192 protein-coding genes and 12 pseudogenes are annotated in these 230,686 nt (G+C 71.2%); 87 read left to right on the forward strand and 117 right to left on the reverse strand.

Features of this window, described 5'->3' with window-relative positions; genetic code table 11:
• Positions 1–12: 12 nt before the first annotated feature.
• Both WQO_RS36615 and WQO_RS00220 read left to right on the forward strand, forming a co-directional pair.
• Positions 13–350 (forward strand): annotated as a pseudogene (locus WQO_RS36615) (hypothetical protein); the annotation flags it as partial.
• A gap of 1,026 nt (positions 351–1,376) precedes the next feature.
• Entirely contained in the window at positions 1,377–1,826 is a 450-nt protein-coding gene (locus tag WQO_RS00220; RefSeq protein WP_010063858.1) for an SRPBCC family protein, read from the forward strand.
• Positions 1,827–1,863: 37 nt separating this feature from the next.
• Here the strand turns inward: WQO_RS00220 and WQO_RS00225 are convergent, their stop codons facing one another.
• Both WQO_RS00225 and WQO_RS00230 read right to left on the reverse strand, forming a co-directional pair.
• Complete coding sequence (locus tag WQO_RS00225) at positions 1,864–2,784, reverse strand: DNA-3-methyladenine glycosylase family protein (protein WP_058953812.1); 921 nt, start codon at positions 2,782–2,784, stop codon at positions 1,864–1,866.
• A 336-nt stretch (positions 2,785–3,120) separates the two neighbouring features.
• Positions 3,121–3,480, reverse strand: coding sequence for an STAS domain-containing protein (locus WQO_RS00230; RefSeq protein WP_029182657.1), 360 nt, complete (start codon positions 3,478–3,480; stop codon positions 3,121–3,123).
• Between the two features lie 162 nt (positions 3,481–3,642).
• Here WQO_RS00230 and WQO_RS00235 point away from each other — a divergent pair, with 162 nt between their 5' ends.
• Positions 3,643–4,137, forward strand: a complete 495-nt coding sequence (locus WQO_RS00235) for a hypothetical protein (protein ID WP_010063854.1) — start codon at positions 3,643–3,645, stop codon at positions 4,135–4,137.
• A gap of 206 nt (positions 4,138–4,343) precedes the next feature.
• Here WQO_RS00235 and WQO_RS00240 read toward each other — a convergent pair whose 3' ends face one another.
• The 7 genes from WQO_RS00240 to WQO_RS00270 all read right to left on the reverse strand — a co-directional run bounded on the left by WQO_RS00240 (position 4,344) and on the right by WQO_RS00270 (position 10,973).
• Positions 4,344–5,114 (reverse strand): DUF2382 domain-containing protein, encoded by a 771-nt coding sequence (locus tag WQO_RS00240; protein WP_010063853.1) that lies wholly within the window; start codon positions 5,112–5,114, stop codon positions 4,344–4,346.
• 373 nt (positions 5,115–5,487) lie between these two features.
• The gene (locus WQO_RS37240; protein WP_058953813.1) at positions 5,488–5,781 is read right to left on the reverse strand and encodes a sortase family protein; all 294 of its coding nucleotides are present in this window, start codon (positions 5,779–5,781) and stop codon (positions 5,488–5,490) included.
• A gap of 135 nt (positions 5,782–5,916) precedes the next feature.
• Positions 5,917–6,420 carry a MarR family winged helix-turn-helix transcriptional regulator gene (locus WQO_RS00250; RefSeq protein WP_010063851.1) on the reverse strand — a complete coding sequence of 168 codons (504 nt, stop codon included), beginning with the start codon at positions 6,418–6,420 and terminating at the stop codon, positions 5,917–5,919.
• A gap of 48 nt (positions 6,421–6,468) precedes the next feature.
• Positions 6,469–6,768: an STAS domain-containing protein gene (locus tag WQO_RS36515; RefSeq protein WP_010063850.1), complete on the reverse strand. Its 300-nt coding sequence runs from the start codon at positions 6,766–6,768 to the stop codon at positions 6,469–6,471.
• 103 nt (positions 6,769–6,871) lie between these two features.
• The gene (locus WQO_RS00260; RefSeq protein ID WP_010063849.1) at positions 6,872–7,951 is read right to left on the reverse strand and encodes a cobalamin B12-binding domain-containing protein; all 1,080 of its coding nucleotides are present in this window, start codon (positions 7,949–7,951) and stop codon (positions 6,872–6,874) included.
• Positions 7,948–9,501, reverse strand: a complete 1,554-nt coding sequence (locus WQO_RS00265; RefSeq protein ID WP_029182654.1) for a PP2C family protein-serine/threonine phosphatase — start codon at positions 9,499–9,501, stop codon at positions 7,948–7,950. Before WQO_RS00265 ends, WQO_RS00260 begins: the two co-directional genes overlap by 4 nt.
• Before the next feature lie 230 nt (positions 9,502–9,731).
• A complete protein-coding gene (locus WQO_RS00270; RefSeq protein WP_382790260.1) occupies positions 9,732–10,973 on the reverse strand; it encodes a PP2C family protein-serine/threonine phosphatase in 1,242 nt (413 codons plus the stop codon).
• A 445-nt stretch (positions 10,974–11,418) separates the two neighbouring features.
• On the opposite strand from WQO_RS00270, the gene ku reads away from it, so the two are divergent.
• From ku to WQO_RS00290, 4 genes are all read left to right on the forward strand, one after another.
• Positions 11,419–12,342, forward strand: coding sequence for a non-homologous end joining protein Ku (ku, locus tag WQO_RS00275; protein WP_010063845.1), 924 nt, complete (start codon positions 11,419–11,421; stop codon positions 12,340–12,342).
• 43 nt (positions 12,343–12,385) lie between these two features.
• Positions 12,386–13,321, forward strand: a complete 936-nt coding sequence (ligD, locus tag WQO_RS00280) for a non-homologous end-joining DNA ligase (RefSeq protein ID WP_010063844.1) — start codon at positions 12,386–12,388, stop codon at positions 13,319–13,321.
• A 101-nt stretch (positions 13,322–13,422) separates the two neighbouring features.
• On the forward strand, positions 13,423–16,869 hold the full coding sequence (locus tag WQO_RS00285; protein WP_010063843.1) for a DNA polymerase III subunit alpha: 3,447 nt from the start codon (positions 13,423–13,425) through the stop codon (positions 16,867–16,869).
• Positions 16,866–17,879, forward strand: coding sequence for a DNA polymerase Y family protein (locus tag WQO_RS00290; protein ID WP_010063842.1), 1,014 nt, complete (start codon positions 16,866–16,868; stop codon positions 17,877–17,879). Before WQO_RS00285 ends, WQO_RS00290 begins: the two co-directional genes overlap by 4 nt.
• A gap of 75 nt (positions 17,880–17,954) precedes the next feature.
• Here WQO_RS00290 and WQO_RS00295 read toward each other — a convergent pair whose 3' ends face one another.
• Positions 17,955–18,203 carry a hypothetical protein gene (locus WQO_RS00295; RefSeq protein WP_010063841.1) on the reverse strand — a complete coding sequence of 83 codons (249 nt, stop codon included), beginning with the start codon at positions 18,201–18,203 and terminating at the stop codon, positions 17,955–17,957.
• Positions 18,204–18,293: 90 nt separating this feature from the next.
• On the reverse strand, positions 18,294–18,734 hold the full coding sequence (locus WQO_RS00300; RefSeq protein ID WP_107115785.1) for a hypothetical protein: 441 nt from the start codon (positions 18,732–18,734) through the stop codon (positions 18,294–18,296).
• A gap of 446 nt (positions 18,735–19,180) precedes the next feature.
• Here WQO_RS00300 and WQO_RS00305 point away from each other — a divergent pair, with 446 nt between their 5' ends.
• The 4 genes from WQO_RS00305 (at position 19,181) to WQO_RS00320 (ending at position 22,971) form a co-directional block, all read left to right on the forward strand.
• On the forward strand, positions 19,181–19,963 hold the full coding sequence (locus WQO_RS00305; protein WP_237274077.1) for a transposase: 783 nt from the start codon (positions 19,181–19,183) through the stop codon (positions 19,961–19,963).
• 956 nt (positions 19,964–20,919) lie between these two features.
• Positions 20,920–21,408, forward strand: coding sequence for a hypothetical protein (locus WQO_RS00310; RefSeq protein WP_010063837.1), 489 nt, complete (start codon positions 20,920–20,922; stop codon positions 21,406–21,408).
• Positions 21,409–21,451: 43 nt separating this feature from the next.
• Positions 21,452–21,829: a hypothetical protein gene (locus tag WQO_RS00315; protein WP_010063836.1), complete on the forward strand. Its 378-nt coding sequence runs from the start codon at positions 21,452–21,454 to the stop codon at positions 21,827–21,829.
• Positions 21,826–22,971 carry a serine hydrolase gene (locus tag WQO_RS00320; protein ID WP_029182652.1) on the forward strand — a complete coding sequence of 382 codons (1,146 nt, stop codon included), beginning with the start codon at positions 21,826–21,828 and terminating at the stop codon, positions 22,969–22,971. The genes WQO_RS00315 and WQO_RS00320 overlap by 4 nt, the downstream gene beginning before the upstream one ends.
• A gap of 27 nt (positions 22,972–22,998) precedes the next feature.
• Here WQO_RS00320 and WQO_RS00325 read toward each other — a convergent pair whose 3' ends face one another.
• On the reverse strand, positions 22,999–24,534 hold the full coding sequence (locus WQO_RS00325; protein WP_058953815.1) for a protein kinase domain-containing protein: 1,536 nt from the start codon (positions 24,532–24,534) through the stop codon (positions 22,999–23,001).
• Positions 24,531–25,313, reverse strand: coding sequence for a hypothetical protein (locus WQO_RS00330; protein WP_010063831.1), 783 nt, complete (start codon positions 25,311–25,313; stop codon positions 24,531–24,533). Before WQO_RS00330 ends, WQO_RS00325 begins: the two co-directional genes overlap by 4 nt.
• A 317-nt stretch (positions 25,314–25,630) precedes the next feature.
• On the opposite strand from WQO_RS00330, the gene WQO_RS37100 reads away from it, so the two are divergent.
• Complete coding sequence (locus tag WQO_RS37100; protein ID WP_257134105.1) at positions 25,631–25,753, forward strand: hypothetical protein; 123 nt, start codon at positions 25,631–25,633, stop codon at positions 25,751–25,753.
• Between the two features lie 176 nt (positions 25,754–25,929).
• On the opposite strand, the gene WQO_RS00335 is transcribed toward WQO_RS37100, so the two are convergent.
• From WQO_RS00335 to WQO_RS00365, 7 genes are all read right to left on the reverse strand, one after another.
• Positions 25,930–26,295, reverse strand: a complete 366-nt coding sequence (locus WQO_RS00335) for a hypothetical protein (protein WP_010063830.1) — start codon at positions 26,293–26,295, stop codon at positions 25,930–25,932.
• The gene (locus WQO_RS00340) at positions 26,292–26,555 is read right to left on the reverse strand and encodes a hypothetical protein (protein WP_237274079.1); all 264 of its coding nucleotides are present in this window, start codon (positions 26,553–26,555) and stop codon (positions 26,292–26,294) included. The genes WQO_RS00335 and WQO_RS00340 overlap by 4 nt, the downstream gene beginning before the upstream one ends.
• A gap of 71 nt (positions 26,556–26,626) precedes the next feature.
• Positions 26,627–27,217 (reverse strand): HAAS signaling domain-containing protein, encoded by a 591-nt coding sequence (locus tag WQO_RS00345; protein ID WP_010063828.1) that lies wholly within the window; start codon positions 27,215–27,217, stop codon positions 26,627–26,629.
• Positions 27,218–27,228: 11 nt separating this feature from the next.
• Positions 27,229–27,603, reverse strand: coding sequence for a PadR family transcriptional regulator (locus WQO_RS00350; RefSeq protein ID WP_010063826.1), 375 nt, complete (start codon positions 27,601–27,603; stop codon positions 27,229–27,231).
• Between the two features lie 987 nt (positions 27,604–28,590).
• On the reverse strand, positions 28,591–29,244 hold the full coding sequence (locus WQO_RS00355; RefSeq protein WP_010063825.1) for an HNH endonuclease family protein: 654 nt from the start codon (positions 29,242–29,244) through the stop codon (positions 28,591–28,593).
• 480 nt (positions 29,245–29,724) lie between these two features.
• Positions 29,725–29,940, reverse strand: a complete 216-nt coding sequence (locus WQO_RS00360) for a hypothetical protein (protein ID WP_010063824.1) — start codon at positions 29,938–29,940, stop codon at positions 29,725–29,727.
• A gap of 11 nt (positions 29,941–29,951) precedes the next feature.
• Positions 29,952–30,176, reverse strand: coding sequence for a hypothetical protein (locus WQO_RS00365; protein WP_010063823.1), 225 nt, complete (start codon positions 30,174–30,176; stop codon positions 29,952–29,954).
• 772 nt (positions 30,177–30,948) lie between these two features.
• On the opposite strand from WQO_RS00365, the gene WQO_RS00370 reads away from it, so the two are divergent.
• Positions 30,949–32,694 carry an endo-1,4-beta-xylanase gene (locus WQO_RS00370; RefSeq protein ID WP_010063822.1) on the forward strand — a complete coding sequence of 582 codons (1,746 nt, stop codon included), beginning with the start codon at positions 30,949–30,951 and terminating at the stop codon, positions 32,692–32,694.
• 409 nt (positions 32,695–33,103) lie between these two features.
• Here the strand turns inward: WQO_RS00370 and WQO_RS00375 are convergent, their stop codons facing one another.
• From WQO_RS00375 to WQO_RS00390, 4 genes are all read right to left on the reverse strand, one after another.
• Positions 33,104–33,544: an aromatic acid exporter family protein gene (locus tag WQO_RS00375; RefSeq protein ID WP_148660108.1), complete on the reverse strand. Its 441-nt coding sequence runs from the start codon at positions 33,542–33,544 to the stop codon at positions 33,104–33,106.
• Between the two features lie 432 nt (positions 33,545–33,976).
• Entirely contained in the window at positions 33,977–35,455 is a 1,479-nt protein-coding gene (locus WQO_RS00380; protein ID WP_010063819.1) for an MFS transporter, read from the reverse strand.
• 449 nt (positions 35,456–35,904) lie between these two features.
• Positions 35,905–36,621, reverse strand: coding sequence for a hypothetical protein (locus WQO_RS36520; RefSeq protein WP_193407152.1), 717 nt, complete (start codon positions 36,619–36,621; stop codon positions 35,905–35,907).
• Between the two features lie 461 nt (positions 36,622–37,082).
• Positions 37,083–37,493 (reverse strand): DoxX family protein, encoded by a 411-nt coding sequence (locus tag WQO_RS00390; protein WP_010063816.1) that lies wholly within the window; start codon positions 37,491–37,493, stop codon positions 37,083–37,085.
• A gap of 96 nt (positions 37,494–37,589) precedes the next feature.
• Between WQO_RS00390 and WQO_RS00395 the strand changes: the two genes are divergently transcribed.
• Positions 37,590–37,850, forward strand: coding sequence for a putative transcriptional regulator (locus WQO_RS00395; protein ID WP_010063815.1), 261 nt, complete (start codon positions 37,590–37,592; stop codon positions 37,848–37,850).
• Positions 37,851–38,123: 273 nt separating this feature from the next.
• Here the strand turns inward: WQO_RS00395 and WQO_RS00400 are convergent, their stop codons facing one another.
• A complete protein-coding gene (locus WQO_RS00400) occupies positions 38,124–38,771 on the reverse strand; it encodes a nucleoside deaminase (RefSeq protein ID WP_237274081.1) in 648 nt (215 codons plus the stop codon).
• A 400-nt stretch (positions 38,772–39,171) separates the two neighbouring features.
• Positions 39,172–39,672 (reverse strand): cupin domain-containing protein, encoded by a 501-nt coding sequence (locus WQO_RS00405; protein WP_010063813.1) that lies wholly within the window; start codon positions 39,670–39,672, stop codon positions 39,172–39,174.
• A gap of 491 nt (positions 39,673–40,163) precedes the next feature.
• Between WQO_RS00405 and WQO_RS00410 the strand changes: the two genes are divergently transcribed.
• Both WQO_RS00410 and WQO_RS00415 read left to right on the forward strand, forming a co-directional pair.
• Positions 40,164–40,592 carry an ATP-binding protein gene (locus WQO_RS00410; RefSeq protein WP_079055626.1) on the forward strand — a complete coding sequence of 143 codons (429 nt, stop codon included), beginning with the start codon at positions 40,164–40,166 and terminating at the stop codon, positions 40,590–40,592.
• Positions 40,593–40,908: 316 nt separating this feature from the next.
• On the forward strand, positions 40,909–41,226 hold the full coding sequence (locus tag WQO_RS00415) for an STAS domain-containing protein (RefSeq protein WP_079055498.1): 318 nt from the start codon (positions 40,909–40,911) through the stop codon (positions 41,224–41,226).
• A 450-nt stretch (positions 41,227–41,676) separates the two neighbouring features.
• Here WQO_RS00415 and WQO_RS00425 read toward each other — a convergent pair whose 3' ends face one another.
• From WQO_RS00425 to WQO_RS00435, 3 genes and pseudogenes are all read right to left on the reverse strand, one after another.
• Complete coding sequence (locus WQO_RS00425) at positions 41,677–42,336, reverse strand: hypothetical protein (protein ID WP_237274082.1); 660 nt, start codon at positions 42,334–42,336, stop codon at positions 41,677–41,679.
• 430 nt (positions 42,337–42,766) lie between these two features.
• Positions 42,767–42,888: pseudogene (locus tag WQO_RS37345) on the reverse strand (HNH endonuclease); the annotation flags it as partial.
• 176 nt (positions 42,889–43,064) lie between these two features.
• Positions 43,065–44,672, reverse strand: coding sequence for a sensor histidine kinase (locus tag WQO_RS00435; protein ID WP_029182647.1), 1,608 nt, complete (start codon positions 44,670–44,672; stop codon positions 43,065–43,067).
• 112 nt (positions 44,673–44,784) lie between these two features.
• Here WQO_RS00435 and WQO_RS00440 point away from each other — a divergent pair, with 112 nt between their 5' ends.
• Positions 44,785–45,555 carry a response regulator gene (locus WQO_RS00440; RefSeq protein ID WP_029182646.1) on the forward strand — a complete coding sequence of 257 codons (771 nt, stop codon included), beginning with the start codon at positions 44,785–44,787 and terminating at the stop codon, positions 45,553–45,555.
• A gap of 468 nt (positions 45,556–46,023) precedes the next feature.
• Here WQO_RS00440 and WQO_RS00450 read toward each other — a convergent pair whose 3' ends face one another.
• Complete coding sequence (locus tag WQO_RS00450) at positions 46,024–46,374, reverse strand: PRC-barrel domain-containing protein (protein WP_010063805.1); 351 nt, start codon at positions 46,372–46,374, stop codon at positions 46,024–46,026.
• A gap of 573 nt (positions 46,375–46,947) precedes the next feature.
• Here WQO_RS00450 and WQO_RS00455 point away from each other — a divergent pair.
• Positions 46,948–47,178 carry a hypothetical protein gene (locus WQO_RS00455; protein ID WP_010063804.1) on the forward strand — a complete coding sequence of 77 codons (231 nt, stop codon included), beginning with the start codon at positions 46,948–46,950 and terminating at the stop codon, positions 47,176–47,178.
• Between the two features lie 312 nt (positions 47,179–47,490).
• Here the strand turns inward: WQO_RS00455 and WQO_RS00460 are convergent, their stop codons facing one another.
• Positions 47,491–48,759 carry an RICIN domain-containing protein gene (locus WQO_RS00460; RefSeq protein WP_010063803.1) on the reverse strand — a complete coding sequence of 423 codons (1,269 nt, stop codon included), beginning with the start codon at positions 48,757–48,759 and terminating at the stop codon, positions 47,491–47,493.
• Positions 48,760–49,311: 552 nt separating this feature from the next.
• Here WQO_RS00460 and WQO_RS00465 point away from each other — a divergent pair.
• Positions 49,312–52,149, forward strand: coding sequence for a PQQ-dependent sugar dehydrogenase (locus WQO_RS00465; protein ID WP_010063801.1), 2,838 nt, complete (start codon positions 49,312–49,314; stop codon positions 52,147–52,149).
• Positions 52,146–53,903 (forward strand): annotated as a pseudogene (locus tag WQO_RS00470) (ThuA domain-containing protein). Before WQO_RS00465 ends, WQO_RS00470 begins: the two are co-directional and overlap by 4 nt.
• A gap of 425 nt (positions 53,904–54,328) precedes the next feature.
• On the opposite strand, the gene snpA reads toward WQO_RS00470, so the two are convergent.
• Positions 54,329–54,985, reverse strand: a complete 657-nt coding sequence (gene snpA / locus WQO_RS00475; protein WP_058953816.1) for a snapalysin — start codon at positions 54,983–54,985, stop codon at positions 54,329–54,331.
• A 471-nt stretch (positions 54,986–55,456) separates the two neighbouring features.
• Here snpA and WQO_RS36525 point away from each other — a divergent pair, with 471 nt between their 5' ends.
• Positions 55,457–55,615 carry a hypothetical protein gene (locus tag WQO_RS36525; RefSeq protein WP_010063798.1) on the forward strand — a complete coding sequence of 53 codons (159 nt, stop codon included), beginning with the start codon at positions 55,457–55,459 and terminating at the stop codon, positions 55,613–55,615.
• 240 nt (positions 55,616–55,855) lie between these two features.
• On the opposite strand, the pseudogene WQO_RS35555 reads toward WQO_RS36525, so the two are convergent.
• The 3 genes and pseudogenes from WQO_RS35555 to WQO_RS00485 form a co-directional block, all read right to left on the reverse strand.
• Positions 55,856–56,554 (reverse strand): annotated as a pseudogene (locus WQO_RS35555) (SAM-dependent methyltransferase); the annotation flags it as partial.
• Positions 56,555–56,557: 3 nt separating this feature from the next.
• Positions 56,558–57,486, reverse strand: a pseudogene (locus WQO_RS35560) (terpene synthase family protein); the annotation flags it as partial.
• Between the two features lie 186 nt (positions 57,487–57,672).
• On the reverse strand, positions 57,673–59,085 hold the full coding sequence (locus tag WQO_RS00485) for a family 2B encapsulin nanocompartment shell protein (protein WP_010063796.1): 1,413 nt from the start codon (positions 59,083–59,085) through the stop codon (positions 57,673–57,675).
• Between the two features lie 933 nt (positions 59,086–60,018).
• Here WQO_RS00485 and WQO_RS00495 point away from each other — a divergent pair.
• Entirely contained in the window at positions 60,019–60,525 is a 507-nt protein-coding gene (locus WQO_RS00495; protein ID WP_010063794.1) for a hypothetical protein, read from the forward strand.
• Here the strand turns inward: WQO_RS00495 and WQO_RS34565 are convergent.
• The 3 genes and pseudogenes from WQO_RS34565 to WQO_RS00510 form a co-directional block, all read right to left on the reverse strand.
• Positions 60,520–61,393, reverse strand: a protein-coding gene (locus tag WQO_RS34565) for an IS5 family transposase (protein WP_107115787.1) whose coding sequence is annotated in 2 segments (ribosomal slippage) — positions 60,520–60,760 and positions 60,759–61,393 — 876 coding nt in all. Because the reading frame shifts where the segments join, the coding sequence is not laid out codon by codon here. The two genes, WQO_RS00495 and WQO_RS34565, sit on opposite strands and share 6 nt — an antisense overlap.
• 45 nt (positions 61,394–61,438) lie before the next feature.
• Positions 61,439–62,289 (reverse strand): annotated as a pseudogene (locus tag WQO_RS34570) (IS5 family transposase).
• A 108-nt stretch (positions 62,290–62,397) separates the two neighbouring features.
• Positions 62,398–63,091: pseudogene (locus tag WQO_RS00510) on the reverse strand (transposase).
• Positions 63,092–63,203: 112 nt separating this feature from the next.
• On the opposite strand from WQO_RS00510, the gene WQO_RS00515 reads away from it, so the two are divergent.
• The 4 genes from WQO_RS00515 (at position 63,204) to WQO_RS00530 (ending at position 77,429) form a co-directional block, all read left to right on the forward strand.
• Positions 63,204–63,812 (forward strand): DUF642 domain-containing protein, encoded by a 609-nt coding sequence (locus WQO_RS00515; RefSeq protein ID WP_010056843.1) that lies wholly within the window; start codon positions 63,204–63,206, stop codon positions 63,810–63,812.
• Between the two features lie 414 nt (positions 63,813–64,226).
• Complete coding sequence (locus WQO_RS35925; protein WP_010056841.1) at positions 64,227–64,622, forward strand: hypothetical protein; 396 nt, start codon at positions 64,227–64,229, stop codon at positions 64,620–64,622.
• Positions 64,623–76,430: a hypothetical protein gene (locus WQO_RS00525; RefSeq protein ID WP_058953818.1), complete on the forward strand. Its 11,808-nt coding sequence runs from the start codon at positions 64,623–64,625 to the stop codon at positions 76,428–76,430.
• Between the two features lie 123 nt (positions 76,431–76,553).
• Positions 76,554–77,429 (forward strand): IS5 family transposase, encoded by an 876-nt coding sequence (locus tag WQO_RS00530; RefSeq protein ID WP_029182282.1) that lies wholly within the window; start codon positions 76,554–76,556, stop codon positions 77,427–77,429.
• Between the two features lie 9 nt (positions 77,430–77,438).
• Here WQO_RS00530 and WQO_RS00535 read toward each other — a convergent pair whose 3' ends face one another.
• The 4 genes and pseudogenes from WQO_RS00535 to WQO_RS34585 form a co-directional block, all read right to left on the reverse strand.
• Positions 77,439–78,047, reverse strand: coding sequence for a hypothetical protein (locus tag WQO_RS00535; RefSeq protein WP_029182283.1), 609 nt, complete (start codon positions 78,045–78,047; stop codon positions 77,439–77,441).
• 91 nt (positions 78,048–78,138) lie between these two features.
• On the reverse strand, positions 78,139–78,993 hold the full coding sequence (locus tag WQO_RS00540; protein WP_143203368.1) for a hypothetical protein: 855 nt from the start codon (positions 78,991–78,993) through the stop codon (positions 78,139–78,141).
• 338 nt (positions 78,994–79,331) lie between these two features.
• Positions 79,332–79,672, reverse strand: a pseudogene (locus WQO_RS36620) (gfo/Idh/MocA family oxidoreductase); the annotation flags it as partial.
• 67 nt (positions 79,673–79,739) lie between these two features.
• Positions 79,740–80,357, reverse strand: coding sequence for a TIGR04222 domain-containing membrane protein (locus tag WQO_RS34585; protein ID WP_335339641.1), 618 nt, complete (start codon positions 80,355–80,357; stop codon positions 79,740–79,742).
• A gap of 295 nt (positions 80,358–80,652) precedes the next feature.
• On the opposite strand from WQO_RS34585, the gene WQO_RS00550 reads away from it, so the two are divergent.
• Positions 80,653–83,655, forward strand: a complete 3,003-nt coding sequence (locus tag WQO_RS00550) for a 3-keto-alpha-glucoside-1,2-lyase-like domain-containing protein (RefSeq protein ID WP_010060580.1) — start codon at positions 80,653–80,655, stop codon at positions 83,653–83,655.
• A gap of 81 nt (positions 83,656–83,736) precedes the next feature.
• On the forward strand, positions 83,737–84,285 hold the full coding sequence (locus WQO_RS00555; protein ID WP_010060582.1) for an HAD domain-containing protein: 549 nt from the start codon (positions 83,737–83,739) through the stop codon (positions 84,283–84,285).
• Positions 84,286–84,309: 24 nt separating this feature from the next.
• On the opposite strand, the gene WQO_RS00560 is transcribed toward WQO_RS00555, so the two are convergent.
• On the reverse strand, positions 84,310–84,909 hold the full coding sequence (locus WQO_RS00560; protein WP_029182286.1) for a DUF998 domain-containing protein: 600 nt from the start codon (positions 84,907–84,909) through the stop codon (positions 84,310–84,312).
• A 142-nt stretch (positions 84,910–85,051) separates the two neighbouring features.
• Here WQO_RS00560 and WQO_RS00565 point away from each other — a divergent pair, with 142 nt between their 5' ends.
• The gene (locus tag WQO_RS00565; protein WP_010060584.1) at positions 85,052–86,137 is read left to right on the forward strand and encodes a DNA glycosylase AlkZ-like family protein; all 1,086 of its coding nucleotides are present in this window, start codon (positions 85,052–85,054) and stop codon (positions 86,135–86,137) included.
• Between the two features lie 28 nt (positions 86,138–86,165).
• Here WQO_RS00565 and WQO_RS00570 read toward each other — a convergent pair whose 3' ends face one another.
• Together WQO_RS00570 and WQO_RS00575 are read right to left on the reverse strand one after the other, a co-directional pair.
• Positions 86,166–86,963 carry an alpha/beta fold hydrolase gene (locus WQO_RS00570; protein ID WP_010060585.1) on the reverse strand — a complete coding sequence of 266 codons (798 nt, stop codon included), beginning with the start codon at positions 86,961–86,963 and terminating at the stop codon, positions 86,166–86,168.
• Positions 86,964–87,060: 97 nt separating this feature from the next.
• Complete coding sequence (locus tag WQO_RS00575) at positions 87,061–87,789, reverse strand: TetR/AcrR family transcriptional regulator (protein ID WP_010060586.1); 729 nt, start codon at positions 87,787–87,789, stop codon at positions 87,061–87,063.
• Positions 87,790–87,932: 143 nt separating this feature from the next.
• Between WQO_RS00575 and WQO_RS00580 the strand changes: the two genes are divergently transcribed.
• The 3 genes from WQO_RS00580 to WQO_RS00590 all read left to right on the forward strand — a co-directional run bounded on the left by WQO_RS00580 (position 87,933) and on the right by WQO_RS00590 (position 90,853).
• Complete coding sequence (locus WQO_RS00580) at positions 87,933–89,141, forward strand: saccharopine dehydrogenase family protein (RefSeq protein WP_010060587.1); 1,209 nt, start codon at positions 87,933–87,935, stop codon at positions 89,139–89,141.
• Between the two features lie 154 nt (positions 89,142–89,295).
• A complete protein-coding gene (locus tag WQO_RS00585) occupies positions 89,296–89,703 on the forward strand; it encodes a YciI family protein (protein WP_058953819.1) in 408 nt (135 codons plus the stop codon).
• 7 nt (positions 89,704–89,710) lie between these two features.
• Positions 89,711–90,853 carry an RNA polymerase sigma factor gene (locus WQO_RS00590; RefSeq protein ID WP_010060589.1) on the forward strand — a complete coding sequence of 381 codons (1,143 nt, stop codon included), beginning with the start codon at positions 89,711–89,713 and terminating at the stop codon, positions 90,851–90,853.
• Between the two features lie 7 nt (positions 90,854–90,860).
• On the opposite strand, the gene WQO_RS00595 is transcribed toward WQO_RS00590, so the two are convergent.
• On the reverse strand, positions 90,861–91,301 hold the full coding sequence (locus WQO_RS00595; RefSeq protein ID WP_010060591.1) for an ATP-binding protein: 441 nt from the start codon (positions 91,299–91,301) through the stop codon (positions 90,861–90,863).
• 279 nt (positions 91,302–91,580) lie between these two features.
• Between WQO_RS00595 and WQO_RS00600 the strand changes: the two genes are divergently transcribed.
• A complete protein-coding gene (locus WQO_RS00600) occupies positions 91,581–93,509 on the forward strand; it encodes an HtaA domain-containing protein (RefSeq protein ID WP_010060594.1) in 1,929 nt (642 codons plus the stop codon).
• An 84-nt stretch (positions 93,510–93,593) separates the two neighbouring features.
• Here WQO_RS00600 and WQO_RS00605 read toward each other — a convergent pair.
• Positions 93,594–94,982: pseudogene (locus tag WQO_RS00605) on the reverse strand (glycoside hydrolase family 6 protein); the annotation flags it as partial.
• Positions 94,983–95,384: 402 nt separating this feature from the next.
• Here WQO_RS00605 and WQO_RS00610 point away from each other — a divergent pair.
• The gene (locus tag WQO_RS00610) at positions 95,385–96,524 is read left to right on the forward strand and encodes a PQQ-dependent sugar dehydrogenase (RefSeq protein ID WP_010060596.1); all 1,140 of its coding nucleotides are present in this window, start codon (positions 95,385–95,387) and stop codon (positions 96,522–96,524) included.
• A gap of 58 nt (positions 96,525–96,582) precedes the next feature.
• On the opposite strand, the gene WQO_RS00615 is transcribed toward WQO_RS00610, so the two are convergent.
• Complete coding sequence (locus tag WQO_RS00615; protein WP_010060597.1) at positions 96,583–97,200, reverse strand: helix-turn-helix domain-containing protein; 618 nt, start codon at positions 97,198–97,200, stop codon at positions 96,583–96,585.
• A 90-nt stretch (positions 97,201–97,290) separates the two neighbouring features.
• On the opposite strand from WQO_RS00615, the pseudogene WQO_RS00620 reads away from it, so the two are divergent.
• Positions 97,291–98,927, forward strand: a pseudogene (locus WQO_RS00620) (MFS transporter).
• Positions 98,928–99,008: 81 nt separating this feature from the next.
• Positions 99,009–99,656 (forward strand): RNA 2',3'-cyclic phosphodiesterase, encoded by a 648-nt coding sequence (gene thpR, locus WQO_RS00625; RefSeq protein ID WP_010060601.1) that lies wholly within the window; start codon positions 99,009–99,011, stop codon positions 99,654–99,656.
• A gap of 26 nt (positions 99,657–99,682) precedes the next feature.
• On the opposite strand, the gene WQO_RS00630 is transcribed toward thpR, so the two are convergent.
• Entirely contained in the window at positions 99,683–100,309 is a 627-nt protein-coding gene (locus tag WQO_RS00630) for a hypothetical protein (protein ID WP_010060603.1), read from the reverse strand.
• 70 nt (positions 100,310–100,379) lie between these two features.
• Here WQO_RS00630 and WQO_RS00635 point away from each other — a divergent pair, with 70 nt between their 5' ends.
• On the forward strand, positions 100,380–101,969 hold the full coding sequence (locus WQO_RS00635; RefSeq protein ID WP_335339642.1) for an MFS transporter: 1,590 nt from the start codon (positions 100,380–100,382) through the stop codon (positions 101,967–101,969).
• A gap of 22 nt (positions 101,970–101,991) precedes the next feature.
• Positions 101,992–102,546: a TetR/AcrR family transcriptional regulator gene (locus WQO_RS00640; RefSeq protein WP_010060606.1), complete on the forward strand. Its 555-nt coding sequence runs from the start codon at positions 101,992–101,994 to the stop codon at positions 102,544–102,546.
• Between the two features lie 24 nt (positions 102,547–102,570).
• On the opposite strand, the gene WQO_RS00645 is transcribed toward WQO_RS00640, so the two are convergent.
• Complete coding sequence (locus WQO_RS00645) at positions 102,571–103,059, reverse strand: MarR family winged helix-turn-helix transcriptional regulator (protein ID WP_010060608.1); 489 nt, start codon at positions 103,057–103,059, stop codon at positions 102,571–102,573.
• A gap of 113 nt (positions 103,060–103,172) precedes the next feature.
• Between WQO_RS00645 and WQO_RS00650 the strand changes: the two genes are divergently transcribed.
• A complete protein-coding gene (locus WQO_RS00650) occupies positions 103,173–103,583 on the forward strand; it encodes an Ohr family peroxiredoxin (RefSeq protein ID WP_010060609.1) in 411 nt (136 codons plus the stop codon).
• A 75-nt stretch (positions 103,584–103,658) separates the two neighbouring features.
• Here WQO_RS00650 and WQO_RS00655 read toward each other — a convergent pair whose 3' ends face one another.
• Positions 103,659–105,197, reverse strand: a complete 1,539-nt coding sequence (locus tag WQO_RS00655; RefSeq protein ID WP_058953820.1) for an alpha/beta fold hydrolase — start codon at positions 105,195–105,197, stop codon at positions 103,659–103,661.
• A gap of 95 nt (positions 105,198–105,292) precedes the next feature.
• On the opposite strand from WQO_RS00655, the gene WQO_RS00660 reads away from it, so the two are divergent.
• Positions 105,293–106,330 carry a MerR family transcriptional regulator gene (locus tag WQO_RS00660; RefSeq protein WP_010060611.1) on the forward strand — a complete coding sequence of 346 codons (1,038 nt, stop codon included), beginning with the start codon at positions 105,293–105,295 and terminating at the stop codon, positions 106,328–106,330.
• Between the two features lie 43 nt (positions 106,331–106,373).
• Here WQO_RS00660 and WQO_RS00665 read toward each other — a convergent pair whose 3' ends face one another.
• A complete protein-coding gene (locus WQO_RS00665) occupies positions 106,374–107,036 on the reverse strand; it encodes a TetR/AcrR family transcriptional regulator (protein WP_257721838.1) in 663 nt (220 codons plus the stop codon).
• Positions 107,037–107,253: 217 nt separating this feature from the next.
• Between WQO_RS00665 and WQO_RS00670 the strand changes: the two genes are divergently transcribed.
• Together WQO_RS00670 and WQO_RS00675 are read left to right on the forward strand one after the other, a co-directional pair.
• Positions 107,254–109,152 (forward strand): RICIN domain-containing protein, encoded by a 1,899-nt coding sequence (locus tag WQO_RS00670; RefSeq protein WP_029182288.1) that lies wholly within the window; start codon positions 107,254–107,256, stop codon positions 109,150–109,152.
• A 201-nt stretch (positions 109,153–109,353) separates the two neighbouring features.
• Positions 109,354–109,566: a hypothetical protein gene (locus WQO_RS00675; protein ID WP_010060614.1), complete on the forward strand. Its 213-nt coding sequence runs from the start codon at positions 109,354–109,356 to the stop codon at positions 109,564–109,566.
• 7 nt (positions 109,567–109,573) lie between these two features.
• Here the strand turns inward: WQO_RS00675 and WQO_RS00680 are convergent, their stop codons facing one another.
• A complete protein-coding gene (locus tag WQO_RS00680) occupies positions 109,574–110,020 on the reverse strand; it encodes an SRPBCC family protein (RefSeq protein WP_010060616.1) in 447 nt (148 codons plus the stop codon).
• 273 nt (positions 110,021–110,293) lie between these two features.
• Here WQO_RS00680 and WQO_RS00685 point away from each other — a divergent pair, with 273 nt between their 5' ends.
• Positions 110,294–112,507, forward strand: coding sequence for a HelD family protein (locus WQO_RS00685; protein ID WP_029182289.1), 2,214 nt, complete (start codon positions 110,294–110,296; stop codon positions 112,505–112,507).
• An 89-nt stretch (positions 112,508–112,596) separates the two neighbouring features.
• Positions 112,597–113,712: an AI-2E family transporter gene (locus WQO_RS00690; RefSeq protein WP_029182290.1), complete on the forward strand. Its 1,116-nt coding sequence runs from the start codon at positions 112,597–112,599 to the stop codon at positions 113,710–113,712.
• Between the two features lie 19 nt (positions 113,713–113,731).
• Here WQO_RS00690 and WQO_RS00695 read toward each other — a convergent pair whose 3' ends face one another.
• Together WQO_RS00695 and WQO_RS00700 are read right to left on the reverse strand one after the other, a co-directional pair.
• Complete coding sequence (locus WQO_RS00695) at positions 113,732–114,748, reverse strand: alpha/beta hydrolase (protein ID WP_032748426.1); 1,017 nt, start codon at positions 114,746–114,748, stop codon at positions 113,732–113,734.
• Positions 114,749–114,874: 126 nt separating this feature from the next.
• Positions 114,875–115,564 carry a TetR/AcrR family transcriptional regulator gene (locus tag WQO_RS00700; RefSeq protein ID WP_079055499.1) on the reverse strand — a complete coding sequence of 230 codons (690 nt, stop codon included), beginning with the start codon at positions 115,562–115,564 and terminating at the stop codon, positions 114,875–114,877.
• Positions 115,565–115,623: 59 nt separating this feature from the next.
• Here WQO_RS00700 and WQO_RS00705 point away from each other — a divergent pair, with 59 nt between their 5' ends.
• Positions 115,624–117,246, forward strand: coding sequence for an FAD-binding oxidoreductase (locus tag WQO_RS00705; RefSeq protein ID WP_010060626.1), 1,623 nt, complete (start codon positions 115,624–115,626; stop codon positions 117,244–117,246).
• Between the two features lie 30 nt (positions 117,247–117,276).
• Here the strand turns inward: WQO_RS00705 and WQO_RS00710 are convergent, their stop codons facing one another.
• Together WQO_RS00710 and WQO_RS00715 are read right to left on the reverse strand one after the other, a co-directional pair.
• Complete coding sequence (locus WQO_RS00710) at positions 117,277–119,373, reverse strand: FUSC family protein (RefSeq protein WP_058953821.1); 2,097 nt, start codon at positions 119,371–119,373, stop codon at positions 117,277–117,279.
• A gap of 388 nt (positions 119,374–119,761) precedes the next feature.
• Positions 119,762–120,802, reverse strand: coding sequence for an NAD(P)-dependent alcohol dehydrogenase (locus tag WQO_RS00715; protein WP_010060630.1), 1,041 nt, complete (start codon positions 120,800–120,802; stop codon positions 119,762–119,764).
• Positions 120,803–120,964: 162 nt separating this feature from the next.
• On the opposite strand from WQO_RS00715, the gene WQO_RS00720 reads away from it, so the two are divergent.
• Positions 120,965–121,894 carry a helix-turn-helix domain-containing protein gene (locus WQO_RS00720; protein ID WP_058953822.1) on the forward strand — a complete coding sequence of 310 codons (930 nt, stop codon included), beginning with the start codon at positions 120,965–120,967 and terminating at the stop codon, positions 121,892–121,894.
• Here WQO_RS00720 and WQO_RS00725 read toward each other — a convergent pair.
• The 4 genes from WQO_RS00725 to afsA all read right to left on the reverse strand — a co-directional run bounded on the left by WQO_RS00725 (position 121,857) and on the right by afsA (position 125,433).
• The gene (locus WQO_RS00725; protein ID WP_029182291.1) at positions 121,857–122,600 is read right to left on the reverse strand and encodes a class I SAM-dependent methyltransferase; all 744 of its coding nucleotides are present in this window, start codon (positions 122,598–122,600) and stop codon (positions 121,857–121,859) included. The two genes, WQO_RS00720 and WQO_RS00725, sit on opposite strands and share 38 nt — an antisense overlap.
• A 178-nt stretch (positions 122,601–122,778) precedes the next feature.
• Complete coding sequence (locus WQO_RS00730; protein ID WP_079055501.1) at positions 122,779–123,489, reverse strand: ScbR family autoregulator-binding transcription factor; 711 nt, start codon at positions 123,487–123,489, stop codon at positions 122,779–122,781.
• Positions 123,490–123,682: 193 nt separating this feature from the next.
• Positions 123,683–124,531 carry an NmrA family NAD(P)-binding protein gene (locus WQO_RS00735; protein ID WP_010060637.1) on the reverse strand — a complete coding sequence of 283 codons (849 nt, stop codon included), beginning with the start codon at positions 124,529–124,531 and terminating at the stop codon, positions 123,683–123,685.
• A 14-nt stretch (positions 124,532–124,545) separates the two neighbouring features.
• The gene (afsA, locus tag WQO_RS00740) at positions 124,546–125,433 is read right to left on the reverse strand and encodes a 2-oxo-3-(phosphooxy)propyl 3-oxoalkanoate synthase (protein WP_010060639.1); all 888 of its coding nucleotides are present in this window, start codon (positions 125,431–125,433) and stop codon (positions 124,546–124,548) included.
• Between the two features lie 217 nt (positions 125,434–125,650).
• On the opposite strand from afsA, the gene WQO_RS00745 reads away from it, so the two are divergent.
• Positions 125,651–126,289 carry a ScbR family autoregulator-binding transcription factor gene (locus tag WQO_RS00745; RefSeq protein ID WP_010060641.1) on the forward strand — a complete coding sequence of 213 codons (639 nt, stop codon included), beginning with the start codon at positions 125,651–125,653 and terminating at the stop codon, positions 126,287–126,289.
• Between the two features lie 23 nt (positions 126,290–126,312).
• On the opposite strand, the gene WQO_RS00750 is transcribed toward WQO_RS00745, so the two are convergent.
• A complete protein-coding gene (locus WQO_RS00750) occupies positions 126,313–127,278 on the reverse strand; it encodes a GlxA family transcriptional regulator (protein ID WP_010060643.1) in 966 nt (321 codons plus the stop codon).
• An 87-nt stretch (positions 127,279–127,365) separates the two neighbouring features.
• Between WQO_RS00750 and WQO_RS00755 the strand changes: the two genes are divergently transcribed.
• A complete protein-coding gene (locus WQO_RS00755) occupies positions 127,366–128,298 on the forward strand; it encodes an NADP-dependent oxidoreductase (protein WP_058954192.1) in 933 nt (310 codons plus the stop codon).
• A gap of 45 nt (positions 128,299–128,343) precedes the next feature.
• On the opposite strand, the gene WQO_RS00760 is transcribed toward WQO_RS00755, so the two are convergent.
• On the reverse strand, positions 128,344–128,955 hold the full coding sequence (locus WQO_RS00760; protein ID WP_010060647.1) for a LysE/ArgO family amino acid transporter: 612 nt from the start codon (positions 128,953–128,955) through the stop codon (positions 128,344–128,346).
• 67 nt (positions 128,956–129,022) lie between these two features.
• Here WQO_RS00760 and WQO_RS00765 point away from each other — a divergent pair, with 67 nt between their 5' ends.
• The 5 genes from WQO_RS00765 (at position 129,023) to WQO_RS00785 (ending at position 134,099) form a co-directional block, all read left to right on the forward strand.
• Positions 129,023–129,964, forward strand: coding sequence for a LysR family transcriptional regulator ArgP (locus WQO_RS00765; protein ID WP_010060648.1), 942 nt, complete (start codon positions 129,023–129,025; stop codon positions 129,962–129,964).
• A 31-nt stretch (positions 129,965–129,995) separates the two neighbouring features.
• Complete coding sequence (locus tag WQO_RS00770; RefSeq protein WP_029182295.1) at positions 129,996–131,066, forward strand: methyltransferase; 1,071 nt, start codon at positions 129,996–129,998, stop codon at positions 131,064–131,066.
• A 108-nt stretch (positions 131,067–131,174) separates the two neighbouring features.
• Entirely contained in the window at positions 131,175–131,849 is a 675-nt protein-coding gene (locus tag WQO_RS00775) for a response regulator transcription factor (protein WP_010060650.1), read from the forward strand.
• Positions 131,849–133,186, forward strand: a complete 1,338-nt coding sequence (locus WQO_RS00780) for a sensor histidine kinase (RefSeq protein ID WP_010060651.1) — start codon at positions 131,849–131,851, stop codon at positions 133,184–133,186. Before WQO_RS00775 ends, WQO_RS00780 begins: the two co-directional genes overlap by 1 nt.
• Positions 133,187–133,238: 52 nt before the next feature.
• Positions 133,239–134,099: an endo alpha-1,4 polygalactosaminidase gene (locus WQO_RS00785; RefSeq protein ID WP_010060652.1), complete on the forward strand. Its 861-nt coding sequence runs from the start codon at positions 133,239–133,241 to the stop codon at positions 134,097–134,099.
• Between the two features lie 16 nt (positions 134,100–134,115).
• On the opposite strand, the gene WQO_RS00790 is transcribed toward WQO_RS00785, so the two are convergent.
• Positions 134,116–134,904, reverse strand: coding sequence for a VOC family protein (locus WQO_RS00790; RefSeq protein ID WP_010060653.1), 789 nt, complete (start codon positions 134,902–134,904; stop codon positions 134,116–134,118).
• Between the two features lie 259 nt (positions 134,905–135,163).
• Between WQO_RS00790 and WQO_RS00795 the strand changes: the two genes are divergently transcribed.
• On the forward strand, positions 135,164–135,748 hold the full coding sequence (locus tag WQO_RS00795) for a DinB family protein (protein WP_010060654.1): 585 nt from the start codon (positions 135,164–135,166) through the stop codon (positions 135,746–135,748).
• 67 nt (positions 135,749–135,815) lie between these two features.
• Here the strand turns inward: WQO_RS00795 and WQO_RS00800 are convergent, their stop codons facing one another.
• From WQO_RS00800 to WQO_RS00835, 9 genes are all read right to left on the reverse strand, one after another.
• On the reverse strand, positions 135,816–136,481 hold the full coding sequence (locus WQO_RS00800; RefSeq protein WP_010060655.1) for a lysophospholipid acyltransferase family protein: 666 nt from the start codon (positions 136,479–136,481) through the stop codon (positions 135,816–135,818).
• Between the two features lie 185 nt (positions 136,482–136,666).
• Complete coding sequence (locus WQO_RS00805) at positions 136,667–138,268, reverse strand: glycoside hydrolase family 13 protein (RefSeq protein ID WP_010060656.1); 1,602 nt, start codon at positions 138,266–138,268, stop codon at positions 136,667–136,669.
• Positions 138,269–138,436: 168 nt separating this feature from the next.
• A complete protein-coding gene (locus WQO_RS00810; protein WP_010060658.1) occupies positions 138,437–139,390 on the reverse strand; it encodes a carbohydrate ABC transporter permease in 954 nt (317 codons plus the stop codon).
• Positions 139,391–139,407: 17 nt separating this feature from the next.
• A complete protein-coding gene (locus WQO_RS00815) occupies positions 139,408–140,376 on the reverse strand; it encodes a carbohydrate ABC transporter permease (protein WP_010060661.1) in 969 nt (322 codons plus the stop codon).
• 5 nt (positions 140,377–140,381) lie between these two features.
• Entirely contained in the window at positions 140,382–141,734 is a 1,353-nt protein-coding gene (locus tag WQO_RS00820; protein WP_010060663.1) for an ABC transporter substrate-binding protein, read from the reverse strand.
• Positions 141,735–142,392: 658 nt separating this feature from the next.
• Positions 142,393–142,554: a hypothetical protein gene (locus tag WQO_RS36295; RefSeq protein ID WP_010060665.1), complete on the reverse strand. Its 162-nt coding sequence runs from the start codon at positions 142,552–142,554 to the stop codon at positions 142,393–142,395.
• 173 nt (positions 142,555–142,727) lie between these two features.
• On the reverse strand, positions 142,728–143,270 hold the full coding sequence (locus WQO_RS00825; RefSeq protein WP_010060666.1) for a DUF6630 family protein: 543 nt from the start codon (positions 143,268–143,270) through the stop codon (positions 142,728–142,730).
• A gap of 106 nt (positions 143,271–143,376) precedes the next feature.
• Positions 143,377–143,565 carry a hypothetical protein gene (locus WQO_RS00830; protein ID WP_010060667.1) on the reverse strand — a complete coding sequence of 63 codons (189 nt, stop codon included), beginning with the start codon at positions 143,563–143,565 and terminating at the stop codon, positions 143,377–143,379.
• The gene (locus WQO_RS00835) at positions 143,562–144,266 is read right to left on the reverse strand and encodes an alpha/beta fold hydrolase (protein WP_029182297.1); all 705 of its coding nucleotides are present in this window, start codon (positions 144,264–144,266) and stop codon (positions 143,562–143,564) included. Before WQO_RS00835 ends, WQO_RS00830 begins: the two co-directional genes overlap by 4 nt.
• Positions 144,267–144,429: 163 nt before the next feature.
• Between WQO_RS00835 and WQO_RS00840 the strand changes: the two genes are divergently transcribed.
• The 4 genes from WQO_RS00840 to WQO_RS00855 all read left to right on the forward strand — a co-directional run bounded on the left by WQO_RS00840 (position 144,430) and on the right by WQO_RS00855 (position 149,694).
• Complete coding sequence (locus WQO_RS00840) at positions 144,430–145,404, forward strand: LLM class flavin-dependent oxidoreductase (RefSeq protein ID WP_010060669.1); 975 nt, start codon at positions 144,430–144,432, stop codon at positions 145,402–145,404.
• Between the two features lie 143 nt (positions 145,405–145,547).
• Positions 145,548–147,581 carry an ATP-binding protein gene (locus WQO_RS00845; protein WP_010060670.1) on the forward strand — a complete coding sequence of 678 codons (2,034 nt, stop codon included), beginning with the start codon at positions 145,548–145,550 and terminating at the stop codon, positions 147,579–147,581.
• Positions 147,582–147,746: 165 nt separating this feature from the next.
• Positions 147,747–148,250, forward strand: coding sequence for a GNAT family N-acetyltransferase (locus WQO_RS00850; RefSeq protein WP_010060671.1), 504 nt, complete (start codon positions 147,747–147,749; stop codon positions 148,248–148,250).
• 133 nt (positions 148,251–148,383) lie between these two features.
• Positions 148,384–149,694, forward strand: coding sequence for a serine hydrolase domain-containing protein (locus WQO_RS00855; protein WP_010060673.1), 1,311 nt, complete (start codon positions 148,384–148,386; stop codon positions 149,692–149,694).
• Between the two features lie 33 nt (positions 149,695–149,727).
• On the opposite strand, the gene WQO_RS00860 is transcribed toward WQO_RS00855, so the two are convergent.
• Positions 149,728–150,717: an alpha/beta fold hydrolase gene (locus WQO_RS00860; RefSeq protein WP_010060674.1), complete on the reverse strand. Its 990-nt coding sequence runs from the start codon at positions 150,715–150,717 to the stop codon at positions 149,728–149,730.
• A gap of 179 nt (positions 150,718–150,896) precedes the next feature.
• Positions 150,897–151,685 carry a PepSY domain-containing protein gene (locus WQO_RS00865; protein ID WP_010060676.1) on the reverse strand — a complete coding sequence of 263 codons (789 nt, stop codon included), beginning with the start codon at positions 151,683–151,685 and terminating at the stop codon, positions 150,897–150,899.
• A 199-nt stretch (positions 151,686–151,884) separates the two neighbouring features.
• On the opposite strand from WQO_RS00865, the gene WQO_RS00870 reads away from it, so the two are divergent.
• The 6 genes from WQO_RS00870 (at position 151,885) to WQO_RS00895 (ending at position 156,943) form a co-directional block, all read left to right on the forward strand.
• Positions 151,885–152,133, forward strand: a complete 249-nt coding sequence (locus tag WQO_RS00870) for a DUF6296 family protein (RefSeq protein ID WP_029182298.1) — start codon at positions 151,885–151,887, stop codon at positions 152,131–152,133.
• Between the two features lie 187 nt (positions 152,134–152,320).
• Complete coding sequence (locus WQO_RS00875) at positions 152,321–153,082, forward strand: DeoR/GlpR family DNA-binding transcription regulator (RefSeq protein WP_010060680.1); 762 nt, start codon at positions 152,321–152,323, stop codon at positions 153,080–153,082.
• Positions 153,079–154,026, forward strand: coding sequence for a 1-phosphofructokinase (gene pfkB, locus WQO_RS00880; RefSeq protein WP_010060681.1), 948 nt, complete (start codon positions 153,079–153,081; stop codon positions 154,024–154,026). Before WQO_RS00875 ends, pfkB begins: the two co-directional genes overlap by 4 nt.
• 121 nt (positions 154,027–154,147) lie before the next feature.
• On the forward strand, positions 154,148–156,154 hold the full coding sequence (locus WQO_RS00885; RefSeq protein WP_058953823.1) for a PTS fructose transporter subunit IIABC: 2,007 nt from the start codon (positions 154,148–154,150) through the stop codon (positions 156,152–156,154).
• 53 nt (positions 156,155–156,207) lie between these two features.
• Positions 156,208–156,480, forward strand: coding sequence for an HPr family phosphocarrier protein (locus WQO_RS00890; protein WP_010060684.1), 273 nt, complete (start codon positions 156,208–156,210; stop codon positions 156,478–156,480).
• Between the two features lie 28 nt (positions 156,481–156,508).
• Complete coding sequence (locus WQO_RS00895; protein ID WP_010060685.1) at positions 156,509–156,943, forward strand: protein-tyrosine phosphatase family protein; 435 nt, start codon at positions 156,509–156,511, stop codon at positions 156,941–156,943.
• Positions 156,944–156,946: 3 nt separating this feature from the next.
• Here the strand turns inward: WQO_RS00895 and lepB are convergent, their stop codons facing one another.
• The 3 genes from lepB to WQO_RS00910 form a co-directional block, all read right to left on the reverse strand.
• Complete coding sequence (gene lepB / locus WQO_RS00900) at positions 156,947–157,651, reverse strand: signal peptidase I (RefSeq protein WP_029182299.1); 705 nt, start codon at positions 157,649–157,651, stop codon at positions 156,947–156,949.
• 95 nt (positions 157,652–157,746) lie between these two features.
• Complete coding sequence (locus WQO_RS00905; RefSeq protein ID WP_010060688.1) at positions 157,747–158,037, reverse strand: hypothetical protein; 291 nt, start codon at positions 158,035–158,037, stop codon at positions 157,747–157,749.
• A 112-nt stretch (positions 158,038–158,149) separates the two neighbouring features.
• Positions 158,150–158,659 carry a mycothiol transferase gene (locus WQO_RS00910; protein ID WP_010060690.1) on the reverse strand — a complete coding sequence of 170 codons (510 nt, stop codon included), beginning with the start codon at positions 158,657–158,659 and terminating at the stop codon, positions 158,150–158,152.
• Positions 158,660–158,724: 65 nt separating this feature from the next.
• On the opposite strand from WQO_RS00910, the gene WQO_RS00915 reads away from it, so the two are divergent.
• Positions 158,725–159,090: an iron chaperone gene (locus WQO_RS00915; RefSeq protein ID WP_010060692.1), complete on the forward strand. Its 366-nt coding sequence runs from the start codon at positions 158,725–158,727 to the stop codon at positions 159,088–159,090.
• A 16-nt stretch (positions 159,091–159,106) separates the two neighbouring features.
• Here WQO_RS00915 and WQO_RS00920 read toward each other — a convergent pair whose 3' ends face one another.
• The 6 genes from WQO_RS00920 to WQO_RS00945 all read right to left on the reverse strand — a co-directional run bounded on the left by WQO_RS00920 (position 159,107) and on the right by WQO_RS00945 (position 163,510).
• Positions 159,107–159,340, reverse strand: coding sequence for a hypothetical protein (locus tag WQO_RS00920; protein WP_010060693.1), 234 nt, complete (start codon positions 159,338–159,340; stop codon positions 159,107–159,109).
• A 6-nt stretch (positions 159,341–159,346) separates the two neighbouring features.
• The gene (locus WQO_RS00925) at positions 159,347–160,021 is read right to left on the reverse strand and encodes a TNT domain-containing protein (protein ID WP_010060694.1); all 675 of its coding nucleotides are present in this window, start codon (positions 160,019–160,021) and stop codon (positions 159,347–159,349) included.
• Positions 160,022–160,207: 186 nt separating this feature from the next.
• The gene (locus WQO_RS00930) at positions 160,208–160,723 is read right to left on the reverse strand and encodes a lytic polysaccharide monooxygenase auxiliary activity family 9 protein (protein ID WP_010060695.1); all 516 of its coding nucleotides are present in this window, start codon (positions 160,721–160,723) and stop codon (positions 160,208–160,210) included.
• Between the two features lie 273 nt (positions 160,724–160,996).
• Positions 160,997–161,701: a DUF4230 domain-containing protein gene (locus WQO_RS00935; protein WP_010060696.1), complete on the reverse strand. Its 705-nt coding sequence runs from the start codon at positions 161,699–161,701 to the stop codon at positions 160,997–160,999.
• Between the two features lie 139 nt (positions 161,702–161,840).
• On the reverse strand, positions 161,841–162,944 hold the full coding sequence (locus WQO_RS00940) for a winged helix DNA-binding domain-containing protein (RefSeq protein WP_010060697.1): 1,104 nt from the start codon (positions 162,942–162,944) through the stop codon (positions 161,841–161,843).
• Positions 162,941–163,510, reverse strand: coding sequence for a DinB family protein (locus WQO_RS00945; RefSeq protein WP_010060698.1), 570 nt, complete (start codon positions 163,508–163,510; stop codon positions 162,941–162,943). Before WQO_RS00945 ends, WQO_RS00940 begins: the two co-directional genes overlap by 4 nt.
• Before the next feature lie 98 nt (positions 163,511–163,608).
• On the opposite strand from WQO_RS00945, the gene WQO_RS00950 reads away from it, so the two are divergent.
• Positions 163,609–164,625 carry a helix-turn-helix transcriptional regulator gene (locus tag WQO_RS00950; RefSeq protein WP_058953824.1) on the forward strand — a complete coding sequence of 339 codons (1,017 nt, stop codon included), beginning with the start codon at positions 163,609–163,611 and terminating at the stop codon, positions 164,623–164,625.
• A 4-nt stretch (positions 164,626–164,629) separates the two neighbouring features.
• Here the strand turns inward: WQO_RS00950 and WQO_RS00955 are convergent, their stop codons facing one another.
• Together WQO_RS00955 and WQO_RS00960 are read right to left on the reverse strand one after the other, a co-directional pair.
• Positions 164,630–165,418, reverse strand: coding sequence for a DUF4389 domain-containing protein (locus WQO_RS00955; RefSeq protein ID WP_010060700.1), 789 nt, complete (start codon positions 165,416–165,418; stop codon positions 164,630–164,632).
• A 112-nt stretch (positions 165,419–165,530) separates the two neighbouring features.
• Positions 165,531–166,271, reverse strand: a complete 741-nt coding sequence (locus WQO_RS00960; protein WP_010060701.1) for a VanZ family protein — start codon at positions 166,269–166,271, stop codon at positions 165,531–165,533.
• A gap of 146 nt (positions 166,272–166,417) precedes the next feature.
• On the opposite strand from WQO_RS00960, the gene WQO_RS00965 reads away from it, so the two are divergent.
• Both WQO_RS00965 and WQO_RS00970 read left to right on the forward strand, forming a co-directional pair.
• Positions 166,418–166,918, forward strand: a complete 501-nt coding sequence (locus WQO_RS00965) for a tetratricopeptide repeat protein (protein WP_010060702.1) — start codon at positions 166,418–166,420, stop codon at positions 166,916–166,918.
• A gap of 176 nt (positions 166,919–167,094) precedes the next feature.
• Complete coding sequence (locus tag WQO_RS00970; RefSeq protein ID WP_029182300.1) at positions 167,095–167,754, forward strand: YoaK family protein; 660 nt, start codon at positions 167,095–167,097, stop codon at positions 167,752–167,754.
• A 227-nt stretch (positions 167,755–167,981) separates the two neighbouring features.
• Here WQO_RS00970 and WQO_RS00975 read toward each other — a convergent pair whose 3' ends face one another.
• Together WQO_RS00975 and rpmG are read right to left on the reverse strand one after the other, a co-directional pair.
• The gene (locus tag WQO_RS00975; RefSeq protein ID WP_010060706.1) at positions 167,982–168,242 is read right to left on the reverse strand and encodes a type B 50S ribosomal protein L31; all 261 of its coding nucleotides are present in this window, start codon (positions 168,240–168,242) and stop codon (positions 167,982–167,984) included.
• A gap of 64 nt (positions 168,243–168,306) precedes the next feature.
• Positions 168,307–168,471 carry a 50S ribosomal protein L33 gene (gene rpmG / locus WQO_RS00980; protein WP_030809444.1) on the reverse strand — a complete coding sequence of 55 codons (165 nt, stop codon included), beginning with the start codon at positions 168,469–168,471 and terminating at the stop codon, positions 168,307–168,309.
• 310 nt (positions 168,472–168,781) lie between these two features.
• On the opposite strand from rpmG, the gene WQO_RS00985 reads away from it, so the two are divergent.
• Positions 168,782–170,212 (forward strand): PP2C family protein-serine/threonine phosphatase, encoded by a 1,431-nt coding sequence (locus tag WQO_RS00985; RefSeq protein WP_010060709.1) that lies wholly within the window; start codon positions 168,782–168,784, stop codon positions 170,210–170,212.
• A 141-nt stretch (positions 170,213–170,353) separates the two neighbouring features.
• Here the strand turns inward: WQO_RS00985 and WQO_RS00990 are convergent, their stop codons facing one another.
• Positions 170,354–171,841 (reverse strand): DNA-binding protein NsdB, encoded by a 1,488-nt coding sequence (locus WQO_RS00990; protein WP_010060710.1) that lies wholly within the window; start codon positions 171,839–171,841, stop codon positions 170,354–170,356.
• Between the two features lie 231 nt (positions 171,842–172,072).
• On the opposite strand from WQO_RS00990, the gene WQO_RS00995 reads away from it, so the two are divergent.
• The 3 genes from WQO_RS00995 to WQO_RS01005 all read left to right on the forward strand — a co-directional run bounded on the left by WQO_RS00995 (position 172,073) and on the right by WQO_RS01005 (position 176,730).
• The gene (locus WQO_RS00995) at positions 172,073–173,209 is read left to right on the forward strand and encodes an aminoglycoside phosphotransferase family protein (protein ID WP_010060711.1); all 1,137 of its coding nucleotides are present in this window, start codon (positions 172,073–172,075) and stop codon (positions 173,207–173,209) included.
• 490 nt (positions 173,210–173,699) lie between these two features.
• Positions 173,700–174,380 carry a transglycosylase SLT domain-containing protein gene (locus WQO_RS01000; protein ID WP_010060712.1) on the forward strand — a complete coding sequence of 227 codons (681 nt, stop codon included), beginning with the start codon at positions 173,700–173,702 and terminating at the stop codon, positions 174,378–174,380.
• Between the two features lie 136 nt (positions 174,381–174,516).
• Positions 174,517–176,730 (forward strand): terpene synthase family protein, encoded by a 2,214-nt coding sequence (locus tag WQO_RS01005; protein WP_058953825.1) that lies wholly within the window; start codon positions 174,517–174,519, stop codon positions 176,728–176,730.
• A gap of 96 nt (positions 176,731–176,826) precedes the next feature.
• On the opposite strand, the gene WQO_RS01010 is transcribed toward WQO_RS01005, so the two are convergent.
• The 7 genes from WQO_RS01010 to WQO_RS01040 all read right to left on the reverse strand — a co-directional run bounded on the left by WQO_RS01010 (position 176,827) and on the right by WQO_RS01040 (position 182,452).
• Complete coding sequence (locus WQO_RS01010) at positions 176,827–177,378, reverse strand: TetR/AcrR family transcriptional regulator (protein WP_010060717.1); 552 nt, start codon at positions 177,376–177,378, stop codon at positions 176,827–176,829.
• 65 nt (positions 177,379–177,443) lie between these two features.
• Complete coding sequence (locus WQO_RS01015) at positions 177,444–177,722, reverse strand: hypothetical protein (RefSeq protein ID WP_237274084.1); 279 nt, start codon at positions 177,720–177,722, stop codon at positions 177,444–177,446.
• Between the two features lie 177 nt (positions 177,723–177,899).
• Positions 177,900–178,400: a hypothetical protein gene (locus WQO_RS01020; protein ID WP_003971159.1), complete on the reverse strand. Its 501-nt coding sequence runs from the start codon at positions 178,398–178,400 to the stop codon at positions 177,900–177,902.
• A 76-nt stretch (positions 178,401–178,476) separates the two neighbouring features.
• Positions 178,477–179,643, reverse strand: a complete 1,167-nt coding sequence (locus WQO_RS01025) for a thiolase domain-containing protein (RefSeq protein ID WP_010060722.1) — start codon at positions 179,641–179,643, stop codon at positions 178,477–178,479.
• Positions 179,636–180,688, reverse strand: coding sequence for a thiolase domain-containing protein (locus tag WQO_RS01030; protein WP_010060725.1), 1,053 nt, complete (start codon positions 180,686–180,688; stop codon positions 179,636–179,638). The genes WQO_RS01025 and WQO_RS01030 overlap by 8 nt, the downstream gene beginning before the upstream one ends.
• On the reverse strand, positions 180,689–181,636 hold the full coding sequence (locus WQO_RS01035; RefSeq protein ID WP_010060727.1) for a Zn-ribbon domain-containing OB-fold protein: 948 nt from the start codon (positions 181,634–181,636) through the stop codon (positions 180,689–180,691). It abuts the gene before it with no gap.
• Positions 181,637–181,651: 15 nt separating this feature from the next.
• A complete protein-coding gene (locus WQO_RS01040; RefSeq protein WP_010060729.1) occupies positions 181,652–182,452 on the reverse strand; it encodes a crotonase/enoyl-CoA hydratase family protein in 801 nt (266 codons plus the stop codon).
• A gap of 167 nt (positions 182,453–182,619) precedes the next feature.
• Between WQO_RS01040 and WQO_RS01045 the strand changes: the two genes are divergently transcribed.
• On the forward strand, positions 182,620–184,242 hold the full coding sequence (locus WQO_RS01045; RefSeq protein ID WP_010060730.1) for an acyl-CoA synthetase: 1,623 nt from the start codon (positions 182,620–182,622) through the stop codon (positions 184,240–184,242).
• A gap of 91 nt (positions 184,243–184,333) precedes the next feature.
• Here the strand turns inward: WQO_RS01045 and WQO_RS34590 are convergent.
• The 4 genes and pseudogenes from WQO_RS34590 to WQO_RS01070 form a co-directional block, all read right to left on the reverse strand.
• Positions 184,334–185,169 (reverse strand): annotated as a pseudogene (locus WQO_RS34590) (pyridoxal-phosphate dependent enzyme); the annotation flags it as partial.
• A gap of 70 nt (positions 185,170–185,239) precedes the next feature.
• Entirely contained in the window at positions 185,240–186,367 is a 1,128-nt protein-coding gene (gene sbnB / locus WQO_RS01055) for a 2,3-diaminopropionate biosynthesis protein SbnB (RefSeq protein ID WP_010060731.1), read from the reverse strand.
• Positions 186,364–187,378: pseudogene (locus WQO_RS34410) on the reverse strand (TauD/TfdA family dioxygenase). The gene sbnB and the pseudogene WQO_RS34410 overlap by 4 nt, the downstream one beginning before the upstream one ends.
• Before the next feature lie 6 nt (positions 187,379–187,384).
• Positions 187,385–188,908: an alpha/beta fold hydrolase gene (locus WQO_RS01070; RefSeq protein WP_058953826.1), complete on the reverse strand. Its 1,524-nt coding sequence runs from the start codon at positions 188,906–188,908 to the stop codon at positions 187,385–187,387.
• A 169-nt stretch (positions 188,909–189,077) separates the two neighbouring features.
• On the opposite strand from WQO_RS01070, the gene paaK reads away from it, so the two are divergent.
• From paaK to WQO_RS01105, 7 genes are all read left to right on the forward strand, one after another.
• Positions 189,078–190,379, forward strand: coding sequence for a phenylacetate--CoA ligase PaaK (paaK, locus tag WQO_RS01075; RefSeq protein ID WP_010060733.1), 1,302 nt, complete (start codon positions 189,078–189,080; stop codon positions 190,377–190,379).
• 110 nt (positions 190,380–190,489) lie between these two features.
• On the forward strand, positions 190,490–191,371 hold the full coding sequence (locus WQO_RS01080; RefSeq protein WP_010060734.1) for an ABC transporter substrate-binding protein: 882 nt from the start codon (positions 190,490–190,492) through the stop codon (positions 191,369–191,371).
• Positions 191,368–192,246 carry an amino acid ABC transporter permease gene (locus WQO_RS01085; RefSeq protein WP_010060736.1) on the forward strand — a complete coding sequence of 293 codons (879 nt, stop codon included), beginning with the start codon at positions 191,368–191,370 and terminating at the stop codon, positions 192,244–192,246. Before WQO_RS01080 ends, WQO_RS01085 begins: the two co-directional genes overlap by 4 nt.
• A complete protein-coding gene (locus WQO_RS01090) occupies positions 192,243–193,022 on the forward strand; it encodes an amino acid ABC transporter ATP-binding protein (protein WP_010060738.1) in 780 nt (259 codons plus the stop codon). Before WQO_RS01085 ends, WQO_RS01090 begins: the two co-directional genes overlap by 4 nt.
• A 723-nt stretch (positions 193,023–193,745) precedes the next feature.
• Entirely contained in the window at positions 193,746–198,623 is a 4,878-nt protein-coding gene (locus tag WQO_RS01095; protein ID WP_010060742.1) for an RICIN domain-containing protein, read from the forward strand.
• 7 nt (positions 198,624–198,630) lie between these two features.
• Positions 198,631–199,281: a hypothetical protein gene (locus WQO_RS01100; RefSeq protein ID WP_029182305.1), complete on the forward strand. Its 651-nt coding sequence runs from the start codon at positions 198,631–198,633 to the stop codon at positions 199,279–199,281.
• Positions 199,282–199,512: 231 nt separating this feature from the next.
• Positions 199,513–201,927, forward strand: a complete 2,415-nt coding sequence (locus WQO_RS01105) for an acylase (RefSeq protein WP_029182306.1) — start codon at positions 199,513–199,515, stop codon at positions 201,925–201,927.
• Between the two features lie 54 nt (positions 201,928–201,981).
• Here WQO_RS01105 and WQO_RS01110 read toward each other — a convergent pair whose 3' ends face one another.
• The gene (locus tag WQO_RS01110) at positions 201,982–203,532 is read right to left on the reverse strand and encodes an acyl-CoA synthetase (protein WP_010060745.1); all 1,551 of its coding nucleotides are present in this window, start codon (positions 203,530–203,532) and stop codon (positions 201,982–201,984) included.
• Positions 203,529–204,638 (reverse strand): NAD(P)H-dependent flavin oxidoreductase, encoded by a 1,110-nt coding sequence (locus tag WQO_RS01115; RefSeq protein WP_058953827.1) that lies wholly within the window; start codon positions 204,636–204,638, stop codon positions 203,529–203,531. The genes WQO_RS01110 and WQO_RS01115 overlap by 4 nt, the downstream gene beginning before the upstream one ends.
• A gap of 224 nt (positions 204,639–204,862) precedes the next feature.
• Here WQO_RS01115 and WQO_RS01120 point away from each other — a divergent pair, with 224 nt between their 5' ends.
• Positions 204,863–206,728 carry a serine hydrolase domain-containing protein gene (locus WQO_RS01120; RefSeq protein ID WP_058953828.1) on the forward strand — a complete coding sequence of 622 codons (1,866 nt, stop codon included), beginning with the start codon at positions 204,863–204,865 and terminating at the stop codon, positions 206,726–206,728.
• A gap of 228 nt (positions 206,729–206,956) precedes the next feature.
• Positions 206,957–208,123, forward strand: coding sequence for an SGNH/GDSL hydrolase family protein (locus WQO_RS01125; protein ID WP_010060749.1), 1,167 nt, complete (start codon positions 206,957–206,959; stop codon positions 208,121–208,123).
• Positions 208,124–208,136: 13 nt separating this feature from the next.
• Here WQO_RS01125 and WQO_RS01130 read toward each other — a convergent pair whose 3' ends face one another.
• The gene (locus WQO_RS01130) at positions 208,137–209,756 is read right to left on the reverse strand and encodes a phytoene desaturase family protein (RefSeq protein ID WP_237274085.1); all 1,620 of its coding nucleotides are present in this window, start codon (positions 209,754–209,756) and stop codon (positions 208,137–208,139) included.
• A gap of 65 nt (positions 209,757–209,821) precedes the next feature.
• Positions 209,822–211,999 (reverse strand): serine/threonine-protein kinase, encoded by a 2,178-nt coding sequence (locus WQO_RS01135; protein WP_010060752.1) that lies wholly within the window; start codon positions 211,997–211,999, stop codon positions 209,822–209,824.
• Positions 212,000–212,298: 299 nt separating this feature from the next.
• Between WQO_RS01135 and WQO_RS01140 the strand changes: the two genes are divergently transcribed.
• The gene (locus WQO_RS01140) at positions 212,299–213,294 is read left to right on the forward strand and encodes an Acg family FMN-binding oxidoreductase (protein WP_010060754.1); all 996 of its coding nucleotides are present in this window, start codon (positions 212,299–212,301) and stop codon (positions 213,292–213,294) included.
• Between the two features lie 46 nt (positions 213,295–213,340).
• On the opposite strand, the gene WQO_RS01145 is transcribed toward WQO_RS01140, so the two are convergent.
• Entirely contained in the window at positions 213,341–214,018 is a 678-nt protein-coding gene (locus tag WQO_RS01145; protein ID WP_010060756.1) for a helix-turn-helix domain-containing protein, read from the reverse strand.
• Between the two features lie 122 nt (positions 214,019–214,140).
• On the opposite strand from WQO_RS01145, the gene WQO_RS01150 reads away from it, so the two are divergent.
• On the forward strand, positions 214,141–215,259 hold the full coding sequence (locus tag WQO_RS01150; RefSeq protein ID WP_010060758.1) for a hypothetical protein: 1,119 nt from the start codon (positions 214,141–214,143) through the stop codon (positions 215,257–215,259).
• Between the two features lie 60 nt (positions 215,260–215,319).
• On the opposite strand, the gene WQO_RS01155 is transcribed toward WQO_RS01150, so the two are convergent.
• From WQO_RS01155 to WQO_RS01165, 3 genes are all read right to left on the reverse strand, one after another.
• Positions 215,320–216,498, reverse strand: a complete 1,179-nt coding sequence (locus WQO_RS01155) for an acyl-CoA dehydrogenase family protein (RefSeq protein ID WP_010060760.1) — start codon at positions 216,496–216,498, stop codon at positions 215,320–215,322.
• Between the two features lie 100 nt (positions 216,499–216,598).
• Entirely contained in the window at positions 216,599–217,753 is a 1,155-nt protein-coding gene (locus WQO_RS01160) for a methyltransferase (RefSeq protein ID WP_010060761.1), read from the reverse strand.
• Between the two features lie 142 nt (positions 217,754–217,895).
• Complete coding sequence (locus WQO_RS01165; RefSeq protein ID WP_010060762.1) at positions 217,896–218,108, reverse strand: hypothetical protein; 213 nt, start codon at positions 218,106–218,108, stop codon at positions 217,896–217,898.
• A 160-nt stretch (positions 218,109–218,268) separates the two neighbouring features.
• Here WQO_RS01165 and WQO_RS01170 point away from each other — a divergent pair, with 160 nt between their 5' ends.
• Both WQO_RS01170 and WQO_RS01175 read left to right on the forward strand, forming a co-directional pair.
• Positions 218,269–218,820, forward strand: coding sequence for a GH25 family lysozyme (locus WQO_RS01170; protein ID WP_010060763.1), 552 nt, complete (start codon positions 218,269–218,271; stop codon positions 218,818–218,820).
• Between the two features lie 209 nt (positions 218,821–219,029).
• Entirely contained in the window at positions 219,030–219,848 is an 819-nt protein-coding gene (locus tag WQO_RS01175) for an endonuclease I family protein (RefSeq protein WP_010060764.1), read from the forward strand.
• An 8-nt stretch (positions 219,849–219,856) separates the two neighbouring features.
• On the opposite strand, the gene glsA is transcribed toward WQO_RS01175, so the two are convergent.
• Genes glsA through WQO_RS01190 form a run of 3 tightly spaced genes read right to left on the reverse strand, consistent with a single transcriptional unit; the run spans position 219,857 to position 222,290 of the window.
• Positions 219,857–221,206, reverse strand: a complete 1,350-nt coding sequence (gene glsA / locus WQO_RS01180) for a glutaminase A (protein WP_010060765.1) — start codon at positions 221,204–221,206, stop codon at positions 219,857–219,859.
• A gap of 12 nt (positions 221,207–221,218) precedes the next feature.
• The gene (locus WQO_RS01185; RefSeq protein ID WP_010060767.1) at positions 221,219–221,755 is read right to left on the reverse strand and encodes a hypothetical protein; all 537 of its coding nucleotides are present in this window, start codon (positions 221,753–221,755) and stop codon (positions 221,219–221,221) included.
• Between the two features lie 40 nt (positions 221,756–221,795).
• Entirely contained in the window at positions 221,796–222,290 is a 495-nt protein-coding gene (locus WQO_RS01190; protein WP_010060769.1) for a DUF1269 domain-containing protein, read from the reverse strand.
• A 117-nt stretch (positions 222,291–222,407) separates the two neighbouring features.
• On the opposite strand from WQO_RS01190, the gene WQO_RS01195 reads away from it, so the two are divergent.
• Entirely contained in the window at positions 222,408–223,523 is a 1,116-nt protein-coding gene (locus WQO_RS01195) for a baeRF3 domain-containing protein (protein WP_010060771.1), read from the forward strand.
• 28 nt (positions 223,524–223,551) lie between these two features.
• Here WQO_RS01195 and WQO_RS01200 read toward each other — a convergent pair whose 3' ends face one another.
• The 6 genes from WQO_RS01200 to WQO_RS01225 all read right to left on the reverse strand — a co-directional run bounded on the left by WQO_RS01200 (position 223,552) and on the right by WQO_RS01225 (position 230,629).
• Positions 223,552–224,511 (reverse strand): D-2-hydroxyacid dehydrogenase family protein, encoded by a 960-nt coding sequence (locus WQO_RS01200; protein WP_010060773.1) that lies wholly within the window; start codon positions 224,509–224,511, stop codon positions 223,552–223,554.
• Between the two features lie 87 nt (positions 224,512–224,598).
• Positions 224,599–226,011 (reverse strand): NADP-dependent succinic semialdehyde dehydrogenase, encoded by a 1,413-nt coding sequence (locus WQO_RS01205; protein ID WP_010060775.1) that lies wholly within the window; start codon positions 226,009–226,011, stop codon positions 224,599–224,601.
• Between the two features lie 162 nt (positions 226,012–226,173).
• Entirely contained in the window at positions 226,174–226,632 is a 459-nt protein-coding gene (locus WQO_RS01210; protein ID WP_010060777.1) for an ATP-binding protein, read from the reverse strand.
• A gap of 182 nt (positions 226,633–226,814) precedes the next feature.
• On the reverse strand, positions 226,815–228,914 hold the full coding sequence (locus WQO_RS01215; RefSeq protein ID WP_010060778.1) for a xanthine dehydrogenase family protein molybdopterin-binding subunit: 2,100 nt from the start codon (positions 228,912–228,914) through the stop codon (positions 226,815–226,817).
• 156 nt (positions 228,915–229,070) lie between these two features.
• Complete coding sequence (locus WQO_RS01220) at positions 229,071–230,072, reverse strand: FAD binding domain-containing protein (protein ID WP_010060779.1); 1,002 nt, start codon at positions 230,070–230,072, stop codon at positions 229,071–229,073.
• Positions 230,069–230,629 carry a 2Fe-2S iron-sulfur cluster-binding protein gene (locus tag WQO_RS01225; RefSeq protein WP_010060780.1) on the reverse strand — a complete coding sequence of 187 codons (561 nt, stop codon included), beginning with the start codon at positions 230,627–230,629 and terminating at the stop codon, positions 230,069–230,071. The genes WQO_RS01220 and WQO_RS01225 overlap by 4 nt, the downstream gene beginning before the upstream one ends.
• Between the last annotated feature and the right edge of the window lie 57 nt (positions 230,630–230,686).

Here is a 230,686-nt window from a genome sequence, read left to right on the forward strand (position 1 = left end):
TCCGGGAGAGTTGTGCAGTGCGGCCCCCGCCGAAGCACGCTGGCCCGGGTGCTTCCTGATCGGCTCGCCAGCAAGTCAGGCCAGGGCGACGGTTCGACGTCGAGGTGGTCAGCGAGCCCTTCACCGCAGGAACCGAGGACCCACGGACCTTGATGGGCCGGGTCATCGCCCGCGGAAGCGCCGAGGACTGGGACATCGTCGTGGCCCTCACCGACCTTCCGTTGCACCCCCACAGGCGCAAGCTCGTCGTGGATCTGAATCACGAACACGGCGTTGCGCTGCTGTCCCTTCCGTCCTTGGGGGGCTGGCGGAAGGCCACCACCAAAAGGCCCACGATGAATGGCACGGTTCCAGCCGCCCATTCCGGGGCGGCGATAAGTGATTCCTGACCAGTCCCGCGCACCATCGCATCCATGAAGATCCGATCTTCCGTCTATGTTATTTGATGATCTTTCCGTGCACGATGAGGTACACGGTCACGCTGCTCTGAGGTTATTGCGCCTGGTCAGCCCTGACGCCAGGGCACGCGAAATTATTTTCCAGCCATCTCAAACGAATTCGCTTCGCCGAAGGGGCTGAGAACTTGGCGAGGGGAACGCTTGGGGCCCACCGGCCAGCCAGTAGGTGCAGATAGCCTCGGCCGTCAGCTCGGGCTGTGGAGGTGGCCCTCACTGATCTCTCGCTGTCCTACACGTTGCCCGTGTATCAGACCGCCCTCGGCCTGAGGGAATACCTGACTGCAGGGTTGACACAGCTTCACCGCACCGGCGGGTGTACCGCACGCCTTGCAGAATCCCTGCTCAGCCGCCACTCCAGATGCGTCCATCATGTTTTCCTCCCAGCGTGGATGGATGCTCCGTGTACCCCTAGGAAGCTGCATGATTCACACCCCAAAAGGAGCACCCAAGTCATCTCCTTGCGCGGCACCGAGCAAATCGGATCAGTTGCAGCACACGATTTACCAGCCCATGCGAGGACTCCCCCGGTGGACTACTTCACACCGGAGGAGTCCTTCGACGGCCGACCCCAGTCGGCGGGGGAAAGAAAGGGCCGAGCCGACCACATTCGGATCCCCCTCAACGATGAAGGCAAACCTCCGAGTCCCCTAAAAAAACCGCAGAGCATTCCTCTCAACGCCTTGTCGCCTCCGTGGGGCAGCGCCATTGGCCCACCCGAGTCGCAGCGACTCCCCGATCTGTGCGCCGACCCGGCCCTCGAAGTACAAGCCGCCACCTCGAAGGTCGGCGACCCCGCACCCCTCACCTTCACCCGTAGGACTGGTTGTCCGGGCGAGGGAGTGAGCAGCGGGCGATGCGGTGCGTGCCGGACGCGATCGGGGGCACCCCAACGGGACATCCCCCACGAAGGAGAGCGTCGTGTCGCAGGTTGAAGAGTCCATCGAGGTCAGCGTCCCGGTCAGTGCCGCGTACAACCAGTGGACGCAGTTCGAGAGTTTCCCGCAGTTCATGGAGGGGGTCGAGCGGATCGAGCAGCGTACGCAGACCCTGACGCACTGGAAGACGAAGATCGCTGGTGTCGAGCGGGAGTTCGACGCGGAGATCACCGAGCAGATCCCCGACGAGCGGGTCGCCTGGACCAGCGTCGGAGGCGAGGCCAAGCAGGCCGGTGTCGTGACGTTCCACTACATCGACGACAACACCACCAAGATCATGCTGCAGCTCGACTACGACCCCGAGGGCCTGGCCGAGACCGTCGGTGACAAGCTCGGCTTCGTCAAGCGCCAGGCCACCGGAGACCTCAAGCGCTTCAAGCAGTTCATCGAGTCCCGCAGCACCGAGACCGGCGGCTGGCGCGGCACCGTCTGACCCGCACTCCTGCCGGATCCTGCGCCGCGCGGCCGTGTCACAGATGGGCGATACGGCTGTGCGGTGCCCGGTGGGCCCGCCGGTTGGGCAGTCGCCCGCCGAGCAGGATCAGCCGGGCGGCCCGGTGGCGCTGTCCGGCGTACGGCTCCAGCAGCTGGAGCATCTGCTCGTCGGTGCCGCCGCGAGCGCCGGTGAGGGCGTAGCCGACCTGTACAGGCAGGTGCAGATCGCTGAGGGTGAGGGCGTCGGGGGCACCGAGGGTGCGTTGCAGGGTTTCGGCGGCGGTCCAGGGTCCCACGCCGGGTATGAGCTGGAGCCGGTTCATCGCCTCCGGCAGGGCCATGGTCGCGGCTTCTTCGAGGCGCGGGGCGTAGGAGCAGGCGCGCAGGATCGCCGCCGCCCTGGACCGGTCGACTCCGGCCCGGTGCCATTCCCAGCTCGGCACCATCCGCCAGGTGGCCACCGATGGCGGGACCCGCATCCCCTCCGGTGCAGGGCCCGGAGGCTTTTCCCCGAATTGGTTCAGCAGGCGCCGCCAGGCGTAGTGGGCGCTGCCGGTGGTGATCCGCTGCTCCAGCACGCTCGGGACGAGGGACTCCATCACGAGTCCGGTCCGGGCTAGGCGCAGCCCGCCGTGCTTGCGGTGCGCGGCGGCCACCACCCGGTGCCGGGGCCGGAACGCGCCCGGCTCGTCGTCGGCACCGAGCAGGGACGGAAGCTGTTCCAGCGCCCAGTCGGCACCCGGGCCCCACGCCGTGCCGGTGATCAGCCGTCCGGCGACCGCGTCCGGGCCGTCGCTGATCCGGAGGGCGGCCGGGCCATCGGGCGTGCGCGAGCACCGCCACCAGGTCCCGTCGGGCTTCTGCCGGCAGGCCGGGTCCCCGCGCCCGCGCCGCAGCACCCGCAGCGTGCGGGCGAGGTCGTAGGGCGCGGGCGGCGCCCAGGTACGGCTGGGCATAGCTCCCAGCCTACGAGGGGGCGTGACGGGCTTCGCATCCGATCGTGTGGCTTCGTCTGCTCGCCTTCCGCAGGGCAGCCGCTTGCTGCTGGTTTCACCCGATCGTGTAGGCACACGCACGGTCATCGGGGGCAGGAGGGGGTTGCTGAAGGCGGCGACGACCAGGTGGTCCGGCTGCTGTCGTCGTCAGTCGGCGGTCGCACCCGGGCAGGGATGGGGAGTCCCTGTGGGGAGGGCGGCTCGTCGGCATCACCCCGAGGGGGCGTGTGCCGGGTCGTTTCGTGGTTCCCCCACCGGCCCCGCACACGCCCCGTCTCCATGGGTCTGCGAGACCGGCTAGGCGGTTCCGCGGTTGACGGCTTCCGCGAGGTTCTCGGTGACGTCGAACGCCTCCATCGTCCCCGAAACGGCCAGGAGCAGCAGAATCTTCGGCTGGAGCGGGCCCGCCAGCACCAGTCGGCGCCGCGAGGCCAGGTGCCGGGAGCGGGCGATCAGGAGAGCCCCGAGGAACGAGCTGTCCCCGAACATGCAGCCGGTGAGGTCCACGACCGTGGTCGGCAGCGCGAGCTCGTCCGCCTCCTCCCACGCCGCAAGGAGCAGGTCCACTTCGTCCGCGTCGAACTCCCCGCACGCCTGGACGACGAACACACCAGGCACCTCGCGCACGCGGACATGCGCCGCGGACCTCCACATCATGCGGCCATCGAAGCATCCGTCGAGCAGTTTCCTGCCGGCCCCGGAACCAGCGCCCCAGCGGTCTTTGCCGGGGACGAACACAGGTGGCTCCCATGAGCGGGTTGGGACTGCACCGGCGGTCTACGGGCACGTTGAGATATCGGCGAGCAGGAGGAGACCACGATGAAGGTGGACCGAGGCGCGGTCGCCGCCCAGGAGAATCCGGTGGGGCAGGAGCAGTTCGCTCCGGCCGAGGCAACCCGCGCGGCCGCCCCAGAGCGGAGCAGTCAGACGAAAGCGCGCCCCGCCGAGGGCCGCGGTCGTGCTGTGCAAAAGGCCCGGGCCGGTGAGCAACCCGCGGCGCGGCAGGAGGCGGAGATATTGGCCGCCGCGCTGCTGGCCGACCCGGAGGTGCACGCGATCGGAGATCTCCTGGATCGGGAGGAGTTCCGTTCGGGCGCAGAGCTCCGCGACGAACTGCAGGTTTTCCAGGACCGGTATGACCAGGCCGTGCGAGCGGACGACGTGACGGTGCTGTCCCGTCTGTGCCGGGAAACGAACAGCCGATGGGGACACGTCTGCGTGCTCGCGATCGGGCACGAGGAACGGGTGCCGCACTGGGGCACCACGCCGGAGGGCCCAGCAGCCTGGCTGCACGAAACTCACGGCAGCGATTGAGTTCAGCGAACCCTCAGATCAGCCGTGAACGGCAATGGCCGACCGGGCGTTCTCAGCTGATTTCCTGCCGACGGCCTCACGCGGCCCCCGGGACGGGACCGCGAGGGCCGGCGCAGGCCCGCCTCATATACAGCCAGGCGCACCGTCCCTCTCCCGGTACGGGGCTCCGGAGACCGGGAGGGCGCCTGATGGCGTGCCCTCGGGGATCAGGGAAGGTCGCGGCGGCTTTCCGCGTCCGCGCCCTCGTAGGCGATCTGTTCCTTGCGGACCGTGTCGTTCACCTGCGCTTCCTCGGTGACCTCGGTCGTCTCCAGCCGCACCCGTTCGACCGCCACCTTCTCCTTGCCCACGACCGGGCGTTCCTCGTGGAGGGTGACGGTGGCCTCGGCCTCTCCGATGCCCGGTGCAGCGACTTCACCCGCGCGTACAGGCTCACGTACGACGCGCACCTCCTCATGGGTGACGGGGATAGTCGTCGTCACGTTCTCGGTGACCACGGCCTTCTTCAGCCGCGCGGTCCCCGCCACCCGCTCCTCCGTACCCACGCGCAGGCGCTCCTCCGAACGCACCAGTTCGTGCTCGCCACCGGCGCCGGCAGCGCGGCTCCGTGCGGTGCCGTCGTCCGGGACAGCGGACCTCCCGGTCACGCTCTCGGCGGACGCCGGGTCGGTGAGGCCGTAGTGAGCGTAGAGGTGCCGCTCCTGTTCGGTAGCCAGATGCTCGTCGGCGTCGACACGCGGCGCATCCTTGATGACGTCCTTGGTGAAGGGGACGTGCAGTTCCAGACCACGAACCTGAGCCCCGGCCAGCGGGACGAACGTTTCCTTCGTGCCGAACAGGCCTGTCGGTACCGTGACCCAGTCCGGGCGCTGCGACGTGTCGTCGACGAAGACCTGGCAGATGGACCCGACCTTCTCACCCTCCTGGTCATGGACGGTGAGGTCCCTCAGCTGGTCGGTGGTGAGGTAGTTGCTCATGTGCGCACCTTCTTGACGTTGAGCCGGCTCGACGAAGTCGAACGCGAATACGGGGCGGGAGAGGACGGTCCGTCGGCACCAGAACCGAGAAGGCCTCCGGGACCTACCGAACGGTCCTCAACCCGGCTATCCGGCTGAACACAACGCAATCGTCGCCAAGCGGGCGCACAAGCGCTCGATCCTTCACCTGTGCCCGGTTCAGCGGGTTTCCGGCGACGGCGTCGGCCGCCTCCATCACTTCCGAGGCGGCCGGGAGCAGCGGAGCTTCGGGCTTGAGCGGACCGGCCGGAGTCTGCGGCGGGCCGCGCCACGCGACTCGGCGTGGAGCGAGTCCGCCAGCAGTGTGGAACCTGCGTGGTGGGAACCAGCCGGATCAGCCGCCCCGCGTCAGGGCCGCCGGTCGTGTCGCCGGGGGCTGCATGTCCTCGAGGTGGGGTCCGGCATCGAACCCGGCTTTTGGTCCGTCGTCTTCAGGGTGGAGAGGGTGGGCGATGACCACCACGTTCGCCGAGTGGCCTGCCTTCTCGTCGAAGCGGCCGCCGCAGGCCAGCTGGAGTTCGGGCCGCTCGGCCTCTCCGTGCGCCTTGTCGTCGGAGAACTGGTCCTTCGTGTACGTCTTCACCGCTTCCACCGTGAGCACTGCGGTCTTGCGGTTTGCGCGCACCACTTTGGCCTTTTCGCCCCGGCACAGTGCGTCGGCTGAGGAAGACAGGTGGCGCGGGGTGTGGTGTTCCGGGTCTGCGGAGACCTTCTTCGCGGGAGCGGTCTCAGGGGGCGGATTCGGCGGTTGGCTGTCGGTGAATCAGGCAACGGAGCGGCTGCGGGGTACGGGGTGGTCCTTTCCGTGGGCGGTGTCGAGCTGCTGGTGGAGTCCTGCGAGGCCGGTGGCCAGGGCGTGCCGCTGGCTGGGGGGCATGGCGTTGATGGCTTCGTGGAGCATGGTGTCGCGTTCTTCGCGGATGCGGTTCAGGTGTTCTTTGCCGGTGGGGGTGAGCTGGAGGGTGATCTCGCGGCCGTCGTCGGTGCTGGGCAGGCGCTGGAGGAAGCCGAGGGCCTGGAGGCGGTCGCACATGCGGGTGACGGTGGGGGCGGCGGAGCCGAGGCGTTGGCACGCGGTACGCATGCGTATGCCGGCTTCTCGGTCGACGACGTACATCAGCCGCAGCTGGGATGTGGAGCTGAGGGTGGTGGCGCGCGGGCTGGAGTGGCGGGCGTGCTCCCACATCACGTCGAGGAGTTCGGTGATGGCGCTGGCGGAGCGGGCTGCCTGGTGGCTTGCGCTGGGGGCGGCGTCAGGTGCGGTCACGGGTTTCCCGGTGTGTGCGTGTGCCCGGGGTACGGCCGGGCAGTGGTTTCAGGTGGTGCCGTCCAGGCTGGTGGGCCGGGCCGTGTGGGCGTCGTTGTCCATGATCTGCCCGGTGCGGTGGGGCTGTGCGGAGGAGAGGTACTCAAGTGTGCCCGTCAGACTGAGGAGTCGGTCCAGTTTCGCCGGTCTGTCGTCCAGGTGTAGCCGCACGCCTGCCGCGGTGATGCGCCGGTGGATCAACAGCAGGGCGGACAGTCCCATGGAGTCGACCGCATGCAGGTCGGCGCAGCCCAGGTGCAGGTCAGTCAGGGTGGACCGGTCTGCGAGCTGTGCGGACGCCTCCTCCATGAGGACGTCGGCGCTGAGGTAGTCGGGTCTCCGCGGATCTCTATCCGGACGCCGTCCTGGAGATCGACGGTGGTCAGCTGCAGGTGCTGTTCGGGGTGGGTGTTCATGCGGGGGTCCCGGCGGTGGTGAGGGTGTGATTGGCGGCGGTGAGTATGCGGGCGGCCCGGGGGAAGTCCTTGAGTTCACGGGCCAGGAGGTCCAGTGCCGGCGGAAGGCTGCGCGCGGGCACTTTTCGTGCCTCAAGGATCTGTGCCGTCCAGGTAATGAACCTGGTGAAGAGGTCTTCGTCGTCGATGTAGAGGGCGGTGGCGAGGAACTCGACGATGTGGGCGAGGTCTTCGGCGGTCCGGTCGCGTTGGGCATCGTCGTAGGCCCGCATCGGCGGGAAGGCGTCTTCGAGTCCGGTGTAGACCGCTTGCACGAGCGTGGTGCTGGTGCGGGCGACCAGGGTGTACTCCTGGTCGTCCAGGTGGGGCAGGTCGTCGAGCTGCTGGTGGTCGGGGTTGGGCCGCGGCATCCGCCCCTGGGCGAGATGGTCGGCTGCGCTGCGGGCGTCGGGGGCCCAGGCGTCTGCGCCCAGCAGTGTGGCGTAGCGGCCCTTAGGGCCGAAGGCGGCTCCGCCGGCGATGACGGGGAAGCCGATGGCCTGGCAGGCGGTGATGGCCGCGTGTGCGGTGGGCAGCCGGGAGGCGATCGAGCTGGAGAGCGCGACCGCGTCGGTCTGGGTGCTGTGGAGGTGGGCGATGAGGTGGGAGGTGGGGACCTGGGCGCCGAGGTAGTCGACCTGCCAGCCACGCAGTTTGAGGACCTCGGCGAGCAGCCTGGCGGGCAGGGCGTGCCATTCGCCGTCCACGCAGGCCACGGTGATGCGGTTGCGGGTGACCGGAGTGCGGGCCGCGGGGTGCACGCTCACGGCGGCCACGGCCCGGTCGTTGATGGCGGTCGCCGCGTGCTCCTGGGCGACGGTCATCCGATCGGCCGCCCACTCCTCGCCGACGCGTCCCTGAACCCGGGCGATCACGTCGAGCAGCACGCTTTCCGGGGCGGTGCCCTCGTCGAGCATCCGCAGCACCATATCGATGGCCGTGTACTCGTCCACGGCCGAGACGGCGTTCCACAGCTCGTCCACCAGGCGGTCCAGGTGTTGGGCCCGGGGAAGGCGGGGCGGGGTGCTGGTGCTCATGCGGTATACCTGCCTCGGGTGTGCCCGTCCACTGCGCTGAGGTGGTGGGTGCGGGGGGCGGAGATCACGACGACCGCGATGTCGTCGTGGGAGCGGCCGTTCAGCCACTGGTCGGCCAGCATTTCCACGTGCTCGGCGATTCCATCGGCGGGCATGCCCGCACATCTGGCGAGGGCTCGCTTGAGCCGCGCCTCTCCGAACTGGGCGTCGCCCAGCGGCCCGCCCTTGGCTTCGGTGATGCCGTCTGTGTAGAGGACGCAGAATTCGCCGGGGGCGAGGGTGACGGAGGCGGTGGTGGTCGAGATGTGCGGGAGGGCGCCGATCAGGGTTCCGCGGGTATCGACCTCCTCCACGGTTCCGTCCGAGCGGACGATCAGCGGGCTGGGGTGGCCGCCGCTGGTGAGTCTGAGATCCACCGCGTTCCCGCGCCGTACGGCGGAGGCCAGGACCATGGTGGCGAACCGGGCGTGATGGGAGCTGAGCAGCGCGGTGTTCAGCAGGCTCAACATCCGCTGGTGGTCGTGAGCTATCGGCAGCAGGGCGTGCAGGGTGTTGCGGATCTTGCCGGTCAGGACGGCAGCCTCCAGGCCCTTGCCGCAGACATCTCCCAGGGACACCAGGGATGCCTCGCCCTCGATCGCGGCGGGGTGGACGTCGTAGAAGTCGCCGCCGATCCGCTCGTGATCCGCGGAGGGCCGGTAGCGGCCCGCGTAGTCGATCCCGGAGATGCGGTGCAGCACCGGGGGCAGGAGTTCCTGCATGAGTACGTCGGAGATCGCGGTCTGCTCCGCGTACAGGCGGGCCGCGGACATCGCCGCCCCGGCGCGGGCGGCGAACAGCCGCGCGAAGACTTCTTCCTCGGCGCTGAACGCGCCGGTGTCCGACTTCCGCAGCAGCACGAGCGCACCGGCCGGAACTCCATGCCCGGGAAGCGGCGTGATCACGATGGAGCCGACTGGACCGAACCCTTCGGGCATCATCCAGCCGGGAGCCGCTTCCGGGTCGATCCAGCGGGAGGGCACCGGCGGGAACCCCCGCAGCGCCTCGCCGAGCCCGGGTATGCCGTCAGGGTCGGCCGTCACCGTCGACGGGGTGGGTGCGCCGCCGCGCAGGCATGTCACCACCGGGAACCGGGTTCCGCGGGCCGGTGCGATGGCCAGGGCGGCGTCCGCGAGGTTCTCGGCGGCCATCTGCGCGGTGACGTCCATACAGCGACCCAGATTCAGGGACGACAGCAGAGCGCTGGATGCTCTGGCAAGGAACTCGGTGCGCTCCCGCTCCATCCTCAGGGCTTCCTGGGCGAGTTGGCGGTCGGTGTCGTCCACCAGCCACCACGCCACCGAACCGTCGTCTCCCACGGTGGGGTGGGCTTCGAAGTGGCGCCCCTCGATCGTTCCGCGCAGAGGCTCCGGCGTGGCAGGAGCGGCATGCGGGCCGGGAAGGCTGAGAGCGGCGTGTGCTGCCAGGAGCCATGGAGGTGCGGTGTCCGCCAGGGAAGCGCCCGGCCCTGCGGCAGGCAGAAGAAGTCCCGCGGCGGCGTTGCGCCGCAGGACTGTGCCGTGGGCGTCAGCGACCAGGACCGGATACGGGGGCCGCCCCCATGGACTGTCCGGCGTCTCGGCCTGATCGGCGTGCGCTTGCGTGGAAACCAAATACGTGAGGTCCGCCGGGCGGACCCCTCACCTCATCGACTAGATAGTTGCCTGAAGGCAACTATCTCGTGTGCTGCCCCAGCGGGCAACCGACGTCTGGCCTGACCGAGAGGAAATGTGCAGGATCCTCACACCTGCTCCTGCCCGGCACTCGTATCGGCAGTCCTGGCTGGGGCGCCGTGCCAGTCGAGGCACATCACCAGCGAGTCGTCCGCCGCCGGTCCCGATCCCCGGTGCCCCAGCAATTCCTGGAGCATCACCCTGGGCACCTGCGGCGCGGGCAGCAGGCGGGTGCTGTTGATCGAGGCGGCCAGCGCGCGGTTGCTGTACTTCTCCCCGGCCGGGGAGAGCGCGTCGTAGACGCCGTCGCTGATGAACAGCAGCCGGTCGCCGGGCTCGACCCGGAAACGCTGCGCGATGTAATCGGTGTCCTCGAACATGCCCAGAGGCATCTGCGCCTCCAGCTCGACCGGCTCGACGACCCCTTTGCGTACCCGCCACATACGCGGCGATCCGGCATCGATGGCCTCTACCTCACCGGTCGGGAGGTGGAATCGGAGAAGCAGGGTGGACAGGTACTGGTCCCCACGGTGCTGCCCGTACACCGCCTGGTCGGCCAGGTACGCCTGATCGCTCAGGCTCAGGCCGGCCCGTCGGGCATTGCGCAGCGCGTTGACACAGAGATTGGTCAGCAGCGCGGCGTCGATGCCTTCGCCCATGCCGTTGCTGACGGTCACATACAGGTCGTCGGCCGAGGCGGACCAGTCGAAGCTGTCGCCGAAGATGGCGTAGGCGGGCTCGAGTTGACCGCCCAGGCTGTACTCCGGCCGCGAGCAGGAACGGCCGGGCAGCAACTGCCACTGCATCTCGGCGGCCAGCGTCAGCCGCTCCACCCGCCGCGCCTGCAGGAAGAGGTCGGTGTCCCGCTCCGCCACGACCACCTCGTGCGCCAGGGCGTCAGCGCAGTGCTGGAGATCCGCCAGCACCTGTCGGTCCGGCCCCTCGCCCTCGGCGGCCGGCAGCTCGACGCTGAGAATGCCCAGCCGGTCCCCCCGCACGCTGACCGGCAGGTAGGCGCTCACCGTGGACGCGGAACGGTCGTGCACGTAGTGCGGCTCCTGAGCTCCGAAGGCGCGGCCCGGAGCGCTGTCGCTCACCGGGACAGGAGCCCGCGTGTGGGGCAGCACTCCGATCGGCTGCAACTCCGTCATGGCGTAATCGGCCAGCAGCAGATCCACCGCCAGGGCGCCGTGACGCCGCTCGATCACCGAACGGATCACGTCGAAAATCTCATGCGGAGCAGCCTCACGCAGAGCGCGCTCGACCAGACTGGACCTCTCCAACGGTGACAAACCTGCCTTCTCGACCATAAACGATAAAAATGGGCGTCACTGCCACGAACGTGAGGCCCGCATGCCCCGCCCTACGTTAGACACAGGCGCTGCATATCGTTGCTCTTAGTCAATCAATTTGACGCCCGTAGAGTAGTCCAGAGGCAGCGGGTAGCGCACAAGGACGGTCGGATCACCGCGGGCGGCGGGGTCGGTACCGAACAGAGCCGGCAGCTACCCCAGCACCCGTTCCCGTGCCGTACCAGTGAGCGGCCGCCTCGCGATCGTGTTAAGGCGGTGGTTGATCCGGAGGGTGAGAGGGCCGTCGGGCGCGAGGGCACCGCCACCAGGTCCCGCGGTGGAGGTGCGGGCAGCCTGGCCCGGCACGAGGATCGAAGGTGCAGGCAGCGGACCACGCCTCCTGCCCGCGGATACGTCCACGGTTCGTTCGCTCTGACACTTTCGTGGGGGCCGGGAGGTAGACATGCCGAGGCCGCTATGGGCAGGGGCGATCAGTTTCGGGCTGGTCACCATCCCCGTGAAGATCGTGTCCGCGACCGAGGACCATGACGTCCACTTCCATCGGGTGCACCTCACCGACATGGGGCGGGTGCGGACGCGGAAGGTGTGCGAGCTCGACGGTGAGGTCGTGTCTCAGGACGAGATCGGCAAGGGTTACGAGATCGCGAAGGGCGAAACCGTCCCGGTCACGGACGAGGAGCTTGACCAGATGCCGCTGCCGACGGCGAAGGCGATCGAGATCGCCGCGTTCGTCGACGCCGACTCGATCGACCCGGTCCGCATCAGCGACTCCTACTACCTGGCTGCCGACGGACAGGTCGCCGCCAAGCCCTACACCCTGCTGCGCAAAGCCCTGGAGCGGTCCTCGAAGGTCGCGGTGGCGAAGTTCGCGTGGCACGGCCGCGAGCGCTTGGGTCTGCTCCGGATCCGGGAAGGGGCGATCGTGCTGCACTCCATGAAGTGGCCCGACGAGGTCCGCAGCCCCGACGAGCTCGCCCCGCGCGAGGTCGAGGTCGGCGAGGACGAGATCAAGCAGGCCCTTCAGCTGGCCGAGCAGATGACGATCGCGGACCTGTCCGGTTTCCACGACGAGTACCGCGAGGCGCTCGAAGGCATCATCGCCTCGAAGGCGGAAGGCAAGCCCCTCCCGAGCCCCGCCGAAGACGGGAAACCGGAGAAGGGTGAGGTCGTGGACCTGATGGCCGCCCTGAACGCCTCCGTCAAAGCGGCCGAGGAATCCCGCGGCGAGCGTGGCGAGAACGCCACCGTGCACGAGATGCGGCCGTCGAAGAAGACCGCCCGGAAGGCACCGGCGAAGAAGACAGCCGCCTCGAAGAAGTCCACAGCGTCGAAGAAGACGGCCGCGAAGAAGCGCAGTGCCTCCTGACCCTCCTCCTGCTGCGGGTGCCGTGCTGCCGAGGATCGAGCCGATGCTCGCGACACCCGGCCCGTTGCCGTCGGCGGGCGTGGAGGACCGGTGGGCGTTCGAGGTGAAGCAGGACGGCCAGCGGGCCATGGTCTACCTGCCGGGCGACGGCACGATCCTCCTGCGCGCTCGTTCGGGTACGGACATCACCGCCGCCTACCCCGAACTCCTCCCCCTCGCCCACGCCCTCGGCGCACGGAGCGCGGTGCTGGACGGGGAGATCGTCGCGCTCGACGATCAGGGCCGCAGCGACTTCGAACGCCTCCAGCAGCGGATGGGCCTCGTCGGCGCTCCCGCGAAGGCCGCGCGGCTGGCGGGCCGGGTGCCCGCGCACATGATGCTCTTCGACCTCGTGCACCTCGACGGCCGGCTCCTGACCGGACTCCCGTACGCGGAGCGGCGGGAACTGCTGGAAGGTCTCGGGCTGGCCGGGCCCTCCTGGTCGACCCCTGCGGCGATCACCGGGCACGGGGCCGAGGCGTGGGAGATGGCCCAGGAGGCCGGGCTGGAGGGGCTGATCGCCAAACGGCTCACCTCCCCGTACGAGCCCGGAGCACGCTCGAAGACCTGGGTCAAGATCAAGGTCCACCGTCTCGCCGACGTCGTGATCGGCGGGTGGGTCCCCGGACGCGGACGGCTGACCGGCCTGCCCGGGGCCGTCCTGGTCGGCGAGCGGTACGACGGGCTGCTGCACTACGCGGGCAGCGTCGGCACCGGCTGGACCGAAGCCGAACGCACCCGCCTCGCCGCCCTCCTCCAGGCCGCGGCCACCGACGCCTGCCCCTTCGCCCAGGTACCGCCGGTGGCCGAGGCCCGGTGGGTACTCCCCCAGCTCGTCGGCGAAGTGCGATACACCTCCCGCACCCGCGCCGGACGCCTCCGCCACCCCTCCTGGCACCGGCTCCGCCCCGACGTCACCCCCGATGACCTGGCTGGCTGAAAAATCGCGCCTCGAACTCGCGTGTTCGAATTAATGTTCGATACAGTCGATGGAGAAGAGTTCGATTAGTAACGCTTTGGGGGTTATGGGCGGAGGGTTTCATGCAAGAAGGCGTCCCTCACCTGCATGTCAGTAGTGGATTTTCGGCCCGCTACGGTGCCTCGCGCCCGCATGACCTCGTCGCGCGGGCGTCCGAGCGCGGGATCGGGGCGCTGGCGCTGACCGACCGCGACATGGTCACCGGAACAGTGCGCTTCGCGAAGGCCGCCGCGGCCGCCGGAGTGAAGCCCTTGTTCGGCGTCGACCTCGGCATCGCCCCCCACGTCCCCGCGGCCGAAGCCCGCCGACGTAGCCCCGTGCGCGGCGGCGCGCACGTAGCCGAGGCACCTTTCCGGACGACCTTCCTCGCCCGGAACGCGGCCGGGTGGGCGCGGCTGTGCCGACTCGTATCCGCCGTGCACGCCGAGGCCTTCGCCGCCGATGCGCCACCGGCGGCTTCGTGGGAGATGCTCGGCCGGTACGCCGGTCAGGGGTTGATGGTGTTGCTCGGCCCGGTCTCGGAGCCGCTGCGGGCGCTCGCCGGTGGCCGCCCGGACATCGCCGAGCGGCTTCTGGCCCCGTGGCAGGAGGCCGTCGGCGGCGGGCTGCGGCTGGAGATCGTGTGCTGGGGGCTGTCCGGCACCGGCCCGGGGTCGGTACGCCTGGCCTCGCACACCCTGGCGCTCGCCGACCGCCTCGGCATCCCGGCCGTGCTGACCAACGCCGTACGGTACGCCGACCAGTCCCAGCACCGGGTCGCGGACGTCCTGGACGCGGCCCGGCTGCTGCGGCCCATCGACCGGCGGCGGCTCGACTGCGGGGAACGCTGGCTCAAGGACGGGCCGACGATGACAAACATTGCCGAGCGGGTGGCGGCCGCGCACGGGGGCGGCGGGGCGCGCGCCGTGCGGCTGCTCGCCGACACCGCGGCCGTCGCGGAGGCGTGCGAGGTCGACCCGGTGAGGGATCTGGGGCTCGGTGTCCCGCACTTCCCCGAGCCTTCCGTCGTCGGCGCCGAGGCGGGGCCGGGTGGGGCGATGCGGCTGTTGCGGCAGCGGTGCGAGAGCGGCATGGCCGCCCGCGGTCTCGACCGGGACCGGCGTTCGATGGACCAGCTCGACTACGAGCTCGGCGTGATCGGCCGGCTCCAATACGAGCCGTACTTCCTCGCCGTGGCCCAGGTCGTCGCCGACGTGCGGGACATGGGCATTCGGGTCGCCGCCCGCGGCTCCGGCGCCGGCTCCATGGTCAACCACTCGCTTTTCGTCGCCACGGCGAACCCGTTGGAGCACCACCTGCTGTTCGAGCGGTTCCTGTCCGAGCGGCGCTCGTCGCTGCCGGACATCGACATCGACGTGGAGTCAGCGCGCCGACTGGAGGTGTACGACCGGGTCATCGAGCGCTTCGGGCGGGAGCGGGTCGCGGTCACCGGGATGCCCGAGACCTACCGGGCCCGGCACGCCCTGCGGGACACGGGCCTCGCGCTCGGGATCGCCCCGGCAACCGTGGACCGGATCGCGAAGTCGTTCCCGCACATCCGGGCGTGCGACATCCGCTCCGCGCTCGCGGAACTGCCGGAGCTGCGGGAGCTCGCGGGCGAGGCCGGGCGGTACGGGCCGCTGTGGGAGCTCGCCGAGAGCCTGGACGCGCTGCCGCGCGGGATCGCGATGCACCCCTGCGGCGTGATCCTCTCCAACACCAGCCTCCTGGACCGGCTACCGGTTCAGCCCACCCCCGGTGGGGAGTACCCGATGCTCCAGGCCGACAAGGAGGACGTCGAGGACCTCGGGCTGCTCAAGCTCGACGTGCTGGGGGTGCGGATGCAGTCGGCGATGGCGCACGCCGTCACCGAGATCCGCCGCACCACCGGCAGGGCGATCGACCTCGACAACCCCGACCACGTGCCCCTGGACGACCGGTTCGCGTTCGCTCTCATCCAGGCCTCGGACACGGTGGGGATGTTCCAGCTGGAGTCCCCCGGCCAGCAGGACCTGGTCGGCCGGCTCCAGCCCCGTGACCCGCAGGACGTCATCGCCGACATCAGCCTGTTCCGCCCCGGCCCGGTGCAGGGCGGGATGCCCGCCCTCTATATCGCCGCCCGCCACGGCGCCGCACCGGCATACCCGCACCCGGACCTGGAGCCGGTCCTGCGGGACACGTACGGGGTGACGATCTGGCACGAGCAGATCATCGACATCCTCGCGGTCATGACCGGCTGCGACCGCGCCCTCGGCGAAGTCGCCCGTCGCGCCCTCAGCGACAAGGAACGCCTGCCGAAGGTCGAGGCGTGGTTCCGGCAGCAGGCCGGCGCCCGCGGCTACAGCCCGGAGGTCCTGGACGAGGTCTGGGACGTGGTCGCCTCGTTCGGCGCGTACGGGTTCTGCCGGGCCCACGCCGTCGCGTTCGCCGTGCCCGCGCTCCAGTCCGCGTGGCTCAAGGCCCACCACCCCGCCGCCCTCTACGCGGGGCTGCTGGAGCACGACCCGGGCATGTGGCCGGCCCGCGTCATCGTCGCCGACGCCCGCCGCCACGACGTCCCCGTCCTGCCCGTCGACATCAACACCTCCCAGGCCCAGTACGCGGTCGAACGGACCGGATCGGGGTGGGGAGTGCGGATCTCCCTGTCCACCGTCCACGGCATCTCCGACGACGAGGTCGCCCGGATCACCGACGGCCAGCCCTACACCTCCCTGCAGGACTTCTACGCCCGCGCCCACCCCAAGCTCCCCACCGCCGAGCGCCTCATCAGCATCGGCGCCCTCGACCAGCTCAAGGGCGAGGCGTCCCGGCGGGACCTACTACTCCAGGCGACCGAGCTCCACCGCCAAACCCGCACCCGCCCGGGGGCCGGGCAGCTGCCGCTCGCCACCACCCCGCACGCCGCCGGATCGTCCGGGCTGCGGGAGATGACCGCCCGGGAACGACTGGACGCCGAGCTCGGCGTCCTCAAGATCGACGTCTCACGGCACCTCATGGAAGACCACCACCGGCTGCTCCGCGAGGTCGGCGCGACCGACGCGAAACACCTGCGGGCGATGCACCCCGGGCAGCGCGTCCTGGTCGCCGGTGTCCGCGCCTCCACCCAGACCCCGCCCATCGCCTCCGGCAAGCGCATCATCTTCGTCACGCTCGAAGACGGCAGCGGTTTGGTCGATCTGGCGTTCTTCGAGGACTCCCACGAGCGGTGCGCGCACACGGTCTTCCACCACGGGCTGCTCCTCGTACGCGGCACCGTCGAAGCCCGCGGCCCCCGGCGCACCGTCGTCGGCCAGATGGCCTGGGACCTCGACGAACTCGCCACCGCCCGCGCCACCCACGGGCCCCAGGCCGTCCTCGACCTCCTGGGCCAGGCTCCCTCCCCCACACCGGCCCAGCCTGAGCCCGGGCGGACGATTCCCGACGGCACCGCAGGCGCCCGCCTGCACCCCTGGAGCGACCTCCAGCCCGCGGGAACCCGCTCGGCCGACCTCACCCGCTTCGGCCACCGGAGCCCCGGGAGCCCGGGATGAACACCACCAGCCGGCCGCGGCCGCGCGCGATCTTGCGGATCCATTTCCACGCTGCCGAACGGAGCGAGGAACTGTACGGGCAGCTGCTCACGGTCGTCGACAGCATCAGCTCACGCGTCGAACCCCTGCCCGCAGACTGGTCAGCGTACGTCGACCTCACCGGCGCCCTGACGTACTGGGGCCGCGATGTCGAGGGCCTGGTCGCCGTGCTCCGGCTGCGCCTGCTCGCGCTGCACGGCGTGCAGTGCTCGGCTGGGGCCGGGCCTACCCGCTCGATCGCGGCAATGGCCGCCGACGCCACACCGCCAGGCGCGGCCACGGTGGTACGGGACGCCCCGTACGAGATCGCCGCGTTCCTGCGCACCAAACCGGCCTCCGCCCTGCCCGGCATCGGCCCCAAGACCGCCAAGACGCTCGCCCGCTACGGCATCACGTCGGTCGGCGACATCGCCGACACCAGGCTCCCCACCCTCCAGCGCATCCTCGGAACCACCGCGGCACGCCTGGCCCACGACCGCGCCCGCGGCATCGACGAACGACCCGTCGTCCCCGGTGCCGCGCCCAGGACGATGAGCGCGAGCCGCCGTTTCGACCGCGACGAGCTCGACCCCGACCAGCACCACCGCGCAGTTCTCGGCCTGGTTCAGGACCTCGGCGCGCGGCTGCGTACGAGCGGGGAGATCGCCCAGGCGCTCACGCTCACCGTTACCTACGCCGACCGCTCCCAGACCACCCGCACCCGGACCCTCGCCGAACCCACCGCGCACACCCCCGCGTTGGCCGACACCGCCCGCACCCTCCTCTCCGGCTTCGGCCTCCAGCGAGCCCGCGTCCGCACCATCGCCCTGCGCGCGGGACGCCTCCGTACCGCCGAGGACACCGTCCACCAGCTCACCCTCGACGCCCGCGACGACAAGCTCCGCCGCCTCGAAACCGCCATCGACAAGGCCGCGACCCGCTACGGACCCGGTGTCGCCGGAGCCGCATCGACCTTTCCCCGAACCGGGTAAACCGTCCCGCTCCCCCACCGCACCGGCGAGGAACAGCCCAACGCCCGGGCTGGCCGCTTTGATGCCGGTCCCAGATCAGTCGTCCAGCGTGCCTGTCGTGTAGAAGCCGGTGATCCGGCGCCGGCCGGCCTTGGTGGTCGCCGTCTCATGGAAGTAGGGCGCGGGGATAGTGAGAACGCCGTAGCCGTATCCGCCGTGAAGGCTGACGGTTTCCACGGTGCGCCCGCCGGGCTCGTACGCCTGCACCACCACGGTCTCGGGGTAGTGGGAGGTGGACCTGCCCGAGCAAGCCGTGCAGATTTGACTGGCCTCGATACGGTGCATGAACCCCTCCCGGGCGAACGGCTGTTGAACAGGTCCCGCCGAGGGTGGCGCCCGCCCGCCTCAGCTCGCTGGCCCCCGGCGGCCAGCGGGTCACTTCAGGGTCACGCAGGCCTTCGTCGACAACCCCCTGTACTCCACGCAGATGCGGGTATTGCGCGGGTACGTGGGGCCGGTGTGACCGTCCCGGCCCCAGGACGTCTCCACGTGGCTACCCACCCGGTTCGCGCGCTTCCAGCCTCCGCCCGTCTTCCACGTGCCGCCGGGCTTCTTCACCAGCCAGCGGGCCCTACCGGAGCGGACACCCTCGCGGGAGGCGTACACCCAGCCCACCCCACGGGCCTGCGCACCACGGCGGTGCCAGTGGTGAACCACGGCCCCGGGGCGGCAGCCGGAGCCGCTGCCCGCGCAGTCACGGACGCGGGTGTCGACGTACGCCCGCACAGCGGTCGGATCAGCCGACACGGAGGGCGCGAGCGCCACCGGGACCAAGGCGGCGGCCAGGACGGCGGAGGTGATCATCTGTCGGTTCATGATCAGCTCAACCGAGCCTTACGAGGCCACCGTCACGGTTGCGGAGGGTAGTTCACTCGCCGTGATGGCCCCCAGCCCCGACGCGACTCGGAAGTTCGGCAAAGATCGATGGCTCGGAGTCCCTGCGACCGCCCGGCATATCCGGGGTCACTGCCCCTACTGCGGCGAAGCAGGACTCCTGTCCCCCCGCTACGGGGGGCCGCTCCTCGCCCCTCAGCTCAGCGAAGTAGCCCTAACGAGCTCGTGCACGGTAAGCGGTGGGACGTCGAGCGCGGATCGGCGATCATGGCTGCGTGGTGGGGAACGTGACGCGCAGAGCGATCATCAGCGACCAGAGGATTACGGGCTTATCGGCCGCTGTGATCGCTGCACTCGTGGCTGAAGTTGGCCCGTTGTGGCATGAACGGCACCAGGACAGGCTTGCGTCCAGGCAGCGGAAGCGTGCCGTGGGCGCTGGTGCGAAGCACCAGATGGTGTTCGTCGACCGGCTCCTGGCCACGCTGGTGCACCTTCGCCATGGGGTTACTCATGATGTGCTGGCCTGCTGGTTCGGCGTGGACCGCTCGACCGTCACCCGGGCTGTCGGTGAGGTGCGGCCCCTGCTCGCCGAGCGAGGGTGCACCGTCAGCCCCGGCGTACGGCTGCGTTCCCTGGCCGAGGTCGTGGAGCATCTCGGCCAGGCCGGGAAGACCGGCATCATCGACGGCACCGAGATCCGTGTCCGCCGCCCGGCCGCCGGCCGCAAGGACCGGGACAAGTTCATCTCCGGCAAGAACAAGCAGAACGCCGTGGAGGCCATGGTCTTCACCGACGGGGACGGGCGACTGCTGTTCTGCAGCCCGACCAGACCCGGAAGCTGCGCGGACATCACTCACGCCCGCAAGTTAGGGCTGGTCAAGCTCCTGGCCGACGGGCCGGCGGTCGAGATCCTCGCCGATGCCGGCTATCAGGGACTCGGAGCACAGACCGGCGGCCGCGTCGTGACGCCCCCGCACCGCAAGTTCAAGAAGAACGCCCCGGACTGGTACGAGGAGATGCACGAGCGCCAGCGCAAAGCTCACTCCTCACGCCGTATCCGGGTCGAACACGGCATCGCCCACCTGAAGAACTGGCGGGCACTGGCCCGCCACCTCGGCCGCCGCGAGCACATGGACGACACCGTCCAAGCCATCGCCGGCCTACTGTCCCACCAACAGACCGCAGACCGGATCCCGGCTCGGCAGACGTGAGTACCGAGGGTCCCCGGCCCATCGACTTCCCACCGCTTACCGTGCACGAGCTCGTTGGCGCCCGACACGACACCGGTGCGCGACCGCGGTTCGCTCGGTGCACCAGACGTCGCCTTCGCCGATCACCTCCCGCTCGGCATCGTCGCAGCCCTCGACAACCGTGTACCCGGCCTCAGCGGGCTCGCGCTGGTGGAGGACGGCTGGCGGCACGACTCGAGCCTGGACATCTACACGCTCCCCGCGGCCACCGATCGCGTCGAAGCGCTGGGAAAGGTGGCCGACGCCACGGTGGCCCGGACCCATCTGGGCGCGTGCCGGTTCCCTGCTCGACCAGGAGACCGAGCGTGTGGGGGTGGCCGTCGTCAGCAACGCCCTGCCGAGCGTCCTCGCCGGGCTCGGCCCGAAGATCTGTTTCGCCGGGGAGACTGTACGTGCCGGATCCGCACCCCGAGACGTTTGAGCGAGGCCCCCGCCGCGTGGTTCTGGTGGGGATCGTGTCGGGCTACAGTGCCTCCGTCTTCAGTTTCGACCGTTTCGACGTCGTGTGGTTCGGCTATCCCGTCCCCGGTCTGAACACGCTGATGGCCACCCGGGAGACCACTGTCGAAAGGGACCGGCTCAAGCTCGTAGTCGGCGCGCTCAGGGCCAAGATCCTTCGAGAGCCCGCGCACCATGGGCTTCCTGGCCGCCGCATCCGACTTCACGCCGGCGACCGTGACCTACCACTGCGGCCATCTCAAGGCGGCCGGGCTCATCACTCGGGAGCGACGGGGGCAGCACGTGGTGGCGCGGCGCACGGCCTCGGGCCGGGCACTGGTCACGTTGCTGTCGGGGTGAGCTTCCGGCCGCCACCCTGACATCTGTCAGGACCGTCGGCCGGATCTCCTTCCTATCGTCGTCCTCCAGGCCCGGCGGTGCTGCGGGCCACCCTCCGCCGACAGGAAGAGACGGCTCTCATGCGCCCGTTCCGCACGACTCTCGCCACGGCTGCCGCCTTGACCGCAGCCACCGCAGGCGTCCTCGTCGCGCACCCGGTACAGCCCGCCCACGCCTCGGCCTCCGACTGCGAAAGCGGCGCACGTGGTTTCCGCGACCACCCCGACAACGCCGAGGGCGACACCGACAAGCCCGCCGACTTCAGCATCGGCAGTGTCCGCATCACGCTGGAGAAAGGCTCCTACGTCGGCCAGCAGATCGCCTTCGGGAAGATCAGCGGCCAGACCCGGCCCGGCGACAACGTCTGGATGGACTGGCGTGCCGACGGCTGGGACCGCGATCAGAACGCCATGTCCCCCTGGCTGCAGTGCGGGCCCTTCACCGTCCGCTCGGCCGGGCAGAGCCTGACCACACCGTTCCGCCGCACCAGCACCGACCCGCAGTACCAGTTCCGTGTCTGCGGGTCACTGAAGTCCGACGGCGTGATCCGCTGCTCCGGCTGGTGGTAGAGCGAGCCCGCAGTCCCCGCCCCCCGGTATTCACTCGAAAGGTATGACCGTGCGCAGAATCCTGCGCGGCGCCGCCGCGCTCGCCTTCACCGCCACCGCCGTTCTGACCGGAGCCGCCCAGGCCCAGGCAGAGGGCGGCACCTGGGACGGCTGCCCCTACGGCGCCGTCTGCGTCTACCCGGAGAACGTGACTCCGGTCAACAACCCGCATCCTAGCCACATCTTCTACTCCTACGGCTTCCACCGCGTCTACAACCAGTTCGGCAACCACTGGGTCTTCAACAACCAGTACGACGGCGCCGTCGCAGAGCTGTGCAAGTCCGTCAACACGGACTGCACCGAATCCATCCCATCGCAGCAGGGCTGGTACGTCGACATGACACCGATCAACTCGCTCCACCTCAGGGAGCACTACCAATGAGGCACCATCGCCTTGCCGCCGTGTCCGCCGCGCTGCTGCTGACAGGCGGCGCGGCGGGCTCCGCGACTGCCGCCGCCCCGGCGGGACCGGCCCGTCCCGCCGCCGCGTCCGCCGAGGTGCCCGCCGGTGTCAGCGCCGGCGTCGCCGTCTTCGACCGGCAGACCGGCGCCTTCACCGAGCAGCTCAACACGAGCACCCGCTTCCGCTCCGCGTCGGTCGTCAAGGTGCTGATCGCGCTGGACCACCTCTGGGGCCTGGACCACGCCGTGCCGGACTCCGACCGGGCCTGGCTGGAGCCGATGCTGCGCGCCAGCGACGACGGCGCGGCCAGCGCCTACTGGTCAGACCGCGGTGGTGCGGCGATCATCACGCGCATGGTCGACCGCCTCGGCCTCAGAGACACGGCGCCGCCGCCCGGCGGGTACGAGGGCTACTGGGGCTACACGGCACTCTCCGCGCGCGACACGGTGACGATCTACCGATACCTCCTGGACTCGGCGCCCTCTCCTGTGCGCGACTTCGTGCTGGGCAACCTGCGCCAGTCCACGCGCTGTGCCACGGACGGCTTCGACCAGCACTTCGGCATCGCCGGGTCCTTCGAGAAACCCTGGGCGGTGAAACAGGGCTGGTCGGGATCCTCGTACGAGAAGGGAACCTGCGGCCGGCCGCGCACCGCTGCAACGGCACGTACCAGGAGCGCGGGACCGGCCGCCGCCACGGACGTGGACCTGACCCGGCCGGCGTTGCACAGCACCGGCACCGTCGGCGTCGGGGACCGGTCCATCGTGGCCGTGTTCACGCTCCATCCCGTCGGCACGCCGTACGGAAGGGCTTACACGGACATCGGCCGGCTGGTCCGTTCCCTGAACGTTCCCGGAGCCTCGCGGCCTGCGGGGTGGCGGTACGGCACGTGGAGCGATCATGTGAACGTCCGCCCCGGCCTCGGTACGGGGAACGCACCGATCACCCAACTTCCTGCCGGAGTCGAGGTGCTGGTGGGATGCCAGGCCAGGGGCGAGGTGGTGAACGTACCGCCCTATACCAACGAGTGGTGGGCGTACCTGCCCCAGTACGACGGCTGGATCTCCAACATCTACGTCAACTCACCGGACAACAAGTTGCCGGATGTCAAGGACTGCTGAACAGCCCTGCGCGACGGCTCCGCCGCCTCACCGCTGATAGTCGGCGAGGTGTCGGAGCACAGTGTCGACGTGGGGCCGCACCTGTCCGGGGACGCCTCCCTCCGTGATGACGGTGCGGTCGCTCGTGCGGTAACCGGCCGCCATCAGAGCGGGCAGGTCCTCCACGGGCATGCCTGCCTTCTTGAACTGCTGGTCGAGCCAGCACACGTACAGCGACATCGTGGCGATCGCGTCCGGCGGCGATCGGTAGTCCTTGTCGCCGTCACCGTCGCCGTCGACCGCCCAGGCCCGGAACACCGAGGGCGTCCACATCGCGATGCCGTACTCCTCGCTCGCCGGGCGCTCCGCGTCCACGTCGAACCCGCTCTCCGCCTTGAGCATGGCGGCGAGAAAGACTGGCGTGACCTCAGCGTCGGAACAGCGCTGAGCGGCCTTCACGATGATCGGCCGCAGAGCCTCGGGCACGTCGGAGTGCACCGGGATGCCCCCGGCGACCGGGCTGCCCGCTTCGGTAACGGCAGCTGGTGCGCCCCGCCCCCGGCCCTCGTGCTCCTCTTCGCCGCCCCCGAGCAGCGCGGCCCCGGCGATGACGGCAGCCGGCACCGTCGCCAGCAGCACGGCGACCGGCAGCAGGCGACGCCGACGACGCGGGCTCGCCAGCCGCTCGATGCGGGCGGACAGGCTCGCGGCATTATGCCTCAGGCGGCCGGCGTGATCGGGCACCAGACAGTCCCCGATGAGCCGGCGCCAGCGCTCATCGATCCCGGCGTCCAGACGCAGGGGCTCGGTACTGCGGGCGTAGGCCTGCGAGGCGAGCGCGCGGGCACGGGCGGTGGCGCCCGGAAACGGGTGGAGCCCACCGGTGAGCACCTGATGGGCCAGGACGCCGAAGGCCCAGATGTCGGCGGTCGGCCGCACCATCGTCCCGTTCGTCCCGGCGCGCTGGGACCACCACTCGGGCGGCACGTGGTCGAGCGTGCCGAGCGGTGGAACGTAGGCGTGGGTGCCGTCCAGTTCGGTGGCGAGGCCGAAGTCGGCGAGCCAGACCGCTCCGTCCCCGCCCAGCAGCACGTTGGCGGGTTTGAGGTCGCCATGCACCCAGCCGGCGCCGTGCATTTGGGCGAGCCCAGCGGCGACGCCGCGCAGGATCCGCACGGCGTCCGGGACCGGACGGCCCGTCGTGGCGGCGTCCAGCACCTGCCGCAGACTTGCCTCGGCCCGGTCCATGACGAGCGCCATGGCGCCGTCCAGCTCCGGCAGGTCCGGCGCGTCCACGGTGCACACCGCGTGCGTCCGTACGAGATGGGGGTGGTCCGCCTCGGTGCTGAACCGCACCTCGCGCGCGATCAGTTCACCGAGCGCGGCACGTTGACCGGGTGCCAGCGCGCCCGTAGGCAGCACCTTCACCGCCACGACGGCACCGTCGGCGACCGCGTGGGCCGCATACACGGTCCCCCAGCCGCCCGACCCGATGACGGCGTCCACCTGCCAGTCTCCGACACGGAAACCGGGGGGCAGACGCGGCGTCCGGACGGCGCCGCCCTCGGCACCCGAGGACGTCATGCGCCGCTCTCCTGCGGTACGGGCCGCCTGCGGGGCGGCAACAGGGCGAGGTGCTCCTCGCGCACCAGGCCGAAGCGCAAGGCGAGGGCGACCAGTCGAGCGCGCTTGACACCGGTGCGGCTGTTGCCGTCGTCGCCGAGGTCCAGGCGCAGCTTGGCGAAGGCGAGATAGTCGATGTGGTGGTTCACCGTGGAACGGTTCAGTCCACGACAGCTCTCCAGCGGACGAAGCCGCTCCGCAATGTCCCCCGCGCCCGGCAGCACACTGTCCGAGGGGTCGCGCAGCCGCGGCTCGCACAGGGCCACCAGCACCAGGAAGTACTTGGCCGTCGCATCGAGCGCATAGGGGTGCACGGTGGGTTCACCGGCGCCGGGCGAGGACTGCTCGTCCAGATAGGCGTGCTGCGGGGCGAAGACCTTGAAGTCGGCGCTCCCGCCCAGCGCGGGCAGGACGACTCTGGAGAACTCGAAGGGCACCGGCGCTCCGATCCGTCCTGGCGCAACGGTGAGGTACTCCCCGGCCCCCTCCAGATTCTCGACCACGTACGCGATGTCACGGCTGTAGTTCGACAGCCGCCAGTAGTCCTCGGCCGCCTCCAGCCGTCCCGCCCGCCGGGAGATTCCGGGGTCGGGCAGGACGATGGGTACCGTCCGGCTACCGGGCGTGCCCCGCCCGAAATCGGCCACGTCCCCCGGCCCCATGTGCAGCAACTCAGGTTCGCCGACGCCGTCTTCGCCCGGCCTGGACGGACCGGGCAGCTGCACGATGATCGTTTCCATACCGTCTTCCCTCCGGCGCTGTCGCCAGAACTCGAGAGGCTTCTTGAGGGTTCCCGTCCCTGTGCCTCCGCACAAGGCGGGGCACGTCCCCTCGATGGCCGTCGCCGATTCCCGGTTCCTCCCGACCTGCCCTGCGCAGTCGACGCCGGGACGGCGGCAACGCAACCTCCGCCATGGCGCGCCGACTTCCGCCGGAAAGCCGCACACCTGGCATTGCCATCGACGCAAGGGGCCGTGCACGGGCCGACTCCAGGCGTGAGCGCACGAAGCGCGACCATAAGGACGATCGGCCGGCCGTCTCGGTTCCCTGCGATGCGATGAGCCACGACCACGCGTCCTGGCCCGTCGCCGTACCGAGTTCGGCGGTGGTCCGGGCGGCGAGATGCGGCTGGACTACCGCGCGTACGGGCGGCGAAGGCTTCGCCGCCTCGCTGCGGTGAAACGGCCCCGTGCGGACGCCTACGGCCGGTGCGCGCAGTTGGTCACGGCTGCCGCATGACGAAAGCCTGAGCGGACTCCGCGCCCCGACACCCGGCGCCCCCGCCGTGGACCGGCAGGGTCGCGACGGCCTCCGGGCTGACTTGTGCGTCCGGAGAGGTGCCATCCGGCGGAAAGGTCAGCTCGTCCAGGTCTTGATCTGAGCAGCGACCTCCCGCACCGGGAGACCGTCCCGGGCGGCGCGGGCCAGCGGGAGAACGGTGTCCAGGCCAGGGCCGACCGGCATCCCGCACGCCGACAGGTAGGCCGCGGTCACCGTAGCCGCGAACAGCAGACTCCGCTTCTCCAGGCTCGGGTTTCGCGCCAGCTCGCACAACAGAGCCGCTGCCTTGTGGTGCGGCTGGGGATATACCTCATGGTCCAGGACTTCCGCTCGATGACGCGCTTCGGCTGCCACCGGCACGCCGTAATCGACGACCTGGGGATCCCCCGGGATCTGCTGCGCCACCGCCAGGATCCAGGCGAGATCAATGCGAAGGTTCACGCGGCATCCCGCGCCGCGCTCTCAGTCAGACCTTCCGGAAGGCCCGGGTAGTGGTCTTCACCGACTTCCGCCTCGAATTCATCCGCGTACTGGGCCAGGAACGTCGCAGCGCCGGCCATGAAGGCGGCGCGTGCCTGATTCACATCGGCCTCGATCAAGTCAGCCACGTACCCCTGCAAGGTCAGACCACGGCGTTTAGCCCGGTCCTCGGCCGCCGCCTTGACTGCGTCGTCCAATCGGATATTCGTCTGCTTTGCCATACCCACCATTGTAGCTAGTCCCTGGTACCACCGACTAGCAGACGGGAGGGGGCAGGCGAGGCCTGGTCCCGTTAGCGAGCCCTGGTGCGCCACAGCCATCCCGCGCCCGCCAGCGTGAGGAGAAGGCCCGTGACGGCTCCCGGCCAGCGCCATGTGTCGATCACGGCGTAGTTCCGGGGTGCGACGACGGCCAGGTACCAGATCACGTTGATCGTGACGGGCAGGAGCGTGGCCAGGGCGAGACCTGCCCACTTGCGGGCTGTCGTCCAGTAGCGGGAGCGGCACACCATCACTACGGCCGTGATCTTCATGGCGAAGCTGATCCAGCTCAGGAGCACGTGGTCTCCCGCATAAGGCAGTGCACCGCTGAGCACCAGCAGAAGCAGCGGTAGCCAGGCGGGTGAGCGGCGGCGCTCCGGTGTGCGCGTGGGGGGTGTGGTGGTGTGGCCGAGTTCGTGGAGGGCGGTGCTGGCGATCGTGCGGGGGTCGCCCACTTCGTGGAGGATCGCGCGGACGTCGCCGGGCCGTTCTGCGCGTGCGACTTCTATGTGCTCGCTGAGGTCGGCGAGGAGTTCCTGGCGGGCTGCCGGGGGCAGCGCCGTGCTTTCGCGTTCCACGGTCGCGAGGTACTCCCGGACCAGGGTGTTGTCATCGGTTTTCAAGGTTGCGCCCCTCAGGGGTTGTGACGGCGCCCGTTGGGGGGCGAAAGGAGGTGGTCGACGGTGTCGCGGAATGCCGGCCAGAGGCCGGTGAAGGAGTCGAGCGCGGTGCGTCCCGCATCGGTCAGCTGGTAATAGCGCCGCGGCGGGCCGGTGGAGGACTCCTGCCAGGTGGTGATGACGAGTTCGTCGCGCCGGAGCCGTGAAAGCAGGGGGTAGACGGTGCCCTGGCTCGTGGCGAGCACGGTCTCCTGAAGGTCCTTCAGCAGCTCGACTCCGTACTTGGGCCCGTCTCGCAGAAGGGCGAGGACGCAGTACTCCAGGACACCTTTGCGTAGCTGGATCTCGATCTTGTCCGGAATCTGGTTACGTGCTTCACCGGCTACCATGCATCACAAGATACCAGGTGTCGCAAGAGCGATGGATCAGCAGCAGAAGACCTCCCGCGGTGGGGGCTGTGCGACCTCAACGCGAGAGGGATAGGCATCCGGCAGCCCCGGGGCGGTCCAGCTCTGGGGAGTTCAGGGCTGAAGACCACCTTGGCCCAGCCGCCCCTGGTTCCTGGCGCCCATCGTGGAGCACCCAGAAGCGACTGCCCGTCCACGCGTAGGCGCGGACACCGCCTCCCTGATTCTGGCCGCCCTAAGGTCCGAGGGCGTCCGCAGCCGAGCAAGCAGGCCCCGCACCCCCGTCTCCGTGCTCTCCTGCGCGCTGTCGGCGACGCCCCGTACAAGTCGGACGACGCTCAGGATGCGCGGTTCGGCCTACCGGACCAGAACGGCCAGGAGCAGTGATTGCGACTGGCCGAGATCCCGCTGCCACCGAGCACCCCGACCGCCTGGCCGCGCTGAGAACCAAGCAAATGAGAAGACCCGGGTCTCATGACGTCGGGGGCTTCGCCGGGACCATCCCCGCGGGCGTGGAGAGCACTCCCCGATCGTGAACTGCTTGCGCGGGGCCTGCGGCTCACCTCCGCTCGCGCGGAGAGCACCAGGACTCCCCTACACCCAGCGACGGCAGCTGCTTGTCGACCTCATCGGCAAACTCGGACCACCCATCCAAGCCGTGCCCACCCCCGACGGCCGAGACGCCGCCGTCGCCTGGTACGACCGGCTCCAGGAGCAAGGCGTCGAAGGGATGATCGCCTGCAAGAAGGGGACGGCCAGCTACCCCATGAACAGCCGGGTGGACCCATCCGGCTGTTCGCACGGCTCGACCCCGTTCTCTCTGGGCGCACCGGCGACGCGCTCACCGCGGTCGAGGTACTCGCCGGCTCCGGCAGGCACGGCACACTCACCGTCACCCGCACGCGGTAGCAGAGCCCCGAACGCAACCGCCCTCCCCCAGCCAGACCGAAGGAGGGCGTGGACAGCAGGTCAGGCGACGGGCTCGTACTCCACGGTTTCCTGGCCGCATCCTTCGGCCAGCTCGGCCAGGGCGTCGGCCTCCGGCTGGTCCACGTTCAGCCCCCAGCGGAGCTTCGTCGACACCCAGTCCGCGGCGTAGGTGCAGCGGCCGTCAGCCAGCGGCGGCAGCCACGTGGCCGGGTCCTGGTCGGACTTGCTGCGGATCGACCTTGCGGTCACCGCCACCAGCGACCGGTCGGCGTCCAGGTCGTTCGCATAGGCCTCGCGTCGGTCCGCCGACCAGGCAGAGGCGCCCGAATCCCAGGCCTCGGCCAACGGCACCATGTAGTCGATGTCCAGGCCGCCCGGCTCCGTCAGCGTGAACCCGTCGTAGTACGAGTACCACTCGCCGCCGATCACCTTGCAGGCGCCTTCGACCGTCGGCTCCACACGGGACTCGGCGATCAAAACCTCCATGCGGGTATTACAAGTGTCCTTGTCGGCGTCGACCCAGTGCTTGAACGAGGTGCGCTGGTAGCCCTCGCGGGACTCGTCGGCCAGCGGCAGCTGCTGGACGGCGTCAGCGAGGGAGAGAGGCTCGGCGGCCTGGGCCGACGCAGCGGAGAACAGAGGCAAGAGGGTGAGAGCGGCAGCAGCGAGGCCCCGCACGGTCTTCTTGATCACGCAGCCTTGGTACCGGCCGGCCAGCGCCAACCAGCACCGAACCGCAGCCTCTTCACCCTGCCGGGTGGGAAGTCGTACAGGACGTCAACGCCGTTGTCAGACCCGACAGCGAAGATGACCCCCATCCCGATCACCATGCAGGACTTTGCCCTCACCTGGACCGACAGCACCGGCAAAGCCCGCGCATCCCCCGTCGCCTACGACAAGGGCAGCGCCAACAGTCGGAAGACCGGACTCGGAGCTGGCGGCCACACCGACGTGAAAGTCGTGCCGATCATGCCCGGAAAACTCCCCAACCCTGAACGCGGGCAGCCGCTTGGCCTCCCGTGGGGAGCCGGGAGGAGCGGCAGGCCCAGCCCGGCTGGGGGTCCGACGGGCAGAGCCTGAGAGTGGAAACCTCGCCCTGGCAGGAGGCGTCTCACAAGGGCAACGATGCACCTGATCCGGCCACAGGGGTAGAGCTGTGACCGAAACACGCGCCTACTGGGCGGGCTCCGGCAGCACGTGCGGACAGAAGGACTCCTCCAGGAAGCCGTACATCTCGCTGACCTGCTCCCACGTGGCGCCTGTGCTCATGTCTTCCTGCATCAGTTCCTCGTAGGTGCGGTCCCCTGCGTTCACGTCTTGGCAGTTCATCATCTGCCCGATCGCGAGACCCTGCTTCTCGAACTCCGTCATCGGCTGCTCGATGCTCACCCCGTAGTTGTTTACCTGGCCGACCTCGGCGGGTGCTGGACGAGGTCGTCGGTGATGTCCACGCTTCGGAGGCGTTCAGTGGTCTCGGGGACGGCTTCGCCCTCCTCGAACTCCGACTCGGATTCCTCGATGACGGTGTCATCTTCGGAGGTGTCGATCTCCTCGACGGCTGCAGAGTCGTCGAGTGGTGCGTCGTCTGCCTCGCCACATGCACTGAGACAGGCCGCGAGAATCACGGCAGCGGCGATGATACGGATCTTCGTGAGTCCCCCGAGTTGATACGGAATCGACCGGCAATGTCGCCAAAGAGTGCCTCAGCCGCGTCGACGTGCGCAGCGTTTCGCTCCCCCTTGGCCCCCACCTGGCCGCAGCCCGCCCTGACCTCGCCGCCCAGCTCGACGCCCTCACACACCCCTGACGTCAGCCGGTTCACCAGCGCAGCAGCAGTCCGTCGAACTCTCGCCGACGGCACCAGCACGACGAAAGGTCCTGACCGCTCAGGGCAGGCCAGGGAGCCACACGCGCCTCGCGAAGCTGACACGGCCCCGGCAACGGGCGGGTATCGAGGCCGCGGACCGCGAAGGCGTGAAGGCTCATGGCCAGCGCATGCGTCGCCAGCCCACCACCTTCAGCACCAAGGACAGAGCCCCTTGGACCCGCAGGCCAGGAAGCGTGCTCTCGCCGACGCGGCGGTGTTCCGGCCTTCTCGGCAGCGGCCATGGCCACCCGTCCTCCCCGCCGACGCGGAGGTGCGCCGAACCGTCCGCATGCGCGTCTGACCGACTGCGAGCCCTCCGCGCGAACGAAGCCCCCGAGGCGGAGAGGCGCCTCACCAACGATCACCAAGGACCACCCCGCGGCGCCGAACACCGAGCACGGCGTCGAGCTGCTCCTCGCCCTCGGCGCGAGCTGGGACGTGCACCACAAGGCAGCCACACCTGATCCGTGATGAACTATGGCCCGGCTTCGAGACGCTGACCTCGTCTCGAACAGGAGAGTGGGGGAACCGTGGGCCTGGGTGGGGAGGCGTGGCGCCGACTGAGCGCCGTGCTGCTCGTCATGGCGGTGGCGGCCGGGTGTACGGGGCAGGGCGAAAGCGCGGGCAGCGCAAACGACGAAGAGCTGCTGCGGAATCACGACTGGACGCAGATGCCGGGCACCACCGCGCGGAACGGCGTGCTGCGGGTCAGCGCATCGGATCGGCGCATCGTGGAGCAGGACTCCTCCGGCGGCCAGCCCAACCCCCCACTGAACCTGGCCGGCCCGCATCTCAGGTCCGATGGCGACTTCACCGTCACCGCGCGCATGTCCGGCGTGGGTGACGATGCCGGCGACTCATGGCTGCGGCTGTACGGACGCGTACCGGTCATCTACGACGAATGGCGGCAGGAGCGCCCCTCACTCCGCGTCGGCGTGACCGCCGACGGACAGGTGAGGGCGCAGATATGGGACGGCGACGGCGATGAGCCGACCACCTCGAAGGACTTCGACTGCGGCTGCTCCGGAACGGTGACGCTCGCCGTTTCGAGCATCGGAGACACATTCCGCATAAAAGCCGACGGACGGCAGCTGGGAACCGTACATGACCCGGGGGTGTTCGCCGAGGGCACTGTCTGGTTCGGTCTCGAGGCGGACACGGGCGAAGACGAACGCCGCGAGGGATGGCACCTGACCCAACTGATCGCGCGGCCAGAGAGCGGTGACTCGCTCCGCGTGATCAAAGCCCCCCAGCTACGCCAGAAGCAGTCCGACGACACACTGCGTGCCCGGGCCGCAAGTGTGGAACGACCCTTCGACGTCGGCACCGCCCTGGCCGAGAACCCGCTGCTCACCGACTCACGTTACCGGGCACTCGCGGGAAGCCAGTTCTCCATGCTCACCCCGGAGAACGCATTCAAGCCACAGTTCCTCCACCCACGCCGCGGCGTCTACGACTTCCGCGACGCGGACCTACTCGTACGCTTCGCCCGCGCAAACAACATGAAGCTTCACGCGCACACCCTCGTCTGGCACGAGGCTCTGCCCAACTGGATGCGGGAGAACGACGACCCCGAAGAGGTACGCCGGACCATGCTCCGGCACATCGCCACCGTCGCCGGGCACTTCAAAGGACAAGTCGCAGAATGGGATGTGGTCAACGAGCCCATGTCCGACGACGAGAAGAGCTACACCAACGGAAACCTCGGCCTGCGATCCGAGCAGAGCCCGTGGTACGAGGCCATGGGCGAGGAGTACATCGACGAGGCCTTCAGGGCCGCCCACCGGGCCGACCCGAAGGCACAGCTCTTTCTCAACGAATACGGGGTCGAGGAGGAAGGCGAGCGATGGGACGCCCTCTACGATCTGATCAAACGGCTCAAAGAACGCGGCGTACCGATCGACGGCGTCGGTTTCCAGAACCATGAGTACACACCCGGCGACCGCACCGCCCCGGAGACCTTCCGCAGCCATGTCCAGGATCTGGCGGAACTCGGGCTTCAGGCAAGGGTGTCGGAGATGGACGTCCCCATAGCTGAGGACGAGAAGGACGGCCGAGAGACCCAGGCTGACGAGATGGCAGGCAAGCTGCGAGTCTGCCTGGAGGAGCCGAACTGCACATCATTCTCCACCTGGGGATTCACCGACCGGTACGGCTCCACCGCCGACACCAAGATCTACCCCCCACGCCCCGCCGATTCCCTGCCATGGGACACGGACCTGCGGCCGAAGCGGGCGTACGAGCGCCTGCTCGAAGCCCTTCGGAGTGCCCCGTAACCCCTGGCGGGCGCACCACGACAGCTCAGGCACCTCACCGCGTTCTCCGCGCCCGGGATCATCCAGTACGCGAACGCCCCTACGGCCTTACGATGCATCGCATCTGACGCGCACGCTGATCCACCAGGACTACAGAACAGCCCTCAGGTGTGATCTCGGGCGAGGCCGTCCCCGCAGGCGTGGAGAGGACTACGTCAACGACGTGACCCTCTGCCCGCAGATCAGCTCACCTCCGCTCGAGCGGAGGTGAGCCGCGTCGGCCGATGGGCGGCAACCGTCCCATCGGGTGCTCTCCGCGCGAGCGGAGGTGGGCTCGCCGAGTGTGGTCCCGGAAGGCAAACAGGTAGCAGGTCACCAGCTTGCCGGCCAACTTGATGGTGACGTCTCCGACCTCGGCGAACGCCGGAGGTTACGGGCCCGTGCGGCGCAGCCGGCCCCCAGGGTTCCACCGCGACCCCTCCATAGCCCAGCGCCGGGCCTCGCTCACGTTCTGCAGCGAAGCCGTGAGGTTCCCGGCCGCGTGATCCCAGCCCTCCGACTGCTTCAACCCGCCCTCGGTGTCCAGTCCTTCCGCCATCGCGCCGAGCACATCGGCCGTCTCCTGCACGAGGCGGACGAGGCGGTCACGCACACTGCACAGGTGCACGGTCGGAAGAAAGAACGCGTTGACCACAAGACCGATGACCGCGCCGATCAGCGTCTCCAGGAGCCGGGCTCCCACCGTGCACGTGCTGGATACCGGACCGGTGATGACGAAGAGCGCTGCGGTGGCTCCGTATGCCCTGGCTTCCGAAGCGCCGGTAGTTCCGAGCAGCATCATGAACGGCGAGGTGAGCAGCATCGCGGCCATGGTCCTGTCATGGCCAACCATGACGAATGCGACAGGGCCTCCTACGAAGGCGGGACGTGCACCTGCGACCTCATCGAGGAGTACGGCCGTCCCTCAACCGCGGCGACTACTGACCACCACCGCACAGACCGGGCGGCTGACGACGACCTGGGGCCCGACCCGTCGTCAGCCGCCGAAGGAGCGGAGGCGCCCAACCTTGTCCAGCAGCTCTCCGCCAACCGCGTCCTCGGTGGATCCGCACCGCGCTGGCGGGATGTTCACTCCATGCTGCCAGGCTCCGGGACCGCCTGGTCAACGGCTTCAGCAGGTCATGCCGAAGCCGACACCGAGTTCCAGCGGCAGGTTCTCCCCGGCGATCCCGGAGCGGAGCGCGAACGGGATGCCCCGAATCACCGTTCGGTCCGGAGTGGCCCAGCGGCCCCGATCGCTTCGTCAGGGTTTCTCAGGAGTCTTGGCCATCGCTGCAGCCAGCGCTGCAAGGAGCAGGACGCCCGCCGACCACCACGCCGCGACGGTAAAACCGTGCACCATCCCCTCCTCCAGGTCCCGGCTCCGGGACGGGTGGGCCTCGATGTAGCGGGTGGCGGCGGACGACGCGATCGTGTTCAGCAGCACGATGCCCAGGGAGCCGCCGATCTGCTGGAAGGTGGAAACGGTCGCGGATGCCACGCCGGCGTCCTTCGGGGCGACCCCGGCGGTCGCCGTCGCATAGACGGGCATGAAGGTCAGCCCCATGCCCAGCCCGAGCAGCACCAGCGCCGGCAGCACCCCGGTGGTGTAGGTGGAGTTCATACTCAGGCGGGTCAGGAGCAGCATGCCGACGGCCGCGAGGAACATGCCGGGGGCCATCAAGTTGCGGGGGGCGGTGTGGGGCAGGAGCCGGGCGGCGATCTGCGTCGCGCCGATGACGATCGTGACGGACATCGGCAGGAACGCCAGTCCCGTCCTTACGGGTGAGTAGTCGAGGATGGTCTGGAGGTAGTAGGTCAGGAACAGGAACGCGCCGAACATGGCGACGGTGGCCAGGCCCATCGTCGCGAGCGCCGCCGCACGGGTTCTGTCCATGAGGATGTGCAGCGGCAGCATCGGATGCTCGGCGCGGGACTGGCACCACACGAAGACGGCGAGCAGGGCCACGCCGACTGCGAACAGGGTCAGAACCAACGGGTCGGCCCAGCCTGCTGATTCGGCTTCGCTGGAGCCGTACACGATCGCGACAAGACCGCCGGAGGCGAGCAGCGCGCCGGAGACGTCGAGGCGCACCCCCCGCCGGCCGGGGCTGTCCTGGAGGAGGGCCAGCGCACCGCCGAGGGCGGCCAGCGCGACGGGGACGTTGACGTAAAGGCACCAGCGCCAGGTCGCGTACTCGGTGAGCAGGCCGCCCACCAGCAGCCCGATGGCGCTGCCGCCACCGGCGAGCGCACCGTAGATCCCGAACGCCTTGCCCCTCTCGGCGGGGTCGGTGAACGTCGTTGTCAGCAGTGACAGCGCGGAGGGGGCCAGGAGCGCCGCACAGGCTCCCTGCAGGGCCCGCGCCGCGAACAGCGTGCTGGGGCCGTCGGCCGCGCCGCCGAGCGCAGAGGCGGCGGCAAACCCGACCAGGCCGATCATGAAGGTGCGTTTGCGGCCGACCAGATCGACGACCCGCCCGCCGAGCAGGAGCAGACCGCCGAAAGCCAGGGAGTATGCGGTGATCACCCACTGCCGGCTCGCGTCCGACATGCCCAGTCCATCCTGGACGGACGGCAGGGCAATGTTCACGATCGTGCCGTCGAGAATCACCATGAGCTGGGCGGCCGCGATGACGGCGAGAGCCCACCACCGCTTCGGATCGGGCAACTCGGCCGCGTTGACGGCGGTGTGGGAGACCGGCGTGGGCACGGTGCCCCCGGGGGAGGACTTCTTGGTCACAGCGATCACATTCCGTGTCGGAGGTGTAGGAGCAGACGCACGGTCCTACACCCCGGGATGCGACACAGAGGATCGCGAGAAACGCGGCCACCAACATCAGGCGCCGCCAAGGGGAGAGTTCTACCGCGCGCCAAACGGGGGCACACGGCCGGGGGCAACTATGGCCGCAACACTTGTTGTGCAGTTCCAGTCCATGTTTCCCACCTCCTCCCCGTCGGGCACGCAGTACGCATCGACGCCGAACGCGCCGATTGGTGCGGCGGGGCCCTCGCCGCACATGACCTGCGACACAGTACGTCAGCCAGTCAGGGACACAAACAGATTTACTTAGCACGGTGGGGGCTTCCCACGCTTCGACAAGCAAAGACGCGCGGAGCCCAGCCTCTTCATCGGTCCGACCCCGACGCGGGGTGCACGGCGAAAGCGGTGCGTTTCTCCTCGGCCTGAGCTCAGACCGAGGAGAAACGCCCGGGTGGAAGGCTGGGGGACGGCGGCATCCGCTCCAGCCGGAGTGGATTCCACCCAGTGGAGTGGATGTCGGGCACGGTGGAGCCCACCGGGCGGAGGCCATCGGGTCCACCCTTCCGGCCCCGGTGCGGTCCGGGCTGCTGTGGTGGGTGCTGGTCGTGCTGGCGCATCGGGTGCGCCGCGTCGGCATCGTTCGGTGTGGGGCGCCGGGCCGCGCGAACTGCGCGGGTGCGGGCGGCCTCGCCCGCTTCGGTGTACACGTCCTGGAGGTGGCGCAGGCGTTCGGCGGTGAGATCGAGGGCTTCGACGTCCGTGCGGGAGTCCCGCAGGGCCCGCAGCGCCGTCAGGTCCAGCGCCCCGCGGCGGCCGGGCTTCTGCTCGTGGTCGTCGTGCTCCGGGTCGGCCGGTTCGGACGCGAGCAGCTGCTCAGGCATCGCCGCCTGCTGGTGGGCGACGACGTCGTACGCCCGGCCCCGCACGACCGTGGCGGTCGTGGTGGTGCGCAGCTGCTCGCGGACCGCCGCACCGGCGAGGACGGCACGGTCGTACTGGAGCGGGATGCGGGGGATCTCCCACTCCCCCGCATCCTGACCCGGGGGCCGGGTCCGGCCGGCTCGCTGGGATCGGCCGGAGGTCGCCGGTCCGGATCGGGCACAGCGGGCGTGCGGCGGCGGGCGGGGAGGTCGGACAGGGCCCACCCGGCGGTGCAGAAGCGGTAGCCGGCCTCCCGGCCGCGTACGGTCTTCGGCTTGCTGATGTCCAGGCTGTGGGTGGAGATGGCAGCGGACACGTCCTGGTCGTCCAGGCCAGGGTCTCGGCGGCGACCGCGCAGGACCAGGGCGGGGTGGCGGCGGACTTCGGCGAGCAGGTGCCGTCGATGGAAGCGCCCGCCGTCGTTCATCACGAAGACGGTCGCGGTGACGTCGACGCCCGCCAGCGATGTCGACCACAGCGGCGACCCGGACCCGGATCGCCACGGCTGCGGGGCGGGCGTGCTCGAGGAAGGAGCTGGTGATATCGGCGGCGGAGGTAAGGATCGCGCTCGCCTTCCACCACGTGCGCCGCAGCTACGCGAGCGGCAGGGCCGACTGCTGGGGCGGGCGGGTCTTGCGGGACGGTCACGGCGCGTTCTCCTGCTCTTCGTGCTCTTCGGGTACGGTCAGCGGCGGCGCGGGACGGTCAGGGTGTGGCGTCGGCCGTACGCGACGGCACCGAGGAGGGCGGCGGCGATCAGCGGGGTGGCCCAGTTGACGCCGTCCAGGAAGGCCCAGGTGAACACCTCGGCGCCGAGCATCACGCCGACCAGGCCAAGGGCTGCGAGCGCCGACAAGCGCGGGACCAGCAGGCCGACGGCACCGGCCAGTTCCAGTATGCCGGTGAAGTACATAAGCCAGCCTCCCCAGCCGATCGCGTCGAAGGTGACGGTGGCCGAGGAGTGTGCCACGAGCTTCGGGGCGGCGCTGGCGACGCCGTAGAACAGGGCGAGCAGGATCTGCAGTCCCCACAGGGCGCGGTCCGCGCGGCGGGAGACGACGGGTGCGGTGGCGGCGGAGAGCGCGGTGGAGGTCATGGGTGGATCCTTCTGAGTGGCGTCGGGCCGCGGTGCGCGGTCACAGATATAGACGACCGCCGTCCCCCCGAACTCATCGGTCTCCGGGAGACATTCATGAACCCACCTCCGCGGCGGCTCCCGACGCCCGACGACCATCGCAGCGCGTTCGCCGCCGCGCTAGCGGTCCTGACTGCCGAATTCAGCGCGTACCTCGACCGCGACTCGGCCGACCCGGTAGCCGACCTCGTCGGCTACCGGCAGCATGCCGTCCGGCTCAACCCTGGAGAACTGCACGGCATGATCGACGGCATGCGCGAGGCGATCGCCCCCCCCACCTGGCCAACGAACCATCACCCGACCGCACGCAGTACCTGATCAGCCCGATCCTCTTTCCCGTCGAAGCGCCGCCGACCGAGACCTGCACCGATCACACCACCAATGAACAGCCAGAGCCCGGAGCCATGTAGCTGAGCCACGTCCACCACTGTCCTCATGCCCGGATCGCCCCAAGGCCCAAGCCACCGAATTCCGCCGAGAAATGGTTCTGGCTCAGCTTCTGTGGTGGTGCGTCACTCCCACTCGTACCCACATCACGAGGGTCTCGCTGACCCGCTGGTTGTGTCGGCAGACCCGCGGTGGACGGGCACCTCAGCCTTCCATCCTCAGTCGGCGGGTGGCCGCGGCGTCACCGATGGCGTGCCACAGGCCCTCCAGCCACGCTTCGGCATTCCGCGCCGCAGGCAGACCCGGCGGCAAGGCGTCCTGCAGGCCGACCGTTTCCGGCTCCAGCTCTCGACAGCGAGTGATAGTCGCCGGTTCCTCCGCCCCTTGTACGGCTGCCGAAACACTCCGCAGGAACATGAGGTTGGCCGCCACCAGCCAAGGCTGATGGTCCATCCCCGCCACCCCCGAGGAACCATCGTTCCCGCTGGCCAGTGCCCAGGGGTCCGGGGCCAGGTTCCGCACCGTTCCTACGCCGGTGAAGGCCGCCGCAGCCGGGCACATGGAGCAGGGTTCCTGCGTGCTCCACAGGGTGAGGGCGCTGAGATCCCACTCGGTTCGTGCCGCGCCCAGAGCGTTCATCTCGGCATGCGCAAGCGGCGTACCCCGCAGCGGGCCTTCTCCGGGGCCGTCGTCATAGGCATGGTTACGCCCTTCGGCCCGCACCGTGCCGGTGGGATCAGTGAGTACGGATCCCACCGCCAGCACGCCGGCTACCAGTGCCTCGTACGCCAACGCCAAGCAGCGTCGCACCGCCTCGGGCGTCGCTGCCCACTCCGCATCGAAGTTCCCCACATCAGCAAACATCTCACATCGCCGGATGCCGCATTCCGCACAGGAGCGGGCCCTCCACAAAAGTCGAGCCAGAGCCGTTTCCCGTGATCAGTCCCCGGCCCCTCAGCCACTGTCTGCTGTTCACATCCACGGACAAACACTGCTGCCAGAAGGGAACGAAGCCAACAGCGGGTGCCGCGGCCGCCGCCCATTCCACCGACGCACTGGGACGGAGAAGCGGTGGGCGGTGAGACGGCGGCAGAGAGCACTGGAGGGCGGAACAGGAGCATAAGTGCTCCGGCGACGCCCCCCCCGGGGGGCGAGACGGGCGAGGTGTGCGGTGAGGGGCCCGTCCTGCTGAGCCATGCATCGTGGTCCGGCCCTCTCCCCATGCCCTCAGGCAATGCCGCCGCCGGGACAGTCACAGCGCGGCAGGTCGGCAGTAGCGGCGGATCAGTTCTGCCTGTTCGGGAAAGCTCTCCAAGAGGTCGGCTTCCTGGCCGAGCGTCATGTCGGCGTAGTCGAATCCGGGTGCCACAGCTTCGCTGATCAGTCCGTGGTCGCCCTGAGTGAGGTGGGACGCCTTCCAGACTCCACCGGGGACGGCGAGCGTGAGGCGCTGGCCCCGGTGAGGGTCCTGGCCCAGCACGGCGGTGTGGTGGCGGCCGTCGGGATACAGGAGGTGATACGTGATCGCTTCGCCGTGGTGGTGAAAGTGCAGGATGTCCGACTGGTTGAGATGCCAGTGGCCTACGGGCGACCCGCGCGTCAGCAGGTAGTGGATCGACGTCAGGGTGTACCGGTCACCCGCCGGGGTGGAGATGCGCGGGCGGTGATCGGCCTGGAACGTCCGGCGGAAGTACCCGCCCTCCACGTGCTCCTCCAGGCCGAGCGCCTCGATCCAATACTCAGCGGTGATCATGCGGTCCTCCTCCGGACGGCCGTCCGGAGGAGGACTCGACTGCGCGGTCGTCCTCAGGTGGCGGCGGGCGTGCGGGCGAAGGCGGGGGTGCGGGGAATGTCCGGGTTTTCACACCACCGAGGCTACGGGCAACGCAGAGGTCTGTCCCGGAGAACTGGAAGAGACCGAGCAGCGGCGCGGTACACCGCGGAGTGGCCCCTCGGCGCCTCGTTCAGCCGTGGTCCTCCCCTTGTTCCTGGCAGACCGGGCCTCACTCGCCAGGGAGTCTCCGGCCCGGCTGGCTCGTACGAGCATGTTGAGACTGTCGACCCCGAAAGCTCGCTGCTCGACGTGTTGGGTAAGGGCAATGCAGGTGGCTTGAAATGTGCAGGAGCGGGTATCAGGGGTTATCGGCCACGGTTGTGGTCGACGAGAACGGGGGACACATGCACCAACTGACAGCTCACGCGGGTGTAGACCGGAGATGGGCGGAGGAGGTCACCACGGCCGTCATGCGAAGCAGCGCTGCGTACGAGATGACCTCACGTGATATCGCTCGTGCGCGCGGCTTCGTACGGGACTTCCTCTCCACCGGTCAGTCAGTGCACGCATGGACGGTTTCCGGGCGGGCGACGGATATCGCGCAGCTGGTGGTCAGCGAGCTCGCCACGAACGTCTGCAAGTACGCTCCGGGTCCGTGTCTGCTCGATGTCGAATCCGACGGCACCATGCTGGGCATCACGATGTGGGACTCCGGCGCCGTTCTTTCCTCCCCTTCGCCTGCTGATCCGACCCGGGTCGGTCAGCACGGGCTGGAGCTCGTTCTCGCGGTCTGTCAGAGCTTCGAGCTCCGCCGTGAACCTGTCGGCAAGCGCGTGTCCGTGCAGATCGCCCTGCACGACGACGCCGACAGAAGCCCTTCGGGCCAGACCGCCTGGTAGGAACTCCGGGGGCCCGCCCCGGCGGCGAAAGCCGACGCAGGTCGCTCTGTTGCGTTCGGGCAGGGCACCGCACGCCAAGGCCTGCTGATCCTCTCGTCCTGGAAGCCGTCCTCCAGGGTCCGGACTTCTACGTGTCCTCCAGCACCGCCTGAAAACACCGGTGCCCGCCACCGGCCCCGTGCCCATCTTTCCACCCTGACCGATGCCCAACCGATGCCCAGCCGAGCTGTCGGGCACGACATCCCTCCAGCCTCACGCGACGACGGGTATGCCCCTGGCACCTGACACCACCCCACGACAGGGAATACTCACCTCCATGTCGACCCCCGAACACAGACAGAGCAGCCGGCCACTTGCCGTCGTGGCACCCCGCGGCGAATTCGATCTGGACTCGCTCCCACCGCTCGAAGCGCAGATCGAAACAGCGCTGGCCAACAGCACCGGCGTGATCCTCGACGCCAGCGGTATCACCTTCGCCGACTCCATGTTCCTCAGGCTCCTCATCGCCACTCACCACCGCACCAACCTGCGCATCGCCGCACCCTCCGAGACAATGGAGCGCCTCCTCGCCGTCGTCGGCGCGGATGCCTTCCTCCGCGTCTACCCGACCGTCGACGAGGCCCAGAACGCATGATCCACTCCTGATAGCCCTCGCCGGGGCGCGTCCTTGCGCGCCTCGGCGGGGCTAGGAGAACTGCACCGCGAGAACGTTGTGCGCGGAGGGGGCGCGCAGGAACGTGGTTCTCCCAGAGCCGCCTGTTTCCCGGCACACCGCGAAGCTCGTCGGGGCGAGCCCAAGCGTGAATCTGAAGGACCGGAGGCGGTGACCGAGCTGCGGCATGGCCACCACCCTCGTCACGTGAGCGCGGTAAAGGAGGCGCCCGGCTCGGCGCAGGCGGGACATCTCGGGCAGACTATTCGGTCGCTCGGGCCGAGCGGGGTTGCGCGCGCAAGGCGGGCAGGCGGGCGGCCTCTTCCGCTCCGGCCAAGCTCTCCCCCAGGGTCAGCAGGGAGAGGAGCCGCACCCGCCTGCCGGCCGTGGCTGCGGCCTCCAGTTTGTGGTGGCCGTCGAGGAGGAAGTGGGTCAGGCCCCAGTGCGCGGCTGGGTCTTCTGCCAGGCCGAGGGCGGACTGGCATACGTCCAGCGTGGAGATCGCCACCGCCGTGGGGGCCGTTCCCCGCTCCATGAGCGCGACGTACTCCTCGACCCGTTCTCTCTCGTTCCACGTGGGGGAACCATGGGCACGACGAACTCGTAGAGGTGGGCGTCCGCATCGACCGCGGTCTCGAAGGTCCGGTAGTACGGCGTGTGCGGGTACTCCGGGAGCCCCCAGAACTGATCGATTCCCCACGCCGTGACCTGCTCGACGCTGAAGTAGTCGCCCTCCTTGCCCGGGATGACCAGGCGGGGTTCCACGTCCAGGAGCAGGGGAAGGTACTCGCCCTCCGACAGCAGTCCGCCGAACGCCTCGACCACGCCACCGTCATCCGGATCGTCCAGTGGCCCGCGGAGCCGTGCCTGCATACTCTCCAGCGACAGCTTCTCCCGTGAGGTTTCCAGCCGGCGGAACAGGAGCGGGCACGTTCCGCAGTAGAAGCTGAGCTCGAAAGCAGGCTCGTCGTCGACGATGAGCAAGCGGCGCCGCGGCCCGACGCCGAGCTCCTGCGGTTCCGTGTCGAAGTGCAACCGTGCCTCGGAGGAAGGGACGCCGAGTCTCCGGGGATCGCCTGTTCTGATCATCACAGGCCGACCGTACGGGACGCCGTAGACCGGCTCCGCCAGGTACTGAGTCCGTATCCGACCGGCCGAGCAGAGCGCTGAGTCACAGACGGGGTGACTGAGCGTTGCAGCGGGCCCGTATCGCCGACGAGAACACTCAGTCTGTCGACGGCGCAGCGCCGCGCGCCCCAGTGCCCAGCGTCAGCCGTTCGTCGATGGTTGGTGTGCGGTGGCCTCCGCCTTGCACAGCCAGTCGACGTATCAGCGCGTGAAGGTGACCGCCTTTCCAGCCTGGTCGAGAAGCAGGGCGAGCTCGGCGTCGTCCGCTCGGCAGTCGGACCAGATGGTGTCGGCGATGCTCAGCCACTCTCTCCCGGCACAGCCGGGGAGTCTGTTAACTCTGCGAAACAGTGTGGTAGTTCGACGGTACGAGCCGGCACTGACAGTCCGGGCCCGACACCCTGGAGTCCCCCTCATCGGCGAGCGCCACCATGTGGTCGATGTCCAGGGAGCCGGCGCTGGTGAACTCCTGGCCGTCGAGAACGACGTCCAGGTGCCGCCGGTCAGCTTGCAACCGACCTGGTCACCCAGCGTCTGAAGCCGCGCAGGGTCACATCGCCCGGCGGCACGACGCAACTTCGGCCGAAACGGGATCATCCGCTGACCGCGGCAACCGGGTGCACAGTTCGCCTAGGGCCAGCGGCATCTTGGGTTGCAGCGGGAGCCTCCGGTAGCTCGAAGTGCAGTAGCGATCACCGGGCCGGCACAGCCTCTGCCCGCGTGTCGTCGGGCATCGCCGAGGAGCCGGGAATCTGGGGCGGTTCGGGGGCCAGGGTGAAGGTGATGCGAGCACCGTCGCGGTAGTCCGGGTCGACGGCGATGGTGCCGGCGTGGAACTCGACGATCTTCTTGCACATCGCCAGGCCGATGCCGCTGCCGGAGTAGGTGTCCTTGGTGTGGAGTCGCTGGAAGATGACGAAGATCTTCTCGGCGTACTCGGGCGGGATACCGATGCCGTTGTCAGTGACGGTGAACCGCCACAGCCCGCCTTCCTGGGCCGCCGTGATGTGGATCCGCGGGGTCTCGCCCTGGCGACGGAACTTGACGGCGTTGCCGATCAGGTTCTGCCAGAGCATGGTCATCTGGCTGGGGTCGGCGACCAGCGTCGGCAAGGAATCGCAAGTGATCACCGCCCCCGTCTCCTCGACGGCCACGCTCAACGCCGACAGGGTCTCCTCAACCGTCTTGTCCAGGTCGACACTCTGGTGGGCGTGGTGGACCCGGCCCACGCGGGAGAAGTTGAGCAGATCGCTGATGAGGGTCTGCATACGGTTCGCGCCGTCGACAGCGAAGTCGATGTACTGGTCCGCCCGCTCGTCGAGCTGACCGCCGTAGCGGCGCTGCAGGAGCTGGGTGAAGCTCGACACCTTGCGCAACGGTTCCTGGAGGTCGTGGGAGGCCACGTACGCGAACTGTTCCAGCTCGGCGTTGGAGCGATGGAGATCCGCGGCCTGCGCGTCCAGCCGCAGCCGCGCCTCCTCGGTGAAGGCCAGTTCCCGTACCAGGCGCCGGCGCATGGATTCGACCTCACCGCTCAGGCGCCGCAGGTCGGCCGGGCCGGTCGGAGTGATGGGGTGGTCGAAGTCGCCCGCGGCGATGACGCGGACGTCGGCGCCCAGATCTTCCAGGGGCCTGTTGATGCCGCGGCGCAGCCCCTCGAAGACGAGAGCGGCCAGGGCGACGATGAGCAGCGCGATGGCGCCGAACACCCAGTTCCGCAGGGTCACCGTGGACTGCAGATCCGCTCTGGCCCGAAGGCGGTCCGCGCGCAGTCTCTCCTGTTGACTCTCCAGGGCGACGCGAATTCTGTCGAAGGTCGCTTTACCACCGGCGACCCGCTCGGCGGCCGGCCCGGAGGGGGAGCCAGCCGGTACGGCAGCGACGGGCTTGGCGACTGCCTCCTGCCACCTGTCCACGGCTACCTGCACCGCTTCGAGATCGTTCAGCCGGGCGGGGTCGCCGTTGAGCAGTGCTCGCAGCGACCGGGTGTGCGTCTTCTGGTCTGCGAGCCCCTGCCGGTAGGGGGCCAGGAACTCCGCTGCACCGGTCAGGCCATAGCCGCGAATGCCGGTCTCCTGGTTGACCAGGGCTGTTTCCAGGCGGAAGGCGGTGGACAGGGAGGGCGAGCGGACGTCCGTGAGGTTGTTGCTGATCGACTGGCTCCGCCCCATGATCCAGGCGCCCGTCAGGCCGAGCGTGGTCAGCACGACCAAGGACGAGGCGACTCCTACGCGAAGCCAGCGCCGGGTCGTCCATGAGGTCAGTCTTCGGGTGGGCGGTTGCTGTGCATCGCCGGTCATCCTGAGCGCTCCTCGCTGGGGAAGCCGCCCTCGTGGAATGCGGCCAGCACACTCTAGACCCCGCGACAACAAATGTTGTCGCCGGGCTGTTCTGGGGCCTACAGTGCCGGGTATGCCGGGCAAGAACTTCGCTTTGCGGACCACCCCTCAGGAGACAGCCGCACTTGCGGACGCGAGAGTCAGCGATCTGGCGCATCACCTTGCCCGTCAGCTTCAGGAAACCCCGGAGCCCCCCGCAGTCGATGACTCGGCCTACGCATTGACCCTGCTCCATGTGCTGGACCAGTTGCAGCAGGCCACGGAACGACTTCAGCGGGAGGCGGCCACGAACGCCGCCCGTGCGGGTGCCGGCTACCCGCAGATCGGCGCTGCCTGCGACATGACCCGCCAAGGCGCTCGCCGCCGCTGGCCCGGGCTCTTCCACCACTCGAACGAAAAACCCACGGAGCATCCGACGATGACCACTTCCTCCCGCCCCTGCGACGTCCTGCTCGTCGAGGACGACATCGCCGACGCCATGCTCATCGAAGAGGCCCTCTCCGAGCGCGGGACCCGCAACCTGGTCCAGGTCACCGACGGAGTCGCCGCCCTGGAGCACCTTCGGTCCCCCGACACAGCTCGTCCCGACCTCATCGTCCTCGACCTCAACATGCCCCGCATGAACGGGCACGAGCTCCTGAAGGTCCTCAAGACCGACGAGGGGCTGCAGGCCATCCCGGTGGTCATCCTCACCACATCCACCGCCCCGGACGACGTCAACGGCGCGTACACCAGCCACGCCAACGCCTATGTGACCAAGCCCGTCAACCTCGACGAGTTCGAGCAGGCCGTGCAGAGCATCGACGCCTTCTACCTCGACACCGCCACCCGGCCCCGCCCGTAAGCCGACTTCGTGGCACGAGGGCCCGGAAGGACGGGGACGTTGTTCCGGGCGACCTCGACGAGGTCGCCCGGAACCCCGAGTTCCTCCGCGAGCACTGCGCCATGGACGACCGGCGCTGCCCCGAGCGCCTCGTCCGCGGCCTCCAGCGCTTTCACTTCTTGGCCGCGGATCCAGCGGGTCCCCCACGTCGCCTCGACGACACGGCCGCTTGTCCAGCACGTGCTCACGGAGCATGCGGGGAAGCGCCTGATCTCTCCGATGGTGCAGGGGATCGCGAACGACGTGAACTCGCCGTAAGCGAAAGCCCTATGGACGGGCCGCTCGTTCCGGATACTCCGGAGGGGGACCAGGTCGTCCCCTGTGCCCTTGCTGAACGCTGGTCCCACCGGGCTGTGGGTATGCCCAGCAACATTCGGACAGCCGGAGCGGCGGCGGACCACCCTTCTGCCTTCGGCGGCAGCGTGCCGCTCAGCGCCGGGCGAGCCGTCGACCGGGCCCGGAGCCGTACTCCAGCTTGTAATGGGCGAAGACAGCCTGCTCCTCCTCAGCCAGGAGTTCCCCATCGGTGTCGATGGAAGGGGCGTCCTTCACCAATTGCTTCGGCCAGGCCACCTTCAGGTACGAGGGAGCCACCACGGCCTTGTTCAACGGGACGAACGTGATCCGCTTGCGCGTCGGAAGCCCGATGATCACGCCTGCGAAAGCAGGCTGGTCGGTCGCGGTGTCGACATAGACGGACTCCAGAGAGCCGATCTTGCTTCCCTCGGCGTCCACAACGTCGTGGTCCCGCCAATCACGAATATTCTCCGCCTCGAACATGGCGCTCCTTCATCTCAGGGGCAGGTGTTACGCCACCTCGTGCCCGCACCAGCATGGATCATGGCCCCTGGATTCCCCGGTAGCGAATTGCGGAACCGATGCGGCGCCACGGAGCGGATGACTGAGTTCAGAGCGACCTGCCGACCGCCTCCAGATCCCCTGAGCGGACGTCTCGCACCCCAACCTTCACCGCCGGGGCACCTTTGGGGTCGCTCTCCTGCGGCACCGCGGTGGCGTACCGACTCCGTCGGCTCATGTCGTTCCACCGGAGGTGGTCGCCCTACGGCTGCGTGCCGCGCGGACAGCCCGTTGGGGCAGGAGTTCCCGAAGAATCCCTTGTGGCGGAAGGCCCTTGAGCCGCTTGGAGGGATGGCTGAGACCCGTGGCCCTCAGATGCCTACGACGACCATGCGGGAGCAGGGGCCAGGCGCACGGCAACGAGCAGGGCGATCCCGCATTCAGCCGATCAGGTTCTCTGTGCGGCGCTCCGTGCGTGCCGCGTGCGCCGTCCGACGGGCCCTGTGGTCAAAATGACGTCGTAGGCATATGCCCATGACACGAAGGAGAGCGTTCATGATCCGTCGCATCGCGATCACCCTGGCAGCTGTCGCCGCAGCCGGCTTCGTCGCCGCAGCCCCGGCCTCGGCGAACGGGGAGAACGGCCACACCGGTGCCGGCCACGCGGGCATCGAGGCCGGCTGGGCCATCGGGGAGTACCAGAACCTGGGCGGCCCCTACGGGATCACCACCGTCAAGGGACAGGCAGCCTACTTCGACGCCGAGCGCGGCTGGATCGTCCGCTGACCACGGCAACCGAACGCACGCACACAACCGCATAGTTCGAGATGACAGTGAAGGGCCTGCGCCGCCGGCACGGGCCCTTCACTCATGCCCCCGGCGGACAGCTCATCGTCGGCCTGGACCAGGTCTTCCCCACTCACCCCACAGCACAGCCTGATACCGGTGCCACGTCGGCGCGGATCACAAGCCGCTCCGAGCTCCCGGCACACCTTCATGCACGCGCCCGGAACCGTGCTCGCGGTCCCGGGCGCGTACGTGGTGCGTCCCGTGGTCAGCCCGTACAGGGGCCGTTCACCGGAGGTGCGGTGGGGCTGGTCAGACGAGCGTCCACTTCTGGTTGGCGGCCCCGGTGCAGGTCCACAGCTGGGCGCGGGTGCCGTTGGCCGAGGAGTTGCCGGTGGCGTCCACGCACTTGTCCGCCTGGGGGTTCACCATGTCCCGGGCGCCGGTGACGATCCACCGCTGGTTCGGGCCGGCACTGCAGTCCCAGAGTTGGAGCGGTGCCCCGTTCGCGGTGCTGTTGCCGGTCACGTCGAGGCATTTGCCGAGGGCTCGGACGGTGCCGTCGGAGCGTACGTCCCACTGCTGGGCGGCGGTGCCGTTGCAGTCGTAGAGCTGCACGGCTGTGCCGTTGGCGGAGCTGGCGCCCGCCACGTCGAGGCACTTCCCGCCGATGCCCCGGATGGTCCGTCCGGCCGGCGGGTTGGTGCCGCCGTCGGTGCTCACGCGCACGTAGTCCACGACGAGCTGCTGCGGGAAGCGGGTGGAACCGTCGGGGTCGCCGGGCCAGTAGCCGCCGACCGCGAGGTTCAGGATCATGAAGAACGGCTTGTTGAAGACCCACTGCCGGCCGCCGAGGTCGGCGGGGGTGCGGGTCTGGTAGACGTTCCCGTCCACCGACCACCTGATGGAGTTGGGGCTCCAGTCGATGGCGAAGGTGTGGAAGTTGTCCGCGAAGGCCGCGCCGCCCGGCAGGGTGTATCCCGCGCCGATACCGCCGGAGCCGGAGTAGCCCGGTCCGTGGAGCGTGCCGTGCACGGTGCCCGGCTCGAAGCCGACGTTCTCCATGATGTCGATCTCGCCCGCGGCGGGCCAGCCGATGTTGCCCATGTCGTTGCCGAGCATCCAGAAGGCGGGCCAGATGCCCTGGCCGCGCGGGATCTTCATGCGGGCCTCGACGCGCCCGTATTGGGCGGTGAACTTCCCGGCCGTGTTGAGCCGGGCCGAGGTGTACTCGCACCGGCCGTACCAGCAGTTGTAGTTGGCCGGGTTCTCCCTCTTCGCCGTGATGACGAGGTTGCCCTGACCGTCGAGCGCGGCGTTGTTCGTGCCCGAGGTGTAGTACTGCCGCTCGTGGTTGTTGACGTTGTCGCCGGTCTCCAGCTGCCACCTGGAGCCGTTGACGCCGGAGCCGGCCGGTCCGTCGAAGTTCTCGTCGAAGGTCACCGCGAGGGGGGTGGCGTCGGCGGATACCGGCGCCGGGGCGGGGGCGGCCTGCACGGCGGTCGGGCTGAGGGAGGCGAGAGAGAGAACGGCGGCCGCTGCCAGCCAGGGGAGGGATCTGTGGCGCCAAGGGGTGCGCACGGGGCATCACATCGCTTTCGTGGGGGTGCGGGGAGGAGAGCGGGGATCAGCTGAGTGACGCGTGCATGACAGAACGAGGTGCGCCGACCGTCACGTACGAACACGAAATGAAGTGATCCGGGGATCCCGGGGGGAGGCGGTGTTCAACAGTTGGCGATACCGATTTAAGGAGCGCGCCGGAAGTCCGTCAAGGTGTTCGTCTGGACCAATTCCCTTCTCCGCAGGTCAGGTTGGTCTCCCCCCCGGCGGCAAGGGGGCGGCTCCATGGTCGATTCGCGGTGCCGGAGTCACGGCTTCGGGGAGCCGCCGACCGGCCCCGCCTGCGGAGCTCGGCCATAAGCCCGGCCAGCAACTTTGTCCCCCTAGTAGAGAAAGATGTGGCCAGGTACGTCAAAGGGCTTTCTGGTCAGTGGAAAAGCCATTACCTTCCTGCTCTGTACCGAACGGCAAAGGACCGGATGCCCCTTCCTCCCTTAGGGACACCCGTGTCCGCGGCGCGACGGCGCGCGCCTGTGCTCCAGACCTCACCCCGTCATCACACGGAGGATGCGCGTGCACAGGAGACTGACCAGACCCCTCGCGGCGCTCGCCTGCACCTTGCTCGCCGCCGCGGGCGCCCTGACCGCCCAGCAGAGACCCGCCGCGGCGGCCCCCGAACGCGTGGCCGGCGCCACGGCCGACGAGTTCCAGCAGGTCACCCTCGCCAAGGGGGTGGCCGAGACCGGCGAGCCCATGACCCTCGCCGTCCTGCCCGACCGGTCCGTCCTGCACACCTCACGGGACGGCACCCTGCGCCTCACCGACGCCGCCGGGACCACCAAGGTCGCCGGGAAACTGGACGTCTACTCGCATGACGAGGAGGGCCTCCAGGGCGTGGGCGTGGACCCCGGGTTCACCACCAACCGCTTCGTCTACCTCTACTACGCGCCTAAGCTGACCACCCCCGCCGGTGACGCTCCCGCTACCGGCTCCGCGACGGACTTCGCCCCCTTCGACGGAGTCAACCGGCTGTCACGGTTCTCCCTCAGGACCGACGGCACACTCGACACCGCCAGCGAGAAGAAGGTCCTCGACGTCCCCGCGAGCCGCGGTCTGTGCTGCCACGTCGGCGGTGACATCGACTTCGACGCCCAGGGCAACCTGTACCTCTCCACCGGCGACGACAGCAACCCCTTCGCGTCCGACGGCTACACCCCCATAGACGAGCGCGCCAACCGCAACCCCGCGTACGACGCCCAGCGCTCCTCCGGCAACACCAACGACCTGCGGGGCAAGGTCCTGCGGATCAAGGTCGCCGCCGACGGGAGCTACACCATCCCGTCCGGCAACCTCTTCGCGCCCGGAACCGCGAGGACCAGGCCGGAGATCTACGCCATGGGCTTCCGCAACCCCTTCCGGATGAGCGTCGACAAGCCCACCGGAACCGTCTACCTCGGCGACTACGGCCCCGACGCGGGCACGGCGAACGCCGGACGCGGACCCGCCGGACAGGTCGAGTTCAACCGCATCACCAAGGCCGGCAACTACGGCTGGCCCTACTGCGTCGGCAACAACAGCCCCTACGTGGACTACAACTTCGCCACCTCCACATCGGGCGCCGCCTTCTCCTGCACCGCACCGAAGAACACCTCGCCGAACAACACCGGCCTGACCGACCTGCCCCCGGCCCAGCCCGCCTGGATACCGTACGACGGGGGTTCCGTCCCCGAATTCGGCGGCGGCTCCGAGTCACCCATGGGCGGGCCCGTCTACCGCTACGACGCGGCATCGACTTCCACGGTCAAGTTCCCGCAGAGTTACGACGGCGACTACTTCGCCGGCGAGTTCGGCCGGCGGTGGATCAAGCGCATCGAGCAGGGCTCCGACGGCGCCGTTCAGTCGATCAACGCGTTTCCCTGGCAGGGCACCCAGGTCATGGACATGGCCTTCGGCCCGGACGGCGCCCTGTACGTGCTCGACTACGGCACCGGCTACTTCAACGGGGACGCCAACAGCGCGGTCTACCGCATCGAGTACGTGACCGACGGCCGCGCCCCGCTCGCCAAGGCCACCGCCGACCGCACCTCGGGCCAGGCTCCCCTCGCGGTGGCGTTCTCCTCGGCCGGGACCTCCGACCCCGACGGCGACCCGCTCACGTACGCCTGGAAGTTCGGTGACGGGGCCACCGCCACCGCCGCGAACCCCTCGCACACCTATACCGCCAACGGCCGCTACACCGCCGAACTGACCGTCTCCGACGGCACCGGCAAGACCGCGACCGCCTCCGTCGTCATCACCGTCGGCAACACCGCGCCCACCGTCACCCTCAACCTGCCCGCCGACGGCTCCATCATCGACCCGGGCGCCGCCGTACCCTTCACGGTCACCGTCACCGACCCCGAGGACGGCACGATCGACTGCTCGAAGGTGAAGGTCACCTTCATCATCGGCCACGACAGCCACGGCCACCCGCAGACCTCCGCCACCGGCTGCTCCGGCACCGTACAGACCATCGCCGACGGAGAGCACGACCCCAACGCGAACATCTTCGGCGTCTGGGACGCCGAGTACACCGACAAGGGGGCGGGCGGGCAGCCCGCCCTGACCACGCACGACCAGAACGTCAGCCAGGGCAGCAAGCGGCAGGCCGAGCACTTCGGCGGCTCCGCCGGCGTCCAGATCGTCGACAAGACCACGGCGAACGGCGGCAAGACGGTCGGCTACATCGACAACAACGACTGGATCTCCTTCACCCCGTACATCCTCGGCAACGCCACCAAGCTGACCGCCCGGGTCTCCTCAGGCGGCGCGGGAGGCACGCTGGAGGTACGGGCCGGCTCGCCCACCGGCACCCTGCTCGGCTCGGCGGCGGTCCCCGTCACCGGAGGCTGGGACACCTTCCGGGACGTGAGCGCGGACCTGACCAACCGCCCCGCGGGCACCACCACCCTGTTCCTCGTCTTCAAGGGCGGCAGCGGCTCCCTCTTCGACCTCGACGACTTCACCTTCACCACCAGTGGGGCCACCGCACCCGGCCGCGAGCTCAAGGGCATCGGCGGAAAGTGCGCGGAGCCCGCCGGCGGAGCGAGCGCCGACGGGACGCAGATCCAGCTGTGGACCTGCAACCGGAGCGCCGCCCAGAAGTGGACAGCGGGCACCGACGACACGCTGCGGGCGCTCGGCAAGTGCCTGGACATCAGCGGTGCCGGTGCGGCTGACGGCACGAAGATCCAGCTCTACGGGTGCAACGGCACGGGCGCCCAGAAGTGGGTGGCACAGGCCGACGGAACAGTGAAGAACCCGGCCTCCGGCAAGTGCCTGGACGCTTCCGGAGCCGCCTCGGCGGACGGCACCAAGCTCCACCTGTGGACCTGCCACACCGGCGCCAACCAGAAGTGGACCCTGACATGAGCCGACGACTCACCCGTCTCGCCTGCTGGGCCGCCTGCGGCCTGCTGGGCGCCGCCGTCCTGCCCACGGCGGTCTCCACCGCCGTCGAACCGGCTGCGGCCGCCCCCGTCCGCGCGGCGGCGGTGGCCGCGGACCCCGCGTACGACGTGCTGGTCTTCTCCAAGACCACCGGCTTCCGCCACTCCTCCATCGACGAAGGCATCACCGCCCTGCGCCAGCTGGGCACAGCCAACAACTTCACCGTCACCGCGACCGAGGACGCCGCCGCCTTCACTCCCGCCAACCTCGGCGGCTACGAGGCCGTCGTCTTCCTCTCCACCACCGGAGACGTCCTCAACACCGCCCAGCAGAGGGCCTTCGAGGGATACATCCAGTCGGGCGGCGGCTACGTCGGCATCCACGCGGCGGCCGACACCGAGTACGACTGGACCTGGTAGAACGGCCTGGCCGGCGCCCTGTTCAAGTCCCACCCGCACATCCAGCCGGCGACCGTGAAGGTGGAGGACCGCGCCCACGACGCCACCGCCCACCTCGGCTCCACCTGGCAGCGGACCGACGAGTGGTACGACTACCGCACCAACCCCCGCGCGTCGGCCCACGTCCTGGCCTCGCTCGACGAGTCCACCTACAGCGGCGGCACCATGGGCGGCGACCACCCCATCGCCTGGTGCAAGGACTACGAAGGAGGGCGCGCCTTCTACACCGGCGGCGGCCACACCGAGGACTCCTACGCCGACCCCGTCTTCCGCCGCCATCTGCTCGGCGGCATCCGATGGGCCGCGGAGATGACGGAGGCCGACTGCCGCCCGGAGACCGGCTACACCCCCCTCTTCGGCTCCTCCGGGACCACTGGCTGGAAGCAGGCCGGTCCGGGCTCCTTCGCCGACACCGACACCACCCTGACCTCCCGGGGCGGCCTCGGCCTGTTCTGGTACCAGGCGAAGGAGTACAGGTCCTACTCCCTGAAGCTCGACTGGCGCCAGGCCGGTGACGACAACTCCGGTGTCTTCGTGGGCTTCCCGGCCTCCGACGACCCGTGGTCGGCCGTGAACAACGGGTACGAGATACAGATCGACGCCACCGACAGCCCCGACCGCACCACCGGCTCCGTCTACGGGTTCAAGTCCGCCGACCTCGCCGCCCGGGACGCGGCCCTCAATCCGCCGGGCGAATGGAACACGTATGAGATCCGGGTCGAGGGCGAGCGCCTCCAGCTCTTCCTCAACGGCCGCAAGATCAACGACTTCACCAACACCGACCCGGCCCGCAGCCTCCAGCAGGGGCACATCGGCCTGCAGAACCACGGCGAGGGCGACGACGTCTCCTTCCGCAACATCCGCATCAAGGAGCTCGGCGGCGCGACCGGACCCCGGGAAGGCGCCGTCACCGGCATCGGCGGCAAGTGCGTCGACGTCGCAGGCGGGTCGAGCGCCGACGGTACGCAGATCCAGCTGTGGACGTGCAACCGGACGGCCCGCCAGAACTGGTCGGTCGGCACGGACGACACGCTGCGAGCACTCGGCAAGTGCCTGGACATCAGCGGTGCGGGAACGGCCGACGGGACCAAGATCCAGCTGTACGGGTGCAACGGCACGGGCGCCCAGAAGTGGGCGCCGCAGGCCGACGGAACGGTGAAGAACCCGGCGTCCGGCAAGTGCCTGGACGCCTCCGGGGTCTCCTCGGTGGACGGCACCAAGCTTCACCTGTGGACCTGCCACACCGGTGCCAACCAGAAGTGGGCGCTCCCCGGCTGAGCCGCCCTCCCGACTCCGGGGCCGCCGCGGGAGGCGGTGACCCCGGGACCGGCCGCCACACGGGGCCGGTGACGGCGGCGGGGCGCAACGCCGAAACGCACCGCCGCCGTTCTTCGACCCCCGGGCCCTGCTTCCTGCCGTGCGGGCGTTCGTCAGACGATGACGGGCACGGCGATCACGAACCGGCCGCCGGCTTCCGGCTGCGCGGCGGCGCCGGCACCCTGCACGCACAGGTGGAGCGGGACCCGGCGGGAGTCGGTGGTACCGCCGTGGTTCTGCTCAGCAGCGTGTGCGAAAGCCGCCGGGCCGATGACACCCCTCGTTCGCACTGGGCTCCGCGGGGGGGCCGTTCCGCGTCCGGAACGGCCCCCGCTCGTGCAGGTGAAGCAGTCAGCTCGCGCCGGTCGGTCTGCCGGCTTGGCCGGTCAGGAGGCGGGCCCGGCGAGCGCTGCCGCGAAGCCGTTCTGCCAGAGCTGGTTCACGCGGGCCCGCTCTCTGGCGTCCGGCTGCGCATTGGTGCAGGACGGGCCGGGACCGCCACCGGACATCAGCTGGCTGCACGGGCCGGAGTAGGTGTCCGGCAGACCCAGCACGTGCCCGGTCTCGTGTGTGGTGACGCGGGTCGAGTTGTACTGCTGGTTCTGCCGGTAGTCCAGAAAGATGAAGCCCCGGCCGTGTCCGTCGGTCGAGGCGTACGAACCGCGCGGGTCATTGCCCTCGCGGTACGTGAAGTCCGCTCTGGAGCCCTCCTGGAGCCGGACGTTGGAGACCGAGCTGTTCCAGATGCGGGTGCTGTTGGCTATCTGAGTGCGGAAGCTGGGGGCAGAGGCGGCGCTGTAGGTGACGGTGACGGCCTGAGCCCCCGGGTTGGCGGCCCGCTTCTCGGCGGCCGACTTCATGACCGCGTCGAAGAACGCCCGGTTCGCGGCGGCGTTCTCGCCCGACCCGTCGTAGGCGGCAATGCTGGCGGGCGTGGAGAGGGCAGGAGCAGGAGCGGCGGAGACCGCAGGAGCCGCACCCAGCGCAGAAACGAGCGCGAGGCCGGCAAGGGCGCGGGCTGTGGCGGTCGAGATGTGTTTCATGGGGGATTTCTCCTACTGTCCGATGAACCCGCGTCCTGGGGTTTGTCCGCTCAGCGGACGGGGCGCGGGGCGGTACGGGGAGAGTGTGAAGGCGCAGACACCTGCCGGGGATGATGCCAACTCGCGATCGCACCGCCCTATCACCCGCCGCGGCGGAGCAGAGAAGTTGATTCGGGAGAGTCGGGGACCGCTGTCCGCGACCCCCGCCGACCTGGGGACGCTGGTGCGCTGCGCGAGTCCCACTCGGCCGACCACGCCGTGCTCGCCCGGAGCGCCGAGGTGGTCGGCGCCCTGGCAACGAAACTGTTGGGGACGGCTCTCAAGAGCATCGCGATCGACGAAGTGACCCATCTGCCCTGGGCCTTCGGCACGCATGGGTGCTGCTGGAGGGGGACCACGACACAGTGTGGGTGAGGGGCTCGCTGGAAGCCGGGCCGTGGTCGGTGGCCACGGCCATCGCGGGGGCCCGGCGTGCTCGACTGCGCTGCGGCCGCGGGCTGTCCGACGCTGGAGGGGCTGGGAGCGGTGGACGCGGGAGCTCAGGCCGAGGACGAATACGTGGAGGTTGTCCGCATGATCCCCCGGTCCAGGCTGATGGCCGAACTGCTCACCAGGCCCCTGCGGGCCTGATCAAGGGTCCTGGATTCGGTTCCGAAGGACGGTAGAACGGTCCGGTCCCCCCCAGGAGACCGGACAGATGGTGGCGCCGCTGAACCGGAGGTTCGGCCTCAAGCCGTCGGTGGACCCCTGGGCCCGACCGGGCCGATGACCGACACCCGCCGACCAGTGCACGCACCGCGCCCCCGCCGAGCATGGCCGGTCGGCACCGGGAGACTCCCCGGTGCCGACCGGCCTTGGGCAGGGGCGCCGTCAGACGCGGTCGGCCGCGATGAGGACGTACTGGAAGGATCCGTCCCGGTAGGAGTTGATGAACGCGTCCTCGATCCCCGTGACCAGTGAGGACGTGGCCCGCAGCTCCCAGTAGGGCAGGGTGTCGGGGGTGAGGTCGATGACGGCCTGCGGCACGAGGCGGTTGTCGGCCATGGCGCGCAGGTACTCGCGGCGCGAATGGATGTTGCACTCGAAGTGCGCGTTGATCTGCGAGACCCACTTGGACGGCTGGCCGTAGCGCGGGTTCCAGCAGCCGGTGATGGTCACGTAGCGGCCGCCGACCTTCAGGACGCGGGAGTGCTCGGCGAAGAGGTCGTCCAGGTCCACGTACATGCTCGACTCGTTGTTCCACGAGGCCGCGGCGGAGCCGGTCGCGAAGGGCGTGGAGAGCATGTTGCAGACCGTGGCGCGGACGTGGTCCTCGATGCCCAGTTCAGCGGCGCGCCCATTGGCGAAGTCGGCCTGCTTGGCCGACAGGGTCACGCCCTCCACCGAGCAGCCGAAACGCTGGTGCGCCATCACCATCGAGCCGCCGCGGCCGCAGCCCGCGTCCACCAGGGTGTCACCGCGGCCGATGTCACCGAGGTGCCCCAGGAGGACATCGGCCTGCGCCGACTCCAGCCGGTGGAGCTCGGCGATCAGCTTGTTCTCGCTCTCCCTGTCCTGCGGGCCGCCGAGCGAGAGGTCGTTCACGATCGTCGTGGCGTTGGAGGCCAGGGCGATGACCTTCTGAAGGTCGGGCTGGGCGTGCAGGTCGGCGGGGAGTTCGTAGCCGCCGACGGTGTCGGTGATGGTGGGGCAGGGGCGGAAGTTGTTGAACTGGCGCATCGCCAGGTACTCCCAGACTTCCGGGACCTGATCCTGCTGGGCCCAGGCCGCTTCGGCGAGATACCCCAGGTGGAGTCGCGCCATGTCGTGGCGGAGCCGGTCCGCCTGGGAGGGCCCTGCCGCGCGGGCGAAGTAGTCCATGGCGGAGCGGTAGGCGCGCCGGGGGGCGTCCGCGTGGAGGGAAGCCGCCCAGTCCGGCTGGTACTCCCCCACGGTGTACAGGGGGTCGAGTGCGGTGTGCGCGAGCAGAAGCCGCTCGCCGAGGCCGATGGGTGATCCGCCGTGGTCCTCGCAGTAGCAGTCGTCCACAGCGTTCTCGGCGACCATGAGGCGGGTGGCGAGCATCAGGTGGTCGACGGTGGGCGCGTCCGGATGGCATCCGACCATGTAGCGGCCCACGGAGAAGCCGTCGAACTGCTCCTCCCACTCCTCGGGATACAGGGAGACCTCGTCCAGCGCCCAGGCCTTGATCCTGCGGCTGACCTCGTCGACGCGCCCCGGGTCGGGCTCGGGGACCGGGTGGTGGTACAGGCCCGGGATCGGTCGGCCCTTCTCCGCGGCCACCGGCGCGGGAGGCTCCTCGCGGGGAGTCAGCCGCAGACCGGCCGTGCCCAGGCCGTGAGGGCCGCGCAGCAGCCGCTCCAGCCCGCCGCTCGGCCCGGGCGAGCCGGTCGCCGATGGAGCGGCCGTCGGCGGCAGAGCGGTCGGTGACGGACCGGAGGGGAGGCTGGCCGGCAGGGTCGGCAGTGTGTGCGCGCCGGAGAATGCGCCGACGGCGGCGCCGGTCTCGTCGGCGCGAGCCGCGACCGCGCCGAGTGCGGTCGCTCCGAAGCGGGTGACGGCCTCCGGCAGGTTCGAACGCGGAGGCGGCAGCTCGGGCACGGGCATGCGTCTCTCCTTGATGAGGTGGGCAGGTGTTCGACGGCGTCCGGGCGCGCGGTCCGGTTCACGGTGCCGCGCCGCGACCACTACTTGGGCCAGTGGGCGATCTGTACGTTCTCCAGCACGCCGACCGCGTCGGGCACGAGGATGGCGGCGGAGTAGTAGGTGCTGACGAGGTAGGAGATGATCGCCTTCTCGTCGATGCCCATGAAGCGGACCGAGAGGCCCGGTTCGTACTCGTCCGGCAGACCGGTCTGCCGGAGGCCGATGACGCCCTGGTTCTCCTCGCCGGTACGCATGGCGAGGATCGAGCTGGTCTTCTCCGGCGTGATGGGGATCTTTCCGCAGGGCAGGATCGGCACGCCGCGCCAGGCGGGAACCTGCTGGCCGCCGAGGTCGGTGTGGTCCGGGTAGAGGCCGCGTGCGTTGAACTCGCGTCCCATCGCCGCGATGGTCCGGGGGTGCGCGAGGAAGAACTTGGTGCCCCGGCGGCGGCAGAGCAGCTCGTCCAGGTCGTCCGGGGTCGGCCGGCCGGAGTGCGGCTGGATGCGCTGCTTGAAGTCGGCGTTGTGGAGCAGACCGAACTCCCTGTTGTTGATCAGCTCGTGCTCCTGGCGCTCCCGCAGTGCCTCGATGGTGAGCCTGAGCTGTTCCTCGGTCTGGTTCATCGGACCGTTGTAGAGGTCGGCGACCCTGGTGTGGACCCGCAGAATGGTCTGGGCGACCGAGAGTTCGTACTCGCGCGGCTTCAGCTCGTAGTCGGCGAACGCTCCGGGCAGCTCGTGCTCGCCGACGTGGCCGGCCGACATGGCGATCTCCGCCTCACCGCGGTGGTTCTGCCGTTGCTGCGAGCGTGCGGTGAACTCGGCGAGGTGGGCCCGGAGTTCCGGCGAGGTCGACACGATGGCCGCGAAGTCCGTGCGGGAGAGAGTGAGCAGCGTGCCCGCGGTCTCGGCGGTGGCGGTCTGCGTCCACCGGGCGTCGTCGTCCAGCAGGACGTGCTCCCCGAAGTGGTCTCCGTCCGCCAGGACGTCCAGGGTGACGTCGTCGCCGTAGTTGCCGACGGAGGTCTGGCCGATCCGGCCGTGCGCGACCAGATGAAGCCGGTCCGCGGCCGCACCCCGCTCGACCAGCGTCTCCCCCGCCCGGAAGTCACGCTGTTCGCACCGGTCGGCGATGGCGGTCAGCACCCCGACGTCGTCGAAGTCCCGCAGCAGGGCCAGTTCGCCCAGCTCCTGGGGGATGACCCGGACCGCGGCCCCGTCCTGGACGAACTCCACCCGTCCGTCGCCCACCGTGAAGGACAGCCGTCGGTTGACCCGGTAGGCGCCGCCCTTGGTCTCGACCCACGGGAGCATGCGCAGCAGCCACCGGGAGGTGATCTCCTGCATCTGAGGGGCGGACTTCGTCGTGCTGGCGAGGTTGCGTGCGGCGGCCGTCCCCAGGCTGGACTGCCGGGGCACTTCCAGCCGTGCTTCCGAGCTCGAGTCAACTGTCATCGGGCAAGCTCTCCTTGGTCGGGCGCGGACGCGCGTCAGGGGACGCGACCGTTCGTAAGGATGGAAAAGCTGAGAAAAGGGCTGATAAGGAGGAGAACCCTCCAGATCCAGGGGAACACTAAGGGCCCTTTCGCCCTCCGGACCAAGGGAATCCGCTGACATTAGCTCGATACGACGATCGCGCCCGAGGGGCGTTTGCCCCTGCACCGGCGGATTTCAGCCGTGATCGGGGAGGGCGTCCCTGATTGCCCTGCGGGATCACGATGCCCGGCGCGACGGAAACGCGACAGGATTTGGCCTGCCGGGCCAGGCCGACGGCCACAACGACGCGCGGACATGGTAGGGCGACCGCGAAAGGGACAGCTGCGTGCACGCGGATCGGGCCGCCGAGGTGGATCGCCGCAGAACCGACGTACTCAAGGGCACGGGGACCAGGGAGTCGCCGTCGGTCGACATTCACGACGGGAATGGCCGTTCGTTCATATTGACCGTGGTGTTCTGGGTGGGGCATGACCGCTTGTACCGGTGCACAGTGCAGGCAGTGCACTGCGGCGATGCCGACGTGATCGTCACGGCCGAGGGGCCAGGGGCCGAGCTGGAGCGGTCCGGCCGGAGATCATTTGTTCCTGGCTGTTCCCGCCCCTCCGGCGCCGGCCGCCGTCCGAGGAGCGGGTCGGGCGTGATGCCGTCGAGCCGGATCATGTAGCCGAGCATGAAGAACTCGCCCCAGCCGTGCACCCGGCTAGGCCGTGTATCGAAAACTCTGCTCGCGGTGCTCATCGGTGGCTGCGGGCAGCGCTGGATGCGCGAGCCAGGGTCCTACGTGCCATCCCCCCATCCCCAAAGGTGAACACGTTCAACGAGTCTGGCAGGGTGTCTCTCCACGGCCCACTCCTGTGGTTGGCCGATGCGGGCTGAGGGTGGGAGGTCCTGATGGCGGCCGGAAGCAGGCTTCGGGTGTGGTGGGCGCCTCTCAGTGGCCTTTTGGTGGTCTTGGCTACTCTGACGGCGTGCACCCCCTATCAGTACTACGAGGGAACAGGTATCCACGACACCACGGCGGCCGAAGTCGCTGGGGTATGGGAGAACGTCGAGGGGACCCGCGTGTTGCTCCGGAAAGACGGGACTGCCCTTTTCGAGAAGCTCGACGGGCAGGACTTCGACTTCGAGGACGGCTGGCGCCCCTCCGGTAAGGGAACCTGGCAACTGGCGGGCGACGACGGCGGACAGGTCGTGCGACTCGAACTGACAGCCCGGACCCGAGTGGAGAGCCGTTCCCCCTTGCCGGCTACCGACACCCCCGCTCCTGAAACCCCGTCGACGTACGCATGGTCCTTCTACGTGGACCGCGATCAGCACGACGAGTTGAAGCTGTTCTTCTTCTACGGCGATCCCGACATCGGGAACACCTACGTCATGACGCGCGAGTCAGGGTCATAGCCATTCGTTGATCGCTGCGACCAGCACAGTCGCCTCGTAGCGGACCGCCAGCTTGTCGTAGCGCGTGGCGACAGCACGGTTCCCCTTGAGACGGTTGATCCCGCACTCGACTGCATGGCGCTCGCGGTAGTCGGCCGGATCGAAGCGCGGCGGCCGGCCGCCGCGGGAGCCGAGCTTCCGGCGGTTGCGGGCCTGGTCCGCCTTGTCCGGGCTGGTGCAGCGGATCCCGCGGCGGCAGGTAGGCGCGGTTCTCTCGGGAGGCGTACGCCTTGTCGGCCCGCACGCGGTCGGGGCGGACGCGTGGCCGGCCCGGCCCGATGCGGGGCACGCGGACCTTCTCCAGTACGGGTTTGAACTGCGGCGAGTCCCCGTGTTGCCCGGCGGTCACCACGATCGACATGGGCTTCTGGCCCTGCTCGACGGCCAGGTGCAGCTTGGTGGTGAACCCGCCGCGCGAGCGTCCCAGCCCATGATCACCAGGCTCGGTGAACACGCCGCCCGGCGGCTCCTTCTGCAAGTCGCCCTGCTTCCGGGCCCCTGCCGCATGATGATGAGCGCGGCACACCGTGGAGTCGGCGCTCAGGTCCCATGTGATCGCACCTTCCGCATCGGCCAGGGACTGGAGCCGGGTGAGTATCCGGTGCCAGGTGCCGTTCCGCTGCCATCGGCGGAACAGGTCGTAGATCCGGCCCCACGGCCCATACGCGACGGGCACGTCCCGCCACGGAACGCCGGTCCGGACCCGAAACCGTATGCCGTCAATCAGTTGCCGCCGAGGCCAGACCGGCGGACGCCCCGCCCTGGCCCCCTTCGGCAACAGCGGCTCCAGCACCGCCCACTGCTCGTCCGTGAGATCTCCCCGACCCATGAACCTTGATCATCCACAGCACAAGATCCACTTTCGACACACGGCCTAGGGGGTGTCCGCAATGTCCGCGGGGAGCCAGAGTCGTAGGCAGGCGATGGTGACGAGAGCTTGGTAGTGGCGGGCGCGTTTGTCGTAGCGGGTGGCGAGGGCTTTGTTCTGCTTGAGCTTGTTGAAGCAGCGTTCGACGACGTTGCGGCGTCGGTAGGCGGTGCGGTCGAGGCGGCAGGGGGTCTCGCCGCGTCGTCGGCGGCCGCTGATCTGGTCGGTGCGTTCGGGGATGGTGCAGGCGATGCCGCGTCTGCGCAGGTAGGCCCGGATCTTTCGGGAGGAGTAGCCCTTGTCGCCGGCTACCCGGTCGGGCCGGGTGCGGGGCCGGCCGGGCCCGTCCCGCTTGATGGCGATGCGGGCCATGACCGGCTCGAACTGCGTGCAGTCGTTGACGTTTCCGCCTGTGATCGTGAAGGCGAGCGGTCGGCCCTGCCCGTCGCAGGCGAGGTGGATCTTCGTGCTCAGCCCGCCGCGGGACCGGCCCAGTGCCTCGCCGGTGCAGGGCCCCCTTTTCGGGCCCCGGCCGCGTGCTGGTGGGCCCGCACGATCGTCGAGTCGACGCAGACGATCGACCAGTCGACCTTCCCGACCGCATCCGAGTGCTGCTGGACATGAGCCAGGAGCCGGTCCCACGTCCCGTCCGCCGACCAGCGACGGAACCGTTCGTAGACTGTCTTCCACGGCCCGTACCGATCCGGCAGATCCCGCCAGGCCGCCCCCGTGGACAGCTTCCACAGGATCCCGTTGAGGACCTGCCGCCGGTCCCGCACCGGACGACCCATCCGAGGCGGAGCCAGCAACGGCCCGACCACTTCCCACGCTTGATCAGTCACTTCATGACGACGCACCACGAACGGCCCAACGACCAAACGACATTGCGGACACGCCCTAGGGCTGCTTCGGGCCGCCGCAATCGACCGCACGGGCAGGGCATGGCCCCGTCACACCCCACTGGACTAACGGCGATATGGATCCGTGAGATGAACACCGTCGCCTTAGTCGGCAGTCGCGAAGGATCGTCCACGTTTTCATGCGGGCGAGTACGTGCTCCACACGGGTCCGGACCTGCTTGTGGGACTTGTTGTGCGCCTGCTTCCAGGCGGGCAGTTCCTGGGTCTTCGCGTGGTGGCGATGTGGGATGACCAGCCCTGTTCCCCGGTAGCCGCCATCGGCGATGGTGGTCGTGGTGCCAACGGCGGCTTTGGCGCCGGACTCGGTCCAGGCCCGGCAGTCGTTGCGGATGCCGGGCAAGGGCTGGCCGACGACGATCAGGCGGGTGCTGGCGTCGATGACCACTTGGTGGTTCGTGGAGTAGCGATAGTTCTTCGACTGCTCCGCGATCTTGTGGTCGTGGGTGGGCACCAACGTGCCGTCGACGATGAGAACTGTGTCCCTGCGGAACCGCTTCCTGGATTGCAGCGCCAACAACGGACCGGTGCGGACGATGATGCGATCGGCAGCTGACTTCGAGATCCCGAACAGCGGAGCAAGTTGGCGCAGGGTCAGATTGGTGCGCCAGTACGCCTTGACCAGCAGCACCCGGTCCTCCAGCGGCAGGCTCCATGGCCGGCCTCGGCGGCACACGTCGCCGCCCTCGCGCCGCACCCCACATGGAGCAGTCGCGGTGGCAGTGACACGGAACCGGCGCAAGGACCGTGCCCTTGGCGGGCTCCGGCGGCCCCTGCACACTCCGACTGGGTTCTCGCATGGGCCCCACCGTGAGGCGTCACCCCGATCGGAAGGCCCTGATGCGTTTTTACGTATGTCCATAACCGCCTTGTCCGCGGCGGCACTTCTGCTGGGCACCACCGCCGCGACCGCTTCTGCTGCACCGTCCCCCGCCACCCTCACCACGCAGGTATGGTCCGACGGCTTCGAACAGCCGGTCGTCCCGGCCCCGCAGCCGTTCACCGGCATCGCCGCCGGCCAGACCTTCGGCCCCTGGACGGTCACCGGCGGCAGCATCGACCTGGTTTCCGACCGTTTCGGGGACGGCGCCGAAGGCGACCAGTCCGTCGACCTCAGCGGAGGCGCTCCAGGCAGCATCTCCCGGACCATCGCTGCGCTCCCGCTCACTACCTACGTCGTCACATACAAGCTGGCCGGCAACACCGGCGCGGCGCCCGTGGTCAAGACGGGAGAGGTCAGGGTCAACGGCGCACTCATCGACGACCTCACCTTCGACACCACCGGCCGCGGCCCCCGCGACATGGGCTGGGAACAGCGCACCGCGTACTTCACCACGGTGCTCGATACCTCGGCGACGCTGACTTCACCAGCACCACGACCGGCCTCCATGGCCCCGCCGTCGACGCCGTCCCAATCCGGAACTGCCTGCTGGTGCTCTGCCCGCACAAGGACACGCAGCTGAGTCCTCACTCGAGGTGACCGGCTGAGGCATCATCAGCACCCCGCTCCCGCCGCTGCCCTCCTCCCGGGCGCCCGGCGGCGGGGGCCGCGACACCCGCAGGCCGTCGCCGGCAGCGGTCTGCACCCGTGTCTACCCCGCCGGCCTGTCCTGGACGAGCTCGGGGCCCGCGGCGAGTTGGACTGGTCCCGGTGCGCGATTGACTCGGTGAACATGCGGGCCCTGAAAGGGGGACCTTACGGGCGGGGGAACGGCGCATGTCCACCGCGGCACTGGTGGTTGCGGCGCCGTGCTGTGCGTGTCGCCCCGGCGTCATCTGACGTATCTAGCGTGTGCACCATGCGACGAGCTTGCTGCCCGCGTGCATTGGCCGGAACGGGATCGACGGCAGTTCTCGCCGCCCTTGTGACGGCAGAGGTGACGATCCCTGTCACGCCCGCCGATGGCGCGGACTCCGTCGAACTCCCCGCCCTGTCGGCCTCTGTGGCGCCGGGCGCCGAGCGCGTGGCCGTGTCCGCCCGGAGTGCCGAGGCGGAGCTGCGGACGGTGCGGGCTCCGCTGACCAAGGGCGTGGACAGGCTGGGCGGACGACTTCGCCCGGCAGGTGCGTCCGAAGTGCAGGGCGGACCAGAGGCCCTGTGCGCCAATGTCACCCAGGGGCTGTACGGGGCACTGCACTCGCTGGTCCCGGCGGTACTCACCGATCTGGAGTACGTCGAGAGCACCCGCAACGACGCCGTCGATCGGATCCGGTCTCACGGTCGCAAGACGGACGAGGCACTTCACTGCGTCGGTGGGCTGGTGAGACGCTGAGTGGAGGAGATCGACTTTCCGCCGGACGTCCGGACGATGCTCTGGATCCTGCTGGGCGAGATGCCCCTGCAGGCCAGGGAGAATCTGGCGTGGGAAAGTCGTGAGCTCTACCTGGCCCTCCAGAAGGGCCTGATCGATCTGCGCGCGGCCTCGCGCGAGACGATCCAGATGGTGGAGGCGGCGTTGCCGCCCGAGGTGGCGCGTCCGTACATCGAGAGTGTGCGGATGCTCACCGACGAACCGGGCGGCACCGACCCCGTCCAGCAGCTGCTGTTCCAGCTCGACGAGCTGGCCAACGGCCAGGTGGACTACTCGCAGAACATCCAGGCGTCCAAGTGGGAGATCATCGCCGAGATCATCATGCTGATCGCCGAACTGGCGATCCTGGCGGCGCTGATCGCGTTCACCGGCGGCGCCTCGGTCTCGCAGATGTTCCTCGCGCGGGCCCGGAGCAAGCTCGCGATCCTCATCATCATCGACCGCCTGCTGCGGATGTCACCCATGGGGTCGCCCCTGGGTCAGGCGATCCATGAGGCCATCGTGGCGCTGGGGATCCGGCTGGCGCAGATCGGGTTGAACACCGGGGGTCGGAAGCCCGGGGGAGTGGACTGGAAGGACGTCGGTGTCGCGGCGGCCTTCGGCGCGCTCACCGGTGGCTTCATGGAGATCTTTGGCAAGTTCCTGAAGCCCATCGAGAACATCTTCAAGGATCTCCTCGGGGACATCTTCGGGAAGTTCAAGATCGACCCGAACAGCCTGCTGTTCAAGGGGCTGGTGAATGGCCCTCCCACGGTCGTTACCGTCTTCGTCGTCGGGGGCGCCGCCGAGAGCACCGCCGAAGTCATCATCAACGGTGCCTTCTACGACAAGTGGGACTTCAAGTGGGAGACGTTCGTCGGCTCCGGCACCAGCACCGTGTTCGACATGGGCGCGGGGCTGGCCGTCGGAGCGGGCGCCTTCTCCATCTACAACAACAACCATCGGTTCACCGACGCCAACGAACTGCCCGGCCCTCACAGCCGCTTGGGAGGCGGTTCGGGGTCCGGTAAGCCGGATGTGGGCCCGGACGTCAAGGGCCCGTCGACGGTGAAGAGCAACCTGTTCACCCCGGGTCCCGCGGTGCCTTTCCCGAACACCGTATCGACCGAACTCCCGAGCGGGATTGGCAGCGGTCTCAGCATCCCGCTGCTTACGTACACGCCCCCGCCGCCGTCCGCGCTGAACATCCTGCCCACCGGTGGCCGCGATGTACTGTCCGGACCCTTCGACCTCACCACCCGGGACTCGAACAGCCCGAACGGCGCAAGCAACCTCGGCGGCCACGGCTTCAACAGCGGCAATGGCTTCAACGGCAGCAACAGCTTCAGCGACCCGAGCGGGCCACCGGCCCCCTACGTGCCGCCGTCCACCTCGTCGGCCTTCACCCCGTCCACGCTGCCGCCCGGGCGGGCCTCCGGGCCGTCGGCCGTCTCGAACGCCGACCTCACGACACCGGACCTCACCGACGGCCTCACGCCGGACACGCCTTCGAACGTGCCACGATCGACAAGTGACCTCCTCCAGGGGCTCACCACGCCGAAGGGCTCCGCCACCGCACCGGACTCGAACACCCCGGGCGGTATGGGCGCCACGGACGTGGATACCGAACCGGGCGACGCACCGTTCGGCCAGGACGGGACACGGGACGTCCCTCACGACACCACCGGGCAGGACCTGCCCGGGCAAGAACAGCCTGCCCGGAACACCGGCGCCCAGCCGGGCACGGAACGCGGCACACACCAGCAGGTGAACGCCGCCCCACCGGCAACCGACGCCGAATCCGACACCGTCACAGCGCCGACGCCCCTGGGCACCTCGGCCGGCTCGAACACGACAGCACCCGCATCCGCCCCCGGAACTCACAACACATCGCCCGGTACGCCGGGAAGCCAGTCACAGCAGTCCTCCCGGACCGCCCTGACAGACGGGACCGATGCGACAGGCCTGACAGACGACCAGCAGGCCGACCGAAACGGTCAGGAGTACCTGTCCGACGGTACGGACCAGTCGCTCACCCCGGCACCCCGTGACACGAACACGACCACGATCACGACCGTGCCCGAAGGCGACCCGGCGCCCTCGACAGGGCTGCGTACCTCCTCCGAAGCACCGCAACCGGACGCGCCACCGCTGAGCGGCGAAGCCCCTGCCGAGCACACCGGCACGGACGTCGAAACAGGCGCGGACGCGCTCACCGGGCCGACGCCGGAGCACTCCCTGCCCATCGCCGATCCAGTGCGCCCCGAGCAACGGCGGGCCGGGACCCACGACGTACCGGCGGTGCCGACAGCGGCGCCGGAAGCACCGGCCGTGTCGCCGGACACCTCGTCGGCCGAGGCGTCCCACGGCCGGTCCGCTACGCCGTCGAGTTTCCCCGGCATGTCCTCACCTTCGTCTTCCCCGCCCCTTTCCTCTTCCTCGCCGACCGCTCTGGCGACTTCTTCTTCGTCCTTGCCCGCTCCGGGGGCAGGGCCCCAGCAGGGGGACCTGCCCGGACTCACCGGCCCGGATGCCGACTTGGCCCCGGACGGGGCCGAGGCGGTAGGGGCGTCCGGCCCCGTCTCAGGGACCGCCGCCGACGCCGCCCCCGGGTCGCCCGCCTGGGAGGCGGCGCGCGCCGGGGTGGAACCGGTGCTGCGCTCGCACACCTGGGTCGACCCGGTGTCGACGCCACCGGATCCGCAACAGCAGGGTCGGACAACTCAGTTCGTGGTGAGGTCGAAGTTCGAAGTACGCCGCTTCGGGGTGGGCAGCGACCATGTCACCGACCTCACCGTCGAAGTCGGTGTCGGCAGCCCGGACCGGATGCCCGACGGCGTCTGGGCGAAGGTGCTCAGCGGCGTCGATACCGCGATCAACGCACCGGGCCATCGGCTGCCGAACGGTGACCTCCTGCATGTGACGGTGGTGCGCGTCGAGAGCGACCCGCACCACAACGGGCTCAACGTCGAATTCGTCGGCCGCGACCAGCAGATGACCCGGTCCGCCTGGTGGGCGGATGCCGACCCCGTCGACTACGCGCACGAGATCACGCACATGCTCGGCCTCCGCGACGAGTCCCGGCACGCGGTCGCACCTCAACGCCCGGACGTGGAGGGGAGCCTCCTGGGGGACTACCGGCGCCCGGCCCCCGATGGGCTGGCCCAGGGCGGGCTGCGCGGCCGCCATCTGCAGCTGATCAGCACACTCGTCGGGGACCTCTCGCCCACACCCACCAGGACGCCCAGATCCGCATCCGCGCGCACGACCGCGACGGCAACCGTGTCCGCGACGGCGACCGTGGCCTCCCCGCCGCCCGTCCGCCGTCCGGCCACCACCAGCAGTGCCACTGGTGCCGAGCCGTACGCGCCCGTGCTCCCCAGCACCCGGCCCCCCGTGCTGGACCGGGACCTGCCCCGGCCGCTCGGCGGGCGGCGGGACCGGACCGGCTTCGGTGACGGCTCCCGGATGCCCGCGTACATCGACGACGTGCAGGAGCTCGTGCAGGACGCCCCTCCGGAGGTCCTTCTCGAACTGGTCTCCGGCGGCATGACCTTCGGGCACAGCGACGTCGTCCTGCGCAGCACCGGCGAGGCGCTGGCCGAGATCGGCCGACTGCTGTCCACAGGGTCCGACGGGGTGCGGCCTGAGCAGCCGAACAAAGGCCGCCCGGCCGGTTCGAACCTGATGGCCGACGTCACGTACGCCTTCACCCATGAGCCTAAGACACTGGCCGGGGATGGGCGCGTCTTCCCGTACACGGCGCAGGACGGCAGTGCGCGGAAGCTGTCGGTCGTCGCGCGCCACTACGGCGACTGGGAACAGTTCACCGACACCTACGGCAGCCCCGTGAAGGTGGACGGGATGCACCGCTCGGTCTTCACCGCCGGGCAGAGCAAGACCATGCAGTCGGCGTTCCAGGTCGCGCTCGGCGGGCCCATCGGGCCCGTGGGCGCGGCCGCATTCAGCGGTTTCGGCCGGCTCGGTCTGCGGCTCGGTTTCACCGACCGGGTGGGATACGGACAGACCGAACAGGGGACGAGCCAGACGGAGACCCGCGCGCTCGACGGCTCGCGGGTGTATCTGGACCACGTCTACTACGACCTGCGGGTCACCGATGCGGACGGAAGGATCGTGACCGGTCCCGAGCCCGCGGTCTTCGGGTTCGCGGTGAGGGACGGGCTGTCCGTACGGCTGCCGGACAGCGTGATGAGTGCGACCGCCGCCCCCGGGCGCATCCCCCGCTCCATGGAGCTCGGCCGGCAGTCGGCCTACCGGCTGGTCCGGACGGAGGGGTTCGGCCCCGTCTCCCGGATGCGGGACTGGGCGGCCCAGGAGATCGGCGTGGCACCGGGCAGTACCGCCTACGCTGAACTGAACTCCTTCTTCACCTCGTTGAGCTTCCAGCGGCAGAGCCCCGCACTGTCCAGGGGACGGGTCACCACCGTGCCTCTCTTCGCCGACGACAGGACCCGTACGCCGCTGGGCGTCTTCGTGGTCGATGTGGTGCCGGGCCGGGCAACGCTGATCACGGAGACGCCCGACGCGGAGATGCGCGACATCAACACCCTGGCCGTACGCAACGACCGGAGTGTCCAGAAGACGGCGGCCTTCGGAATCGACGGCGTCGCGGGCCCGGCCTTCAACTTCTTCGACCTGGGGAACGGCGCCCTCAATCTCCGGCTCCAGTTCGGCGCGGCGTTCCGATACCTCTTCTCCGTGTCGCGCACCGCCGGCCTCGGCGGTTCCGGGGCGATCAAGACGGCCGGCCAGGTCAAGGGCGATGCGACGGGTCTCTACCTCGTCCGGAAGACGGTGTACGTCCAGCGCAGCGGCAGCGGCTCCCGGCCGCAGCAGTTCCACACCTGGAGCGTGGACCGGATGACCCGCACGGAGGCGCGTCGGCTGGCGGGCTGGGACGACGGCCTGCGGCGTGCGCCGCGCGCGGGAGCACCAGAACCGTTCGCCCCCGCTTACCTGACCCCGGACAAGCCGCCCACCCTGGGCATGCACCGGGTGGAGGAGTTCGCCTTCGGCGACGGTACGAAGACCGGGCCGACCGGAGCCCCGGAACGGGAGCGCACCTTCCTGGACACCCTCACCGACGAGGTGCTGACGGCTCTCGCGGCGGCCTATCCCGGGCTGGTCGCACGGCTCGACCAGCTGGCGCCGCCGGAGCACAGGACCTGGCGGGAGCGAGCGAACGCAGTTCTGGGCCCGCCCGGTCCGTCCGCCGACGCACGCCCCGCGCCGACGACGCGGTGGAAGAACGACGACGAGTACCGCACGGCCCTCGCCAACACCCTGGAGGTCCTCAGCGCCCTGTCGTACCGGAGCATGGCGGGAAACCTGGAGGCGCTGACCACGACCGGCATCCGGATCCGGTTCAACGAGCCAGGCCGGATCGGACAGGGCCACCGCTACATCTGGCTGCACGGGGAGCTGACCAACCGCCGTTTCGAGGGCGTGCAGGACGACTTCAAGCTGCGCTACAGCTCGGTCGGTGTGGAGCGGGTGGACGGCCAAAAGAGCGCCAAGCGCATCGGGGAGGCGGGCGTCGAGGGGCTGATCGCCTTCCGTGACCCCCTGACGGACGACATCGGCGCACCGAACAACGCGGGCGGGCCGAGCGCCGGCGTGCGCTGGGGTTGGCAGGCCGACGAGGAGACCAACTTCGGCGCGACGGCAACGTACGAGCCGATGACGGTGAGTGCCGGTCCGTCTCACCTCTACCGCTACGACCTCTCGATCACCGTGGACCGCGGCGGGTACTGGCGGTTCCGGGGCCTGCTGCGCGGAACAGCGACGCTGGGGCTGCTCGGCACCCAGCCGTTCGTCTTCCGGCAGCCGCAGGACCTGCTCATCGGTACGGCCCCCGGCGGCCGTCAGGTGGGCGGCGGGCCCCGGACCGGGCAGGTGCTCATCAGCATCCCTGGCACGCACGCGCCAGCCGTGGACCCGCACCGCCGGGCTGCTGCCAACCCCTACGCGAGCGTCGCTCTCCAGCCGGTACGCACCCTGCGGCCCGACCGGGCGCGGGCACTCGCCCTCGGCGACCTGTCCAGGCCGGGCAGCCTGGTGCGCGCCTCCGACCTGGTGGGGGACCCGGGCCCGGTGACACCGGACGGCCGGGGCTCGCAGATGTTCCGGGACCTGCAGAACCATCCGTTCCTGACCATCGGCGTGACGCCGTCACCGGCCCTGGTCTCGGCACTCGGGCAGGCCATGGCCGCCGGGTCAGGCGGCGCTTGGCAGCTCACCGAGGAGGGTGCGCCGACCCGCGAGGCCGTACTCCGTGCCTTCCAGCCGCAGTACCTGACTGCCAACTTCGACCAGAGCTCCGGGCCGCTGGGCTGGAGTGCCTCAGGGCTGATGGGGAAGGGCCCGTACGCCACGCTCTGGGCCACCTTCCGGCATCTGACGGCGGTGGACGGCATCCAGGCGCTGACCGGGTCGGTGCCGATGGACACGGAAATGGTGCTGGGCGGCACCGGCCAGACGGCGGGTAAGCTGACGAAGACCCGCACTTTCTTCGTCGGCGGGCAACTCGTCTACGCGCGCTCGCACGCGGCAGGGCCCGGACTGCTCGGCACCTACGGCCTGGTCGCCAGCCCCTGGTCGACGGCGGACCAGTCGAGCAGGACCGTGACCCGCTCCTTCGTCCACGACATGAACCGCAAGGGCTTCGGCCACCAGGTCCTCGTGTCGGGCACCGCCGAGCACTGGCTGGCCCTGACGGCGAGCCTGCTCGGCTCCGGTGCCGCGGGTAGGCCGCTCGTTCCCGACTGGATCGCCGCGGCGGCCGGACGGATGACGACCGTGCCCGGTGGCTGGCTGGCCCATGTGCCGGAGAAGAGCGCCCACCTCGTTGGGCTGATCGACGACGGCATGGGCGAGGTGCCGCGCTACACCCGCCACAGCTGGTCCCCGCAACCGTGGCTGCGGGACGACCACTTCGGTACGTACGCCGTCAACGCACTGGACCCGACCGCGGCGCTCGCCGCCTTCGAACAGCAGGTGGCCGTGCTCGGGCTGGACGACGCCGCCCGGGAGCGCGTCCGCACCCTGGTCTCGTCCCGGGTCCTGCGATCCCTGGACAAGGAGACCACGGGCGGCGGCTCCTCGGTCCCGGCCCGCACCGGAGCGTGGGGCTGGCACAGCGTCCGGATCGGCAAGCGGCAGATCCGGATCAGGGTCCAGCTCGAACCCGGTACGCCGACGTTCGAGATGCTGGACCACAGCGTGGAGATGGAGGAGAACCGGCGGGCCATCGAGACGGTCACCGAAGGCGCCGAGTCCACCAAGGGTGCCGACTTCGGCTACCTCGTCGGGGAGGCCGTCCACACGGAGAACCCCACGGGGGCCGTGGCGGCGGGACCGACGTTCACGGAGACCGGCTCCGACCGGAAGTCCAGCGGCGAGAGCCGTACGGAATCCACCCTGACCGTGTTCCGGGCGGCCTCGACGGAACCGTACGCGGAGATCGCCACGCCCTACACGCTCCGGATCACGCTGGAGGCGGACGACCCGGCACCGGGGCGACGGGGGCCCGTACGCACCGGGTTCGACCGGTTCCGCGGCAAGCAGGTCATCAGCGTGGCGCACCCCGCCGGGACTTTGCGCGAGCACGTCCCCCTGAGCCTGATGGCCCCCGACGGGGAGCCGGACGCCGACATGCTGCCGCCCCCGGACCTGACCGGGCTCGCCGCACCGAGGCAGGGCGTCCCGCCGTACGTGCTGGGGCCCGACACCGTGCACGGTGACGGCACCCTCAAGCCGTTCCGTTTCCCCGCCACCGGCTTCGACGTGCGCCGGATCGTCGGCCTCGCGGACATCCAAGTGGCGAACACCTACGCGCTGGCCCTGTCGTACGACGCGGGGTTCTCCGTGGACGGACCCGATGCCGCACGCCGGGCCAGGGACACCGGCCTGACCCGGCTGGGCTCCGGCTCGGCCCAGGCGCTGGAGGACGGGACCGGCAACGCCGCGCTCACGGCCTACTACCACCGTGCGGTGACGCCCCAGGGATACGGCGTCCCCGGGCTGACCGAGAAGAACATCGCCAGCACCGAGAGCGCTCAGCTCGATCTGTACGCCAAGCCCGACTTCAGCCGCGCCCGGCTGCTGACCGTCGCCGACGGCCAGAAGATGGAGATGCTCCGGCGGACCGGCGCCGGCGCGGCGTCGTCCGTGGGACGGGAGAACGTCCAGGACTCCGCGCTCGGGGCGGGCGTGCTGATCAGCTCCGACAAGACGGGCATGCACCAGATGGGCGGGTCGGGCACCGGGCCGTATGCCGCTGAAGGCGACACCCTGCCCACCTCGGCGGACCAGCTGACCTCCATCAACACGAAACCCAAGACGGGCCGGGTGTTCCTGTTCGCCGTTCCCACCTCGTGGCTGAGCGTCGCCGATGTGCGTCGGGGCATCAAGGACTCCCGAGTCGGACGCTTCGTCGGAGGCACCTTCGGCCATGTCAGGCCCGGCCCGAAGGCGGTCGGCTCGGAGGCGTACGCCCTGACCTGGGTCAGGGACGATGTCGCCAGGGAACTCGGCCTGATCGACGACACGAACTTCCCCGCCCGGGTGGGTGCCGCGTGGGACGCGGTGGGCGAGGCGAGCAAGGCGTGGGTCGACGCCGACAAGGCGTACTGGAAGAAGCGCCGTTCGGCGATCGGCCGGAGGGAGGAGCGGGACGCGGCGCGGATCGCGCTCGACGACGCGGAGACCGCCGCCGGGGCGGCCCGCCGAAGGCTGGCCCAGTCGTACGACGTGGCCGAGGCGGCCCATAACGCCGTGGAGGCCGCGGAGGAACGCATGGACCGGATACGGGGCGCCGGTCAGCAGTCGATACGCGAGGCCCTCGAAGCCCTCGAAGCCGCCGAGGCCTCGGACACCGGTGAGGCCGCCCACGATGGTTGGGCGGAGCTGGCACGCCAGGAGATGGCGGAGGCGCGTGCGGCCCTGGCGGCCGCCGAACGGACCTCCCGGGAGCGGCTTTCGCCCGCCGAGGTCCACATCGCCGCCCTGCGGGAGCGTAAGGCGGCAGCCGACCGGCGGGTGAACACGGCCGAAAGGGCGCTTGCCACCGCGGACCGCCGGGTCGGGGCGGCCGCCCGGCGGCACGACGCCGCCGTCACAGCCTTCGGCAACCGGCGCACGCTGCTCGGCACACTGAGGACGACGGCGGAGGACGCCGCGGCCGAGTACCACCGGGTGAGGGCGGGGACGGACCAGCTCACCCGGTGGCACCAGGAAGCGGCCACCGTCGAGGGCCGGAAGCGCCTAGAGGGCAGGACCGAGCCCCCGGCCGTCACATACCTGAAGCCCGCGGTGCCGGCGCCCCCGGTGCCGCCCGCGCTCCCGGCGTACACGAGGACCGGCACCGGTCCGGACGCCCGGCTGACCTCGCCCGACGAGGTCACGTACGCCCTGCACGAGGTGCCGGAGGACGGGGACGCCTTCCTGCACGCGCTGGTGGAGGGGCTGAGCAGGAGCGCGCCCGGCCTGCTCACCGATCAGGGGGTGGACCTCGGCGACCGGCGTGCGGCGGCCGACGCGGTGCTGCGGATGCTCACCGCCAGGCTCATGGACCCTTCGGACGCGGACCTGCTCGAAGCCGTCGCCCCCGATGTCTGGGATGCCTTCAGCGACGCCGAAGTCACCGGGGCGGGGTTGCGGGGGGCCGGGCCGCTGGCGGCGGACACTCCTGGAGGCCGCGAGTTCGACGGGCTGGGCGGACTGATGCCGCACTCCGTGACCCGGGACCCGGCGGCCCGGGCCGCGCTGGCCGTCGCCCAGCTGATGCGCCCGGGGAACACGGAGGGCGAGGCGGGCTGGAACCACGGGGCGGCCGACCTGCTGCCGGTGCTGGCCGCCCGGACGTTCGGGGTGGACATCACCGTCGTGGACGACGCGGGGCGCTTCCAGGACTTCGGCCCGGGACCGTCCGATCCCACGGGTCACCTGGCGGGGACCCTGGGCCTGCCGCCCGGCGGCCCGCGGCCGCACGTGGTGCTCAGCCTGGCGGACCGCCATTACCGACTGGCGGTACGTGAGGGGGCGGCGACGGATGCGAAACCGGAGCCGAAGGCCGGGGGTAAGACGGAGGCCAGGGCTCAGCCGGAGCCGAAGGTCCAGGACAAGACGGAGGCCAGGACTCAGCCGGAGCCGAAGCCGGTGCAGCCGTCGTCTGCCCTGCCTCCGGACGCTGCGGCCAGGGGCCGGCCCGTTCGGGTTCCGGTCACCGGGGAGTGTCTCTTCCACTCATTCATCGCGAGCGACCCCGGATACGTACGCAGCCGGCTGCCCGCTCTGGCGGAGTCTGGCCCCGCCGCGTACGCCTGGCTCGGCGACGCCGACGCCGTACGCGGGGGGCTCAGCGGCAGAGCGGTCGTCCAGTCCACCACCGGGCACTACCCGGGCGGCCCTGAGACCGCCGTCGTGAGCGCGATGCGCAAGGCCGTCGAAGCCCATGTGACCGGGAGCGGAGGCCGTCTGCCCCGATCCGTCATCGGGCAGTTGCGCCTCTCGACGACGGCGGAGTTCGGGGCCCGGATCGCGGGACTGCACCGGGCGGGGCTCGTCTCGCTGCTCGCGCACCACGGTGTGGACGCGGACATGCTGATCGACCGCTCGGAGGCGGGACTGCGCGCGGAGTTAGCCGTTCTGTACCCGACGAGCGCGGTTCCACTGGACGACGCGGAGATGCGTACGGTCATGCGCGCTGTCGCCCGCTGGGAGGAGGATTACATCACCGACGTGGGCGAGATCTTCCTGCCCCTGCTCGCCCACACCTTCGGGGCCCGGGTCGAGGTGGCCTGGGACGGTCGCCTGGCCGACACCCGCCGGGCCGGCCCCAGCGGCGCATCCCGTGTGATCGAGGTGCACTACAACGGCGTGGACCACTACAACGGGAGCAGCGCCGAAGCGCATGACCTGCTCGTCTACGGCGACAGCGTGGCCCCCAAGCGCGTCAAGCCCGAGGAGCTTGACGGTGAGGGCGACGTACGGGTGAATCCGCTGTGGATCCCCCTGGACGATGTCGATCCCGATCTGCTGGTCACGGCGAACCCGGACACCGTGTGGATCTACACGGTGACCGAGGACGGACAGATCCTGCTGGGCAGCGAGCAGCCGAACGGGATCATCACGCCGCAGCAGTTCGACGCGCTGCTCGCTGGCATGCGGAGCGTGGCTCCGGACGTGACGGCGGACGGACTGCGGAAGGGCCTGGACGGGCTGGGGCACACGGGCATCGCGTCCTGGTTCGGGGAGTCCGGACGGTCGGAGCCCGGGATGAGCCGGGGGTCCGGCGAGGTCCGGTGGAACCCTGAGCTGAAGTGGTGGACGATAAACGACAAGTTGAGCCGCTACAGGAGCGAATCTGTCCGGCCCGGCCTCGGCCCGGACGGCGCGGCGAGCTGGCTGCGGGAAGTGGCGGAGCTCTTGACGGAACGGCTCGGCGTGCGGGTCGTGCCCGAACAGGTCAAGACCGCTACGGCGGCGCCGTCCGGTCAGCCTCCCGCCCCCGTCGTTCCACCGTCGGTGGTGCCGTTGAAGGGGATGGTGTCGGTCGCGGAACTCGAAGCGATCGGCATAACGCTGTCGCTGGCGCAGTCCACACAAGCGGCGCTCCTGCGTGACAAACTGCCCGTGGAGGAACTGGGGCTGACGCCCGAGCAGCACAGGCTCATCCGGGTGCAGCGGGGAGAGCCCGACACCTCGGCGCCCACGCGGCTGCTCGACTCGCCGGAACCCTCGTCCCCGGGAGCAGCTCCCTCGAAATGATCATGGACTGGGAGGACGGCGAGGAGGACAGCCGCTCCGCCGAGCCGGACCACCACCGAGGTCCTGGAGGACCTCTAGGCCGTGTATCGAAAGTGGATCTTGGGCTGTGAATGATCACGGTTCATGGGTCGGGGAGATCTCACAGACGAACAGTGGGCAATGCTGGAGCCGTTGCTGCCGAGGAGGATGAAGGCGGGGCGGCCACCGGTCTGGCCCCGGCGGCAGCTGATCGACGGCATACGGTTCCGGGTCCGGACCGGTGTTCCGTGGCGGGACGTGCCCGTCGAGTACGGGCCGTGGAACCGGGTCTACGACCTGTTCCGCCGATGGCAACGGAACGGCACCTGGCACCACATCCTCACCCGTCTCCAGTCCCTGGCCGACGCGAAGGGGGCGATCGTGTGGGACCTGAGCGTCGACTCCACGGTCTGCCGCGCCCATCAGCATGCGGCCGGGGCCCGAAGACAGGGTGACCTGCAAAAGGAACCACCGGGCGGTGTCCATGAAGAGCCCGGAGATCACGGACTGGGACGGTCGCGCGGCGGGTTCACCACCAAGCTGCACCTAGCCGTCGAGCAGGGCCAGAAGCCCATGTCGATCGTGGTCACCGCCGGGCAGCGCGGGGACTCGCCGCAGTTCGAACCCGTTCTGGCAAAGGTCCGTGTGCCCCGCATCGGGCTGGGCCGGCCACGCGTCCGCCCCAACCGGGTCCGCGCGGACAAGGCGTACGCCTCCCGCAAGAACCGTGCCTACCTGCGCCGCCGCGGGATCCGCTGCACCATTCCCGACATGGCCGACCAAGCCCGCAACCGCCAAAAACTCGGACCTCGCGGCGGTCGGCCACCGCGCTTCGACCCGGTCGACTACCGCGAGCGGCACGCGGTGGAGTGCGGGATCAACCGCCTCAAGAGACACCGGGCGGTCGCCACGCGCTACGACAAGCTCGCGGTCCGATACGAGGCAACCGTCCTCATCGCAACCATCAACGAATGGCTGTGACCAGGGCCTTCAAGACTCATAAGGGCCACCCCGGAAGTACATACTCCTGCGCGCTCGGGGACGGTCACCGTGCCTGTGCGCGGCATCGGAGCGGTCGGCAGGTGCCATCTGTTCGGCCAGCGCTCGCAGCGTCTCCAGGCCAGCCAGCACCTCCGCGCGATTGTCCGACACCTTCATCCATGCCGGCAGCCGAGCGAACATCGACATCGTCGACTGTACGCCGCCACGCTCTCGCAATCGCGCCCCGACATAGGCGGACAGCTCGTCAACGTGTTCCTCGTTGTAGGCCCACAAGATGTGACCGGCGCAACGGGTCTGCAGCCACAGAGGCCGCTGGAAGAACGGATCCTCAGTACCACCCAGCACCGCGCCGACCAGCCCAGCCCCCTGTACCTCAGGTTTCCAGTCGGCGACGGCACCGCACCTTCCACAAGCCAGACGACGCGGCTGGAACAGGAGCTCGCTGAAGTATCTGGGATCAGGAAGGCCAGGCCGGGAGATCACGAGAGCACGGCCCTCGCATCGCGGACAGACCACATGCATCCGGCCCGCGAACCGAGCCAACCAGCCCCCTGAGTCGTAGTGACGAGCGAGATCAATGCGCGGCTCAGAATCCATGACGGACACCATCGCAGGTCCGCGATACGAGCAGCTACAGGATTCTCGACCATGCCCCACAGGCCGCTACCAGGCACTTCCGATACACGGCCTAAAGCCGTTTCACGACCCAGGTCATGGCCAGCCAAGGAGTGCAGGCAGCCAAGAACGACAGCAGCCAGCCCGCCCAGGTGGGCGTCTGGAAGAACGCGCCGGGCAGCAGGCACAGCATCCCCAGGCCGAGCAGCAGCGCCGCCACTCCATGGACGTCACCACGAAACCGCCTGGCAGCGTGAACCCGGGCGCGGTCGAGGAGCCCGCAGCCGAACGCCGCCGCGAACAGAGTCACCGCCCAGATCCAGAGAAGTGCTGCGCCGCCTCCGCTGAAGAACCCGGAGCCGTGGTACCTCCCACCGAGCCCGGGGCGGGCGGGAGCGTAGAGAACGGAAACCGTGTCACCCTGCTGCGGCACCCCCAGGGTCCTCGCGCCGCGGACGGTGGTTCTGCGCGGGCTGTCCTCGAATCCCAGAGTCACAACGACATCAGCCGCGTACTCGTCGGTGTCGTTCACGTTCACGCCCGTCGGCCGCGGCCCACTCACCACCCTGTCGATCCGAACCTCATGGACTTCGCCTCCGGCCGCGTAGACCTCCGCGACCCAGCGCCCCTGATCTCCGTCCGGGCCGACCGCCTGGACCAGCGCCGCGCCGCTCGCCAACGGGAGCAGAACGGCGAGCAGGAGGGGCAGCCACCGGGAGGGACGGCGCTCCGGCCGTGCCGGCTTGTCCAGTTCGACCCCGCCGACGCTGCGGGCACGCACGGAAACCGTCATCCACACCAGTACGCACACCACGGAGCAACCGACCAGAGCGAGTCGCAGATCCCGTGCTTCCGTCCCCGGCGGCGACGGCAGGATGCCCACCGTCAGTGCGGCGCTCACCGCCACCACCATCGCCGCGCCGGTCATCCGCGTGCTCACCGACGACGCCCGCAACGACCGTGTACGCATGACTCCGCCTCCCCCCTTGTCAGCCTCCGTGTGGTCCACACGCGTCGGCCTCGCACGCCCCCGCGCCCGGTGGCTGGAGCGTAACCGGCCTCGTACGGAGGTTCCGCGGGAGCCCGCGGGGGAGCCGGTTCTCGCTGCTTCTCGGGGCGGTGCCTTCGACGACGTCGGCCTCTTCGTCACCGGCGTCCGATGTTCCTCGGCGGCTCCGCGACGCGTCGTACGGACCTGAGCGCGGAACACCTTCACAGCGCCCGAGAGAGGCTCGGCCGACCGCACCGGTCTCGTGCCAGGCGTCAGGACGTGGCGAACTCGCCTTCGAGGAAGGCCCCGTGCAGGTAGTGCCGGCAGCCCGGGCGAGGAAGGTGCGGGTGCTCGGGTGGTATCTCTTGGTCAGGACGAGGTGGGAGACGACGCCGGCCTCGGCGACAATGTCGGCAGCCGTCCGGGCGGCGGCGAGGGTGAGAGCGAGTGGTTCCTCCAGCAGCGGAGCACGTCCTGCTCGCACCGCCAGTTCCTCCTGGACGGATGGCGGGACGGCGAACTCCACCGCTTCACAGCCATCGAGCCGTCCCTCGAACGTCGCAGCGACGGGCACCCCGTAAGGCACCGCGCCTTCGGCCGCGGCTTCGGAACGCCGGCGCCGCTCCAAGGCCTGTCGTCAAACTGCCGTCGTCGCGCGGCAGGCGGCAGTTTGACGACAGGCCCTAGTCCCCGCCCCCTCCCGATCCACCACCCCATCCGGAGCCTCCTGACGATCCACCGTCCCCGGTATCGCCCGCAGGTGCATCGTGGCGGTCGTCGAGGGCCCGTCCCACGGACCGCAGAGCGCGGCCCAGACCGTCGGGAATCGGATGAGCGGCGAGCAGACCGTGCCGGACGGGGCCGGTGGGAAGAGTGGCCGGGCCTTCGAGCACGTACGCGGGAAGGCCGCCCTCCGCGACGGCGGCGACCAGCAGTCGCCGGCCCCGGCGCGTGACCCGCTGCCGCCTGCGGCTCAGCAGGCCGAGACGGACCAGCCGCCGGGCGATGTCGTCGACCGGCTGGGAGCAGCCGACGCGATCGATCACTTCCTGGACGCGTCTGCTGCGCGGGCAGGCCGCCATGACCGCTCCCTCGACCGCATGTCCCGACCGGACTTCACCGGTGGCACGGAGCCGAGCGGCACGCAGGCTCAGCACCCCCTGTTCGGCCAGCGCGACGACAGCACTCTCGACCACACGCTGCCGACCTCCCGCGAGGAACGCGTAGGCGTACCGGTCCAACGCTGCGCCTCCCTGCGCCGCCGCGTGTCTTCTCCATGACCGCGCCATAGCCTCCCCCATCGGCCGGACTCCATGGCCCCATCGTCGCCGATGCGACCTGACGAGGTAACAGGTTTTGTGTACGGCAAGGGGTTTGGCGACTTTCCATCAACACCTGCGAACTTTGAACACTGTGGTGACGAAGTATGGACGGCACCGGTAGAAGCCTCCTACTGTTCTCGGCGCAGCCACCGGAGCCCCCTTGTCCGGACGCAGCGCTGCCCCACCAGCACGAGCCGCACGTTCACCCCCGGGCGCCGGGTGGCCCCACCCACCGCCGCGACGCGCCCCTCGCTGCGAGGGGCCAGGAGGAAGAATGCATCCACGGCCGCTCCACCGTTGCCGCAGACACCTCACCGGTCTGCTGGTCTCCGCCTTTCTCATCGGCGCCTTTGCCGCCTCACCGGCCACCGCCGCGCCGGCACCGAGGCCTCAGGACGAACTCCCGCCCCAGGAACCGGGCGTCACCCTGCGCGTCTTCGATGTGCAGGTCCCCCTCGACAAGCTGTGCGACATCAAGGCCGGACAGACGCCGAACGTCGACAAGCTGATGCCCGGCATCGACTGGAGTTCAGCGGACGACTTCGGCTTCGACGACCACTTCGTCTCCCAGGTGACCGCCAATCTGACCGTCCCGGAGGCCGGCACGTATGCCTTCCGGCTGATCAGCGACGACGGTTCGCGGCTGCGGATCAACGACTCCACCGTCATCGACCACGACGGGCTGCACGGTGCGGAGCCCAAGGACGGGTCGGCCGAACTGACGTCTGGTCACCATGCTCTGCGCATCGACCACTTCGACCGGACCGGTGGTCAGCAGGTCACCCTCCAGTGGAAGCCGCCCGGCGCCGCGGACTTCGCCGTCGTGCCGAACTCCGTGCTCAGCACCGACGCCGACGTCGTACGGGTGACTGCACCGGGTCGCAAGGAGTGCGAAGGCGCCCTCGACTCCCCCGGCGACGGGCTGCCGCTGACCGGGACGCACCCGGACTACGCGCTCACCGATCTGCGCCCGGCGGGCTTCGAGCCGCAGGTCACCGCGATGGACTGGCTGCCCGACGGCCGGCTCGCCGTGACCACCTGGGGCGGCACCGACAACACCACCGGCGAGGTCTACCTCCTCGACAACGTCCAGGGCGGGACCGACGCGGGGAAGGTGACCGCCAAGAAGGTCGCCGACGGGTTGAAGGAGCCCATGGGCATCAAGGCCGTCGACGGCAAGCTCTACGTCTCCCAGAAGCACGAACTCACCGAGCTCACGGACGCCGACGGCGACGATGTGACCGATGAGCGGCGGACGGTGGCCACGTGGCCGTACGGCGGGAACTTTCACGAGTTCGCCTTCGGGCTGCTGTACCGGGACGGGTACTTCTACCTGAACCTGTCCGTGGCGATCGACCTGGGCGGGGCGACCACCGATCCGCAGCCGGCGCCGAACCGGGGTTCGACCATCAAGGTGAACAAGGAGACCGGCGAGGTCGACTACATCGCCGGTGGTCTGCGTACGCCCAACGGCATCGGCTGGGGCCCCGAGGGCGACATGTTCGTCCTGGACAACCAGGGTGGCTGGCTGCCTTCCTCGAAGCTGCTCCACATCAAGCAGGACCGCTTCTTCAACCACTACACCAACCCCTCGGGCCCCTTCGACGACAAGCCGGTCACCAAGCCGGTGCTGTGGCTGCCGCAGAACGAGATAGCCAACTCGCCCAGCACTCCCCTGCAGTTGACCGAGGGGCGGTTCGCCGGGCAGATGCTGTTCGGGGACGTCACGTACGGCGGCATCCAGCGCGCGTACCTGGAGAAGGTCGACGGCGAGTACCAGGGGGCTGTGTTCCGCTTCACCCAGGGTCTCGAAGCCGGTGTCAACCGGATCAGCATGGGGCCGGACGGCGCGATCTACGCCGGTGGCCTCGGTGCGGGCGGCAACTGGGGTCAGGAGGGCAAGCTGACCTACGGGCTCCAGAAGCTCTCCCCCAGCGGTGACAAGGCCTTCGACATCCTGGCCATGCGGGCGAAGCCGGGCGGCTTTGAACTGGAGTACACCGAGCCGGTCTCCGAGGAGACCGCGGCGAAGCTCGCCGAGAGCTATCGCGTCGAGCAGTGGACGTACGCCCCGACGCCCGCGTACGGGGGTCCGAAGATCGATGAGGAGGCCCTCGGGGTCAGTGAGGCCACCCTTTCCGAGGACGGCAAGAAGGTCACGCTGACCATTCCCGGGCTCAAGGCGAACCGGGTCGTGCACATCCGCTCGCCGCGGCCCTTCAGTTCTGCCGACGGCGCCGAGCTGTGGAGCACGGAGGCCTGGTACACCCTCAACTCGCTGCCCGGCGATCAGCCCCCCGCCACCCAGTACGAGGCGGAGGAAGCCGCCCTCAGCGGAGGCGCGGGCTTCGACACCGAGCACGCGGGCTACTCCGGCGGCGGCTTCGTCGACAACTTCGGCCAGGAGGGCGCGGCGGTCACCTTCGACGTGGAGGCGGGCAAGGCGGGAACGTACGACGTGGGTCTGCGCTACTCCAACGGGCCGAACCCGGCGCCCGGCACGAAGACGGTGAGCGTCCACGTCAACGGGGAGAAGGTGCGCCAGACCAAGCTGCTCTCCACCACCGACTGGAAGACCTGGTCGACCGGGACCGAACAGCTGGAGCTGCGCGAGGGCCGCAACACGGTCACCTACTCCTACGACAGCGGTGACACGGGCCATGTCAACCTGGACATGATCACCGTCCACCCGAAGGGCGCCCGCATCCAGCTCTTCGACGGCACCGACCAGGCGGCCTGGCAGCACCCGGACGGGCGTAAGCCCGAGTGGCCGGTGAACGGCGGGGCGATGGAGGTGGCGGGCGGTGACCTGCGCACCAAGCAGGGCTTCCAGGACTTCCGTGCGCATGTGGAGTTCTGGCTGCCGAACCTTCCGCCGGACGTCACCGGTCAGGACCGCGCCAACAGCGGCGTCTACCTCCAGGATCGCTACGAGGTGCAGATCCTGGACTCGTACGGTGACACCACGCTCGCGGACAACGAGGCCGGGGCGATCTACACCAAGAAGGCCCCGGACGTGAACGCGGCCACGGCACCGGAAACCTGGCAGACGTACGACATCACCTTCCGCGCCGCCCGTTACGACGCCTCGGGGGCGAAGACGGAGGACGCCCGGGTCACCGTCGTGTGGAACGGCGTCACCGTCCACGACGACGTCGCCGTCGACGGGCCCACCGGCGGCGGAACGGCCGAAGGACCGACAGCCGGGGCGATCAAGCTCCAGGACCACGGCAGCAAGATCCGCTACCGGAACGTGTGGGTCGAGCCCCTCACCTGAACCCGCCCCGCGCTCCATCGGCCCCCACCGGGCTACGACCTGAGGTCGAGATCCGGTGGGGGCCGTCGCTATCGTGCCCGCGTGACCTCCACAGCCCAGCGTCCGCTGCTGTTCCTCGACGTCGACGGACCGCTCATCCCCTTCGGCGCCTCAGGGCCGTACCCGACCTACGAGACCGGCCCCGAGGACCCGGGCGCCCCTGAGAATCCGCTCCTGGCCAGGATCAATCCCCAGCACGGGCCCCGGCTCACGGCTCTGCCCTGCGAACTCGTCTGGGCGACCACATGGATGGAGGACGCGAACACCTGGGTCGCTCCTCGTATCGGCCTGCCGTCATTGCCGGTCGTCGGCCTGCCGGGGGCCTTGGAGGCCGATGGCGCCGTCGGCTACGAGGAGGACGAAGAGGACGTGCGGAACGGGCTGCACTGGAAGACCCGTACCCTCGTCGCCCGGGCCGGCGGCCGGCCGTTCGCCTGGGTCGATGACGAGATCACCGGCACCGACCGGTCCTGGGTCGCCGTCCACCACCCGGGTCCCGCCCTGCTCCACCGGGTGGAGCCGCGGCAGGGGCTCAGGGACGGCGACTACGCGGTCCTCGACGCCTGGCTGCGGCGCTGGGCGAGCGCGTAGCACCTCCGGTCGCCTGACCGGTCTTCAGCCCGCAGCCTGTCGGGCGACGCCCCTCCGGCAGGAGAGGACCACCAGGAACGGCCACAATGCCTGAAGGAACGTCACGACGCGCTCGGCGACTCCCGGGGCGCGCGCGGTCTGCAGTTCCGCCACGAACCAGAGGGCACTCGCGAACATCAGCGCGCTCGCGGCGAGCGACACGTCCAGGCGCAGCCCCCACGGCACCGGGCTCCCGCTCCGGACGGCGGCCAGTGGCGGCCACACCGCCAGGAGCACCACGCCCACCGTGGCCACCGCCCCGTGCTCCAGCGCCCCGCCGCTGCTCGGGGCGGGGACCAGGGTCAGGGCCAGCGCGGACAGTCCGCCGCCGGCCAGTGCCACCCGGCCGGGGAGCGCCGCCTGCCGGAGCGCGTGCGCCGTCGCCACGTAGCACGTCCCCAGCACCAGCAGCATCCCCGTCATCAGCCAGTAGCTGGTGGCACCGTAGGCGGCGAGCACGCTCAGGGTGTCCGCCGCGGGGTCGTACGTCGGTCCCTGGCGCACCTGCGCAATCATCCAGGCGCCGACCAGCAGGACCGGGGCGCACCCGGAGCAGACCAAGGCCCACCAAGGAGCAGATCGCATTCAGTGAGCATAAATCGGGGCATCTCGCCTTGCACTGCTCTCCGTCTGCTTCGGCCTTGCGTGCCTCCTGTCGGCGGCCGGGCGGGTGCCGCGGGCGGGCGGCGGCGGTAGCGTACCGAAACCTGTGATGAGGAGGCGTCAGGTGAACGGCACCGCCCGGATCGATGTGAGCCGCGAGCAGGTCCTGCGGTACCGCGTGGCGGCCCATGGGTTCGACCGCGCCTCGCCCACGCCCGGTGTCCTGGCTCTCGGTGTCCAGGACACCCCGCACGGCTCGGCCCCGGTGGCGCTCGCCGCGCGAGGGGCTTCCTCCGGTGGGCTGGAGCGCCTCTGGTCCTTCCGCGGCGCGCCGCATCTGCACCGGCGTACGGAGCTGGCGGCACTGGCCGGTGCCCTGTGGCCGCTCGACGACGCCGACGCCACGGCCCGGATCAGCACCTCGGCGATCAAGGAGGGGGCGAAGCTGGGGCTGGCGGCCTTCCGCGTCACGGCGGAGGCCTTCCGGCGGACCGTGGTCGAGCCGCTGGGAAAGGGTGAGGCCAGTACGGCGGTGAGCGCGGCCGTACCGGAATCCCTGACGTTCTGGTGCACCCCGTGCGGGGCGCGGCACATCTCCGGTCTGCTCTTCCAGCAGGCCGGGCTCTTCGGGTCGGTGCGGGTCGGCGCCGAGCGGGGAAAGACAGTGCTGTCGCCGCTCGGGGCGCCGTTCCCTGTCCCGGAGGCGGCGTCGGGGACACAGGACCTGGTCCGCGCCTACCTGCGTTTCCTCGGTCCGGCCACCCGGGCGGAGGTGGCCGCGTTCCTCGGGACACGGCCGACCGCGATCCGGCCGGTCTGGCCGGAGGGGCTCGTCGAGGTCTCGGTGGACGGTACGTCGGCCTGGCTTCCGGAGTCCGAGGTGGAGGCGTTGCGCGGGGCGCCGCGCGCCGACGCCGTACGGCTGCTTCCGCCGGGCGATCCCTTCCTCCAAGCCCGGGACCGGTCGCTGCTCCTGCCCGAGAAGGACCGGCAGAAGGAGCTGTGGCGGGCCATCGGAGGGCCGGGGGCCGTGCTCGCCGGGTCGGCGATCGTCGGCACCTGGCGTGCCCGGGCCTCGGGGCGGCGCGTGGAGGTGACGGTGACGGGGTTCGACGCGCTGCCCGCCTCGGTGCGGCGGGCCCTGGAGACGGAGGCGCGGACCGTCGCCGAGGTCCGCGGGGCGAAGGAAACCCTCCTGCGAGTCGAGTGAACCGCAGGTCCGTGGGCGGGGAAGGCCGTCAGGGTGCGGTGGTCCCGGGCTTCGCGCGGCGGATGGGCATCATCGTCTCCGCTGCCTCCTGCGCCAGGTGGTCGAGGATCAACCGGTTGACGAGAGCCGGTTTCTCCAGAGGGACCAGGTGGGACGCCCCGGGCACGACAGCCAGCTCGGCGTCGGGGATCGCGCGGTACAGGGCCGTCGTGTGCTCCAGCGTCATCAGGTCGTCGTCGCCGGACACCACCAGGGCGCGCGCCTCGATGCGGGCCAGGTCCTCGGGCGTCAGCGTCGGCTGCGTCCGCCACATGTCGAGCACCTTCGCGGCCACCACCGGCCAGTGGTCCGGACCGTCCGGTGCGACGGGCTCGTACAGCTCCCGGAAGAACGCCAGGTCGGGCCCGGACGGCACCATCTCGTCCAGCATCGACGGCTCGGCGAAACACTCGGGGCCCGGGCGGAAGTTGGCTCCGATCGCGACGACCTTGCGGACGAGGTCGGGGCGGTCCCGGGCGACGAGCAGCGCGACGACTCCCCCGTCGCTCCAGCCCACCAGGTGCGCCGGTCCTTCGACGACCGTCTCCAGGAAGGCCACGGTGTCGTCGGCCATGTCCTGGTAGGTCAGGGGGCCGGGCACGTCGGCCGTGTGCCCGTGGGCGCGCCGTTCCGGCAGGAAGACGCGGTAGGCGGCGGCGAGGTCGGCGCGCTGGGCGCCCCACGTGTCGTTGGTGCAGAAGCCGCCGTGCAGGAGGACCAGCGGATCGCCGGCGCCCTCGGTCTCGTACCAGGTCCTGACACCGGGCAGGTCCGCGTACTCACCCATCGTCCAGGCCTCTCCGGGCTGTCGTCGTTCCCGCCTTCTGCGGCCAGTCTGCGCGGTGGCCTCCGGGGCCGCCACACGAGTCGCCATGGCGCGGATCTCAGGTGTCGGCCGGGTCGCTGTCGCGCCGCGCGCGCCGGATGCTCGCCTCGGCGCTGTCGAGCAGCATTTCCAGGGCCGTGGGGTAGGCGCTCTCGTTCATCCTCGCGACCAGCAGCGGAGCGAGGGCGGCGATGTTCGGGTGGGTCTCCGCCGGCAGCTCGGCGTAGGTGGCGTGCCAGACCCGTTCGTCGGCGGCGCGGGCCGCTTCGGGCAGGGCGAGGCTCGCGGCGTCCAGTGCGGCGAAGGCGAGTGCCTGGTCGACGAACGCCTGGTAGATCCGTACGACGTCCGGGTCGGGCAGTCCGGTCGATCGCAGGATGCCGAGGAGCGTCTCGTCGCCGGCGATCTCGTTGGCCCGGCCGCTGACCCGGCTGGCGGTCAGCACGGCGGCCTCCGGGTGGGCCAGGTAGGCGGTGTGGATGCGCAGGCCGATCTCGCGCAGGTCGGTACGCCACCGTCCGGCGGGCCGCCAGCCGCGCATCGCGCGTCCGATCAGTTCGTCGGCGATGGCCAGGGTCAGGTCGTCGATGCCGCGGAAATAGCGGTACAGCGTGCTCGGGTCGGCTCCGAGGGCCAGGCCCAGGCGGCGCACGGTCAGTCCGTCCCTGCCGTGTTCGTGGAGCATCCGCAGAGCCGTCTCGACGATCAGGTGCTGGGTGACGACGACGCCCTGGCGTGTCGGCCGCCTGCGCCGCCGCTCCTCCTCCGGGACCACCTTCTTCGCCATCCGCGCCTCTCCCCCATGTCGATGCCGGGATCTGCTCACCTTATGCCAACAGCGTTGACCTTACTCAAGTGCGCCCCTTTCATGGACGAATCCAAGGGCACCGGCCCGTACGGCCCGGCCCCTCGACGAAAGGCACATCCGCCATGCGTGTACTCCTCGTCGGCGCAGGTGGCGTGGGCACGGCGATCACCAGGATCGCCGCCCGCCGCTCCTTCTTCGACCACATGGTCGTCACCGACTACGACCTCTCCCGGGCCGAGGCGGCGGTGGCCGCGCTCGGCGAGGGCGGGGCACGGTTCTCCGCGCTGCGCGTCGACGCCTCGGACCGGGCGGCGGTCACCGCGCTGATCGCCGAGCAGCGGTGCGACATCCTCGTGAACGCCACCGACCCCCGGTTCGTGATGCCGTTGTTCGACGCGGCGCTGGCCGCCGGGGTCGACTATCTGGACATGGCCATGTCCCTGTCCTCCCCGCATCCGGAGCGTCCGTACGAGGAGTGCGGGATCAAGCTCGGCGACGGGCAGTTCGAGCGTGCCGCGGCGTGGGAGGAGGCGGGGCGGCTGGCGCTCGTCGGGGTGGGTGTCGAACCGGGGCTCTCCGATGTCTTCGCCCGGTACGCGGCGGACGAACTGTTCGACCAGATCGAGGAGATCGGTGTCCGGGACGGTGCGAATCTGACCGTCGAGGGCTATGACTTCGCCCCGTCGTTCTCGATCTGGACCACCATCGAGGAGTGCCTCAATCCGCCGGTGATCTGGGAGAAGGACCGGGGCTGGTTCACCACGGCACCGTTCAGCGAGCCGGAGGTGTTCGACTTCCCCGAGGGCATCGGTCCGGTGGAGTGCGTCAACGTCGAGCACGAGGAGGTCCTGCTGATCCCGCGCTGGGTGGAGTCGCGGCGCGTCACGTTCAAGTACGGGCTGGGCGAGGAGTTCATCGAGACCCTCAAGACCCTTCACCGGCTGGGCCTCGACCGCACGGACGAGGTGACCGTGCCCGGTGGCGCCGTGTCGCCCCGTGACGTGGTCGCGGCCTGCCTGCCCGACCCGGCGTCGCTGGGCGAGCTGATGCGGGGCAAGACCTGTGCCGGTACGTGGGTGAAGGGCACGAAGGACGGCGCGCCCCGCGAGGTGTACCTCTACCACGTGGTCGACAATCAGTGGTCGATGCGCGAGTACGGCTCCCAGGCCGTGGTCTGGCAGACGGCGATCAACCCGGTGATCGCCCTTGAGCTGGTGGCGGGCGGGGTATGGAGCGGCACGGGGGTGCTCGGCGCCGAGGCGCTGGACCCGCGTCCGTTCCTCGATCTGCTGGTGGAGTACGGCTCTCCGTGGGGTCTGCGCGAGCAGTGAACGCGGGCCGTTCGCGGTCCCTCCGCGGGACGTCCTCGGGCCGTCGGAAGAAGTCGAGGAGTTCTTCGGGCGGCGGTGTCGAGAACCCGGATCCGGCTCCGTCCCCGTAGTGAGAGCGGCCAGAATGGGCCGCCCGGCACCGAGGAGAGACATCATGGCCAAGTACCTGCTGCTCAAGCACTACCGCGGCGCCCCGGCAGCGGTCAACGACGTACCGATGGACCGGTGGACGCCCGAGGAGATCTCGGCGCACATGCAGTACATGCAGGACTTCGCGGACCGGCTGGAGAAGACCGGGGAGTTCGTCGACGGCCAGGCACTCGCTCCCGAGGGATCCTGGGTCCGGTACGACGGTGAGGGCCGCCCGCCGGTCACCGACGGGCCGTTCGCCGAGACCAAGGATCTGATCGCCGGCTGGATGATCATCGACGTGGACGGTCACGACCGGGCCGTCGAGCTGGCCGGGGAGCTGTCCGCCGCTCCCGGGGCCGGCGGGAGGCCGATCCACGAGTGGCTGGAGGTGCGCCCGTTCCTGACCGCGCCGCCCACCGTCACGGAGTGACGCCTCGATGGACGAACTCCTTCTGCGGAGCCTCACCCCGAGCGTGCTCGCCGTCCTCGTGCGCCGCGGAGCCGACTTCGCGGCGGCCGAGGACGCCGTGCAGGACGCCCTGGTCGAGGCAGTCCGCGTATGGCCGGGCGACGCGCCGCGGGACCCGAAGGGCTGGCTGGTCACCGTGGCCTGGCGGCGGTTCCTCGACGCGACCCGGGCGGATGCCTCCCGGCGGCGGCGCGAGGACCGTCTCGACGAGGAGCCCGAGCCGGGCCCCGCGCCTGCGGTGGACGACACGCTCCAGCTCTACTTCCTGTGCGCCCACCCGTCGCTGACGCCGTCGTCGGCGGTCGCGCTCACGCTGCGCGCCGTCGGCGGGCTCACGACCCGGCAGATCGCCCGGGCCTATCTGGTGCCCGAGGCGACCATGGCGCAGCGGATCAGCCGGGCGAAGCGCACCGTCTCCGGGGTGAGGTTCGACCGGCCCGGCGATGTCTCCACCGTGCTGCGCGTGCTGTATCTGGTCTTCAACGAGGGCTATTCCGGGGATGTCGACCTCGCCGCGGAGGCGATCCGGCTCACCCGGCAGCTCGCCGCCGCGATCGACCACCCGGAGGTGGCGGGGCTGCTCGCTCTCATGCTGCTCCACCACGCCCGGCGCGCCTCCCGGACCGGGCCCGACGGGAGCCTGGTCCCGCTCGCCGAGCAGGACCGGGGGCGGTGGGACACCGGGATGATCGCCGAAGGCGTGGACATCCTGCAGGCGGCCCTCGCCCGGGACCGGCTGGGCGAGTTCCAGGCCCAGGCCGCCGTCGCGGCGCTCCACGCGGACGCGCCGACCGCCGAGGAGACCGACTGGGTGCAGATCGTCGAGTGGTACGACGAGCTTGCGGGCCTCACCGACAGCCCGGTCGTCCGGCTCAACCGGGCTGTGGCGGTCGGCGAGGCCGACGGTCCGCGCGCCGGGCTGGCCGAACTCGCCGCGCTGAGCGACTCGTTGCCCCGTCATACGGCGGTCGCGGCGTATCTGCACGAGCGTGACGGCGACCTGCCGACGGCTGCACGGCTGTACACGGAAGCCGCCCACAAGGCCCCCACGCTCGCCGAGCGCGACCATCTGACGCGCCAGGCCGCGCGGCTCAACGCCAGCCTCCGGTGAGCGAACGTCAGGCGGTGCCGCCGGGACCGTGATCCGGGTCCGGGTTCCCAGGGGGTACGAAACAGGCGGTCACGGTCTTGCCGTCCCGCTGGGGGTGCTGTTCCCAGCTGTCGGAGAGCGCCTCGACGATGGCGAGGCCCCGGCCGCCGGTCGCGTCGAGGCCGCGGTCGACCGCGGCGGGGAGCACCGGACTGGAGTCGTGAACGCTGACATGCAGGCAGGTGCTGTCCCAGGTCAGGACGAGCTGGGCGTCGCTGTGCGCGTGTTTGTGTGCGTTGGTGATGAGCTCGGACACGGCCAGGAGCACCGAGTCCACCAGATCGGGAGCGCTCCGCGTCCACGCCAGCGAGTCGAGATGCCCCCGCGCCCAGTGGCGCCCCGCCCGTACCCCCTGGGACATGGGGAAGGACTGCGCCCAGCCCACCGCTCTCATCTCGGAATCGGCCATGACCTTGCCTCTCCTTCGTCGGTCAGGGAAGTGAGGTCGTCATTCGCCGCCCTCCGTCCGGTCTCCTACCCGCCCGCGCGGATATGACGTCCGCCCGGCCGGTACGGGGGGGGACGGTCACCCTCGTGGTGACATTTAGGTAAGCCTAACCTAATATGCGACTGTCGTCTTCGGGTCCCCACACGCCAAGAAGCCGGTATCCCCCGTTCTTTCGTTCGCCCGGGCACGGCTCCGTTCCGACGCGCGCCGCCCCCCTCCCCCGAAGGAGACATGCAGCGCATGTCCATGCCTCGCCACGGCCGCCTGGCCTCTCTCGCCGCCCTGACCGTCATCTCCGTGGGCGCCGGCGCCCTCGCCGTTCCCGCCTCCGCGGCCCCGGGCGTCCACGCCGCCGCGCGGGCCGAGGCCCCCGGTACGACGTCGGCGGCCGCCCCGATCCTGGTGAGCGGACGGTCCTCCTGGGGCTTCAAGGAGTCCTGGGTCCGGTACGTCGGGATGTTCAGCGGCTCGGTGACCGCGGGCGGCGGCGCGACCGCGGACGCCGCCGGAAAGGTCGACTACCCCGTCAAGCACGGCTCGGTCGACCCGGCGAAGAGCTCGGCCGACGTGCGCTTCGGCGGCTCGGTGACGTACGCGATACCCAGCCACGGGATCACCGCGATCACTCTCGCCAACCCGCGTGTCGTCCTCAAGAACGGCCAGGGCACGCTCCACATGGACGTGACGACCGATCTCGTCGCCGGCCAGGACCCGGTCACCACGGCCGGCGTGCCGTTCGCCACGCTCACGGCGGCCGCCGGCGCCCTCGACGGCAGCACCCTCGACTGGTCGGGTATCACGGCCTCGCTCACGGACGAGGGCGAGGCGATCTTCTCCTTCCAGGGCAGGCCCATGTACCCGGCCGGCACGGCGCTGGACCCGCTCGCCATCGCCGGCGGTGTCAGTGTCCCCACGCTGACGGTCAGCCAGGTCACCGGGCTGGGCACGGAAACCCAGGTCACCGTCAGCGGCAAGGGCTACCAGCCCGGGCGCGGGGTGTACCTGGCGCAGTCCATCGCCATGCCCGGCACCACGTACCCCAGCGTCTTCGGCAACGCGGTGTACGTCCGCCAGGTCGGCGCGGACGGCACCTTCAGCGTCACGGCGAAGCTCACCGAGACCTTCACCCCCTCCGGGGCCCCCGCCGTAGACTGCCGGACCACCGCCTGCTTCGTCACGAGCTTCAACTCGCACGACAGCGCCGACCCCACCTGGATGCCGTCCCGCGCCCAGGACGTGGCCCAGCCGCTGACGTTCGGCGTCGAGGTCCCGCCCGCCACCGTCACCCAGCAGCCCGTCTCCCGTAAGGTGCGCTCGGGCACCTCCGCCGTCTTCACCGCCGCCGCGGACGGCGCCGATTCGGTCCGCTGGGAGCGCAGCTCCGACAAGGGCGTGACCTGGAGCACCGTGCCCGGGGCCACCGCCACCACCCTGTCGGTGAAGGCCAGCGCCGCGCTCAACGCCCACCGCTACCGCGCGGTCTTCGTCAACGCGTCCGGTGAGACCGCCACGTCGGCCGCGACGCTCACGGTGTCCGCCGTGCCCGCCCGGATCATCTCCTTCAACGCCTCCCCCGAGCCGGTCGGCAAGGGCAGCAAGCTGAAGGTCGTCGGTACGCTCCAGACCGTCGGCGCCACGGACGACGTCTGGCGTCCGCTGGCCAAGACGCCCGTGGTGGTCGAGTTCCGAGCCAAGGGCGCCAAGACCTGGAGCCGGGCCACGTCGGTCACCACGGACAACAAGGGTGTGGCCACGGCGTCGGTCACCGCCGTCAAGGACGGCACCTGGCGGGCCCGTTACGCGGGAACCGCCGACCGGGCCGCGGCCGTGAGCTCCTCGGACAACGTGGACGTCAAGCTGCGCACGGCGGTGTCCGGCTTCAACGCCTCCCCGGAGCCGGTCCGCAAGGGCCGCACCATCACGGTCAAGGGCACCCTGCGCAGCCTGGACGGCACCTGGAAGAACACCTCCGGCCAGTCGGTCAGCATCCTTTTCAAGGCCGACGGTTCCAGCAGGTGGAGCAAGCTGGCGACCGTGAGGACGAACAGCAAGGGCGTGTTCTCGAAGGGGTTCACGGCGAAGAAGGACGGCACGTGGAAGGCGCAGTTCACGGCCACCTCGTCCCGTCTGGGCACGACCAGTTCCGGTGACCGCGTCGACGTGCGCTGAACCGCGCGCGGGCCGTGGCCGACGGGAGCGGTTCCCGTCGGCCACGGCCCGCGTGTGTCACCGGCCCTCGGTACCGCTGCCTCAGTCGAGCGGCGGGTGGGCGTTGCGGAGCAGTTCCTGGAACTGTCCGGAGAACCAGTGCCCGGCCACCGGGGAGTCGGGCAGGGCGCCGGTGAGGTTGTAGCCGTTGCGGCCGTTGCCGGTGTACGTCGGGTCGCACATCCGGTCGAAGCCCTTGCCCTCGTCGTTGTCGACGGGTTCGCTGCTGCCGTCGGACTCGCCCGGGGGCTTGGCCCAGACGTAGGCGTCGATCCCCGGCTCGGGTGCGGTCGTGGGCCGTTCGCCGATGCCCGCGCCACTCTGGTTGCACCAGTTGCCGGTGTGGATGCGGCGGTCGGTCCGGCCGCCGTCGACGTAGGCGTCGGCGCTGGTCTGCGGTCCGGGGCCGGTGGGCCGGGCGGAGCCGCCCCAGCCGTTGCGGGCGGTGTCGATGAGCATGCCGAGGTCGGAGGCGAAGCCCTGGCGGACCAGTTCGGTGCGCAGGGCCTGGGCGAACGAGAGCTCGTCGACGTAGTGGTTCCAGTCGATCCAGCGCGACTGGCGCACCGTGGTGCCGTTCACGGAGTCGGTCACCGCGAAGTGCGGTTCTTCGAGCGCCGAGTAGTTGGCCGTGTTCACGATGAAGCCGTGCACGTCGGCGACGGTGGCGCCTTCCATCGTCGCGGCCTTCTTGAACTGCTGTGCGGCGGGGACGAAGTTGGAGTCCCAGCCGAGCCAGCCGTGGTGGGCCGCGTCGACGTAGTTGTAGACGTTGGGGATGGCTCCGAGCGTGTGCAGGGCGTACCCGATGCCCTTTTCGTAGTTGCCGTTGGCCTTCATCGTGGCGCACTCGGGCGTCGAACCGGCCGTGCCTCCGGCGTTGGTGACGAGGTTGGGCAGCGAGTCCGGTTCGATGAGCGTGACGATGCGCAGGGAGGCGTAGGCGGGGTCGTCGAGGATGTCGGCGATGGGGTCGATGTAGTCGCTCTTGTAGCGGTCGAGTTCGGTGGGGCCGAGTTCGCCGTTGGAGGCGAGCGCGGCGCAGTCCCGGCCGGGCAGGTTGTAGATGACGACCTGGAAGAGGTCGGCTCCCTGGCTCACGGCCGTGTCGAGGTGCGCTCGTAAGCCTCGTGCGCCGGGGGTGCCGCCGATCGCGGCGATGCGGTCCATCCAGACGAACGACGGCTCGTCGGCGATGGCGGACCCGCCGGGTTCCGCGGCGGCCTTGGCGGACCAGTCGGGGTTCACGTACGCGGTGGCGCCGGCATAGGGGTTGTCGATGCGGGCCGCGGCCGACGCCTGTCCGGGGACGGCGACGGCGAGCGATGCGCCCATGATCAGGGCGGACAGCGCGGCAGCGGTCCTTCGGCGGGACGCCTGCGGGACAGTGGTGTGCTGAAGTGCGTGCGGGGTGGTGGTGCCTTTGCTTCTCATTGCGGCTCCGTGCTCCTCTCGTACGTCCGTCGCGGGTGTCGACGGACGGTTCGGGGGTCCGTGACGCTCGGGAGGTGAGGGGTTCGGGTGGGGGAAACGCTGCGTGGGAGCGCTCCCAAAGTGGCGCGGCATCCGATGACTGTCAAGCCGCGCGGCTTGATTACCTTGTGCAGTACGGCAGTTGGCGTGATTGGAGCGCTCCCACGCACAGGAGGACCAGCAGTTCGTGACCGAAGATGCCGTGACGATGGTCTAGTCCAAGCCGCGCAGGTCCCTCTATCCTCGCCCGTAGCCGGTGACACACCATCCCCCACCCAGGTTGCCTGCCGGCACGTGCCCCCACTCAACTCCGTACGAGCAGCCGGGTGACTTCCCCCCATTCGCCGCCTCCAGGAGGCCACGGTGAAATTTCGCACCAGAAGCTCGGCGATCATCGGAACGCTCTGCCTCGTCACGTCCCTGGCGCTGGCCACGGCGTCGGCGGAGGAGCCCGCCGACGCCCCCGTTCAGCAGGTGACCGCCTCCCTGACCGAAGTGGCCAGGGCCCAGGGGCCGTCCGCCGGGGCGGCCGGGCCGGACGACACGGTATGGATCGCCGAACGCGCGGGCACCGTAAGGATTTTGGACGATTCAGGGCTCGGGGAGCCCGTCCTCGACATCTCCGACGAGACCACCACCGACGGTGAACGCGGCCTGCTGGGAGTCGCGTTCGACAAGACGTTCGCGCACTTCTACATCTCGTACACCGATCTCGAAGGTACGAGCACGATCGACGAGTTCGCGGTGGAGGGCGGCCAACTCCAGCCGGAGACACGGCGCACGGTCCTCACCCAGACGCAGCCGTACGCCAACCACAACGGCGGCGACATCAAGTTCGGCCCCGACGGCTATCTGTACATCGCCTTCGGGGACGGCGGCTCGGGCGGCGACCCGCACGGCAACGGGCAGAAGCTCGACACCCTGCTCGGCAAGCTGCTGCGGATCGACCCGAGCGGCGGCGAACCGTACGCCATCCCGGCGGACAACCCGTTCGTGGACGACGCGAACGCGAAGGACGAGATCTGGGCGTACGGGCTGCGCAACCCCTGGCGGTTCTCCTTCGACGCGGGCACCGGGGACCTGCTGATCGGCGATGTCGGCCAGAGCGACTGGGAGGAGATCGACTGGGCCCCGGCGGACAGCGAGGGCGGCGAGAACTACGGCTGGGCCTCCATGGAGGGCACGCATCCCTTCCGGGGCGGCACGGAGCCCGCGAACCATGTCCCGCCGGTGTACGAGTACGACCGTACGGGCCTCGGCTGCTCGGTGACCGGAGGATTCGTCTACCGCGGCGACGCACTCCCGGACCTCCGGGGGAACTACGTGTTCAGCGACTACTGCGACGGCACCCTGCGGACGCTCCAGATCGAGAACGGCGAGGTGACCGGCGTGAGCGACCTCGGCGTCAGCGGCGGCGAGGTCATCTCGTTCGTGGAGGGCGGTGACGGCGAGCTGTACGTGCTGGGCAGCAACGGCGTCGTCTCCCGCGTCGATCCCGCGTGAACGGCTGACCCGCGCGCGACATTGACCGCGTGGGCCGGGGAGGGCGAGGCCCCGCCGATCATGGTGATCGGCGGGGCCCGTCCTTGTCCGCGCCTTCCCCGCGCTTCTCCGTAGCTTCTTTGCGCTGGTGGCCGCGGCGGGCGTCCCGGTCGAAGATGCCCAGCAGCTCGCACGGACCGCCCTCGGCGCCGATCGCGTGCGGGAGCATCGTGGGGAACTCCGCCGCCTGGTTCGTCTCGATCCGCAGGCGCCGGTTGCCCAGGAGCAGGATCGCGGTGCCGGACAGGACGACGAGCCATTCCCGGCCCGGATGCGCGCGCAGGCGCGAGGGGTTGTCGGGCGGCGGCTCGGTCATGCGCTGGCGGATGACCGTCATCCCGGGCTCCGCCTTGATGGGCCACCGCATCTGACCGTGGGCTCCGTCGATCATCGGGTTGGAGACGATGTCGTCGGACGCGGTCTCGACCAGTTGGTCGAGCGAGGTGTCCAGCGCGCGGGCGAGCGTGACGAGCTGGTCCAGGGCCAGCCGGCGCCGGCCGTTCTCGATGCGGCTGAGCGTGGACTGGCTGACCTTCGCCCGGGCGGCCAGCTCCTCCAGGGACCAGCCCTGGGCCACGCGCAGGGCGCGGATCCGTGTGCGTACCAGGCTGTCCAGCTCACCATCTTCTTGCGTCATAGGCATGAGCGTATGCCATTGATGCAAGGTGCGCTTAGCGTCGTCCGTGGTCGGCCCCGGCAGAGGTGGGCTCGCACGGAAGAGGAATCCATGAGTACGAACCAGCCCGGTCCGGTGGCCGTCGATCCGGACGACGTCCCGGGTGAGCCCGGCGAGGGCGCGCCCGACGCACGTCAGCGGCGCACGATCCTGATCACCGTGTGCATCGCGCTGATGGCCGTGATCGCCTCGGTCTCGGGGCTCAACGTCGCCCAGCCCGACCTCGCCGTCGCTTTCGGCGCCTCGCAGAGCACGGTCCTGTGGATCATCAACATCTACACCCTCGGCCTGGCCGCCCTGCTGTTGCCGCTCGGTGCGGTCGGCGACCGCCTGGGCCGCAAGCCCGTGCTGGTGGCCGGTCTCGTCGTCTTCGGCCTGGCGGCTGCGGTGGCGGGTCTCGCGCCGTCGGCCGAGGTCATGCTCGTCGCCCGGCTGTTCAGCGGGGTGGGCGCGGCCATGATCATGCCGATCACCCTCGCCGTGATCACCTCGACCTTCCCCGAAAAGGAGCGGGGCCGGGCGATCGGGGTGTGGACCGGGGTCGCGGGAGGCTGCGGCGTTCTGGGCATGTTCCTCTCCGCGGCACTGGTCGACGTGGCGAACTGGCGGTGGCTGTTCGTCCTGCCTCTGGTCCTGGGCGCCGTCGCTCTGGTCATGACGCTGCGGTCCGTTCCCGACTCCCGCGAGAGGTCCGGGCACGGGTTCGACGTCCGTGGCGCGCTGACCTCCGTCGTGGCGGTGGTCGGGCTCATCTTCGTGCTGCAGGAAGGGCCGGAGCGCGGCTGGACCGCTCCGGTGACGCTGCTCGCTCTTGTCGTCGGAGTGGCCGCCGCCGTCGGTTTCGTGGCCTGGGAGCTGCGCCGCGGGGAGGGAGCGCTCCTGGACGTCCGGCTGTTCGGTGAGCGCGCACTGGCCGGGGGTTCGGTCACCCTGCTGGTGGTCTTCGGGGTGCAGGCGGGCATCTTCGTGGTGCTCTTCCCGTTCCTCCAGGCCGTGCTCGGCTGGTCGGGGCTGCTGTCCACGCTGGCTCTCATGCCCATGGCCGTCCTGATGATGCTGGCCTCGGGTCTCGCGCCGCAGCTCGCCGGGCGCATCGGCGCCCGCGCGACCATGGCCACGGGGATCCTGCTGGCGGGCGCGGGGCTGGCGCTCATGGCCGGGATCGTCTCGGTCGACGGCGGTTACCTGTCCCTCCTTCCCGGCATGCTGGCGATGGGGCTCGGCATGGGCCTGGCGATGACGCCCTCCACCGAAGCCATCACCGGTGCGCTGCCGCGTGAGCGGCAGGGGGTCGCGTCCGCGCTGAACGACGTGACCCGGGAGTTCGGTACCGCTCTCGGTGTCGCCCTCCTCGGCGCGCTGCTGTCCGCCGGCTATCGCGGCGCCATCGACGACCGGCTCGCCGGGGTCCCCGAGGGCCCGGCGGAGACGGCGCGGGGAGGGGCCGCCAACGCCGTCGAGGCGGCGAACGGCGCGGGCCCCTACGCCCAGGAGCTGATCCGCGCCGGACGGGAGGCGTTCGTCGACGGCTGGCAGAACGCCATGTGGGCGGGGTCGCCGTGATGGCCGCTCTGTTCCTCTACGTTCTGGTCCGGGGGCCGCGGCCTTCCGCGCGGCCTACGGAGGGCGCTGAGCAGCTTGCCGGACCTTCACCCGCGCCGGCACGGTCACGGGCGGACGTCGGCTGACCGGCGCGCACGGCACGCGCCGGAGGCCGTCGTGGGCCCCGCGTCGCGGTGGGAAGGTGGCCGGCACGTACGGTACGGCAGGTGAACGAACCGCTCGAAGCCGTGACCGGACACCCTGCGGGCGAACCTGTCCCGGTCCTGACGACCCGCGTGTTCCTGGCGCTCGCCCCGCCCGACGACGCGAAGGTGGAGCTGGAGCAGGTGCTGCGTCCGGCCTATGAGGCCTACCCCCGCATGCGGTGGAACCGCATCGAGGACTGGCACATCACCCTGGCGTTCCTCGGGGAACTTCCGGTCACCGCCGTTCCGCCCCTGATGCCTCCGCTGGCCGGGCTCGCCGCCAGGCAACGGCCCTTGCGGCTGGCGCTCCGCGGCGGCGGACACTTCGACGAGCGGGTGTTGTGGACCGGGGTCACGGGTGACCTCGACGAGTTGCACCGCCTCGCCGTCGACGTACGCACCCTCGTCAGGGAGTGCGGCGTCTCCTTCCCCGAGCGGCCGCTCCGGCCGCATCTGACGCTGGCCCGGTCCCGCCGGGGCGACCACGCGGACACGGTGGAGGCCGCGGCCTCACTCGCCGCGTTCGCCGGACGGGACTGGGAGGCCGGGCGCCTCCATCTGGTCGGCAGCAACATCGGCCGTGGCCCCGGGCCGATCCACTACCGCTCCATCGAGGCCTGGGACTTCCCCCGCGGGGCCGCCGGTGCTCCCGAGGTCTCCGGCGGCTGAGCCCGGCCCCTCACCCTGCGACGCGGTCACGTGGTGTCGTGCCGCGTGGGCCGGGCGTGCGTCAGCAGAAACTCGGTCGCCCGCGCGATGGCCTCGGCGGACGTGCCGTGGACGGCCTCCGACTCGTCCTCCTGCGAATCGGCGCCCGTGGCGGTGTACCACCAGGCGTCGGCGCCCGGATCGTGGTGAATCACGGCGTCGCCACCCGCGTAGTGGAGCGGGATGGACTCGCTGGCGGACTTCTTCGGCACCGCGTGGGGCCACTTGAGGCGGGCCGACTGGCGCTTGATGCCGCCCCAGGCCGCACCGAGCTGCGCGTAACTGGATCCACCGCGTCCGGCGACGGTGGCCGCGCTCTCGGCCAGCCGGTCGACGGAGCGCTTGGCTTCGTAGAGCGACCGGAGCATCGCCAGCTGAACGTCGGGCGCGGCCATGAGCGCGGCGTCGAAGGGCTTTCCGGCGGTGCGGTAGGCGAGCGAGCGCGTCGAGATCCGTTCGGCCAGCGACCGTACGGCTGCGAGCAGTTGCTCGTCCATGGCGAACGTGTCGTCGTCTCCGGGCTCGTTCCAGGCGGGGTCCACCGGGGTCAGGACCGTGGCCCAGAAGTTCTCGTCGCTCTGATCAGGGGTCGGGATCGGCCTCACATCGTCCATGCGACAACTATAACTGTCACATGCTACATCGTCAGCTCTATTTGTCATTACCTCATTGGGACAGCATCTCATGTCAGCGCGATTCGTAACTGTACCTTTCGAAAGGTACAGTTACGAAAACGGCGCGGCTCTCACAGTGAGGTTCAGGGAAATGATCATCAGCAAGAGGCGGCGCTGGCTGCTCCTGGCAGTCGTGAGCGCAGGGCTCCTGCTGATCACGCTGGACAACTCCATCCTGTACGCGGCCCTGCCGACGCTGGTGAAGGATCTCGGCGCGAGCAGTTCCGAGGGCCTCTGGATCATCAACGCCTATCCGGTCGTGATGGCCGGTCTGCTGCTGGGCAGCGGCACGCTCGGTGACCGCGTGGGGCACCGGCGGATGTTCGTGATCGGCCTGGCGGCCTTCGGTGCGGCGTCGCTCGTCGCCGCGTTCTCCACCACTCCGGAGGCGCTGATCGCCGCTCGCGCCTTCCTCGCCGTCGGGGCGGCCGCGATGATGCCTGCCACGCTCGCCCTGATCCGGGTCACGTTCGACGACGAACGCGAACGCAACATGGCCATCGCGGTCTGGGGAACCATGGCGGTCGTGGGCAGCGCCCTCGGCCCGATCATCAGCGGGATCCTGTTGCAGCACTTCTGGTGGGGGTCGGCCTTCATCATCAACGTCCCCGTGGTCGTCGCCGCGACCGTCGCAACCCTGGTCCTCGCCCCGCCGAACGACCCGGACCCCTCCAAGCAGTGGGATCTCACCTCTTCGCTGCTGGCGCTCGTCGCCCTGGTCGGTCTCGTCCTGGCGATCAAGGAGACCGCGAAGGCCGATCCCGCTCCCGTGGTCATCGCGGCCGCCGTCCTCGCGACGGTGGCCGGCGGATGGGCCTTCGCCCGTCGTCAGCGGCGGCTGACCTACCCCCTGCTGGACTTCGCGATCTTCCGCAACCGCGCCTTCCTGGCGGGGGTACTGGCCGCCGGGTTCGCCCTGTTCGCCATCTCCGGCATTCAGCTCGCCACCACCCAGCGCTTCCAGCTCGTGGAGGGCTTCACGCCGCTGCGGGCCGGGTTTCTCGTCGCGGCAGTCGCCCTCGGCGCCTTCCCCACCGCGATGCTCGGGGGTGCGGTCCTCCACAAGGTCGGCCTGCTGCCCCTCATCACCGGAGGTCTGGCCCTGGGGGCCGTCGGTACCGTGCTGGTCCTGATGAACTTCTCCACCAGCATGGGGCTGCTCGTCACCGGGCTGATCATCACCGGCAGCGGCCTCGGCGCGGCCATGTCCGTCGCCTCCAGCGCGATCATGGGCAATGTCCCGGCCCGGAGGGCGGGCATGGCATCGTCCGTCGAGGAGGTCTCGTACGAATTCGGCGGCCTGATCGCGGTCGCCCTCCTCGGCAGCCTCCTGACCGCTGTGTACTCCGCGACGATCGACCTCCCGGCCGGGGTGTCCGACCGGGCGCGCGACAGCCTCGACAGCGCGCTCACACTGGCGGGAGAAGGAGCGGGAGCCCATACGGCTCTCATCAGGGCGGCGTCCGAGGCGTTCGACGGCGCTTACCTCGCCGTGATGGTCGTGGTGGCCGCCGCCCTCACGGTCGGCGCCCTCGTGACCGGCGTCCTTCTGCGTCGGCACGGCCCCGGCTCGGCGCTTTCCGGCCCCGCACACCACTGACCTGACGCCATCGGAGCGAACCATGCGAACCAGCAAGCGAAGCCAGATCCTCGAAGCGGCCACCCGGGTCGTACAGCGGGAGGGCGTCAAGAGCGTCACCTTTGACTCCGTCGCCGCGGAGGCCGGGCTGACGAAGGGCGGGCTTCTCTACCACTTCGCCTCGCGCGACGATCTCGTCCTCGCGATCCACCAGCACCTGGCCGACCGATGGGAAGCCGATCTGGTCGCGGCTGCGGGGAAGCACGCGACCGAGGCGACCAGGGACGAACGGCTGGCCGCCTACACCCAGGTCGCCACCCAGAGCGCCACCCGCGCGGAACTCCTGCTCATGCTCGAAGGCTCGACGGACGCGGCGCACTCGGCCGTCTGGGAGGCCGTGACCGAGCGGTGGGCGCCGCCCCCGGCATCGGCAGGCGACGACGCGGCCGCGCTCGACCGGTTCATCATCCGTCTCGCCGCCGACGGCCTGTGGCTGTACGACTCCCTGACCTCGCAGCAGCTCACCTCCGAGATGCGGCGGGCCGTCGCCGAACGGATCGCCGACGCACTGACCCAGGACGGCGGCACCGAGGACTAGGGCTGAGAAACGGCGGGCCCCGGCTCAGACGGCGTCGACCGCTTCCCCCAGCGCACCCGTGAGGCGGCCCAGGATCTCCTGCAGCCCGAGGACCTCCTCCAGCGACAGGCCGGTGGCGGCGAGCACGCCGCGAGGAACGGACAGGGCTCGCTCGCGCAGCTCAGCGCCCTCGTCGGTCAGGTCGATCACGACGGAGCGCTCGTCCTCGCGGCTGCGTTCACGCCGGACAAGGCCGGCGCCCTCCAGTCGCTTCAGCAGCGGCGACAGGGTTCCCGAATCCAGGTGGAGACGCTCACCGATGGCCTTGACCGACTGCGGCCCCCGCTCCCAGAGGACCAGCATGACCAGGTACTGCGAGTAGGTCAGGCCGAGATCCTTCAGCGCCCGCCGGTAGTAGCCACCGAACGCCCGCGAGGCGGCGTGCAGCGAGAAGCACACCTGGTGATCCAGTCGCAGCAGCTCCGCGTCGGGGACGGCGGAGAGGTCGGGCGAGGCGCTCGAAGGAGTGGTCATGGGACCAGCGTACCGCCGCACGCATCATTGAGTTGCACAGAATTAAATTGTGTGCAATCTTTATATCCGTAGCCGAGACCAGCCGGGTCGGGGCTCCAGAGGAGGGTCATCCCATGGACGCGTTGTACACCGCCGCCGCCACCGCCAACGGTCGCGAGGGCCGTGCCGTCAGCTCGGACGGCCAGCTCGACCTGCCGCTGGCCATGCCCCCGGCCCTCGGTGGGAACGGCAAGGGCACCAACCCCGAGCAGCTCTTCGCCGCCGGCTACGCGGCCTGTTTCGCCAGCGCCATGGCGGCGGTCGGCCGCGAGATGAAGCTCGACACCAAGGACGCCTCCGTGACCGCCGAGGTCTCCATCGGCAAGGACGGCGACGGCTTCGGGCTCGCGGTCATCATGCGCGTGGAGCTTCCGGACTCCCTCGCGGGCGAGACCGGGCAGAAGCTGGTCGAGGCCACCCACGCCTACTGCCCGTACTCCAAGGCCACGCGAGGCAACATCGACGTCGAGCTGGTCATCGAGTAGCCGACCGCGCGGACGCCTTGACCTTGGGGGTGGCAGGCTGGGGCCACGGCCCGGAGAGAGCCGTGGCCCGGCCTCTCACCCCTTCAGGCGGGCCAGCACCGCACCCACCGCGCGGTGCACGGCCTCACGCGCCCCGTCGGCCGGGTCGAGCGTCTCGAAGCCGTGCCGCCCCTCCGGTACGTCGATGATCTCCAGGTTCGCCCCGCGGCGGGCGGCCTCGGCCACGAACTCCTCGACGGTCGCGGCGATCTCGGCGCTCTCCCGGCCCGCCCGGACCAGGACGACGGGAAGGTCACCGGCGCGAGGGAGCGCCCGGACGGGGTGGAAGCGTGAGCCGGTCAGCCCCCAGCCCGGCAGCGGCGCGAGAATCGGGTAGTTCGCGGCCAAGCAGCGCAGCCACATCGGCGGGTCCCTCAGCCACTCCGCCGTGATCGGGCCCCCGCCCGAGAAGAACCACAGCGCGACCCGGTCCCCGTCCACGCGCGGATCGGCGCGCACCCGCTCCACCGCGTCGGCCACGTCCGCGGCGGCCCGCTCGTAGTCGGTCACGGCGTGCAGACGGTGGTCGAGCGTCACGCCCACGACTCCCTGTCCGGCGACCTGGCGTGCGTACCCCGTCAGGGTCGGCCAGTCCCGGGGCGTGGGCCTCGCCTCGGCGGGCACCGGACCGCCGTGCACGAACACCACGGCCGGGTGCGGCCCCGGACCGTCCGGCAGGTAGAGGTCGGTGTTCCCGGTCCGCTCGCGTGGCCGTTCGGGTACGTCGAGGAGGAACGGCCGCAGATGGGCGGGCGTACGGCCGGCGCCGACGGGGGTCAGCAGGTGCCCTCCGCCGGACGCGGCCTCGGCCAGGGTCTCGGCCAGCGCGTCGGGGCAGGAGAGCATCGGCCAGTGTCCCGTGGGCAGTTCGAAGAAGGTCACCCGGGCGTCGGCGAGGGCCGCGAGGGCGGGGGTGCCGACGTCCACCATGATCTGGAGCATCTCGACGCCCGGCCCGTTGGCGGTGCACAGCACCCCCGTCGCGGGCACCTCGGCCACGGCGCCGGTCAGCCGCAGCGGCTGGAGCAGTGTGCCCAGCGGCTGCGGTGCCGCGAGGGCGGTGAGCCCGTCGAGCGCCGCCTCGGAGAGGCCCGCGGTGCTTCCCCACCGGGACCACGCCGCCCTGGCCGGTGGCGGGAGTTCACCTCCCGCCACCTCGTCCCCGCTGCCTGCGGCGCGTTCCGCCACCTCCTCGCGCAGGAGCTGGTCGGGCACGGCCGCCAGCGCGGGGACGCCGTCCTGCGGCATCCCCGCGTCCAGGTACACGATCCGGGCGATCGACCGGGCCCGGCGGTCGGCCGCGCCGAGTACCGGGTGGATGCCGTAGTCGTGGCCGACGAGTACGATCTCCCCGCCGGGCTCCCCCGCCCCGTCGATCACCGAGTCGATCACCGCGAGCACGTCCGCAATGTGGGTCTCCAGGTCGACGTCCGCGCCCCTGTCGGCGGGGCGCCTGCCCAGTCCGGTGAGCACCACGGTGTGGACCTCGGCGCCTTCCGCAGTCAGTCGTGCGGCGGTGTCCCGCCACACGTGCGGTCCGGTGAACGCCCCGGCCACCAGGATGAATACAGTCATGGCCCCTCCTCGTCACACTGACTCCCGCGCACCGGCCCCGAAGCTGCCGGCCGCGCTCGCCGGTACCGTAGGAACTCCCCCTGGTGGAGGTTCAAGTGTTCTCGTCGCACGACGGCCTGTGCACCATCGGTGAGTTGGCCGAGCACCTGGGCGTCAGCGTCAAGACCGTCCGCTTCTACTCGGACCGCGGGCTGCTGCCGGAGGCGTCCCGCAGCGCCGGCGGACACCGCAGATACGGTCCGGACGCCGTGGAGCGGCTGGGCCTGATCCGCTCACTGCGCGGCCTGGATCTGCCGGTTCCCGAAGTCCGCCGCATCCTCGACGAACAGGACGCGCAGAACGGACGGGAGGGGGCCGGGGCCGGTGGCGCGCTGGAGGACGCCGTGGCCGGCCGGCTGCGGGTCCTGGGGTCCGAACTCGCCGCACTGCGCTGGCGGGAGGCCGCGCTGAGGCTCGTACAGGAGTGCCCGCCGGCCGAACGGCCCGACCGGCTACGGCTGGTCGGGGCGGTCGCCGCCCCGCCGAACACCGCTTCACTGGCCCGGTTCTGGCGTTCGTGGCTGCCGCCCCGCATGCCCGCCCGGTCCGTCACCGCGTTCCTGGAGGCCGCTGTTCCGCCCCCGCCCGACGACCCGCTGCCGGCCCAGGTCCTCGCCTTCGCCCGGCTGCACGCCTTCGTGACCCGGCCGTGCGGCGGCGCTGCGGGGGCCGGCTCCTGTCAGCCCCGGGCGCACGGCGTCACGGGAGCCCGGGCGTCGGCCGTGCTGTACGCGGGCCTGGCGGAGGCGTACGACCTGGCGGGCACGGAACTGCGCCGTGGCGCGGAGCCCTCTCCCGGTGAGGCGCTGGACGGATTCGTGGACGCGTACGCGAGCACGTACGGCGCCCGCGACACGCCCGCCTTCCGCCGCGTACTGGCGGGCCGGCTCGCGGACGATCCACGTATCGACCGGTACTGGGAGCTGACGGCCGTGGTGATCAGCGCTCCCGGCGGTCCTCCCGAGCCGACTCCGGGGTCGGCGCACGCCTGGCTCCTCGCGGCCCTGGAGGCGCAGGTGGAGGTGGCGGCCGGCCACGGCGGTGCGCGCCGCGGGCCCGTCGGTGAGGCGCCGGTTTCCGTCGCCCGCGCGTAGTCGGCCCGGCCCGCCCGCGGCGGGGCGTCCGCCCTCCCTGCCCTCAGCCTGCCGTGTTCGGGCCGAAACGTTCGGGGGCAAGGGCCGCCAGCAGTGAGGTGACCACGAGATCGGTCGAGGCGGCCATGTCCACGGATTGTGGCGCCAGAAGCCACTGGACCTGCAGTCCGTCCATGACCGCGATGATGGCGTTGGCCGCGTTGTCGGCCGACTCCGCGCGGTCGGCGGGCAGTTCGCAGGCCTCGCGCAGGGCGTCGGAGACGAAGGCGCGCAGTCCGTCGTAGCGGTCGCGGAAGTAGTCCTGGGCGGGGTGGTCGTCGGTGACGGACTCCGCCGAGAGCACCGCGTACAGCCGGACGATGCCCTCGCGTTCCGCGTTGCGCAGTGCGGTGTTCACCAGGTGGCGCAGGAAGTCCAGCCCCTGGGGGCGGTCGGGGCCGAGCTGCTCGATGTCCCGCTGGTCGCGCAGTTCGAGCACGCTCGTGAGGAGCGTGGCCTTGGAGCGGAAGTAGTGCAGCACCCCGGCTTGCGTGAGGCCGACCCGGTCCGCGATCTCGGCGAGCGAGGCGTTGTTGTAGCCACGGGCGGCGAAGGTGTCCATGGCGATGGCCAGGATGTCCTGCTGCCGCTGCCGGGCTTCCGGGCTGCGCGGCGTGCGGGGGCCCGCCGGGCTGCGTGCCGGTCTGCTCACTGACTGGTTGCTCACCGGATCAGCTTAAGCCTGCCGGAGCCCTGGTGAAGATCTTCAGGACAGCGCGCGAGAACACCGCGGCCGACTACTTACTAACCACTTAGTGGGTGTGCTTTCATGCCGTTGTCCCGCCCTCTTGAGACCGGCACGCCCGGAGCGAGGCGACCGCCGCGCCATCCGTCCGCCGGGGTGCCGCCTGTCAGCAGGTACGAACCCAAGGAGAGCCGCCACCATGCCAAGCTCCACTCCCCTGCGTTTCAGAGCGCGCGCGGCAGGCGCCGCGCTCGTCGTGACCGTCGCCGCACTCGGCGTCAACGGCGCCGTCGCAACCGCCCGGGCGGCCGACCCGGTCGCCCAGGTGTGGGTCACCACACCCGACGGGTCCAAGAAGCTCACCCCGGAGGGGAACGTCCCCTTCACCGGCTCCCCGCAGGCGATCGACATCCGGATCGACGCGAACAGCAAGGGGCAGAAGTTCACGGGCGCGGGGGCCTCCGTGACGGGCGCCTCCGCCCATCTCCTCCAGGGCCTCCCCCAGGCACAGCGCACCTCACTGCTGAAGTCGCTCTTCTCCGCGGAGGGCGACGGCATCGGGCTCAACTACCTGCGCCAGCCCCTCGGCAGCACCGACTTCGACGCGAACACCAACCCGTACACGTACGAGGACACCCGGGGCGCGTTCTCCATCGACCGGGACCGGAGCCAGATCATCCCGGTCCTGAAGCAGGCCACCGCCGTCAACCCGGCCATCCGCTTCATGGGGTCGCCCTGGTCGCCCCCGGCCTGGATGAAGACCAGCAACTCGCTCAACGGCGGGAGCCTGCGCACCGAGCACTACCAGGCCTACGCCGACTACCTGGTCAAGGCGATCAGGGCGTACGGGCAGGAGGGCATCACGCTCACCGATCTCACGGCGCAGAACGAGCCGGAGTTCGCGACGAGTTACCCGTCGATGAGCATGACCTCGGCCCAGCAGGCGGACTTCCTGCGGGTCCTGGACCGTACGCTCACCGCCGCGAACCTGCCGACCAACATCCTGGCCTACGACCACAACTGGGACCACCCGAACTACCCGCTGGACGTCTTCGCCCGGACGGGCGGCATCCAGCGGATCATCGGCGCCGCGTTCCACTGCTACGGCGGGGCGCCCGCCGCGCAGAAGCAGATCGCCGACGCCGGAAAGCGGGTCTTCTTCACGGAGTGTTCCGGCACCGACAGCGCGAACCCGGCGACGACGTTCGGCGACACGCTCAAGTGGCACACCGAGAACCTCGTCGTGCAGAACATGCGTAACGGCGGCGAGACGGTGATCAACTGGAACCTCGCCCTCGACCGGAACGGCGGCCCCCACCAGGGGCACTGCACCAACCGCTGCAACGGCATCGTCGAGATCGACGGTGGCCAGGTCACCCGTAACGCGGAGTTCTATGTCCTCGGCCATGTCTCGAAGTTCATCAAGGCGGGGGCGGTGCGGATCGGTTCCACCAGCCAGGGTGCGGGTGGGGTGCAGAACGTCGCCTTCCAGAACAGCGATGGCAGCCGGGCGGCCGTGGTCGTCAACACCGCTTCCGGATCGCAGCGGTTCTCCCTGACCGACAACGGCAGGTCGCTCGCCTACACCCTGCCCGCGGGGGCCGTCGCGACCTTCACCTGGGACGGGAGCGGCGGGACGACCGAGCCGCCCGTGGGATCCATCGACCCCGCCGCCTGGTACCAGGTGCGCAACGCCAACAGCGGTGCCTGCCTCGACGCGGCCGACTGGGGTACGGCTGACGGGACGGCGCTGCAGCAGTGGGCCTGCGGGACCGGGGCCAACCAGGGCTGGCAGTTCCGGCCGACCGACTCCGGTCACTACCAGGTGGTGAACCGGCACAACGCGAAGGCGTGGGACGTCGACGGCGGTCCGGGGGCGACCGCCGACGGCACCAGGGTGCATCTGTGGTCCTACGAGGGTGGTGTCAACCAGCAGTGGCGTCCGGAGGCGCTGGCCGGCGCCGGGCAGTACCGCTTCGTCGCCCGCCACAGTGGCAAGTGCCTCGCCGTCGACAACTCCTCGACGGCCAACGGGACCAGGATCTCGCAGCAGCCCTGCTCCGGTTCCTCGGCCCAGGTGTTCTCCCTGACCCGCTGACGCGGGCGACCGGGTCGCGGCGGCTCTCCGGACAGGGGAGCCGCCGTGGCGCGTGTTTCCCGGCGCGGAGTGTGGTGACACGCCGGCGTGTCGGGCGCGTGCGCCGGGCGGGCGGATTCGGGCGCGTCGCACCCTGCCCCTGCCCGGCGCGCCCTCATATGCTTTCGCCCTCCCGCCTGTTCGCCCGCTTCAGGAGGTCCCGTGCCGGCCCGCGCCATGTACTGCTACACGTGTGATTCCGATGAACAGCACCGCTCCCTCACCGCCACGGAGAAGACCTGGCTCCGCGGCCGGACGGGCCGCCGGAGCGTCGACGAGTTCTTCATGTGCGAGGCGCCGGAGTGCCGCAATGTGCGCAGCGGCTTCAACAAGCACCCGTTCGACCCGGTGATCCGCGTCCCCCTGCCGGACTGACGCCGTATCAGGTCCCTTCAACGGCCTCCTTGATGCGTTGCCCGAACGCGGGTGCGTCCTTGCGGGCCGCGCTTCCCGCGAAACCGACCAGCAGTTTGCCGACTCCGTGGCCCTCCAGGACGTTGAAGAGCCTCACGTGCGTGCCGCCGTCCGGTGTGGCTTCGAGGTCGTAGCCGCCCTCGGCCGCCGTGATGAGGTTTTTGGACTGTTCCTGCCAGCGGATACGGGTCGGAGCGACCAGTTCGCTGATCTCGAAATCACGCCGGGTGGTCATGCCCGCGTCTTTGACGGTGCTGTGGAAAACGGTGCCGACGTGGGTCGGGCCGTTCGGTGTCTTCTCGATGCGCTGGACCCGTGGGCTGAACTCGGGGTCGTGCCGACCGTCCGCGAGATAGGCGAAGACTTCCTCAACGGGGCGGTCGATGTCGACCGTCGCTTCGAACTGTGTGCTCATGGCTCTCTCCGGTCTGGAGGCCGAATCCGTTGTCCGCCATCAGTGTCGGACGGGCCTGCCGGGAGCGCACGCCGAGGAGCCCGGCATCCGGCGGCCCCCGCTTCCTACGCGCTTCCCCACACACAAGAATCCCCGGACCGTCATTGCGGTCCGGGGATTGTGGCGCGTATATTGGATTCTTCTGCGCACATGCAGAAAGGCCCCGCTCGGGGGCCTTATGGATACGAATATATCTGGCGGGGAGCCGTTTTGTCAAACCGGGAAAGCGACGAATTGCGAGAAGAGCAGGAATTCATCGATCGCCTCCATGCCCGGGTCGACGCACTGCGCGGGGTGGCGGCCGAGGATGTCGAGCACGCGTTGACGCCGGTCGGCACGGGCCAGCAGGCGCGGCTGGAGCGGGACATCCTCGTCGCGGAGCGCTCGGGGCTGCTCGCGGCGCTGAACGCGGTGGACGGGTCTCTGTGTTTCGGCCGCATCGACCGCTCCGACGGGCTCGCGCACCATATCGGCCGGATCGGGATCCGTGAGGACGACACCGACCACACACCTGTTCTGATCGACTGGCGTGCGCCGGTGGCGCGTCCCTTCTACCTGGCCACGGGGCACACTCCGATGGGTCTGCGCCGGCGTCGGCACATCACCACCGAGGGCCGCACGGTCACCGAGCTCCACGACGAGATCCTCGACCTCGGGGACGACGACCGCACCGGTTTCGAGGACCCGAACGGCGACGCCGTGCTGCTCGCGGCGCTCAATTCCGCGCGCACCGGACGCATGGGCGACATCGTGCGGACCATCCAGGCCGAGCAGGACGGCATCATCCGGGCCCCGCACCGCGGTGTCCTCGTCGTCGAGGGCGGCCCCGGCACCGGAAAGACCGCCGTCGCTCTGCACCGGGCGGCGTTCCTGCTGTACGAGCACCGCGAGCTGCTGGCCAAGCGCGCCGTGCTCATCGTGGGCCCCAACCCGGCGTTCCTGCGCTACATCGCGGAGGTCCTGCCGTCGCTCGGCGAGACCGGAGTGCTGCTCGCCACGCAGGCCGAGCTGTTCCCCGGGGTGCACGCCACCGGTACGGACACCCCGCGCGCCGCCGCCGTCAAGGGCGGGGAGCCGATGGCCGAGGCCCTCGCCCTGGCCGTACGCGACCGGCAGCGGCTGCCGGAGCCCGGGGCGGCGATGGTCATCCCGCACGAGGACGGCGGGGATCTGGTCCTGGACTGGGAGATCGCCTACGAGGCCCGGCAGGCGGCCCGCGACACCCGGCTGCCGCACAATCTCGCCCGTCCGCACTTCGTCTTCCGGGTCATCGACGCGCTCACCGCGCAGCTCGTCGAACGCATCGGCGCGGACCCGTACGGCGGGCCCAACTTCCTCGGTCCCGACGACGTGGCCCAGCTCGGCCGGGACGTCGCGCTGAGCAAGGAGGTGCACGCGGCCGCGGACGAGCTGTGGCCGCCGCTCACCCCCGAGGGCTTCCTCGCCGACTATCTGGCCGACCCGGTGTACGTACCGGACGAGGACGCGGAAGCGATCCGGCGCGGCCCCGCCGCCGGGGCGTGGACCCCCGCCGACGTACCGCTGCTCGACGAGGCCGCCGAGCTGCTCGGCGTCGACGACAGCGCGGAGCGGGCGGCCGCGGAGGCCGCCCGGCAGGAGCGGGTCGGCTACGCGCAGGGAGTGCTGGAGCTGTCGCGCGGTTCGGAGAGTTACGAGTTCGAGGACGAGGAGTCCGAGGTGCTCGCCGCGCACGACATCATCGACGCCGAGCGGATGGCGGAGAGGCACGAGGAGGCCGACCACCGCACGGCGGCCGAGCGGGCCGCCGCCGACCGTACGTGGGCGTTCGGGCACATCATCGTCGACGAGGCGCAGGAGCTGTCGCCGATGGCGTGGCGGCTGCTGATGCGGCGGTCGCCGACCCGCTCGATGACGCTGGTCGGCGACCCGGCCCAGACCTCCGAGGAGGCGGGCGTCGGATCCTGGGAGCGGATTCTCGCCCCGTACGTGGGCGATCGCTTCGAGCACGTGACGCTGGAGGTGAACTACCGTACGCCTGCCGAGATCATGGAACTGGCCGCCGGGGTGCTCAGGGAGAAGGACCCTTCGTTCACCGCGCCCGTGTCGGTGCGGTCGACCGGGGAGAAGCCGTGGAGGCGGGACGCCGGGGAGGATCTGGCGGGCGCGGTCGCCGAGGCCGTCGCGGAGCTGACACCCCGGGAGGGGCGCCTCGCGGTGATCGCGCCGCGGGCGCTCCACGAGGAGATCGCCGCCCCGCTGGACGGGGTGACGGCGGGAGAGGCCCCGGACCTGACGCGGACGGTCGTGCTGCTGGATCCGCGCCAGGCCAAGGGGCTGGAGTTCGACCATGTGCTGGTCGTGGAGCCCGGCCTGTTCGGCACGAGCGATCTGTATGTGGCGCTCACCCGTGCCACCCAGCGCCTCGGCATCGTTCACCGGGAGGGGCTGCCGTCGGCGCTGCGCTGACGGGCCGGGCTGCCCGCCCGGCCGGTGCCGGGCGTCGACGGGCCGCGGGAGTGGCCGGAACAGGCTTGCCGAACCCATAGGGTGACGCCATGTCTTCGCCATTGAGTTCGAGAAAGACCGCGGCCGCTCTCCGCACGTCGGCACGGGTCTCCGCAGAGCTGCTGCTGGTCCTCGTGGCGGCGGCGGTCGCGTTGTGGGTGCTGGGCCGGATGTGGTCGGTCGTGTGGCCGCTGATAGTCGGTCTGTTCCTCACCACGCTGACCTGGCCGCTCGCCCGCTTCCTCCGCCGGCACGGCTGGTGGCCGGCGCTGGCCGCGTCGGTGGTGACGGTGTTCGCCCTGCTCGTGGGGGCGGGCATCGTGGCCCTGATCGCGGTGCCGGTCGCGGACCAGTCCGGGGAGCTGGCCGACCGGGTGGTCGCGGGCATCGACAAACTGCGCGAGTGGGCGGCCGGTCCGCCGCTCAACATCGGCGACGACCAGATCACCGGTGCCCTCGACAGCGCGACCGACCGGCTCCAGAACAGTGTCGGCAGTGTGGTCACCACCGCCGTCACCGGGGTGAGCACCGTGGTCAACGGGGTGGTCACGGCGGTTCTGGCGCTTTTCCTGATGTTCTTCTTCCTCAAGGACGGCCCGCGCTTCCTCCCCTGGCTCACCCGTCAGCTCCCCGGCCGGTTCGCCACCGACATCCCCGAGGTGGCCTCGCGCAGTTGGGCGACCCTGGGGGCGTTCGTCCGGTCCCAGGCGTTCGTCGGTCTGCTGGACGCGGTTTTCATCGGCCTCGGCCTGTGGATCCTCGGGGTGCCGCTGGTGCTGCCGCTGGCGGTGCTGACGTTCGTCTGCGCGTTCGTACCGATCGTGGGTGCGCTGTTCGCCGGGTTCGTGGCGGTGGTCATCGCCCTGGTCTCGAACGGCCTGATGGACGCCCTGCTCGTGCTGGCGATCATCGTCGTGGTGCAGCAGCTGGAGGGCAACGTGTTCCAGCCCATGATCCAGAGCCGGGGTCTCGGCCTGCACGCGGCGGTCGTGCTGCTCGCGGTGACGCTGGGCGGCAGCCTGGCCGGGGTGGTGGGCAGCCTGCTCGCCGTGCCGGTGGCGGCGGTGCTCGCGGTGATCTGGAACTACCTGCGCGAACAGCTCGTGGAGGATCCCCGGGAGCCGGAGCCCGAGGAACTGCCCGAGGGTTCGCCCGCCCCGTCGTAGGACGCCTTCACCGGCACCCTCAGCGCCCGAGGTTGCGCAGCAGCGCCGGCAGCGCGCTGCGCAACTCGCGCTCCCAGTAGGGCGGGGAGTGGGTGCCCCGGTAGAAGTGCGTGGTGACCGGCACCCCGTGGGCGCGCAGCCGGGCGGCCATCGCCCGGTTCTCCGCCCCCATGATGGCCTCGGTCGGGGAGAGGACGTCCTTCGGGAAGGGGTTCTCGGGGTCCTCCAGGCCCGGTACGTGCGGATCCGGTTCTGTGCCCGGCGGGTCCAGGGCCCCGGCCCGGCCGTCGCCACTGGCCAGGTGCACCGCGACGCCGCGCAGCCGGTCCGGGCGGTAGTACGGGTCGTGCGCCTGCCAGATCCGCCGCTGGGCCACCGGGTCACCCCACAGGGCCAGGGGGTCCATGCCGAGGTAGTCCAGTCCCGCCCGGACGGCCCGGGGGTGCTGGAGCGGGTGGACGTAGCCGCTGAAGCCCGCCACCGCGCGGAACAGCCCGGGGTGCCGTGCCGCGTATCCCAGCGCGCCGAAGCCGCCCTGGGACTCCCCCGCCGCGACCCGCCCGTTCCCGGCGCCGTAGAAGCGTTCCAGCATCGGGCGCACTTCGCCGAGGTGGAAGGTCTCCACGCGCGGCGCGCCGCCGTCGCCGTGGTTCCACCAGTCGCTGTAGAAGCCGAACAGCGGCATCGACGGCATCACCACGAGGACGTCGCGCAGGTGCGGGAGCCGGTCGACCGCGTAGTCCTCGGTCCAGGCCTCCGGGTCTCCGTGGCCCCCGGCCAGCAGATACAGCACCGGCCACCGCTCACCGGGCGCACGGTCCTCCCAGCCGTCCGGTGTGAGCAGCCGGACCGTGGCAGGTCCGCCCAACGCCTTCGACCGTACGGTCAGTTCGAGGAGCCGGTCGCCGATCCACCGCTCCCCCGTCACCTCGATCCCGGCCGGCGCGCCATCGGGCGGGGCCGCTGCCGCCGTCGTACCGGGGACGACCAGCAGCAGGCCCGTGACCCACGCGACCGCCTTTCGCAGGACTCTCATCACCACGGCCTCCCGACTTCTCCGGGCGGACGTCGCCCGGTCCGTCGGACGGTACGGAGGGCGGCGGGGCCCGGCATCCTCCGCGGGGAGTCGCCCCGTACGCCGCCGGGAGCAGGCGGGGCGGACTCAGCGCGGGGCGCGGATCGCGGCCAGGAGCCGGGCGCAGCGTGCGGTCATCTCCGCCGCGGACTGCTCGGGGTGCAAGATCCACCAGCCGACGAGCGCGCCGACCGTGCCGGTCCACAGATGCTTCAGGGCGTCGGCGTCCAGCGGGTCCTCGTTGCCCTGCCCGCGCAGGACGTCCGCCGTGCCGGACGCGGCGAGGCCGTCGATGGCCGCGCGGTGGGCGTGTGCCGCGCCGTGCAGGTCGGAGCCGGGCTTCAGAGTGCGGTCGTAGAGCACGAACCAGGCCTCGCGCTGCTCCTCCAGTACGTCGAAGACGGCTGCGAGGACGCGCGCGGGAACGCGTGAGGCGGCTGGTCCGGCATCATGCGGGTCCGGCTCCATCGCGCCCTCGATCGCGGAGACGAGCCGGTGGGCGATGTGTTCCAGACAGGCGAGGTAGAGCCCGTCCTTGGAGCCGAAGTACGTGTACAGCAGCGGCTTGGTCACTCCGACGCGCCGGGCGATCGAGTCCATCGACGCCGAGGCGTGTCCGTGCCGGCCGAACTCCTCCACGGCGGCGGCGAGGATCTGCGCCTCGCGCCGCGCCCGGGGGACCCCTTTCGTCCCGGCGCCCGGGGCGGCGCCGGAAGGAGTCCGGCGCGGCCCGGACGGGGAGGGAGTGGCGGGCGACGAGCCTCTTGCCGTGTTCATGCTCGAACTATACGCTCCGGTAAATTACCCAGAGGTAAATTACCGGAAGGTCACACCCCATGGCGGACCGCACCTCCCCCTGGCGGCCACCCGGCGCCGCCCCCTCCCGGTCCTGGTGGGGCTGGGGCGACCCCGGCCGGGCGCTGCCGGACGCCGAGTGCGTCGCGCTCGCGGCGCTCGTCCCCGGGGCCGCGAGCACCCCGCTGCCCGTCCCCTCGGTCACCTCCCTGAAGCTGCCGCCCGTCCGGGTGAGCGCGCCCGGCGCGCTCGCCCACCTGGTCTCGTCCGACCCGGCCGACCGCGCGGCCCACACCTACGGGAAGGCCTTCCGCGACGTCGTCCGCGCGCTCAGCGGCGATCTGGCGGCGGCTCCGGATCTCGTCGCCTTTGCCCGGGAGGAGCGGGACGTGGTGGATCTCCTCGACTGGGCGGCCGGTGCGGACGTCGCCGTGATCCCGTACGGGGCGGGCAGTTCGGTCGTCGGCGGGGTCGAGTACCGGGCCGGAGAGCACAGGGGCGTCCTCTCCTTGGATCTCTCGGGGTTGGACCGGGTGCTGGAGACCGACCGGACCAGCCGGTCGGCACGGATCCAGGCGGGAGCCCTCGGACCCGTCCTCGAAGCACAGTTGAGGCCGCACGGACTGACGTTGCGGCACTTCCCGCAGAGCTTCGAGTTCTCGACGCTGGGCGGCTGGCTCGCCACCCGGGCGGGCGGGCATTACGCCACCCTCCACACGCACATCGACGACCTGACCGCCGCCCTGCGCGTGGTCACGCCCGCAGGGGTGAGCGCGTCGCTGCGCCTGCCGGGTTCGGGTGCCGGGCCGTCCCCCGACCGGCTCTTCCTCGGTTCGGAGGGCACCCTCGGGATCATCACGGAGGCGTGGATGCGGCTCCAGGACCGCCCGGTCCACAAGGCGTCGGCCTCGGTGGTGTTCGACCGCTTCCCGGTCGCGGTGGACGCCGTCCGGGCGATCGCGCAGTCGGGCCTCCACCCGGCCAACTGCCGGCTGCTCGATCCGGGCGAGGCGGCGCTGTCGGGGGTGGCGGGCGACGGCAGGAGCGTTCTGGTGCTGGGGGCGGAATCGGCGCACCATCCGGTGGACGACCGGCTGGCCGAACTCGTCGCCCTGGCCCGGGACCACGGCGGCACCACCCTCGGCGGATCAGCCGGATCATCCGGATCGGACGGCTCCGCGGTGGGCGCCTGGCGCTCGGCGTTCCTCCGGATGCCGTACGTCCGGGACGGGCTGGCCCGGATGAGCGTGATCAGCGAGACGTTCGAGACGGCCTGCACCTGGGACCGGTTCCCGGAGCTGTACGAGGCGGTGCGCCGGGAGGTGGGGGCAGCCGTCCGCGCGGCGACCGGTGCGGAGGCACTGATCAACTGCCGCTTCACGCACGTCTATCCGGACGGCCCGGCCCCCTACTTCACGGTGATCGCCCCGGGCCGGCGCGGGTCGGAGGCCGCCCAGTGGGACGAGATCAAGGCGGCGGCGATGCGGACCCTGGGCGAGCACCGGGCGACCGTGACCCATCACCACGCGGTGGGGCGCGATCACCGGCCCGGGTACGACCGGCAGCGCCCGGAGCCCTTCGCGGACGTGCTGCGTGCCGCCAAGCGCACCCTCGACCCGGCCGGGATCCTCAACCCGGGCGTGCTGTTCGACGCCGCGGGGTGACGGCCGACGCAGCCGGTGGTACGTCGGGCGTCATCGCAGGCGGGCGACGGGCAGCTCCCTGCCGGGCGGTGGTGTGACCGAGGACTCGATACGGGCGAGCTGGTGGGCGAGGCTCGTCATCCACACCTCCAGGTCGACGGACAGGGCCGAGGGCGGATCGCGATCCGGGGCGCTCTCCGGTGCCGGTGCGGGCCCCGGACGCTCGGCGGTGAGCAGCCGGGCGATCCGGTCGGTCCGCGCCACCAGGCCGGACGCGGTTCCCCGGGCCCAGGCCGCGGACGCGTCGGTGGCGCCGGAGGCCGGGCGGAGGCCGAAGCGCGGCAGCCACTGCGCGCCGAGCAGCATGTGGTTGGCAGCGATGAGCACGGCGTGCCAGTCGGCGCGGTCGCTCTTCCCATCGACCGGCGTCTCGGCGCGGAACTGGGCGTACGCCGCTTCGGCGAGGCGCAGCCGGTGGACGCCCGGCAGGGTTTCCGGTGCGGTGCGGGAGCCGCCCGGTGGCGCGAGCAGTGCCTGTGCCGTCACCGGCACCAGCGGGGCGCACGTTCTCAGCAGCCCCGCCATCGCCCGGTGGACCTCCCGCCGGGCCCCGGCCGGCCAGGCCAGGAGGCCGCACAGCAGACCGATGACGCTGCCGGTGACGACGTCGATCATCCGCGCCTCCGAGAGCCGCCAGGTGACCGGCGCGATCTGGGCGAACGCGGTGGCGACGACGAGCGTGAACAGCGCCTGGGCGTATGCGATGCCCAGCAGCGGGCCGAGGGCGAAGGCCACCAGCATGACGGGGGCGAGCAGGGCGGCGTACGCGTCGGTGTGCCGGCCGAGCCCGATCACGAGCGCCCCCGCCACCAGCGCACCCGCCGCGTTGCCCGCAACCGCCAGGCGGACCGCCCGCCAGGTCGCGCCCGCGGTCGTCCGTCCGAGGGTCAGGACGGCGAGGAGCACCCAGAAACCGTGGGCGAGGTCGAGGGAGCCGGCCACCGCCCGGGCCGCGGCGAGGCCGAGGGCGGTCCGTACGGCGTTCTGGAACAGCACGGACCGGAAGGTGACGTTGCCGAGGACGCGCCGGGCCCACAACCGGGGCGTGGAGAGCTCGGCGTACCAGAACAGTTCGCGCGGGGCGGCGGGTTCGGTGGGTCTCCCGTGTGTGGCGATGTCGACGGTGATCTCCACCATCCGCGCGGATTCGGCGAGCGCCAGCACTCGGGACTGCCGTCGCAGCACATCGGCGGGGAGCCGCTCACCGGGCGGCCCGGAGGCCAGGCGCACCCGGTCGGCCTGGAAGCCCCGCATCGCCTTCTCCAGTGCGCCGGCGGGCGGGGGGCGGCTGCCGGTGCGCAGGAACCGGGCGCAGGCCGTGCACAGCTCCGCGACCCGGCCCAGGAGCGCGGTGGTCTCGGGGTCGGCCGGGGCGGACGGGGCTTCGGCGAGGGTCGCCAGCTGGTCGAGGAGTCTGCGGGCGGAGCGGCCCGCCTGTTCCAGCGCGCGGTCCGCACGCCCGGCGCCGGCCGGCCGTTCCGCCGGGGGTACGTCCGCCAGGCGCAGGGTCGATCCGGCGTCCCGCAGCCGCTGCGGCGGTGCGCCTCCGGGTGCGGCCCCGCGCGCCGCCTCGTCGAGGGCGGCGGCCAGCCGTTCCCGGTAGGAGGGCGCGGCCGGATCGGGCAGCAGGGTCTCGCAGGCGGCGAGGAGCAGGGCGCCCGCCGTGAGTCCCGCCAGCCGCTCCACGAGCGTGTCGGGCGCGTAGGGCGGAAAACAGGCCAGGATGTAGAAGAGCTGGAGGCCGGGGGCGATTCCGGCCGGGCGGGGTCCGGCCACGGCCACGAACGCCAGCAGGAATCCGATGACGAGCATGCCGCCGACGGCTGCCCAGGTGTCGACCGCGAGCAGGGTTCCCAGGGTCGCCAGGACCAGTGCCGGGGGCAGCGCGCGGAGCATGACGGAGGCCCGCTGGGGGCCGGAGCCGGGGACCACGGAGAGCAGGCCCATGGCGATGGGCGCGAAGAGCGCGTACAGGGCGGCGACGGGGAGCCCGGCTCCGTACAGCAGGGGGTAGAAGCCCACGCTCGCCGCGACGGTGACCCGGACGGCCCGGCGGAGGATCGTCGCGCGCTGCGGCCCGGCGATCACCTTGCCGCCCCCTGAGGGGGCGGCTGGGGGCGGAGGACGCCGGCCCGCGAAGGGTTCGGCGGGACCTCGCCCCCGGAGAAGCGTTGGGCGCTCCGCCGGGCCGCGCCGGAAGGAAGCCGCTGTGTGTCCCGCGAGGTCCGGCCCGGGGCAAGCCCCCGCGCGTCCCGCAAGCTCCCGCCCGAGCCAAGCCGCTGTGCGCTCATCCGGCACGCTCCTCTCCCGGGGCCGATCCCTCCGGCGCGGTCCGCCCGGCCGTCTTCCGCCATTGTCGGCCGGACCGGGCCGCCCGCGCGCGACGAGGGAGGAACCGCCGAAGACGTCCGCCCCGAGCACCTCACGTGCTCGGGGCGGACGCTCTCGGCTCAGGACCGCCCGGTGGGCGGCGCGCTCAGATGGTGGCGGTGTCGATCACGAAGCGGTAGCGGACGTCGCTCGCGAGAACCCGCTCGTACGCCTCGTTGACCTGGCTGGCCTCGATCACCTCGATCTCTGCTCCGAGCCCGTGCACGGCGCAGAAGTCCAGCATCTCCTGGGTCTCCTTGATCCCGCCGATCGCCGAACCCGCGATCGCCCTGTTGCCCAGGATCAGGGAGAAGAGGTTGAGCGAGATCGGCTCCTCGGGGGCGCCCACGTTGACCAGGGTGCCCTCGGTGCGCAGCAGGCCGAGGTAGGCGCCGAAGTCCAGCGGGGCCGAGACCGTGGAGAGGATGACGTCGAAGGTGCCGGCCAGCTCCTCGAAGGTCTTGGGGTCGCTGGTCGCGTAGTAGTGGTCGGCGCCCAGCTTGAGCCCGTCGTCCTTCTTCCGCAGCGACTGGGAGAGGACGGTGACCTCGGCGCCGAGCGCGTGCGCGATCTTGACGGCCATGTGGCCGAGCCCTCCGAGGCCGACGACGGCGACCTTCTTGCCGGGGCCCGCGCCCCAGCGCTTGAGCGGGGAGTACGTGGTGATGCCCGCGCACAGGAGCGGCGCGGCCTCGTCGAGGGCGATGCCCTCGGGGATGGAGACGGCGAACTTCTCGGTCACGACGAGGTGTGTCGAGTAGCCGCCGTAGGTGGGCTCGCCGCTGCGGTCGAGCGCGTTGTACGTCTGGGTGTTCCCCTCGGCGCAGTGCTGCTCGCGGCCCATCAGGCAGGCGTCGCACTGTCCGCAGGAGTCGACCATGCAGCCGACGCCGACGCGGTCGCCGAGCTTGAACCGGGTGACCCCGGAGCCGGTCTCGGCGACGATCCCGGCGATCTCGTGGCCGGGGACCATGGGGAAGATGCCCTCGCCCCAGCCGTCACGGGCCTGGTGGATGTCGGAGTGGCAGATTCCGGCGAACTTGACGTCGATCAGGATGTCGAACTCGCCCACCGGACGACGCTCGATCGTGGTGCGCTCCAGCGGGGCCTTGGCACGGGGAGCGGCGTAGGCGGCAACGGTGGTCATGCCGGAGGTTCTCCTCTGGGTGATGCGGTAGGAACGTTCTCCAGCGTCACACCGTGTCCGACGTTTACCCAGGTCACCGTTCTGCCTATGTCCAGCGGTCCTACTACTGACGGGGACAGGCTCGGGGCCCTACGACCAGGATCGCCAGGAATAATGGAGGGCATGGACGATCAGCCGGAGGCCGCCGCTCCCGAGCCGCTGGACCGGCGGGCCGAGCTCAGTGAGTTCCTGCGTACCCGGAGGGCGAAGCTCCAGCCGCAGGACGTGGGGTTGCCGGACTTCGGCAGGCACCGCCGGGTGCCGGGTCTGCGCCGGGAGGAGCTGGCGCAGCTGGCCGGGGTCTCCGTGGCGTACTACACGCGCCTGGAGCAGGGCAACGGGCGCAATGTGTCGGCCGAGGTGCTGGACGCGATCGCGCGTGCGCTGCGGCTCACCGACGCCGAGCACGCGCATCTGACCCACCTGGCGAGGCCGGCGCGGCACAAGAAGAAGCGCCGCCCGGCCCGGGTGCAGCGGGTGCGGACCGGGCTGCTGTATCTCCTCGACAACATGGACGGCATCCCCGCCTACGTGACCGGGGCGCGCTCGGACATCCTGGCCTGGAATGCGATGGCGGCCGCGGTGTTCGGCGACTGGGGGGCGCTGCCGGCGGGCGAGCGGAACTGGGCGCGCCTGGTGTTCCTCTCCCCCGGCTACCGGGACCTGTTCGTCAACTGGGACTCCAAGGCCTCGGACATGGTCAGCTATCTGCGGCTGTACGCGGGCTGCCACCCCGACGATCCGGAGCTGTCAGCGCTGGTCGGCGAACTCTCGGTCAAGAGCGACGAGTTCCGGCGGCTGTGGGCCACGCACAACGTCAAGGAGAAGGGGCACGGCGTCAAGCTGGTCCGGCACCCCCTCGCCGGGGACCTGACCCTGTCGTACGAGACGCTGAACCTCCCGGACGACGAGGAACAGCATCTGGTGACCTATCACGCGGAGCCGGGTTCGGAGTCGGCCCAGGCCCTGCGCCTGCTGGCGAGTTGGGGATCCGACGCCGCCGGGGCGGACGTGATCAGCGGTGCCCGGCGGGGTCCGGCCGACGAGCGATGAACACGAACTCCTTGCCCGGCCGGTCGGGCGCGTCGCGCACCTCGCGCACCACGAATCCGGCTGCCCTCAGGTCCGCTTCGATCTCCTGACGCTCCCGGAAGCGCAGGGTGGACTCGGAGGTCAGGACCTCTCCGCCGGCCGCGAACACATAGGTCCGGCGGAACGAGACGAGCGCCCCGGCGACAGCGGTCACGTCGACCCAGTTCTCGACGGGGCCGGCTCCGGGGATCTCGGTGACGCGGTGGGAACTCTCCCGGTTCCACGCCTCCCAGGCGCGCCGTGCCGGGTCGCGTGTCTCGAAGACCAGATGCCCGCCGGGCCGCAGCGCCGCGTACGCGCCGCGCAGGGTCGCCTGCCAGTCGTCCTGGTCGAAGATTTCCTGTGCGACGTTGGCCGTCATGGTGGCCAGGTCCACCTGGAGCGGGGGAAGAGCGGCTGCATTTCCGCAGATCCAGCGGACCTGGTCGCCGCCGGGTTTGGCGCGCGCCACGTCGACCGACGCCTGTGCGGGGTCGACGCCGACGACCTCGATCCCCCGTTCCGCCAGCAGCAGGGCGAACACGCCGGTACCACAGCCGATGTCCAGGACCCGCCGCGCCCCGATTTCTTCGGTGAGGCGGACGTAGGGGTCCAGGTCGCCGCGACCAGGGTCGAGCGGATCGTAGAGGGCGGCCAGTCGCGGGTTCGCGAAGATCTCGTCTGCCATGTGGTGGAAGGTACAGGGGCGCTCCACGCGGCGCCCCCGCCTCCGTCTGCGGTCAGTTCGCCTCGGTCGGCAGTCGAATGACCCCCGCCTGCGGTGAGTTGACCTCCACCGGCAGTTGATTGACCCCCGTCTGCGATCAGTTGACCTCGACCGGCAGTCGATTGACGTCCGTCTGCGGTCAGTTGGCCTCGGCCGCCACCGCTGTCGCCTCCGTCGGCACGTCCGCCTCGCTCACGACACGTCCCGCGAGCGCGGGTCCCCGGGCCGGCGGCACCGTGGCCGTGCCGGACGGGTCCATGCGTACGAGTGTCTCCGGGGTGACGAGCCGGGGCAGCAGCAGCTGCCAGAAACCGGTGAGCCGGTACGGGGACAGCCACTCGGCGTCGTGGCGGCCGAGCACCTCGAATCCGGCTGTCACGGCGACGGTCGCGGCGGCCGCATCCTCGCGGGTGATGTCGTCGGCGAGTGTTCCGGCGGCGGCCGCCTCGTCCAGCAGCTCCCGTACGCGGTGGTGCCACTCCATCCGCAGGTCGGGGGCGGCGGCCCGCTCGCCGTCGCAACTCAGCCGGAATCCGGCCCGGCTCACCGGGTCCCCGCGCAGCCGTTCCACGAGGGCGTGCGAGGTGTCGACGAGTGCCTGCAAGGCGGTGTCCGTCCTGCGCCGGATCGCGGCGGACATATCACGCAGCCCTCGGGACGCCTCCGCCACCACGGCTTCCGCGACCGCGGCCTTGTTCTCGAAGTGGAAGTGCAGCGCACCCGTGCTGACACCCGCGCCGGAGCTGATCAGCGCCAGCCGCGCCTGGGCATAGCCGTGCTGTTCGAAGACGACGGCGGCGGATCGGATGAGCGCCTGGCGGGTCCGGGTGGCGCGCTCCTGTTTGGTCATGGAGTTATCAAACCAACTTACCGGTTTCATTTCCAGGGAACGGAAGATTGCGCCAGAGGCTCCCAGGCCCTCTTTTCGGCCATATCCGCCCTGTGAGCCACGGAAACAGACCGGGATGGGGAGATGTGTGCGATCGGACCCTTCCGTGGTCCGGCGGGGAGTCGAGACGCCTCGCCCATCCCGGGCAGTGACCCTATTCGGCCGCGAACGCGTCCGCGTGATCGGTCGCCCAGGTGCGGTACGGCCGGGCCTGAAATCCCGTCAATTCCTGGACCGTGGGCACAACGGCCGCCTTCGCGCCCGCCCGCTGCCGCTCCGCGCTCTCCAGGAAGGCTTCCGCGACGGGCCTCGGGTACTTCGCCAGCAGAGCCGTGCGTGCGGCGTCCGGACCCAGTTCCTCGAAACGCAGCGGCCGCCCCAGCACCCGGGAGAGCTGAGCCGTCTGCTCCCGCGCGGTGATCGCCTCCGGACCCGAGACGGCGTACGCCCTGCCCTCGTGGCCCGCACCGGTGAGTACGGCGACGGCCACCGCGGCGACATCACGGGGATCGACGCACGCGACCGGGGCGTCGCCGTACAGGGCGCGCACCACTCCCGCCGAGCGGATGCCGGGCGCCCAGGACAGCGTGTTGGACATGAACGTCCTGGGGCGGACGAACGTCCACGGAACCCCCGACTCCCTGATCGCCTCTTCGTTCTGCCGCTGCCGCCGGGTGATGAAGTCGTCGGCGCCCGGCTCCTCCACGGCCATCATGGAGAGCTTGACCAGATGGCGTACGCCCGCCGCGGCAGCCGCCCCGGCGACCCGCTCGTCGTCGGGCTCCGTGGGGCTGTTCGTCACCAGGAACACCGAGTCGACGCCCCGCAGGGCCCGGTCGAGGGCGGGGCGGTCCCCGTACGCCCCCTCGACCACCTCGATCCCGTCCCCTCGTACCGTCAGACGCTCCGGACGGCGGGCGAGAATCCGCAGGGGACCGGCAGCCGCCAGCAGTCCGGCGACCTCGCGGCCCACGGCCCCGGTCGCACCCGTCACGAGAATCACTGGCGTGGAACCTCTCAGCCTCCGGCCCGCGGGCCGGACAGAAGTGTGGAGAAGACCGGTCGGTCGTCCTGACGGCCTGTCACCCGGACCGTCACCGTGTCATCGGACTCCTCCGGCTGGATCACCGCGCTGATCCAGCACGGGCTGCCGAACTCGGCATACCGGTGGAACCGGCTGCTCGCCTCCGCCGGAACGATGCCGCCGGGCCCCGCCGCGAGGCAGGCCGCCTGACGGGCCGCCTCCAGCAGCAGCATGCCCGGGACATGGTCGTTGGGGCGCTGGAACAGCGTCGGGTGCCGGGTGTCCACCCGCAGCTCCCAGACGCCTTCGCGGCCGGTGTCCGACAGGACCACGTCCTCGGTCCTGCTCCGGCCGGCACGGGCGGCCGCGACCGGTGCCGCCTCCGGTATCGATATCCCCTCGGCGGGGGCGTCGCCGCGCATCCGCCGGTACACCTTGGGGCTGGTGAAGCGGGTCGCGCCCATCCCCGTGGCCGCCAGCTCCCCGTCCCGGTGCACCGCCCAGGCCACGCGCCCCTGTGCGGGCAGTCCGCTCCGCCACTTCAGGTCGGAGCAGAACACCTCGACGTCTATCTCGGTGGGGACGCCGCCGACGCCCCAGTGGTCCTGATGGCATACGTAGTCGAGGTCCGCCATCAGGAAGTGGTAGCCGAGCGGAACGCCGTAGCCGGCGTGGAAGGCGAGCATGGCCGCCTGGCGCATCGCTTCGGCGACCAGCAGCGGGTCGTGCCGGTCGCCGCCGACCGGAGCGAAGAACGGGTGATCGTGCGGCAGGACGGCCGCCACCGCGAACCGATCGTGCGCCAGGCGCACCCAGTTACGCGGAAAGGCGTCCTCCGGCCTCGTCCGGTGCACCATGTCGATCCCCACGGGATGCACCATGTCGGCCTCCGAATCCATTGCCGGCACCGAGTCGATCAGGGCTGCTGCTTCGGGCACAACTCCCCCCAGGGGTCATGTGATGGCGAGCCGTTCCTGCGATGCACGTGCGCTGATAAGATACAGACTCAGCGGTTTTTTTTCTATCCTCGGCAGGGTCGCCCCTCCCCACTCCGTCCCGGCCGTTTCCCGGGCCATCCGGCCCAGCAAAGGAGACAGGATGGCCAAGCAGGATCGGGCGATACGCACCCGCCAGGCAATCCTGATGGCAGCGGCGCAGGCTTTTGAGAAATACGGTTATCAAGCCGCAACGATCACGGAAATACTGAAAAGCGCCGACGTCACGAAAGGCGCTCTCTACTTTCATTTCCCGTCCAAGGAAGATCTCGCGCTCGGTGTTCTCGACGCCCAGGAGCCGCCGCAGACCGTTCCGGAGCACTCCCTCAAGCTCCAGGAACTCATCGATCTGGGGATGCTGTTCAGCCACCGCCTGCAGACCAGTCTCCTCGCCCGGGCGGGCGTGCGTCTCTCCATGGACCAGCAGGCGCAGGGCCTCGACCGCAGCGGCCCTTTCCTCCGCTGGCAGGAAGCCACCCATCACCTCCTCGCGCAGGCCAAGCACAACGGTGAGCTGCTCCCCCACGTCAACCCCACCGAGACGGCGGACCTGTACGTGGCCGCCTTCGCGGGCACCCAGGCCGTATCCCAGACTCTCACCAACTACCGCGATCTGCAGCGCCGCCACATCACGCTGCAGCAGCACATACTCCCCAGCATCGCCGCGCCCTCGATCCTCACCGCCCTCGATCTGACCCCCGCGCACGCCGAACGCCTCAGCCGCCTGGCCCCGGAGGACTGAACGGGCCGGGGCCCGACCGACCCCTACGGCTGCCCCGCCGCGAGGACCGCGCCGCGGAACGTACGCCGGTAGGCCAGTGGAGTGACGCCGATGGCGGCGTGCAGGTGCTGGCGCAGCGACGCTCCGGTGGCGAAGCCGACCCGGCCGGCGATCTCGTCCACCGCCAGGTCCGTGGACTCCAGAAGGTGCCGGGCCCGGTCGACCCGCTGCTGGACGATCCAGCGGCCCGGGCTCATGCCGACCTCCTCGTTGAAGCGCCGGACGAAGGTGCGCAGGCTCATCCGGGCGTGGTCGGCGAGGCTCGCCAGGCTCAGCGGTTGATGGAGGTTCCGCAGGGCCCAGTCGCGGGTCGCGGCGGTGCCGTTCGCCGCCGGAGCGGGCACGGGCTGCTCGATGTACTGGGCCTGTCCCCCGTCGCGCCACGGCGGTACGACGCAGAGCCGGGCGACCCGGTTGGCGACCTCGCTGCCGTGGTCCGCTCGGACGAGGTGCAGGCAGACGTCGACCCCGGACGCCGCGCCGGCCGAGGTCAGCACGTCCCCGTCGTCGACGAAGAGGACGTCCGGGTCCAGCAGCACCTGGGGGTACCAGGACCGGAAAAGCTCCGCGAGCGCCCAGTGGGTGGTGGCCCGCCGGCCGTCCAGCAGTCCGGCCGAGGCGAGGACGAAGGCGCCGGTGCAGATGGAGACGATGCGGGTGCCGGGGCGTACGGCGGCGAGCGCCGCCACGGCGTGCGCGGGGGCCTCCCGGGTGAGGAGGGAGGTGTCGAAGGGCGGGATGACGAGGGTGTCCGCCGTCGCCAGTACCTCCGGGCTGTGTTCGACGGTGACCGAGAAGTCGGCGTTGGTGCGCACGGGCCGGCCGTCCACCGTGCAGGTCACCACGGAGTAGCGGCCGTCGGCCGCGCCGAGGACACGGCTCGGGATGCCGAGCTCGAACGGATACACGCCGTCCAGGGCGAGTACGACGACGCGGTGAACGTTTCCCATGGCACGATCCTGTCGAAAGATGGCAATCATGCCATGGTACGCCGGGCGGCCAGGCGTGAGGCTGGACGTATGACGAAGAACGAGAGCATGCGCGCCATCAGCCAGAGCGTCTACGGAGGCCCCGAGGTACTGGAGGAGGTCCGGCTCCCCCGGCCGGTGCCGGGACCGAGTCAGATCGTGGTCGCCGTCCGGGCGGCCGGAGTGAACCCCACGGACTGGAAGCACCGGGGCCAGGCGATGTTCCTGGACCGGCTGCCGCTCGTCCTCGGCTGGGACGTGTCCGGGGTCGTCGAGTCGGTGGGCTTCGGGGTGACCCTGTTCAAGCCGGGCGACGAGGTGTTCGGCATGCTGCCCTACCCGTACGGCGTCGGCTCCCACGCCGAGTTCACGGTCGGCCCGGCCCGCGCCTTCGCCCACAAGCCCGAGGGCGTCGACCACGTCCAGGCGGCAGCCCTCCCGCTCGCCGCGCTCACCGCCCGCCAGGCGCTCGTCGACACGGCGGACGTGCGCCCCGGGCAGCGGGTCCTGATCCACGCCGCCGCGGGCGGGGTCGGCCACCTCGCCGTGCAGATCGCCAAGTCGCTGGGGGCGTACGTCATCGGCACCGCGAGCGCCGCCAAGCACGATTTCGTGCGCGGGCTCGGGGCGGACGAGGTCGTCGACTACCGCACCGTGGACTTCGGGGACGCGGTGAGCGATGTCGACATGGTGCTCGACCCGCTCGCGGGCGAGACGCGGGCGCGTTCACTGGACGTCCTGCGCCCGGGAGGCACGCTCGTGTCGCTGCTGCCGGGCGGCGACCTGGCGGAGGCGGCGAAGGCCGCCGCACGGGAGATCCGGGTGGAGAACCTGCTGGTCGAGGCCGATCACGCGGGCATGACGGCCATCGCCGACCTGGTCCGGGCCGGAGAGCTGCGCGCCCATGTCGAGGCGGCCTTCCCGCTCGCCGAGGCGGCGAAGGCGCACGCGCTCGGCGAGACGGGCCGCACCACCGGCAAGCTCGTCCTCGTGGTGTCGTAGGACGCGGCACGCCCGCCCCGCACGCTCCGTGTGCGGGGCGGGCGCTCAGGCGCCCAGCGCCAGTTTCGTACCGAGGCCGATCATCATCACGGCGACCAGGCCGTCCAGCACCCGCCATGCGGAGGGCCGCGCGAGGACTCCGCTCAGCAGCCGGGCTCCGTAGCCGAGCGCCGCGAACCAGCACAGGCTGGCGAGGATCGCGCCGAGGCCGAAGGTCCAGCGCAGGGGCCCCTGGTCAGCGGCGACGGATCCCAGCAGGAACACGGTGTCGAGATACACGTGCGGGTTGAGCCAGGTCATCGCCAGGCAGGTCAGCACGACACCCCGGCGCGACGCGGCCGGGGCGTCGCCCGCGTGCAGGGCGGACGGGCGCAGTACACGGCGGGCGGCGAGCAGCCCGTAGCCGATCAGGAACAGGCCGCCGAGCAGGCCCACGACGGTCAGTGCCGAGGGCCAGGCGACGACGACCGCGCCGACCCCGGCGACCCCCAGCGTGATGAGCACCGCGTCGGACAGGGCGCAGATGCCGACCACCGCGAGCACGCCGTCCCGGCGGACTCCCTGGCGCAGCACCAGGGCGTTCTGGGCGCCGATGGCGACGATGAGGGAGAGGCCGGTACCGAATCCGGTGGCCGCGGTGGTCAGGGCGTTCGTCATGCGGCCGACGCTACGAAATACGGCATTGTGGCGTCCAGCTAAAGATTCTTACGTATCATTAGCACTCATGATGTCCGAGCTTCCTCTCGATCAGGTGCGCACGCTGCTGGCCGTGGTCGACGAAGGCACCTTCGACGCGGCGGCGAACGTCCTGCGGCTGACACCGTCGGCGGTCAGCCAGCGGGTGAAGGCACTGGAGCAGCGCACGGGCCGGGTGCTGCTGATGCGTACGAAGCCGGTGCGGCCCACCGAGTCCGGTGAGGTGGTGGTGCGCTTCGCCCGCCAGCTCGCCCGGCTGGAGCGTGACGCGCGGACGGCGCTCGGGATGTCCGGGCCCGGCGAGCCGACCCCCCTGTCGATCGCGGTGAACTCCGATTCCCTGGCGACCTGGTTCCTGCCCGCCCTGCGGCGTGTACCGCAGGGTCTCGACCTCGCCTACGAACTGCACCGGGAGGACCAGGACCATACGGCCACCCTGCTGCGGGAGGGGCTGGTGATGGCCGCGGTGACCTCGTCGCCGGAGGCGGTGACGGGGTGCTCGGTGCGCAGGCTCGGCCGGATGCGGTATCTGCCGGTGGCCGAACCCGCTTTCGCCGACCGGTGGCTGGGGAGGCGGACGGGCGCCGATGTCCGCGAGCTGATCGAGGACGCCCCGGTGGTCGGCTTCGACCGGCGCGACGACCTGCAGGACTCGTTCGTGCGCCGGCTCGTCCCCGGGGCCCGGGCGAGCTCCCGGCGTCATCTGATGCCCAGCTCGGAGGGGTTCGCGAGCGCCGTGGCGGCGGGTATGGGCTGGGGCATGGTGCCCGACGTCCAGGCGGGGCCGTTGCTGCGCGACGGCCGGCTGGTGCTGCTCGTCCCGGACCGCACCGTGGACGTACCGCTGCACTGGCAGCAGTGGAAGCTGGACTCACCCGCCCTGGCGACCGTGGCCGAGGCGGTGGCGGCGGAGGCCGCCGACACGCTCGCGGGCGGACGGCCGATTGCCCCTCGCCCCCTTCGAGGTTAGGTTTACCTAACCCAACTGGGACTTGCCGAACATGACGGACAGTCAGGGCCAGGAGACCCGCAACGGCCAGGAAGCGCGGGTGGATTGGCAGGCACGCGGGATGTTGTCCCGGCTCGTGCTCGGCCAGATGACCGCTCAGGCGCTGGGCACAGCGGTGCGGTTCGACGTCTTCGACCGGATCGGTCCCGGCGAACTGGCCGCCGACGCACTCGCCGAATCCCTCGGCACCCATCCGCAGGCGACACTGCGTCTGCTGCGCGCCCTGGCCGGACTCCAGCTGCTGTCCGAGACGGAACCGGGCCTCTTCCGGACCACCGCGGCGGGTGACTTCCTGCGCACCGGCACGGCCGGCTCGATGGCCGCGATGGCCCGGATGTTCACCGATCCGGTCATGCTGCGGGGCTGGGACCTGCTCGACGAGAGCGTCCGCACGGGCGGGACCACGTTCGAGACGGTGTTCGGGACCGACTTCTTCGGCCATCTCAAGGAGCACCCCGAGCTGTCCGCCGCGTTCAACGAGGCGATGAGCCAGGGCACCCGGCTGCCCGCCGACACCGTGCCGCACCCCTACGACTTCGGACGCTTCAGCACCCTGGTGGACATCGGCGGCGGCGACGGCACCCTGCTGGCCTCGATCCTGCGGGAGCATCCGAAGCTCCGAGGCATTCTGTTCGACACGGCAGAGGGGCTCGCGCAGGCACCCAGGCGGCTGGCCGACGAAGGCCTGACCGGGCGCGTCGCCCTGGAGACCGGCGACTTCTTCGCCTCGGCCCCGCCTGGCGGCGACCTCTATCTGCTGAAGAGCATCATCCACGACTGGGACGACGAGAGGTGCGCGGCCATCCTGCGGCGCATCCGGGACGTCATCCCCGCCCACGGCTCGCGCCTGATCGTCGAACCGGTACTGCCCGCCACCGTGCCGGCGGACCCGCCGGGAGGTGTCTACCTCAGCGACCTCACCATGCTGGTCAACGTCGGCGGGCGGGAACGGACCGCGGACGATTTCGCCTCGCTGTGCACGGCGGGCGGCTTCCTCCTGCGCAGCGTGACGCCACTGCCCGCGCCCAACATCTTCCAGATCATCCAGGCCTCACCGGCCTGACGGACCGCCTCGGCACCGCTGCGCGGGACGGCCTAGGATGGCGGATCCCTCCCCTCCGTTCTCCGGACGAGGGGCCTTCCCGGACCAGGATGCAGAGGTGTTCTCCCCGTGCGTGTGCTGCTGGTGGAGGACGACGACGATCTGCGGGAGGTGATCGCGGCCGGGCTGCGCGACGGGGGCTTCGCCGTGGACTGCGCCGCCGACTGGCCGGAGGCGGACGTCGCTCTGCACCTCACCGCGTACGACTGCGTGGTGCTGGACCGGATGGTGCCCTCCGGCGACACCCTCGCCCCGCTGGAGGGCAGGCGCCGGGCCGGCTGGTCGGTGCCGGTGCTCTGCCTGACCGCCCTGGATTCGCTGGACGAGCGGGTGCGGGGGCTGGAGAGCGGGGCGGACGACTATCTCGCCAAGCCGTTCGCGATGCGCGAGCTCGTCCTGCGCGTGCGGGGCCTGAGCCGACGGGCCCCGGACCGGCTCCCCGCCTTCCTGACCTGCGCGGACGTGGTCATGGACGTGTCACGGCACGAGGTGCGGCGCGGCGGCGTGCTGCTGTCGCTGAGTCCGAAGGAGTACGCCGTGCTCCAGCAGCTCCTCGTTCACCGGGACGCCGTCGTCACGCGCACCGGCCTGCTGGAGCACTGCTGGGACGAGATGGCCGACCCGGTCTCCAACGTGGTGGACGCCGTCGTCGCGGGCCTGCGGCGCAAGCTGGGCTCCCCGGGTCTGGTGCACACCGTGCGCGGCCGGGGGTTCCTGCTGTCGGCGGAGCCGGGGCCCTGCTGATGGCGAGTTCCCCGCGGCGGCGCTCCCCTGCCAGGAGACGGCTGCGTCGGCTGCAACTGCGGCTGACCGCGGCGTACACGCTGATCACCGTCGTCGGGCTGGCGTGCCTGTCCTGGGTGGTGATCCGCACCGACGACCGGGCGAGGGAGGACGCGGAGTACGACGAGATGCGCCGCCGGGCCTCCGTCGCCGCCTCGCTCGTCTACTACGAGGACGACCGGATCCGGCTGGACGGCCTCCAGGACGACGAGGCGACCACCGGAACCCCGCAGATCATGGTGCTGGAGAAACGGCCCGACGGTGGTCCGGTCACCGTGTTCCGGGGCCGCACCACGCAGTTCGCTGTGGCTCCCGGGGCGATCGACTCGGTGGCCCGTTCGGCGATGGAGGCGGAAGGCCCGGTGCGGGCCGGTGCGCGCGACCGCTCGGGAGAACCGGTGCGGCTGCTGGCCGTGCCCTTCTACCACGACGCCACCGACGAGGTGGCGGGCGCGGCCGTCGCGGTCGGCGATCCGGAGCACGGCGCCGCCGAGCACCGCAGTCTGGTCGTCTCCCTCATCGTCGGGGCCGGCGCGCTGACGGCCCTGGCCGCGGTGACGGGGCACGTGCTCTCGGGGCGCAGCATGCGCCCGGCCTGGCAGACGCTGGAGCAGCAGGAACGGCTGCTGGCGGACGCCGCGCACGAGCTGCGGACCCCGGTCGCCGTGATGCGCGGTTCGGTGGAGGTGGCCGCGGGCGCGCCGGGCGGTGCTCTCGACGCACATCTGCCCCGGATCCGGCGGGCGGCGGACCGGATGGCCGACGTCGTGGAGAACCTCCTGGCCCGGGGCCGGCTGGAGGCTGCCGTGGACACCGTACGGACGGAGCCGCTGCGGCTGGACCAGCTCGTCGAAGAGGTGTGCGCGGAGCTGCCGGAGAGCGGGCCCCGTCCTCGGTTGCGGCTGGAGGAGTCGGTGACCGAGGCCGACGCCGCCCTGGTGCGGGTCGCGGTCCGCAATCTTGTGGACAACGCGGTGCGGCACGGACGGGCCTCGGGCGCGCCGGACGGGGCGGAGCTGGTGGTGACCGTGCGAGGGCCGGAGGTGTGGGTCGCCGACCGGGGCCCCGGGGTGGATCCGGACCGGCTGCCGGAGCTGATGGAGCGGTTCAGCTCCCCGGGCGGGGGCACGGGGATCGGCCTCTCGCTGGTACGGCGCATCGCGGAGGTGCACCGGGGGAAACTCACCGTCCGGGCCCGTCCCGGCGGCGGCGCGGAGTTCGTGCTGCGGCTCGCACCCGACCGCTCGCGGACGGGCCGCAGGCGCGGCGGGGGCCCCGCCCTCACGATTCGCTCATGATCGGCCGTCCATGATGCGGGGGAAGGTTCGAAGCCCACGCACGGGAGTCCGTATGCCCCAGCACGCCGTCCGTCCTCTGCTCCGCCGCAAGCGGACCCTCGCCGCCCTGGCCGGCGGGGCCGCGCTGGCGACGGGAGCGGGGCTGCTCCTGTCCCACGCCTCCGCGACGAGCTCCCCGGCGAAGGCCGCGCCGAAGGTCGTACCGCCCACGGCGAACGCGGCCTTCGACTACCAGATCGGCGGCGCGTACACCCCGCCCACCGGGGTCAAGGCACTCTCCCGGGACCGCGGCGCCAAGCCCGCCAAGGGCCTCTACAACGTCTGTTACGTCAACGCCTTCCAGACCCAGCCCGACGCCCTGGACTGGTGGGAGAAGAACAACCCCGATCTGCTGCTCCGGGACGCCGACGGCGACCTGGTGAACGACGAGGCCTGGGGCGAGGCGCTGCTCGACACCTCGACCGCGGGCAAGCGCACCCGGCTGGCGAAGATCGTCGGCGGCTGGATCAGCGGCTGCGCCACATCCGGGTTCCAGGCGGTGGAGCCCGACAACCTCGACTCCTACGAGCGTTCCGACGGTCTGCTGACCCGTGGGCACAACGCGGCGTTCGCGAAGCTCCTGGCCGACCGTGCGCACACGGCGGGTCTGGCGATCGGCCAGAAGAACACCACGGACCTGCTGGGGCAGCGGAAGAAGATCGGGTTCGACTTCGCCGTCGCCGAGGAGTGCGGCCGCTACGACGAATGCGCGGACTACGCCTCCGCCTACGGCAACAAGGTCTTCGTCGTGGAGTACACGGACCGCGACTTCGCCAAGGCCTGTTCGTCCGTGGGAGCGAAGGTCTCGGTGGTGCGCCGGGATCTCGACGTGGTCCCGGCCGGTCGGCCCGGATACGCGTTCCGCACCTGCTGAAACCTTGACGGGGCGGTCACGCCGGGTGGGCGCAGACGGTGAAGACGGCGCCGTCGGGGTCCCTGATGACCGCTTCGCTTCCGTCGGCGGGCGAGTCCACCGGCGGGCCGGCTGTGCCGCCCGCCGCGCGGGCGGCCTCGGTGACCGCTTCCAGGTCCTCGACCTGGAAGCGGACGTGCCACCGCGGGCGCAGCAGGGGGTCGGGGGACGACGCGTCCCCGCCGCCGCGCAGGGTGGCCACGGTGCGGCCGCCCTGCCGGACGACGACCGTGTCCTGCCGGTAGGCGTAGCCGACCTCGCAGCCCCCGGGGTCCTCGGAGGCCCAGCCGAACACCTCGGCGTAGAAGATCGCGCAGTCGAAGGCGTGGCTCGTGCGCAGTTCGAGGGAGGCCGGCGCGCTGTCGCGGCCGAACGACCAGGGCGGGGTCCGGCCCTCCCAGAAGCCGAACGCGGCCCCTTCCCGGTCGGCGGCCATGGCCCCCCGTCCGGGGCCGATCCGGATCGGGCCGACGGCGATGGTGCCGCCCCGTTCCCGGACGCGGGACGCGGCGGTGTCGACGTCCGGGACGGCGAAGTACGGGGTCCACGAGACCGCCGTGGGCAGGCCGGGGGCGATCTGCCCGATGCCGGCGACGGGCAGGGCGTCGGCATGGGCGACGGAGAAGCCCTCGCCGAGGGTGCCGGAGCGGAAGGTCCACCCGAGAACGGTCCCGTAGAAGTCCTGGGCGGCCCGCAGGTCCCGGGTCATGAGGCTGACCCAGCACGGGATCCCGTGCACCGGGGTGCTCTGCTCTGCCTCGGTCATCGGGATCCGTCTCCTCGCCCCCGGTGGTGAACCGGCGGACGCCGACGGCGGTCCGGCCGGGTGGGCCCGCTGGTCACCGGCCGTTCGCAGACCGGTACGCTCCGTGGTGTCGTACGTCCTCGGAGCAGCACGCCTCCATACCTACGCCGCCCCGGGCGCCGCCGCCACCCGGGAGGTGTCCCGGGACGGACGGGGTGCGCGCCGCTGCCCCGGCCGGGGCCCGGGGCGGATGGTCAGTGCCCGGTGACAGACTGCACGCATGACCCTTTCGCAGCCGAAGGCCGACCTCCAGCGCTATCTCCAGTCCGCTCGCGATGCCCTGTTGTGGAAGCTGGAAGGGTTGTCGGAACACGACGTCCGCCGCCCTCTGACACCGACGGGCACGAATCTCCTCGGACTGGTCAAGCATGCCGCCGGGGTGGAGCTGGGCTACTTCGGCGAGACGTTCGGGCGGCCGTTCGGCGAGGTGGTGCCCGCCTTCGAGGGCGACGCCGAGGCGAACCAGGACATGTGGGCGACCGCCGACGAATCCCGTGAGGACATCCTGGCGCTGCACCGCCGGGTGACGGAGCACGCGGACGCGACGATCGCCGAGCTGCCGCTCGACGCGGTCGGTCGGGTGGCGTGGTGGCCCGACGAGCGGAGCCGGGTGACGCTGCACCAGATCCTGGTCCATGTGATCTCCGACCTCCAGCGGCATGCCGGGCACGCCGACGTCGTACGGGAGCTCGTCGACGGGTCGGTCGGGCTGCGGTCCGGCAACGAGAACATGCCGGCGGGCGACCGCGCGTGGTGGGAGGGCTACCGGCAGCGTCTGGAGCAGGCGGCCCGGGACGCGAAGTAGCCACTCCCCTGTCGTGCGGTGCGTCGGGCCTGTTGTGCGGCGGGTCGGGTCCGGGCCTGCGGCGCGGTCAGCGTCCGGTGCGCGCCGCGGGTTCGCCGAGGTGGTGCGCGGCGGTGCGCCAGGCGGCGGTGACGGCCGCACGGGCCGTGGCGGTCGCCGTCTCGACCTCCGGCGGGAGGTGGAGCGGGGAGCCGATGTGGACGTGGAGGCGCGGGCGGCGGGCCGGGGCGGTGAGGAGCCCGGAGATCTGCTTGACGCACCGGCCCGAGGTCACCCGGCGGGCGCCCGCCTGGCCGAGCGGCACGACGGGTGCTCCGGAGGCGTGCGCGAGGCGGGCGAGGCCGCTGCGGAAGCCCTCCGGCGGAGCCTCTGCCGCGTCCAGGCGGCAGGGCAGTCGTCCCTCGCCGTAGATGAGCAGATGGCGGCCCTCCCCCAGCGCGACGGCGGCCGCGTCCAGGGAGCCTGCCGCCCGGTGGGTGTTGCGGTGGACGGGCACGTGGCCGCCCTGCTCCAGGAGGCGGCCGAGGACCGGGATGCGCCACAGGCCGGCGGTGGCCATGACGACGGGTTCGACGCCGAGGCGCAGCAGTGCGGCGAGGACGATGCCCGGGTCGGCCAGGGAGGTGTGGTTGGCGACGATGATGCTGCCGGCGGCGGGGGCCGTGGCGTGGTCGGACGTGACGGTGAGGCGTCCGAGCGAGGGGACGACGGCGGCGGCGATGCGGCTGAGCACGGTTCTCCCTGGGTCCGGCGGGCGCGGCCGTCCCGGTGGACGGCGGTGCGGTGCCGGGCCCGCCCTTCCCGGCTTCGCCCGCCACGCCTTCATCGTCGTGGCGGGCGGGGCCGGGGGCCTGAGTGCGGATACTCAGGACTCCTGGGGCGATCGCCCTCGCATCGGGCGCACCGGGGCGCCGCGGCTCAGACGGCCAGCCACACCCCCGTGTCCCGGGGCAGCCGGCCGTCGGCTTCCAGGGGGCCGCTGCTGAGCAGGACCTCGGTGTGGGCGGGGAGCTGTGCGGGGTGCTCGGCGAGGTTGACTGCGCAGACCAGGTGCTCTCCCCGGGCGAACATGAGGAGGCCGGGCTCCTCGCTCAGCCAGCTCAGCGGTTCGGTGTGCAGGGCGCTCAGGGAACGCCGTTGCCGCAGGGCCTCGCGGTAGAGGGCCAGCATGGAGCCGGGGTCCGGCTCCTGGAGGTCGGCCGCGCGGGACGGCCAGTCGGCGGGCAGCGGAAGCCAGGGTTCGACGGTGGAGCCGAAGCCGGCGAAGGGTTCGCCGCTCGCCCAGGGCAGGGGGGTGCGGCAGCCGTCGCGGCCGGGTGCCCTCCCCTGGGAGCGGAAGTACATGGGGTCCTGGATGCGGTCCAGCGGTACGTCGGCCTCGGGCAGGCCCAGTTCCTCGCCCTGGTAGAGGTAGACCGAGCCGGGCAGGGCGAGCGAGAGGAGGGCGGCGGCGCGAGCGCGGCGGGTGCCGAGCTCCAGGTCGCTGGGGACCCCGAACGCCTTGGCCGTGAAGGCGAATCCGGTGTCCTCGCGGCCGTAGCGGGTGACGGTGCGGGTGATGTCGTGGTTGCAGAGGACCCAGGTGGCGGGCGCTCCGACGGGGGCGTGCTCGGCCAGGGTGTCGTCGATGGCGCGGCGCAGCAGCCCGGCGTCCCAGGGGCAGCTGAGGAAGGTGAAGTTGAAGGCGGTGTGCAGTTCGTCGGGGCGGAGGTAACGGGCGAAGCGCTCCGCGTCGGGCAGCCAGACCTCGCCGACGAAGATGCCGCCGAACTCGTCGGCGATGGCCCGCCAGCGCCGGTAGATGTCGTGCAGCTCGTCGCGGTCGACGTACGGGTGGGGCCCCTGGTGTCCTTCGAGGTCCGGAAGGGCCGGGTCCTTGGCGACGAGGGCGGCGGAGTCGATGCGTACCCCGGCGACGCCTCTCTCGAACCAGAAGCGCAGGACGTCCTCGTGTTCCTGGCGTACGGCAGGGTGCGCCCAGTTGAGGTCGGGCTGCTCGGTGGCGAACAGGTGGAGGTACCACTCGCCGTCCTCGACGCGGGTCCAGGGCACCCCGCCGAACTCGCTCTCCCAGTCGTTGGGAGGCAGTTCGCCGTGTGCGCCGCGGCCGGGGCGGAAGTGGAAGAGTTCACGCTCCGGGCTGCCGGGGCCCGCGGCGAGTGCCGCCTTGAACCAGACGTGCTGGTCGGAGACGTGGTTGGGGACGATGTCGATGATGGTGCGGATGCCGGTCTCGCGGGCTTCGGCGATGAGCTTCTCGGCCTCGGCGAGGTTGCCGAAGGCGGGGTCGATGGCCCGGTAGTCGGCGACGTCGTATCCGCCGTCCGCCATCGGCGACAGGTACCAGGGGGTGAACCAGAGCGCGTCGACGCCGAGTTCGGCCAGGTAGGGCAGCCGGGACCGTACGCCCGTCAGATCGCCGGTGCCGTCGCCGTCGCCGTCGGCGAAGCTGCGGACGTAGACCTGGTAAACGACGGCCGAGCGCCACCAGTCGTCGGCGGCGAGCTGGCTGCCTTCCATAAGGCGGGTTCCTTTCGGGCGGGCGCGGTCGCCGGCGGGGTGGGCCGGTCCGCGCGACAGGGAGGAGCGAGGGAGCTGGCGGGTCTGACACCGCCGCCCCGGAGCGGGGCGGGAAGGCCGGGGACGGCGGCGGGTCCTGGGTGGCTGCGCCACCGGGGGTGGCGTGGGTCAGCCCTTGGTGCTGCCCGCGCTGATTCCGGCGATGATGTGCCGCTGGAAGACCAGGAACATCAGGACCATCGGGATGCTCGCGATGACCATGGCTCCGATCAGGACGGTCAGCGGGACGTTCTGCGAGAGCTGCACGAGGGCGACGCTGATCGGCTGCTTCTCGGTGTCGGAGAAGACCATCAGCGGCCAGAGGAAGTCCTGCCAGACGGCGACCAGCGCGAAGATCGACACGACGCCGAGCACCGGCCTCGACAGGGGCAGGACGATGGACCAGAGGGTGCGCAGCTTGCCGGCCCCGTCGATCTCTGCGGCTTCCAGGACGTCGCGCGGGATCTGGTCGAAGAACCGTTTGAGCAGATAGAGGTTGAAGGCGTTCGCGACGGCCGGCAGCCAGATGGCCAGCGGGTCGTTGAGCAGGTTGACGTGGATCAGCGGCATGTCGGCGATGGTGAGGTACTTCGGTACGACGAGGGCCTGTACCGGGACCATGAGGGTGGCGAGGATGCCGCCGAGGATCACGTTGCCGAAGGCCGGCTTGAGCTTGGAGAGGGCGTAGGCGGCGGCGGTGCAGAAGACGATCTGCAGCACCCAGGCGCCGGTCGCCTGGGCGACCGTGTTCCACAGGTGGGTCGGCAGCCGCATCAGGTCCCAGGCGTCGGTGTAGCCGCTCACCTGCCACTGCTCGGGGACGAGGGTGGGCGGGGTGCGCACCACTTCCTCGGGCGGTTTCATCGCACCCGTGACCATCCAGTAGACGGGGAAGAGGAACGCGAACGCGAAGAGCAGGACGACGAGGGTGAACACCGACCAGTACGTGACCTTGCCGCGGCGTCTGGCGAGCGCCAGCGGTGAGATGACGGTGCGTACGGAGCGGGCGGCCGGGGTCTCGCCGGAGCGCTTGGCGCGGACGGCGGGCGGCTCGGCCACCGGGGGCGGAGCTGTCTGGGTCATGGCGGGCGACGCTCCTCTCAGTCGGTGCGGGTGAGCCGCAGATACAGGGCGGAGAACGCGCTGAGCACCAGGAGGAGCATCACGCTGAGGGCGGACGCGCCGCCGAAGTCGTTGTAGAGGAAGGCGTACTTGTAGATGAGGTAGAGCACGGTGACGGTGGAGTTCTCCGGTCCGCCGCCGGTGATGACGAAGGGTTCGGTGAACACCTGCATCGTCGCGATGACCTGAAGGAGCATCAGCATCAGGATGATGAAGCGGGTCTGCGGGATCGTGACGTGCCGGACGCGCTGCCAGACGGAGGCGCCGTCGAGCTCGGCCGCCTCGTACAGCTCGCCGGGTATGCCCTGGAGGGCGGCGAGGTAGATGAGGACGGTGCCGCCCATGTTGGCCCAGGTGGCGACGATGACCAGCGAGACGAGCGCGGTGTCGGCGCCGTTGGTCCAGTTCGACGTCGGCAGGTGGAGGAAGCCGAGCACCTCGTTGGCCAGGCCCGCGCCCGGATCGTAGAACCACTTCCACAACAGGGCGCTGACGACCGGCGGGATCATCACGGGGAGGTAGACGACGACCCGGAAGAACGCCTTGGCGTGCCGGAGTTCGTTGAGGACGAGCGCCATGACGAACGGAATGGCGAACCCGATGACGAGGGCGAGCACGGTGAAGGTGAGCGTGTTGCGCCAGGCGGCCGTGAACTCCGGGTCCTGGAAGACCCGGGTGAAGTTCGCGGAGCCGACCCACTCGGGGTCGGAGCCGGGGGTGTACTTCTGAAACGCGATGATCACCGACCGGACCGCCGGGTACCACGAGAACAGGATGAAGCAGAGCAGCCCGCCGATCAGGAACCCGTACGCGGTGGCCTGGTCGGCGATCTTCCTGCGCAGCGGTTGCCGGGGCCCGCGGCCCGCCGGGCGCGCGTCCCCTGGGGGAGGCGTCGCACCGGCGGACCGCCCTCTCGCGGGCGCTGCGGGGTGGGAGGTGGTCTTCATGGCGTTCAGCCTCGGGCCAGGATTCCGTCGATCTTGGACTGGGCGTCCTTGAGCAGGGCGTCGATGTCCGCGTCCTTCTTCGTCAGGACGGCCGAGACGGCGCCGTCGAGGACCGCGTAGATCTGCTGGCCGTGCTTGGGCTCCAGCTTCATGTCGAGCTGCTGACCGCCGTCGATGAAGGCCTGGTAGTTCTCGACCGGGACGTTGGCGGAGGCCTTCTTCAGCTCCTGGTCCTTGGCGTCGGTGGCGCCGGTGAACAGCCGCGGTTCGGGCAGGCCGACCGGGGACTTGTCCGAGGCGGCGCGGGCGTAGTTGTTCATGTAGCCCTGGCCCGGGGTGAGGAAGGTCCACTCCAGCCACTTGAGGCCGGCCTTGATCTGCTCGGGGGTGGCCTTCTTGTTGAACATGTAGCCGTCGCCGCCCATGAGGGTGCCCTTGCCGCCGGGCATCGGGGCGAAGGCGAGGTCCTCGTACGTGCCGCCGGCCTCCTTGACGATGCGCGGGACGTTGTCGGGGGCGGCGAGGTACATGCCGAGCTTGCCGGAGCCCATCATCTGGAGGGTGTCGTTGATGATGAGGAGCTGTTTGGCACCCATGGAGTTGTCGCGCCAGCGCATGTCCTTGAGGTTCTGCAGGACGGCCTTGCCCTCGGGGGTGTCGACCGTGGCCTTCTTGCCGTCCTCGCTGACGACCGCGCCGCCCTGGGAGTAGATCGAGGCGGTGAAGTGCCAGCCGCCCTGGTTCTGCGCGCTGTACTCGGCGAAGCCCACGGTCCCGTCGCCGAGCGCGGCGATCTTCTTGGCCGCGGTCTGGACCTCTGCCCAGGTGGTGGGCGGCTTGCTGGGGTCGAGCCCGGCCTTGGTGAAGAGCGGCTTGCTGTAGAGCAGGCCCATGGAGTAGTTCGTCCGCGGGATGCCGTAGATCTTGCCGTCGACGGTGTAGGCGTCCCGCAGGGGCTGGGCTATGTCCTTGTACGCCTTGAGGTCCTTGACGTACTCGGTGATGTCCGCGGCCTGGTTGATGGAGACGACGCGTTCGGTGTCGGTGAAGTACGTGTAGAAGACGTCTTCCATCTGACCGCCGGCGAGCTTCGCGTCGAAGGTCTTGGGGTCCTGGCACGGGAAGGCGTCGTGGGCGACGACGTCGATGTCGGGGTTCTGCTTCTCGAACGTCTTGACGTCCTCGTCGAACCGCTTGTGGTCGATCTTCGCACTCGGCTGGGGCCAGCAGTTGACCGTGATGCGCGTCTTGCCGTCCGCCGCGCTGTCGCCCTCGGAGTTGCAGGCGGCCAGGCCGGTGACGGCCAGTGCAGTGGCGACGGCGGCGGTGCAGGTACGACGAAGAACAGAACTTCTCATCGGTGGACCCCTTTAGGGCAGGAGTGCGGGAAGCCGACAGCCCCGAGCTGTGCGGCGACCCACACTCAACCACCGCCGACGGATGTCCGCAAGATGTCGCGCGGGTTTCGTAAATCTTTGACAGACCCTGCCGGTGGGATGCTGCGACGACTGACGGAAGCGGTCGGATCGATGGCGGTTCCGCGGCAAGCGGGCGGGGAGCAAGGGCGGCTTCGGAGCAAGCACGGGGTGCCACTCGGGCAATCACCGAGGGCCGCCCGCGGGGTGATCACGAGGACGGAAACGTGCGGGCTGACGCCGGCGGGCGGCGCTTCACGGGGCCCGCACCGCCCGCAGACGCGGCGCGGGCGGCAGGACGAGCGAGTTCCCGCCCCTCGGCGGCCGGCTGGGAGCGCTCTCCACGCGGGTGCGTGGACCGCTCACCGAAGCACGGCCGCCGGGGCGATCGCAGCGGGCGGCCGGGGGCCGCGGTGGTATCGGGCCCGTCGTACGGACGCCCGGCCTACCGCGGCCTCACCCACGTCCACCGGCGACGGCTGTTCAGCAAACCATCGCGTCGCGAACGCAAGAATATGGCAATAGTTGCAGGACGTTTATCGTCCCGTGATGGACATGGCCGCACTCGGGCGGCTGCGACCGGAGTTCCGGCGGCTCGCTGCTAGCGGGCTGCGGCGGCCGCTCGTACGGTGCCGAAGTCGAGGGCGCGGTCGGCCTCGCGCAGGACTTCCTCGGCCACCCGGCGCACTTCGGCGGGCACGTCGCCCTGCTCCTCGACGAGGCCGGCGTAGATCGGTGCTTCGGTGCTGTCTGCGGAACTCATGCGGTTTGTTTCCCCGTCGGTCGGGTGCGGAACACCTCTGCCGGTCAGCGGAGGCGGGGGCGAGTGTACGTGGTGGGCGGCGGCGGTCGCGATTCCGTTCCGGGGCGCGGACCCCGCCGCACCTGCTGGAACAGCGGTCCGTAGCGGCCCGGAGGCCGCGGGCGAGATCTCCGTCACGGCCTGCGGGGGTCCGTTCCGAGGTGGTGCACGGGAAAGCCCGCCCGGGCGGCGAGCGCGGTCAGCTCGTCGGCCCGGGCCGCCCGCAGACCGACCACCGGGTAGCAGTCGGATTCGATGTCGAGGACGGCCAGGGCCGCTCCGATCTCACGGTAGTGGCGGCCGCAGGCGTCCAGGAACTCGTGGGTCGGCAGGGTGGTCGCCGCGTCGGCCTTGAAGAGGTCCCATGTATCCACAGAGGGCCGTGATTCCAGCTTCCGCAGCTGGTCCCGGATCTCCTGGGGGTCTTCCTTCCAGTCGAACTCCGCGAGCAGACCGTGTACGGCGAGCGCGTCGACGAGTGCGATCCAGGCGAGGCCGTCGAACGGCTCGTCGATGCCCCGGTCGTCCAACCGGTCCCCGAAGGCGCTCACGTAGTCGTGCGGGCTGTCGTGGGCACGGAGCACCTCCTCGGCGACGTCAGGATGCGCCGGGGCGAGCAGGGCGGCGATCTCGGCCAGGGAGGCGCGGACCGGGTCGGCCTCGTGCGGGTGGGGCATGGCGAAGTCTCCTCTGTGGCCCGGCGGCCGCCAGGTCGTCAGGTCGTCAGGTAGGGGTGTCGTCGGCCATGGTGTCCACGGTCGGGGTGCCGCTCCTCTGAGGGGCTCAGGTGCGGCGGCGCCGGGCTTCGGGCAGGGGGCGGTGGCCCTCGGTCCACTCGTTGACCCAGCCGCAGCCCGAGCAGGCGTACCGCCCGTCGAGGCCCGCGATGAGGGTGCCGCACCGCGCGCAACCGATGAAAGTGATCTCCGGGTGCTCCGCGGCCGCTTCTTCCGGTGAGCTCGGCATCGTCATCCGTCCGTTCCCGCCGCGTCGAGCAGGATCCGGGCGAGCTCGCGCGGCTGCGAGAACATCGGCCAGTGGCCGGTGTCCATCGTGACCAGCCGCCAGCGCTCGCCCGTCAGCAGCTCGGCCACCTCGGGGCTCGGCTCGGGCCAGTCGAGCAGGCACTTGACGTACGTGGCGGGCAGCATCCCCAACGGACCTGCCAGGACGGCGGGGTCGGTGAGCGTGGCGCCGGGGTGGGGTGTCGAGCCGCCGATGAACCGGGCGATCTGCTCGTCGGTGAGTCCCTGGTCCGCGCAGTCGGCGGCGGTCGGCGAAGGCCAGAAGCCCTCGTTGGCGGCGATGGCGGCCTCCACGCCGGCCCGGCCGTCCGGCCAGCAGGAGACGAACGACTCGCCGTCGACCGGAACGTTGGAGTCGACGAAGACCACGCGGGCGAGCCGGTCGCCGATCCGCTCGGCCGCCTGCCCGACCGGGATACCCGCGTAGCTGTGGCCGACGAGCACCACATCGCGCAGGCCGAGGCGCTCGACCTCGTCGACGATGTCGTGGACGTGCGTCTGCAGCCCCGCCGCCGTCCCCCGCTGGTCGGCGAGCCCCGACAGCGTCAGCGAGTGGACCCCGTGACCGGCCGCGCGCAGGTCGGGCTCCACGTCGCGCCACGCCCACGAACCGAGCCAAGCCCCTGCCACGAGTACGAATTGCGTCATGCCAGCAACGTAGCGCAGGGGTCTGACAACGCCTCGCCGTCGCCGTCCCCCGCCCCGCGGGCCCCCGGCGCCTCGCTGTCTGCTTGTCTGTCCTCGCAGACCGGGACGGAGTGGCGGGCGAGGTGCTCGCCGCCGCCCGGCCGCCGACCGAAGGAGAGCACCTGTGCGTTCCCCCGCCGCCGACCGGACCGTGGGCGTCCTGCTGCCGCGCGACCTGCCCGCCGACCGCGTACTGCCGTATGCGCGACGGGCCGAGGAGCTGGGGTTCGACGCCGTCTGGGTGGTCGAGGACCTCGGCTTCCGCGGCGGCATCGCGCAGGCGGCCGCCGTGCTGGCCTCCACCGACCGGATCCGGGTCGGCATCGGACTGCTGCCCGCAGGAGCCCGCAACGTGGCGTTCGCAGCGCTGGAGATCGCATCGCTGGCGCAGCTCTTCCCCGGCCGGATCGACGTGACCGTGGGGCACGGCATGCCCCATTGGATGCGCAGCGTGGGTCAGTGGCCCCGCAGCCCGCTCACCTTCCTTCGCGAGTACGTCGACGCCCTGCGGACCCTGCTGCGCGGCGAGCTGGTGCAGCCGCACGGGGAGTACGTGCACCTCGACGGCGTACAGCTCGACCGCAGCGCGTTGCCCGACGTCGTGCCCGACATCCTGGCGGGTGTACGGGGCCCCAAGTCCCTGGCGCTCTCCGGCGAGGTCGCGGACGGGACGGTCCTCGCGGAGCCGGTCGCCCCGGAGTACGCGCGGGCGGCGCTCGGACACATCGCCGCCGACCGCCCGCACCGGCTCGTCGCGTACAACATCGCGTCCGTCGACGCCGATCCGGTCACCGCGCTGGCCGCCGCCCGCCCGGGCCTGGAGTGGATCGGCGAGCCCGACTGGCACGCGCACATCGCGCCGCTCCCGTTCGCCGACGAACTGGTCGCGCTGCGGGCCGGGTGCGCGAGCCGCGAGGAGTTCGTGGCGCGCATGCCCGACGGCTGGGTCGCCCGGCTCGCCGTGGCCGGGACGCCGGCGGAGGCCCGGGCCCGTCTCGACGGGCTGCGGACGGCGGGCGTCACCGACACCGTGCTGGCTCCGGTCGGCCCCGATCCGCTGGGAGCCCTCGCTTCACTGGCGGCCGTTCTCGACGCGTAAGGCCCGCCAAACCAACTGAGTCACCGCAACACCTTTCGACTGATGGCACTCTCCGATCGAAAGGGATGCATTGTCGGCCGTTTCTGACTGCTTTTCGCTATGAACGGAGGCGGTGGGCCCTGGCGAGGCAGGATGTCCCCGTGATGGGCAACCTTCCCGTCGTGACGACCAGTTTCGTGGGCCGCACCGGCGAACTGGTCAGCATCGAACGGGCACTTCGAGATCATCGGCTGGTCACGCTCACGGGCAGCGGCGGGGTCGGCAAGAGCCGGCTGGCCCTGCGCATCGCCGAGCGTGCCCGGGGCCGGTACGCGGACGGCGTCTGGTGGGCCGACCTGTCCCATCTCCACGACGACCAGCTGCTCGCCACGACGGTCTGCGACGGCGTCGGGCTCCTGGACCACAGTCCGCGCCGACCGGTGGCCGCGCTCGGTGAGTGGCTGTCCGGGAAAGAGCTGCTCCTCGTCCTCGACTGCTGCGAGCGGATCGTCGGCCCCTGCGGCCGGCTCGTCACCGAACTGCTCGCCGGGGCCCCGGGGCTGACGGTCCTGGCCACCAGCCGGGAGCCGTTGGGTTCGGCGGGCGAGAGGTGCGTCGAGGTGCCCCCGCTGTCCGCGGGCGACGACGGCGACGAGGCCGTCCGGCTCTTCCACGAGCGCGCGGCCGCCGTCGCCCCGGAGCTCTCGCTCGACGATCCCGCGAGCGCGGCCGCCGTCGCCGAGATCTGCCGCCGCCTCGACGGCATACCGCTAGCCGTCGAACTGGCCTGTGCCCAGCTCCGCGAGAGCACCCCGCAGGAGATCACCGGGCGGCTGGCCTCCCGGGCGGAGGACCTCACCGACGACACGGTCTGGCCGCGCCGCCACCGGGCCCTGCGCACCACCATCGGCTGGAGCCACGAGCTCTGCGCCCCGCTGGAGCGGCTGCTGTGGGCACGGCTCTCCGTCTTCCGGGGCGTCATCACGGCGCTGGACGCGGAGGCGGTGTGCGCGGGCGGGCCGCTGGAGGCGGAGGCCGTCGCGCCCGCTCTGGAACGTCTGGCCGACCAGTCCGTGCTCCGGCGGACCGGGAACGGCTACCGGATGCTGGACACGCTGCGCGAGTACGGGGCGATGTGGCTGGCGGAGCTGGCGGAGGACGCGCTCCTCGCCGACCGGCACGCCCGGCACTTCGCCCATGTCGCCGTCCAGGCGTACGCGGGGTGGCTCGGTCCTTCGCAGGTCCTCTGGTATCACCGCATCGCCGACACCCACGCGGACCTGTGCGCGGCCCTGGACCATCTGCTGGCCGAGGACCCTGAGATGGCGATGGAGATGGCCGGGTGCGCCGGTCTCTTCTGGAGCTGCTGCGGCCATCTGCACCAGGCCCGTACGTACCTGGAACGGGTGCTCGCCCTGCCGCTCTCCGCCGGTCCGCACCGCACCCGGGCTCTCTGGGCCCTGGGGATCACGCTGACGCTCCAGGGCGACCACGAGGCGGCAGGCCGCACCGGCGAGGAGTGCGAGCAGGCGGCCCGCCGCGAGGAGGCCCCGGAGTCGGTGCTCCTCGCGGCGCACTCCGTGAGCTTCACGTATCTGATGATGGGCCGGCCGCTCACGGCGTACTCCGTCAGCGACCGCGCGCTGGAGGACCACCCGGGGGACCCGGCCGACACGCCCTCGCAGCTGCGCTGCCGGGTGATACGCCTGTTCGCCCTGTCGGCGCTCGGCCGGCTCGACGAGGCGTACGAGGAGGCCATGCGGCTCCAGCGGATCAGTCTGCGGTTCGGCGAGCACTGGGCGCGGGCGTACGCCGATCATCAACTCGCCCTCATACACCTGCTCCAGGGCCGTCCCCGCCATGCGGAGAGCCACGCTCGCGCGATGCTCGCGAGCAAGCACGAACTCCACGACAGCCTCGGCATCGCGCTCGGTCTCGATCTGCTCGCCGGGGCCATCGCCGCGCAGGGGAACGGGGTGGCCGCGGCCCGGGCGTCCGGTGCGGGGCACGCCTACTGGCGCATGATCGGCCACCCGCACCGGGGCACCCCGGAGCTCGGGGCGATCCGCGAGCAGTGGGAGCTGAGGGCCCGGCAGGCCGCGGGCGACTCGGCGTACGAGCGGGCCTACCGGCGCGCCTCGGCCGACGACGCCGAACGCGGCCTGGCCCTCGCGCTGGAGCGCGGGAACCCCGGCTAGGCCTGTCGTCAACCTGCCGTCGTCGCCCGGAGCTCAGCAGGCGGCAGGCGGCAGTTTGACGACAGGCCCTGGAGGGTGTCCGGCCCTTCCCGTCGGACAGTCCGGCAGGACTTGGCCCGTGAATCGGGGAGACACCCCCGGGGAGCGTGGGCTTAGCATCCGGGTATGACGTCGATCAGCCGACTCCGCCCCGACCATGCCGAGGCTCTGCTCGCCTTCGAGCGGGAGAACCGGACCTACTTCGCCGCGTCCATCACCGACCGGGGCGACGCCTATTTCGCCGAGTTCACCGAACGCCATCGCGTCCTGCTCGCCGAGCAGGACGCGGGGCTGCACCACCTCCACCTCATCGAGGACGGCGACGGCGGCGTCCTCGGCCGGATCAACCTCGTCGAGGTGCGGGACGGTTCGGCCGAGCTGGGCTACCGGATAGCGGAGAAGGCAGCGGGCCAGGGGCTGGCCACCTGGGCGGTCCAGCGGATCTGCGTGCTGGCGGTCGAGGAGTACGGGCTCACCTCGCTGCGCGCCGAGACGACGCTGGACAACACGGGCTCCCGAGCGGTGCTGGCGCGTACGGGGTTCGAGCCGCTGGAGGACGTCATGTTCGGCGACCGCCCCGGGCGGCGGTACGTCCTGGATCTGAGCGAGGGCGCTCCCCCGGCCCGCTGACCGCCGCGCCGGAGAGAGCGACGGCGAGGAGCGGGGCAGAGCGGGCGAGGCCGGGCGCGCGGTCTGACGCCGGGGGTGTGGCGGTGGTCGCCCGGATGGTCCACCTCGGGGGCAAGCACGGTCCGGCCGCCCGATGCTGGGGCTCGCGGGAGCGGACCGTACCGCTCCGCCCTTCGCCCACCGCCTTCAGGAGGCCCCCGTGCCCGCACGTTCCCACTCGGACGCCCCGCTCCCCCGCCCTCGGCCCCGCCGACGGAGCGCCGTCGTCGTCGCCCTTGCCGCCGCATCGCTCGCCGGGCTGATGAGCGGCCCGGCCCACGCGGGCGGTGACCGGGGCCCGGACGGGGGCGGCGGCCCGCACGGACCGGCCGACCCCGCGTTGCGGCGCGGGCTCCAGGCGCTCGTGGACACCCCGGGCGGGCCGCCCGGCGCCATCGCCGTCCTCACGGCCGACGGCCGGAGCGAGGTGTACCGGGCGGGTACGTCGCAGCTCGGCACCGGGCGACCGCCCCGGACCACCGACCACATGCGGATCGCCAGCACGGCGAAGGCCTTCAGCGGCTCGGTCGCCCTGCAACTCACCCAGCGGGGCGCGCTCGGTCTCGACGACACCATCGGCCGGCGGCTGCCCAGGCTGCCCGCCGCCTGGCACCGGGTGACGCTGCGCCAGCTCCTGAACCACACCAGCGGACTCCCCGACTACACCGAGGACCCGACGTTCATCGCCGAGCTGACGGCCGATCCCCGCAGGCACTTCGACTCCCGCCGGCTGCTGGACTACGTCGCCGGGGACCCGCTGCGGTTCCGGCCCGGGTCCGCCTACCGCTACTCCAACTCCGACAACATCGCCGTGGCACTGATGGCCGAGGCGGTGGCGGGTCAGCGGTACGAGAAGCTCCTCGCCGAACTCGTCTACCGGCCGCTCGGCCTGCGCGACACCAGCCTCCCGCAGGGCTACCGGCTGCCCTCGCCCTATCTGCACGGCTACGCGGTGGACCAGCCGGGCGCGCCGGAGGACGTCAGCACGGTGCTCAGCGCCTCGGGTGTGTGGGCGTCGGGCGGTATCGTCTCCACGCCCCGGGACCTGGGGGCCTTCATCCGCGGTTACGCCGGCGGGCTGGGGCTCGGCCCGGCGGTCCGGAAGCAGCAGTTGACGTTCGTGGCGGGCAGCTCCGAACCCGCCGGTCCCGGGCGTAACAAGGCCGGTCTCGCCGTCTTCTCGTACGCGACGCGCTGCGGCACCGTGTACGGCCACACCGGCAACTTCCCCGGCTACACCCAGCTGGCCGCGGCGACCAAGGACGGCAAACGCTCCCTGACCGTCTCCCTCACCTCCCAGGTGAACAGTTCGACGAACCCGCGGCTGCTGGCCACCCTCCGCAAGCTCCAGGAGGACTTCGTCTGCCGGCTGCTCGACCGCCGGAAGCCGGGCGGCGCGTACTAGACCGGGTCATCGTGGACCGGCAGCCCGCCCGGTTCAGCCCTGGAGGGTGGCGAGCCAGTCGGTCAGCAGCCGGTTGACCTCGTCGGGGCGCTCCTGCTGGATCCAGTGGCCGCAGCCGTCCAGGAGGTGGGAGGCCGCGAGCCCGGGCAGGGTGGTGGGGTAGGCGTCGATGGCGTCGGACATCCAGGTGGTGGAGGCGTCCAGGGCGCCGCCGATGAACAGGGACGGCTGCTCGACCGGGGCTCCGCGGTACGGGGTGAGGTCTTCCCAGTCCCGGTCCATCGTGCGGTAGCGGTTCAGTGCTCCGGTGATTCCCGTGCGCTCGAACTCCCCGGCGTAGACGTCGAGGTCGTCCTCGCTCAGCCAGGCCGGAAGCGCCTGGGTGGGGAAGCGGTCGCGCAGCCGGCCGCCGCCACGGGCGACGAAGTGCGGGTCGGGGTCGTTCGGGGCGGGCATGGTGTCGGCGGACAGGGCGGCGTAGAAGCCCGCGAGCCAGCCCCGGACGTCGGGCTCGATCTCCGCCTCCGCGCGGCCGGGCTCCTGGAAGTAGGAGACGTAGAACTCCTGATCGGCGCCCCCGATCCGGCTGAAGATGTCGGAGGGGCGGGGGCCTCCGGGCGGCGCGTAGGGAACGCTCAGCAGGGCCACCGCGGTGAAGACCTCGGGGTGGAGCAGGGCGGAGGCGGAGGCGATGTTGGAGCCCCAGTCGTGGCCGGCGATCACCGCGTCCTCCTCGCCGAGGGCGCGCACGACGGCGATGTTGTCCGCCACCAGGTCCAGCATCCGGTAGGCGTCGGTCTCGGCCGGCTTGGAGGAGCGGCCGTAACCGCGCACGTCGATCGCCACCGCCCGGTAGCCGGCCGCGGCGAGGGCCGGGAGCTGGTGCCGCCAGGAGTACCAGGACTCGGGAAAGCCGTGCACCAGCAGGACCAGCGGGCCGGAGCCCTGCTCGACCAGGTGCAGTCGTCCGGCCGGCGCTTCGACGGTTCGGTGGCGCGGTGCGGCGGAAGATCCGGGCTGCATGGGCGTTTCTCCTCGGCTCGGGGACGGATGCGGGTACCCGGCGATCATGCGGCGCGGTCCCCGTCCGACGCGATCAGAGTTGCCATTACGGCAAAATCGCGCGACAAGGCGGCGCGCACAGGAAGAAGGGGTACGCCGGGTGTCCGGCGTACCCCTTCGCGGGTCGGGTGGTGAGGCGGTCAGTCCTCGTCGGTCTCCTCGCGGACGATGGTGTCGTTCTTGGCGTCCACGTCGAAGGTCGTCTTCTTCCAGTCGGAACCGACCACGTCGACCTGCCAGATGACGCCGTCGCCTTCGTTGTCCTCGAGGCTGACGGAGGTGACCGTCCCCTTCTTCTTCTCGGTGGCGACCTTGGCGGCCTGCTGCGGGGTCTGGGTGGCCTGGGCGAGCCAGTCGGCCGTCTGCTTCTTGTCGTCCGCGTCCTGGTCCGCGTCGACCCGGGCCTCGATCACCTTGCCGTCGACCGCGTTGATCCGGACGGTGTGGATCGTGCCGTCCTTCTCCGCGACCTCCGCGACCCAGACCGGGCCGTCGGCGCCCGGGCTCGCGCTCGGGCTGCCGGTTCCGGTCGGGCTGGGGGAGCCGGTCGGGCTGGGCGATCCCGTGGGGCTGCCGGTCGCGGTCGGGCTGGGGCTCTGGTTGTCGTCGTCGTCCACACCCTCCAGGTCCAGATCGACGAGCTTGCTTCCGGCGACCTCGCCGGTGGCGGTGGTGGCCGCGTCGTCGAAGGTGACCTTCGTGGCGTCGAGCACCGTCTTGCGTTCCTGCTGGTCCTCGGTGAGCTGGGCGGTGGCCGACGGGGACGTCGTCTGCTTCTGCGGGACGACCTTGGCCGCCTCGGAGGTGGCCGCGCTGCTCGCGCTGTCCGAGCTCTGACCGCAGCCGGTCATCAGGAGGGCCGTGGCCGCGGCCAGGGAGAGGGCGCCGACCGCCTTGAGAGTGCGGGAACGGGAGGAGGCACTGTTCATTCGTCGAGGCTCAAGTCTCATGCACGCATGCCTAGCCCTTGAGGCCTTCCGTCATGTTGTCCTCCCGGGCGGAGTCACCCGATCGACCGGGCGGCTCCGCCCGTTGGCCGTCGCTCCCCGGGCGGTCCACGCCCGGGTGCGAAACAATGGCGGCAGGGCCGTATTCTCCGCGCACGGCCGGGAGAACGTCATGAACCAGATGGTGCACACCGAGCGTTACGAGCTGATCTTCCAGATGTCCGGCGCCGCGGACGACGTGGTGCGTGTCCGGCTGACCGACCGGCTGGGGGCCGGCGGATTCCCGGTGTACGAGGACGAGACGGGGATCGTCCGCGCCGAGATCAGCGACCGGGGTGAGGTCCGCATGCTCGCCAGCGGCGGCCACCAGGTCCCCGGCGCTCCCCTGCTGGCCCGCCCCCTGACCGAGGACGCGCCCGGCACGCGCTGACCGGACCCGTCGGGCGGGGCGCACCGGTGACCGGTGCGCCCCGCCCGCACGTGCGCCCACGCCCCGGCAGGAGCCCGCCGCGTCCGTTCATGCCCACACGTCGCCCGAATGTGTTTACATTCCCGCACCCCGGACGTAACCTGAGCGCGAAACCACAGACTCGGGCATGAAACGGAAACGAAACCACATGTACGCACCGGAGCGTCAGCAGGAGATCCTCCGCCTCGCCCAGGAGAGCGGCCGGGTCGACGTGCTGTCCCTGGCCGAGGAGTTCCAGGTGACGGCCGAGACCGTCCGGCGGGACCTCAAGGCCCTGGACCGGGCGGGGCTGCTGCGCCGGGTGCACGGTGGGGCGATCCCGGTGGGGCGGCTGGACTTCGAGCCCGACCTCGCCGAGCGCGACGCCCTCTCCGCCGACGAGAAGGACCGCATCGCGCAGGCCGCCCTCGCCGAGCTGCCCGCCGACGGCAATGTGATCGTCGACGCCGGGACCACCACCGCGCGGCTCGCCGCCGCCGTACCGGTCGACGCGGCGCTGACCGTCGTGACGCACGCGCTGCCGGTGGCCGCCCGGCTCGCCGACCACCCGGGCATCGCGCTGCATCTGGTGGGCGGCCGGGTCCGGCACCGTACGCGCGCGGCGGTCGACGCCTGGGCGCTGGGTTCGTACGCCGAGATCAACGCCGACGTGGTCTTCCTCGCCACCAACGGCTTCTGTCCCGACCGCGGTCTGACCACACCCGACCTCGCCGAGGCCGCGGTGAAGCGGGCCGTGATCAAGGCGGCCCGCAGGGTCGTCCTGCTCGCCGACTCCGGCAAGTTCGGACAGGAGCACTTCGCCCGCTTCGGCGACCTCGCCGATGTGGACCTGCTCATCACCGACACGGGCCTCAGCCCCGACGACGCCCGCTCCATCGAGAGCCGGGGCACGGAAGTAGTACGCGCATGATCCTCACCGTCACCCCCAACCCCAGCCTGGACCGGACCTACGAGCTGCCCGGCCTCACGCGCGGCACCGTCCTGCGCGCCACGGCGGACCGCGTCGACCCGGGCGGCAAGGGGGTCAACGTCTCCCGTGCGGTCGCGGCGGCCGGGCACCGCACCGTCGCCATCGCCCCGATGGGCGGTCCGGAGGGCGCCCTGCTCACCAGGCTCCTCGGCGACCTGGGCATCGAGGCGGCCGGGGTGCCGATCGGCGGGAACACCCGGATCAACGTCACCCTCGTCGAACCCGACGGCACCCTCACCAAGGTCAACGCGGCGGGCCCCGAACTGAGTCCGGCCGAGGCCGAGGACGTCCTCGAAGCGGTACGGGTGCGCTCGGCCGCCGCCGACTGGATCGCCTGCTGCGGGAGCCTGCCGCGCGGACTGCCGCCGCGGTGGTACGCGGAGCTGGTCGAGCGGAGCCACCGCGCCGGTGCCCGGATCGCGCTGGACACCTCGGGTGCGGCCCTCACCGCCGCGCTCGCCGAAGAGCCCGACGTGATCAAGCCCAACGCCCAGGAGCTGGCCGAGGCCGTGGGCCGTCCGCTGGCCACGGTGGGCGACGCGCTCAAGGCCGCCGAGGAGCTGCGCGAGCGCGGCGCCCGGTCGGTGCTGGCGAGTCTGGGCGCGGACGGACAGCTGCTGGTCGAGGCGTCGGGCGCCTACTTCGCGACCGCCCCGGTGGCCGCCGTACGCAGCAATGTCGGCGCGGGGGACGCCTCGCTGGCCGGCTTCCTCGCGGCGGGCGGGCGGGGCCCGGAAGCGCTCGCCTCGGCCGTCGCCCACGGGGCCGCGGCCGTGCAGCTGGCCGGAAGCCTCATGCCCACCCCGGCCGACCTCGATCTGCCGTCGGTCGTGACGACCTCCGACGTACCGGTGGACCGCGCACTGAGCGAGCCGGCCCCATGACCCCCGCACCGTCCACGCCCCCACGATCCCCGGACCTCCCGTACGGTCCCCACCCGTACGCGAGCTCCGCCCCGTCCCCCCGAGCCGCCGCCCCGGCGGTCCCCGAGCAAGGAGCACCGCGATGAGTGAGCTGATCACCGCGGACCTGGTCGACCTCGATCTGTCCGCCACGACGAAGGACGCCGCCGCGAGGTCGCTCGCCGAGCGGATGGTGGCCGCACACCGCGTCACCGATCTCGACGGTTTCCTGGCCGACGTCGCCGCACGTGAGGCACAGCTGCCGACCGGCCTCGACGGCGGGATCGGCATCCCGCACTGCCGCAGCGAGCATGTGAACGCCCCGACGCTGGCTTTCGGGCGCAGCGCGGCGGGCATCGACTTCGGAGCTGCCGACGGTCCCGCCGACCTGATCTTCCTCATCGCCGCCCCGGCCGGGGCCGACGACGACCACCTCACCATCCTGTCGGGGCTGGCCCGCCGGCTGATGGACCCGGAGTTCACCGCCGCGCTGCGCGCCGGTACGGACCCGGCGGCGGTGGCTGCGCTGATCCGGGGCGAGGAGCCGCCCCCCGAGGCAGAGGGAGCGGAACCCGGGACCGAGACCGCCGAAGCGGACGGAAGCGTCCCCTTCCGGATCGTCGCCGTCACCTCCTGCCCCACCGGTATCGCCCACACCTACATGGCCGCCGAGTCCCTGGCCGCGGCGGGCCGCGCCGAGGGCGTCGAGGTCACGGTGGAGACCCAGGGCTCGGGCGGCTTCAAGAAGCTGGACCCCGCTGTCATCGCGGCGGCGGACGCCGTGATCTGGGCGCATGACGTGGAAGTGCGGGAGAAGACCCGCTTCCGCGGCAAGCCCGTGGTCGACGTCGGGGTGAAGGCGGGCATCAACCGGCCCGCCGAACTCATCGCCGAGGCCCGCCGCAAGGCGGAACGCGGAGAGATCGCCGCCCTGTCCGAGGCCGACGGCGGCAGGGGCTCCGGCGACGGGGGCGAGGACATATCCGGCGCGGACCACGCGCACTTCGGCGTCCGGCTCCGTACGTATCTGATGTCCGGCGTGAGCTACATGGTTCCGTTCGTCGCGGCGGGCGGTCTGCTGATCGCCCTGTCGTTCGCCATCGGCGGCTACGAGACAGCGAGCGCCAAGTCGGTGGCCGACCACTTCGTGTGGGGCGAGGCGGACAGCTGGGCGGCCCTGCTCAACCAGATCGGTTCGGCGGCCTTCGCGTTCCTGGTGCCGGTGCTGGCCGGGTACATCGCGTACGGGATGGCGGACCGGCCCGCGCTGGTGCCGGGCTTCGTGGGCGGGTCCATCGCGCTGACGGTGAACGCCGGGTTCCTCGGCGGTCTGGTCGCCGGTCTGCTGGCCGGTGCGGTGGTGATGGCGATCCAGCGGGTGCCGGTCCATGCGACCTTGCGCGGCATCATGCCGGTGCTGGTGATCCCGTTGATCGCGTCGGCGGTCGTGGGCTTCCTGATGTTCATCGTGGTCGGCAAGCCGATCGCCTCGCTGCAGAACGCGTTGACGGACTGGCTGAACGGCCTGTCGGGCTCCAACGCGGTGATCCTCGGTGTCGTCCTCGGCCTGATGATGTGCTTCGACATGGGCGGCCCGCTGAACAAGGTGGCGTACGCCTTCGCGGTCGGCGGTCTCGCCGATCCGACCGACGGCAGCCTGAAGGTGATGGCCGCGGTCATGGCGGCCGGGATGGTCCCGCCGCTGGCGATGGCGCTCGCCACCACCGTACGCAAGAAGCTGTTCACGAAGACCGAGCGGGAGAACGGCCGGGCGGCCTGGGTGCTGGGGGCCTCGTTCATCACCGAGGGCGCGATCCCGTTCGCCGCCGCCGATCCGCTGCGGGTCATCCCGTCCGTGATGGCGGGCGGCGCGGTCACCGGCGCGCTGTCGATGGCCTTCGGCGCGACGCTGCGCGCTCCGCACGGCGGCGTCTTCGTCGTCCCGCTGATCGGCGAGCCGTTCCTCTACCTGCTCGCCATCGCCGCCGGAACGCTGGTGGCGACCGCGCTCGTCGTCCTGCTCAAGGGCGCACGCCGGGCGGCACCGGACGCGGCCGGGGAGGCGGGGGCCACGGGCTCCGACGACTCCCGGGTCACGGTCGCCGCCTGAGCACCTCACCACCCCCGCACGACACCACCGTCCCTCTCACCCAGGAGTGATCCATGCACCAGCAGACCGTCGTCATAGGCTCCCGCAGCGGGCTGCACGCCCGTCCGGCGTCGCTGTTCGTCAAGGCCGCCGCCCGTCAGCCGGTCAAGGTCACCATCGCCCGTGAAGGGCGCGACCCGGTCGACGCCCGCAGCATGCTCGCGGTGCTGGCCCTGGCGGCGCCGTACGGGGAGGCCGTGGTCCTGAGCGCCGAGGGCGATGGGGCGCAGGCGGCGGTCGAGGAGCTGTCAGAGCTGCTGGCGCAGGATCTCGATACCGCCGCCTGACCGGCAGGACACCCCGTAGCTTGGGGACGTGACCGAACACTGGAACGCCGCCGACCCCGCCGTCCTCGCCCTGCCGTCGGGGCGGCTGGTCCGGGGGCGGGGTCTGCGCAAGCCGCTCCCCCCGGGCCCCGAACCGGACTTCGCCGTATACCTGCTGGGCCGCACCCCTCCCCCGGTCCGCTGGGAGTCGCGCTGGCTGCGGTGGCCGGACTTTCGGCTCCCGGCGGACCGGGAGGAGGCGCGGGTCCTGCTCCGCGAGGTGTGGGAGCGTGCGGCCGACGAGCGGGTCGAGGTGGCCTGCGGCGGCGGGATGGGCCGGACCGGGACGGCGCTGGCCGCCCTGGCCGTCCTGGACGGGGTGCCCGCCGAGGAGGCGGTCGCGTTCGTCCGTGCCGGCTACCACCCGCGGGCGGTGGAGACGCCGTGGCAGCGCCGGTACGTACGGAACTTCGCACCGCGCTGAGGATCAGGGCTTGCCGGGCACGTTCTTGAAGGTGTCGGGCACCGGCAGGGTGGCCCAGCGGCCGATCGGCCAGGCGACGACGACGGCCCTGCCGACGACCTCGTCGACCGGGACCATCCCCTCGTTGGGGTCGTCCCGGTGGTAGCGGGAGTCGGCGGATTCCTGGCGGTGGTCCCCCATGACCCACAGCTTGCCGTCGGGCACGGTGACCTTGAACTGGCCCCCGTCCTCGTCGTTGCTGCAGGGGGTGTTGCCGGGGAAGATGTACGGCTCGTCCAGGGCGGTGCCGTTGACCTTGACCGGGCCGTCGCCCGCGCACTCCACGGTGTCGCCGCCGACGCCGATGACGCGCTTGATGAGGTCCTTCTCCTCGGCTGAGGGCATCACCCCGATGAAGCTCAGCACCTTCTGCACGGTGTTGGGCTCGTCCACGGGCATGCCCGCGAGCCAGTCGGCCGGGTCGTGGAAGACGATCACCTCGCCGCGTTCCGGTTCCGAGCCGAACCAGGGGGTCAGCTTGTCGACCAGGACCCGGTCGCCCCGCTGGAGGGTGTTCTGCATCGAGTCCGAGGGGATGGAGAAGGCCTGCACCAGGAACGTCTTGATGAGCAGGGCCAGCACCAGGGCCATGACGACCAGGAGCGGCAGCTCCACCCAGAACGGCCGCTTCTTCCGTGTCCTCGAACGCCGCGCTCCCGCACGCCCCATGCCACCGCTCCTCGCCCCGTGAACCGCCTGTGCCCGTCCCTCCGGGGACGGGTCCGGTGATCCACTCTATGGGGCGTGGAGCGCGACGACAGTCGCTATGCGGGTTCCGCGCCGACCGGCGGGACTCTCGCGCCCTCTCCGGCGCGCACGGCTTCGACGACGCTCTGGTGGAAGCTGCGGCTCTCCTCCTCGGAGGGGCAGGGCACGGGGCTGCCCACGAGGGTGAACCAGTCGGAGGAGCCGCTGTACTGCACGGCCACCGACGCCTGTCCGTCGAACCATGTCGTATGCACGGTGAGGTCGCCGCTGAGGATGCCCGCTTCTTCGGTGCGCACTCCGCCGGTGCCCGTGTAGACCCCGCTGGTCGTCCAGGATGCCCAGCTCATGATGGTCACCTTTCGGACGATGACACTGCTTGTCCGGCCGATTTCCTTCGAGTATGGCACCGCCGGTGGGACTGTGCACGGGTCCGTGCGCGCCGGCCCACGGGCCCCGGGCTCAGCCCCTCCGGAGCACTCCGCGGACGAACGCGGCCTGGCCCGCGTGCTGGAGATCCTCGGCGACGACGCTGATCAGCCGGACACCCAGAGTCACCGGGGGCGACCAGCCCTCGTCGACGATCCGGTCGAGGGCGTGGCCCTCCAGTCCCGCGACGAAGTCGAGCGTCCGCTCCTGTACGGCGTCGAAATAGCCGAGGAGGGGTTCGGCGGAGTCCACACGGACCGCGGCGACCTCGTCACTGCTGTGCCCGTAGCCGGTGTCCGTCGCATCGAAGGGGAGCGCGAAGCGGTCGGCCCAGCCTTCGGTGAGCCAGATCTGTGCCGTGCCGGAGGCTTCGGCGATGTGGTCGTCCTGGATGCGGGTGAGATGCCAGACGAGCCAGGAGATGGAGTTGGCCCCCTCGTCGAGCCGGGCGTTGAGGTCGTCGGGCGGCAGCCCCTCGACCGCCGCGTGGACGGCCTCCCCGACCCGGTCGAACGCTTCGGCCAGCATGCCTGCGGTGTTCATCCGCCCACTGTCGCTCACCGGGCGTCGGAGGCCCGGGGTGCGACACACCGCCGTACGATCGGCTCATGGTGCAGAGCAGCGCGCAGGATGTCGACCAGTATCTCGCCGAGGCCCCGGAGGCCCGCCGGGAGGCCCTCACGAGGCTGCGCGCTTTGTGCCGCCAGGAGCTGACGGGGTTCCGCGAGGTGATGGCGTACGGCATGCCCGCCTACGAACGGGAGGGGAAGGGCGAGATCGCCTTCGCCGACCAGAAGCAGTACATCTCGTTCTATCTGCTGCGCACGGATGTCCGCGACGCGTTCGCGGACCGGCTGTCCTCGCACGACATGGGCAAGGGCTGCCTGCGGTTCCGCCGGCCGCAGAAGATCGACTTCGAGCTTGTCCGTGACCTTCTGCGGGCGACGGCGGCGACCCCCGGCACGCCCTGCTGACGAGCCCGGGGAGGGTTCAGACGAGCAGGCTCAGCAGGTGGGCGCAGGCGGTGGCCTCGTCCGGGTGGCGGGCGATGACGTCGTACGTTCCGCGCTCGTACGCCCCGGTCTCCCAGCCGCCGTCCCCGCCCCGTCGGACGAAGAGGAAGTCCGGCGAGGCGGGGACGGGCTCGTGGACGCCCTCGATGCGGTAATAGCCGCCGGGGATCCGTGCTTCGACGAGTGCGGCGTGCAGGGCCCGGCGGTCCATACCGGGTTACGCGCCCGCGGGCGTCAGATAGGCGTTGTCCAGCAGCCACTTCACATTGAGCCGCTGCCCCGCGCCCGGGTCGAGGAACACGGCGTCGAGCTTGATCTGCTGCCCGCCGCCGGGCTGCTCGAACCACGGGGCGATGGAGCCCTGCCAGACCCAGAAGGGCTTGGCGACCTTGTAGACGCGGTAGTCGCACGGGGTGTCCGCGTCACGGGTGCTGAGGTTCTGCGGGGGCAGGGCGCGCTCGGCGTAGGCGTCACCGGCGGGGGCCAGGTAGCCGCCGTACTCCGAGCCGAAGCGGTCCAGGCGCTGGCCGGTGCGCAGCTTGACGGGCTCCTTGTCGATCTCGCCGTTCACCTCGGCGAAGCCGTCGTTGGGCGGGTACTTCCAGCTGCCGGTGTCCGCGGGCCCTTCCCAGTACTTCTTCAGGAAGTCCTTCGGGGTGAGGTCTCCGGTGCGCTGGTAGCCGTTCAGGAGCGGGCCGACCGGGGCGAGCCGCTTGTTGGGCAGCCACTTGGGGCCGAGGCGGGCGTCGCCGCGGAACTCTCCGGTGCACTGTTCGTGGCGTTCGGCGGCGGGAGCGGGCTTCTCGGGCCCCGGTGCGGCGCTCGCCGTCGGTGCGGTGATCAGTCCGGCGGCGATGCCGAGGGCGGCGAGTGCGGTACGCATACGGTTCATTCAGGAGTCCCCTTGAGCACTGATGATCCATCAGGACAGCTGACGTAGGGTAACCGCTCGGCTACTTCCAGGATTCGCGCCATGCCGCTTTCCGGCCAGGCCGGACAGCACCGCGCCCCGGTCGCGACGGTGCGCGTCCGGGGCGTGGCGGCCCGGCCGGGTGTGCACCCCCGGCCTGTACGGCTGCTAGCTGACGTTGACGTCGATGCAGGCGTAGAAGGCGTTGGAGGTGTCCGCGATGTTCCAGACGGCCAGGACCTTCTGCTGACCGGTCTTGTTGCCGAAGTCGACCTGGTGGGTCACGGTCGCGCCGGGCTGCGCGCCGCCGTCGTCGAATTCGGCGATCTTCTCACCGCCCACGAAGTACTGCCAGGTGCTGGTCGAGTGGCGTGCGGTGAGCTTCCACTCGAACTGCTGGGAGCGGTTCACCGGAGTGACGGCCCAGCCCTTGGAGTCGTCGTCCAGCTCGGCGAAGCCGCTGTTGCCGCCGCTGCAGCTGGTCAGCCCCTTGGGGCCCTCGACGCTCTGCGGTTCGTACGTGATCGAGCCGCAGCTGACGGTTCCGGCGGCGCACTGGGCCTGACGGCTCGGCGGGTTGGAGATGTAGCCGTGGGCACTGGCGGAGCTCGCCGGGAGGCTCAGGGCGAGGACCGGGGCGAGTACGGCGCCGACGGCGAGTGCGGTCTTCCTTTTCGCGTGCATGCTTCTCCTTCACATGAGACCGCACCGCGCGGTGGCGGACCGTGGGGGGTCCGGCTTCGACGGCGAGGCCTCGCGAGTGTGGGGCCAAGAGGCGCGAAGGGCTGCAAGTCCCTTGCCGGACAAGCCTGATGACAGGTGTCCGGAAAGGCCTTGCACTTGGACTAGACCATACCTACCGACGCGTGCACGTCAAGGGTGAGGACCGACGGGGCCCCGCCCCCGGAGCCGCGCGGGCGGCCGCACGCGGTGCGTGCGGCCGCCCGGTTGACGCGATCACTCCTGGTCGTCGCCGAAGCGGACCGTGACCCGCTCGAAGCCGAGGGAGCCGAGCAGACCCTTCAGCATGTCGGCGGTGTTCTTCTCCGCCCGGGCGGTCAGTTCGCTCTCCATCGCCGCTTCCGAGATGTGCTGGACGGCGAGCTTGTTGACGGCCTGCTCACTGCCCGGGTTGTCGGAGAAGAAGTCGCCCAGACGGTCGAAGAAGCCGCGCTGCTTCGAGACCGTGTAGGAGCGGTCCGGGTCGAGGGCCGGCTTGCCCAGAACCGCGCGCGGCAGGCGCAGTTCGGCCTCGGTGCGATCCTCGTTGACCTTGACACCGCCCTCGGTGACCTTGCCCAGGTCCACGGAGGAGCCGACCGTGCCGGCCCCGACGAACAGGGTGCGGGTGCCGCGCAGGGCGTCGGGGACGTACTTCGTGTCCTTCTCCAGGTCGACGACGACCTGGAAGTTGCCCGAGGCGGCCTCGTACGAGCTCATGTCCTGGATGGACTTGAGCACGGCAGGGCCCGACCGGTCGTGGGTCTCCTCGCCGAAGAAGTCGTCGAGCCCCGGCAGCAGGCTGAGCCTGCTGCCGGCGAACAGCAGGGCCAGCACGGCCGCGGCCGCGCCGAGGATTTTCAGCCATCCCCGCGAGGGGCGGGCGGTGCGCTTCCGGTCGCCGTGCGGCGCGGGCTCTGTGGTTACGTCGCTGGACGTCATGTTCTGCGTGTGACCCGTATCCGGTGTTTTCAGTCCGCCTCGCGTCGCCTCTCGTTCAAACTCCTCTGCAAAATAGGCCTGTTCCGGTACGGACGGGCAGACACCCGGACGCCACCCACGTCCCGGAGCCCGGGGCCGCTCAGCTCGGTGAGGCCGCCACCCGTACGCGGTCGCTGTCACCGTCGGAGAGGAACGCGGCGAGCTCTCTCCCCTGGTCGGCGACGGCGGCCCGATCAGGCCGGGAAAGGGTGCGCAGGGGGTCCACCGTGACGACGTCCTCGGCGACGGTCCAGGTGGCGGCGACGCGGCCGTCGACCAGCACGACGCGCTCACCGGCCACCGAGAGGCCACGGTGGGCGTCGTCGATGATCCGGCCGCGGTCCTGGTAGCCCAGGATCGCGTTGTCGAAGGCGGGCAGGAACCGTACCGGCGCGGGAGTGTCCGGGTCCGGGCGCGGCGCGTCGGGCAGGTCGAGCAGTTCCCGTCCCCGCTCGTCGCGGAAGCGGACCAGTTCGTCGCGTACGGCGGCCACCGCGCCGGGCAGTCCGGCCAGGCCGGACCAGGCGCGCAGGTCGGCCGTCGCGGCCGGCCCGTACGCGGCCAGATAGCGCCTGACCAGCGCCTGCCCGACCAGGTCGTCGGCGCCTTCGGGGGCGGGCGGATCGACCGGGCGGCCCAGCCAGGAGGACAGCGCGACATTGCGCGCCCCGCCCTTGGTGCGCCAGAGCCCCCGTGGCGGCGCCTGCGCCATCGGGACGAGGCCGGCGACCACCATCTCGGCCAGGGGGCGCGGCCCCGGCCCGGGCCAGCGCTCGGCGAGCGCGCGCACGATCTCGGCCGCGGCGCGGGGCTCGCCGTCGGACATCAACTCCCGTGCATCTGCGGCGAGTTCTTCGAGGTCGACCCCTTTGAGCTCGTCGCGGTACACCCCGAGGACCCGTTGGCGCAGCATCGCGTCGTGGCGGGCCCGCCAGGCGAGGACGTCGTCGGCGGTGACGAGGTGGACCGTGCGGCGCATCAGGTGGGTGCGCACCACACTCCGCCGGGTCAGCAGGTCCGAGAGAACGGCCGGATCGAAGGCGGTCAGCCGGGACCAGAGCCCGATGAAGGGCTCCTGCGGTTCCTGCGCCTGGAGACCGCAGAGGTGGGCCACCGCGTCCACGACCGGCCGGTCGGCCCGCTCCAGCAGCAACTGGCGGGCGAGGGCGGCGCGGTTGAGGGCCCGGTCGTCCAGGACGGTCACGTCGCCGTCCGCCCGTCGAGCGCCTCGCGCAGGATGTCCGCGTGCCCGGCGTGCTGGGAGGTCTCGGCGATGACGTGGGTCAGCACCCGCCGTACGCTCCACTCGCCGCCGGGTTCGTTCCAGGGCGCCTCGGGGAGCGGGTGCGAGGCCGAGAGGTCGGGGGCCGCGAGGATGATCCTCTCGCTGCGGGCGGCGACCTCTTCGTACGCCTGGAGGATCCCCGTCACCGTCTCCCCGGGCAGCATCCGGAACTCCTTCTCCCGGTCGGCCATCCACGTCGGGAACTCGCGCGCGGTACCGGCCATGAGGTCGTCCCAGGTGACGCCGTCGGGCAGGGCGAAGGACATCGCCGAGGGGCCCTCCGTCGCGAAGTTCAGCCAGCCTTCTTCCATGGCCGTGACGTGCTTGACGAGGCCGCCCAGGCAGAGGGCGCTGACCGTCGGGGTCCGGCCGGCCTGCTCGTCGCTGAGGCCCCGCACCGAGGCGGTCAGGGCCGCTCGCGCCTCGGCGAGGGCGGCGAGCAGGTCGGTGCGCTCGGGGTCGGGGGACGCTGAGGGGGTGGTCATGGCGATCGGGTCCTTCCGGAGTTCCTGTCGGCGGTACGGATCGACCTTCTCAGGAGAAGCGGCCAGGATGCGGCCTCTTCTCCGCTCATACTCGTGTCATGCCGAAGACTTCAGCACGACTGCTGGCGCTGCTCTCCCTGCTCCAGGCGCGCCGCGACTGGCCGGGGCAGCTGCTGGCCGAGCGGCTGGAGATCAGCCCGCGCACGGTACGGCGTGACGTCGACCGGCTGCGGGAGCTGGGCTACCCCATCACGGCGTTCAAGGGCCCCGACGGCGGATACCGGCTGGACGCGGGCGCCCGGTTGCCGCCGCTGCTGTTCGACGACGATCAGGCCGTCGCGCTGGCGGTCGCCCTGCGGACCGCCACCGCGACCGGCGCCGGGATCGGGGAGGCCGCGGCCCGCGCGCTCACCACGGTCCGGCAGGTCATGCCCGCCCGGCTGCGCCATCGCGTCGACGCCCTGAACGTCACCGCCGTCGAACGGACGGGGGGCCCGCCGCGGCCCCAGGCCGATCCGCGGGTTCTTCTCGCGCTGAGCGACGCGGTGCGCGCCCAGGAGGAGCTGCGTTTCGACTACTCCCCCGCGTACGCCCCGGCGACCGACGACGCGCCGCCCGTGGTGCGGCGGGTGGAGCCGCACCGGCTGGTCACCTGGGGCGGACGGTGGTACCTCGTCGCCTGGGACCTGGAACGCGAGGACTGGCGGACCTTCCGCGCGGACCGGATCAAGCCGCGCACGCCGACGGGCCCCCGCTTCCCCGCCCGCGAGGTGCCCGGAGGCGATGTGGCCGCGTTCGTCGCCGCCCGGTTCCAGGGCTTCGACGCCCCCGGCGCGTGGCCCTGCCGCGGCGAGGTGCTCCTTGACGCGCCAGCCTCCGCGGTCGCGGGCCACATCCGCGACGGCATCGTCGAGGAGCACGGCCCGCACCGCTGCCGGGTGGTCCTGGGCGCCTGGTCGTGGCCCGGCCTGGCGGCCGAAATCGGCAGGTTCGACGTGGACATCGAGGTGGTGGCACCCGACGAGCTCAGGAACGCCTTCGCCGATCTGGCGCGCCGCTTCGCCGTCGCGGCGGGCGAGGGGCACGGTGGCTCCCCGGGGTCCGGTGCCCCTTAGGACCTCAGCGGCCGACGAGCCGGGTGTCGCTCGTGTCGTCGGTCGTCGAGGCGGTCACGGACGAGGTGATGTGTCCGGCGAGGCCGAGCACCAGGAAGAGCACGACGAGCCACTTGCCGGCGCTGCTCAGCACCAGGGGGCGGGTGGCCGAGCGGGACTGTTCCGGGGCCACGGCGAGAGCGTCGTCGCCGAACAGGCCCTTGGGGTAGGCGGGGGTGAGCATCATGACGTACGCGGAGAAGCGCATCCGGTAGCGCAAGGTGGCCGCCGTCGCCTCGAACAGCGGCCGGGGCATCCGGCCGAGACAGAGCGTGATCAGCCACCAGACGAAGGCCAGCGCCCACCATCCGTACACGGCCAGGCTCTGGACGATCGCCGCCGGGATCATCAGGAAGATGCGGAACAGCACCGCGAGCCGGTTGAGCGGGGTGGGCCGCACCTCGATCTGCACCGGGTAGTCGGCCGGCGGGGTGAGGGCGAACGGCGGGTAGCGGTCGATGAGCAGCATGTCGCTCGCCGAGACGCGCATGTCGTAGCCGAGGACACCGGTCAGGAAGCGGAAGACGGGGTCGGGCAGCCGCCCCAGCACCAGGGCGGCGAACCACCCCACGATGACGGTGAAGAACGCCGCGATGTGCAGGAAGAACAGCACGATGAAGTGCGGGATCAGCAGCAGGAGTCGCAGGAGTACGGTCAGCCGCCGCTGGCGTGCCGGTTCGACGATGTCCAGGACGGGCCTGAACTCGTCGGCGTCCGCCTCCTTGCGGCCCGGGCTCCACTGGCCTTCGGCCATGTCGCTCCTCCTCGGCAGGGGATCCGTACGGCATCCGCACGCAGGACGTGTCCCCACCGTGCGTCCGGGGCGGGCCGCTCGCAAACGGCCCGGTCCGAACGGGTGCCCGGGCTCAGCGCCTGCGGAGCCGGTCGAGCAGGGGGCGGGGGGCCTTGGTGTCGGTGGCCTTGGCACCCGTGCCCTTCGTGCCGGTCGCCTTCTTGGCGGCGGCCTTGGCACCGGCAGCCTTCGCGCCTGCGGTCTTCGTGCTCGCGGTCTTCGTACCCCTGCCGTTCGTGTCAGCGGTCTTCGTACCACCGGCCTTCGTATCGGCGGCCTTCCTCCAGGCCGGCTTCGTACCGGCGGCGTTCCCCGGCGTGCGCTTCGGCTCGGGCGTGGGCTCGGGCTCATCGCGCTGCCCGGAGGGCCGGGGAACCTCGGCGTACGTGTAATAGCGGTGGCTGATGCGGCGGCCCAGCACGAAGTACCCGAGCAGTGCGCCCGTCGTGTTGAGGATGACGTCGTCGATGTCGAAGGCGCGTCCCTGGACCAGGGCTCCCTGGATCAGCTCGACGACGGCCATGGCGACGGCCGCCAGCAGTACCGTCCGGATCATCCGCAGACGGCGCGGCACGAAGAACGGCAGCAGGAGTCCGAACGGCACGCCGAGCAGCACGTTTCCGCCCGCCTGCTTGCACGCGGCGAGGAAGGTGTAGTCCTCGGCGTACTGGCGCAGCGACCGCCCCGGCTGGAGGTTCGACGTGACGATGTCCTCGGAGGCAGGTGAGGGGGTGAGCGTCACCTTGGCCAGCAGGACGGAGAACGCCACCAGTCCCACCAGCGCCGCCGCCAGCACCAGCCCGCGTACCAGCACTCGTACCCATGTCCCCTGGCGTACAGGGGGATTCGCCTCTGCTGTCATGGGCGACAGATGCCCCCGTCCGGCCGGAACACACACCCGGTCGGGCCATGGAGCGAAATCTCGTACGACCGTCCGGCTCCGCCTGCGACGATGTGCGCATGAGCGCAGACAAGAAGAAGGACCTGCTGGACGAGGCCGAGCGGTTGCGCAAGGAGGGCAAGCCGGAGGAGGCGCGGGAGCGGCTGCTCGCCCTGACCGCCGCGTATCCGGGCGACGCCGAGGTGGCCTGCCGGACGGCGTGGATCCACGACGCGCTGGGCCTGGAGTCGGAGGCGGTGCCGTACTACGAGCGGGCACTGGCCCATCCGGAGCTCGCCACGGAGGACCGGCGCGGGTCGCTGCTGGGGCTGGGCAGTACCTACCGGGTCCTCGGGCGGTACGGGCAGGCGGTGGAGACGCTGCGCCGGGGCGTCGAGGAGTACCCGGACGACGGTGCGCTGCGGACGTTCCTGGCGATGGCGCTCTTCAACACCGGCGAGCACGACGAGGCGATGCGGCTGTTGCTGGAGCTGACGGCCTCGACCAGCCAGGACCCGTACGTCCAGCAGTACCGGCGGGCGATCGAGCACTATGCGAAGGATCTCCACGAGATCGTGTGACCCGCCCGGGGGCGGTGCTGCGCGGCGCGCCGCACAGCGGGCGACGCGCCGGTCGGGGAGCGGCGCGTGCCGAGAATGCTCGGGTGTCCTCCGCTCCCCCGGCGCTCCCGCCGTCCCCGCCTTCCGCTGCCGGTACCTCCCGGGACGGTGACGCACCGTCGCGCGGTGAAGCGGCGCTGCTTCTGCTGTCCGCGGCTTCCGGGGCGGCGGACGCGTTCGTCTTCCTGTGCGTGGGGCAGGTCTTCGCCGGCGTGATGACCGGAAACCTGGTGCTGCTCGGGGCTTCGGCCGCCGGTGCGGGCGAGGACGGCGTGGCACTGAAGGTCGTCGTCGCTCTGGCGGCCTACTTCTGCGGGGTGGCGACCGGTGCGCTGATGGCCGGGCGGTGGGGTTTTCGGGTTCCGGCGCTGCTGGGGGTGGAGGTGGTCCTGCTGGGGGCGGCCGCCGCGCTGTGGGGTCTTGAGCTGGTCACGTCGTCCGGGGATCGGCTCGGGCTGCTGGCATTGGTGGCGGTGGCGATGGGCGTCCAGGGGCGGGTACGGGTGACGCCGACGAACTACTTCACCGGGACGCTGACCTCGCTCGCCGGTCGTGTGGCGTTGCGTGAGCTGCGGGGCGGGGACGGCTGGGTGCTGGGGCGGCTGGCCGCGGTGGTGGCGGGGGCGGCGGTCGCGGCGCTGGCCGAGCGGTGGTGGAGCCCGGGGGCCGCGCTGGGGGCGGCGGTGATGGCCGCCGGTGCGCTGGTCCTGGAGACGGTCCCGGGACGGGGCGGCCGGTTCCGGCCGGGCAAGGGGAAGCCCCGGCCGGATCGGGGGAATCCAGCCGGGGCGGCTTGAGTGCGGGCGTGAAAGGGCGGTCGCCTCTCGGCGGAGGGCTCCATGGGGCTTCGGCGGGTACCGATCGTCCCCATGGGCTACAGGTGAGGCCCGGGGACACCGTCCCCCTCACACCCACGTATAGATGAACGATAAACCATCCCGGGGTGTTCCCGGGAATCCGCCCCCGCGGATGTGATCCACGACACGGGATTCCCGGTTCTCCCCCTGGTCAGGGTGCGGATGCGTCAGCCGACGGACGTCTCGCCGGTGCCGTAACGGCGGCGGAACTGCTCGACGCGGCCCGCCGTGTCGAGCACCTGGGTGCCGCCGGTGTAGAACGGATGACTCGCCGACGAGGTCTCCACGTCGATGACCGGGTAGGTGTTGCCGTCCTGCCACTCCACACGCTCGCCGGAGTCGGCGGTCGAGCGGATCAGGAAGGCGACGTCGGCCGCGCGGTCACGGAAGACCACGGGACGGGACACGGTGTGGATACGGGGATTCATCGATGCGTTCCTTCCTCACCGCGCACAGCGGTGGCGTACAGGGTGACGTGCCTCTTCCGGACGGTCAGCGGACCTCGCGGAACAGGACGTGGCGGCCGACGGCGGAGTCGAACTTGCGGAGCTCCAGCCGGTCGGGGTCGTTGCGGCGGTTCTTGCGTGTCACATAGCTGCGGCCTGTTCCGGCGGTGGACCGGAGAGTGACGACGGGCCTGGTCTCGCTGCGCGCCACGGGCACCTCCCAGAGATCTCCGACGACCCCAGCCCCCTATCGGGAATGGGATTCGTTTTCGTTCTGGTCGGGTAACGCGGGCCGTCCGCTCGGCATTCCCGCACCTCCACACCCCGCGATGCCGCAGCCAACTCGCCCTACACGCAAGCCTGTTCGGATAGTCACCGGCCCGGACAGCCGCTGGCATATGCCAGAAGCAACTACGCATCGAGTGTTGCCAAATCCCTTACGGCCCGCCGCGGCCTGTGCGACAGTCGGTAGCGGTCCACCCTTCAGAACCGGCTAGGCCGCGCCTGTAACGGAGTACGAGATGCCGTCCCCCCTCTTCGCGGACCGCCCCGCACCACAGCTTCCCGCGCACGACGCCGTCGACGATCTGATCCACCGGACGCGCCGGCTGCGCGGGGACGTGGACGCCGTGCGGCGGGACGCCGTCATGTTCGACGAGGACGACCCGCAGCTGCGCTGGCAGCGCGCCCTGTGCGAGCTGGCCGTGCACCACCTGGACACCCTCGACGAACACCTGGGCCAGCTCAGGGCCGGTCTGCCGGGCCCGCCCTCCGGCACCTCCGCCCCCGAGGGCGAGGAGGCGCCGGAGGACCCGAGGGCAGGTTCCCTGCTGAGCCGGGTGGGCAGCGCCGAGTGGAACCTCCTCACCGACGAGTCCAGCTGGTCCGAGGAGCTGTACGAGATCTTCGGCCGACCGCTCGGCTCCGCCCCCCTCTCCCTGGACGACCTGCCGTCCGTGCTGCTGCCCGAGGACCAGCCGGTGCTCACCGCGATGGTGACGGGCTGCCTGGTGGACGGCCGGCCGATGGACGGCGAGTTCCGCATCGTGCGCCCCGACGGCGGCACGCGCACGCTGCACATGACGGGCGAGCCGGTCCTCGACACGGAAGGCTGCACCGCTTCCATGTGGGCGGTCCTGCGGGACGTCAGCGAGCTGCGCCGCAGCGAGCAGGACGTGACCAGGAGCCGCGCGTCGGTCCAGCGCGAGGAGCACATCGAGCGCACCGAGCACCGCATGGCCGTGGAGCTCCAGGAGACCGTCCTGCCGCCGTGGCGCGGATCGCTGCGCCTCCCGCCGCAGGGCCCCGGCGCCCTGGACATCGCCGCGCACTACCTCCCCTCCGCGTCCAGCGGGCTCATCGGCGGCGACTGGTACGACGCGATGGAGCTGCCGGACGGACGCACCCTCCTCACCGTCGGCGACCTCACCGGCCGCGGCATCCCCGCCACCTCGGCGATGGCGATGCTGCTGGGCGCGCTGCGGGGCATGGCCGTCGCCGGCATCGAGCCGGGCGCGCTGATGGGGCACCTCAACCAGGTGCTGGAGACGTCGATACAGCCCGCGCTGGGCAGTGCCCTGTGCTGCCGTTTCGACCCCGGAACCTCCGTTCTCTCCTGGGCGCAGGCGGGTCACCCCGCGCCGGTCCTCTTCCGCGGCGGTACGGGACGGCTGCTGCCCCCGCCGGACGGGATACTGCTGGGCGCCGCTCCCCAGGCCGTGTTCGAGCAGGACGAGGTACGGCTGCTCCCCGGCGACGTGCTCGTCCTGCACACCGACGGGCTGACCCGACTCGGCGACCGGGGTGCGGGCCCGGAGGCACTGCTCGCCCTCGCCCCCCGGTTCGCAGAGTCCCGTACGGCACAGGAGTGCGTCCGGGGGGTCGTCGAGGAGTTCGGCGGGACCGAGCGCCTGGACGACGCGTGCGTACTGGTCGCCCGTATCGGGGCGTGAGGGAACGCGGACTGCGCGTCGGAGCGCGCAGGAGTGTGCCCTGTGTCAGTGCCTCAAGGAGCACGCGCTGTGTGTCGGCGCGTGCAGGGGCACGCACGCATCAGGGTGTGAAGGAGCGCCGAGCGGCGCGGCGGGGCCGGTTCAGATCTGCGTACCCCTGGCCTTCTTCTGGCTCGGCAGCGACAGCTCGATCTCCTCGCGCAGATCCTGGATGCCGGCGTATCCGGCGAACTGACCGGTGAGCCGGTACATCTCGCGGAGCCGGTCCCAGGTGCGGTGCGAGGAGGTCTCCCCCATCGACACCAGCGCGAGGCGGGCGTAACGGTCGGCCTGCTCGGGGTCGTTCGCGATGAAGCAGGCCGAGGCCAGCGAGATGTAGTCGAAGATCTTCGACCGCTGGCGCCCGTTGACCCGCAGCTCCAGCGCCTGCTTGGCGTGGCGTTGGGCGATGATCGCCGCTCCCGGGTCGTGCTCGGCCAGCGTACGGAAGGCGAGCGCCTGCATGCCGTGCATATCGGCCTCGTCGAACATCTGCATCCAACTGGGCGGTGGCACATCGCTCTTGTCCGAGACGAACAGCTCCTCGGCCTCGCCGAGGGTGCGCCGCATGGCCTGGCCGCGTCCCATCGACGCCTGTGCCCAGGCCTCGATGGTGCGCAGCATCGCCTGCGTACGGGGCAGGGTCTCGTCGCCGGAGCCGGATTTGGCGAGCTTCATCAGGTCGAGTGCGTCGTCCGGGCGGCCCAGGTGCACCATCTGGCGTGCCGCCCGGGAGAGCGCCTCTCCGGCGCGCGGCCGGTCGCCGCCCTCGCGGGCCGCGTGGGCGGCGATGACGAAGTACTTCTGGGCGGTGGGTTCGAGGCCGACGTCGTGGGACATCCAGCCCGCCAGGACGGCGAGGTTGGCGGCGACGCCCCACAGGCGCCGCTGGAGATGATCGGGGTGGCGGTAGGCGAGCATGCCGCCCACCTCGTTGAGCTGGCCCACGACCGCCTTGCGCTGGAGTCCGCCGCCCCGGGACGCGTCCCAGGCGCGGAAGACCTCGACCGAATGCTCCAGGGCCTCGATCTCCTCGGAGCCGACCGGTGCGGCTTCGTACCGGTCGAAACCGGCGGGATCGGCGTGCAGGGGACCGTTGGTCCGTGGAGCGTCGGCCGCCAGAGCGGGGTCGCTGTGCAGCCAGTCGTACATGGGGCCGGCGATGGTTGAGCCGGCGGCGAGCGCGGCGCCCGCACCCACCAAGCCGCGTCGGTTGAGCATGAGGTCCATTCCCGTGAATTCGGTGAGGACCGCTGCCGTCCGCTCGGGCGCCCACGGCAGTTGATCGGGATTGTGTTCCGTCCCGGAGTCACGCCGTTTCCCCACACGCCCGCGTCGGCCGAACCCGAGGTCCTCGATGGTCACGACACGGCCGAGCCGCTCGGTGAACAGAGCCGCCAGCACTTCGGGCACGGGATCACGGGGGGACTCCCCCATGTCGATCCAGCGCCTGACGCGCGAGGTGTCGGTGGCCAGCTGCGGGTGGCCCATGGCCGCCGCCTGCCGGTTCACCATTCTCGCGAGTTCGCCCTTGGACCAGCCGGCCAGGCCGAACAGGTCGCTGAGACGGGTGTTGGGTTCTCCGGTCACTTCAAGCCCCCAGGTTCTCGGCTGACTTGACACTAACCCCCTGTCAGATGCGCTGTGACTATTCGCCAGGGTTCGCCAGGGTCCGCCAGATGGTCTGCCACCCGTGACCCGTTGTCAGGTAGGAGTGCGCCACCCCGCCCGGCAGCCCTAGGTACTCCCCAGGGTGCCGAACGGCCGTCGGCCGGGTTGGCGCACGTACCTTGTCGGCGCACGAAGGGATCTGTCTCGCCCATGTACACAGCATCGTCCTCCGTGTCCGCCCCGCCCCGTCCGCTCCGCCCGATGGGCGCGGGCGGCGGGCCCTATCTCGCTCCTCACGCCGGCGCGCCGGTGCAGGGTCCGGGCCGGGCCCGACGGGTCGCGGGACCGGGCGCCGGACCGCTCAGCGGAAGGATCGACCTGTCCGGGCCGCAGGGCGCGCAGGTGCGGATGGCCATCGCCTCCGTGCAGCGCATCTGCCCCGAATTCAACCCGGTCCAGGTGCTCCGCCGCAGCGGCCGTTCGGTCCTGATCGTCGGAACGACCGGGCGGGCGACCGCCGTGGCGAAGTGTTTACTGGACCACTCGCCGGCGTGGGCCGAGCGGTTCCGGCACGAGATAGCGGCGTACCGCGCGTTCGTCCGGCACCGGCCCCCGGTTCGGGTGCCCCGGCTGATCGCGGCGGATCCGGAGAACTGCACGCTGGTGATCGAGCGGATGCCCGGCCGGGTCGCCGCCCTCACCCGGCACCCGGCGGAGGCGCCGCCGCGCGCCGACATCCGCGCCGCCCTTGGCGCGATCGCCCGGGTGAACGCCTGGCGGCCGCCGCCCGGACTGTTCGAGGCGCCGCTCGACTACGCCTCGCGGATCGCCCGCTACCACGAGCTCGGTCTGTTCACCGACCGCGACCTCGGCGACCTGCAGAAGCTGCTGCACGGGCTGGCCCACGCGGGCGGCCGGCAGGGCATGGGGCAGTTCTGTCACGGGGACGCCCTGCTCTCCAACATCCTGCTGTCGCCGACCGGACCGGTGCTCGTCGACTGGGAGCACGCCGGCTGGTACCTCCCGGGATACGACCTGGCGACGCTGTGGGCGGTACTGGGTGACGCCCCGGTGGCGCGCCGCCAGATCAGTCAGCTGGCGCAGGCCAGGGGCCCGGCCGCGCGGGACGCGTTCCTGGTGAACCTGATGCTGGTGCTGACCCGCGAGATCCGGAATTACGAGACGGCGGTGCAGCGCACCATGCGGGAGGCGCCCGCGGTGGGTGCGGGAGGGGACCGTCCCGGGGCGCTCTCCTCGGGTGAGGAGCAGCGGCTGCTGCTGCGGAGGCTGCACGACGACTGCGCCATGGCGCGGAGGGCGGTGCGGGCGGCGGTCGGCACCCGCTGAGGCGGGGCGACGCCGAGCCGGACAGGAGGGCGGGCGGGGCCCGCCCATCGAAAACCACAGTGCCCAGGCCTCTGTGAGCCCAGACCACTGTGAAGAAGAAGCGCGTTGCGGGACCGGTGCCGACACACCGGTCCCGCAGCGCGCTGTTCTGCGTTCGGTGACCGAGCGCTGACCCTGTGTCGTTCCGGGGTGCCTCACGGGTGAGGCCCGCCACGAGACCCACGTCACCTACGACCTCCGGTAGGAGACGCGAGCCCTCCCGTCCGGCGTAACGAACCGCCCATATGGCTCATAAATTGGCATCTCACGATGAAGCATAGTAAAGGCGGTCATTGCTTCCTATGTCGGTGCCCGCTAACCATGGATCCCGGCAGGCACCGGGTTCGAGTCCGCGTCGATCGCCCACCGGCGACCGCGGCCCGGACGGTCCGGAACCCGCCGACGCGGCGCGAAGGCCGCGAAGCCCGTCCCCCATAGGAAGAGCTCACGCATGCCCCGCATCTCCACCCTGCGCATCACCCGCTCGCACAAGATCGCCGCCGCCGTGCTCGTCGCGGCCGGTTCCGTCACCGCCATAACCGCAACCGGCGGCCCGAGCGAGGCGCAGACCACCGCGACCCGGTCCTCCGTCTCCGTGGAGCCGGTCGCCGCCGCGGGCGTCCCCACGGCGAAGGACGCGGCCGAGAAGGCCGCGAAGGAGAACGCCGCCAAGGAAGCCGCGGCGAAGAAGGCCGCCGCCAAGGCACTCGCCGAGAAGGCGACCGCGAAGAAGGCGGCCGAGAAGGAGCGCTCCGAGAAGCAGGCCGCCAACCGCTCCACCGAGCGCAAGGCCGTCACGCCGAAGAAGTACGCGAACAACCTCGACGGCTGGATCCGCGAGTCGCTCGACATCATGGACAAGAAGAACATCCCCGGCTCCTACGAGGGGCTGCACCGCAACATCATGCGCGAGTCCAGCGGCAACCCGAACGCCGTCAACGACTGGGACATCAACGCGCAGAACGGCATTCCCTCCAAGGGTCTCCTCCAGGTGATCCAGCCCACCTTCGACGCCTACCACGTCAAGGGCACCCCGAAGAAGCTCACCGACCCGGTCGCCAACATCACCGCCGCCGCCAACTACGCCGCGGACCGGTACGGCTCGATCGACAACGTCGACTCCGCCTACTGAGCCGACACCCCCGACGTGCCGATGATGTGACTAATCGTCATCGTGCGTGCCCCGGATGGCCGAAGGGTAGTGCTGCGCGGACACCACCGGTCCGCGCGAATCCCCGCGCGGAGGCTTCTGGAAAGGCCTGACGCACATGGCACAGCCCTTCTCACTGCCGGACTTCTATGTTCCGTATCCGGCCCGGCTCAACCCTCATGTGGAAGCGGCACGCACCCACACCCGGGAGTGGGCCCGTTCCATGGGGATGCTGGAGGGATCCGGCATCTGGGAGGAGAAGGACCTGGAGGCGCACGACTACGCCCTCCTGTGCGCCTACACCCACCCCGACTGCTCGGCGGAGGCACTCAGCCTCGTCACCGACTGGTACGTGTGGGTCTTCTTCTTCGACGACCACTTCCTGGAACTGTTCAAGCGCACGCCCGACCGGGAGGGCGGCAAGCGGTATCTGGACCGGCTGCCCGCCTTCATGCCGATGGAGCGCGGAGCCGCGACACCCGAACCGGAGAATCCCGTCGAGGCGGGACTCGCCGATCTGTGGGCCCGGACCGTGCCCGCGATGACGGACGACTGGCGGGCCCGGTTCGCGGAGTCGACGGAGAACCTCCTCAACGAGTCCCTGTGGGAGCTCGCCAACATCCACGAGGGCCGCATCGCGAACCCGGTCGAGTACATCGAGATGCGCCGCAAGGTGGGCGGCGCACCCTGGTCCGCAGGCCTGGTCGAGTACGCGGCGAACGCGGAGGTCCCGGCGTCGGTCTCCGGGTCCCGGCCGCTGCGGGTGCTGCGGGACGCCTTCTCCGACGCCGTGCACCTGCGCAACGACCTCTTCTCCTACCAGCGTGAGGTGGAGGACGAGGGGGAGAACAGCAACGGCGTGCTGGTACTGGAGAAGTTCCTCGGCTGCTCCACCCAGGAGGCCGCCGAAGCCGTCAACGACCTGCTGACCTCACGGCTCCACCAGTTCGAGAACACCGCGCTGACCGAACTCGGCCCGCTCTGCGCCGAGAAGGCCCTCGACCCGGCGCAGACCGCCGCCGTGCTGGCGTACGCGAAGGGGCTCCAGGACTGGCAGTCCGGCGGCCACGAATGGCACATGCGCTCCAGCCGCTACATGAACGGCGGCGGCGCGGGCGAGGCCGTGCCCGGCTTCGGCATGTCCGCCGCCTCCATCAAACTCACGCTCCGCTCGGAGACCGCGCGGGCCCGCAGCCACAGCCATGTGCCGTACCAGCACGTGGGCCCCTCGCTGCTCCCCGATTTCGACCTGCCCTTCACCACCACGCTGAGCCCCCACCTGGAGGGGGCGCGCGTCCGGCTGGTCGACTGGGCTCGGCGGATGGGCATCCTGGAGGCCCAGCCGGGCGTGCCGGGTTCGCACATCTGGGACGAGGAGCGGATCCGCGCGATCGACCTGCCGCTCTGCGCCGCGGGCATCCACCCCGACGCGAACCCGGACGAGCTGGACCTGTCCTCGGGCTGGCTGGCCTGGGGGACGTACGGGGACGACTGGTTCCCGGTCGTGCACGGGCGGACCCGGGACCTGGCGGGGGCGCGGCTGGCGAACGACCGGCTCTCGCTTTTCATGCCGCTGGACGACGAGGGAACGCCGGAGCCGGTGAACGCGCTGGAGCGGAGCCTGGGCGACCTGTGGCGCAGGACGGCCGGCCCGATGGACGCGGACGCGCGGCGCACCTTCCGTACCGCGATCGAGACGATGACCGAGAGCTGGCTGTGGGAGCTGGCGAACCAGGCGCAGAACCGCATCCCCGATCCGGTGGACTACGTGGAGATGCGGCGCGCGACGTTCGGTTCGGACCTGACGATGAGCCTGTGCCGGCTCGGCCACGGCCGGAAGGTTCCGGAGGCGGTCTACCGCAGCGGTCCGATGCGTTCCCTGGAGAACGCGGCGGCGGACTACGCGTGTCTGCTCAACGACCTGTTCTCGTACCAGAAGGAGATCGAGTACGAGGGTGAGGTGCACAACGGCGCCTTGGTCGTCCAGAACTTCTTCGGCGTCGACTATCCGACGGGCGTGGCGATCGTGCACGACCTGATGAACTCGCGGCTGAGGCAGTTCCGGCATGTCGCCGAGGTGGAACTCCCGGTGCTGTACGACGACTTCGGCCTGGACGCCGAGGCGCGGGAGGTCCTGGCGGGCTACGTCCGGGAACTGGAGCACTGGCTGGCGGGCATCCTGATCTGGCACCGGGGCTGCCGCCGCTACCGCGAGGAGGATCTGCGGAGCGGCCACGCCGCGCCCTGGCATCTCGGCGGGCCCACGGGCCTGGGGACGTCGGCGGCGCAGGTGACCCGGATGATGGCCCCGTTGGCGGGCAGCCGGGGCTAGCGACCCGGGCCGGACGGCTTCCGGGAATACGGTCCGTCGTGGGATTCCCACGACGGACCCTGGCCGTTTCCGGGCGCGGGCCTCGAAGCGGTCCGGTCAGAGCAGGACGTGCCGCAGCACGGCCTCGAACTCCGCCGCCGTCGGCGGGGTGTCGGTGAGCAGCCCCTGGAGGAGCAGCCCGTCGATGACGCCTTTGAAGGTCTGTACCCGGACCGGGTCGTCGGTGTAGCGCGGGGCGTATCCGGCGATGGCGTCCAGCCAGCGCCCGGTGGAGGTGCGCAGCTCCGGCCGGCGGGCGGCGGGCAGGTAGAGCTCGTACTCGGCGAGGAGCGGGCCGGGGCCGCCCATCACGCTGGCGAGCAGCTCGGCGAGGGCGGTGAGGCCCTCGCGGCTGCCGTCGGCGCTCTCGGCCAGGCGTCGCATCCGTTCGGCGTCCTGGTCCACACAGACGGTGAGGGCGGCGGTGAGCAGGTCGTCGATGCTCTTGAAGTAGTAGGCGGCGGCGGGCTGGTTCGCCTCGCGCGCCACCGCCCGGTGGCTGACGCCCGCGACGCCCTCGCGGGCGACCACCTGGAGGGTGGCCTCGATGAGTTCCTGCCGTCGGAGCTCGCCCTTGAGCAGGCGGCCGTCGGTCGGTGACGTGGTCATCGTGCCCTCCGGGCGTCGTGGTCGAGCGGGGTGGGAGCGGCGTGCCGTTCCCTTGAGGCCGGGGGCTACAGGACCGACTTCGCGCGCCCCTCGTCGGCGGGCCTCTCGACGGCGCGCGCCCGCAGACTCCGGTTGAGCGGGCCCTGGGCGGTCGGCGCCAGCAGCACCGTCGCGCCGCCCGCGGCGATGGCCACGGCGAAGCCGCCGGAGGGGCCGAAGCGGTCGACCATACCGCCCGACACCGAGGAGCCGAGTGCGGCACCCACGCTGAGGCCGGTGATCGCCCAGGTCATCCCTTCGGTGAGGGCGGCGGGCGGCACTGTCTTCTCCACCAGTCCCATCACGACGATCATGGTAGGCGCGAAGAAGAGGCGGGAGAAGAAGACGGCCGCGGAGAGCGTGGCGGTCCGAGCCCCGGTAGACGTAGGTCCACCGGGCGCGGACCATCGCGGCCACGCCGGGGTGGTCCGGGCAGGAAAAAAGGCCGCCCGGCATATGCGGGCGGCCTAGGGAGATACGTTTCAGCCTTGCTGGAACAGCTCCGCGGGCAAGGGCTTCAGCAGGGTGTAGAGGTCGTCGGTGATCGGCCGGTCCCAGCTGGCGATGGTCACGAGGACGCCGTCGCTGCGGTCGAACTGGACGCAGGCGATGCGGCTCTCGGAGAGCTTGACGCGGCGGACGATCAGCAGATTGTCACCCTGCATGACGGGGACGTCCTCGGAGCTGACGACCTCGATCGGCTCGTCGTTCTCCAGGGCGAGGAGCAGTTGGGCCACCTCGAAGGGGACCTGGCCCTCCTCGGTCTCGCGGGCGGGCGAGCCTTCCGGCAGGTTGCCGATGATCATCGCCGGGCCCCGGCCGCCGTACAGGTCGTAACGGAGGAAGACGCCCTGGCAGCTGCCGTCGGGGGCGGGGAGCAGACCGGCGCCGAGGTTGCCGGGCCAGTCCCCGGGGTCCATGGCCAGGACGTCGAAGTCCGGGCCCGCGGGTGTGGCGGCGCTACGGCGGCGGAGGAAGGACATGGAGCCCATGGTACGTGTCCCGGCTCACGTTGCGGAGCCGGGCCCGGGCCGCGCGGGACCGGGCCCGCCGCGTTCCTCAGCCGGGCGGGGGCTCGGCTCCCACGAGCCACATGGCGAAGAACTGGGACCCGCCGCCGTAGGCGTGGCCGAGCGCCCTGGCGGCGCCGTCGACCTGGTGCTCCCCGGCCCTCCCCCGGACCTGGAGGGCCGCTTCGGCGAAGCGGATCATGCCGGAGGCGCCGATGGGGTTGGTGGACAGCACGCCACCCGAGGGGTTCACGGGGAGGTCGCCGTCGAGTTCGGTGACGCCCGCCTCGGTGAGCTTCCAGCCCTCGCCCTCGACGGCGAAGCCGAGGTTCTCCAGCCACATCGGTTCGTACCAGGAGAACGGTACGTACATCTCGACGGCGTCGATCTCGCGGCGCGGGTCGGTGATGCGGGCCTGGCGGTAGACGTCGGCGGCACAGTCCTTGCCCGCCTGCGGGGAGACGAAGTCCTTGCCCGCGAACAGGGTCGGTTCACTGCGCATCGCCCCGCCGTGGACCCAGGCCGGCGGGTGCGGGGAGCGGGCCGCGCCGGCCCGGTCGGTGAGGACCATGGCGCAGGCGCCGTCGGAGGAGGGGCAGGTCTCGGAGTAGCGGACCGGGTCCCAGAGCATGGGCGAGGACTGGACCTTCTCCAGGGTGAGGTCGTGGTCGTGGATGTGCGCGTAGGGGTTCTTCAGGGCGTTGCGGCGGTCCTTGTACGCAACGAGCGAGCCGACCGTGTCGGGCGCTCCGGTGCGCCGCATGTACGCGCGCACGTGCGGGGCGAAGAAGCCGCCCGCGCCGGCCAGCAGCGGCTGCTGGAAGGGGACGGGCAGGGAGAGCCCCCACATGGCGTTGGACTCGGACTGCTTCTCGAAGGCGAGGGTGAGGACGGTGCGGTGGACGCGGGCGGCGACGAGGTTGGCGGCGACCAGGGCCGTCGATCCGCCGACGGAGCCCGCCGTGTGGACGCGGAGCATGGGTTTGCCGACGGCGCCGAGAGCGTCGGCGAGGTAGAGCTCCGGCATCATGACGCCCTCGAAGAAGTCGGGCGCCTTGCCGATCACGACGGCGTCGATGTCGGCCCAGTTCAGCCCGGCGTCCTCCAGGGCGCGGACCGCCGCCTCGCGGACGAGTCCGGCGATGGAGACGTCGTGCCGGGCGGCGACGTGTTTGGTCTGGCCGATGCCGACGACGGCGACGGGCTCCTTACTCATGAGTGCTCTCCCCTTCCAGGACGGCAACCAGGTTCTGCTGCAGGCAGGGCCCGGAGGTGGCGTGGGCGAGTGCCCGGTCGGACTCGCCGCGGTGGATGCGGGCGGCGGCCTCGCCGAGCCGGATCAGTCCGGCGGCCATGATCGGGTTGGCGGCGAGGGCGCCGCCGGAGGGGTTGACGCTGACCTCGTCGCCGAGCCCGAGCGCCTTGCGCAGGACGACTTCCTGCGAGGTGAACGGGGCGTGCAGCTCGGCGGTGTCGACGGGCCGTCCGAAGGCTCCGGCGTGTTCGGCGGCGAGCCGTGCGGAGGGGCTGTCGGTCAGGTCGCGGACGCCGAGGCTGTGGGCCTCGATGCGGTGGTCGATCCCCCGGATCCAGGCGGGCCGTCCGCACAGGGCGCGGGCGGTGTCCCCGGCGGCGAGGACCACGGCGGCGGCCCCGTCGCCGACGGGCGGGCAGTCGCCGGTGCGCAGCGGGTGCACGAGGTGGCCGCCCGCCGGGACGTCGCCGGTGAGCTGGGCGTACGGGTTGTCGACGGCGGCGGTGCGGTTACGGGCGCCGATCTCGGCGAGGGCTCCTTCGTCGGTGTCGCCCGCGTCGATGAGGGCCTGGGCCTGGAGGGCCGCGAGGGCGACGGAGTCGGGCCAGAGGGGAGCGAGGTAGTAGGGGTCGAGCTGGCGGGTGAGGACGTCGCGGACCCGGCCGGGCGAGGACTTGCCGTAGGAGTAGACGAGCGCGGTGTCCGCCTCGCCGGTCTGGATCTTGACCCAGGCTTCGTACAGCGCCCAGGCCCCGTCCATCTCGACGTGGGACTCGGAGATGGGCGGGTGGGCTCCGACGCCGTCGAGCGCCATGGTGAAGGAGAAGGCCCGCCCGGCGAGGTAGTCGGCGGAGCCGGAGCAGGTGAACCCGATCTCGTTGGCCTTGAGCCCGGTCGCGCCCAGGACCTCGTGGAGGACGGGCATCAGCAGGTCGACTTCGGAGAGTTCGTCGGTGCGCCGCCGGTGAACGGTCTGGGCGAAGGCGACGATGGCCACGTCCCGCATCTACACCAGCTCCTTGTACGTGTCGTAGTCGGCGTCGGGCTCGCCGGTGGGCCGGTAGTGGTCCACATGGCGGGCGCCCTCGCTCCAGACGGGCTCGACGCGCAGCCCCATGCGCACCTGGTCGTAGGGGATTCCGGCGATGCGGCCGTGCAGCGCGAGGTCGGCGCCGTCGAGGGCGATGTGGGCGTAGACGTACGGGACTTCGATGTCGAGGTTTTTCGCCTTGATGTTGACGATGCAGAAGGTGGTGACCGTGCCGCGCGGGCCCACCTCGACCTGTTCGGCGGTGGCGACCCCGCAGGTGGGGCAGGCGCCGCGCGGCGGTACGTAGACCTTGCGGCAGGACGGGCAGCGTTCGCCGACGGTGCGGCGTTCCTCCAGGGCCTTGATGTAGGCGCTCTGGGCGCGGCTGGGGGTGTGGACGTAGTCGAGGCGGGCCGGGGCGGTGATGCCGGTGACGGGGTCGGCGAACTCGCCGGTGTGCGGGGCAGGTTCGGCAGGCCCGGGCTCGCTCTCGTACGGTTCGAAGCAGGCGATGTCGGTGATGGCGCCGGTGCGGTTCGCGGCCCAGCGGATGCGGACGCGCATCCCGGTGCGTACGGCGTCGGGTCCGGGTGCGTCGAGTACGTGCAGAAGTGCGGTGCCGGCCCCGTCGAGGCGGACGAGGACCCAGGCGAAGGGGGTGTCGAGGGGCTGGTCGCGGCGCGGGGACGGATTCCAGGCCCAGGTGGTGACGGTGCCGGTGGGGGCGACCTCGACGAGGTCGCCCAGTTCGTTCGCGGTGACCGGGTCGTACTCGACGGGGGGCACGAGGACCGTGCCGTCGTCCGCCCGGACGCCGAGTACGGTGCGTTCGCGCAGTCCGGTGAGGAAGGCGCTCTGGACGGGGCCGAGCGAGCGGGTGAAGGGGAATTCGACCACCAGCGGGGCGCTGAGGACGTCGGGCATGGCTCTCTCCTGGGGTCAGGCGCGCCGGTAGACGGGCAGGCGCTTCTCGGCGAAGGCGCGGGCGCCCTCCTTGGCGTCCTCGGTGGCGAACACGGGCCAGCCGCGCTTGAGTTCGGCGGCCAGGGCTTCGCCCTCGGTCAGCTCGGCGCCCTCGTAGACGGAGGCCTTGACGGCTTCGACGGCGAGCGGGCCGCAGGCGTTGACGCGTTCGGCGACGGCGAGGGCCTCCTCCAGGGCGGTGCCCTCGGGCACCACTCTGCCGATGAGCCCGATGGCGGCGGCCTCTTCGGCCGTGTACGGGCGTCCGGTGAGGAGCATTTCGAGGGCGTGGGTGCGGGGGATCTGGCGGGGCAGCCGGACGGTGGAGCCGCCGATCGGGAAGAGGCCCCGGCGGACTTCGAAGAGCCCGAAGGTGGCTCCGGCTCCGGCGACGCGGATGTCGGTGCCCTGGAGGATCTCGGTGCCGCCCGCGACGCAGGGGCCCTCCACGGCGGCGATGACCGGCTTGCGGGGGCGGTGGTGGCGCAGCATCGCCTTCCAGTGCAGGTCCGGGTCGGCCGTCATCCGCTCGCGGTACTCCTCCCCCGCCATCCCGTCGCCCGCGAGCGCCTTGAGGTCCATGCCGGAGCAGAACGCGCCGCCCGCGCCGGTGAGGACGACCGAGCGGACCGTGTCGTCCGCGTCGGCGGCGAGCCAGCCGTCGTAGAGACCGACGAGCATCGGCAACGAGAGCGCGTTCCTGGCCTGTGGTCTGTTCAGGGTGAGCACCAGTGTGGCGCCTTCGCGCCGCACGGTGAGGTGTTCCGTACCGCCCATGACGGACTCCTGTTCTCCGGATCTGGAACAGGTTGCAGGAGGAGGGGGCGCAGTTCAATAGTTTTCTGACAGCTCGTCAGATTGTTGCGACGCCACCTCTTCCCACTTGTGCCGACCGGCGCTCTAATGACGGCCGAGTCGCCAGTCACCCGGGGTCAGGAGGAACGGTGGAGTACAACCTTGCCGACCTGTTCGAGTCGGTCGTCGACGCGGTGCCCGACCGCGAGGCGCTCCTGTACGTCGACCATCCCGGTACGGGCGCGGAGCGCCGGCTGACCTACGCGCAGCTGGACGCCGCCGCGAACCGCATCGCCCACCACCTGACCGACGCCGGGATCCGGCCGGGTGAGCATCTGGGGCTGCACCTCTACAACGGGGTGGAATACCTCCAGACGGTGCTGGGCGCACTCAAGGCGCGGATCGTACCGGTCAACGTCAATTACCGTTATGTCGAAGAGGAGTTGGTCTACCTCTACCGGGACGCGGACCTGGCTGCGCTGGTCTTCGACGGCGAGTTCGACGAGCGCGTGGCCGCGGCCGCCCCGCAGGCCCCTGGACTGCGTCATCTGGTCCGGGTGGGGGCGGCTGCCACCGCGGCGGGTCCCGGGCCCGCGGCCGTTCCTTTCGCCGAGGCGGAGGCGTCGGGCTCCCCGGACCGCGGCTTCGCACAGCGCTCCGCCGACGACCAGTTCATCATCTACACCGGCGGCACGACCGGCATGCCCAAGGGGGTGATGTGGCGTCAGGAGGACCTGTTCTTCTCAGGACTGGGCGGCGGGGCACCGACCGGCGAGCCGGTGAAGACCCCGCAGGAGCTGGCGGAACGGGTCGCGGCGGGCGGCGACGGCATCACCTTCTTCCCCACCCCGCCGCTGATGCACGGGACCTCCACGCTGACCGCGTTCATCGGCTTCAACTTCGGCCAACGCGTGGTCGTGCACCGCAAGTTCGTTCCCGATGAGGTGCTGCGGACGATCGAGAAGGAGAAGGTCACCAGCGTGTCGCTGGTCGGCGACGCGATGCTGCGCCCGCTGATCGACTGCCTGAAGGGGGCGCTGCGCGGGACCGACTGCTCGTCACTGTTCTCCGTCTCCAGCTCCGGGGCGATCATGTCGGACTCGGTGCGGGCGGAGTTCCAGGCGCTCGTGCCGTCGGTGCTGCTGCTGAACAACTTCGGCTCCTCCGAGTCCGGCTTCAACGGCACGGCGACCGCCGACTCGGGCCCCGAGAAGGGATTCCGGGTCCAGGTCAACGCCCGTACGGCGGTGGTGGATCCGGTGACGTACGAGCCGGTGGCCCCCGGCGAGCCGGGCCGCATCGCCCAGCGCGGACATGTCCCGCTCGGCTACTACAACGACCCGGCCAAGACCGCCGACACCTTCTTCCGCCGGGGCGATGAGCGCTGGGTGCTGCTGGGCGACATGGCGACCGTGGACGCGGACGGCGTCGTCACGGTGCTCGGCCGGGGCTCGCAGTGCATCAACACCGGCGGGGAGAAGGTGTATCCGGAGGAGGTCGAGCAGGCGCTCAAGTCCCATGCGGATGTGTACGACGCGCTCGTCGCGGGCGTCCCCGACGAGCGCTGGGGCAACCGGGTCGCCGCGGTGGTCCAACTTCGCGAGGGAGCCGATGCGTTGACCCTGGACGATGTGCAGACCCACTGCCGGACCCGGCTCGCCGGATACAAGATCCCCCGGGCGCTGGTGCTCGCCGACCGGATCCGGCGCTCGCCGAGCGGCAAGGCGGACTACCGGTGGGCGAAGGCGGTGGCGGCGGGGGCCGAGGGCTGACGGTCGGCCGGGAGGGCTGGGGCCGATCGGCCTCACGCTCCCCTCCCGGCCCCCCCCTGGGCGGGAGCACCGGCTCGCGGGCGTCGCCGTCGAGGTCGTCGCCGTACAGGTCGCGTACCCAGGTCGACTGGTACACCGTGTCCAGATACCGCTCACCGAGGTCGGGGGCGATCGCCACGGCGGTCATGCCCGGGTGTCCTTACCGTTCCAGCCAGCCCGCCGCACCGCTGACCACCGTGCCCGTCGATCCGCCGAACAGGAAGCCGCGAGCCGCCATGCGGTGGCAGGCGCGGATGGTGTCGGCCTCCTCGACGACGAGGACGTCGTCGACATGGGCGTCGTCCAGCAGCGGCGGCCGCACGCTCATGCCGAGCCCGGGGATCATGCGGCGCCGGGGAGCTCCGCCGACGAACAGCACGTCCAGATCGGGGAAGAACCGCGCGATCGCCGGGGCCGTGGTGCGGTGGTGCGCCCGCCAGTTGGCCGGGTTGGTGTACTGGCTGAGCCAGACGCAGCGGTCGTCCGTGGCGCGCAGGTCACGTACGTAGTCGAGCCGGGCGCCGGGGAATCCGCCGTTGGACTCGGTCCCGGAGACCATGTGGACCTGACTGCCCAGCGCCTCCATCATGAGCCGGGTCGCCAGGTGGCAGCGGGCATCGGTCACGCACAGGAAGTGGTAGCCCTTGCCGCGATGATGCTGAGCGCCACACCGAGATGGCCCGAGGACGATTCGACCAGGATCGACCGGCGGGTCAGGGCCCCCTCCCGCTCGGCGGCCGCCACCATCTCGGCCGCGGCCTTGAGCTTGATGGGCCCCGCGAAGTTGAAACCCTCGCACTTGAGGAAGAGCGCGCGGCCGATGACCGCCCGGAGGTCGACGTGCAGATCCTCCTCGTTGAAGGCTTGGGAAACGGAGATGACAGGCACCGTGTCCTCCTCCGGGGTGAGCGGGCGAATGGTGTGAGCGGGGCGTGCGAGCTGGGCGCCACGATGCCGGTCACCCGTATCTGCACAGTTCGTGGAAGAAGCCGTCGATGATCCGCAGCTCCCCCGTGCGGGCCACTTCGTCGTAGACGTAACTGCCGACCGCGAGGTCGAGCACGCCGAGGCCGAACGGGGAGGACACGGCGGTGCGGCAGGCGGGGACGCCGACCCGGCCGGACATCACGTCGTCCAGCGTTCCGTCCAGGAAGTCCCGTTTGCCGGTGAGCTGTTCGGTCAGATGCGGCGACGTGGCGGCCCGCAGACAGTGCGCGACGTCGTCGACGATGCTGGTCGCGGTCAGCAGGACCTGCGGGGCCAGGTCGCGCAGCGACACCTGCAGTGCCAGCGGGTGGCGCGCGAACCAGGACGGTTCGAGGACGTGCGGCGCTCCGGCGACGGTGGCGAAGACCACCAGGTCGCTCTGGCGGATCAGCTCCTCGGCGGTGCTGTGCACGGTGACGCGGCCGGTGGCTCCCGCCTGTTCGAGGTAGAGACGGAACCCGGCGGAACTGCTCGCCGCGAGGTCGTGCACGCCGATCTCGTCGAAGGACCAGCCCGTCCCCTCCAGAAAGGTGTGGATGTAGCGGGCGATCAGTCCCGCGCCGAAGAAGCCGATCCGGACCGGGCGCGGCCGGTCACGGCTGAGCCAGTCGGCAGCCGCCGCCGCGGATGCGGCCGTCCTGGTCGCGCTGATGACGGAGCTCTCCAGACAGGCGAAGGGGTAACCGGTGGTGTGGTCGTTGAGGATCAGCACGGCGGAGGCGCGGGGAATGCTCGCCGCCACGTTCTCCGGGAAGCTGAAGATCCACTTCACCCCCTCCACCTGGACGTCGCCGCCCAACGAGGCGGGCAGCGCGATGATCCGGGCCGTCGGCCGGTCGGGGAACCGGAGGAAGGAGGACGGCGGATCGACCGAGGCTCCGGAGCCGTGGAGCCGGTAGGCGTTCTCGATCACCGCCACGATGTCCTTCTCCCGTCCCCGCAGGGCGTGCTGGACCTGCGCGCCGGTGATGACCGCGAAGGGCGGCACCGCGGGCCGGCCGTCGGACGGGACGGCTGCCACCGAGCCGGGCGTCGGCGGGGAGGGCCTGATCGGGGATGACCTGGTCGAGGAGGGCGTGATCGCGCGGGCGGTGGTCATGATGCGCTCATCTCGGTGCGGGTGAAGCGGGTGGGCAGGTCGGCCGGTGCCATGGGGGCGGCCGGGGCGACGACGACCTCGCGGGGTCCCTCGTACGGCTCCCGGCTGTGGGCCGCGCGGAGGTTGTCGACGATCAGCAGGTCGCCGGTCTCCCACGGGCGGCGTTCGGTGTGGGCCTCGTACACCTCGTTGATCAGCCGGACCACGTCCTCGGGGAGCGGTTCGCCGTTTCCTTATCGGGTGTTGAAGGGCAGCCCGTCGGCTCCGTGCTCCTCGATCAGATACGCGCGGATCTCCGGGGCGAGCGTCCACTCGTTGAGGAAGGCGACCTGGTTGAACCAGTAACGCCGTGCGTCGGCCGGGTGGCGGAGAACGGCGGGACGGCGCTGCTCGGTGCGCGGTTCGCCGTCCGGGCGCCAGGTGGCCCGGATCGCGTTGGCCCGGCAGTACGCCTCGATCGCGGTGCGGTCGTCGGAGCCGAAGACCTCGGCGGGACCGGCGCCGATCTCGCCGTTGAAGCTGCGGGTGAGCAGCCAGCCCTCGCGTTCGAAGCGGGCGGTCAGCCCGTCCGGCAGGGCCTCCAGTACGGCGGCGGCGGCCACCCCGGTGGCTCCGCCCCGTTCGGGCGCCCGGAGACAGGCGAACAGCATCAGCCCGGGGAACTCCAGGGCGCCGCTCAGCTCATGGTCGCATGCACATCGGCTGGTTCGACGGCCACGGGGTGGCGGAGAGGACGCCGTCGCCGTACGGCTCCCGGGCGGCGAAGGTCTCGCGTTCCGCCAGGGGGAGCGCGCCGAGCGCGCCGCGGACGGCTGCGGTGCCGGACGCGTCGCGCAGGTCCAGTCCCCGGACGAGGACGGCGCCGTGCTCGGTCACCGCGGCGCGCAGGGCCTGGCGGTGGCTCGCGATCCAGCCCGGTGCGTCGCCGCCGGGGTCTGCGGGGAGCAGCGGCGGCCGTCCGGGGGCCCGCTCCAGGTCGGGAAGGGGTGCGGTGCGGGTGGTGGACGGCATCCGGATTCAGCGGAGCCCGAACGCCCGGATCGCAGCGAGAAACTCCTCCGGCCGGTCCGTGTGGATCAGGTGTCCCGCCTCGACGGTGACCAGCTCGGCGTCCGGTATCGCGCGGACCATCTGCGCGAGCTGTTCCTGGTCGATGTGGCTGTCGGGCCCGCCGCCGATGACGAGGGTGGGCACGGTGATCTCCGGGAAGCGCTCACGGACGGCCGGGTCGGGGTCGTTGATCTGCGCGTCGATGTCGGGGACGACGGGCCAGTCGAAGTCGAGGTCGCCCTCGGGGCGGACGGAGGGCGGCCGGGGCGGGTCGAGCGGCAGGAGGGGCGGGGCGTCCTCGATGACGAGCCGCCCGATCAGGCCCGGTTCCCGCTGGGCCAGGAGGTAGGCGGCGACCCCGCCCATGGAGTGTCCGACGACGGTCGCTCCGGCGAGGTTGCGGGCTTCCAGGAAGGCGTGCAGGTCGTCGCGGAACATCTCGAAGGAGTAGCGGCCGGGCCAGTCGCTCAGTCCGTGGCCGCGGAAGTCGGGGGCGTACACGCGGTGGTCGGCGGCCAGGTCCCGCGCGATCCGGGTCCAGGTCTCGCTGGAGCCCGCCCGGCCGTGCAGCAGGACGACGGGCGGGGCCTCGGGGGCGCCCCACACCCGGTAGGCGAGCCGGACCCCGCCCGCCTGGACGCTCGACACCTCCGGGTCGAGGAAGGCCGCAACCGTACGGGCGAAGGCTCCCGGGTCGTCCAGCCACGGGAAGTGCCCGGCCCCGCGCTGGACGACGAACTCGGCGCCCGGGAAGAGCGCGGCGAGCTCGGTGGCCCGGTCCGGGCTGGGGTGGCCGTCGTACTCCCCGGCGAGAACGAGGACCGGCACGGTGAGTCCGCGCAGGGCCGCGGCGGTGGCGGCGGGGTCGAAGGCGCCTTCCTCGGCGTAGCGTTCGCGGGCCTGTGCGTTGGTCTGTCCGGCGGATGCCTCGGCGTGGGCGCGGGCCGGCTCGTCCCAGCGGCCGTAGGTGAGGGGCCGGACCGCGGGCCACAGCTCGGCGAACGGTCCCCCGGCGAGCAGCGCCTCCTGGGCGGCCCGCGCCTCGGGGTACCAGGGCTCGTCGCGCCGCAGCTCGGCGGCCTCGCGCAGGTCGTCAGCGGTCACTTCGATGCCCACGGCCCTGGTACTGGGCGTGACGAGGGTCAGGGTGCGCAGCCGCTCCGGGTGGCGGGCGGCGTACAGCAGGGCCAGGTCGGCTCCGGCGGAATGCGCCAGTACGTCGATCCGCTCCAGGCCCAGGTGTTCACGCAGGGCCTCGACGTCGTCGAGGAGGCGGTCGCAGCGGTACGTCGAGGGGTCCCCGGGCACACCGGACGCGCCGGTGCCGCGCAGGTCCGGCAGGACGAGCCGGCGCCGGGCGGCGAGCCCCCCGAGGTCGCCGAGATACGCGCTCGCCCGCATCGGCCCGCCGGGCAGACAGATCAGCGGTTCCCCCTCGCCCAGCAGGTGGTAGGCGAGCGGGGTCTTGTCGTACGCGGAGAAGGTCGGCATACGCCCCATCCAAACAGGAAGCCGTGAGCGGGCACAGCGGACTTCGCCGCGGGCTGATCGGCTCCGGACGCCGCGCGCCCCTTGCCAGCACCCCCGGCCGCCTGAATTACTGCTCCCAGGAAGATCGACCGAATGATCGGTCGCCCGGTCCGGGAGAGGAAGGGTCCTGATGACGGCCATGCTGGACGCGGCGGAACGGCTCGGCCGGGGCGAGCTGGAGGCCCTGCAACGGGAACGGCTGCGGTCCACGCTGCGGCACGCGTACGACAACGTTCACTTCTACCGCGACGCTTTCGACCGCGCGGGGCTGAAGCCCGAGGACTGCCGGACGCTCGCGGATCTGGCCCGTTTCCCGTTCACCGCGAAGACGGATCTGCGGGACAACTACCCCTTCGGAATGTTCGCCGTGCCGGAGCACGAGGTGCGCAGGATCCACGCCTCCAGCGGCACGACGGGGCGGCCGACCGTCGTCGGGTACACCGAACGGGACCTGGACACCTGGGCGGATGTCGTGGCCCGGTCTATCCGTGCGGCGGGCGGGCGGCCCGGCCACAAGGTCCATGTGGCGTACGGATACGGGCTGTTCACCGGTGGGCTCGGGGCGCACTACGGGGCGGAGCGGCTCGGCTGCACGGTGATCCCGGCCTCCGGGGGCATGACCGCGCGGCAGGTCCAGCTGATCCAGGACTTCCGGCCCGAGATCATCATGATCACGCCGTCGTACATGCTGACGCTGCTCGACGAGTTCGAGCGGCAGGGCGTCGATCCCCGTACGACGTCCCTGAAGGTGGGGATCTTCGGCGCGGAGCCGTGGACCGAGGGGATGCGCCGGGAGATCGAGGACCGGTTCGCGATCGACGCGGTGGACATATACGGACTCTCGGAGGTGATGGGCCCGGGGGTGGCACAGGAGTGCGTGGAGACGAAGGACGGGCTGCACATCTGGGAGGACCACTTCTATCCGGAGGTCGTGGACCCGTTCACCGGTGAGGTGCTTCCCGACGGCGAGGAGGGGGAGCTGGTCTTCACCTCGCTGACCAAGGAGGCGATGCCGGTGATCCGCTACCGGACCCGGGACCTGACGCGGCTGCTGCCGGGGACGGCGCGGACGTTCCGGCGGATGGAGAAGGTCACCGGCCGCAGCGACGACATGGTGATCCTGCGCGGCGTGAACCTCTTCCCCACGCAGATCGAGGAGATCGTGCTCCGGACGCCGGGCGTCGCTCCGCACTTCCAGCTGCGGCTGACCCGGGACGGGCGGCTGGACGCGCTGACGGTGCTCGCGGAGGCGCGGGAGGACGCGACGACCGACGAGCGGGAGAAGGCGGCGCGGGCCATCGCGGCGGCGGTGAAGGACGGCGTCGGGGTGTCGGTGAACGTGGAGGTCGTGGATCCGGAGACGCTGGAGCGCTCGGTGGGCAAGATCCGGCGGATCGTCGACCTGCGGGAGAAGGAGCGCCGCACGAGGTGAACAGCGGCGCTGACCGGCGCTGTTCACACCCGCGCAACACCCGTTCCCACTATGCGGACAGCTGCCGGAACGTCTCGACACAGGGGGCCGGACCCTGCGAGTCTCCCGCTATGCATCTCGCCCACCGGCCCCTGGTCCTCACCGCTCTGAGCTCCGCCGTCGTCCTCTGCGCCGCCCTCGTGGGCTGTGCCCCGCAAGCGGAGGAGAAGGGGGCGTCGGACGGGCCCGGTGCGACGGGGTCCTGCGCGCCCGGCAAGCTCGCCACCCAGGTGCCCGGAAAGCTCACCGTCGGCACCGACAAGCCCGCGTACGCCCCCTGGTTCGCCGACGACGAGCCGTCCAACGGGAAGGGCTTCGAGTCGGCGGTGGCGTACGCCGTGGCGAAGGAGCTGGGGTACGGCCGCGATGCGGTGGTCTGGCAGCACACGCCGTTCAACAGCGCGTTCGCGCCCGGTGCGAAGAAGTTCGACTTCGACATCAACCAGGTCTCCATCAGCGAGGAGCGGAAGAAGGCCGTCGCCTTCTCCTCCGGCTACTACGACGTGCGCCAGGCCGTCGTCGCGCTGAAGTCGTCGAAGGCCGCGAAGGCGAAGAGCGTCGCCGACCTCAAGGATGTGAAGCTGGGCGCGCAGGTGGGCACCACCAGCCTCGACTTCATCACCGACCTGGTGAAGCCCAAGGAGAAGCCGGCCGTCTACCAGCGCAACGACTTCGCCAAGTCGGCGCTGAAGACCGGTCAGGTGGAGGCCATCGTGGTGGACCTGCCGACCGCCTTCTACATCACCGGGGCCGAGGTGCCCGAGGCGGAGGTGGTGGGCCAGTTCGCCCAATCCCCCGGTGAGCCCGAGCAGTTCGGTCTAGTCCTGGACCGGGAGAGCGCGCTGACCTCCTGCGTGAGCGGGGCGGTGGACGCCCTGCGGAAGGACGGCACGCTGGCCGGCCTGGAGAAGGAGTGGCTCTCCGACGCCGTCGGCGCGCCGGTGCTCAAGTGACCCTGCACAAGACTCCGGCCGCCGAGGACGCCTATGTCCCCTCCGAGCGCCGGATCGCCCGCGAGCGCTACCGGCGGGGGCGCACCCGGCGGGCCACCGCGATCGCCGCGACCAGCACGCTGGTGGTGGGCGCGGCGCTGTTCGTGCTGATCACGAACTCGCCGGGCTGGACCCGTACGAAGGAGACGTTCTTCAGCGCCCATTACGCGCGCGTCGCCCTCCCGCAGGTCCTGGAGGGGCTGTGGCTGAATCTGCGGCTGCTGGCTGTCTGCGGTGCGGCCGTGCTGGTGCTCGGTCTGCTGCTGGCGGTGGCACGGACCCTGCGCGGTCCGGTGTTCTTCCCTCTGCGCGCGCTGGCCACCGCCTACACGGACTTCTTCCGTGGGCTGCCGCTCATCATCTGTCTGCTGATGGTGGTGTTCGGGGTGCCCGCCCTGCGCCTGGAGGGGGTGACCACCGATCCCGTGCTGCTGGGCGGCAGCGCGCTGGTGCTGACGTACTCGGCGTACGTCGCGGAGGTCTTCCGGGCGGGCATCGAATCCGTGCACCCCTCGCAGCGGGCGGCGGCCCGTTCGCTGGGGCTGAGCAGCGGGCAGGCGCTGCGCTTCGTCGTGCTGCCGCAGGCGGTGCGGCGGGTGGTGCCGCCGCTCCTCAACGACCTGGTGTCGCTCCAGAAGGACACCGGGCTCGTCTCGATCGCCGGGGCGGTGGACGCCGTGTACGCGGCGCAGATCATCGCGAGCAAGGACTTCAACTACACGCCGTACGTCGTCGCGGGGCTGGTCTTCGTGGCGCTGACCATCCCGATGACCCGCCTCACCGACTGGGTGACGGCCCGGATGGACCGGCGGCGGGCGCAGGGAGGGCCGGTATGAGCACGGATGCGGGAACGGCTCCGGTGCTGCGGATGGAGGCGGTCCGCAAATCGTTCGGTGCGTCGTTGGTGCTGCGGGACGTGGACCTGGAGGTGGCCCCGCACACGGTGACCGCCCTGATCGGCGCTTCCGGGTCGGGGAAGTCAACGCTGCTGCGCTGCGCCAACCTCCTGGAGGAGGTCGACGACGGGGCGATCTTCCTGGACGGCGAGGAGATCACCGATCCCCGGGCCGACGCGGACGCGGTGCGCCGCCGGATCGGCGTGGTGTTCCAGGCGTACAACCTCTTCCCGCATCTGACCGTGCTGCAGAACATCACCCTGGCCCCGCACCGGGTCCACGGGCTCTCCCGGGCCCGGACCGAGACGGACGCCCGGGAGCTGCTGGAACGGCTGGGGCTCGGGGCGAAGGCGGACGAGTATCCGGACCGGCTCAGCGGCGGGCAGCAGCAGCGGGCCGCGATCGTGCGGGCGCTGGCCGTACGCCCCCGGCTGCTGCTCCTGGACGAGATCACGGCGGCGCTGGACCCGGAGCTGGTGGGCGAAGTGCTGGGTCTTGTCCGGGAGGTGAAGGAGGACGGCATGACGATGGTGATCGCCACGCACGAGATGGCGTTCGCGCGTGAGGTCGCCGACCAGGTGTGTTTCCTGGACGCCGGGGTGGTGCTGGAGCGCGGCACGCCCGAGGAGGTGTTCGGCGCACCGCGCGAGGAGCGCACGCAGCGGTTCCTGCGGCGGATCGTGGCGGCGGGGCGGCTCCAGGGCGACAGGCCCTAGGGAACAGAGGTCAGGTCAGTTCGTCCCGCAGTTGCCGCTTGATGATCTTTCCGCCGGCGTTGCGCGGCAGTTCGTCGACGAACACGATGTGCTGAGGCACCTTCAAGGCGGTGGGCTTCGCGGACGCGCGATGGGTCCCCCTCATCTCCCCTTGCCTCGGTGACGGCGAGGTGGGTGCGGGTCAGGTGCGGCTACTGCCGGGTAGGGGATTTCCCCCTTTCCCCGGCTCATTCTCAGTCAACTTATGACTAAATACGGCCAACTCTCAGCTCGATCTTCGCATTCCCCTCACAGGTCACTCCTGTCATGGACACAAGGCCAGCCTGGGCGAGTGACGGGCTCACCGCACATCGGACACTCCGCAACGGTGCTCCGCGCTCCGGAAATCGGTCGGACTCCCGTGCGGCAGCGGACGTATGGTGAGCGCCGCGCGCGTGGCGGGACCTGACCGCTCGGCCACGGGACGCGCACATCACACGGCGGCCGGGGGACGGATCCGCCACGGGGGAGGTTCGCCGTCATGCCGCACCATCGGCTCGCTGAGCCGGACGGTCTCGCCGTCCGCGCCGCCGCACAGGGCTGACCGCCCGAACCTCCACCCGCCGCACCAGCACCCCCGCCTGTCATCGATCGCGACGAAGGATTGCTCCCTTGCGCCTCAAACCAGGATTGTTCAGACCCGGACCACGCCGATCACCGATCCTCACCCCTGTCGTCACCTCTGTGGCGGCGCTCGCCGTCCTCGGCGGTCTGGGCGCGCAGCCCGTGGCCGCCGCGCCGGACCGGGCCGACCGTACAGCCCCAGCAGGCGCCGGCAGCGACTGGAACGAGGAGACCCCCGCCGAACTGCTCCGCCAGGACCAGTGCCTGATGGACGGCGTGCTGCGGCTCGGCGGACCGTCCATGGCCGCCACCGCGCAGAGCGGACTCGACCAGACGCCGGAGAAGCTCCGCGAACTCGCCGACCGGCAGCACTGGGAGGACACCCCGCTCGCCACGGCCTACCAGAGCGACCGGGACGCGGCGCTGAAGGAACTCGACGCGCTGCACGCCCTGCGCGACGGGTGGCAGAAGCCGCTCCAGGGGCTGACCAACCCGGCCGGCTTCACCGTCACCGCATTCGCGTGGCCTCCCGGTACCCGCGAGGGCCAGGACTTCTACGAGCAGACCGGTCTGACCCAATGGACCTCCGACCGGTTCTGGAAGGACGAGCGCGACTTCTACGAGGACCCGACCCCGCCCGCCGACGCGGCGACCGTCAAGGCGGTCAAGGACCTCGGGGCCCCGCTGTACGGCACGGACCCCGACCCGAGCTCGCCCGACTGGAACCGTGCCCTCGCCGAGCACGGCGCGTACGAGCACCTGACGGACTGGTCCCTGGAGCCCACGGGCGCGGACAACGCCCGGATCTTCCTGGCGTCCGGCGGCTTCCCGCGTACCGCTCCCCAGCCCGGTTCGCCGGAGCACCGGATCGCGGTCGAGGACCTCAAGACCCGCTTCGCCGCCTGCGCGTGGCGGGACCCGATCGACCCGAACGACGTCCTGGACCCGATCTCCGACACTGCCGCCACGGAGTGGCAGAAGGAGATCTCCTCGCAGGCGACCCAGCGCAACCAGTTGCTGACCGCCAACAAGGAAGCCGCCAAGGCCCTGGCCACCGGGTCGAAGTTCCTCGGCGACCTGATCGGCCACTCCTGGGTGGCCGACCACCTGACCCAGTTCCAGGACTACTGGTCCGCGGGCGGAGTCGGCTGGATCGGCACCAAGCCGACCACCCTCCAGGTGAGCGCCTCCACCGGCAAGTGCCTCGATGTCGAGGGCGGCAAGACCGTTAACGGCACCCCCGTCCAGGTCTACACCTGCAACAACGGCGCCGCCCAACAGTGGGTCGTCGAGGGCGACGACAAGGGTCTGCACCTGCGGAACGTCGGTTCCCAGAAGTGTCTGGACGTCTCGAACACCAGCACCGCCGACGGTGCGAAGATCCAGATCTGGACCTGCAACAGCTCCCCGGCGCAGACCTGGGACTACAACGTCCGGGCCAAGACGATCCTGAAGAACGTCGGCACGGGCAAGTGCGTGAACCTGCCCAAGTTCGACAACAGCGTCAACGCCGTGCAGGCGACCTGCGGCCCCACGGGACCGCAGCAGTTCACGGTCAAGGTGTCCGGCAACAACGGCTCCGTCCCGCCGAAGGCCCAGTTCGACAAAGCCGCGAAGGGCATCACGGACGCCCGAGCCGCGGCGAGGAAGCAACTGGACGCACTCAAGGCACAGGCGGCAGCGGCGAAGAAGGCCGCCACCACCAGTGACACCGCCGAGAAGGCCGCCTACGCGATCGCGGACGCCCAGGGCTCGCCCCGGGGCCGCGGTCTGCTGGCCGCCCAGCAGAAGGCTCAGGTCACCAAGGGCGCCGTCGCCGCGCTGGACGCCATGGTGAAGGCCGGTGAGACCGCCGAGGCGGCGACCCGCGCCTCCGCCGCGGACAGTGACACGATCGCGCAGCGGGCGCTGGCCCAGGCCGCACAGTCCAAGGCCGAGTTCCGTCGGCAGGCAGCCTACGCCGCCGAAGTGCAGGCGAAGGCGGCCGCCGACGGTGCGAAGATCCACCGCGACAACGCCAAGAAGGACAAGGAGACCGCGGAGGCGAAGCTCGCCGAGGCACTGAAGGCCGAGAGCGACGCCAAGGCGGCCGCCGCCACGGCGCACGCCAAGCGGCTCGCCGCGGAGGCCGAGGAGGCCACCGCGAAGAAGGAGAAGGAGACCGCGGCGGCCAAGCAGGCCGAGGCGGCTCAGCACCGCAGGACCGCGGAGGCCGAGGCGGGCACCGCGAAGGACGCCAAGGAGAAGGCGGAGGCCGCGGAAGGCACCGCGGTGCAGAAGCAGAAGGCCGCCGAGACCGCCCGCGACAAGGCCAAGGACCTGCGCGACGACGCGTGGGACGCCGAGCAGAAGGCGGACGCGGCACGCGCCAAGGCCGACGCCAAGGAGGCGTTCGCCCAGGCCCACGAGTCGGACGCCAACGCCCAGGAGTCGCGTGCCGCCGCGAACGCCGCGGCAGGCCACGCCGACGACGCCGAGGCCGCAGCCGGCCGGGCCCGCACCGCGGCGAACGCCGCGACGCAGGCCGCCGCCGACGCGGACGCCGCCGCCACCCGCGCGGAGGCGGCCGCCAAGCGGGCCCGCGCCCACTCGGACGCGGCCCAGGCCGCCAAGCTGAAGTCCGAGGCCGCGGTGCGCACCGCCACCAGTGCGGCGGCGGACGCCATCAAGGCGTCGGATCACGCCGCCTCGGAGGCGAAGACCGCCGTCGAGCTGGCGGACGAAGCGGAGCGACAGGCCAAGACCGCCAAGACCCATGCGGACGAGGCCCACAAGGAGGCCGGCAAGGCGCTCGTCGCCTCAGCCAGGGCCGCCGGCTTCGCCCACGTCACGGCGCAGGCCGCCGTCGACGCCGGGAACGCGGCCGAACAGGTCGCCAAGCCGGCGAACGACGCCATCCAGCTCGGTTCCCCCTACGTGACGACCGACTCCGCCGCCTCCCTCGTCGTGCTGGCGGGCCAGTCGTCCAAGTCGATCGCCGAGCAGCAGAAGAGTGTCGCCGACGCCCACGCCAAGAACGCACAGGAGGAGGCCGCCGCGGCCAAGGCCATCGCGGCGGCCGCGCAGGGCGACGCCAAGGCCGCCTACCAGCACGCCGCGAACGCGGCGGGCCACGCGGCGACCGCCCGTACCTACGCGAAGGAGGCACTCGGCTACGCGGCGGACGCCGCCACCGCGGCGTCCAAGGCGTCGCAGTCCCTCGCGCGCACCATCGAGTACGACCGCAAGGCCGGCGAGGACGCGGCCGCAGCGGACAAGGCGGCCGGACGCGCCGAGGGCTACGCCACCGACGCCCGTTCGTCCGCCGACGCGGCCGCGCTCGACGCCCAGGCCGCCCGCGACGCCGCAGCCGCGGCAGAGCAGGCCGCCAAGGACGCACGCGCCGCGGCGACCCGCGCCGACACCGCCGCCACCCTGGCGGAGGAGGCGGCCAAGGACGCCCAGAAGTACGCGGAGTCGGCCCAGGAAGCGGCCGAGTCCGCCGAGCGCAAGGAGGCCAACCAGCAGGTCAGCAGCGGCGCGGGCACCGGGATCGGCGGCACCTGGTACGTCGTCGACGAGAGCACGGTCGAAGTCACCGACGCCAAGCAGCTCAACGACTGCGTCATCGACATCGGCTTCGGAGGCTGCACCGTCACCTTCACGGTCACGTTCAACGCGACCGTCGACTTCTTCCTCTGCACCGACCCGGACGTCCCCGCATCGGCGACCGGCTGCCCGCAGGCCGACACGGTCCTGGTCAGGTCCGAACCCTTCACGGGGCTGAAGAAGGACGTCACCAACTACTTCAGCAAGCTCGACCTGATCCAGCAGACCGTCGTCTACCGGATCCTCAAGACAGTCCTGATCCAGGACTTCGTCGACTGCTGGCACGGCAGCGTCAGCGGCTGCGCCTGGGCCGCGTCCAACTTCGTCCCCGGCAAGGCCTTCGCCAAGATCGCCGAGGCGATCAACGCCCTGGACGCCGCCCTGAAGACCGGCATCGGCATCGCCGACGCCTACAAGGCCCTCAAGACCCTCGACGTGGACCCCGCGACACTCGCCAAGATCTCGCAGCAGGTCAACATCGTCGAGGACGCCCTGACGAGCTGCCGGGTCAACAGCTTCCCGGCAAAGACACGGGTGCTGATGGCGGACGGCACGCGTCGGCCGATCGACGCCGTGCGCCAGGGCGACCTGGTCCTCGCGACGGACGCCGAGACCGGCGTCCACGCGATCCAGCCCGTCACCGACACGTACCGGCACGATGCGCGTCGTCTCGTCGATGTGTCCTTCGCCGACGGGTACCGCCTGACCAGTACGGCAGGGCACCGGGTGTTCGTGGCGGAGCGGGGCTGGACCGTCGTGGCCGACCTGCGCGTCGGCGACCGGCTCCGTGGACCGGACGGCACGGCTCGCGCCGTGCGTGCGCTCGACGACCGGTCGGATCTGGCGCCCCGCACGGTGTACGACATCACCGTCGACGGGACCCACACCTTCTATGTGGGCGCGGAGGGAGCGCCGGGTGCACCGGCACGTGACGTCCTGGTCCACAACTGCGTGCAGCTCACGTTGCACGAGGGCGATCGCGGTGCGCACACGATCCGGGACCACGTGGACACCACGCCCCAGCGGGCCAAGGACAAGGCCAGGGACGGTCTCGCAAACAACCCCAACCACCCTGGTGTGACCGGTGTCTGGACGAATCTGGACACAGCGCAGGAAGCCGTGAACGACGCCATGCTGAAGTGGCTGACGGGCATGTCGCCCAGCCAGAACGCGGCAAACCAGAAGCGTCTGCAGAAGTGGATGCAGACCACGCCGAAGGACTCGGAGAGGGCCACGGATCTCCTCTCGTTCGACGTGACGCTCAACAATCCGGCATCGCTGGGCACCATCTATCACCACACCGGTGACAGCTGGGCAGCCAAGAACATCGTGTCGATCACTCTCAAGAGGTCCGCGCACAAGCCGGGCTACATGGTGTACACCTCCTATCCCAAGGGACCGAGGCCGTGAGGTGACCGTGCGACGCCAGGACATGTGGATCGACTTCGGGCTCAGCGGGCTCACCAAGTGGTTCGCCGCCCCATGGGCCGGCGAGGTCACGCCCGAGGAGCTCGTCACCGAGGCGGCGAGCTGGGGAGACGGCGCCTACGCGCCGACACTCCTGGAGGATGCGCGGCGGCTGCTGGAGTCCCCTGTGCCGACTCCGGTCATCGACCGGTTGTGGTGTGCGGCGATCGGGCTTCCCCACGACCCGGGCGCCGTACCGGTCGAAGGACGCGCGTGGCTGGACGAGATCATCGGACTCTGCGTGGCACGAGTGCGCCAGGACGATCCCTCCTTCACCCCCGCATCGCCGCAGCCACCGGCGAACGGGATGCTGGGAGAAGCGGTTCTGCGGGAGGTCCGCGAGGTCGCCGCGGCCGTGGTCGACGCCGTCCGCGCCGCCGGCCACTCCGGCGGGGCCGACGTGGTGACGGCGGTGGAGCAGGTGGTCGTCCACGTGGACCCCGACCTGGGTTTCCGCCTCTTCCTGCGGATCCTCAAGGCGTACATGGTCCCGATCACGGAATCGCGGTATCTGCGGTACCACGAGCTGGGTGAGCGCTTCGGCTACCACGAGCTCGTCGTCGACGACGGCACGCTGCAGTCGGTTGCCGACACGGACTGAACACCCGGCGTCCGATCGGCCGAGGGCCCGCACACCCCTGTCACGGGGCGTGCGGGCCCTTGCAACAGGCCCGGGGGGGGAGCCACGCGAACGTCGCTGTCGCGACCCCCGAGGAAGCCGGATACCGACCAGCCGGTTGACAGTTGCCGGGGCGCCCTGGCTGAGTGGCGCGTGGCTGTCCGGACGGTCCGGTCAACCGCCTGTGCCACCCGCACCGTTGGGAGGAACACCTTGAGATTGCGAAACCGTCTGAGACTGCTCGGGGTTGCCGGTCTCGCCCTGTTCACCGTGTCGGCGTCGCTGCCGCCGGCCACCGCCTCCGGAGCGGGTCAGGAACGGCACCCGTCCGGCGGCGGGCTCTCCGCCGTCATCCGGTACACGGAGTACGGCATTCCGCACATCGTGGCCAAGGACTACGCGCAGCTCGGCTTCGGCACCGGCTGGGCGCAGGCCGCCGACCAGGTGTGCACGCTGGCGGACGGCTTCCTCACGGTGCGTGGGGAGCGGTCGAGGTTCTTCGGGCCGGACGCGGCCACGGACTTCTCGCTGTCCTCGGCGGCGACGAACCTCTCCAGCGATCTGTACTTCCGGGGCGTCCGGGACAGCGGCACGGTGGAGAAGCTGCTGAAGGTCCCCGCGCCCGCCGGTCCGAGCCGGGACGTGAAGGAGACGATGCGCGGGTTCGCCGCCGGGTACAACGCGTGGATCGCGCAGAACCGGATCACCGATCCGGCCTGCCGGGGCGCCTCCTGGGTACGCCCGGTGACGGCGCTGGACGTGGCGGCGCGCGGGTATGCCCTGGCGGTGCTCGGCGGCCAGGGGCGCGGGATCGACGGCATCACCGCCGCGCAGCCGCCGACCGCAGCACCCCCGGCGGCCGGGGTCACCCCCGCGGAGGCGGCATCGGCGGCGAAGCGGCTGCTGTCGGCGCAGAACGCGGACATGGGGTCCAACGCGGTGGCCTTCGACGGCTCCACCTCGGTCAACGGGCGCGGGCTGCTGCTGGGCAACCCGCACTACCCGTGGCAGGGCGGACGCCGCTTCTGGCAGTCGCAGCAGACGATCCCCGGGGAGCTGAACGTGTCGGGCGCGTCGCTGCTCGGCGCGACGACGATCTCGATCGGGCACAACGCGGATGTGGCGTGGAGCCATACGGTCGCCACCGGGGTGACGCTGAACCTCCATCAGCTCGCCCTCGACCCGGCCGACCCGACCGTCTATCTGGTGGACGGCAAGCGGGAGCGGATGACGAAGCGGACGGTGAGCGTCCCGGTGAAGGGCGCGGCCGACGTGACCCGCACCCAGTGGTGGACCCGCTACGGGCCCGTGACCACGTCGATGGGTGCGGCACTCCCGTTGCCGTGGACGGCGACGACGGCGTACGCGCTGAACGACCCGAACGCGACGAATCTGCGGATGGCGGACACGGGCCTCGGCTTCAGCAAGGCCCGGGGCACGAAGGACGTCGCACGGTCGCTGCACCGGAATCAGGGCATGCCGTGGGTGAACACGATCGCGGCGGACCGGGCCGGGCACTCGTTCTTCGCCCAGTCGCAGGTGCTGCCGAGGATCACGGACGACCTGGCGGAGCGCTGCTCGACCCCGCTGGGCCGGGCCACCTATCCCGCCTCCGGCCTCGCGGTGCTCGACGGCTCCCGGAAGGACTGCGCCCTGGGCAGTGACCGGGACGCGGTGCAGCCGGGGATCTTCGGCCCGGGCCGGATGCCGGTGCTGAAGAACCAGCCGTACGTGGAGAACTCCAACGACAGCGCGTGGCTGACCAACGCGGACCGGCCGCTGACCGGGTACGAGCGGGTCTTCGGCACGATCGCGACACCCCGGTCGATGCGGACGCGCGGCGCGATCGAGGACGTCGCGTCGATGGCGGACAAGGGCCGCCTCAGGGTCGCGGACCTTCAGCGGCAGCAGTTCGCCAACCGGGCGCCGGCCGGGGAGCTGGCCGCGTCGGAGGTCGCGAAGTGGTGCGCCGCGCTGCCGGGCGGTACGGCGGTGGGTACCGGCGGTGCTCCCGTCGACGTGTCGGACGCCTGCACGGTGCTGCGGCGCTGGGACCGGAGCGTGGACAGCGACAGCCGGGGCGCGCTGCTCTTCGACCGCTTCTGGCGGAAGACGTCGGCGGTGCCGGCGGCCGAGCTGTGGAGGACGCCGTTCGACCCGGCCGATCCGGTGCGCACCCCGCGCGGCCTGAACACCACCGCGCCCGGCGTGGGCAGGGCCCTTGCGGACGCGGTGGCGGAGCTGCGGGCGGCGGGCATCGCGCTGGACGCGCCGCTGGGCAAGCACCAGTTCGTCGTACGCAACGGCAAGCGGCTGCCGATCGGCGGCGGGACGGAGTCGCTGGGCATCTGGAACAAGACCGAGCCGGTGTGGAACGCGGCGGGCGGCGGCTACACGGAGGTGTCGTCGGGCTCCAGCTACATCCAGGCGGTCGGCTGGGACGACAGCCGCTGCCCGGTGGCGCGGACGCTGCTGACGTACTCCCAGTCGGAGAACCCGAAGTCCCCGCACTTCAGCGACCAGACCCGGCTGTACGCGGGTGAGCGCTGGGTGACGTCCCGGTTCTGCGAGAAGGACATCGCACGTTCGCCGGACCTGCGGGTGGTGCGGGTGCACGAGCGGCGGTAGCGCACGTCCGGGAGGGGCGCCCCGCCCGCACGCCCCTCCCGCAACCCGCTCCGGCTACAGCGGTCGCTCGAAGCCCTCCCAGTACGGTTCGCGCAGTCGCCGTTTGTAGAGCTTGCCGTTGGGATCGCGGGGCATGGCGGTGATGAAGTCGAGGGAGCGGGGCCGTTTGTACCCGGCGAGCCGCTCCTCGCAGTGGGCGAGGATCGCGGCGGCGAGGGCGTCCGACGGCGCGTGGCCCTCGGCCGGTTCGACGACGGCTTTGACCTCCTCGCCCCGGTCGGCGTGCGGGATGCCGAAGGCGGCGGCGTCCGCGACGGCGGGGTGGGTGAGCAGGGCGGACTCAATCTCGGCGGGGTAGATGTTGACGCCCCCGGCGATGATCATGTCGATCTTGCGGTCACGGAGGAAGAGGTAGCCGTCCGCGTCGAGCACGCCGAGGTCGCCGACGGTGAAGAAGTCGCCGATGCGGTTCTTGCGGGTCTTGGTCTCGTCCTTGTGGTAGCTGAAGCCGCCGGTGCTCATCTTCATGTAGACGGTGCCCAGTTCGCCCGCCGGGAGCCGGTTGCCGTCGTCGTCGAACACGGCCAGCTCGCTGATCGGCCAGGCCTTGCCGACGGTGCCGGGCTTCTTCAGCCAGTCCTCGGCGGTGGCGAAGGCTCCGCCGCCCTCGCTCGCCGCGTAGTACTCCTCGATGCAGCTTCCCCACCAGTCGATCATGGCACGTTTGACGTGGTCGGGGCAGGGTGCGGCCCCGTGGATGGCGTGCCGCATCGAGGAGACGTCGTAGCGGGCCCTCACCTCCTCGGGCAGGGCGAGCAGCCGGTGGAACTGAGTGGGGACCATATGGGTGTGGGTGCACCGGTGCGCGTCGATGAGGCGGAGCATCTCCTCGGGTGCCCAGCCGTCCATCAGGACCAGCGGGTGGCCGATGTGCAGGGCGGCGCCCGCGAACTGGAGCACGGCGGTGTGGTAGAGCGGCGAGCACACGAGGTGGACGTTGCCGTCGAAGGGCCGGATGCCGAAGATGCCGAGGAACCCGCCGAGGTAGGTCTCCTCCGGGCGTTTGCCGGGCAGCGGCCGGCGGATGCCGCGCGGGCGGCCGGTGGTGCCCGAGGTGTAGTTCATGACCCAGCCCAGAGTGCGGCCCTCGGGCGGGCCGGCGGGGTGGCCGTCGAGGAGGTCGGCGTACGGGCGGCTGCCGGGGACGGCGCCGACGCCGTAGCGGTGGCTCGCGGGCAGCCCCGCCTCGTCGGCGGCGGCCGTCGCGGCGTCGGCGAAGCGTTCGTGGACGATCAGGACACGGGCGCCCGAGTCGGCGACGATCCAGGCGATCTCGGGGCCGACGAGGTGGTGGTTGACGGGCACGAGGTAGAAGCCGGCCTGCGAGGCTGCGAGGTAGGCGGTGAGGAGTTCGACGCCGTTGGGCAGCACGACGGCGAACGCGTCGCCCTCGCGCAGTCCCGCCCCGCGCAGCCCGTGGACCATGCGGTTGACGTCGGTGTGGAGCCGGCCCGCGCTCCATTCCTCGCCGTCGGGGGCGATCAGGACGGTGCGGTCGGGGTCGGCTGCGGCCTGGGCCCAGAAGCCGTTGGGCGGCTGGTTCACGTGGCGCTCCTTCCGGCGATGCGGTTGACGCGGGTGACGGCCCGTTCGAATCCGCGGGTGAGGTCGTCGACGACGGCCTGGACGCTGCGTCGGCTGGTCATCCGGCCGACGATCTGCCCCACGGGTGTGCCGAGCAGCTCGCCGACCTCGTACTTCTGGATCCGCGAGACGGCCTCGGCGACCAGCAGCCCCTGGAGCGGCATGGGCAGGGTTCCGGGCCCTGCCGGGTCGTCCCAGGCGTCCGTCCACGCGGTACGGAGCTGGCGTGCGGGTTTGCCCGTCAGGGCGCGGGAGCGGACGGTGTCCCCGGAGCCCGCGGCGAGCAGTTTGGCCGTCAGGGCCTCGGAGTGCAGGTCGGCCTCCTCGGTGGTGAGCCACAGGGAGCCGAGCCAGACGCCCTGGGCGCCGAGGGCGAGTCCGGCGGCGACCTGTTCGCCGCTGCCGATGCCTCCGGCGGCGAGTACGGGCAGCGGGGCGACGGCCTCGACGACTTCGGGGACCAGCACCATGGAGCCGATCTCACCGGTGTGGCCGCCCGCCTCGTACCCCTGGGCGACGACGACGTCGATGCACGCCTCCGCGTGGCGCCGGGCGTGCCGGGCGCTGCCGGCCAGGGCTGCGACGAGTACGCCGTGGTCGTGGGCGCGGGCGATGACGTCGGCGGGCGGCGAGCCGAGGGCGTTGGCGAGCAGTTTGATCGGGTAGTCGAAGGCCACGTCGAGCTGGCCCCGGGCAACCTCCTCCATCCAGCCGGTGATACGCCAGCCGGACGCCTCCCCCTCGGCCAGCTCGGGCACGCCGTGACGGGCCAGGAGTTCCCGGACGAATCCGCGGTGCTCCTCGGGGATCATCGCCTCGACGTCGGCCTCGGTGACGCCCTCGACCTTCGTGGCGGGCATGACCACGTCGAGGCCGTAGGGCTTGCCGTCGGCGTGCTCGTGCAGTCGGTCGAGGTCGCGTGCGAGGTCGTCGGGGGCGGTGTAGCGGACGGCTCCGAGCACGCCGAAGCCGCCGGCTCTGGTGATGGCCGCGGCGACCTCGGGGAACGGCGTGAAGCCGAAGATGGCGTGCTCGATTCCCAGTTGGCGGCTCAGTTCCGTCTCCATGGGCGGCAGGATGCCGCAGCGGTGCGGTCGAGGGAAGAGCTTTTCTGATGCAGTGTCAGATTCTTTGCGGGCCTGGACCCGCCCGGAAACGCGGAGGTGACAGTAACCTCTGCGGCGGCAGGAACTTTCACTGCTCGGCGAGATTTCGGAAGTTACTTTCGCGCGGGCTCCGGCATACGGGTGCGACCCGGTGACCGGACGTCAGGCGCGGGAAGGAGTTGCGGATGACCGGGGACACGCAGGGGTACGGACGGACCTTGGAGAACACCCCACGCACCGCCGGGAGCGGCATCGCCCGGCGGCGGCTGGGCGGCGGGATACTGGCGCTGGGCGGGGCGCTCGCGCTGACACCGATTCCTCTCGCGGGAGCCGCCGCCCGGAGCGGGCCGGGCAGTGCGGCGGACACGGGAGCGGGCATGGAGTCAGGGGCACACCGGCCCACACTGCGGCGCGGCAGCGCGGCCCGCGCCGGGCTGCTCCAGGAGCCGCTGGACCAGCTCGTCCGGGACGCCGAGGCCTTCCTCGCGGACTCCCCCAAGCACCCCTGGTACGCGGGTGCGGTGCTGCTCGCGGGGCGCGGCGGCACGGTGGCGCTGCACCGGCCGATCGGCAAGGCGGTGCGCTATTGCGCGTACGACGAGAAGACCGGCACCGGGGTGGAGTTCCCGGCGGACCGGCAGATCGCGATGGCCGAGGACACCGTCTTCGACCTCGCCTCGATCTCCAAGCTGTTCACCTCGCTCCTGGCGGTCCAGCAGATCGAGCGCGGCACGCTGGAGCTGGAGGCCACGGTCGTCTCGTATCTTCCGGACTTCGCGGGCGGCGGCAAGCAGGACATCACGGTCCGTCAGCTCCTGACGCACACCTCGGGCTTCCGGTCTTGGATCCCGCTGTACAAGGAGCCGACCCGGGAGGGCAAGCTCCGCATGCTGTGGGACGAGATCCCGGCGAGCACCCCGGGCAGCGCCTACCTCTACTCCGACCTCAACCTGATCTCGCTGCAGCTGATCCTGGAGCACCTCACCGGGCGCCCGCTGGACGTCCTGCTCCGCGAGGAGATCACCGCTCCGCTCGGGATGCACCGCACCCGCTACAACCCGCCCGCCTCCTGGAAGCCGAAGATCGCGGCGACCGAGGATGCCCGGCTGCCCTGGTCCGGTCTGGAGCGCGGCCTCGTCTGGGGCGAGGTGCACGACGAGAACGCCTTCGGCTTCGGCGGGGTGGCGGGGCACGCCGGGGTGTTCTCCTGCGCCTGGGACCTCGCGGTGCTCGCCCGGACGCTCCTGAACGGCGGGGTGTACGGCCGCTCCCGCATCCTGTCCGAGAAGTCGGTGGACCTGCTGTTCACCGACTTCAACACCGCTTTCCCCGGCGACGAGCACGGCCTGGGCTTCGAGCTCTACCAGCACTGGTACATGGGCGCGATGGCGACCCCGCGCAGCGCGGGGCACACCGGATTCACCGGGACCAGCCTGGTCCTCGACCCGACGACCGACACCTTCCTCATCGTGCTGGGCAACTCCGTCCACCCCGTGCGGAGTTGGCGCTCGGGCAGCGCACCCCGGGTGGCGACCGCGAATCAGCTGGCCCGGGCCGTTCCGGTCCGGCCCGAACGGGGGCGCACGGCCTGGTTCTCCGGGATGGCGAGCGCCTCCACGGCCACCCTGACGCTGCCCGCCCTGCGCCTGGACTCGGCACGGGCCCGGCTGGAGTGCGCGCTGTGGTGGGACACCGAACCGGCCTCCGACGGCCTCTTCCTGGAGGCGTCGGCGGGCGGGGAGGACTGGCAGCGGGTGCCGTTCACCACCGTACGCCCGGGCCACCGCCCGGACCCGCTGCCGCACCCGGCGGGCTCGGTGACCGGCTGGTCGGGGCGGGTGTGGCACCGGCTGGAGGCGGACCTGTCGGCCTGGCGTGGCACGAGCCTCCAGCTGCGGTGGCGATACACCACGGACCAGCTGTACGTGGGGCGCGGCGCGTATGTGGACGCCCTGCGGGTGCGGGACGGGGGTCGCACGGTCTTCGACTCCGAGCGGCCCCGGGACGCGGGGCGGATCGGGGCGACGGGCTGGGTGCTGTCGGCCGACTGAGCGGCGGGGCGGGGCGCCGCGCGTGGTGTGCCGGCGCCCGCCCGACGCCCCCGCCACAATGGCGTCGCGTCCGGTGCGTACCGACGTCACCACCGGTTCACCCGGGGGCCGTTGGATGGAACGAGCCGTAGGCGAGCCGCTCGGCCCACCCGCTCCCGTGGTCGATTCCAGGAGGCACACCATGAGCAGCGTCCGGCACCCCGCCCCCTTCGACCCGGTGCTCTCCCGGTGACCGGCCGGGCCCCCGCACCGACCAGACGGAGTCTGCTGTACGCGGCGGCGGCCGGGCTCGCGGCGGCCTTCGCCCCCGCCCCGCTCGCGTCGGCGGCCCCGGACCCCGCCCCTGGTCTCCCCCGCCCGGGCACGCCCTGGACCACCTCCTGGGCCACCGCGCAGACCGCGCCCACGGCGGAGGACCCTCTTGCGTCCGCCGGGCTCACCGACGGGCTCTGCACCACGCGGCTGCGGCTCTCGGCGGGCGGGCAGGTCCGGCTGCGGTACGCGCACGCCTTCGGGACCGCGCAGGTGCTGGTGGGTCCGGTGACCGCCGACGGGCGGCCGGTCACCTTCGGCGGGCGGCCCCAGGCGTGGCTGGCGGCGGGCGCCTCGCTCACCAGCGACCCGGTGGCGGGGCTCCGGGTGCCGGACGGCTCCCTGCTGACCGTCGGGACGCGGCTCCCCGGCCCCACCGGCCCGCTGTCCTTCCACCGCAACACGCACGCCTGGCACACCGTCGACGGGGTCCGGACCCGGTCCGTGTTCCTCCTGACCGGGGTCGAGACGACCGGGGCGCGCGGCCCGGTCCTCGCCGTGCTGGGCGACTCCATCGCGGAGGGCACCGGCACGCCCGACGACGCGGACCTGCGCTGGCCCGACCAGCTGGCGCGCAGGCTGTCCGGCTCCGCCGTCGCCAACCTCGGCATCAGCGGCAACCGGCTGCTGCTCGACAGCGACCGCTTCGGACCGAGCGCCCAGGCCCGCTTCGACCGGGACGTGCTGTCGCTGCCGGGGCTGCGGACGGTCCTGGTGCACCTGGGCGTCAACGACCTCCACCATCTGCCGGTCGAGCGCGACCCGGCGCGGATGGTGGCCGCCTACCGCCGGCTCGCCCTGCGCGGCCGGTCCGCCGGGCTGCGGGTGGTGGGCGCCACCATCACCCCGTTCGAGGGGTGGACCCGCTGGACGCCGGAGGCGGACGCGGTGCGCCGGGAGGTCAACGAGTCCCTGCGCACCGGGAGGATCTTCGACGCCGTCGCCGACTTCGACGCGGTCCTGCGCGACCCGGGCCGCCCCTCCCGGCTGCTGCCCGCGTACGACAGCGGCGACGGGCTGCACCCGGGCACCGAGGGGCACACGGCGATCGCCGCCGCCGTGGACCCCCGGCACCTGCGCTAGGGAGTGCCCCTCACTACTCCCCGAGCGCGGCCATCGCCGCGTTGTGGCCGGGTACCCCGCTGACCCCGCCGCCGCGCACCGCGCCCGCCCCGCAGAGCAGCACAGTGGCGTGCGCGGTCTCCACACCCCAGCGCCCGGTGCTCTCGTCCGCGTACGGGAAGGCGAGGTCGCGGTGGAAGATGTGGCCGCCGGGCAGCCGCAGATCACGCTCCAGGTCGAGCGGGGTCTTGGCCTCGATGCAGGGTTCGCCGTCGGCGTCGAGGGCCAGGCAGTCGGTGATCGGCTCCTCCAGGTGCGCGTCCAGTTCGGCGAGGGTCGCCTTGAGCAGGGCGGCGCGGGCGGCGTCGTTGTCGGAGGCGAACAGCCGGGCCGGGGCGTGCAGGCCGAAGAGGGTGAGGGTCTGGTAGCCGCGCGCGACGAGTTCGGGGCCGAGGATCGTCGGGTCGGTCAGCGAGTGGCAGTAGATCTCGGACGGCGGGGCGGTGGGCAGCCGCCCCGCCGCCGCGTCCCGGTAGGCGTCGGCGAGCTGCCCGTACCCCTCGGCGATGTGGAACGTCCCGGCGAAGGCCTGCCGGGGGTCGACGGACCGGTCGCGTAGCCGGGGCAGCCGGGTGAGCAGCATGTTCACCTTGAGCTGGGCGCCCTCGGCGGGCGGGGGCGGGGTGTCGCCGAGCAGGGCGGCGAGGGCCTGCGGGGAGGCGTTGACGAGCACGCGGCCCGCGGCGACGACCCGTTCGCCGTCCGGGGTGCGGACGGTGACCTCGGCGGCGCTCCCGTCGGTCTCGATACGGGTCGCCTCGTGCCGTACGCGGATCTCGGCGCCCGCCGCCCGGGCGGCCCCGGCCAGGGCGTCGGTGAGTGCGCCCATGCCGCCGACGGGGACGTCCCAGTCGCCGGTGGAGCCGCCGATCACGTGGTAGAGGAAGCACCGGTTCTGCAGGAGCGAGGGGTCGTGGGCGTCGGCGAAGGTGCCGATCAGGGCGTCGGTGAGGACGACCCCGCGCACCAGGTCGTCGGTGAAGTTCTCCTCGACGGCCACACCGAGCGGTTCCTCGAAGAGCATCCGCCAGGCGTCGGCGTCGTCGATCCGCTCGCGCAGCGCGTCACGGCCGGGCAGCGGTTCGGTGAGCGTGGGGAAGACGCGCTCGGCGACCCGCTGCGTCATCCCGTAGAAGCGCTGCCAGGCCGCGTACTCGCGATCGCCGCCGGTGAGCGCGGCAAACGACTCCCGGGTGCCCTCGCCCGCGACGAGCAGCCCGGTGGGGCGGCCGTCGCGCACGGCGGGGGTGTAGGAGGAGACGGTCCGCTTGCGCACGGCGAAGTCGAGTCCGAGGTCGCGGACGATCTTGTCGGGCAGCAGGGAGACCAGGTACGAGTAGCGCGAGAGCCGGGCGTCGACCCCGGCGAAGGGGCGGGTCGAGATCGCCGCTCCTCCGGTGGTGCCGAGCCGTTCCAGGACGAGGACGGACTGTCCGGCGCGCGCGAGGTAGGCGGCGGCGACCAGGCCGTTGTGACCGCCGCCGACGATCACGGCGTCGTAGCGGTCCCGGGCGGGCGCGCCGGGCCCGGAACCCTCCTGGGGTCGGTGCTGACCTGCGGCTGTCCGGGGTGCGGGGCTCTGAGGTGCGGGCATGCACCTTCGTAACACGCCGCGCGCCGTCCCCACCAGAGGCGGCGGCTCGACGGGGCGGTCCGGCCTCAGGCCTGGGCGAGCCGCTCCAGGCAGTGCGCCTCGTCGTCGCGGGCCGCGAGCGTCTGGGGGTGGTCGGGGCCCAGCGTCCGGGTGCGCGCCTCCGCGACCTGGCGGTACGCCACGAGGGCCTCGCTCCAGCGGCCGAGCCAGCCTAGCCCGGCGGCGACCTCCCGGCGGCTGATCACCGTGTCGGGGTGGTCGGGTCCCAGGGCCCGTTCCCGGAGGGCGCAGACCTCGCGGGCCTCCGTGAGCGCCTCATCCCAGCGGCCCAGCCGCCCCAGGTTGACCCCGAGGCCGTGACGGGCCCGCAGTGTCTCGGGGTCGGCCGCTCCGGCGGTCCGGGTGCGGTCGGCGACCAGGGAGCGGTACAGCTCCAGGGCCTGCGTGTCGTGGCCGAGCCGGCCGAGGCTGATGCCTGCCTCGTAGCGGGCGGCGAAGGTGTCGGGGTGGTCGGCCCCGAGAACGTCGGCGCGGGCCCGGGCGACGTCCTGGTAGGTCGCCAGGGCCTCCGTCCAGCGGCCCAGTCTGCCCAGGGTGTACGCCACTTCGTAGCGGGTGGCGAGGGTGTCGGGATGCGTCGGTCCGAGCACGCGGGCCCGGGCCTCGGCGACTTTCCCGGCGATCCGGCAGGACTCCTCGGGGCGCCCCAGTCGGCAGAGGTTGAACGCCAGGTTGTGGCGGCAGCGCAGGGTGTCGGGGTGGTCGGGGCCCATGACGCGTTCGCGGGCGGCGAGGACCGTCTCGTACACCTGGTGGGCCTCGGCGTGCCGGCCGAGCCGTCCCAGGGCGTGGGCGGTCGCCTGGCGGGCGGCGAGCGTCTGCGGATGGTCGGCGCCCAGGGCGCGCTCGCGGCCCTCGGCGACCCGGGTGAACGCGCTCAGCGCCTCCTCGGCCCGGCCCGTACGGCTGAGGGTGAGGCCGATCTCGTAATGGCTGGCGAGGGTGTCGGGGTGGTCCGGGCCGAGGACACGCCCGCGCTGCTCGGCGACCTGGCGGTGCACCTCCCCCGCCTCCTCCCAACGGCCGAGGCGCCCGAGGTCGATACCCGCGCTGTGGCGGCCCTCAAGACCGGCGAGGAGGTCCGGGGCCGACGGCCCGGCCGACACGGAGACGAAGGAGTCGGTGTGCGGGGCGGTGGCGCGCGCGGTGGTCCACTGCCCCGTCAGCCCGGCGGCCGGGTCGGCGCGTTCGGCGTGCGGGCCGGTCGCTCCGGTCGCCCGGTGACCGGCGGTCATGGACCGGGTCCAGGCGGGCAGCGCCCTCTCGCGCGGGGCCGGCAGCGGCCCTGGACCGGGGTGCGCGAGGGGTCCCGGTCCGAGCGCGGGCTGTTCGCCGGTCCGGCCGAGGACGATGCGGCGGCGCAGGTCGCCCGCGTCCACGGGCCGCTCCTCCGGGGCCTTGGCGAGCAGGTCGAGGACGACGCGGTCGAAGAAGCCGGGCAGTTCAGCGCGGTGGGTGCGCAGCGGTTCCGGCGGCGTGTCGCGGTGTCCGACGAGCACGGCCCAGGCATCCTCCTGGTCGAACGGCGGTACACCGGTGGCGATTTCGTACAGGACGCAGCCGAGCGAGTAGAGGTCGCTGCGGTGGTCGACCTCCTTGCCGCTGATCTGCTCCGGCGACATGTAGTGCGGGGTGCCCATGGCGAGGCCGGTGGTGGTCAGCCGGGAGGTCATGCTGATGTCGTGGCCGAGGCGCGCTATGCCGAAGTCGCAGATCTTCACCGTGCCGTCGGTCAGCCGCATGATGTTGGCGGGCTTGAGGTCGCGGTGGACGATGCCCTGCCGATGGGTGTAGCCGAGGGCGTCGGCGACCTGCTCCGCGATGTCGACGACATGCTCGACGGGCAGCGGGTGCTGCTGGTTCTCCTCCAGCAGCTGGCTCAGGTTCTGTCCGTCGAGAAGTTCCATGACGAGGTAGAGCACGCCCTCGTACTCACCGAAGTCGTGCACGACGGTGACACCCCTGTGCTGGAGGGAGGCGGCCACCCGGGCCTCGCGCCGGAAGCGCTCGCGCAGCACACGGGTGAACGCCTGGTCGTGCTGGGGGCCCATCGGTTTGAGGCATTTCACGGCGACCTGGCGGCCCAGCGACTCGTCGAGGGCGCGCCACACCTCGCCCATACCGCCACGCCCGATGAGTTCGAGCAGCCGGTACCGGCTCTGGATCAGCCTGGTGTCCGCCATCTGCCGCTTCCCGCCCCCGTTGTTCCCTGTTCCCCGTGTTCCCAGCCGCTGTGCTGTGCCCTCCCCGGCCCGTCCAGTATGGCTGCCGGTACGCGGAGTGTGTACGCGGCGGGGCGGTTACCGGGTCCTGGCCGTGTCCCGCGTCGGCCATCGGGCGGTGCGGCAGCCGTGGAGGCGGGGCCCGGCCCCCTGCGGGCGCGCCCGGGCGGTCCACCGCATGCGAGCGGCCGGGCGCTCCTGGGACAATGGCACGCACGGGCGATCGGGAGACCTTCTGGACGACAGGAGACGCGAAGACCATGATCCCCACCGAACAGCGCGCCACCGCGATCGTCCCCTCGCTCGTCGAGGAGGCCGTGGCCGCGCCCTCCATGCACAACGCGCAGCCGTGGAGGTTCACCCACCGCTCCGGCAGCCGCCGCCTCTGCCTGTACGGCGATCCGGAACGTACGCTGCCGGTCGGCGACCCGGACCAGCGCGCCCTGCACATCGGATGCGGGGCGGCACTGCTGAATCTGCGGGTGGCCGCCGCGCACCGCGGCTGGACGGCTGTCACCGAGCTGCTGCCCGATCGCCACGATCCCTGGCACCTCGCCGACGTGCTGCTGGAGGAGAGCCCGGGGGCCACCGACCTCCGGCTGGCGGACCTGCAACCCGCCGTGCGGCGTCGGCACACCAGTCGGCTCCCGTTCTCGGACGAGCGGATCCCGCCGGAGATCTGGGACGAGCTGAGCGCGGCGGCGCTGCTGGAAGGAGTCCGGCTGATCGTGCCGGGAACCTGGCACGCCGACGCCGTCATGGACCTCGTGCACGACGCGGAGCTCTTGGAGTCGGCCAGCGACGCCATGCGCGCCGAGATCATCAGCTGGACCCGCACAGGCAGGGCAGGGGAGGGCCCGGCCACCGAGGGTGTCCCGTCGTACGCGTTCGGCCCCCGCCAGCACGGGACGACGGCCCCGGTACGGGACTTCGACGTACCGCACAGCTCTCCCGCCCGAGCGGCCGCCGTGTTCGAGGAGAGGCCGCAGACGGCCCTGCTGGGTACCGCGGCGGATCTGCCCGTCGACTGGCTGCGGGCGGGCCAGGGCATGGAGCGCGTGCTGCTGCAGGCCACACTCGACGGGCTCGCGACGTCCTTGATCTCGCAGCCTCTCGAATGGCCCGAGCTCAGGGACCTGGCGCGTGATCCGCGCTCCCGGACCGGCTTCGTGCAGATGGTGTTCCGCTTCGGCTACGGGCCCGCGGGCCCGGCCACGCCCCGGCGGCCGGTCTCGGAGGTCCTTGAGGTCACGTGAGACGGGCGCGTCCCTCCGCCGCAGGAACCGGATGCACCCCCCGGCGTCAGCCGGCCTCGCCCGGGGCGTCGGGGACGACGATCTTGCGCCCGGTGATCCGCCGGGGCGCGAGGACCATGACGTGTTCGCGCTCGGCGCCCGCCCACGGGGTCGCGTACGCGGCCTCCCTCAGCTGCCGCGCGGCCTCCTCGTCGGTGACGGCGTGCACGGTTCCGACGAGCAGGACGCTCCAGCCCTTGCTGAAGGCGTCGTCGATGTGGTCGGCCTCGAAGGCGATCTCGGTGTCGTCGGCGGTGGCCAGCGGGGAGTCCTCCGCCGTGCTGAACACCACCTCGCCATCGCTCACCTGGTAGTTCACCGGCAGGACGACCGGCCCGTCGCCGAGGGCCAGCGCCACCCGCCCCACCCCGTGGTCACCCAGCAGCGTCCAGCACATCGTTTCGTCGAGTTCAGCCATCCGGGCGCGCCGGGCGCCCCGGCCCGCGCCGCGCGGCAGCTCGACCGCCCCGCCCGTCAGCTCCAGCACCGTCGTCTCCAGTGCGTCGGCCAGCCGGAGCAGGAAGCCGACGCCCGGGGTGGCGGACTGCTCCTCCACGTACTCGATGTAGCCGGGCGCGGCGCCCGCCCGCAGGGCTACGTCCTGCCGGGACAGACCGAGCTGCAGGCGGCGTGCCGCGATGCGCCGGCCCAGGTCGCCGCCGGCCGACTGCGGTGCTGAGGGCATCGCGGGGCTCCTTCACTGTCGACGTGCGTCCCCCACGGCTCACGCTAACCAGGACCGCGAGCGGTCGCAGCGCGGAGGCCCGTCGTACTCTTCCCCGAGTTCGCCTGCCCCGGGAGATTCGCTTGTCCGTCCGTGCTCGGCTCCGTGCCACCGTGCCCGCTCCGCTGCCCTTGGCCCAGGCCGGTCCCCCGGAGATCACGGGGCTGCCGGGGTACCGGCTGCTCGTCCAGCGGAGCGACGACGCGATCGTGGCCCAGCCTCTGGCCGACGCCTTCGCCGCCCGCGCCGGAGCGATCGCCCGTTTCCCCGCGCCGTGGCCGCGGCGCCGTGGCACGTGGGAGGTGGCGCCGGACGCGATGTGGGCCGTCTTCGCCGGAGTCCATGCCGTGCGCGCGGTGGATCCGTCGGGGGCGACACGCTGGGAGGTCCGCCACGGGTGCTGGTCCGGCGGCTGCGAGGAGATCCACGCGTCGTACGAGTCGTACGCTGACCGGCGGGACCACCGGTACCCCGAGAGCGGCTCGGTCGGCTTCTCGGCGGACGGCAGGCTCGTCTGGGCGCACGTACGCGGCCCGTTGCCCGGGGGTGAGCTGAGCCCGGACACGGCGGACGAGTGGCTGGTCATCGACGCCGGGGACGGTCGCGTGCTCGCGCGGGCCGACGCCGAAGCGGCTGCGGCCGGCAGCGCTCACCTGCCCCATCCGACCGATCCCGCGCAGATGGGGCTGAGCATCGGCGAGGGCCAGGACGGTGCACGGCTGCGATGGGGCCGGTGGGACGGGAAGGAGCTGACCGTGGACTGCCTGGACGGCGACCTGTGCCTGCTGAGCCTGAGCCCGTCGGGCGACCGGCTCATGACGGTCTCTCACGATCAGGACTCCCTCGCCGTACGGGACTCCCGTGGCGCCGTCGTCGAGGCGCTGGACTGGGACGCCGACGCGGCGATACCCCGGCACCCGGAAGCTTCCGCCGACGAGGACGAGCTGCCCGTCTGCTGGGACTGGGCCGGCGGCTTCCTCGACGAGACGACCCTGATCGCGTCGACCACCGAGAGCGACGAGGACTGCGGGCAGTACCGCCACTGGCTGGTCGACACCACGGCGGCACACGGCTTCGTGCCGGTCGACTACCCCTCACCGGTCTCCTGCGAGCCGACCGCGCTGGGCGGCGGTCTCTGGTCGACGCTGTCCCCGTCCCGTGACGTCGTCCACGTCTGGAGTCCCGACGGACCGGAAGGCTGATCCCGGCCATCCGGTCATCCCGGCAGGGCTTTCACGCGCCACAGGCCGTGTGACAGGGCATCACCGCCGCACGCGCGGCATCCCCAGCCCGATCCACGAGATGATCTCGCGCTGGATCTCGTTGTTGCCGCCGCCGAACGTGAAGATCACGGCCGAGCGGTAGCCGCGTTCCAGTTCGCCGTGGAGCACCGCGCCGGCCGAGCCCTCCTTCAGGGCGCCCGCGGAGCCGACGATCTCCATCAGCCAGGCGTACGCGTCCCGGCGGGCCTCGGAGCCGTAGACCTTGACCGCCGAAGCGTCCTGCGGGGTGAGGGTGCCGTCCTGGAGAGCGGCGACCATCTGCCAGTTGAGGAGTTTCATCGCGTCGAGGCGGGTGTGGGTGCGGGCGAGCAGGGCGCGGACCCAGCCGAGGTCGATGACCCGGCGGCCGTCGGCGAGCTTGGTGTCGGCGGCCCAGCGCTGGACGTTGTGCAGGGCGCGGACCGCCATCGTGCCGTGGGCGGCGAGGGTGACGCGCTCGTGGTTGAGCTGGTTGGTGATGAGCCGCCAGCCCTTGTTCTCCTCGCCGACACGGCGGGAGACCGGGACCCGGATGTTCTCGTAGTAGCTCGCGGTCGTGTCGTGCGAGGCGAGGGTGTTGATCAGGGTGCAGGAGTAGCCCGGGTCGCTCGTGGGGACGAGGAGCATGGTGATGCCCTTGTGCGGCGGGGCGTTCGGGTCGGTGCGCACCGCGAGCCAGACCCAGTCGGCGGTGTCGCCGTTGGTGGTCCAGATCTTCTGGCCGTTGACGATGTACGTGTCGCCCTCGCGGACCGCGCGGGTCTTGAGGGCCGCGAGGTCGGTGCCCGCGTCCGGTTCGCTGTAGCCGATCGCGAAGTCGATCTCCCCCGACAGGATTCCGGGCAGGAAGTGGGCCTTCTGCTCGCCGGTGCCGTACTGCATGATCGTGGGACCGACGGTGTTCAGGGCCATCAGGGGCAGCGGTACGCCTGCCTGGGCTGCCTCGTCGAAGAAGATGAACTGTTCCATCGGGGTCAGCCCCCGGCCGCCGTACTCCTTCGGCCAGCCGACCCCCAGCCAGCCGTCGGCGCCGAGCCTGCGGACCGTGTCGCGGTAGAAGCGCTTCTGGGCGGCGGGTTCCGCGTAGCGCGCGTAGGCGTTGTCGGGCACCAGGGCCGCGAAGTAGGTCCGCAGTTCGGTACGCAACCGCTGCTGCTCAGGCGTGTATTCGAGGTGCACGGCCCCTCCAGAGTCTCGCGTCGGCGTCGTCCGTGTGCGGCGGCGCACACAGTAGAACCTGTTGCAAGAATCCGGAAGGGCCGGGGCGTCGGGTTCGTCGTCAGCGCTTGACGGCGCGCAGGACCACGAACTTCGGATCGCCCGCGACCGTGGTGCAGTTGCCGAAGATCCGGCGCAGGTGGGTGTGGTACGAGAGGTGCCGGTTGCCCACGACCCACAGCTCGCCGCCCTGCCGCAGGGCGGTCCGCGCGCCGGCGAACATCGTGCGGGCCGTGGCGTCGGTGGTCGCCGTGTGGGAGTGGAACGGCGGGTTGTTCAGCACCAGATCGACGCTGCCCGGTTCGAGGCCGGCGAGTCCGTCGCCGACCAGGAAGTCTGCCTTCGCGCCGTCCGGCGCCCCGGCCCGGAAGGTCTCCTCGGCGGAGGCGACCGCCCCGTAGGACTCGTCGACGAAGGTGATGTGCGCGTCGGGATTGGCGACGGCGGCGGAGAGCCCGACGACACCGTTGCCGCAGCCCAGGTCGACGACCCGGATGTCCCCGCCGCGGGTGGGCAGGTGCTTCAGGAAGAAGCGGGTGCCGACGTCGAGGCGGTCGGCGCAGAAGATCCCGGCGTGGTTGACGGTGGTCAGGCCCGAGACGGGGCCCACGTCGGCGGGCAGCTCGTAACGGTACGGCCACGGGCTCGGCTTACGGGGCAGCTCGGGATCCGGGGTGCAGAAGATCAGCCGCGCCTTGCGGACGGCGAGGGAGGTGCGGGTGGGGCCGATGATCCGCTCGAAGAGCTTCAGCGTGGAGGTGTGGATCTCCTTGACCATACCGGTGCCGATGATCACGGTGCCGGCGTGGACGGCGGGCGCGATCCGGTGGAGCTGGTCCTCCAGGAACGCCAGCGACTTGGGCACGCGGACGATCAGGACGTCGATCCGGTCCGGCGGGGTGTCACGCGAGGACAGCAGCCGTACCGCGTCCTGGTCGACGCCGTTGCGGGCCAGGTTGGCGAGGGTGGCGCGCCGGGCCAGGTAGGAGTCGCTGATCTGGACGGGCCGATGCGCGGCCAGCGCGGTGGCGAGGGCTCCCCAGCGGTCCCCCACGACGGCGACCGTCCCCGAGAGGTCGACCGGGCCCGCCTCGGGGTCCGTCAGCTGCCGGAGCAGGTATTCGTCGGCGGCGTCCCACGCCCGGAAGGGGTCGCGCGGGTGCTCGGGGAAGCGGGCGAGATCGAACGTGCCCTGGGGGGTCGTCAAGCTGTTCATAGGTGACTCAGGCTAGCCGAGGGAGCCGGGGGCGCCCCACACGGTCCCCGGCCCCTCGGCCGCGTTCACCTCGGTGTACGGAGCGGCGTACGGCTCCGCGCGCCCGCCCGCCGGGTACCCCTGCGGACGCCCGGGGGGTGTGTCATGGCAGTTGCTTGTCGATGGCCGACCGCCCCTCGGCGGCCAGCTTGCGCCGGGCCCACTCCAGGGTTTCCGGCGTCACGTCCCGCCCTGAGGCCAGCACCAGGTCCTCCGGGCTCGGCCGGTCGCTCGCGCCCGTGTGCAGGAGCCGGTCGGGCGTGACGCCCTCCGGTCCGGCCAGGGCCCCGGATACGGATTCGGACTCTTCGCTCATGCCGCCTCCTCGTCCTTGCGGCAATTCTCACCCTCCGCGGACCCGGCCGCATCCGATGAGCGCACGCCCCTTACCCGGGAGGGTGAATCGGCCCTTGGCGGGCCCGGGGAGTGGGCAGGAGAGGGAGATCGTTGTCCCAGAACTCCCGAGGCGGGTGCCCATGCTCCACGGTGTCGACGTCAGCGCCTATCAGCCTTCCTACGACACGGACGGTCTCGGCTTCGTCCTCATCAAGTCCACCGAAGGCCGTACCTACGTCAATCCGCGTCTGGACGCGCAGGTGAAGCGCGCCAGGGACGCCGAGTGCGTCGTCGGCTTCTACCACTTCCTCTGGCCGGGGAACGTGGCGGACCAGGTCGACTACTTCCTGAGCAAGACCCCCGAGAAGGCGGGTGATCTGCTCGCGGTCGACTGGGAACAGACCGGCGGTGGGACGCGGGCGAGCAACGCGGAGAAGGACCGGTTCATCCGCGCGGTGAAGGAGGAGCGGCCCGGCCACCGGGTCCTGCTGTACTGCAACCGCTCCTTCTGGCTCAACCACGACACCACGAGCTACGCGGGCGACGGATTGTGGATCGCCGACTACGTCTCCGCGGGCAAGCCCCGTATCGAGGCGGACTGGCGCATCCACCAGTACACCGACGATCCGCTCGACCGGAACGTGGCCGACTTCGGCTCGGTCCGGGCCCTGCGGGACTGGGCGGCCGGATAGCACCCGGATACCACCCCTCGCGGAGGGCCGTCCGCGAGGGGTGACGACACGGCGACGCTTGACCTGCACATGATAGGTGCAGCGTGTTCACACCTGGGCCACGGTGCGTGTGGAAGGCTCCCGGCTGACCACCTACCGAACGGCCGCCGCGCGAACGCCCCCACCCAGGGTCCCGCCGCGACGCCCGCGTTCCGGAGAGGACACCCCACATGTCCCGTCGTCACTCGTTCTACGCGCGTCCACTGCTGGTCGCCGTGGCCACCGCCACCGTGCTCGCCGGCACCGCGGCCGCGGCCCCCGCGGACTCCTCGCCCGGCGGGTACACCACAACCGCCGCCGCCCTCGACGACACCTACTACCAGGACGCCGTCGGCAAGACCGGCGCCGAGCTCAAAGCCGCCCTGCACACGATCATCAGCGAGCAGACCAAGCTCTCCTACGACCAGGTGTGGGACGCCCTGAAGGCGACCGACGAGGATCCCGCCAACTCCTCCAACGTCGTCCTGCTGTACACCGGGCGCTCCCAGTCGAAGAACGACAACGGCGGGGGCTCGGGCCAGTGGAACCGGGAGCACGTCTGGGCCAAGTCGCACGGCGACTTCGGTACGTCGACGGGTCCGGGAACCGACATCCACCACCTGCGGCCCGAGGACGTCCAGGTCAACTCGACCCGGGGCAACAAGGACTTCGACAACGGCGGCAGCGAACTGGGTGACGCCCCGGGGAACTTCACCGACGGCGACTCCTTCGAGCCGCGCGACGAGGTCAAGGGCGACGTCGGCCGCATGATCCTCTACATGGCCGTGCGCTACGAGGGCAACGACTCCTTCGCCGACCTCGAACCCAACGACCAGGTGGACAACGGGTCCGCGCCGAAGATGGGCAAGCTGTCCGTCCTCAAGCAGTGGAGCCAGGAGGACCCGCCGGACACCTTCGAGAAGCGCCGCAACGACGTCATATTCGAGCAGTTCCAGCACAACCGGAACCCGTTCATCGACCACCCCGAGTGGGTCGGCGCCATCTGGTAGCCCCCGGCTCACCCCTCCCCGGCCAGGGCCTGCGCGCAGCCTTCGACGGCGTCCTCACGGGTGGCGTAGCGCGGCAGGTCCTGGCCGGCCCCTTCCCGGAGGACGTCGGGCGGGCCCAGCAGATCTCGTGGGTCGACGACGGCCGCGGGCCGCCCGTCGGACAGGAGCCGCGCGAGTCCGGTGTGCAGCATGGCCAGGGCCACGGGGTCGACGGCGGTGACGTCGTGCAGGTCGAGCACCACGGATCCGCCGTTCGGCCCCGACTCGTCCAGGGCGTACAGCACGCGTTCGGCGGCCGTGAAGTCGATGGCCCCCTGGGCGACGACGACGCCGACCTGTTCGTGGAGGACCCGTTCGTTCTCGGCGGAGGGGGCCGACGGCAGGTCGTCCGCGGTCGTGACGAGGGTGACGGTGGAGCCCGGCAGCGCGGGGTTGAGCATGAGGTGGAGCCCGTAGCGCTGCGACATCGCCTCCAGCGCGGCGTGGCCGCGCACCGAACCGCCGGTGGCGTCCAGCGGCGGGCTGTACGTGGCGACCCCGAAGCGGGCGGGTCCCACCGCGATGAGGCCGCCGGACACCCCGCTCTTGGCGGGCAGTCCGACGCGCAGCAGCCACTCGCCGGAGCCGTTGTACATGCCGCAGGTCGCCATGACGGCGAGAACCCGGGAGGCGACCTCGGCGGAGACGACTTCCTCGCCGGTGACCGGGTTGACGCCGCCGTAGGCGAGCGTCGCAGCCATGGTGGCAAGGTCGACCGCGGTGACGCGGGTCGCGCACTGACGGAAGTAGCGGTCGACGGCGAGGACCGGGTCGACCGGCATGGTGCCGGTGGAGCGGATCAGGTAGGCCAGCGCGCGGTTGCGGTCCCCGGTCGCCGACTCTGAGCTGAACACCTCCTCGTCGACGTCCAGTTCCCGTCCGGCGAACCGGCCGAGGCAGCGCAGGATCCCGTCGAAGGCGGGCTCGTCGGGAGTGTCGGGGATCAGGGCGGTGGTGACGATCGCGCCGGCGTTGACCATGGCGTTGGCGGGCCGGCCGGTGCCGGGTTCGAGGCTGATGGCGTTGAACGCCTCGCCGCTCGGCTCGGCGCCCACCCAGCGGCTCACCTCGTCGAGGCCGAGCACGGAGAGCGCGAGGGCGTAGATGAACGGTTTCGAGACGGACTGGAGGGTGAAGGGGATGTCGGCCTCGCCCGCGCTGTAGCGGTGTCCGTCCATGCTGACCAGCGCGAGCCCGAAGGCGTCCGGGTCGGCCAGGGCCAGCTGGGGGATGTAGTCGGCCGGCTTCCCGTCCCGTACGCCGATGAACCGGGCGCGCAGGTTCTCCAGCGAGTCGGTCACCGCGTCGGCTGCGCTCACGGCCGCGCCCCCTCAGCCGCGCTCGGCCTGGGCGACCCGGGGGAAGGTCTTCACCCCGGCGGCCTTGCGGCTGTTGGCCTGGGCGTCGACCGTGCGGTCCGGCGGCGCGTCCTCGACGCCGACGACGACGGTGTCCAGGACCTTGTCCTCGGCGTCGACGAACTCCACCTTCACGGCGTAGAACGCGGCCTCGTCGGTGGGGTTGGTGACCCGGACGCGCGCGCTGCGGACCTCCTCGGACCCGCTGAGCGGCAGCCCGGTGACCGAGACGTCGGCGACGGCGTTGCCCCGCCCCTCCACCTCGTCGAGACGCTTGACCGCCTCCTGCCGTACGCGTTCGGACTCGGCGGACACCGAGGCGGCGAAGCTCTCCTGGGTGCGCGGGCTCGGGGACTCGGACGGCGACTCCTCCGGCTCCGGCGTCAGGGTGTGGACGCCCTGGTCGGTGCCTTCACTGGTGGTGTCGGAGTCGCAGGCCGCCGTACCGGCGAGCAGCAGGGCCGCGATCGCGACGGGGGCGAGGGCGCGCGAGGGGAGGTTCGCTTTCACGGACGGTCCGTCCAATCCAAGTGTGGGGTGTGTGCGGAGGTCAGGCCGTCTCGTCGCCGAAGATGTCGCGGAGTTTCGCCTCGCGCTCGGTGTCGAGATTGCTGTGGAGGAGTTCGGCGCCGTCGCCGGGCAGCTGTGCGCCGATCCGTTCGGGCACCTCGTTCATGGTCAGCAGGAAGAGCGCCGAGGTTCCGGGCGTCACCTTCTCCTTGACCTCGGCGATGAAGTCGTCGTCGATGCCGACGTCCGCGAGCTTCCCGCCGAGCGCCCCGGCGGCGGCCCCGATGGCCGCGCCCAGCAGCGGCATGAGGAAGATCAGCCCGAAGAGCATGCCCCAGAAGGTGCCGCTGAGGGCTCCGGCACCGACGAGGTTCAGCAGCTGTCTGGTGCGCGGCTTGGCCCGGTCGGCGGGCCAGCTGACCACGGCGGCGTCGAGGATCTTGATCAGCCCTTCCTTCTGAAGGGATTTCAGGGCCTCCTCGACGTTCTCCGCGCCGTCGGCCGTCCGGAATTTCCACACCGTGAGCGTGGACATCGCGCACCCTCCTGCACTCCCGAGCAACAACTCGCCCATATTAGGATCAAAAGGTATGAATTGACTCGTCGAAGCATCCGCTTCATACGGGAGCGGGCCGAGCCCTGGGAGGGAACGATGGATACGGACGCCCTGACCGCCGACCTGTTGCGGGAGCTGCGGGCGACCCGGCCCTATCCGGCGCTGTCCCTGACCATGCCGACCCACCGCAAGGCCCCGGACAACGCCCAGGACCCGGTCCGGCTGCGGAACCTGGTGGCAGAGGCCGGGCACCGGCTGGACGCCGACCCGGAGGTCAGCCGTGAGGTCGCGGCCGCTCTGCGGGCCCAGTTGGAGCGGGCGGCGGGTGAGGTGGACCCGCGCGGGGCGCTGGACTCCCTGGTGCTGCTGGTCACCACCGACGAGTACCGGATCTGGCGGCTTCCGCGTACCGCACCCGAACGGGTGGTGCTCAGCGACACCTTCCTCACCCGCAACCTCGTCGCGGCCAAGGCGCAGACACGGCCGTTCCGGGCGCTGACCGTCGCAGCCGACCACGCCACGCTGTGGATCGGGACCGGCGACGCCATCCGTCAGGAGAAGACCGACGGCTTCCCGCTGACCGCGCCGAAGGAGCCGCCGAACCCGCAGCGCGAGGAGCGGATCGGGGACACCCCGAGCACGTTCACCGACGAGGAGACCCGGAACTTCTTCCGCGATGTCGACGAGAAGCTGCGCACGGTGCTCGCCGACGATCCGCGTCCGCTGTACCTGATGGGCCTGGCCCCCGCTCTCGCCCTGCTGGACGAGGTCGGCGAGAGCTCGCGGTCCGCGATCGCCCGGGTCACCAAGGGGGCGCCGGCCGACCTGCCGCCCGCCGAGGTCCTCCGCGAGCTGCGGCCCGCCCTGGAGGAGGGGGCGCATCAGGCGGCGGCCGAGGTGGAGAACCGGCTGGACAACGCCCGCAGCGCCCACGCCTTCGCCGGCGGGCTCGACGAGGTGTGGGCGGCCGTCCGGGAGGGCCGGGCGGGTCTGGTCGCGGTGGAGGAACACTTCCAGGCGACCGTGCGGGTGGCCGACGAGCATCTGGAGCCGGTGCCCGAGGGGACGACGCAGAGCGCGGACGGCGCGGTCCGCGAGGACATCGTCGACGAACTGGTCGAAGCCGCGCTGGACAGCGGCGCCGACGTCGTCTTCGTGGAGGACGACTCGCTGGCGGAGCACGGCCGGATCGCGGCGGCCCTGCGCTACTGAAGCGCCTTCAGGAGAGGTCGCTGCGCCGTCAGCCCAGGCGGCGGACCGGCTCCCCGTCGAGGAACGCCCTGATGTCCTCCACCGCCTGGCCGTAGTACGTCTCGTAGTTGGCGCGTGACACATAGCCCAGGTGCGGGGTGGCCAGCAGCCGCGGGGCCGTCCGCACCGGGTCGTCGGCAGGCAGCGGCTCGACGTCGAACACATCGGTCGCTGCCCCCGCGATGGTGCCCGCGTCCAGGGCCGCGAGCAGGGCGTCCGTGTCGACGATGGCGGCCCTGGAGGTGTTGATCAGGTACGCGGTCGGGCGCATCCGGGCGAGTTCGGCCGCGCCGATCAGCCCCCGGGTCCGCTCGCCGAGCGCCAGGTGGACGGAGACGAAGTCGCTGGAGTCCAGCAGGCCTTCCTTGGACGCGGCCAGTCCCACCCCGACCTCGTCGGTCCGTTCCTTCGTGAGGTTGCGGCTCCAGGCCACCACGTCCATGCCGAAGGCCAGGCCCACCTGCGCCACCCGGGCTCCGATCTTCCCGAGCCCCAGCAGGCCGAGCGTCCGCCCGTGCAGATCGGCCCCGAGGGTCGACTGCCAGGGCCCGCCCGTACGCAGGGCCTCGGCCTCGGGGACGATCCCGCGCGCCAGGCCCAGCAGCAGGGCCCAGGTCAGCTCGACGGGCGGGGTGGAGGAGCTGGCGGTGCCGCAGACTTCGACACCGTGCCGCCGCGCGGCGTCGAAGTCGATCACGGAGTTGCGCATACCGGAGGCGACGAGCAGCCGCAGCCGGGGCAGCCGGGCGAACAGCTCCGCCGGGAAGGGCACCCGCTCGCGCAGGGTGACCACGATGTCGAAGCCGTCGAGGGCGGCGGCCGCCTCGTCCACCGTCGCGAGGTGCTCGGTGAACGTCACGATCTCGACGTCGTCGGTGACGGGCGACCAGTCGACGACGGTGGTGGCCACGGACTGGAAGTCCCCGATGACGGCGCAGCGCAGCTTCATGGCAGCCTCTCTCCGGCCGGGCAGGGTCGCCGCCCATGATCGCGCATCGCCCCGGCCGGGCCGTACGGGGCCCGGCTCGGGCGGTCGTCAGGAGGCCTCGGGCCCGTACCAGAGCGTGGTCGCGTTGCAGAACTCGCGGATCCCGTGCCCGGCCAGCTCGCGGCCGTAACCGGAGCGCTTGATGCCACCGAAGGGCAGGGCGGGGTGCGAGGCGGTCATCCCGTTGAAGAAGACTCCGCCGGCCTCCAGATCCCGGGCGCAGCGTTCCTGTTCGCCCGGGTCGCGGGTCCAGACGTTGGAACTGAGGCCGAAGGGGGTGTCGTTGGCCAGGTGGATCGCTTCGTCGAGGTCGGCGACCCGGTAGAGGGTGGCGACCGGGCCGAAGGTCTCCTCGCGGTGGATGCGCATGGCGGTGGTGATGCCGGCGAGCACGGTGGGCTCGTAGAACCAGCCGTTCTCCAGGCCGCCGCCGAGCTTGTCGGGACGGCGTCCCCCGCACAGTGCCTCGGCCCCGCGCCCGACGGCGTCGTCGACGAGTTCCTCCAGGTCGGTCCGGCCCTGTTCGGTGGAGAGCGGCCCGATGTCGGTGGCCTCCTCCAGCGGGTCGCCGACGGTCAGGGCGCGCATGCCCGCGGTGAAGCGTTCGGCGAACGCGTCGTACACGTCGGCGTGGACGATGAAGCGCTTGGCGGCGATGCAGGACTGGCCGTTGTTCTGGACGCGTGCGGTGACGGCGGTGGCGGCGGCCTTCTCCACGTCCGCCGAGGGCAGGACGAGGTAGGGGTCGCTGCCGCCGAGTTCCAGCACGGTCTTCTTGACCTCGTCACCGGCGGTGGCGGCGACGGCGCGCCCGGCCGGTTCGCTGCCGGTGAGCGTGGCGGCGACGACCCGCGGGTCGCGCAGGACGGCCTCGACGGCGCCGGAGCCGATCAGCAGCGTACGGAAGCAGCCCGCCGGGAATCCGGCCCGGTGGAAGAGGTCCTCCAGGTAGAGGGCGGTCTGCGGGACGTTCGACGCGTGCTTGAGGAGCCCGACGTTGCCCGCCATCAGGGCGGGTGCGGCGAAGCGCACCACCTGCCAGAGCGGGAAGTTCCACGGCATCACGGCGAGGACCACGCCGAGGGGACGGTAGCGGACCAGCGCGCGGGAGGCGCCGGAGTCCGTCACGTCGGCGGGGTCCGGGTGCTCGTCGGCGAGCAGGCCCTCGGCACGGTCGGCGTACCAGCGCATCGCCTTCGCGCACTTGGCCGCCTCCGCACGAGCCGCGGTGATGGGCTTGCCCATCTCGACGGTCATCGTGCGGGCGATGGTGTCGCGGTCCGCGTCGAGGAGGTCGGCGGCCCGGTTCAGCCAGGCCGCGCGCTGCTCGAAGGGGGTGGTGCGGTACTGGCGGAAGGTCTCCGCGGCGGCGGTGATCCGGCGTTCGGTCTCCTCGTCACCGAGGGCGTCGAATGACCTGATCAGTTCGCCGTTCGCGGGGTTGACCGTCGCGATGGGCATGGCAGTGGCCTCCTTGCATCGGTAGTCCGACCGTGCCGCGCCGCACCGGTCCGGGCAACGCGGCCCTCTCCCTCCCCCGCACATACCCGGCCGACGCGGATCATGCGTGCCCAGGGGACACGATCCGCGTCGGCCGGTGTGCGGGCCGCCTGCTCGGGGCGGTTACACGAGCACCGCCACCGGGACGGCACGGGCGGTGCGGACGCCGGGCAGCGGGGCGTGCGGGAGCAGTCCCGCGGCGTTCGGCGCCTCGGCGTAGCGGGTGAACCAGACCACTTTGCCGTCCGTGGTCCGGCAGGTGCCCCAGCTGTCGCTGAGGGCCATGACCCGGCTCAGCCCGCCGCCGGCCGGCAGCAGCCGTGGCATCCGGGCGCTGTTGTCGGCGACGGACACGGTCACGTGCCGTCCGGTCCAGCGGAGTTCGAGGACGCAGGTGTTGCCGTCGCCGACATGCCGGTGAACGTTGGTCAGGAGTTCGTCCAGGGCCCGGCACACCGGCCGGACGTGCAGATCGAGACTCCAGTGACGGAGGTGTGCGGCGACGATCCGCCGCAGCTGGGAAACGCGCTCTGCCGATACCTGCAGTTCGACCGAGTAGTGCCGGTCGAGTGGAACGGTCATCGTCGAGGCTCCTCACCACGAGGCCCACGTGCTTCACCCCGTCGTACTTCACCCCGTCGTACGAACAACCCCCGAACACGAAGCGTGAGCACTTATCACTTCTGGGTCACTCCTCAGGGTGAGGCCGGTACGCCGGACGCGCAACAGCTGGGCCGTCCGTGCTGGTGGGAGGCGGTGCCCGGTCACAGCAGGTAGGGCAGCAAGGTGTCCGGGGTGAGGGGCAGTTCGCGCAGCCGGGCGCCGGTGGCGTGGCGGACCGCGTTGCCGATGGCGGCGGCGGTGCCGACGATCCCGATCTCGCCGATGCCCTTGCTGCCCATGGGGTTCAGATGGCGGTCGTCCTCCTCGATCCAGTGGGCCTGGATGTCGGCGGTGTCGGCGCAGACGGGCACGTGGTAGGACGCGAGGTCCTTGGCGGTGAAGTCGCCGAAGACCGGGTCGATGCCGCAGCCCTCGGTGAGGGCCATGCCGATGCCCATCACCATGCCGCCGGTGAACTGGGAGCGGGCGGTGCGGGCGTTGAGGATCCGCCCGGCGGCGTACACCCCGAGGAGCCGGCGGACGCGCACCTCGCCGGTGACGGCGTCGACGGCCGTCTCGGCGAAGTGGGCGCCGAAGGCGTGCCGGGCGTACGGGGACTCCTCGGCGGTCTCCTGCTCGGTGTCGGCGGTGGTGGTGATCCCCTCGGCGGGGAGCGGCCCGGAGCGTCCGGCGAGGCGGGCGGCGAGGTCGGCGGCGGCCTCGTGCACGGCCCAGCCCCAGGAGGCGGTGCCGGAGGAGCCGCCGGCCAGCGGGGCGGTGGGCAGGTCGGTGGAGCCGATGTCGACGTGGACGGCCACGGGGTCGGTGCCGAGCGCGTCGGCGGCGATCTGGGCCAGCACGGTGCGGGCCCCGGTGCCGATGTCGGTGGCGTTGACCCGGATGGTCAGGGAGCCGTCCGGGGCGGCGTGGGCGCTCGCGGTGGACCGGGAGACGAGGACGGGGTACGTCGCGGAGGCCACGCCCGTACCGATGAGCCAGCGGCCCTCCTGGCGGGCGACGGGGCGGGGGGCGCGGTCGCGCCAGCCGAACCGTGCGGCACCGTCGCGCAGGCAGGCGGCGAGGCCGCGGCTGCTGAAGGGGCGACCGCTGTCCGGTTCGGTCGCGGGTTCGTTGCGCAGCCGCAGCTCGACCGGGTCGAGGCCGAGCGCGGAGGCGAGTTCGTCCATGGCGGACTCCAGGGCGTACATCCCCGAGGCCTCCCCCGGGGCGCGCATCCAGGAGGGGCTGGGCACGTCGAGGGCGACCACCCGGTGCCCGGTGCGGGAGTTCGGCGAGGCGTACATGACGCGGGCGGGCACGGCGGCCTGCTCGACGAACTCCTTCACGGTGGAGGTCTGGGTGACCACCTCGTGGCTGACGGCGGTGAGCACGCCGTCGAGGTCGGCGCCGAGCCGGACCCGCTGGATCGTGGGGGCCCGGTGACCGACGACCTCCGCGAGCTGGGCCCGGGGGAAGACGAGTTTGACGGGGTGCCCGGTGTGCTGGGCGGCCATCGCGGCCAGGATCCCCTGGGGGCGGGTGGTGCCCTTCGACCCGAACCCGCCGCCGACGTGCTCGGAGACCACGGTGATGCGTTCAGGGTCGAGCCCGAACGCCTGGGCGAGGCTGCCGCGTACCTTGTCGGAGCCCTGGCTGGAGTCGTGGACGGTGAGATGTCCGTCGGCCCATACGGCGGTGGCGGCGTGCGGCTCCATGGGGTGGTTGTGCAGCGCGTCCATCCGGTACGTCGCGTCGGTCTGGACGGGCGACGCCGCCAGGGCCCGTTCCACGTCGCCCCGGTTGCGGACGGCGGGGAACCCGCCGTTGGCCTCCTCGGGCGTGTACAGGCCGGGGTGGTCCTCGGTGAGGGTGACGTCGTGCGGGTCGCGTTCGTACTCGATGTGGAGCTCCCCGGCTCCGGTCCGGGCGGCTTCGAGCGAATCCGCGATCACGAGGGCGACCGGCATGCCGTGGTGCGGAACGCGGTCGTCCTGGAGCACGGCGAGAATCGGGTCGTCGGGCTCCTGGAGCCGGGGCGCGTTGTCGTGGGTGAGGACGGAGTGGACGCCGGGTACGGCGAGGGCGTCGACGGCCCGGACGGCGGTGACGCGTCCGGCCGCGATCGTGGCCGGGACGGTCCAGGCGTACAGGCAGCCGGCGGGGGTGCGGTCGGCCGCGTAGCGGGCGGTGCCGGTGACCTTGTCCCGGGCCTCTCTGCGGACGACGGGCGCACCGGGGAACTGCGGGGCTTGCGTGGTCATGGCGGGGATCCTCGGGGGTCGGTGGTGCGGGAGGGCGGCCGTTACCGCCGGGAGCGGCCGGGACGGCGGGGGCTCAGCCGGTACGGACGGGCTCAGCCGGTCCGGAACGGCGGGCTCAGCCGGTCCGGGACGGCGGCTCAGCCGGTACGAACGGGCTCAGCCGGTCCGGGTCGGCTGCCGCTCGGTGAGTTCGCCGAGCACGTCCAGGGCGAGGCGGCGGGCGAGGTCCACCTTGAACGCGTTGTCGCGCAGCGGACGCGCCTCGGCCAGCTCGGCGAGCAGGGCGTGCTGGAAGGCGGCGGGGGTGGCCGGGGCGTCGCGCAGTTCGGCCTCCGCCCTGCGGGCCCGCCACGGCCGGTGGGCGACGCCGCCGAACGCGAGCGTGGCGTGCTCCACGCGGCCCGCCGCCACCCGGAGCGTGGCGGCGACGGAGACGAGGGCGAAGGCGAAACTGGCGCGGTCGCGGGCCTTGCGATAGCGGGAGGCCGCCCCGGGCACCGGCGGCGGGAGCACCACTTCGGTGATCAGCTCGCCGGGCCTGATCACGGTGTCCTGGTCGGGGTTCTCCCCCGGCAGGCGGTGGAACTCGGTGAGCGGTACGGCCCGTTCGCCCTCGGGCCCCACGAGGAGCACGGTCGCGTCCAGCGCGGCGAGGGCCACGGCCATGTCGGACGGGTTGGTGGCCACGCACTCCGGCGAGTGCCCGAGGATCGCGAGGTCGCGGTGGGTTCCCTCGAGCGCGGGGCAGCCGGAGCCGGGAACCCGTTTGTTGCAGGGCTTGGAGACGTCCTGGAAATAGCGGCACCGGGTGCGCTGGAGCAGGTTGCCGCCGGTGGTGGCGGCGTTGCGGAGCTGGCCGGAGGCCCCGGCCAGCAGCGCCTGGGACAGGGCCGGGTAGTTCTCCGTCACGTCGGGGTGGGCGGCGAGGTCGCTGTTGCGCACGGTGGCGCCGATGCTCAGGCCGCGGTCCGCCGTCCGGGTCACCCGGTCCAGGGGCAGCCCGGAGACGTCGATGAGGATCCGGGGCGTCTCCACGCCGAGTTTCATCAGGTCCACCAGATTGGTGCCGCCGCCCAGGAAGCGGGCGCCGGGACCGGCCGCGCAGAGCCGGACGGCCTCGTCGGTGGAGGCGGGGCGCGCATAGCCGAACGGTTTCACTCGATCACGTCCTCGATGGCTTCGACGATCCGGGGGTAGGCCCCGCACCGGCACAGGTTGCCGCTCATGCGTTCCCGGATCTCGTCGGCGTCGAGTGCGACCGGCCCGGTCGCGGTATCCGGCTCGGTGACGTGCGAGGGGTGCCCGTCGGCGGCCTCACGGAGCATGCCCACGGCCGAGCAGATCTGGCCCGGGGTGCAGAAGCCGCACTGGAGGGCGTCCCGCTCGACGAACGCCTGCTGCACCGGGTGCAGGCTCTCACCGTCGGCGAGCCCTTCCACCGTGGTGACCGTGGCGCCGTCCTGGGTGACGGCGAGCAGCAGGCAGCTGTTGATGCGCCGCCCGTCGACGAGGACCGTGCAGGCCCCGCACTGGCCGTGGTCGCAGCCCTTCTTCGCCCCGGTGAGGCCGAAGCGCTCCCGGAGCGTCTCCAGGACCGTGGCGCGGTGGTCGACGGTCAGCGTCGTCTCCTCGCCGTTGACGAACAGGGTCACGGTGGAGTGTTCGTCGACGACCGGTTCCGGTCCGAGGTCCGCTCCGAGAGCGAGGGAATCCATGCGCGCGCCTTTCGCTTCGCCGCGGGGCAGGTCTCGCCCCCGGTCGTGTTCCGGGTG

It is taken from the genome of Streptomyces globisporus C-1027 (assembly GCF_000261345.2).
Classification (GTDB): domain Bacteria; phylum Actinomycetota; class Actinomycetes; order Streptomycetales; family Streptomycetaceae; genus Streptomyces; species Streptomyces pakalii.

Coding starts and splice junctions, on each gene's coding strand:
- WQO_RS01010 (WP_010060717.1), bottom strand. CDS start 177,378: ATGACCACGTCACCGACCGACGGCCGCCTGCTCAAGGGCGAGCTCCGA.
- WQO_RS00515 (WP_010056843.1), top strand. CDS start 63,204: ATGTCCATAACCGCCTTGTCCGCGGCGGCACTTCTGCTGGGCACCACC.
- WQO_RS01005 (WP_058953825.1), top strand. CDS start 174,517: ATGGCACAGCCCTTCTCACTGCCGGACTTCTATGTTCCGTATCCGGCC.
- WQO_RS00750 (WP_010060643.1), bottom strand. CDS start 127,278: ATGGGAAACGTTCACCGCGTCGTCGTACTCGCCCTGGACGGCGTGTAT.
- WQO_RS00375 (WP_148660108.1), bottom strand. CDS start 33,544: ATGGCCGCGATGCTGCTCACCTCGCCGTTCATGATGCTGCTCGGAACT.
- WQO_RS00630 (WP_010060603.1), bottom strand. CDS start 100,309: ATGGACGATGTGAGGCCGATCCCGACCCCTGATCAGAGCGACGAGAAC.
- WQO_RS00765 (WP_010060648.1), top strand. CDS start 129,023: ATGATGTCCGAGCTTCCTCTCGATCAGGTGCGCACGCTGCTGGCCGTG.
- WQO_RS00875 (WP_010060680.1), top strand. CDS start 152,321: ATGTACGCACCGGAGCGTCAGCAGGAGATCCTCCGCCTCGCCCAGGAG.
- WQO_RS01140 (WP_010060754.1), top strand. CDS start 212,299: ATGATCCCCACCGAACAGCGCGCCACCGCGATCGTCCCCTCGCTCGTC.
- WQO_RS00295 (WP_010063841.1), bottom strand. CDS start 18,203: ATGCACCGTATCGAGGCCAGTCAAATCTGCACGGCTTGCTCGGGCAGG.
- WQO_RS00240 (WP_010063853.1), bottom strand. CDS start 5,114: ATGAGCAACTACCTCACCACCGACCAGCTGAGGGACCTCACCGTCCAT.
- WQO_RS00670 (WP_029182288.1), top strand. CDS start 107,254: ATGCCAAGCTCCACTCCCCTGCGTTTCAGAGCGCGCGCGGCAGGCGCC.
- WQO_RS00260 (WP_010063849.1), bottom strand. CDS start 7,951: ATGAGCACCAGCACCCCGCCCCGCCTTCCCCGGGCCCAACACCTGGAC.
- WQO_RS01200 (WP_010060773.1), bottom strand. CDS start 224,511: ATGAAGCTGCGCTGCGCCGTCATCGGGGACTTCCAGTCCGTGGCCACC.
- WQO_RS00845 (WP_010060670.1), top strand. CDS start 145,548: ATGGGCAACCTTCCCGTCGTGACGACCAGTTTCGTGGGCCGCACCGGC.
- WQO_RS00950 (WP_058953824.1), top strand. CDS start 163,609: ATGCCGAAGACTTCAGCACGACTGCTGGCGCTGCTCTCCCTGCTCCAG.
- WQO_RS00925 (WP_010060694.1), bottom strand. CDS start 160,021: ATGAACCGTATGCGTACCGCACTCGCCGCCCTCGGCATCGCCGCCGGA.
- WQO_RS00495 (WP_010063794.1), top strand. CDS start 60,019: ATGGCGGCCGGAAGCAGGCTTCGGGTGTGGTGGGCGCCTCTCAGTGGC.
- WQO_RS34585 (WP_335339641.1), bottom strand. CDS start 80,357: ATGGGGGAGGCTATGGCGCGGTCATGGAGAAGACACGCGGCGGCGCAG.
- WQO_RS00590 (WP_010060589.1), top strand. CDS start 89,711: ATGGACGAACTCCTTCTGCGGAGCCTCACCCCGAGCGTGCTCGCCGTC.
- WQO_RS01030 (WP_010060725.1), bottom strand. CDS start 180,688: ATGCGGGACGTGGCCATCGTCGCCTTCGCCCAGACCGTTCACCGGCGG.
- WQO_RS00825 (WP_010060666.1), bottom strand. CDS start 143,270: ATGCCCCACCCGCACGAGGCCGACCCGGTCCGCGCCTCCCTGGCCGAG.
- WQO_RS00905 (WP_010060688.1), bottom strand. CDS start 158,037: ATGAGCTGGGCATCCTGGACGACCAGCGGGGTCTACACGGGCACCGGC.
- WQO_RS00790 (WP_010060653.1), bottom strand. CDS start 134,904: ATGACCGAGGCAGAGCAGAGCACCCCGGTGCACGGGATCCCGTGCTGG.
- WQO_RS01175 (WP_010060764.1), top strand. CDS start 219,030: ATGTCCCGTCGTCACTCGTTCTACGCGCGTCCACTGCTGGTCGCCGTG.
- paaK (WP_010060733.1), top strand. CDS start 189,078: ATGACGGCCATGCTGGACGCGGCGGAACGGCTCGGCCGGGGCGAGCTG.
- WQO_RS01090 (WP_010060738.1), top strand. CDS start 192,243: ATGAGCACGGATGCGGGAACGGCTCCGGTGCTGCGGATGGAGGCGGTC.
- WQO_RS01145 (WP_010060756.1), bottom strand. CDS start 214,018: ATGCCCTCAGCACCGCAGTCGGCCGGCGGCGACCTGGGCCGGCGCATC.
- WQO_RS00390 (WP_010063816.1), bottom strand. CDS start 37,493: ATGACCTCCACCGCGCTCTCCGCCGCCACCGCACCCGTCGTCTCCCGC.
- WQO_RS00955 (WP_010060700.1), bottom strand. CDS start 165,418: ATGGCCGAAGGCCAGTGGAGCCCGGGCCGCAAGGAGGCGGACGCCGAC.
- WQO_RS00910 (WP_010060690.1), bottom strand. CDS start 158,659: ATGAACACCGCAGGCATGCTGGCCGAAGCGTTCGACCGGGTCGGGGAG.
- WQO_RS01120 (WP_058953828.1), top strand. CDS start 204,863: ATGACCGGGGACACGCAGGGGTACGGACGGACCTTGGAGAACACCCCA.
- WQO_RS00585 (WP_058953819.1), top strand. CDS start 89,296: ATGGCCAAGTACCTGCTGCTCAAGCACTACCGCGGCGCCCCGGCAGCG.
- WQO_RS00300 (WP_107115785.1), bottom strand. CDS start 18,734: ATGAACCGACAGATGATCACCTCCGCCGTCCTGGCCGCCGCCTTGGTC.
- WQO_RS00230 (WP_029182657.1), bottom strand. CDS start 3,480: ATGATGTGGAGGTCCGCGGCGCATGTCCGCGTGCGCGAGGTGCCTGGT.
- WQO_RS00580 (WP_010060587.1), top strand. CDS start 87,933: ATGCGTGTACTCCTCGTCGGCGCAGGTGGCGTGGGCACGGCGATCACC.
- WQO_RS00415 (WP_079055498.1), top strand. CDS start 40,909: ATGTCGACCCCCGAACACAGACAGAGCAGCCGGCCACTTGCCGTCGTG.
- WQO_RS00560 (WP_029182286.1), bottom strand. CDS start 84,909: ATGCGATCTGCTCCTTGGTGGGCCTTGGTCTGCTCCGGGTGCGCCCCG.
- WQO_RS00350 (WP_010063826.1), bottom strand. CDS start 27,603: ATGGTAGCCGGTGAAGCACGTAACCAGATTCCGGACAAGATCGAGATC.
- WQO_RS00485 (WP_010063796.1), bottom strand. CDS start 59,085: ATGACAGTTGACTCGAGCTCGGAAGCACGGCTGGAAGTGCCCCGGCAG.
- WQO_RS01020 (WP_003971159.1), bottom strand. CDS start 178,400: ATGTCCTTCCTCCGCCGCCGTAGCGCCGCCACACCCGCGGGCCCGGAC.
- WQO_RS00810 (WP_010060658.1), bottom strand. CDS start 139,390: ATGACCCAGACAGCTCCGCCCCCGGTGGCCGAGCCGCCCGCCGTCCGC.
- WQO_RS00700 (WP_079055499.1), bottom strand. CDS start 115,564: ATGAACACGGCAAGAGGCTCGTCGCCCGCCACTCCCTCCCCGTCCGGG.
- WQO_RS00855 (WP_010060673.1), top strand. CDS start 148,384: ATGCTGGGGCTCGCGGGAGCGGACCGTACCGCTCCGCCCTTCGCCCAC.
- WQO_RS01190 (WP_010060769.1), bottom strand. CDS start 222,290: ATGTCCACGCTCACGGTGTGGAAATTCCGGACGGCCGACGGCGCGGAG.
- WQO_RS00820 (WP_010060663.1), bottom strand. CDS start 141,734: ATGAGAAGTTCTGTTCTTCGTCGTACCTGCACCGCCGCCGTCGCCACT.
- ligD (WP_010063844.1), top strand. CDS start 12,386: ATGCTCGCGACACCCGGCCCGTTGCCGTCGGCGGGCGTGGAGGACCGG.
- WQO_RS00615 (WP_010060597.1), bottom strand. CDS start 97,200: ATGACGCAAGAAGATGGTGAGCTGGACAGCCTGGTACGCACACGGATC.
- WQO_RS37100 (WP_257134105.1), top strand. CDS start 25,631: ATGAGCCACGACCACGCGTCCTGGCCCGTCGCCGTACCGAGTTCGGCG.
- afsA (WP_010060639.1), bottom strand. CDS start 125,433: ATGGTGCATCCCGTGGGGATCGACATGGTGCACCGGACGAGGCCGGAG.
- WQO_RS00530 (WP_029182282.1), top strand. CDS start 76,554: ATGGGTCGGGGAGATCTCACAGACGAACAGTGGGCAATGCTGGAGCCG.
- WQO_RS00975 (WP_010060706.1), bottom strand. CDS start 168,242: ATGAATCCCCGTATCCACACCGTGTCCCGTCCCGTGGTCTTCCGTGAC.
- WQO_RS00945 (WP_010060698.1), bottom strand. CDS start 163,510: ATGACCACCCCCTCAGCGTCCCCCGACCCCGAGCGCACCGACCTGCTC.
- WQO_RS00935 (WP_010060696.1), bottom strand. CDS start 161,701: ATGACGTCCAGCGACGTAACCACAGAGCCCGCGCCGCACGGCGACCGG.
- WQO_RS00755 (WP_058954192.1), top strand. CDS start 127,366: ATGCGCGCCATCAGCCAGAGCGTCTACGGAGGCCCCGAGGTACTGGAG.
- WQO_RS00440 (WP_029182646.1), top strand. CDS start 44,785: ATGCCGGGCAAGAACTTCGCTTTGCGGACCACCCCTCAGGAGACAGCC.
- WQO_RS01205 (WP_010060775.1), bottom strand. CDS start 226,011: ATGCCCATCGCGACGGTCAACCCCGCGAACGGCGAACTGATCAGGTCA.
- WQO_RS00835 (WP_029182297.1), bottom strand. CDS start 144,266: ATGACGCAATTCGTACTCGTGGCAGGGGCTTGGCTCGGTTCGTGGGCG.
- WQO_RS01000 (WP_010060712.1), top strand. CDS start 173,700: ATGCCCCGCATCTCCACCCTGCGCATCACCCGCTCGCACAAGATCGCC.
- WQO_RS00715 (WP_010060630.1), bottom strand. CDS start 120,802: ATGACCACCGTTGCCGCCTACGCCGCTCCCCGTGCCAAGGCCCCGCTG.
- WQO_RS00795 (WP_010060654.1), top strand. CDS start 135,164: ATGACCCTTTCGCAGCCGAAGGCCGACCTCCAGCGCTATCTCCAGTCC.
- snpA (WP_058953816.1), bottom strand. CDS start 54,985: ATGAAACACATCTCGACCGCCACAGCCCGCGCCCTTGCCGGCCTCGCG.
- WQO_RS00405 (WP_010063813.1), bottom strand. CDS start 39,672: ATGATCACCGCTGAGTATTGGATCGAGGCGCTCGGCCTGGAGGAGCAC.
- WQO_RS00860 (WP_010060674.1), bottom strand. CDS start 150,717: ATGCAGCCCGGATCTTCCGCCGCACCGCGCCACCGAACCGTCGAAGCG.
- WQO_RS00595 (WP_010060591.1), bottom strand. CDS start 91,301: ATGGCCGATTCCGAGATGAGAGCGGTGGGCTGGGCGCAGTCCTTCCCC.
- WQO_RS00780 (WP_010060651.1), top strand. CDS start 131,849: ATGGCGAGTTCCCCGCGGCGGCGCTCCCCTGCCAGGAGACGGCTGCGT.
- WQO_RS01165 (WP_010060762.1), bottom strand. CDS start 218,108: ATGAGCGAAGAGTCCGAATCCGTATCCGGGGCCCTGGCCGGACCGGAG.
- ku (WP_010063845.1), top strand. CDS start 11,419: ATGCCGAGGCCGCTATGGGCAGGGGCGATCAGTTTCGGGCTGGTCACC.
- WQO_RS36295 (WP_010060665.1), bottom strand. CDS start 142,554: ATGAGTTCCGCAGACAGCACCGAAGCACCGATCTACGCCGGCCTCGTC.
- WQO_RS00815 (WP_010060661.1), bottom strand. CDS start 140,376: ATGAAGACCACCTCCCACCCCGCAGCGCCCGCGAGAGGGCGGTCCGCC.
- WQO_RS00965 (WP_010060702.1), top strand. CDS start 166,418: ATGAGCGCAGACAAGAAGAAGGACCTGCTGGACGAGGCCGAGCGGTTG.
- WQO_RS00920 (WP_010060693.1), bottom strand. CDS start 159,340: ATGGACCGCCGGGCCCTGCACGCCGCACTCGTCGAAGCACGGATCCCC.
- WQO_RS00770 (WP_029182295.1), top strand. CDS start 129,996: ATGACGGACAGTCAGGGCCAGGAGACCCGCAACGGCCAGGAAGCGCGG.
- WQO_RS00635 (WP_335339642.1), top strand. CDS start 100,380: ATGTCAGCGCGATTCGTAACTGTACCTTTCGAAAGGTACAGTTACGAA.
- WQO_RS00725 (WP_029182291.1), bottom strand. CDS start 122,600: ATGGCAGACGAGATCTTCGCGAACCCGCGACTGGCCGCCCTCTACGAT.
- WQO_RS01070 (WP_058953826.1), bottom strand. CDS start 188,908: ATGCCGACCTTCTCCGCGTACGACAAGACCCCGCTCGCCTACCACCTG.
- WQO_RS00435 (WP_029182647.1), bottom strand. CDS start 44,672: ATGACCGGCGATGCACAGCAACCGCCCACCCGAAGACTGACCTCATGG.
- WQO_RS01025 (WP_010060722.1), bottom strand. CDS start 179,643: ATGAGTAAGGAGCCCGTCGCCGTCGTCGGCATCGGCCAGACCAAACAC.
- WQO_RS00785 (WP_010060652.1), top strand. CDS start 133,239: ATGCCCCAGCACGCCGTCCGTCCTCTGCTCCGCCGCAAGCGGACCCTC.
- WQO_RS01130 (WP_237274085.1), bottom strand. CDS start 209,756: ATGCCCGCACCTCAGAGCCCCGCACCCCGGACAGCCGCAGGTCAGCAC.
- WQO_RS01035 (WP_010060727.1), bottom strand. CDS start 181,636: ATGCCCGACGTCCTCAGCGCCCCGCTGGTGGTCGAATTCCCCTTCACC.
- WQO_RS00450 (WP_010063805.1), bottom strand. CDS start 46,374: ATGTTCGAGGCGGAGAATATTCGTGATTGGCGGGACCACGACGTTGTG.
- WQO_RS00745 (WP_010060641.1), top strand. CDS start 125,651: ATGGCCAAGCAGGATCGGGCGATACGCACCCGCCAGGCAATCCTGATG.
- WQO_RS36515 (WP_010063850.1), bottom strand. CDS start 6,768: ATGGAGGAGGCGTCCGCACAGCTCGCAGACCGGTCCACCCTGACTGAC.
- WQO_RS00850 (WP_010060671.1), top strand. CDS start 147,747: ATGACGTCGATCAGCCGACTCCGCCCCGACCATGCCGAGGCTCTGCTC.
- sbnB (WP_010060731.1), bottom strand. CDS start 186,367: ATGACCACCGCCCGCGCGATCACGCCCTCCTCGACCAGGTCATCCCCG.
- WQO_RS00455 (WP_010063804.1), top strand. CDS start 46,948: ATGATCCGTCGCATCGCGATCACCCTGGCAGCTGTCGCCGCAGCCGGC.
- lepB (WP_029182299.1), bottom strand. CDS start 157,651: ATGGGGCGTGCGGGAGCGCGGCGTTCGAGGACACGGAAGAAGCGGCCG.
- WQO_RS00410 (WP_079055626.1), top strand. CDS start 40,164: ATGCGAAGCAGCGCTGCGTACGAGATGACCTCACGTGATATCGCTCGT.
- WQO_RS00395 (WP_010063815.1), top strand. CDS start 37,590: ATGAACCCACCTCCGCGGCGGCTCCCGACGCCCGACGACCATCGCAGC.
- WQO_RS00340 (WP_237274079.1), bottom strand. CDS start 26,555: ATGGCAAAGCAGACGAATATCCGATTGGACGACGCAGTCAAGGCGGCG.
- WQO_RS00870 (WP_029182298.1), top strand. CDS start 151,885: ATGGTGCACACCGAGCGTTACGAGCTGATCTTCCAGATGTCCGGCGCC.
- WQO_RS00865 (WP_010060676.1), bottom strand. CDS start 151,685: ATGAACAGTGCCTCCTCCCGTTCCCGCACTCTCAAGGCGGTCGGCGCC.
- WQO_RS00705 (WP_010060626.1), top strand. CDS start 115,624: ATGGCGGACCGCACCTCCCCCTGGCGGCCACCCGGCGCCGCCCCCTCC.
- WQO_RS00235 (WP_010063854.1), top strand. CDS start 3,643: ATGAAGGTGGACCGAGGCGCGGTCGCCGCCCAGGAGAATCCGGTGGGG.
- WQO_RS00325 (WP_058953815.1), bottom strand. CDS start 24,534: ATGACGTCCTCGGGTGCCGAGGGCGGCGCCGTCCGGACGCCGCGTCTG.
- WQO_RS00640 (WP_010060606.1), top strand. CDS start 101,992: ATGCGAACCAGCAAGCGAAGCCAGATCCTCGAAGCGGCCACCCGGGTC.
- pfkB (WP_010060681.1), top strand. CDS start 153,079: ATGATCCTCACCGTCACCCCCAACCCCAGCCTGGACCGGACCTACGAG.
- WQO_RS00830 (WP_010060667.1), bottom strand. CDS start 143,565: ATGACGATGCCGAGCTCACCGGAAGAAGCGGCCGCGGAGCACCCGGAG.
- WQO_RS01115 (WP_058953827.1), bottom strand. CDS start 204,638: ATGGAGACGGAACTGAGCCGCCAACTGGGAATCGAGCACGCCATCTTC.
- WQO_RS00645 (WP_010060608.1), bottom strand. CDS start 103,059: ATGACCACTCCTTCGAGCGCCTCGCCCGACCTCTCCGCCGTCCCCGAC.
- WQO_RS00680 (WP_010060616.1), bottom strand. CDS start 110,020: ATGAGCACACAGTTCGAAGCGACGGTCGACATCGACCGCCCCGTTGAG.
- WQO_RS00695 (WP_032748426.1), bottom strand. CDS start 114,748: ATGAGAGTCCTGCGAAAGGCGGTCGCGTGGGTCACGGGCCTGCTGCTG.
- WQO_RS00575 (WP_010060586.1), bottom strand. CDS start 87,789: ATGGCGAAGAAGGTGGTCCCGGAGGAGGAGCGGCGGCGCAGGCGGCCG.
- WQO_RS01195 (WP_010060771.1), top strand. CDS start 222,408: ATGGATACGGACGCCCTGACCGCCGACCTGTTGCGGGAGCTGCGGGCG.
- WQO_RS00285 (WP_010063843.1), top strand. CDS start 13,423: ATGCAAGAAGGCGTCCCTCACCTGCATGTCAGTAGTGGATTTTCGGCC.
- WQO_RS00225 (WP_058953812.1), bottom strand. CDS start 2,784: ATGCCCAGCCGTACCTGGGCGCCGCCCGCGCCCTACGACCTCGCCCGC.
- WQO_RS00890 (WP_010060684.1), top strand. CDS start 156,208: ATGCACCAGCAGACCGTCGTCATAGGCTCCCGCAGCGGGCTGCACGCC.
- WQO_RS01215 (WP_010060778.1), bottom strand. CDS start 228,914: ATGACCACGCAAGCCCCGCAGTTCCCCGGTGCGCCCGTCGTCCGCAGA.
- WQO_RS00805 (WP_010060656.1), bottom strand. CDS start 138,268: ATGGAAGGCAGCCAGCTCGCCGCCGACGACTGGTGGCGCTCGGCCGTC.
- WQO_RS00760 (WP_010060647.1), bottom strand. CDS start 128,955: ATGACGAACGCCCTGACCACCGCGGCCACCGGATTCGGTACCGGCCTC.
- WQO_RS00655 (WP_058953820.1), bottom strand. CDS start 105,197: ATGACTGTATTCATCCTGGTGGCCGGGGCGTTCACCGGACCGCACGTG.
- WQO_RS00720 (WP_058953822.1), top strand. CDS start 120,965: ATGGACGATCAGCCGGAGGCCGCCGCTCCCGAGCCGCTGGACCGGCGG.
- WQO_RS00995 (WP_010060711.1), top strand. CDS start 172,073: ATGTACACAGCATCGTCCTCCGTGTCCGCCCCGCCCCGTCCGCTCCGC.
- WQO_RS00310 (WP_010063837.1), top strand. CDS start 20,920: ATGCGCCCGTTCCGCACGACTCTCGCCACGGCTGCCGCCTTGACCGCA.
- WQO_RS00885 (WP_058953823.1), top strand. CDS start 154,148: ATGAGTGAGCTGATCACCGCGGACCTGGTCGACCTCGATCTGTCCGCC.
- WQO_RS00650 (WP_010060609.1), top strand. CDS start 103,173: ATGGACGCGTTGTACACCGCCGCCGCCACCGCCAACGGTCGCGAGGGC.
- WQO_RS00730 (WP_079055501.1), bottom strand. CDS start 123,489: ATGACCAAACAGGAGCGCGCCACCCGGACCCGCCAGGCGCTCATCCGA.
- WQO_RS00315 (WP_010063836.1), top strand. CDS start 21,452: ATGACCGTGCGCAGAATCCTGCGCGGCGCCGCCGCGCTCGCCTTCACC.
- WQO_RS00320 (WP_029182652.1), top strand. CDS start 21,826: ATGAGGCACCATCGCCTTGCCGCCGTGTCCGCCGCGCTGCTGCTGACA.
- WQO_RS00270 (WP_382790260.1), bottom strand. CDS start 10,973: ATGGTCGAGAAGGCAGGTTTGTCACCGTTGGAGAGGTCCAGTCTGGTC.
- WQO_RS01225 (WP_010060780.1), bottom strand. CDS start 230,629: ATGGATTCCCTCGCTCTCGGAGCGGACCTCGGACCGGAACCGGTCGTC.
- WQO_RS00535 (WP_029182283.1), bottom strand. CDS start 78,047: ATGGATTCTGAGCCGCGCATTGATCTCGCTCGTCACTACGACTCAGGG.
- WQO_RS00930 (WP_010060695.1), bottom strand. CDS start 160,723: ATGCACGCGAAAAGGAAGACCGCACTCGCCGTCGGCGCCGTACTCGCC.
- WQO_RS01135 (WP_010060752.1), bottom strand. CDS start 211,999: ATGGCGGACACCAGGCTGATCCAGAGCCGGTACCGGCTGCTCGAACTC.
- WQO_RS00985 (WP_010060709.1), top strand. CDS start 168,782: ATGCCGTCCCCCCTCTTCGCGGACCGCCCCGCACCACAGCTTCCCGCG.
- WQO_RS01160 (WP_010060761.1), bottom strand. CDS start 217,753: ATGAACAGCTTGACGACCCCCCAGGGCACGTTCGATCTCGCCCGCTTC.
- WQO_RS01080 (WP_010060734.1), top strand. CDS start 190,490: ATGCATCTCGCCCACCGGCCCCTGGTCCTCACCGCTCTGAGCTCCGCC.
- WQO_RS01210 (WP_010060777.1), bottom strand. CDS start 226,632: ATGACCGTTCCACTCGACCGGCACTACTCGGTCGAACTGCAGGTATCG.
- WQO_RS00915 (WP_010060692.1), top strand. CDS start 158,725: ATGGTGCAGAGCAGCGCGCAGGATGTCGACCAGTATCTCGCCGAGGCC.
- WQO_RS00550 (WP_010060580.1), top strand. CDS start 80,653: ATGCATCCACGGCCGCTCCACCGTTGCCGCAGACACCTCACCGGTCTG.
- WQO_RS00600 (WP_010060594.1), top strand. CDS start 91,581: ATGTCCATGCCTCGCCACGGCCGCCTGGCCTCTCTCGCCGCCCTGACC.
- WQO_RS00570 (WP_010060585.1), bottom strand. CDS start 86,963: ATGGGTGAGTACGCGGACCTGCCCGGTGTCAGGACCTGGTACGAGACC.
- WQO_RS00540 (WP_143203368.1), bottom strand. CDS start 78,993: ATGACCGGCGCGGCGATGGTGGTGGCGGTGAGCGCCGCACTGACGGTG.
- WQO_RS00290 (WP_010063842.1), top strand. CDS start 16,866: ATGAACACCACCAGCCGGCCGCGGCCGCGCGCGATCTTGCGGATCCAT.
- WQO_RS01170 (WP_010060763.1), top strand. CDS start 218,269: ATGCTCCACGGTGTCGACGTCAGCGCCTATCAGCCTTCCTACGACACG.
- WQO_RS00690 (WP_029182290.1), top strand. CDS start 112,597: ATGTCTTCGCCATTGAGTTCGAGAAAGACCGCGGCCGCTCTCCGCACG.
- WQO_RS01040 (WP_010060729.1), bottom strand. CDS start 182,452: ATGGGCGGTACGGAACACCTCACCGTGCGGCGCGAAGGCGCCACACTG.
- WQO_RS00330 (WP_010063831.1), bottom strand. CDS start 25,313: ATGGAAACGATCATCGTGCAGCTGCCCGGTCCGTCCAGGCCGGGCGAA.